Origin of the sequence: Streptosporangium sp. NPDC000095 (assembly GCF_042899335.1) — a bacterium.
Lineage (GTDB): Bacteria > Actinomycetota > Actinomycetes > Streptosporangiales > Streptosporangiaceae > Streptosporangium.
This window is the reverse complement of the sequence record NZ_JBIAZS010000016.1, coordinates 57,672-231,586: the sequence shown is the minus strand read 5'-3', so window position 1 is coordinate 231,586 and position 173,915 is coordinate 57,672. Positions and strand designations below refer to the sequence as shown.

Sequence of the window (173,915 nt, the reverse complement as noted above, 5' to 3'; positions counted from 1 at the left end):
CCAACGCCACCAACGACGACGAACACGCCGTATCCACCGTCAACGCCGGCCCCCGCAACCCCAACACATACGCGATCCGACCCGACGCCACACTGATGCTGCCTCCGGTGAGGAGGTAGCCGTCGGACGCGCCGCCGCCCTCGTGGAGGCGGGGGGTGTAGTCCGACGCGGTCGCGCCGATGAACACGCCCGTGTCGCTCTCCTTCAACGACAGCGGATCGATGCCCGCCCGCTCCAACGCCTCCCACGCCACCTGCAACAACAGACGCTGCTGCGGATCGGTCGCCAACGCCTCCCTCGGACTCATCCCGAAAAACCCGGCGTCGAACTCACCCGCACCGCTCAGGAAACCGCCCTGCCGGGTATAGGAGGTGCCGGGACGCTCGGGGTCGGGGTCGTAGAGGGCCTCCAGATCCCAGCCGCGATCGGCGGGAAACTCCCCGATCGCGTCCGTCCCCGACACCACCAGCTCCCACAAATCCTCAGGCGAGGCCACCCCACCGGGATACCGGCACCCCATCCCCACGATCACCACCGGGTCGTCGTGGTGACCGGCGATGGGGGCCGGCGCGTCCGGGGCCGTATCGGCGGTCAGGTGCCTGACCAGGGCGGCGGTGGTGGGATAGCCGAACAGGGTGGCCGCGGGCAGGTCGACCTCGAGGGCGGCACCGACCCTGTCGCGCAGCTCGACCATGCCCAGCGAGTCCAGGCCCAGGTCCTTGAAGGTGGCCTCCTGGTCGACGCGGGCCGGATCCGAGAAGCCCAGCACCGCCGCCACCTCACCGAGGACGCGGCGCCCCACGTCGGCCTTCCCGGCGGAGAGAGCGGGAGCGGCGGGGGCGGGTCCCCTGCCGGAAACCGGGACCTCGGCGACAGCCGGTTCCCCGCCGGGAACGGCGTCCAGCCAGTGGTGCTCGCGCTGGAACGGATAGGTGGGCAGGGCGAGGCGGGGGCCGCCGGGTGGGAAGACCGCGTCCCAGTCCATCGGTACACCGGCGGTGAACAGCCCGCCGACGGCGACCTCCACCTCGTCGTGCCTGCCGAGGACCGGCACGAATGCCGCTTTCCTGCCCTCCGCCTCCCGGCCGAGCCCGCTCAGGGTCGCCCCGGGTCCCGCCTCCACGAAGATCCCGGCACCCAGCTCGCGGAGCCGGGTGAGCCCGTCGGCGAACCGCACCGGTCGGCGGGCGTGCTCCACCCAGTACTCCGGATCGGTGCTCTCGACGAGCTCACCGGTCACGGTGGACACGAACGGGATGCGGGATCCGCCGAACGAGATCCCGGCGAGCACCTCCCGGAAGTCGTCGAGCACCGGGTCCATCAGCGGGGAGTGGAACGCGTGGCTCACCGGGAGCCTACGTGTGCGGTACCCCCGAGCGGTACCGAGCGCGGCGACCTCCTCCAGCGTGCGCGTCCCGCCCGCGACGACCACGGACTCCGGGCCGTTGACGGCGGCGATCACCGCGGTTCCGCCGGCCAGGGCGAGCAGCTCCGCGGCGTCCGCCTCCCCCGCGCTCACGGCGAGCATGCCGCCGCCCGCGGGCAGCGACTCCATGAGCCGGCCCCTGGCGACGATCAGTTCCGCGGCGGAGGACAGGTCGAGGATGCCCGAGACGTGTGCGGCGGCCACCTCCCCGATGGAGTGACCGGCCACGAAGGACGGCTCGACCCCCAGGGAGGCGAGCAGGCGGAAGGTCGCCACCTCGACCGCGAAGATCGCGGGCTGGGTGAAGGCGGTCCGGTCGAGCAGCCGGGCCTCGGCACTGCCAGGCTCTGCCCAGACGACGTCCTTGATCGGGCGTGACAGCCGATCGTCCAGAGCGGCGGCCACCTCGTCGAACGCCGACCGCCAGACGGGAAAGTCCCGGTGTGCCCGGCGTCCCATGCCGAGCCGCTGGCTGCCCTGCCCGGGGAACAGCACCGCGACCGGCGCGCTCCCTGCCCGTCCCGTCACGACCCCGGCCGCGGGACGGCCGTCGGCCAGCGCCTCCAGCCCGGCCGGCGCGTCACCGGTGACGGCGGCGCGCCACTCGAACGCGGTCCGTGTGGTGGCGAGGCTCCGCGGCAGCCCCGGAGGGATCTCACCGTGTTCGGCGACGAGGTCTCGCAGCCGCGCCGCCTGCTCCCTCAGCGCGGGCTCGGTCCTGGCGCTGAGCACCAGCGGGGTCCGCGGCGCGCGGACGTCCGGCTCCCGAGAAGGTCCCGGCACCGTGGGATGTCCGTGCAGCGTGGAATGTGCGTGCGGCTCGGGCGCCTCGGCCACCACGATGTGGCAGTTGGTCCCGCCCATGCCGAACGAGCTGACACCGGCGACGAGCCTCTCGTCCTCTCGGGGCCAGACGCCGCCCTGGTCGCGTACCGTCAGGCGCCAGGCGTCCAGATCGATGTCCGGGTTCGGCTCGGAGTAGTTGAGGCTCGCGGGCAGCCGGCGCTCGCTGACGCTGAGAACGGTCTTCAGCAGGCCGGCGATCCCGGCCGCGCCCTCCAGGTGGCCGATGTTGGTCTTGACGGAGCCGACGTGCAGCACGGGGCCGCCGTCCCGGGCGAGGCCGAGGGCTCTGGCCTCCACCGGGTCCCCGACCCGCGTGCCGGTGCCGTGCAGCTCGACGTACTGCACGTCGGACGGTGACACCCCGGCCGCCGCCCACGCCTTCCCGATCACCTCGGCCTGCGCCCGCGCGCTCGGCACGGTGAGCCCGTCGGTCGCGCCGTCGTTGTTGACGGCGCTCCCGAGCAGCACCGCGTAGACGCGGTCGCCGTCCTCGACCGCCGCGTCCAGCGGCTTGAGCAGCACCAGCCCGGCGCCCTCACCGCGAACGTAGCCGCCTGCCCGGCGGTCGAAGGTGTGGCAGCGCCCGTCAGGGGACAGCCCGCCGAAGCGCGCGACCGCGGCGGTGCCGGCGGGGTCCACGATGAGATTCACGCCACCGGCGAGCGCGAGCCGGCTCTCGCCGCGCCGCAGGCTCTCGACGGCCAGGTGCACGGCGACCAGCGACGACGACTGGGCGGTGTCCACCGCGATGCTCGGCCCCCGCAGGCCGAGGGCGTAGGACACCCGGTTGGCGATGATGCCCCGGGTCGTTCCCGTGAGCGTGTGACGCCCGATCGCCGAGGCGCGTGACAGCGCGGCGTACTCGTCGGCGATGGAGCCGACGAACACGCCGGTCGCGCTGTCGCGGAGCGTGGCGGGGACCAGCCCGGCGTCCTCCAGCACCTCCCAGGCCAGCTCCAGTACGAGCCGTTGCTGCGGGTCCATCGCGGCGGCCTCGCGCGGTGAGACCCCGAAGAACTCGGGATCGAACCCGGCGATGTCGTCGAGATAGCCGCCGTAGCGGAGGCCCGGATTGCCCTGGGCGAGCTCGGCCGGGACGGCGGAGAGGCCCCGATGGGCGGGGATCTCCCGAACGGCACCGCGCCCCTCGTCGAGCAACCGCCAGAAAGCGCGCGGGTCCGATGCCCCGGGGAGACGGCACGCTGCTCCGATCACTGCGATCGGCCGGGACACCCGCTGGTCGTTGCTGCTCAACTGCTGCCTCACTCTCGCTCGTGACGGCATGACGGCAGGGCCGTGCGAGGCCGTGGGTGCGGTGTCGTACCGGTGTCGTGGCGGTGTCGTGGCGGTGTCGTGGGTTTGATGTCGTGGTGGGAGGTACGCGAGCTCAGTCCCGGCCGGTGAGCGCCAGCCACACCGTCTCCGCCACGTCCCGCGACCGCGGGGTCAGGTAGAAGTGGTCCCCGGGAAAGGCCCTGAGCCGGAACCCGCCGGAGGTGTTCTCGCGCCACCGCTCCACCTCGGCGACGGCCGCGAGCGGGTCACGGTCCCCGGTCAGCGCCACGATCGGGCAGCCGACCCGCGCGCCCGGCGCCGGGACGTACGCCCGCAGCGCGCGGTAGTCGCTGCGCAGCGCGGGAAGGACGAGGTCGCGCAGGGTCTCGTCCTCCAGCACCCGCCGGGAGGTCCCGCCGAGGCGCACGACCTCCTCGATCAGGGAGCGGTCATCTCGCAGGATCCGCGGGTCGACACGGGTCAGGGCCGGGGCGCGCCCGCCGGAGACGAAGAGCAGGTCGGGTACGGCCCCGAAGCCCTTTTCGCCGAGCAGCGCGGCCTCGAAGGCCACCAGGGCGCCCATGCTGTGCCCGAAGAAGGCGAGGGGCGCGGCCGGCCGCTCCTCGACGATCACCGCGGCGATCCTGCGGGCGAGTTCCCGCAGGTCCTCGACGGCCGGTTCGCCGCGCCGGTCCAGGCGGCCCGGGTACTGGACGGCGAGCACGCGCACCGCCGGTGAGAGCTCCTGGGCCAACTGTGTGAAGAAGGCGGCCGACCCACCGGCGTGGGGGAACACCACCACGCAGGGGGCGTCGGCGTCGGCCGGGGCGAACTGCCGCAGCCAGTCGCTCCTCGCCGCCGTTCCCGTCACGGTCATCGGCCCGTCCCCTCGCGGGCCGCCTCAAGGGCGGCGCCGAGCGCCGCCGTGACCCGGGGGTCGGCGTCGGGCCGCATCTCCTGTATCGCGAGCAGGCTCCACGCCCGGGTCTCCGCCAGGTGCGACGGGGCGCCGTGCACGTCGGAGTGCTCGATCAGCCTCAGGTCGCGCACGGAGCGTTTGAGCCGCTCGGTGTCGCCAGGCGGGATTATCTCGTCCTTGGTCGCGGTCACGGTGGCGAACGGGACCTGCAGGTCGCGCAGGCTCTCGTCGTCGAGCGCCCAGTCCCGGATGCGCGCGAACACCGCCTGGGGCGGCACGCCCACCAGATGCGCCAGGGTGTCCCTGGTGATCGTCGGCACCCGCGCCTGCCAGGCGGTGTCGGTGAAGAAGTCGTGGATCGGCGTCCCGTTGCCGACCAGGCCGCGGATCCGCCGATCGCGCAGCGCGGCGGTGAGCGCCAGATGGCCGCCGAAGCTCAGCGCGAGCAGATATGTCTCGGACACCTTCGCCCGCCCGGCCAGGGCGTCCAGTATCGCGGTGAACAGCCGCCAGCCGTCCGGACCGTAGCGCAGGGGGTTCTCGCCGACGCCGGGGAGTTCGGCCACGACCCCGGCCATCCCGAAGGCCGCGATCTGCGGCAGCACCGGGGCCCACTGCTCCTTGGGGCTCACGATGCCGCCGGTCATCACCAGCAGCGGGCGCGGCTCCTCGGCGGACAGGCCCGTGGCCCACACCTTGACGGGCAGCCCATCGACCTCGACGGTGACCGCTTCGATCCCCGGCCACTCCCGCCGCCAGCGTTCGAACGCCTCGACGCAGCGCGCGAGCGCCCGCTTGCGGCCTGGGCCGTCGACGAACGGGAACCGTCCCAGGTTGTAGTACTGGCAGGCCGCCAGCGTCTCACCAGCGGCCTCCGCCTCCTCCCCCGCGCGGATCCACTCATACGACCACGAGCCCGGCTCGTCACCGCTGTCGGAGGTGATCCGCCCCATCGGGCTCGCGTAGTGGCCGGTGGGCAGGTTCTGGGAGATCGCGTGCGCCACCACGAACCGTTTGAGCTCGGCCAGGTCGTTCATTCGGCGTATCCCTCCAGCGCGTCCTTGATCTCGGTGAGTACGTCGGCGCCCTCCGCTCCGTCGATCACGCGGTGGTCGAACGCCATGGAGAGCCGCATGACCGGGGCGATCACGATCTCGCCGTCCCTGACGACCGGGCGGTCGGCGATCCGGCCGACCCCCAGGGTGATCGTGGTGCCGCCGACGGAGTGGAAACCGTCGACCGCCCGGTGGCCGAGCGAGGTGACGCTGAACGTCCCGGTGACGGCGGGGCGCCGCTCCAGCAGTCCCGCGGCCTCCCGGAACCGGTCGAGCGCCACCTGCCAGGGAAGCAGCCGCAGGGCCCGGATACCGGCGAACTCCTCTGCGGTGTCGGGATCGGCCTCGATCGCCCGGTCCAGGTGCGCCTGGACGTCGGCGAGGCTCGCGTTCTCCAGGTGGGGGATCACCGTCGCCAGCACGACCCTGCGGCCGTCCAGCGTCTTGTCGAGGGTGACCTTGGCGGCGACGGTGTCGTACGTGGCGACGACCGGGTCCAGGCGGCCCTGGATCGCCGTGTTCGCCTCGGGGTGCTTGCGCAGCACGCCCGCGGCCGCGTGCACGACGTAGGAGACCACCGAGCGGCGCTCACCCGCTCGCCGCGCCCGCTCGCGTCCCGCGACGATCGCCGTCGCGTCGATCTCGGTGTCGAGGAAGACCGGCGAGAAGTCACGGATCTGGTCGAGGAAGAACAGGGTGTGGCGGCGCTGGTCGGCGAAAGGCTGCTCGGTCAACGGTTCACCGCCTCGTAGATCGATTCGAGGTTCGATGCCTCCAGGAAGTCGGGGAGCGACAACGGCTTTCCCAGGTGCTTCTCCAGCAGGACGAGCATCGCCAGGAGCCGTACCGAATCCCAGCCGGGAAGATCGTCGAAGGCCCGCCCCAGGTTCTCCGCGCCGACGTCGAGCCCGAGCTCGTCCTGGAGCAGGTCCACGAACTCCGCCCGCGAGATCCCGGCCGTCATCGGTCACGCTCCAGCGCGAGGCCCGCTCTGATCCACTTGCTCGACTCGATCGCCACCGCGACCGCGCGCGACGGTGTCGCCATCTCCGGCAGCAGGCGGTCGAGCTGGAAGAACAGCAGGGCGTTGCCGTTGTTGCCGGTCTCGCCGACGCAGGAGATCTCCTTGGCCGACGAGAAGTCCAGCCGCTTGGCGATCTTGTCGGTCATGGTGACGGACAGCTGGGGAGGCAGCAGATAGTCGACCTGGTCCCGCTCCCAGCCGAGGTCGTCCAGGAGTTCTTCGGCGACCTCCTCGGCCAGGACGGGCACGAGCTTCTCGATGGCCTTGTAGTCCTCACTCGCCGGCGCCTCGGCGGTGTCGCGGTCCGCCAGGCCGTACCACCGCAGGGTCTGGCCGGGGGCGCGGTCCAGGCCCGACAGCCTGGTGAGCACAGAGCGGACCACCAGCGCCCGGGGGTGGTCCTCGGTGCTGAGCACCGCGGCTCCGGCTCCGTCACCGAACAGCAGGTAGTTGACGACCTCGTCGGGCGGCAACGCGGCCAGGTCGGCCTTGAGGTCGTAGTGCTTGGCGATGACGTCCCCGCCGATCACCAGCGCGGTCCGGTACCGGCCGGTGCCCAGCAGCGCGGCCGCCACGTCGAAGGTCTGCACGGCCCCCGAGCAGCCCGACTGGAGCTGGAAGGTCGGCACGCCGTCGATACGCAGCCGGTCGGCGATCACGTTCACGGTGGTCGGCATCAGCGTGTCCGGGGTGGCGGTACCGAGCACCACCACGTCGATCTCCGCGGCGGAGATCCCCGCTCGGTCGAGGGCCTGAACCGCCGCGCGCTCGCCGAGATCGGCCAGGTCGTGGTGGCGCTCGCCCGATTTCAGGTCGATCGCGAGGTGCCGGGTCCGTGTGCCGATGAAGGTGTCGACCCACTGCCGCCAGAGGTCGTCCATCCCGAAGCGCTCGGCCAGTGCGGCGGTGTCGACGGGGGGCCCGGGAAGGGCCGTCCCCACGGACAGAACTCGTATCGGGCTTTCCCCCATGCTGCTCCTCCATCGAGCCGTGTCCGCGTCACGCGTGTCGTCGCCAAGCGGTCCGGTACTCCCGAGGTGGCGTCGCGGATCCCACGTCGGCCTTCCTCGTCGGAACGCTAATGACGCCTGCTAAAGCAGCACTAAGCGAGTGATGAACCGCCCCGCCGGACGGAGACGCCTGACGGAGGCGCCGGACGATGGACGCCTGCGCTCGGTCGCGATCGGCGTCACAGGGAGGCCAGGGAGAAGTAGGCCTCCTCCTCCTGGTCGAAGTGCAGCAGGAGGACCGCGTGCAGGCCGTACAGGCAGGCGCACAGGTCGTCGAGTTGCTCGGGGCGCACCCCGCCGTCCTCGGCGATGGCGAGGTGACGCCCCAGCCGGCGCACGAGCCGTTCGATCTCCGCGTGTGCCCTGCTCATGGTCATCGTGGCCTCGGGTCCGCCGAGAACGCGTCCCATCGCCGGGTAGAGCCGTCGTTCCTCGGCCCGTTCGTGCGGGAGCAGGCGTTCGGTGAGGAAGGTGTGGACCTCCCGCAGCCGGCCGAGGGCCTCCATCGGGGAGGTGCCGGCCAGCTCGTCGGCGGTCTCCCGGATCAGTTCCAGAGGCGGCCGCAGCGAGGAGTGCTCCATCTTGAAGCGGCGCAGCAGGGACTCGGTGCCTGCGTCGACCACCGTGCGGGTTCCCCGGGCGGGACGCAGTGCCCGCAGCGCGTTGAGGATCACCGCCACGTCGATGACCTCCTGGAGCAGGGCACCGGAGGCGGGTGGCAGCGCTCCGGCCGCCGCCACGGCCATGGCCAGCAACGAGAGGGCCATCCCCGCGCTCGCGCTCTGCACGGCGATGCGGCGGGAGCGACGGGCGACGTCCATGGCGTCGGCGAGCCGGTCCAGGCGGTCGGCGGTGAGCACCACGTCGGCCGCCTGGGTGGAGGCGGCCGAGCCGCGGGCGCCCATCGCGACCCCGATGTCGGCGGCGGCCAGGGCGGGGGCGTCGTTGACGCCGTCGCCCACCATCACGCTCACCGCCCTGGCCGTCTCCTGCCGTACGGCCCGCACCTTGGCCTCGGGGCTCTGCTCGGCCAGTACCCGGTCGACGCCGAGCACCGTGCCCACGCTCTCGGCGACCTCGGCCCGGTCCCCGGTGAGCATGATCACCCGCTCGATGCCGGCGGTGCGCAGCCGCCGCAGGGTCCGTGCCGCGTCCGCCCGTACGGCGTCGCGGAGCAGGATCACGCCCGCCGTCTCGCCGTCCACGGTCACCCAGACCGTGATGGCCCCGTCCAGTGCGGCCCGCGCCCGCTGGGCCCGCTCCCACCCCGGGGAGTCCGCGGCAGGGGATGCCGTCGCCTTGCCGACCGCTGTCCGGCGGCCCTCCACCACTCCTTCGGTACCGATTCCGGGCCGCTCCAGAACCTCGGTCGGCCTCGGAAGCTCGGCCCGGTGGGTGCGGGCGGCCTCGACGATCGCGGCGGCCAGGACGTGGGAGGACATCTGATCCACCGCCGCCGCCCAGCGCAGCACGTCGTCGGCGCGGACGCCGGGCGCGGCCACGACGTCGACGACCTGGGGGCGTCCCGCGGTGAGCGTTCCGGTCTTGTCCACGATGAGGGTGCGGGCCTGTCCCAGCCTTTCCAGCGCAGCCCCGCCCTTCACCACCACGCCGTGCCGCGCCGTACGCGACAGTCCTGAGGCGATGGCCGCCGGTGCGGCGAGCAGCAGCGGGCAGGGGGTGGCCACGACCAGTACGGCCACAGCCCGTACCGGCTGGCCGGACAGCAGCCAGGCGGCTCCCGCCAGCAGGAGCGTGAGGGGCAGGAACCAGGCGGCGAACCGGTCGGCGAGCCGTACGACGGGGGCGCTGTCGGCCTGCGCCTGCCGGGCCAGCCGCACCACCCCCGCGTAGGTGCTCTCGGCCGCGCTGCGGCTTGCCCACAGGTCGAAGGCGGGGCCGGCGTTCACGACGCCGCTGCGCGCACTCTCCCCCGTGGCGCGCCTCACCGGGACCGACTCTCCCGTCAGAGCCGACTCGTCCAGCAGTGCCGCGTCCTTCGCGATCACGCCGTCGACGGGGACCGTCTCACCGTGCGGGATCAGCAGCAGGTCGCCGGGCCGCACCTGATCGACCTCCACGAGGGCGGCCACCCCGTCCCGGTAGCGCCGGGCCGATTGGGGCGCTCGTTCGTACAGCGCGGTCAGGTCCCGGCGGGCCCGGCGTGAGGCGTAGTCCTCCAGTGCCCTGCCGGTGGCGAGCATCACGCCGATCAGGGCTCCGGCGAGATACTCCCGCACGGCGAGCGCTCCGGCCAGGGCGAGTACGGCGATGGCGTCCACGCCCAGTCGGCCGCCACGCAGCGCCGCCACCACCCATCCCGCCGCGGGCACCAGGGCGACGCAGGTGACCGCCGCCCACAGCAGATCACCGGCGGCGCCCGCGCCGGCGAGGTGAAGTACGGCTCCGGCCAGGAGCCCGCACGCGGTCACCGCGAGGAAGACGACCATGCCAAGGCGTCTCGTCATCCGCGCCTCCCGCGGGTAGCCGTCCCGGCCCGGGGACGGAGGTCTGCTTCGGTCAGGGCTCCGGGACCGCGGACGGACGTCGGCGACGGGAGCCGATGCGCGGCGTCCGGCTCATCCCGCGGGGACCTGGGACGGCAGCACCGGGACCAGGCGGAACATCCCCGTCATCAGCTCCGGCGGCTCCGGTTGCTCGGTGACGCGGCCGGCCACGGCTCGCAGCACGTCGGTGGCGGTCATCATCCCCACCAGCCGGTGGTTTCTCCCCATGACCCCGATCGCGTCGACGCCGGCGTCGATCATCGCGGCGGCGGCGTCGGTCAGAGGCGTGTCGGGTGTGGTGTGCGGCCGGCGTCGGTCGGCCAGCAACGCGTGAACCGGCACGCGTGACTGTTCGATCGGGCCGCCGGACCAGTGGGCGGTGAGGTCCTCCCGGGTCAGGATCCCGCGCAGGCGGCCGTGCCCGTCGACGACCGGCAGGTGGTGGACCCCCGCTCGCTGCATGATCTCCCAGGCCATGAGCGGGGACTCCCCGAGGTCGACGGCGACCAGCGTCCGGCTCATCACCTGCGCCACCGTGAGGTTACCGGTGTCCATCACGCCTCCCCTCGGGCCTGGACGACGGCGACGGGGCAGCGGGCGTGGTGCAGGACTCCGTGACTGACCGAGCCCAGCAGGGCCGAACCGGCCCTGCCCAGTCCACGGGAACCGACGACGACCAGGTCGGCGGTGGCCGAGGCCTCGCAGATGACGCCGACCGGATGCCCGCAGACGAGTGTCTGTTCGACCTCGACCCGCGGGTACTTCTCCCGCCAGGCGGTGAGCGTGTCCGTGCAGAGGTTCTGTTGGGCGGCGAGGATGTCCTCGACCAGCGGGGTGTAGACGAGGGCGCCCGGTCCCACCACGGGCATCTGCCAGGTGTGGATCGCCCGCAGCCCGGCGCCGCGGCGGGCGGCCTCCTCGAAGGCGTACTCCAGCGCCACCGCCGAGTGGTCGGAGCCGTCGAAGCCCACGACGATGCGGCCGTAGGTCCGCTCGGGGACGTCCCTGACGACCACGACGGGGGCGGCGGCATGCCCGGCCAGGGCCAGCGAGACCGATCCGAGCAGCAGCCCGGTGAATCCGCCCAGCCCTCGGCTGCCCAGCACGACCTGCTCGGCGTCCTCGGCCTCCCGCCGCAGGACCTCGATCACCGGGCCCGTCCCCAGCAGGGTGTCCACCTCCAGGTGCGGGGCGCGCTCCCGGGCGAGTGCGGCCGCGCGTTCCAGCGTCTGGAGGCCGTACTCGGCGACGGAGTCACGAAAACCCGGAGGGGTCTGCAGCGGGATGTCGCCGGGCCACGCCTCGCACGCATAAACGATCTTCAAGGCGCATCCGCGCCGGACCGCGTCGTCGGCGGCCCATTCGACCGCGACGTCCGAGGGAGATGAGCCGTCCACGCCCACCACTGTGTGCGCTGCCATGTCGACCTCCTTGGGTTCTGCTTCCATTCGACCGGCCGGCGGCGTTTTGCGCAGTGGGCCAAAGGCCCGTCCGTCAGGGACTTCCGACCCGCCGCGCGAAACGTCGCCGGCCCGTCGGCCCGCGGGTCCGATCATCGGGCCGGCCGCTCTCGCCCCCCGCTTTCGCCGGACGAGGTCTCCTCGTGCCGGGCCACCGGGATCAGCATCACCGGGACGCGGGCGCCGGCCAGGGTTTCGCGTACGGTCCGCGCCCTTCCCTCGTCGAGGTGCTGTGACCATCCCAGCGCGATGAGATCCACGTGTTCGGCCGCCGCCACGCTCACCACCTGCTCTCCGGCGACTCCGCTGCGCAGTTCCAGGCGCACCCCGGGACACGCGCAGTGACGGGCCAGGAACTCCTGCTCCCACGCCTGCCTGGCGTGTGCGGCCTGATCCCAGAAGCGGGGAACGGTCACCTCGTCGAAGACGTGCAGGACCACCAGATCGACGCCGGTACGGGTGAACAGCCGCGCGGTCTCGATGACGGCCGCCGCCGCCTCGAAGGATCCGTCCAGCGGCAGGAGCACCCGGGAGATGACGTGGTGAGGCGCCACCGGCGTCCCTCGCGTCACAGGCGTCACCGAAGGCACCGAAGAGGGAGGCAGCAGGACGACCGGTTTGGTGCAGCGGCGTACGACCCACCAGGACATGACCCCGGGCGGGGCGCCGTCGGCGAGGACGCCGAGAAGCGTGCTCGTCCGCTCCAGTTCGCGGAGCACCGTCGTCGCGGTCTCCCGTGCCCCGGAGCCGGGGGCGAGGTGGATCTCTCGAATGCCCGTGCGGAGAATTTCCGCCACCGCCCGGGCGACGCCGGTCACGGCCGCGGCCTCATCCTCGTCGCCGCCGTCGTCGACCACGGCCAGCACGTCCGCCATGTTCACTTTGTCCACTCCTCTCCCTTTTCCGGTGTCATCGGCCCAGCGGCAGGCGGGCGGAGCCGATCACCTCCCGTGGGTCGCCCGCGCCCAGCCGCACCCGCAGCGCCCCGTCGGTCCGCATGTAGACCGCCTCCGGGGTGATGTCCAGCCGCACCCGGCGGCCCAGGCACCGAAATCGCACGCCCAGGCTTCCCCACGACGCGGGAAGCCGGGGATCCAGGCACAGGATCCCTCCGCGTACCCTCGCTCCCGCGAAGCCGGTGAGCAGCGCCTGCCACACGCCCCCGAACGTGGCCATGTGCAGGCCGGTGGCCGTGGTCCCGGTGAGGTCGTCCAGATCCAGGACCAGCGCGGTGCGCAGCAGGCCGAGCGCCTCCTCCGGGCGGCCCGCTCTGGCCAGCAGGCAGGCGGTGATCGCCGGTGAGAGCGACGAGCCATGGGCGGTACGGGGACCGTAGAAGTCGAGGTTCGCCTCCAGCGAGCCCGCCTCGGCCTCCTCGGGCACCAGGTGGTGGAGCATGAGGACATCGGGCTGTTTGATGATCTGGGTGGCGGCGAGCCGTTCGTGACCGAGCAGCAGGTCGGCGGCGACCGGCGGGACGGCGATTCCCTCCATCGTGAGCGGCTCCAGCCGGAAATATCCAGCGAACTGCTCATATCTTCCCGAGGTGGGATCGTAGCCGTCCACCAGGCGGTCGGCGAGCGCGCGCCACCGGCGGCCCTCCTCGCAGCCCGGGGCGACGAGATCGGCCGCCTGCCGCAGGTTCCACCGGGCCATCACGTTGGTGAACGCGTTGTCCGTCACCGCCTCGTGGTACTCGTCCGGCCCGATCACCTCCCCGATGTGGGCCCGCCCCTCCCCGTCCACCCGGCAGCGCGACGCCCAGTAGCGGGCGGTCTCGATCACGAGAGGGCGCGCGGGTCCGGTCAGGAAAGCGCCGTCACCGCTCCAGCGCGCGTAGTGGGCGGCGGCCCAGGCGACGTCGGCGGTGATGTGCTCCTCCATCCGCCCGGTGAGGATGGCGAAGGGCTCGCCGCCCAGACACCCTCGGGCGGGGGTCACCTCCTCTCCGGTGGCGGCGGACTCCCAGGGAAAGCGCGCGCCGGAAAGGCCCAGGGCCGCGGCGCGGGCCCGCGCCGCGGCCAGGCGGCGGATCCGGTAGACGACCATCGCCCTGGCCGCGGCCGGATGAATGCTCACCAGGGCGGGCAGGACGAACACGTCGGCGTCCCAGAAGACATGACCGGCGTAGCCGCCACCGGACAGCCCTCGCGCGCCGACGGCCAGTTCCTCACCGCGCCCGGCGACGCTCCACAGGTGGAACAGCGCGAACCGGACGGCGAGCTGCGCCTGGGGATCATCGGGGATGCGGACGTCCACGGCCTCCCAGCGTGCCGCCCACGCCGCCCGCTGCTCGGCGAGCAGCCGGTCGAAGCCGAGCTCTCTGGCCGCCTCCAGCGCCGCGACGGCGTCGCGCGGCACCGGCCGGCGAGCGGGGTCGGCCGTGTAGGCGACGATCCGCTCCAGGGTGCGTACCTCGCCGTCGCGGCCCGTACGCTGCGTCGCCACGGCGGCCATACCCGCGTGGTCGGCGGTGACGCGCGACCAGGTGTGGCCGTCGAGCCGGCCCTCGGTGACCTGGCCCTCCGAGGGCGATCGCAGGGCGGGCCCCGCCCGCAGCCGCCCGGCGCCCGCCTCGGCGCGCATCGCCACCACCCCCGGCCGGCTCACGCACGCGAACCGCAGCGTCCGTACCGGACAGGTGTGGCCGATCTCCTCCCGGACCAGCACGCCGGCGCGCAGGTCGAGCACGCGCAGGTCCTCCTCGGGAGGCGGGCGCAGGACGAGCCCGGTCCACTGAGGACCCGGCAGCAGGTGCTGCCCCGATCCGGTCCCGGTGTAGATCCCCTCGGCGAGCACCAGCGGAACCGATCCGGGAGCGGACTCCTCCACCGATCCCCGGGTGGCGAAACCTCCGGCGCCGAGGGTGAAGAGCGTCTCGGTCACCCGGTGCCGCGACGGATCGGTGCCCGTCTCGCGGATCGTCCACGCAGGATCGTCGTCCACCCGGGGAACCCGCCCGTCGCGAGCCCCGTGCGGCATCTCGGTGGCGCACCGGTCGAACGCCACCGCCTCGAAGGTACGATCACGCCGTCGGCGGTCCGGGTCGTCCATCGGCCCCCATATCGCCTCGCGCCGGCGCCGGGAGCGGCGACGGCGGCCCCCACAGGCTCTCGCGCTCCCCTCCGTCGCGGCAGAGCCTTCCGCCCCGGCCGGAAAGGACTTTCGTCCCGGCAAGACTCGCCGTCGGCGGGTGTCCGATCCTCTCCCCGGGCTTCCTGGGGAGAGACCTCAGGTCTCAGGCCCCTGGCCAGGCGTCCCGCCGGTGACTCGGGCCGTCCGGCCACGCCGTGAAGGACTTTCGGCTCTGCTCACGAGCCCCAGGCACTCCATAACGTGGAAATTTAGAAATATGCGGGGGTTTGTCATGAAAATGACTGTTCAGGATGTCATGAGCACCGGAGTCATCACAGTGCGGGAGAACACCGCGTTCCGCGAGGTCGCCGAGATCCTCATCGCCACCGACGTCGGCGGGGTACCGGTGGTGGACGAGGACGACCGCGTACTCGGCGTCGTCTCCGAGGCCGACCTGCTGCGCAAGGAGGAGTTCAAACAGCGTTACCACTGCGAGCACTACCGGCCGCCGCTTCGCGCGTGGCTGCGTCACCGCATGAGCGGCGAGAGCGGCCTGCGGAGGAAGGCCGCGGGTGAGACCGCCGGCGAGCTGATGAGCCGCCCCGCCGTCGTCATCACCGCCGACTCCCCCGTGCTGCTCGCCGCTCGCGTGATGGACCTGCACGGGGTGAGACGACTGCCGGTCGTACGCGCCGACGGCAGGCTGGCCGGCATCGTCAGCCGCCGGGACCTGATCAAGGTCTTCGTCCGCAGCGACGACGAGATCGGGCGCCGCATCCGCGAGGACCTCGTCGTCCACGAGCTGGGCATGGATCCCACGGGCGTCGGGATCGAGGTCCGAGGCGGCCTCGTGCGGCTCTCCGGCCAGGTGGACGAGCACAGCCAGGCCGTCACCCTCGCGCAGAAGGCACGAAACCTCGACGGGGTCGTCAAGGTGACCGACGAGCTCACCTGGCGCCAGGACGACGTCGTACCCCTCTCGATCATCTGGGGCGGGGCCTGAGCCGCCGCGCCATCCGCCGATCGCGAGGTTCGCGAACCGGCGCCTCACCGTACGGCGATTCCCGCCAGGACGTGGAGCCCTCGTACGGCAGCATGACAACAGCGGGGACCGGGGGGAACGGCTCATGAGCACCGTTGTGACAGATTCGTTGGAAGCACTCATCGCCGAGCTGCGCTCGCGCGACTTCACCGTGGTCGGTCCCACGGCACGGGACGGAGCCATCCGGTTCGCCGAACTCTCCTGCGCCGCGCAGCTGCCCGCCGGGCGCGGCGACGAGCAGCGCCCCGGCCACTACCGGCTCACCGAGCGGGACGACGAGCTGGTGTTCGGCTTCGCCGCGAGCCCCGACTCGGCCAAACGCTACACCCAGCCGCCCCGGCAGAGACTGTCTCGGACGTACGGCGAGACGATGGAGGAGATCGAGGAACCGGCGCCCCGGATCGCCCTGCTGGGCGTACGCTCCTGCGACCTGGCCGCGATAGCGGTCCAGGACCGGGTCTTCCTCGGCGGCAGGCACCCCGATCCGGCCTACCGCAGGCGTCGTGAGGCGCTGTTCCTGGTCGCGGTGAACTGCGCGGTGCCCGGCGGCACCTGTTTCTGCGTCTCCATGGGCACCGGACCGAAGGCCACCGGCGGGTTCGACCTGGCGCTCACCGAGCTGAGCGGCCCGCACCGGTTCCTGGTCGAGACGGGAAGCGAGCAGGGCTCGCAGATCGCCGCGGCGCTCCCGCACCGGCCCTGCACCGACGACGACCTCGCCGCGGCGGCGGAGGTCTCACGGCTGGCCGCCACCCGGATGGGCCGTCAGGTGGACACCACGGACATCCAGCAGCGCCTGGCCGCGGCCCACGACTCACCGCGCTGGGCCGAGGTCGCCTCCCGCTGCCTGGCCTGCACCAACTGCACGATGGCCTGCCCCACCTGCTTCTGCACCACGGTCGAGGACTCCACCGACCTCACCGGCACCGTCGCGGAGCGGACGGAACTGTGGGACTCCTGCTTCACCCTGGACTTCTCCGAGGTCGGCGGATCCCCCGTACGCGCCTCGGGACCGGCCCGCTACCGGCAGTGGCTGACGCACAAGTTCTCCACCTGGTACGACCAGTTCGGCATGTCCGGTTGTGTGGGCTGCGGCAGGTGCATCACCTGGTGCCCGACCGGTATCGACGTCACCGAGGAGCTGGGATGCATCCTATGACGCCGGTGCCCTACCGCGTCCGGTCGCGCCGCCCGGACCGGGCCGACACGGTGACCTTGACGCTGAGGCCGGTCCAGGGCGACTGCCTGCCGTTCCTGCCCGGCCAGTTCACCATGCTGTACGCCCCCGGGGTCGGGGAGATACCGATCTCGATCAGCGGCCGCGCCCGCTCCGGCGGATACGTGCAGACGATCCGCGCGGTGGGCGCGGTCAGCGCGGCGCTGTGCCGGATGCGCCCCGGTGACGTCGTGGGGGTCCGCGGCCCGTACGGCACGTCGTGGGACCTGCCGGCGGCGGCCGGGCTGGACGTGGTCGTGGCGGCCGGCGGCCTCGGCCTCGCCCCGCTGAGACCGGTGATCCGCGAGCTGGCCGCCCACGGTTCCCGGTACGGGCGGGTCAGCCTGATCGTCGGCACCCGCACCCCCGCCACCCTGATGTATCCCGGTGAGCTGGCCCGCTGGCGGGACGAGCACGACATCGACGTCAAGATCATCGTGGATCATCCCGACCACGCCTGGAAGGGGCCGGTGGGACTGGTCACCCGGCTGATCGACCGGATCGTCTTCGAGCCTCGCCGCACCTTCGCCTTCGTGTGCGGCCCCGAACTCATGATGCGCGAGACCGCGGATCGGCTGGTACGGCGGGGGGTGCCCGCCGGGCGGGTGGCGTTGTCGGTGGAACGCGACATGAAGTGCGGGGTCGGCCGCTGCGGTCACTGCCAGCTCGGCCCGCTGCTCACCTGCCTGGACGGCCCCGTACTGAGCTACGAGCGGGCGGCCGGGCTGCTCGCGGTGCCGGAGCTGTGATGGCCGGGCCCGCGCCCCGGCGCCCGCGGCTGGCGGTGTGGAAGTTCGCCTCCTGCGACGGCTGCCAGCTCACCTTGCTGGACTGCGAGGACGAGCTGCTCTCGGTCGCCGCCGAGCTGGACATCGCCTATTTCCTGGAGGCCTCGAGCGCGATGGGGCGCGGACCGTACGACCTGTCGCTCGTCGAGGGGTCGATCACCACCCCGGACGATCTTCGCCGGATCCGGCACGTACGCCGCGTCTCCAAGCGCCTGGTGACGATCGGCGCCTGCGCGACGGCGGGAGGCATCCAGGCGCTGCGCGACTTCGCCGACGTCGAGGAGTTCCTCTCCGTCGTCTACGCCCGGCCCGACTACATCGCCACACTGGAGCGTTCCACCGCGATCTCCGCCCACGTGCCGGTGGACTTCGAACTGCGCGGCTGCCCCATCGACAAGCGGCAGCTGCTGGAGGTCATCTCGGCGTTCCTGGCCGAGCGCCGCCCCTTCGTGCCCGGCCACAGCGTCTGCGTCGAGTGCAAGGCCCGGGGCAACATCTGCGTCCTGGTCGCCCACGGCACCCCCTGCCTGGGCCCGGTCACCCAGGCCGGGTGCGGAGCGCTCTGCCCTGCGTTCAACCGGGGCTGTTACGGCTGCTTCGGCCCGATGGAGAGCCCCAACGCCCGGGCGCTCAACGCGCGGCTGCGAGAGCTCGGTATGAGCACCCCCGAGCTGGTGCGCGTCTACCGGACGTTCAACGCCACCGAGGAACCATTCCTCCAGGCAGCCGAGGAGGCCGTCGATGACGCATAGGTCGCTCAGGATCAGCGGGCTGGCCCGGGTGGAAGGCGAGGGCTCGCTGCTGGTGCGCGCCCGCGACGGCCGCGTCACCGACGTGGAGCTGAACATCTACGAGCCGCCCCGCTTCTTCGAGGCCCTGCTGCGCGGAAGGGCGCACACCGAACCTCCCGACATCACCGCCCGCATCTGCGGCATCTGCCCGGTGGCCTACCAGATGAGCGCCTGCCAGGCGATCGAGGCGGCCTGCGGGGCGGAGGTGGCCGGGCCGCTGCGGGACCTGCGGCTGCTGATGTACTACGGCGAGTGGATCGAGTCGCACACCCTGCACATCTACCTGCTGCACGCCCCCGACTTCCTCGGCTACGACAGCGGGGTGGCGATGGCGGCCGACCACCGCCACGCCGTGGAGCGAGGGCTCGCGCTGAAGAAGACCGGCAACGAACTGGTCGCCGTCCTCGGGGGCCGGGCCATCCATCCGGTCAACGTGCGGGTGGGCGGCTTCTACCGGGTGCCCGCCCGCGCCGAGCTCGCACCGCTCGCCGAACGGCTGCGCCGGGCCCGCGACGCGGCGCTGGAGACGGTGGGCTGGGTGGCCGGCTTCGACTTTCCCGACGTGGAGCACGACTACCGCTTCCTGGCCCTGCGCCATCCGGCCGAGTACGCCATCCTGTCCGGCTCGGTCGCGGTGAGCGACGGCACCGAGTTCGCGGCGGCCGACTGGCCCGCCCACGTCGTGGAGGAGCAGGTGCCGCACTCCACCGCCCTGCACGCGCGGCTCGACGGGGACACCGGCTACCTGGTGGGCGCCCTGGCCCGATACGCCCTCAACGCCCACCTGCTCTCCCCCCTGGCCCGCTCGGCCGCCTCCGACGCCGGGCTCGGCCCCGTCTGCCGCAACCCTTTCCGCAGCATCGTGGTCCGCGCGGTGGAGGTCCTGCACGCCTGCGAGGAGGCACTGCGGATCATCGAGGACTACACCGAACCGGACGCGCCGGCCATCGCGGTCGAGCCACGTCCGGGGGTCGGGAACGGCGTCTCCGAGGCCCCGCGCGGCACGCTCTACCACCGCTACCGGATCGACGGCGCCGGGCTGATCACCGAGGCCGACATCGTGCCTCCGACCTCGCAGAACCAGGCCCGCATCGAGATGGATCTGCGTCATCTCATCGAGCCACGCCTCGGCCTGCCACAGCAGGAGTTGTCGGCGCTGTGTGAGCGCGCGGTACGCAACCACGACCCGTGCATCTCCTGCTCGACCCACTTCCTGCGCCTTCACCTGGACCGGTGAGGCCGGTCCGCACCCGGGAGGACCCATGCGCAACCGCGTCGCCGCCACCGCCGATGTCGTCATCGTCGGGATCGGCAACGAGTTCCGGGGAGACGACGCCGCGGGGCTGTTGACGGCCCGGCTGCTGCGCGGCACGCTCCCGGCGCGGGTCACCGTGCTGGAGAACGCGGGCGACCCCGCCGAGCTGATCGAGGCGTGGACCGGCGCCCGGCTCGCGATCGTGATCGACACGGTGGTCTCCGGCGCGCCCCCGGGCACGACCGGCCGCCGTGCCCTCCTCGGCTCCGCGCCCCGCGCCCAAGGCGACCGCTGGACGCCGCCCGCCGTCCGGCACGGCAGTTCACACGCCCTGGGCATCGCCGACGCGCTCGCGCTCGGCCGTGTCCTCGGCCGCCTGCCTCGGGAGCTCGTGCTCCACACCGTCGAGGGCGCCGACTTCGGGCTCGGCGCCCCGGTGACGCCCGCCGTCGGGCTCGCCGTCGAACAGCTCGCCGAGACAGTGGCCAAGACGGTGGGCGAGCTCGTCCGCTCGGAGCCGGCACGGCCCCGTTGAACCGGATCACGGATGTTTCACGGACTCGGCGGACGCGACGGGCTCCGGGGTGCTGAACCGGCTCGCTCGGCGGTGGACGCGGTGACCGGGAGGGCGCGGGCGGGTGGGAGGTGCGGCGGGCACGGTGCGGTAGAACCACTGTTTGCCGAACTCGATGAGAACCAGATAGACGATCACCATGGCGGCCAGCGCGAGGAAGAACAGGGCGGGCAGGGGCTGGAAGCCGAGCGCGCCGGCGAACGGGGTGGACGGCAGCAGGGCACCGACACCGACGACGCCGAGGGCTGCCAGCAGCAGGGGCAGGCTGGGATGGCTGCGCAGGAACGGGACGCGGCGGGTACGGATGGCGAAGATCACCAAGGTCTGGGTGGCGAGGGACTCGACGAACCAGCCGCTGCGAAACAGCGGCGGCCCGGCGTGGAAGACCCCCAGCATGATGACGAAGGTCGCGACGTCGAACAGGGAACTGATCGGGCCGAAGAACAGCATGAAACGGCGGATCAGCCGGACGTTCCAGTGGGAGGGGCGGGCCAGCTGCTCAGGGTCGGCGTTGTCGGTGGGGATCGCGAGCTGGCTGCTGTCGTACAGGAGGTTGTTGAGCAGGATCTGCGAGGGCAGCATCGGCAGGAAGCCCAGCGTCAGCGAGGCGCCGGCGGCGCTGAACATGTTGCCGAAGTTGCTGGAGGTGCCCATCAGGACGTATTTCATGGTGTTGGCGAAGATCCGGCGCCCCTGCACGACGCCGTCGGCCAGGATGGCGAGCTCCTTTTCCAGCAGGATCACGTCGGCGGCGTCCTTGGCGACGTCGGTGGCCGAGTCGACCGAGATGCCCACGTCGGCGGCGTGCAGGGCGACGGCGTCGTTGACGCCGTCGCCGAGGAAGGCCACGTCCAGGCCGCTGCCGCGCTGCAGGCGCACGATGCGGGCCTTGTGTTCCGGGCTGACGCGGGCGAACACGGTGGTCTGGCCGATCAGCTCGGCCAGCCGGGGGTCGTCCGCGGCCTCGACGTCGGCTCCGGTGAGCACCCGCGCCGCGGGCAGGCCGAGGTCGGCGCAGAGTTTCGCGGCCACGGCGGGGTTGTCGCCGGTGAGGACCTTGACGGTGACGCCGAGTTCGGCCAGGCGGCGCAGCGCCTCGCGGGCGCCGTCCTTGGGCGGGTCGAGGAACACCAGCAGGCCGCGGAAGACCAGATCGCGCTCGTCGGCAGCCGTGATCGTGGCGGCGCCGGAGACCTCCGAGGCGGTCACGTCCGAAGTGGTCACGTCTCGGGTGGCGACGGCGACCACCCGGTTACCCGCGGCGAACTCGGCCTCCAGGGCCGCGGACGCCCGGGCGGGGACGTCGGCGCACCGGGCCAGGACGGCCTCCGGCGCGCCCTTGCTGATGATCAGGCGGTGGCCGTCGTCACGTTCGACCAGGACCGAGACCATCCGCCGCTCGTGGTCGAAGGGCAGCAGGGCGAGGCGCCGGTAGCGGCCCAGCCGCCCGTGCAGGGCGGCGGCTGGGGGTGAGTCCCACAGGGCGAGGTCCAGCGCGTTGCCGCCCACCGCCCGCTCCTGCCCGGCGCCCGGATCGACGGTGGCCTCGCCGCACAGCAGGCCGAGCTCCAGCGGTTCCTGCGCGGCCTGCCCGTTCGCGTCCAGGGCTCGTGTGAAGGTGATGCGGCCCTCGGTGAGGGTTCCCGTCTTGTCGGTGAAGAGCACCTCGACGTTGCCCAGGTCCTCGATGCACACCAGGCGCTTGACGAGCACCTTGTGCCGGGCGAGCCGCCGGCTGCCGGCGGCCAGACTGGTCGAGACGACGGCCGGGAGCAGTTGCGGGGAGATGCCCACCGCGATGGCCAGGGAGAACAGCAGCGCGTCGAAGATCGGCCGATGCAGGATCACGTTGACGATGAAGATCGTGGTGGTGAGCACGGCGGCGATGCGTACCAGCAGCAGCGAGAAGCGGCGCAGCCCGGTCTGGAACTCGGTCTCGGGGTGGCGTTCACCGAGTGCGAGCGCGATCCTGCCGAACTCGGCGCGGCCGCCGGTGGCCACCACGACGCCGACGCCCAGGCCCCCGTGCACGACGGTGCCCATCAGCGCGCCACAGGTCAGATCCGCCAGGGCCGTACCCGCGGCGACCGGCTCGGTCGCCTTGGCCACCGGCAGCGACTCCCCCGTCAGCGCCGACTCCTCGCACTCCAGGTCGCTCACCGACAGCAGTCGCAGGTCGGCCGGCACGATCTCGCCCAGCCGCAGTTCGACGACGTCGCCGGGAACCAGGGCGGTCACCGCCACCGTGCCGGGGCGGCCGTCGCGCCAGACCACGCAGCGATGCTCGATCTGGGAGTGCAGGGCCTCGGCGGCCCTCTCCGCGCGGTACTCGTTGACGAAGCCCAGCCCGACCGAGGCCGTGAGGATCACCCCGATGATCAGCGCGTCCTTCGGCTCGCCGAGAAAGGCGGAGGCGAGCGCGGTCACCGCCAGCAGGATCAGCAGCGGTGAGCGCAGCTGGCGGGCCAGCACCGCCGGCCACCGTGCCCGGTGCGAGCGCACGGCGTTGGGTCCCAGCGCCGCCAGCCGATCGCGCGCCCGCTCCGTCGTCAGTCCCTCGCGCCCGCTGCCCAGCCGGGCCAGCACCTCTTCGGCCGGCAGCGCCGCCGCGTCGGCGACGTCCAGCCGGGCCGTCGCAACCATCATCGGCTCCCTCCACCTCGCGCCCTGGTCCTGTTCAGATCCTGGGCGCTCGCGCCGCCGGCGCTACTACAACAACGTTTCGTTGTTGATTAAATGTCGTCGTTGCTACGGCGCACCAGCAGCCAGCGGCCGAACCCGGGCTCGACCTCCCATGGCAACGTGGCCGGCGCCCAGTCATACACCCCAGGTCCCTTGGCGCCGTCGCCAGCCGGAACACGCTTCCATGCTTAGCCGGGGCGTCGGCGACCAGGGTGTCGGCGCGCAGGTCGCCGCCCGGCCCCAGCCCGACGCTCTGGCTGCGCGGCACCGCTACCACGTACCCCATGCCGTGCCACTCGCAGAAGGTACGGAACCTGTAGTCACCGCCGCAGGCCTCATCGGCGATGATCCAGCCAGCAGGCACCCCGGCGACCAGGGCGCGCTCCAGCATGGCACGCGATGGCCGGTTTGATGGCGAAGGTGACCTCGTCCGGGGTGCTCGCGAGCAGGGATGGTGGGAGCAGTCTTGCCGGTCGTGAAGGCCACTCCCAGACTGGCGCCGACGGCGATACCGATGCCCATGGCCAGGTTGCCGAGTGCGACTCCCAGGGCGGCACCGACGGCGATGCCCATGAAGAGTCCTGTGGCGACCTGCTGCGGGATCTCACCACCGTATACCCCGAGCCGGCCACACTGGCTCGCCTTATCCGAGGGCGTCAACACCCGCGCGGTCCCGGACAAGGTGGGTCGCGAGACGGAACAGGCGGCCCCCGCCGAAGGGCTCGACGGCGGGCAGCGGGTTGCCCCGTGGCCTTTCTGATTACCGGCCGATCCTGTCAGGAATGTCCTGGCCAGGAACAACAACGGTGAGCGCGCCGCCACCGTTGAGCGAGGTCGGTGTGGTGATCGTGCCGACGACCCGGCCCAGGTCCGGAGAGATGACGGAGATCTTGCCGGTGCCGCCGCCGGTCACGTAGGCCAGCGCGCCGAACGGGTCGAGCGTGATGCGACGCATCTGGGCCTCCCACGGCGACTGTCCCACCGCTGGGCCACCCGGCAGGGAGGGTAGTCGCACCTGGGTGGTGACCTGGCCGGTCTTCACGTTGGTGAAGTACACCTGGTCGGCTGCGAGCTGGTGGAGGACGTATCCCGCGTACCGGTCGGACAAGGCGTGCCGGAACAAGAAGCCGTTTCCGAGCGCCGCGCTCGTGGTCGCACCGGTCTCGGGCATCACACTGAGGGCGTCGTTCCGCCAGTTCTGCCAGTCGTCGCCGGGCCTGTCGGAGGTATAGGTGATCAGCTTCTCACGGGTCACGCGGACGTAGCTGGCGCGGCCCGGCGTCGGCCAGGCGACGGTCCGTACCCGCTGAAGCTCGCCGTCGACGACCCGTGCGGTTTCCAGGCCGGCGTCCGTGGCGCCCAGTACCAGCCCGTTCGCGTGGGAGGCTTCGCCGTGCCCGTTCGCCCCGGTGGGCAGCGTGCTCGTGGGCTCCAGATGTGCTCCGGGATTGGCGATGATGTCGGCGATCGGGTAGGTCTCCAGTTCGCCGTCGCCGCGGTGGACCACCGTGTCGCCGCTGACCATGATGCCGGGGTGCGCGCTGTCGACCTCGATCGTGGACGACCGGTAGTTCTGCAGATCGACGACGGTCAGCAGGCCGTGGGCCTCCTCCTCGTGTTCCTCCTCGCCTTCCTCGTGGTCGTGTTCCCCTGCCGCCGCCACCACGGCGTAGCGGCCGCTCTCGTCCACGGCGAGGTGGGTGGCCTCGCCTTCGGGCAACTCGGCCGTACCAACGATCCTGGGCATGCCGCGGGTCTGTAGTGCGACCAGTTCGTGGTTCGCCTCGTCGACGAACAGCAGCCGTCCGTCTCGCAGCGGTTGCATGCCGGAGTGGTCGGCGAACCTGCGGCCGCTGATGGTGGTCAGCTTCCTGTTCGACGGGATCGCGTAGACATGCACGCTTCCGGCGGCCGCGTCCGCGACTACCAGCCTGGCCTCGATACTCTGCTCGGCCATAACGGGTTGGACCTGCAAGGAAAGTGCCAGTAGGGCCGCGGTCGCGGCGACGACAGTGCGGTGACGCATGAGACCTCCGAAGAAGGAAACACTGCTCATTGAATACGAAAATCATTATCATTAACCCTTTTGTCCATCAAGGGTTAGAGGTGATCGACGGTTCTTCCGATCGGGTACGCCTCCCCGGTGCCCCGCATCCCGACCGGGTCGGTCACGCCGCTTGAGTGGAAGCCGTACGGCAGCAACGCTCAGCGACCGACGGCGTCCCCCGGCGAGCCGTCGTCGGTCGCGATCAGAGCCATGTGGCCGCCTTCGTCGAAGGAGGTGGGCAGGTGGAGCGTGTGCAGTTCCGCACCGGCCGACAGGTCGATCAGGTGGATCTGCCCGTGGCCACCGCGGGTGACCGCAACCAGGGGAGCGGTCGGAGAGGCGGCGACGGCGCGGCGTTGCACGCCGTCCCAGGGGGTGCCACCCTTGCGGGGAGCGCCGTCCATCGGCGGTAGCGGGACGCGGGCGAGGACGGCGGGGTCGTCGGCGCCGACCACGATCAGCTCGTCCCCGTCCGGGTGTATGCGGGTGAAGACGACCCGATCGGCACAGAAGGCCAGCCGGAAGACCAGACCTGGACCGAGGGGCACCCGGCCGGTGGTCTCGTCGTCCAGGCGGTGCCACCACGCGTCGTTGGTCCACAGCGGCCACTCCCCCGGCTCCTCCGGTCCGCCGCGCACATTGCTCCACAGGGTCCGGCGTGCCGGATCCAGCCGCAGGTAATAACCCCGACCGCCGTGATGTCCAGGAACGTCCCAGGGCAATGGAGGCTCGGCGACCAGGCCGGCGTCGCTGAGGCGGGCGCGGTGCACACCACCGCCAGTCGCGGCAAACACCTGTCCGGTCGCCGGATCCGCGGCGTCTCCGTGTCCGTCGTCGGGCAGAGGGAGCCGGATGAGGGGTTCGACCTTGGGGCAGCCCGGAAGCGCGTCGAGGAGGTGGGAGAGCCGGTGGGCGTGTAACGCCCCGGGCATGCGATGCCGCAGCAGGACGAACAGGTCATCGGCAGCGGCAGGCTCTTGCGCGTTCGCCGGGGCGGCGCGGCCGGGGATTACCGTGACGCCCGGTTCACCGATGCGGGTCCGCACCCGTACCGCCCAGGGCCGGACGGCCTCCCCCGGACCGCCGCCCGTCCGCGGGTCCAGGTCGACGATGGTGAGGAGGTCGCTCCACGGTTCCCAGGAGCGGCCGCAGCCGCTCGTCACCACTACGAAGCGACCACCGGGATCGGCGGCCATGTGTTCGGCGGGAACAGCTACCGGCGCGCTGGCCACCACCGTCGGATCGCCGGTTCCGGCGGCGAAGGGGGCGAGGACGACCAGCTCGCCGGCGAGGTCGTCGACGAAGGCGACCCTTGCGTCCGCCAGGTGCAGGAATCCGGCGTGCTCGGCCGGATGGCGTCCGTGGAGCCGGGTCAGGACGCGGCCGGTGCGCGGCTCGATGACGTAGACGGCGCCGGCGACGTGGTCGGCCGCGACGAGTCGCAGGGATGTCACGGAATGCTCCAAGGGGGTCGAGTATGCAGAAGTAATGAAAACCATTATCATGTCGGGACATCGTGTGGAGGGGCACCCCTTGCCCGAACGGCCTCTCGACCGATTCGTCCCGTTCCCCCTCGCGAGAGAGAACCCATGAGCATGCCCCGCACCTACCGTCGCCTGTCACGGCGCGCCGTCGCGCTCGCCACCGCCGCCGTGCTGCTGGTCGGCTGCGGTGGAAACGCGAACAGCGGTCCCGCCTCCGGGGCCGGCACGGGAAGCGCCTTTGGCGACGCCGCGCAGCTTCCACCGGTTCAGCCGGTCGCCGACGCCACGAGCATCACAGATGTGCGGGGGAAGAAGGTCTCCGTGAAGCGCGTCCCGGAACGGGTCGTCTGCCTGTTGGCCCTGTGCGACGACATACTCACCGAGCTCGGCCTGGTACCGGCGGCTACCAACTCCGCGCTCCTCGCCCATCCGCAGTTCCTCGGCAAGGAGAAGGCACAGCAGATCCCTGTCATCCCGGGCGGTTTCATCAGCCCCGAGGTGGAGGCGATCCTGTCCCACAAGCCGGACCTGGTGATCGGCCTGGAGGACACGCACGGAAAACTGGCTCCCGCGCTGCAAGGCGCCACCACGTTCTGGGCCATGCAGCCGACGACGTGGCAGGACAGCGTCGCCTACCTGCGCGACCTGGCCGCGCTCACCCACCGCGGAGACGAGGCGGTCGCCGCCGAGCAACGCCTGCGAGACAAGCTGGCCCGAGCCGAGAAAGCCAAGAGCGACAAGACAGCACTGATCGTCTTCGGCAGCGACGAGAACTTCGGCGTGGCCACGCCGGGCGGAGACGTGGCGGCCGGGATGTTCCCGCGGATCTGTGACTATCCATGGGAAAACCGCGGCATCGAGGGCACCTACAGCCTGGAGGAGATCCTGGCACGCGAGGTCGACGTGCTCTTCGTGGAGACCATCGCGTTCGGCGCGCCAGAAGAGAAGCTGTCGGAGAAGATGGCCGACAACCCCCTGTGGTCGCAGATCCCGGCGGTCAAGAACGGCAAGGTGATCGAGGTCGACCCGGAGGTATGGGCCAAGGGCCGTGGCACCCGATCCCTCGGCGTGGTCTTGGACGAAGCCACGGCCCACCTGCGATGACGCGGACGGCCGTCCTGGCGACCGGGCTGCTGGCCGCCGCCGCGCTGTGCGCGCTCTGCCTCGGCACGCCCACCATCTCGCCGTCCCGGCTGGCCGGCGTGCTGAGCGGTGGGGTGGCGGACGGGTTGGTGGCACTGGTGGTGAGAGAGGTCAGACTGCCCCGGCTGCTGCTGGCGCTGGTCGCCGGCGGCTGCCTGGGGGCGGCCGGCCTCGTAATGCAAGAGGCACTGCGCAACCCGCTGGCCGTTCCCGAGATGCTCGGGGTGTCCTCGGGGGCGGCACTGGGCGTCGCCGCTCCGCTGGTGCTCGCGCTGTCCCTGCCCGGCTGGTCCTATCCGCTACTCGCGCTGGCGGGAGCCGGACTTGGCGGGGTCGCGACGCTGGTCGCCGCCGGCTTCGGCCGGAGCCCTTCGGCGGTGCTGCTGACCGGAGCCGCCGTGGCGGCTGCGCTCCAGTCCGCGCTGCTGGTGCTGATGGTGATGGCCGACCAGCTCGATCTTCAGGTGATCTTCCGCTACCTGCTGGGGAGCCTGTCCGGCCGTACCTGGGAAGCGTGGCACGGAATCTGGCCGTGGCTGCTGCTGGCCATTCCGCTCGTGGTGCTGTGCGCCCCGATGCTGTCGGTGCTGCGGCTCGGCGACGAGGACGCCGGCGCCCTGGGGCTGCGGGTCCGGCATGCCCGACTGGGGGCGCTGGCCGTCTCCGTGTTGCTCATCGCCCCCGTGGTGGCGGTGTGCGGCCCGGTCGCGTGGGTGGGTTTCCTCGCCCCGCATCTGGCGCGGCGGCTGCGTCCGGACGCCGACGTGGTGAGGTGGCTGCCCTGGGCGGTGGTGTGGGGCGCGGTGATCACGGTGTGGGCGGACCAAGCCGCGCGTCTGGTCTTCATGCCGGTGGAGACTCCTGTCGGAGCCTGGACGGCCCTGGTCGGGGTGCCCGCAGGAGTGGCACTGCTGCGCGGCATCCGTACTGAGCAGAGGGCGGGTGCCGGATGACGCTCGTGAAGCGGTCCTCGCGCACCGCCCTCACCACGCCCGGCGCGACACCCTCCTGCCGAGGACGGCGGCGCCGATCCGCGCTGATCCTCGGGGTACTGCTGCTCGCCGTGCCCCTGGCGGCCATGGCGGATCTGGCGGCGGGACGCGCGCTGACGGTGGTCGAACTGTGGCAGGCGCTGACAGGCGGCACGGTCGACCCGATCGCCGACCACCTGGTCTGGCAGGTCCGGCTGCCCAGGGTGCTGGTCGCGCTCGGAGCCGGGACCAGTCTCGGCCTCGCCGGGCTGATCCTGCAGGCGGCGTTGCGTAACCCGCTGGCGGCGCCGGAGGTCACCGGGGTCACCCCCGGCGCGGTGCTCGGCGCGGTCGCGGCGACGGGACTGGGTCTGGCCGACTGGACGTCACCGGCCGCGGTCATGATCGCCGCGGTCGTCGGTGGCTGCGGCGGCGCGGGCCTGCTGTGGCTGCTGACCGGCCGGGCGCGATCCGATCCCGCCGCCACGGCGGTGCAAGGCGTTCTCGTCTCGGCTGTCTTGGGCGGGCTGACGGCGGTGCTCCTGCTGGTGGTGCCGAGTGAACTGGGCAGCTTCGTGCAGTGGATGGTCGGGACCACGGAAGCCCGGACGTGGCAGCACTGGGTGCTGCTGTGGCCGTGGGCGCTGGGCTGGGGCCTCGTCGCCTGCCTGACCTCGGGCCCGCTGACGCTGCTGCGTTGCGGCGAGCAGGTGGCGGAGGCGGCCGGTCTGGCTCCGGCGCGGGCGCGCGGCTTCGCGCTCCTGTGTGCGGTGGCCCTCACCGCGGGCGCGGTGGCCTCGGTGGGAGCGCTCGGGTTCGTCGGACTGGTCGTGCCGCACGCGGCGCTTGCCCTGCTTGGAGCCGATCTGCGGCTCACGCTGCCGGGCGCGGCACTCACCGGCGCCGTCGCCGTCGCCGGTGCCGACGCGGCCGCCCAGTGGCTGTCCAGGGTGGTCACCGCCTGGGGAGCCGATCACGTCAACGTCCCGGTCGGCGCGGTGACCACCTGCGTGGGCGCGATGGTGCTGCTGTTCGTCGCCCGACGGCATGCCGTCGATCCGTGATCTCACGCCGGGATGTCCCCATGCGAACAAGGAGTGCAGACCGTGTCCGAACTGATCGACGATTCCGGCACCGCGACGACGACCCCGGCAGCAAATACGGAAGCGGATCCGGGCGCCGCCGTGCTGGACATCGATCGGGTGACCTTCGGTTATCCCGGCCGGCGCGTGCTCGACCAGGTCAGCCTGCGGGTCGGAGCCGGCGAGTTCGTCACCCTGGTCGGCCTCAACGGCTGCGGCAAGAGCACCCTGTTGCGACTCGCGGCGGGAGTGCTGCGTCCCGAGTCGGGACGGGTGTGGGTGGACGGCGCCGACATGGCACGGACTCCTCGCCGCGCCGCCGCCCGTAAGGTCGCCCTGCTGCACCAGTCAGCCCCCGCCGTACCGGGACTGACGGTACGGCAGTTAGTCCGGCAGGGCCGGTACGCCGTGCGGGGCCCGCTGGGGATGCTCCGCGTCGGCGACGACGCGGCGACCGTTCGCGCGATGCGGGACGTCGGTGTGCAGGAGTGGGCGGACCGGCCGGTGGAGACGCTGTCCGGCGGTGAGCGGCAGCGAGTACGGTTCGCCCTGGCCCTGGCCCAGGACACGCCCGTCCTCCTGCTGGACGAGCCGACCACCTATCTCGATCTGCGGCACCAGCTTGAAGTACTGCAACTGGTGGCCCGGTTGCGCGAGGAGCGGCGGTTGACCGTGCTGATGGTCCTGCACGACCTGGATCTCGCCGCCCGCTTCGCGGAGCGCTTGGTGGCGCTGCGGGACGGACACGTGGCGGCGGACGGGCCGCCGGACCGGGTGGTCACCTCTGAGCTGCTGCGGGATGTCTTCGGTATCGAAGGCAGGGTGGGCCGTGATCCCGAGCGCGGATGGCCAGTCTGTTATCCCGACCGATCCATCCCTGTTGATATTGATAATGGTTTTCACTATCATTAGTACTGATATCGACAGATATCGCAGTCAACAGTCAGGAGGAACCATGGAGCAGCAGGTCTTCACCCCGATCTCCGAACAGTCCCACCTCCCACACCTGTCCGCGACCCACTCCAACGCCCTCGTCGAGAACCCCTTCGACGACGACCAGGAGTAAACAGCACCGGCGGGCCCGTCCGGAGATGCTTTCGGGCGGGCCCGTCCCTGTCCCCAAGCAGCCCCGGCGCATGAGGAGGAAACGTGTCAAGGCCCCAACTCGCCCCCGGCGTCGAGATCGTCATCACCAGCGGGCAGCCACCTGCGGTCCGGGCTCCCGACGGAGAGTTCCTGCGCCTCAACGCCTCTCCCGAGGCCACGGCGGAGCTGCTGCGACTGCTCGGCCCGGCCACCGCGGCGACCGGCGGCAGCTCGGACCGGCCCGCGAGGCAGGAGGTCGAACGACTGCTGGGCGCCTTCACCGACGCCGGCTATCTCGACGCGCCGCCGTCGTGGCCTGCAGACCGCGCCGACGTCCTCGTACTTGGCGACGAACGGCTGACATCCCCGCTCACCGAGTTCCTGTCGGCAGAGGGGGCTCGGCCCCGTCCCGCTACCCCACGAGACGTCACGGCACTCGCCGGAGCATCGGCATCCGCCACATCCGACGTCGTCGCAGTGGTCTGGTGCCTTGACCGTCCCGCTCCTCCGGGACTGTGGGAGGACGCCGACCGGCTACCCGCGCAGGGCATCGCCTGGGCTCGCTGCCATCGTGAAGGCTGGCAAGCCTGGATCGAACCGATCGCCGCCGCCCCGGGCGACGTGCTCGCCGCCCACGTGGCCGCGCGCCGCCTTGCCGCCACCCCGGCCCATCACGAACTGGCCGCCTACTGGGCAGGCGACTCCGTCGGCGGCCCGCACCCGGTCACCGGAACCGCGGCTGCGGCCACCGTCGCCGCTCTCGTCGCCACCGACCTCGCCAGATGGGCCCGAGGAGAGCGCCTGCCCGATCGACGGCGCCTGCGCAAGGTCGACCTGCGGGATCTGCAGGCCACCGAGCACTGCGTGCTGCCCGTCCCACGCGTCGCCCCGATCGGGCCACGCCGCACATGACTCCCTCTTCCGGCATGGCGGTCGCCACCGGCGACGACGCGACCCTGGCAGCAGACTTCTGCCTGCCGGATGGGCCCGGACCGTTTTCCTGCGTCCTGATCCGCACCCCGTACGACCGGCGCTCGCACGCCGCGGAGCTGCGCTCCTGGGCACGACGGGGTTTCGTCGCGGTGGCCCAGGACGTACGCGGTCGACACGGTTCCGGCGGCGAGTGGCACCCCTACCTCAACGAAGCCGAGGACGGCGCGGCCACCGTGCGGGCACTGCGCCGGCAGCCATGGAGCAACGGCGTGATCGTCGCCTGTGGCGCCTCCTACGCCGCCCACTGCGTACTGGCCATTGCACTGCACGCCGACCCCGCGGTCCGGCCCGACGCCGCGATCGTCGCCGTACCGGCGCTCGGTCTGGCGGAGACCGCGCGCGAGGCGGGCGGTGCCGAACGGCTGCTGGCGAGAGCGGGGTGGTGGGCCGCCCACGGTGACCGTCCGGACAGCGACCCGTCCGAGCTGGACCGGGCCCTGGCCACCGACCCCGCCCTGCTCGACCACCTGCCGGTGCTGGATCTGCCCCGGCGGCTCGGACGCCCGCTCCCCTCCTGGAAACGGCTCTGGGACGCGCGGCGCTCGGGCGACCCCGCCGGAACCGTCGGCAGTGGTACGGGAGCGGGCGACAACGGAGCGCGGGCCGAGTCGGGAACGATGCCACTGCTCGCCGTGGGCGGCGGTCACGACCCGTTCGTCACCGAAACGATGGCGCTGTGGCGGGCTTGGGGCCGCCGAGGCTTGGGGGCCGCCCGGCTGCTCCTCGGTCCCTGGGGTCACACTCTCACCGCTTCCCCCGGCCGGATCTCTGGCCAGGGCCACCGGCTGGCACTGGGACCGCTGTACGTGAGGTTCGCGCAGGCCGCACTGGACGGCACGCTGACCGGGCGCCGCGGCGCCGTCGCCCTGGAGGGCACCGGCCAATGGCTGTCCGCCCAAGAGCTGGACCACACGTCCACCCGCGTGTGCATGGACGGCGGGGGGACGGGTCTGCGAGTACTGCGGGGGACGGAGTTCGTCGCGGATCCGGAACGTCCGGTGCGGTCGGACCGCCTCGACGTCCCCACGTGCGGGCCTCCTGACCGGTTCCTGGCCGCTGGCGAGCCGCTGCCCGGCATGCTCGACCTGGCCGGGGAGGCCGAGGTCCGGATCCTGGCCACGGCGGACACCTTCACCGCCGACTGGGCCGCTCGCCTGGTCCTCATCAGTCCCGAGGGCACCGCCGAGCCACTGGCCACCGGGATCACGCGCAGACAGGCACCGGTCGGGGCCCGGGCCGTGGTCGAGATCCCGCTCGGCCCGCTGTTCCGCCGGCTGCCGGCGGGAGCCCGGCTGCGGCTGGAGGTGGCGGGCCACCACTTCCCCGCCCATGTCCGCAACCCCCACACCGGACGCGACCCGCTGCGCACGACCGTCCTGCAGCCCTCCCGGCGCACCATCGTCCCGGGCGGCAGCCACCTGCTGCTGCCCGTCCTCGCCCAGGCCGCCATCATCCGATCCGTCGACCCAGCCGAGGAGATCACCAGGTGACCGCACCCACCGAGACCACCACCGCTCCCGTGCACCGCACCGGCGCCACGCCCGCGCATCCTCTTCCGGTGGACGCGCTGGTCGACCCGGTCTGCGGGCTGATCCGGTCGGTGGCTCCCGTCGCGTACCCCCCGGAGACCCCGGCCCGCTACGTGGCGATGACCGCCGATGTCAGCGACGCCCGCAGGTTCGGAGCATGGCCGGCCGACCGTGTCGCCCTGGGCACCACCTTCGGCGATCCAGAAGGAGCCCGCATCGCCGCTATCGCCGAGGCGGTGGAGCGATACTGCGGCAACCGGCTCCCGCCCCCCGGCGAACCGGACGCTCCGCTGCGGGCCACCGCGGCCGACCTCTCCGGGCGGAACCATCTCGCCCCGGCCGAACTACCCGCCTACGCCGACTGGCAGTACGACCGGCCAGGCTTTCCGTACCGGCGGTTCACCGAGGCCACCGAGGCGCTGTGGGCGCTGGGCACCGAGCAGTCACCCGACGGCGGCGAACGTGACTGCCTGGCCCCCGTAGCGCTGACCCATCTCAACTGGCGGCAGGGCGAGCTGACAGCCCTGCCCCGCACCCACCACCTGAACTACGCGGGTATCGCGACCGGCGCCGGTCTCGCCGACGCCGTCGAACGCGCGCTGCTGGAAACCGTCGAACGCGACGCCCTGGAACTGTGGTGGCACCTGGACGGCCCCACCCGAGGTATCGACGTGGACAGCATCCCCGGACTACCGGCCGACCTCGCGGGGTCGCCGCTGCGCACCTGGGTGGTGGAGATGCCGAACGAGTTCGCCCCCGCCATGGCCGCCCTGGTGTACGACGCCGATCGCGAGCTGTATGCGGCCGGGTTCGCCTGCCGGTACGACCCGGCCGAGGCCGCCCGGAAGGCCGTCCTGGAGGCGGTGCACACGTGGGTCTTCACTCAGGGCCTCACCCACGCCGGCGGATGGGTGTTCCAGGCCATCGACGCCGGGATGCTCGCGAAGGGCCTGTATCTGGACCACCGGGCGGATCGCCGTTACCTCGACGACGCCGGGGAGAACTTCGCCCGCGTGCGCGACCTGGGCGCCCACGTCCAGGTCTGGCTGGACGACCGACTGGCCCCGCTGGCGCGGCGTTTCACCCACCCTGTACGGACGGTGCCGATCGACCAGGTCGTCGCGGGTTCGCCGGAGCGGCTCCGCGCATGTCTCGCCGCCGGCGGCCACCGCGTCGTCACCTTCGACCTGACCACGCCCGATGTGGCCGAGACGCCGCTGCGCGTGGCCCGTGTCCTGGTCACCGGCCTGGTTCCCAACGCCCCCGCCGCGTTCGCCTACTACGGCTGCCCGCGTTTCTCGCAAGCGGCACTCGCCCGGGAGTGGCGTGCCACCGCTCCGACCGGCCCCGGCGACTTCACCCTCGCCCCGCCCCCACACATGTGAGGGGTGGTCGAACATGAACGCCACCTCCACCGACCGGCTGGTCGCCGAGGCGATCGCCGAGGCTCGTTCCACCCGGCCGGTCGGCCCGCACACCCCCGCGGGCCCCACCAGAGGGCGCTGGACCGGTGAGCCGACCGATGCCGGGGCCGGCGTGGGCGACATTCACCTGGGGCGCCTGCTGATGTACTCCTTGGCAGCCGGACCGGCCGGACTCCGGGCAGAGCCGCTCAAGCCCGGCGGCGACCACGACGGCGTGACCGCGGCGCGGCTGCGACCCGTGGCTTCCGCAGGCGGGCTGCACCCGGTCAACGTCCATCTGCTGGTCGGCAAGGGGTGTTCGTTGCCGCCAGGGCGCTACGCCTACGACCCGCTGAAACATCGGGCTCGCCGGCGCGGCCCCGCCCCGGCGGCACCGCATGGGATCGTCTTCGTGCTCACGGTCACCGTCCAGCGAACCGTCTCCTATTACGGCCACCGAGCTTGGCCGCTGCTGCTCCTGGACACCGGACACGCAGTGGCCGCCCTCGCCATGGCCGCCCTCGCCCACGGGCACCGTGCCCGGTTGACGTTGAACGCCGACATGACCCTGTTGGCTGCGGCCGCCGGGCTGCCCGCGCCCGACCGGTGGCACGCCGCCTGGGTGGACACCACACCGGAACATCCGCTGGCCGCCGTCCACATCGCAGTCCGCGCATCAGACGGTGAGTCCGGCCACGCCGCCCCGTGCCCGCTCACCGCCTGGGCCGCCGAGCCGCCGGGGACGCCGCCGGCAGCCGGCCCCGCACCGAGCCCGGCCGGACATCGGGCCGGAGCCGTGCTGGCCGCCCTGTGCCGCACCACCTCCCCGACCACATGGCGGGCCGCCGAACGCCCCTTTCCCTGCGAGAACCCGTCATTGAGACAGGCCATCGCCGACCGCCGCAGCGCGCCACCGCCCCTGACCGGACAACCGGATTCCGGCGCCCTCGCCGCCGTGCTGTCCACGGCCGGCCGCGCCCGCGCGTACGACCTGTCCTGGTGTGCTGCCGTCGGCACGCCCCCGGGCCTGGTGACCGCCAACGCCTCGGAGCCCGGAGCGCTCCGCCCCATCGCCAGTGGAGAGGCGCGGCCCACGCTGGCCGGGTGGGCTGCCGGGCAAGGCTGGCTCGCGCACGCCGGAGCCGTACTCCTGGCGGTGGGCGCACCGGATTCGGCTTCCACCGAGCAGATACGCGTGGAGCATCTGACCGCGGGTTACGCCACCGCCTGCGCCGAACTCACCGCGACCGCCGCCGGTCTGCGCACCCGGCCGATCGGCTCCTGGCAGGCCGCCGACCTGGGAGCCGCACTCGGCGGCCCGGGCGGGCAGCGACGGGTCGTCCACGGTCTCGCGCTGGCTTCCCCCCGCCCGCCGTCCCCTCACTCCCGGAGCGATCGCCGATGATGCTGCACCCGGAGCTGCTGCGCGCCGCCCGTACCGCGCCGGCGGCGCTGTCGCGAGCCACCGCGTTGCTCGCCGCGGTCACCGCCGCTCACATCACCCAGGCGGCGCTGCTCGCCGCCACCCTCGCCGACATCGCCCGTGGCCGCACCGACCGGCTACCCGTACTGCTCGCCTTGGTAGGCGCCGTGCTGTTGCTGCGCGCGGGCCTGATCAGATGGCAGCGGCTGGCCGCCGCCGACGCCGGCGCGCGGATCCGATTGGAACTGCGTGACGAACTGCTCGTCCAGCTCGGGCGTCTCGGCCCGGCCCACAGCACCGCCGCCCGCGCCGGGGCGCTGCGCGCGACCGTGGTCGACGGCGTCGAAGGGGTCAACACCTACCTGTCGCGCTACCTGCCGCAGTTCGCCGTGGTGTGCCTGGTCACGCCCGCGCTTCTGACCTGGATCGCCACCATCCACGCGTGGGCCGCCGCCGTCCTTGCCGCCGCTGTGGCCGCGGCACTCCTCATCCCCCGGCTGTGGGACCGCGCGCTGGCCAAGCGCGGCAAGGAGCACTGGGACAGCTACGAGGACGTGGCAGCCGACTATCTGGAAGCGCTGCAACAGATGCCCACCCTGCGCGCCACCGGAGCCGTTCACCGTAGGCGTCAGGCATTGGAGGACCGGTCGCGCCGGCTGCACCGGGCCATCGTCGCCAAGCTCCGGGTCTCTCTGGTCGACACCGCCCTGACTGACCTCGCCATCCAGGCGGGCACGCTCGGCGCGGTCCTGCTGGCCTGCTTCGCGGCGGCCACCGGCCGCGCCACCGGCGCCGAGTCCTATCTGCTGCTCATGCTCGCCTCCGAGTGCTTCCGGCCGTTGCGCGACCTGTCCAGGGAATGGCACGCCGGATACGTGGGTCTCTCCGCCGCCGACGGCATCGCCGCACTGCGCACCGCCCGGCCCGCCGTACCCGATACCGGTACGCTCGCGCCGTCGTGGCCCAGCGCGCCGACGCTGGCGTTCGCCGACGTCCGTTTCGCCTATCCGGGCGCCGGCCGTCCCGCCCTCGCCGGGGTGGGGTTCGACTGCCCGGCAGGCCGTACGACCGCACTGGTAGGCCCGTCGGGCGCGGGCAAGTCCACGCTGCTGGCGCTCCTGCAACGCCATCACGACCCCGGTGCGGGGGCGGTGACGCTCGGCGGGATCGACATCCGCGACCTGTCCCTGGCCGCGCTACGCCGTACCGTGGCCGTGGTCTCCCAGGAGACCTATCTCTTCGCCGCCTCCATCGCCGACAATCTGCGCCTGGCGGATCCCGACGCCACCGACGGGCAGCTCATCGCCGCCTGCAGGGACGCGGGCATCCACGACGAGATCACCGCGCTCCCCGACGGGTACGCGACCGTACTGGGAGAACGCGGCGCGACCCTCTCCGGCGGGCAGCGGCAGCGCCTGGCCCTCGCCCGCGCCCTGCTCTGCGACGCCCCCGTCCTGGTACTGGACGAGGCCACCAGCGCGGTGGACGAACACCGCGAACATCAGATCACCCAGGCGTTACGCCGCGCCGCGCACGGCCGGACCTGCCTGATCATCGCCCACCGGCTGGCCGCCGTCCGGGACGCCGACCGGATCGTGGTCCTCGACCATGGTCGGGTCGACGCCGTCGGCGACCACCGGACGCTGGCCGTCGCGGGTGGCACCTACGCCGCCCTGGCGACCGCGGACCTGCACAACTGACCCGCCGAGGAGTGCCATGAATTGCCGACCGCCCACCCGGCGCGTCCTGCGCGGCCTGCTCCCCGCGCTACGGCCGCACCGCCGGATGGTCGCCCGTACCATCATCTCCTGCCTGGTCGACCAGGTCGCCCTCGTCGTCCTGGTCACCTGGCTGGCCCACACCGCCGGACGGGCCGTCATCGAGCACGCCGCGCCTGGTCCCGGCACCGTCTGCGGTCTCGGCGGGCTGGTGCTGCTCCGGGCCGTGGCGACCTGGCGGCAGATGGACCTGTCGCACGACCTGGCCTACCGGGTGCTCGCCGAGCTGCGGGTACGCATCTACGACGGTCTGGCGCGCAGCGCCCCCGCTCGCATCGCCGGTCGCCGTAGCGGCGACCTGGCGGCGACCGCGATGAACGACATCGAGACGCTCGAGTTCTTCTACGCCCACACCATCGCTCAACTGCTCGCCTCCGGAGCGGTCTTCGTCTCCGGTACGGCGGTGCTCGGCCTGGTCGATCCCTGGCTGGCACTCGCCGTCCTGCCCGCAGCCGCCGCGCTGATGGCACATCCCCTGCTCGGCGACCGGGGCCGCACCCTCCGAGGGGAACGCGTCCGCACCGCCACGGCGCGGCTCTCGGCCGATGCCGTCGACACCGTGGACGGCATCCGGGAACTCCTCGCCCACAACGCCCTGGACCGCCGACGCCGGCAACTCGCCGACGCCGGCCGCCGACTGGCGTCGGCACAGCGCGCCGAGGCGCGCCACGACGGCGCCTTCCTCTCCGTTCAGGACATCCTCGTGGTGGCGGCCCTGATCGGTGTGGTCACCGCCCTCGGGACCGCGGGCGGCGGTCCGCATGGGGCGTGGGCTCCCGCCGCGCTGGCTCTGGCCGTCTCGGTCCTGGCACCGGTGGCCGCCGGCGCCGACGCCCTGCGCCAGGCAGGCAGCCTGCGCGCCGCCGCCGCGCGGGTGAGAGCCGCGATCGACGCCCCGCCGACCGCCCCGCCCGCGGCCCGCCCGGCTGCACTTCCCGACGGTCCGGTCGGCGTACGGCTGCGCGACCTCCACTTCTCCTACGGCGACGCCCCCGTGCTGCGCGGGGTGGATCTCACCATTTCCCCGCACCACACCGTCGCCCTGGTCGGAGCGTCCGGAGCGGGGAAGACCACCATCGCCCACCTCCTGGCCCGCTTCTGGGACCCCACGGAAGGCACCGTGGAGCTCACCACCGCCGAGGGCCCCGTCGACCTGCGCGACCTCACCGACGATGACCTGCGCAGCGCGGTCGCGCTGGTCGGCCAGGACGCCTCCCTCTTCCACGGCACCCTCCGGGACAACCTCCTCCTGGCCGCACCCGACGCAGATGGCGCCCTGCTGGACCGCGTCATCGGGCAATGCGGCATCGACCGGATCGCCGCCACCCTGCCCAAGGGCCTGGACAGCGTCGTGGGAGAACGCGGCGCCACGCTTTCCGGCGGTCAACGAGCCCGTGTCGCGCTCGCCCGTGCCCTGCTGACCAATCCCAGAGTGCTGATCCTCGACGAAGCGACCGCCCACGTGGACACTGTCGGCGATGCTGAGCTCGCTCGACTGCTCGCCGGATGTGACATCACCACGATCGTCATCGCACACCGTCCTGCCACCATCCGCCGCGCCCCCCAGATCGCCGTCCTCGACAACGGCCAGGTGGTGGAAGAAGGCACGTGGGACACCCTCACGTCAGACGCCGGCAGCCCCCTGAGCCGACTCCTGAAACCCTGAACTCCGGGCTGAGCGGGAACGGCCGAGGTCCTTCCAGCGGCCGGCGACCGTCGTATGTGACGGCCCCTCGAGATCGCGGTCGGCGCCGAGCACCGCCTGATCCACGAGTTGCCCCGCTTGAACGCCGCGACGGTGCGCACCGACCCGTACGGCCCCGTGCTGGCCCACGCGCCCCACCCCCTCCACGTCCGACCTCCACCTCCGGTCGGCGTGCGAGCCTGGCGACCCGAGGAAAGGAAACGGGTGTGCACCCGGAGCCGGACGATCACAACCGGCGTTCAGCGGCTCCGGGTAAGAAGCGGTGGCTCACTCGCTCAACGCTCAAGCAGGCAGCGCCTCACCGTCACCTGTCGACGTCTGAACGTCAACGTGCTTGATGCTCGGCGTGCGACCTGGCCCTGGACACCGCCGACGCGGTTGTGACCCGCGACGACCTGACCACCGTCCCGGCCGTCATCGCCTTGGCCCGCCGGGCCCGCCGCCTCGTCCTGGCCAACCTCTGCATCGCCGCGACGTTCATCGTCGTCCTGGTCGCCTGGGACCTGTGAGGAACCCGGTCTCATCGACGATCACCCCCCCCCGGTTGGTGTCACCGAGGTACTCCACCACATACGCTCGCAGGTCGTCGCGGACCGCGTCGGCGTCCCAGGCCGAGGAGTTCAACAGCCGCTGCATTCCCTGCGGGCCGTCATCGCCTGCCGCCTCGGCCAATTGCCAGCCGTTCTTACGTTCAACCGGCGCCAGGAGGCCGAGCAGGCAAGCCCGCGCCCGTTGACGCGGCTCGGCCCGCCCGAAGCGGCCCGCCACCCGCGCGAACATCTCCGCCAAGCCCGCCCTCCACGCCTGAAGGTCCTCAGCGGTCACCGCACTCGGCATACCGCCAAATTAACCAATCGTTGTAGTACTAGAGGTCAAGGTCCCTCAGACATCCGGGCCGGACACGCCGAGCGGCACGGCTCGCCCCGGCGAGCCGGCTGTGACGGCTCTCAGCTCACCGGTGGCCCGAAGTGGCGGGCGAACCACTCCTGCGCGAGAGCCGCGACGCTCTCGAGCGTTCCTGGCTCTTCGAACAGGTGACCGGCGCCGGGGACGATCCGGAGCAGGTTCTCGCAACGCAACCGTTCCTGTGCCGCCCTGTTGAGGTCGATCACCGCCTTGTCGCGGCCTCCCACGATCAGCAGGGTCGCCGCCCGCACCGCCGGAAGTCGCGGACCGGCCAGATCGGGCCGCCCACCCCGGGAGACGACGGCGGCGACCTCGCAGCCCGGCTCCGCCGCCGCCCACAGCGCGGCCGCGGCTCCGGTGCTCGCCCCGAAATAACCGATCGGGACGCCCGCCACCTCAGGCCGATCCCCCAGCCAGCCGGTGACCCGGACGAGTCTTTCCGCCAGCAACCCGATGTCGAACACGTTGCCCCGGTCGAACTCCTCCTCGGGGGTGAGCAGGTCGAACAGCAGCGTCGCCAGACCCGCCCGGTTGAACGTCGAGGCCACGTACCGGTTGCGCGGGCTGTGGCGGCTGCTGCCGCTGCCGTGCACGAACACGACCACCCCCGCGCAGCTCTCGGGAACGACGAGTCTGCCGGGCAGCCGGACCCGGCCGGCGTCCACCCAGACCTCCTCGGCGGGACCGGGAGGATCGTCTCCCCGCGCGTGCTCCTCACCCCTGCCGCCCCAGGCTTCGGCCCGCCGCAGCAATTCGATCACCTCCTCGTCGCTGCCCTGGGTGAAATCGAGGTACCAGGCACCGATCGCGTAGAAGGCGTGCGGTGTTCGCAGGCAGACCACCTCGTCGGCGACCTCACGCAGGCTCTCGATCGTTCCCGGCGCTCCGACCGGAACAGCCAGCACCACTCGGGAGGCCCCGCGCGCCCGAGCCACCTGGCAGGCGGCACGAGCCGTTCCGCCGGTGGCGACACCGTCGTCCACCACGATCACCGTACGGCCCGTCAGATCCACCGGGGCGCGCTCACCGCGCAGGTGGCGCCCGCGGCGCAGGAGCTCCTCGCGCTCCCGCTCCTCCACCGCGGCCATCTCCTCCTCGGTCAGGTTCGCGCGCCACACGATGTCGCGATCGACGACGCGTACCCCGCCCTCCCCGAGGGCACCGAACCCGACCTCCGGCTGGAACGGCACCCCGAGCTTGCGGACGATGATCACATCCAGTGGAGCGCCGAGGGCTTTGGCCACCTCGAACGCCACCGGCACTCCCCCTCTGGGCAACCCCATGACGACTGTGTTCCCGGCGTTCCCGGCGTTCCCGGCATTCCCGGCCTCGACGAGCCCGCGCAGTCGCTCGGCCAGCCGCATCCCCGCCTCATGGCGATCGACGAACACCCCGTCCACCTCGCAATCTGCGACACCACGCCCCCGTTCACCGGCGTCGATGGAAAAATCACGTCGGCGGTAGGGCTGAAGGTCCCGATTCACCTCCCCGTATGCGGGAAACGTCCCCCTCTCAGACAGTGACGTCGTCGGCGGCGTTCAGGTCCGGATGCGCCTGCCGCTCGTCGCGCAGCACGCCGCCGACGACGTCACCGTCGACCGTCTCCTTCTCGACCAGGATCGTGGCGAGCCGGTCCAGGGCGCCACGGTGCACTCTCAGCAGGTCGACCGCGCGTTTCTCGGCCTCGCGGATCAGGCGGGCGACCTCCTCGTCGATGACCTGCTGCGTCCGCTCCGAGTACGGCCTGCGCTGGAGCTCCTCACCGTCCTCGCCGAGGAACTGAGGGCCCGCGGGAGAGTAGCCGACCGGACCGAGCGCGGGTGACAGGCCGAAGTCGCGCACCATGCGGGTGGCGATCTGCGTGGCGGCCGCGAGATCGTTGGCGGCGCCGGTGGAGCCCTCACCGAAGACGACCAGTTCCGCGGCCCGGCCGCCCAGCCGCACGGTGAGCAGGTCGGTGAGGTAGGTCTCGCTGTAGAGATGCCGTTCGGCCTCGGGCAGTTGCTCGGTGACGCCGAGTGTCAGGCCGGCGGGCAGGATGGTCACCTTCGCGACCGGGTCGGCCTGCTCGCACAGCGTGGCGAGCAGGGCGTGCCCGGACTCGTGCACGGCCACCGAGTGGCGTTCCTGGGGAAGCAGCGCGTTGGTCGTCTCCCGCCGTCCCAGCAGCACCCGCTCGCGTGCCGCGTCGAGGTCCCTGGCGTTGATGGTCGTGCGGCCGGCCCTGACCGCGTTGATCGCGGCCTCGTTGACGAGGTTGGCCAGGTCGGCGCCGGAGAATCCCGGAGTGGCACGGGCTATCACGCCGAGGTCGACGTCCGGGGCCAGATGCTTGCCGGCCGCGTGAACGGCCAGTATCGCCGCGCGTTCGACCTGGTTGGGCAGCGGGACGGTGACCTGCCGGTCGAAACGGCCGGGACGCAGCAGAGCGGGGTCAAGGGTCTCCGGCCGGTTCGTCGCGGCCAGGACGACGATCCCGCTGCTCTGGTCGAAGCCGTCCATCTCCGCCAGCAGCTGGTTGAGCGTCTGCTCGCGTTCGTCGTTGCCGGCGATCGCCCTGCCACGCCGGCCGCCGATGGCGTCGATCTCGTCGATGAAGACGATCGAGGGGGCGCGTTTACGCGCCTCGTCGAAGAGGTCGCGGACTCGTGAGGCGCCCACGCCGACGAACATCTCCACGAACGCCGAGCCGGTGACCGACAGGAACGGCACGGCCGCCTCTCCGGCCACCGCCCGGGCGATGAGCGTCTTGCCCGTTCCCGGAGGACCGACCATGATCACTCCCCGGGGTGGTTTCGCGCCCGCGGCCGCGTACCGATCGGGGGCGCGCAGGAATTCCACCATCTCGCTGATCTCCTGCTTGACGCCGTCGTAGCCGGCGATGTCGCCGAACCGGGTCGCCGGCCGCTGGGCCTCGATGATCTTCGCCTTCGACCGGCCGAAACCTCCCATCCCACCGGCCATGGACTGCTGCGCCTTTCTTCCCATCCAGCCGAACAGGGCGATGAGCAGCACCAGCGGCAGAAAGCCGACCAGGAGCGAGATCAGGGAGTTCTCCGCCCGCGTCGCGGTGATCTGGACGTGATTGGAGCGAAGCTGGTCCTCCAGCCGGGTGGCGTTGAGCGCGGTGGGGATCTGGCTGGTGAAGGTGGCGCCGTTGTTCAGCGTGCCCGACACCGCGCCCTGATCGTCGATCGTCACCGCCTTGACCTGTCCCGTGCTCACCTTGGCGACGAAATCGCTGTAGGGGTACGACGCGCTCGACGGCCCGGTGAACAGCAGGGGCACCAGCAGCCACAGCGCGACGATCAGCATGCCGATCGTCGGCAGCCAGCGCCGCCAGCCGGTGGGTGGCGGAGACGACGAAGGGGGCGTCGGCGGCGGCTCGTTCGGCGGCCCGGGCTTCGCCTTACCGGTCATGTGCCGACTGTGCCGGCCATGCGGCCGGATTCGCGTGATCACCACCTGGCCTCCCAGATATGCCCCTCACCTGCCAGTTTTCAGCCACCCGGCAGGGATCGTGCAGGGTCTAAAGACCCGAAATCAGGACATAAATCCTTTTTGGGTAGGCCGCGAGCAAGGCGAGCGGCAGACACATCCGTCCCGCCCACACCGTGTTTCCCCACGCCCCCTCGCACCTCTGCCCCCTCTGTGCACTTTGGTGCTCTTTGATGGCCTTTGCTGCCTCCCCGTGCCGCCCTGACCGATCGTCGGCGGCCGCGTCACAGGTCGCGACCAGGGGAAGGACTGGGAGATGGGGAGTCCGCCCACCCGCCCGAGATCACCTCAACGGCGGATCCGGCCGTTCAACCGGGGTTTCGGTCATCCGAGGGGTGGAGCTGAGCGTGGAAGGCGTTGCCGATGGGATCGTGGGCGCAGATCAAGGAGACGCACATCGCCGTCGTGCTCCTGCTCGGAGATCGTGTTTTCAAGCTCAAGAAGCCGGTGGACCTCGGCTTCCTGGACTTCACCACCCGTGAGGCCCGGCGGGCCGCCTGCCTGCGGGAGGTGGAACTCAACCGCCGGCTCGCCCCGGACGTCTACGAGGGGGTCGCCGACGTACTGGGCCCGGACGGAGAGGTCTGCGATCATCTCGTCGTGATGCGGCGCATGCCCGAGGAACGCCGTCTCGCCGTCATGGTCCGCCTGGGCCAACCGGTCGAGGAGCCCCTGCGAAGCATCGCGCGGATGATCGCGAGCATGCACGCCCGATCCCCCCACAGCCCGCGCATCGACCGGAGCGGGGAGAGACAGGCACTGCGGTCCCGCTGGAACGCGAGCTTCGACCAGATCCGCGCGCTTCCCGACGCGGTTCTCGACCCCGAGACCGTCACGGAGATCGAACGGCTCACGCTGCGTTTCCTCGACGGCCGCGACCCCCTGCTCACCGCCCGAGTCGAGGAGGGCCGCATCGTGGACGGCCACGGCGACCTGCTCGCGGAAGACATCTTCTGCCTGCACGACGGGCCGAGGATCCTGGACTGCCTGGAGTTCGACGAACGGCTCCGCTTTCTCGACGGCCTTGACGACGTGGCCTTCCTCGCCATGGACCTGGAGCGGCTCGGGGCACCTCGCCTGGCCGAGACCTTCCTGCACCACTACATCGAGTTCACCGCCGATCCCGCCCCGCCCTCGCTCTGGCACCACTACGTCGCCTACCGAGCCTTCGTCCGCGCCAAGGTCGCCTGTCTGCGGCAACGGCAGGAGGACTCCGGCCCGGCGCGAGAGGCCCGGCAACTCGCCGAGCTCACACTTCGCCACCTGCGAGCGGGGGCGATCTCCCTGGTCCTCGTCGGCGGAGGTCCGGGAACCGGCAAGTCGACCCTGGCCGCCGCCCTCGCCGACCGCCTCGGACACACGCTGCTGAACAGCGACCGCGTTCGCAAGGAACTCGCCGGCATCGCGCCGGAACAACCGGCGGCGGCCCCCTTCGGCGAGGGCATCTACGATCGCCGGCGCACCGAGCGCACCTATGACGAGTTGCTGTTTCGAGCCGAGAAGCTGCTCCAGCGGGGCGAGCCGGTCATCCTCGACGCCTCCTGGATCGACGCCGAGCACCGGACGGCGGCCGAGCACCTCGCCCGGCGCACCTTCAGCGACCTCGTGGCGCTACGCTGCACCGCCCCTCCACGGATCACCGCCGAGCGGCTCGCCCGGCGAACCGGCGGGGTGTCCGACGCCGATCAGGCGATCGCCGCGACCATGGCGACGAGGACGGCGCCCTGGCCGGAGGCGACCGAGATCGACACCGGCACGACCGTGGAACAGGCACTTGAACGGGCCCTGACAGCGATCCATCCTCCCTCGGCCGTCGTCGCCCGGCGGTTCCGGCGCCCCCAGATGGAACCCGGCTGAGGACGCCGTAAAAGAGCCGTAGAAGAAGGGGCCCGAATGATCGGTACCCGTCACCGGGCACCGTCCCGGAGCCCGGTGACGGTGATTTCGACAGTGATTTCGCCGGTGACTCCGCGGGTGACCTTCGGCCGGGCGATGGGGCCGAAGGACTCCTGACAGGCGGCGGAGCACCGGGAAAGGCTTGCTTCATGTCGATCCTGGACGAATGTGACGCACTCCTTCGAACCGGGGAGATCGCCCACATCAGACCGCTGCGCGACACGGACCGCACGGCCCTGCACGCCCTGGTGGACCACACCTCGGAGAAGTCGGCCTACCTGCGGTTCTTCGCCGGAGGTCGCGCCACGGCCCACCTGTACATGGACCGGCTGACCGGCCCCGGCTACCGCGGGCACGCCCAGGTCGCCCTCCTTTCCGGGCGGCTCGTCGCGGTCGCGGAGTACATCCCCGACGAGAGGCGGCACAGCGCCGACGTGGCCGTCCTCATCGACGACCACGTCCACGGCCGTGGTCTGGGCACCCTTCTGCTGGAACACCTCGCGCTCGACGCCGCGGCCCGGGGGGTGGGCGAACTGGTGGCCGACGTGCTCACCGGAAACGGGACGATGCTGAAGGTTCTCTCCGACCTCGGTCTCACCACGACACGCGAGTTCACCGGCGACGAGATACGCGTCCGGATCGACCTGCGCCCCACGGACGCGCTCACGGCCGCGATCGAGCGGCGCGACCACGAGGCGGAGCGCGCCTCGCTGAGGCGAGTGCTGTCTCCCCGCTCGATCGCCGTCGTGGGAGCGAGCCGCGAGCCGGACCGGGTGGGGCATCGGCTGCTGGGAAACCTGCTCGACGGCGGATTTCCCGGCCCGGTCTACCCGGTGAATCCGAAGGCGACTCACATCCTCGGCCTCCCCGCCCATCCCGACCTGTCCTCGATCGGCGAGCCGGTCGACCTGGTCGTCGTGGCCACGCCCGCGAACGCGGTCCTGGACGTCGCACGCCAGTGCGCCGGCCACGGCGTGGCCGGGCTCGTCGTGGTCAGCGCCGGCTTCGCGGAGACCGGCCCGCAGGGAGCGGAGCGCCAGGCCGAACTGCTGCGCATCTGCCGTACCGGAGGGATTCGGCTGATCGGCCCCAACTGCCTCGGAATCGTGAGCACCGGCGCCGCCCTCAACGCCAGTTTCCTGCCCCATCCTCCGCTGCCGGGCGCCGTCGCGCTGATGTCGCAGTCCGGAGCGGTGGCCGCCGGGCTCGTCGCCCGGGCCACCACGCTCGACATCGGGATCTCCTCCTTCGTCTCGGTCGGTAACAAGGCCGACGTCAGCGGCAACGACCTGCTGGAGTACTGGGAGGACGACCCCCAGACCACGGTCATCGCCCTGTACCTGGAGTCCTTCGGCAACCCGCGGAAGTTCGGCAGGATCGCCCGCCGGGTGGGACGGCACAAGCCGATCGTCGCGATCAAGAGCGGCCGCAGCACCTCGGGGGACCGGGCCGTACGCTCGCACACCGCCGCCGCCGCGACCCCGGACGTCGCCGTCGACGCCCTGTTACGCGCCGCCGGAGTCATTCGCGTCGACGGCATGCAGGAGTTGCTGGACACCGCACGGCTACTGGCCACCCAGCCGCTGCCCGCCGGAGACCGGGTGGCGATCGTCGGCAACTCCGGCGGGCCACAGGCGCTCGCCGCCGACGCCTGTGAACGTCACGGCCTTCTCGTACCGGAACTGTCGCCCGGCACCCAGCGACGGATGCGCTCCGGGTTGCGCCCGGCCGCCGCCGTCGCCAACCCGGTCGACCTGACGGCCGACGGGCAGGCCGACGAGCTGGAGTTCGCCGCCTTGGCCGCGCTGGAAGACCCGGAGGTCGACACCGTGCTGATCGTCTACACCCCGCCGTTCGGTTCGGGTACCGAACGCACCTGTGAGGCGATCGCACGGGTAGCGAGTTCGGCGAACAAGACCGTCGTCGCCTGCGTGGTCGGCCGTGACGGGACGACCGGCCCGGTGCCCGTGTACGCCTTTCCCGAGCAGGCCGTGCAGGCGGTGAGCCGGGCCGTGGCCTACGCGCGGTGGCGCTCACGTCCGGTCCTGCCCTTCGTCCCTCCTGCGGGGACGGATATCCAGGCGGCACAGGGACTCGTCGAGGAAGACCTGTCGCACCATCCTCAGGGCCGCTGGCTCGACCCGGTGACGGCCGCCCGGCTTCTCGGCTGCTACGGGGTCGCCGTGGCGAAGTTCATCAGGGCGGACTCTCCGCAAGAGGCCGCCCTCGCCGCCGCCCACCTCGGATTCCCCGTCGCGCTGAAGGCGACGGGACCGGTGCACAAGAGCGACGTCGGCGGCGTCCGGCTCGGGCTGCGCACCTCGGCGGAGGTTCGCGGCGCCTACCGGGCGATGAAGGACACGGTCGGCCGGGAGATGACCGGCGCGATCGTCCAGCCGATGGCCCCCGACGGCGTGGAGATCATCGTCGGCGCGGTCCGCCACCCCTCCTTCGGTCCTCTGGTCATGGTCGGCTTGGGAGGCGTGAGCGCCGAACTGCTCACCGACCGCGCCTTCCGCAGTCCCCCGCTGAGCGGCCAGGACGCCGCGGAAATGATCCGGGAGCTGCACTGCGCCCCCCTTCTGTTCGGCTACCGGGGGCGTCCGGTGGCCGACACCGTCACCTTGGAGGATCACATCGTCAGGGTGGCGAAACTCGCAGAAGATCTTCCCCAGATCGCCGAGCTGGACCTGAACCCGATCGTCGTCGGTCCCGCCGACGCCGTCGTGGTGGACGTGCGGATCCGGCTGGCCCTGGCCTCACCCGTCCCCTCCCCTCTGCGCCGCCGGCTCCGCTGAGAACCGGCACGCGATCAGCAGACGACCGGCACACTACCGGCAAGGTCACCTGGCCGTGGCGCACGGGACTTTCGGCCCTGTTACCGCCCCTGCCCGCGCCATAGCGTTCCCAGTGAAGAGATTCCCCGAAGGCCGGCCGCCAGAGCCCGGCGTCGCATCCGACGTGGCCGTCCTACGGGGGGAGGTTCGAAAAACACCGCGACGGCATGAAAAGCCCGTCTCCGCGGACGACACCCACCTTGAAAGGGGAAAACCCCATGGCTGAACGCCTCGCCGCTCCCGGTGACCTCGGCCGCCGGATCACCCGACGACGTGAAAGCCTCGGCCTCGACCGGGAAGAACTGGCGAAGCGCGCCGACATCAACCCCTCCTACCTCGCCTACGTGGAGCAGAGGGCGGCCGCCCCCGCCATCGAGACCATCGAGCGCCTGGCCTCCGCCCTGGACACCAGCACCGCCGAACTCCTGGGAGGGACCGTCGACCAGCCCCCCGGGCAGGGACGAGCCGCACTTCACCCTGAGCTGAAGCGCCTGGACGCGAAGGAGTGCCTGCGGCTCATCTCCCCCGGCGGGGTCGGCCGGCTGGCCTTCGACGACCTCGGCGGCCCGATGATCCTGCCGGTCAACTACGTCCTGCACGAAGGCTGCGTGATCTTCCGTACCGCCTTCGGCGGCCCGCTCGACGAGAGCCTGAGGACCGGCGTGAAGGGGGTCGAGTTCAAAGTCGCCTTCGAGGTCGATCGGATCGACGACGCCAACCGCGAGGGCTGGAGCGTCCTCATCCGAGGCGGTGTCCATCATGTCTCCACCGCCGAAGAGCAGGCGGCCGTGATGACCCTGGGCGTCCACCCCTGGGCCGGCGGCGACCGCGAGCTCTACGTCAAGATCACTCCTTCCGAGATCACCGGCCGCCGCATCCTGCACGGCCCGTGATCCACACATCCTGCACGGCCCGTGATCCACACCGGTGTGGCCGCCCGGACGGTCGTCCGCGCTTCCGGGGGAAGATCACCGGCCTGCGGAAGCGGCAGGGCCGATCAGTCCTGACGGCGAGATCGGGCAGCCGTCGTGCCCGGCAAGGAAGGAAGCGCTCCATGACGCCTCCCGCAGTGGTGGACCTCGAAGAGATCGCCGCGATGATCTTCGACACCGACGGGGTCGTCACCGACACGGCCACCGTGCACGCCGCCGCGTGGAAACAGGTCTTCGACGCCTTCCTGGGCGAGCACGCCAGACGGTCCGGCGAGCCGTTCCGGCCGTTCGACGCCGACGAGGACTATCTGTCCCACGTCGACGGCAAATCCCGGCTGGACGGGGTGAACGACTTTCTGCACTCCCGAAACATCACCATCGATCCCGACACGGCGGCGGATCTCGCCGCCTCAAAGGACGCCTTCTTCCTGGCCGAACTCGACACCCACGGCGTGGCCCCCTTCCGCTCGACCCTTGCACTCGTTCGCGAACTGCGACGCAGAAAAGTACTCACCGCAGCCGTCTCCGCGAGCCGCAACTGCGCACGGGTGCTCGACGCCGCGCACGCCACCGGCCTGTTCGACGTCCTGGTCGACGGCGTGACCGCCGCCCGGCTCGGACTCGCGAGCAAACCCGATCCCGCACTGTTCCTGTACGCGGCCCGGCGACTGGGGGTGGCCCCGAGCCGGGCAGCCGTCGTGGAGGACTCCCTGGCCGGTGTGCGAGCCGGCAGGCGAGGCCGCTTCAAACTCGTCATCGGCGTCGATCGGCACACCCGAGGACACGCCCTGCGCGCCGCCGGAGCCGACCTGGTCGTCACCGACCTGGCCGAACTACGACTGAAACCGCCCCCTGATCGCTCAAGCGCCCCGCACCCCCTTAGAGCCGACGGTCCCGGCTCATAGAGTCCTTGGACCCTGGAAAACGCCGCGAGTACGGCCGATGCTGCCCGTATGGACGAGTCACGGCCGGTGAGCGCGGAAGTGACCAGGCCGGCCCATGTCACCACCTGTTCGGAGGCGAGATGCACCACCTCACCGTCAAGGACGTGATGACCCGGAAGGTGATCTCGGTCGGTGAGAACACCGGTTTCAAGGACATCGCGCAAACGCTTCTCACCCACACGGTGAGCGCCCTGCCGGTGGTGGACGACGACGGCCGCGTGGTGGGGATCGTCTCCGAAGCCGATCTGCTCCGCAGCAAGGAACCCCAGGACACACTCTCCGGCGAGCCCACTCCGCCCAAACGGCAGACCTACGCGAACCGCACCGGAGGCGAGGTCGCCAGGGAACTGATGCGCGTCCCCGCGATCACGATCTCGAAGGACGCCCCGGTGGCGGACGCCGGCCGGCTCATGAGGGAGAACGACGTCAAACGGCTCCCGGTGATCGACGGACAAGGCCGCCTGGCGGGCATCGTCAGCCGATGCGACCTGCTGAGGGCGTTCATCCGCTCCGACCACGACATCGAACGCGAGGTCCGCCTGGACGTCCTGACACGCTCATTGTGGATGGACACCTCCCTCGTCCGGGTCATCGTCAAGGACGGCGTGGTGACACTGAGCGGACGAATGACCCTGCGCGGGGACACCAGGATCGCCCTGGACATGACCCGCCAGATCGACGGAGTCATCGACGTGATCGACGAACTCACCTGGGACCGGGACAACACCCGCACCGGGGAACGGCTGTGAAACCCGCCCTCACGACCCGCCCGCACCTAACCTAATGGAACGCTCCACACCAACCGGGTGCCACCCTCCGGCGAGCAGCCGACGACGAAGGACCCGCCCAGCCGCTCGGCCCGCTCCCGCAGATCACGCAGCCCATCGTGCCCGCCGTCCGCGGACACGGCGACCCCGTTGTCGACCACGGTCAGGACGAGCCGCTCCTGACCGGCGTCCACCGATATGTCGACCTTCGAGGCCTCGGCATGACGCACCACATCGGACAACGCCTCACGCAACGCGGCCAGCAGGTCCTCGGCCACCGGCTCCGGCACCGCAACGTCCAGCCTCCCCCCCATCTCCAGGCCCGGCATGAAACCCAGTTGACCGCGCACCCCCTCCACCAGGGCCACGATCCCCGCACGCAACCCGGAAGCGCCCTCCTGAGGGAAGGCACGCAAGGCGAAAATGGTGGAACGGATCTGCCGAATCGTGCCGTCGAGCTCGTCGATGGAGCCGCGCAGCCGCGACGAGACCTCCGGCCGCTCGATCAACGGCACCGTGCTCATCAAGGTCAGGGCCACGGCGAACAACCGCTGGATCACCACATCGTGCAGGTCCTTGGCGATCCGGTCGCGATCCTCCAGCAGACTCAGCCGCTCGGCGTCCATCCGGCTCTCGGCCAGCTTCAGGGCGATCGCGGCCTGCCCCGCGAAAGAGTGCAGGGTGCGCAGCTCATCCCTGCTGAACGGGAGGCGCCCCGAACGCTTACCCAGCGACAACACCCCCCGCACACCTCCCGACGCTCCGATCGGCACCGCGGCCACCGGGCCGAGCGAGATGTATTCGGCGATCACGATCGGGATCTTCACCTCACCCGGATCGGTCACCATGAGCGGCTCACCCGTGACGAAAGCACGACCGGCCAGAGAATCGGCGACCAACGCCTCGGCATGGGCCACCTGCTCACAGGCCTCCCCCTCGGCGATCAACGTACGCAGAACCCGACCACTCTCATCAGGCAGCAGAACGGCCACGACATCGGCCCCCGCCATCTCCCGCGCCCGCCGCGCGATCAGCCCGAGCACCTCGCGCGGCTCCGCCCCCGACAGCAGACTGGTGGTCACCTCCGCCGACGCCTGCAACCACATCTCCCGGCGCCGCGTCTCCTCATACAGACGAGCGTTCTCGATCGCCACCCCCGCGGCGGTCGCCAACGCCGTCACGATCGCCTCGTCCTCCTCGTCGAACTCCCCCCCACCACGCTTCTCGGTCAGATAAAGATTGCCGAACACCTCCTCACGCACCCGCACCGGCACCCCCAGAAACGACCCCATCGGCGGATGACCGGGCGGAAACCCACAGGAGGCGGGGTGGTCGGAGATGTGGGCCAGCCGCAGGATCTGCGGCTCCTTGATCAGCAACCCGAGCAGGCCCAGCCCGTGCGGCCAGTGCTCGATCCGCGCGATCTCCTCCTCGCTCAGCCCCACCGGGACGAACTGGACGAGCGTGCTGTGCTCACCGGCCACCCCCAACGCCCCATAGGTGGCGTCCACCAGCGCGGTGGCGGCCTCCACGATCCTGCGCAGCACCGTCTCCAGATCCAGATCGCCACCCACCGCGACCACCGCCTCGAGCAGCGCGTGCACCCGGTCACGGGTCGCCAGCACCGCCTCCAGCCGCACCCGCAACTCCGACAGCAGCTCGTCCAGCCGCATGTGCGTGATCAACGCACCCGGCTCGATCTTCGCCATACCCCAAGTTTCGCACCCGGGCACCCGGACACCCCCCGCCAAGGAGGCCGTATCCACTCTTCCGGCCATCGTTTACCGTTCCTAAACAGTGTCCAGGAGTGAGCTTTGTACCCACGTCCCGGAACTGCGCGCATCCCGAACGGTTTTGGGTGCGCTGGTCCCCCGCGTTCGCTGAGTGCCCGTCCGGCCACGCGCATCGTGTGCACGCTCCGTGACGGGTGGGCGGGTTCCCTCACGCCCCCGTGCGCCTGGTCCGGCCTGGACGGTCCGATGCCCACGACGATCGCTCTGGTCGTCATGGGGCGGTGCCGTCCGTCGCCGGATCGGGTGCCCGAGGGCGCGTCGCCCGATCGCGATGCTCGCGGCATCATGACGGGTCATTGTGCGGATCTTGCTGGTGAGGGGCTTGCGCCAGTGCTCGTCGCCCCACATCGAGGTGTATGCCGGGTCTACGGCGACGATGGCGAGGCCGTGCTCTGCGGCCATCGACACCAGCCGGGCGCGGAGTTTGCCGGTGGGCATGCCGGAGATCAACTGCCGAAACCGTTTCCTGCGGCCATGCTTCTCGCGGGTCTTGTCCTGCGCGAAGTCCAGGTTCTCGATGCCGATCGCGGCCACGCCGACCCGCTTGGCCCAGTGCAGGAGGCGGGTGATGGCATGCCGGACCTGCGCGTCACGATGATCGGCGGTGCCGGACAGGTCGTAGAAGAACCGCTTGGGTTCGCCCACCGGGTTGCCGCAGGCATCAAGCCGGTAGGCGGCGAAGTGGTCGGCGTTGGTGTCCACGCCGACCATGCCACGGGCGCGTGCCGCCTCCAGCGGCACGGTCTTGACCACCGGGCGACTCCAGGAGGCTGTCAGGTACCAGCGTCCGCGTGCCACGTCGAGGTGCATGCGGTACGCCACAGCCCGGTTCGCCTCGATGCGGTCGCGCCACTCGGCGCCGCGATGCCGGAAGGCCACCGTGGAGGCGAGGGCGTAGCGGCCGTGCTTGCTGTTGGCCAGGTGAGCGAGCGGAGCAGGCAGCTTGATGGACACCTCGCCGTCGGAGGTGACGCGGATGGTCTCGTTGCCCAGCCGCTTGCCCGACTCGCCGTCAGCGGCGAGGAACCAGCGCTCGGCTTCCCACCGGTCACGCCACTGCTGTTCGGTGAGCTGTGCGGCTGGAAGGTTGTGCCGGTTGTTGAGGAGCTTGCGGCCGCCGCGCACGACGTGCACGACACCGTCCTCACGCTCGGCGCGAGCGACCTTGAGACGATGCTCCAGGGTTGCCAGGCGCCGGGACTTGTGGAACCACTCGCCCTTGGAGCGGTAGCCGCCCGGCGCCCGCTTGGTGCCCTTCTCGCCGATCGGCTGCGACAGCCGGTGCATCAGCGTCCGCACATTGGCCTCAAGGTTGTGGATGTGCACGGCTTGGCAGCGCCGCGAGAGTGCCCACTGATCGTGGGTGGCCTTCGTGATCGACCCGGCCCAGCGAGAAGACGACCGTGCGGTCAGAGCCTGCTTACGGGCCGCCCACGTGTCGTTGTTGTGTTCCAGGCCATCGCGGCAGCGCGCCTTGAGGTCCTGCGATGCCAGCCGTCCCAGGTGCTCGCCGATCAGGCGCAACACCGTGTCGTCCTGCGCGGTGAGACCTTTGAGACGGTCGCGTATCGCGACGCCGGACGGGCCCAGGGCAACGAACGGGTCGTCGATCGGCCGGAGCTGCTTCTTGCTCGTCTCAGCCACGCTCGGCCGCTTCAAGGGCCTTGCGGGCGCGGTTCTTCGCCGACCGGCGCCCATACAGGCGGGCGCAGAACGAGGTCAGTACCTCCACCATGTCGCGCACCAGGTCGTCGTCGACCTCGGCGTCATCCAGCGCCACCAGGCGGCGCCCGGTGGCCGACAGTGCGGCCTCGACCAGTTCGACGTTCATCCGGCCGAGTCGGTCCTTGTGTTCCACGACCACCGTGGTCACAGCGGGGTCGGCCAGCAGTCGACGGGCCTTGGTTCGCCCGCCGTTCATCCCGGAGGCGATCTCCGACTCGATCCGCACCACGCGGTGCCCGCACTTCGCGGCCCACTGCGACAGTCGTGCGGTCTGCCGCTCCAGGTCGGCTTTCTGATCGTGTGAGGAGACCCGGGCATACAGGCCCACGCCACCGGTCGCGGAGGGTGAGGTGTTCGCGTCGATGTTGACCAGGATCGTGCGTGGCCCCACCCGTTCCGCAGGGACCGGCAACGTACCCTCACGGAACCAGCGGTACGCAGTACGCGGGGCGATCCCCTGCGCCCGCGCCCATTCCGTCAGGTTCATGCGTGAGATCATACATCACTCGTAATACCTAAAGGACACTCATGGACACTCATTCGAGAGCAGCTCTCACCCCCCCGATGACGAACACCTGACCGACGAGACACGACCTCGCCGACCGGCTCGGGGAGCCCTGCCACCCGGTGGCCGAAAGACCTCCACATCGAGGACCTGTGGCCTCTGCCGGGACGCCCCCGCCGGCAGTGAGATGGAGATCCGGGAACCCGGCGGGCAGCGGCGAGCCACCCTCGATCCGTGCGGGGCCGCCACACCACGAAGGACCCGCGTCCAGAAGGAGGTCGCCGATGTACGCCACGGTCAAAGACGTCATGACCACGAAGGTGACGTCGGTCAGGGGCGACGCCCCGTTCAAGGACGTCGCCGAGGCGCTCATCACCCACACGGTGAGCGCGCTCCCCGTCGTCGACGACGAAGGACACGTCATCGGCATCGTCTCCGAAGAGGACCTCCTCCACAAGGAAGGCTTCAAAGAGCGCTACTACCGCGAGGACTACCATCCACCGCTACGCATCCGGCTACTGCACCGCCTGGGCCAGAAGGGCGGTGACGGCCGCGTCAAAGCCCGTGGCGACACCGCCGCCGACCTGATGACCGCCCCCGCGATCACGGTCCAGCAGCACGCCTCCGTCGTGTCCGCCATACGCCTCATGATCGAACACGGCGTCAAAAGACTGCCGGTGGTGGATGCCGACGGATCGCTCCAGGGCATCGTCAGCCGCCACGACCTGCTCAAGATCTTCGTCCGCGGTGACGCCGACATCGCCCGCGAGGTGGAGGAGAACATTCTCGGACACTCCCTGTGGGCCGCCCCCAACACCGCCACCGCCACCGTCGCACACGGCGTCGTCACCCTGAGCGGCCACATGCACCGGCGCGAGGACGCCCGGCTCGCGGTACGGATAACCCAGCGGGTGAACGGAGTCGTCGACGTGATCGACAACCTGAAGTGGGACGTCGACGACGTCCCAGCCCGGACAAGACACCGAAGGTAAAGAATTCACCTCCCCCGGGTTCTTCAGCCCCTCGACCGTGATCCAGGCGGCTTCGAAGACCCGAGGCCCTTCACCCCATCGGCCCCGCCGAATGCCCGAAGAGACCTCAGAGGTCACCGGAGGTGTCGAAGCCCGCCCGAGCGGGCTCACTCCGCGGCGGACTCTCCCAGCCCGCGGGAACGACCGCCACGGGGCAGAAGCCGTGCTGAAGAACCGACCTGGAGGTCGAGCCGAGCCTGCCGTGATCACGTGCCCCGCCGACCACCACCAGACTCGCCTCCCTGGACACGTCCTCCAGCAGGTCCTTCGCGGACGTCGCGGCGAAACAGGCACGGACCGACACCCCGGGGTAGGCGATCCGCCATGGCCCCAGCCGCTCCAGCATGCCGTCCTCCGCCGCGTGCATCGCGACCCGCGTGTCGTGCACCAACGGCTGCAGGCGCCCGGCATGCACCGCCGTCAGCTTCAACCGCCTGAGGGCGGCCTCACGAAAAGCGAACTCGATCACCCCGTCAGGGGTGTCGCCGCTCATCCCCAGAACCACGGCACCGCGCTCCCTCGGCACCGGGATCGGCCCGGGCCCGCGCACCACGATCACCGGACACCCCGCATGAGCCGCCACATACCCGGCGACCGACCCCAGAATGGTCCTGGCCAGGGTGCCCATGCCCCGAGAACCCACGACGATCATCGCCGCGCGCTCCGACAGCTCGACCAGCCGTTCGGCGGCCGCGCCCTCATACAGATCCGTCGCGACATCGGTCAGCGTGCTACACGCGCGAGCGCAGTCGGCCCCGTGATACAGCACATGCTCGGCGGCGTTGCGCAGATGAAGCCTGGCATCCTCATCGGCCTCCCCATACGGCCACCGCCACGTGTGAACCACCTTCAGCGGCAACCCCCCGAGCTCGGCCTCGTCCATCGCCCACTCCAGGGCCTGCATGGAGAAGTCGGAACCGTCATAGCCGACGACAACCTCACGAATATCGCTCATCGCGCTCTCACCTCCCTCTCCATGCTCGCCAGGGCACACGCAGAAGAGCAGGGCGGAAGGTCCCGCCAGGATGGGACCTTCCGCCCTGCTCACCTCACGGCCCCCACCCGCGAAACCCGGGCGACGAACCCTGATCCTCCCCCCGCCCTCACCCGGCCGGGCGACGAGGCGGCCCCGAGGAAACCCTGGGGACCTTCGTCCCTACCCGGCGAACGACGGAGCCACGAAGAATGAGACAAGCCAGCGGCACACGCGAGAACCCGCCGGATCTCGGGCCCGGCCACCGGGATCAGAGCATCGGCCCCTGAACGCACCGAGGGCGGTCACCATGACAGCACCCATCATCGTCGGCGTCGACGGCTCGACGCCCTCGCTACAGGCCCTGACCTGGGCAACGCGGGAGGCGACCCTGAGAAAGGCGCCGTTGCGCGTCGTCCACGCCGCCCTGCGCTGGGCCTACGACGTCCCGCTCGTCCCCCAGCCCGGCCACTGGGGCCCCGCCGAGGAAGCCGCCTGCGAGGAACTCCTTCACCGGGCAGCCGAACAGGTCCGCTCCCACGACCCCGCACCGAAGGTCACCACCGAGATCCTCGACGGAAACGCCGCGGAGGCGATCGCCGCCGTGGCCGAGAGCGCACAACTGGTCGTCGTCGGCCACCGGGGCCTGGGCGGATTCGCCGGCCTGCTACTGGGCTCGGTCAGCCACGACCTGGCTGCCCGATCCCCGTGCCCGGTAGTGATCGTCAATCAGCCGCACACCACCCGGGGCAGCGAGATCGTCGTCGGCGTCACCGGACGTCCCGACCAGGACCCCGTCCTGGAGTTCGCCTTCGGCGAGGCGGCCCTGCACCGGCGCCCACTGCGAGCGCTCCACGCCTGGACCCACCCGGCCAGCAGAGCACCCGGCGACATGCAGCCACTCGTCTACGACGTCGAAGAGGTCGGTGACGAGGAGGCCCGCCTGCTGGCCGAGTCGCTCAGTGGCCGGCGGGAGAGGTTCCCCGACGTGCCCCTCATCGAGCAGGTCGTGCACAAGCATCCGGCCAAGGCGCTCATCGACGCCTCCGAGACCGCTGAACTGGTCGTCGTGGGCGCCCGCGGCCGGGCGATGTTCCTCAGCTCGACCGTACGCGCCCTGCTCCACCACGCTCGGGCGCCCGTCGCCGTCCATCACACCTCGCACGACCATCGGAGTTGAGCCCTCCCGGCACAGACACCGTGACGCCACCTGCCAGGCCGGGAGAAAGGCACGTGTGGCGACATCGGGCACCTTACGAGCGAACGACGGCCCGCCTTCCCGTAGCGCACGCCGGACCTGACACGCCTTTGTTGTTCAATGCCGTCTTTAGTCCTTTTGTCCTATTTGTCTGCTTTGAGCTAGTCCGCGCCCTTTACAAAGTAGATCAGCAATGTCTTTCACATCCCCTTCGAACCTTTCGAGCGCGCGCCACCACCACCGGACCGGCGGCACAGCGCATGCCCACCGTCATGCCCACCGCGTCCGGCGATGATCCCGATGGTGCGCCGGCCTACAGCAGGGGCGGGAGGACGAGCAGGTCGTCGTCACCGTGCTCAAGCCGTGAGGTGACGTCGACGACGCCTTCGAGCCGGCGGATCGCCTCGACGAGCTGGACGACCTGTGAGCGGTGTTCGACCTTGCCGTCGAGCGTCACCACACCGTTCTCGACGCCGATCACCACCTCCGAGGCGGTGGTGTTCAGGTCGCGGGCGACGGCTTCGGCCTCGGCGCGCAGTTCGGCCTCGGCGCGGTCGAAGACGCGCAACAGGTTCGCCCGGTGCAGGATGCCGGCGAGGCGGCCGGTCACCGGGTCGATCACCGGAAGCTGCTGGATCCTCTTGTCGTGCATGAGTCGCGCCGCCTCCCTGACGGGCATGCCCGGCGTAACGGTGATCGCGGGCGAGGTCATCAGGTCCTTGGCCACGACCGCCGCGGCCTTCTCGTGCTCGCGCCGGCGAGCGGCGCTCTCGAAGATGGAGATGCTGTGGCGCACCGCGTCGCTCTCCTTGAGCAGCAGATCGTCCTGCGAGACCACCCCGACCGGACGGCGCTCCACGTCGACGACCGTCACCGCGCCCACGGCGAAGCGTCGCATCACGGCCACGATGTCGGCGAAACCCGCGTCCTGCCGCACGGCGATGGCGGTGCGGCCCATCACGTCACTCACGGTGATCGACATTTTCTTCCCCAATTCCTGCGAGTCCTCACGGATGTTCCCGGCCTCCGGGCGCCGCCCGGAGTGGACGACCGCCACATCGCGACGCGCGTGGTGTCCTCCGTCCTCTCCCCCATCAGACCTCCCTCCCGGCGGTCCGCTCCAGGGCCACAGGTCCCGATCTCACCGCGTGAGGGCAGAGTCTTTCGTCCCGGACCCGGCACGCGTCATCGATCGATGTCCCGTCGGCGTCCCGTCGGCGCCCGGCCCGAGGGCAGATCGTCGGTGATGAAGGGGACTTTCGCCCCTAACGTCGCCGGAGAGCGACCGGGCAGCCTTAGGGGCATGAAGCTCGACTCGGCAGGTCTGCAGATCCTCTCGCGCCAGGAGTGCGTCACGCTCCTGGCGTCGGCCTCGATCGGGCGCATCGTGTTCACCGACCGGGCCCTGCCCGCGGTGCAACCGGTCAACTTCGTGCTCGACGGCGAGAACATCGTGATCCGCACGGGTTTCGGGTCCAAGCTCGCCGCCGCGGCCAGCGACGCGATCGTCGCCTTCGAGGCCGACGAGTTCGACCTCACCGCCCGCACCGGCTGGTCGGTCACCGCCGTGGGCCCCGCACGCGCCGTACGCGAACCGAACGAGATCGAGCGCCTGTCCGCACTCCCCCTGCGCACCTGGGCGCCCGCCAACCGTGACCACTACATCGTGGTACGCGCCGAACAGATCACCGGCCGCCGTCTCTCGTCCAGGCATGACGAGCGGGAGACCTGACAGCCCGTTTCCGGCACGCCCACGGGCCGCGTCCGGTGGCAGCCGGCCAGGGACCTCCGGCCCTGCATACGGTTCCCCGACGGGGGTGAGATGGGGATGAGAAGAGCCGGGCAGATGACCCCACTCATCCGCAGGAAGTGGAAGAGACCGTTCCCGGAGAACTCCGCCCGGCTCGAAGGTCCGCCGGGCGGACCTTCGAGCCGGGCGAGTGGGCCCGCATCATCACGGGTGGAGAACATGCCATGCGCACCAAGGTAGAGAACGTCATGACCAGGAACGTGGCGCTGGTCACCGCCGACACCCCGTTCAAGGACATCGCCGAGACACTCATCGCGTGCGCGGTGAGTGCCGTCCCCGTCGTGGACGGGGACGGCCGTGTCATCGGCATCGTCTCCGAGGCGGATCTGCTCGCCAAGGAGGAGTTCCGGGAGCAGTACTACCGCGAGGGCTACCAGCCGCCGCTGCGCGCCCGGCTGCGGCACCGGCTGAACCAGGAGGTCCGCGACCCGAAGGCCAGGGCGCGGGGCGACGTCGCCGCCGAACTGATGTCCTCCCCCGCGATCACCGTCACCGGAAAGACGCCGACGGTCGGCGCCGCCAGGCTCATGGAGGCGCACGGCATCAAGCGGCTCCCCGTCGTCGACCAGGACGGCCGCCTGGTGGGCATCGTCAGCCGCCGCGACCTGATCAGGGTTTTCGTCCGGCCCGACTCCGACATCGCCGACGAGGTGCGCGAGGAGGTCCTCGGCCGCTCCCTGCGCATGGAGACCGCGCAGGTCAACGTCCGGGTCGACCACGGTGTCGTCACCCTGACGGGCACCATGGAACGTCGCAGCGAAGCCGAGATAGCGGCCCGGGTGATCGGCCGCGTCAACGGCGTCGTCGACGTGGTGAACGAGGTGCGCTGGATCCAGGACGACGACGCCTGGAGTGGAGGATGAACCGGCCACTCCCCACCCCTCACGCGTCCGGGCCGGGATCCTTCCGAACGGCGAGCGATCCTGGAAGAAGAACGCGATCCGATCGCCGGAAAGCGCGACGCCACGCGATTCGGCTTCGCGATCCCACGACCGCGCGGCAGCGAAACAAGAACGTAACGCGCGATGACTCACCGTTAATCACACCGTCCTTAGGACGCTCAATAAAGAACCGTTCTTCCGCCCGCCCGAAAACCCGCTGTCGACACCGACGAGGACCCTTATTTCGACAGACAGCAATCTCTTACCATCGTGGCACCGAATGGTTCTGTGATCTTGCTGACGGTGACACCTGGCTGGTGGAAAAGGTGACGACACCCATCGCCGCAGCATCGAGAGTCGATTGATATTCGACCCCCGCGCCTCCCGATCATTTATTTCCCCCGCCGTCGGATGACGAGACGGTCGACCGTGCCTACGATAACGATCGTCACCGACACAGCCCGCTCCGGCGGGCAGGAATGGGAGTTCAAATGGCGACGAACGAACCACTCCACCTCGATCTGGAGGCGCTCGACGTGATGACGGTCGAGCTCCCCGGCGAGGATCTCGTGAAGGCCCTGGGCATGGGGCTCGGTAACACCGAGGTGGGCGCCTCGGGTCTCACCGGGCGCACGAGCTGGCTCATCTAGGTTCCCCGCACATGGTCTCGACGCGTCGTGGCCTGCCGGGACGCGTCGAGATCGACGCGGCTCATCGCACGGTGGACGCGACCGTGGTCGCCAGAATCGCCGCGCTGCCGGTGGCGGCACTCGCGGAGCTGAGGTGCACGGCCACCTGGCGGAGCGTCCGGGAGATCCTGGCGATTCGTCGCCGGCTGGCCGACGAGGGCCGACGGCTCGCGGACGAGCTGGAGCCGGTGATCGGAGCGGTCGGACCAGGTCCGCGGCGGCCGGCGCTGGTGGCGTTGCGCCGGGCGCTGTACAACGCGAGACGCCCGGCGGGCCGCGCCTGGCCGGTGGAGGTCGGTTCCGGCCTCGCTCCGCGCGTCGCGGACTGGATCGCGGACCTCGACCGGCATGACGCGCTCGTCCGGCGACTGCCGGAGGAGCTCGATCAGGAGCGCCGGGACGCCTACGAGGTGCTGCGCCGGTGGGTCGGCACCGATGCCTTCGGCCATGGCGTGCTCCAGGCGGGACCGGCGATGTCCGCCGCGCTGCACCGGTGGCTGGCCGCGCCGCCCGGCACCGCCCCGCCGCGCCAGGTCGCGCTCCGCCTCACCCGCTACCTGGCCCGCGTCGTGGCGAAGACGAGCCCGCACGCGACCTTCATGATGGCGGCTCTCGGGCGGTGGAGCGACGACGGCGAGCCGGTCCGCTGGGAGGGGGCGTGGGCGTGGCGCAGCGCGGTCGAGCCGAACGTCCCCCTGCTGCTGCGGCTGCTCACCGACCTGGCCCGCGCCGACGACGGCCTCGCGGACCTCTTCGTGGTCAGGCCCAACCCGAGCCTCGACGAGGACGACGGCCGCCTGTGGTACGTGACCGGCCAGGAGGACGCCTACAACGGCATCGCCGCCTCCGAGCCGCTCCGGCGGCTGCTGCGCCCGCCGTACGACGATCTCCGTACCAGGGCCGGTGGCGCGCTCGGCAGGCTGCTCGACCTGGGAGTGCTGGAACTCCATCCCCCGGTCGCCGACCAGGCCGCCGCGCACCTCGCCGACCTGACCGATCGGCTCGGCACGCATCCCGCGGGCAAGGCGCTCGCCGCCGCGCAGGAGGCGCTCGCCCGTTACCCGGAGGCGGCCCGCGTGTCGGAACGCGAGGCGCTGCGGCGGAAGGTGCGCTCGGCGTTCATCCGGCTGGCCGAAGACGACGCCGACCGCCTGCCGGACCGCAACCTCTTCCACGAGAACGCGGTGCTCACCACGCCCGGACCTCGGCTGGGCCTGACCGCCTGGCGTCCCGCCCTGGGCGACCTGCACGCGATCACCGACTTCGCCGCGCTCTTCGATCGGGACGGCGTCGCCCGGCTGCTCGCCGCCGACCTGTTCGCGCGGTGGTTCGGCGCCGGCGCGCGGGTGCCGTTCGGCCGGTTCCACCGAACGCTCGCCGAGCGAACCCGTCGGGCCGCACCCGGCACCCTCGCCGGTGAGCTGCACGCGCTCATGTATCCGTGGCAGGAGCGGCCCCCGGAAGGCCGGACGCCCGCCGTGCCCCGGCTCGACGAACTTCGAGACGCCCGCGCGGCGGCGCTGGCCGCGGCGCGCAGGCTGCTGCCCCAGACCCCGGACCCGCTCACCGTCGATCCGGCGGTGCTGGCCGGTCTTACCGTCGGCCGTCCCGCGTTCGTCCGTCCCGTGGGGTCGCTGTCGTGCTTCGTGCAGACGATCGGCCCGCCGGAGGAGACGCCGGTTCGGCTGGTGCTCAACGGGCTCGGCCCGGGGCACGGCGCGATGCGCAGCCGCGTGCACCGCCTGCTGCGGGTCGCCGGGGTTCCCGCCGATGAGAACCGTCCGCTCGGGACGGAACGCGGCGTGCCGGTGGAGATCACCGGGCTGTTCGGCAGCAACGTCAACCTGCGTTCCACGGTGGCGGCCCAGGAGATCGGCTATCCGGGTGTGGTCCCGAGCGGCCCGGCCGTGTTCGACCTGCGTGACCTCGCCGTCCGGCACGAGCCCGGCGCCGGCGGTCTCGTTCTGACGCGCGCCGGGCACGACACCCCGCTCCTGCCGGTGTACACCGGGATGGTCGCGCCCATGCTGCTGCCGCGTACGGCACGCCTCCTGCTCCAGCTCTTCGGCGACATGCCCAGCCCGGTGATGGGGCTGGAGTCGATCTTCTCCCGGCCGCCGGAGTCGGTGCCGGCCCGCGTCGAGCGTACGGCCCGGGTGTCGGTCGGCCGGGTCACCGTGGCCCGTGCCGCCTGGTACGTCCCGGTGCGCGAGATCCCGCGCCGAGGCAGGGGTGACTCCGCCGCGGCGCATCTGCTCGCGCTCGCGGCCTGGTTCGCCGAGCACGCCCTGCCGGAACGTTGTTTCGTCTCCTCGGCCGATCCCGGCGCGCCGGCACGCGACAGGTTGCGCCTGGGGCGGCTCGCCAAGCCGACCTATCTCGATCTGGCCGATCCGGCGCTGGTCGCGCTGTTCGACCGAGGGCTGGACGCGAGCGGATCGATGGTCGTCTTTCGTGAGCCGCTCCCGGACCTCGAGGCGGCGGCCGACCTCGGAGGCGGCGGCGACCACCCCGATCACCGCCGCCATGTGAGCGAGTACGTGGTCGAGGTGGGCCATGCCTGACCGCTGGATCTCCCTGCACGCCTTCCACCGGACCGACACCGACCTGCTGCTCCGCACGGCCGTCGACGGGCTGGTGCGGGAACTGGACGAACGGCTCGACCGGTTCTTCTTCCTGCGGTACTGGGAGGGCGGCCCGCATCTGCGGCTCCGCCTGCTGCCGCGCGTCCCCGGCGACGCGACGACGATCGAGAAACACGCCACGGCCGTGCTGCGAGAGCACCTCGCGGCGCATCCGACGACGGCCCCGTGGGACCGCGAGGGCTACACGCTGCTCGCCCGGGAGTTCGCCGGGCGGGAGGGCATGGACACCTACGACAAGCGACTGCGGCCCGACGACCACGTGGAGGCCGTCGCCTACCGGCCCGAGTACGCGACGTTCGGCGGGCCGGAGGCGATCACCGCCGTCGAGCGGCACTTCACCGACTCCAGCAGGATCGCACTCGCGATCCTGCGCGGCGAGCACGACCACCGGCGGCGGCTGGGCCACGCCCTCGCCGCGATGATGCTCACCCTCATCGCCTGGGAACCCGGCCCCCGCCGCCTGGGCCTCCTGCTGGCCGGAGAGCGTGACCGATGGGATCCGGCACCGGCCCGTGCCCGGCAGGTGGAGATCTTCACCAAGCAGCGCGAAGCCCTCACCGCACAGGCGGAGAGGTGCCGGCTCATCGCCGCCCGCGCCGTCTCCTCCCGGAACCACGTCACAGCCGGCCGCTCCGCCGGCGGGCCGTCTTCCGGCGGCGTCCCCGACACCGGCGACGCGTACGACTCGCCCGGCGCCTGGTGGCGCTCGGTCGACACCCTGCACCGGCGCCTTGTCGCGCTCCAGCGGGCCGGGCGCTTCTCCCCGGTCCGCGCCCGCAAGGCATTCCGTACTTCCGGCGCCGTCGACGCCCCGGCGGACGCGGACCGCCACGACGTCCTGAGCGTGCTGGACCGATGCGTCCACCTGTTCTGCAACCGTCTCGGCCTGTCGATCGCCGAAGAGGCGCACCTGCGCTACCTGACCGCAGTCACCCTGGAGGGGTTTGCATGATGCGAGGGAACCCCGTGAGCGACCTCCCCTGGCACGGCATCCAGATCCGCTACTACGACCGGGACAAGGACGCGCTGATCCTGGACTGCGTCCGCCCGCTGTTCCAGCGCCTGGACGGCCTCATCCGGCAGCCCTACCTCGTCCGCCACTGGCGCCGGGGGCCGCACCTGCGGCTCAACTTCCGCGCGACCCCGCGAGACTGGGAACGCGAGATCCTCCCCGTCGCGACCGAGGCGATCACCGGTTATCTGCGTGAGCATCCCTCCACCACCCGCCTCGACGAGCACGAGCATCTCGCCGCCCACCGCCTGCTCGCCGTACGGGAGCACGAGACCGGGCCGCTGCTGCCGTGGTATCCGGACAACTCCCTGCAGACCGAGCCGTACGACGACCGGTTGCGCGTCTTCGGCGGCCGGTCGCTGGCGGACCTGATCGACGCGTCCGCCGCGGAGAGCACCCGGCTCGTCTTCGGCACGCTGGACCGGGTCCGCCGGGGTGAGCTCGCGCTGTTCGCGGTCGCCATCGACCTCATGGTCGCCGTGGCGCACGTGAGCGTCCCTCCGGTCAGCCGCGGTTACATGTCGTACCGCTCGCACGTCGCGGCGGCCACCTCGTGCTGTGAGGACCGGGACGCGGTCATGGCCGCGTTCGAGGCCAGGTACCGCGAGAACGCCAGGCAGATGCGCGCGACGGTGGTCGACGTGGTCGCGTCGATCGACGCGGGCGACCCGGCGCCGCACGTACGCGACTGGATCACCTTCACCCGCCGCCACAAGGAGATCGCCCTGCCGCTGCTGGCCCGTAAGGAGATCGATCTGGACGCCTCCGAGCAGCCGGTGCTCCAGCGTCACCGGGTCGACTATTTCGACGTGCTCATGTCCACCGACCGGCACCGCACCGAGATCCTCGAATCGGACTGGTTCCTCGCCCACCGCCTCGTGGTCAACATGCTCTACGCCCACCTGGCCCGGCTCGGTGTCACCCCGATCCAGCGGCACCTGTTCTGCCATCTGATCGCTTCTGCGGTGGAGGAGGAGTACGGCGTCTCCCCGCTGGAGAAGGCCCGCGAGTACCTGCTCAGCGGCTGAGCCACCGTCCGCCGGACAGGCCCGGGCACGGCGTCGCTTGACAGGCCGCCTCCGGCGAACGCTAATCTTTATATATGAATAGTTCTTCAGATGAGCGATTCGTGGCGATAGATGGGTGTACAGCCCGGATCGTGGACGCGCCGCGGGTGGCGGTGGTGCGTGAGCGGATGCCCGCCGCGCAGGATCTGACCGACACCGCCGAGGTGTTCGGGCTGCTGTCCGATCCCGGCCGCCTGCGGTTGCTGCTCGCTCTGCTGGAGGGCGAGATGTGCGTGTGCGATCTGGCCGCGGTGAGCGGCCAGAGCGAGTCGGCGGTCTCCCACGCGTTGCGGCTGCTGCGGGCGCACCGCGTCGTGACGGCTCGCCGGGCCGGCCGGATGGCCTTCTACCGGCTGGAGGACGCGCACGTGCGGATGCTGCTCGACCTCGCGCTCGCCCACACCGAGCACACCCAGGCCATCCATCCCGAACGCGACGGAACCCGCTGATGGGCACCGGGCACGGCCACGGGCACGCGGCGGGCCGGCACCGATGGCGGCTCGCGGTCTCCTTCGCCCTGATCGGCTCCTTCTTCGTGGTCGAGCTGGTCTACGGGCTGATATCGGGCTCGCTGGCACTGCTGTCGGACGCCGGGCACATGGCCGCCGACGTGGTGACCCTGGGCGCCGCCCTGGTGGCCACCCGCATCGCCACCCGTCCCGACACCACGGGGCGCCGTAGCTACGGCTCCTACCGCGCGGAGGTGTTCGCCTCCCTGCTGGCCGTGCTGCTGATGCTCGGCGTGGCGGTGTACGTGGTGGCCGAGGCGGTGGGCCGCATCGGCGCCACCGCCGAGGTCTCCTTCGGCCCGATGCTCGTCGTGGGAGCCATCGGCCTGGTGATCAACGTGATCGTGTTGCTGCTGCTGCGCGCGGGCGCGGCCGAGAGCCTGAACGTCAAGGGCGCCTACTACGAGGTGGTGGCCGACACCGCCGGGTCGGTCGGTGTCATCGTCGCCGGATGGCTGGTCGCGACGACCGGCCAGCCGGTCTGGGACACGCTGATCGCACTCGCCATCGGTGTCTTCGTCGCGGTGCGCGCCATCTCGCTCGGGCGGCAGGTGTTCGCGGTCCTTGGCCAGCACGTACCGGCCGGGATGGACGCCTCCGCCGTCGCCAGGGACCTGGAGTCCGTCGAGGGCGTGCGCGACGTCCACGACCTGCATCTGTGGACGTTGACCTCCGGCATGAACGTCGCCACCGCCCACCTGGTCACCTCCGACGGCGCCGACAGCCACGCCGTCCTGGACCAGGCCCGCGACCTGCTGCTCAGGCGCCACAACGTGGCCCACGCGACCTTGCAGGTCGAACCGGCCGACCACCTGGGCTGCGACGAGCTGGGCTGGTGAGAGCCTCACCGTCGCCGCGCTCACCCGGCGACGGTGTCGGCACGGTGGAGGACGTCCGGACCGCCCCGGGTTGCCCCGGGCCGACACGAGAAGGCCCGCTCCCCGTACGGGGGGCGAGCCTTGGGTGATCCGGGGGTGGTGTTCGGAGGACGGATGTGTCCGGGGGACGGTTATCGAAGGACGGGGTAGCGACGCACCAGGGGGGTGGCGGCCCACCAGGTGCCCAGGCCCCAGGTGGTGCCGGCGCCGCTCAGGGCCAGGCCGGTCAGCACGACGGCGTAGACGAGGTGGTCGTCCATGAAGGGGTTGGTCTGCAGAGGGAGTTCGGCGGCCCACATCAGGACCATCATCAGGCCGCCCGCCACGGCGGCGACGCGCAGGCCCGCGCCCAGCAGGAGGGCGGCACCGACGCCCAGCAGGCCGAGCATGAACAGCCAGTCCACCCACGCCTGTCCGGCCAGGCCGCCGAACACCCCGCCCAGGGCGTTCTCGCCGGTTCCCTTGAGGAAGCCGGTGGTGGGGCTGCCGCCGTTGATCCAGGCGCGTTCGGCGGGGGTGGCGAACCCCCAGCCGAAGGTCTTGTCCAGGAACGCCCACAGGAAGATCCAGCCCAGGCTGATCCGGGCGATCGCCCAGACGTAGTCGACCGGACGCCTGGCGGCCGGCGCGGGGACGGTGTCCATGACCGGCCCGGTGTGAACGTCGTGCCTGTGAGTGGTGGCCATGACGGCTCCCCTTTTCGTGGTGTCGCGTGATGCTCGGCGGTCTTCGTGACGTACTCATCACACCGTTTCCCGGAGCCCGGCCACAGTGCCGTACGGACCGCGTCACGCTCTCGAACGTCCCTCCCCCGCGGGACCTTCGGCCCTGTCACGCCGCGCACGACGGGAACGGGGAGTCTCACCACCAGGGAGAGGACAGCACGCACGCGAACGCCGGCGACACACACCGCCTCCGGCCATGCCGCTCCCCGACCGTTGCCGGCCGAAGGGCACACCGGTCGCGGGAGGGGCCGGTCAGGAGGAGCCGGGAGAGGCCGGAGCGGGGGTGACGACCAGGGGGCAGCCGGCGTGGTGCAGCAGCGAGTGGCTCACCGACCCCAGCAACAGGCCGGTCAGCTCGCCGCGACCACGTGAGCCGACGACCAGCAGGCCGGAACGGGCCGAGACCTCGGCCAGGACACGCACCGGGTGACCGTCTTCGAGCTGCTCGGTGACCTTGACGTCGGGATAACGCTCGCTCCAGCCGGCGAGGGCCTCGGCCAGCAGACGACGTTCGACCTCGGCGCTATCCTCCGCGAAGGGACCGCCCCCGACGACCGGACGGCTCCAGGCGTGCACCGCCCGCAGGCCGACGCCGCGCAGGGACGCCTCGAAGAAGGCGAAGCCCAGGGCGCCCGTACCCGCCTCCGAACCGTCGACACCGACGACCACCTCCCCGGCGGGCCAGGCGGACGGAGCGCGGATGACGGCCACCGGGCAGGCGGCCCGCCCGACGACCCCCAGCGCGACCGAACCGAGCAGCATCCCCGCGAAACCACCCAGCCCGTGGTTGCCGACCACCAGTAGCTCCGCATCCGCGGCGGCCTCGATCAGGATGGCGCGCGGGTCGCCGCCCAGCAGCCGCGGCTCCGCCACGACGCGTGGATCCTCCTGCCGGACGCGTTCCACCGCCGCGTCCAGCATGGACGTGGCCCCTTCGCGCATCCAGCGGCCCACATCGGCGTAACGGTCTTTTTCCGAGATCTCCAAGGGCCAGGCGGGCATGGCGTGCACGACGCTCAGCGTGCCACCGCGCGCCGCGGCCTCCCGCGCCGCCCAGCCCGCGGCCGCGAGCGCGGCCGGCGAACCGTCGACTCCTACTACGATCATGACGTCCTCCCCTCCCCATGGTGCCCAAGGCGCCGTCACACCGGCGGGCGACCGGCCCGCGACGGCGGTAAAGATCCCTTGGCCGAGGAGCCTCCGTCACCGTGTCCGAGGCCCCGGTGCCGTCCCGCCGTCAGGTGAGGGGGACGTGCCAGGTCAGCCGGGTCCCCTCCCGCGGGGAGGAGTCGACCTCGAAGGAGCCGCCGAGCGCCGTGGCGCGTTCCTGCATGTTGCGCAGGCCGCTGCGTTTGCCCTCGCCGGGCAGGCCGACGCCGTTGTCGGTGACGGTGAGGGTGAGCCGGTCGTCGGCCGCCTCGGCGAAGACGTCGGCCTTGGAAGCCTTGGCGTGACGCACGATGTTGGACAGCGCCTCGCGCAGGACGGCCAGCAGGTGCTCGGCGACCGGGGCGGGCACCTTGTGGTCGAGCTGTCCTTCCATCCGCAGGCCGGGCATGAAGCCCAGGTGCCCGCGCGCGCCCTCGACCAGTTCCACGATCCGCGCGCGCAGGCTGGGCTCCTCGGCATCGCGGGGGGTCTGCAGGGCGAAGATGGTCGAGCGGATCTGCCGGATGGTCTCGTCCAGCTCGTTGATCCCGTGCTGGAGCCGCTCGGAGGCCTCCGGATGCTCGACGAGGCGCACGATGCTCATCAGGGTCATCGCGATGGCGAAGAGCCGCTGGATGACGACGTCGTGCAGGTCCTTGGCGATCCGGTCGCGGTCTTCCAGCAGCCCCAGCCGCTCGGCGTCCTGGCGGGCCTCGGCCAGTTCCAGCGCGACCGCCGCCTGCCCGGCGAAGGAGTGCAGTGCCCGCAGCTCGCTGCCGCTGAACGGGATGCGGCCCGGTCGCTTACCCAGCACCAGTACTCCACGCACCACCCCGGCCACACCCAGCGGCACCGCGGCGGCGGGGCCCACCGTCAGATCCCGGATGAGGGCAGCGGGCAGGTCCGCCTCGCCGAGATCGGCGACCATGACCGGCTCGCCGCCCAGCAGGGCCCTGCCGGGGAGCGAACCCGTGACGTCCACCCCGGCCCGGTCGATCCTGCCGGCCTCCGGGCCGTCGGCGATCATCACGCGCAGGACCTCGCGGTCCGCGTCGGGAAGCATGATCATCGTGATGTCGGCGGCGGCCAGGTCCCGCGCCCGCCGCGCGATCAGCCCGAGCACCTCGCGCGGCTCCGCCCCCGACAGCAGACTGGTGGTCACCTCCGCCGACGCCTGCAACCACATCTCCCGGCGCCGCGTCTCCTCATACAGACGAGCGTTCTCGATCGCCACCCCCGCGGCGGTCGCCAACGCCGTCACGATCGCCTCGTCCTCCTCGTCGAACTCCCCCCCACCACGCTTCTCGGTCAGATAGAGATTGCCGAACACCTCCTCACGCACCCGCACCGGCACCCCCAGAAACGACCCCATCGGCGGATGACCGGGCGGGAAACCGTAGGAGGCGGGGTGGTCGGAGATGTGGGCCAGCCGCAGGATCTGCGGCTCCTTGATCAGCAACCCGAGCAGGCCCAGCCCGTGCGGCCAGTGCTCGATCCGCGCGATCTCCTCCTCGCTCAGCCCCACCGGGACGAACTGGACGAGTGTGTTCTGCTCGCCGGCCACCCCCAGCGCGCCGTAGGTGGCGTCGACGAGGGTGGTGGCGGTCTCCACGATCCTGCGCAGCACCGTCTCCAGATCCAGGTCGCTGCCCACCGCGACCACCGCCTCGAGCAGCGCGTGCACCCGGTCACGGGTCGCCAGCACCGCCTCCAGGCGCCCCTGCAACTCTGACAGCAACTCGTCCAGCCGCATGTTCGGGATCAGGGAACGCGACTCCTTTTCCGTCATAGCGCGAAGTCTCGCATCCGGGCAACGCTTAGGACAGTCGGGCGCCGCTCTTCGGCCAGGACACCGCGGTCCCGGCGACGAAGATCACCATGGGTTGTCCTTGAGGTGGCCCTCGACGGTGTCCCGCCCCCACAGCCCGTCGGCGACGACGATCCGGTAACGGCGGGCCAGCGTGTCACCGTCCGGCAGGACGAGTTCCTCGTGGAAGGCGAGAGAGGGGGCGACCGCGGGGAAGGGCTGGTTGCGCACGAACCAGTGGGTGGGCGCGTCGGCGTTGTCCGGGTGCTGCTCGAAGATCAGGGTGGAGGCGGCGTCGACCTCGTCGTGCGGCGAGCCGTAGGCGAGCCAGCCCGCTCTGCGTCCCATGACCTCCTCGCCTTCGAGGTCTCCCTCGGCCAGGATGCCTCCCCAGGTCATGTCGCGGGGCCCTCGCCAGAACAGGCCGGTGTATCCGGCGTTGGGCCGGCCCGCCGTGGTGGGGCTGCCGATCCTGAGCTCCTGCCCGCGCACGTTGGTCAGCTCGGTGCCGAACTCCAGGATCCATGATCGGTTCGCGAGGTCGACGCCGTGGACGCGCACGGTGCGCAGCTCGGTGATCCACCGCTCACCGCGCGCGGTCAGCCAGGTGACCCGCTCGGTGAACGTCAGTTCCCGGCCGTCGCACTCCAGGGCGTCGAATCCCTCGTGGCGCAGGGTCCCGACGTTGTCGCGCTGGACGTAGCCGTGTCCGGGGCCGCCCTCGAAGGTGGGGCCGCCCCAGAAGTTCTGCCCGGACAGGTGGGAGAGGGTCATGGCCAGACCCTTGTGCCAGCGGTGATCGTGCGGCCGGTGCCCCGAGACGACCTGACCGCCCAGGGTACGCAGCGGATGGAAGTAGGGCGCCGGACACTCCGAGGGCGCGGCGCCGGAGCCGAAGGTGTAGCCGAGCAGTTCGACGCCGTGCCCGGTCAGGGTGAAGGCGGTGTCGTCCGGACGGGTCAGTGCCAGAGCGGATTCGGTCGAGGTCACGATCGGTTTCCTCCTGTGGTGGCCGTCGGCGCCCAGCCGTCGACGTCGCCGTGCAGCCGGTGGTAGAAGGGGTCGCCGGGGGTCAGGTCGGTGCGCGCCACCGTTGTCCCGGTGAACGCCGAACGGTAGATCGCCGTCACGAGTTCGAGGGTGCGGCGCCCGTCGTGGCCGCTGGCCGGAGGCCGTTCTTCCCGGTCGTAGGCGTCGAGCAGCGCGGTCAGCTGCGCGGTGTGGGAGCTGCGCGTCTCAGAGCCGGGAGCCGACCAGCGCTCCTGGCGTGCCGCGCCGTCCGCGGCTTCGGCCAGGTGCGGCGCCGCGGTGTAGGTCCAGTCGTCGTTGCCGTAGCCGTACAGGTGCCTGAGCTCGACGGTCGCCTCGACGAGGTCGACGCGCACGTAGCTCTCCTCCCGCGGCGACAGCACACTGTTGACGATCGTCGCCAGGGCCCCGCTGTCGAAGCGCACACTCGCCACCGACACGTCCTCGGTCTGCACGTCGCGGTCCAGGCGCCCCGCCATGGCGGTGACCTGCGACCAGTCGCCGAGCAACGTCAGCAACAGGTCCATCTGGTGGATGCCGTGGCCCATGGTCGGGCCGCCGCCCTCGGTGTCCCAGCGCCCGCGCCAGGGCACCTCGAAGTAGGAGTGCGGCCGGTACCAGGTGGTGCTGCAGTGCGCGACGAGGGGACGGCCCAGCTCGCCGGAGGCGATCAGCCTCGCGGCGTGCAGGCCCGCCGCGCCGAACCGGTGCTGGAAGACGACGCTGGCGTAGGCGCTGCCGGCCTGCTCGGCCGCGGTGATCGTGTCGTACTCGGCCAGCGACAGGCACGGGGGTTTCTCCAGCCACACCCACGCCCCGGCGAGCAGGCACTGCTCGGCCTGCCGGGCGTGCAGCCCAGGCGGGGTGCACAGGTGCACCAGGTCGGGCCGGGCGACGTCCAGCATCTCGGCCAGGTCGGTGTGGACGCCGGGAATGGAGTTCTCGGCGCAGAAGGCCTTGACGCGTTCGGTGTCGACGTCGCAGGCCGCGACGATCCGCACCCGGTCGCCCTGGGCTTTCAGCGCGGGCAGGTGACAGACCGTCGCGATTCCGCCGGTGCCGACGATCGCGACCCGTACGGGTGTTCTCTTCGTCATCGAATGTGAGACTCCTTTGGGTTTGACGGCGGCCACCTGACGGTGGAGGCGACCTCTCGACGCTCGGCGCTCAGGCCGTGAATCTCTCCCTCACCTCGGCGATCATCGTGCGGCCGTTCAGCAGGAGCAGCGAGGCCAGCACCGAGGCGAGCAGCACCGCCGCCACCTCGGAGGCGATCAGCGTGACGGTCGCCGCCAGGACCAGCAGGCAGGCGTTGCCCAGCGACGCCCGGGGGGAACGGGTGAGAAAGTACGCGGCCAGGCGGGCGACGTCTCGTGCGCGGAACGCGAAAAGAGAGGTGATCACCAGCGCGTTCGCGATCCAGAGGGTCGCCGCCACGGCGATGACGACCGACGACACCGCCCACCATCCCCCGACGCCGGCGACGGCGAGGTTCGATCCGATGACGGCCATCCACAGCAGCCAGGGGACCCAGAGTTTCACGACCCCTCGGAGGTTGACCCGGTAGCCACGCCAGAACGCCGCCCCGGGACGGAGATCGGTGAGATCCAGGCGGCGGTGGTGCAGCGCGTACAGCGCGGCCGAGAGGGCGGGACCGGCCGGGATCAGGCAGAGCGCCGCCAGCGGGATGTTGCCGGCGTCGCGGCTGAGCAGCACCAGCCCGGCCAGGCCGGGCACGGCCGTGAGCAGGAAGAGCGACTCGACCACCGCGAGGGTGTAGACGAGCGCGCAGGCGCGCGCCAGGGGCCCTTCGCCGAACCGGATTCCGGCCATCCTGTCGGGCAGCGTGTCGCTCATCGAACATCTCCAGTGTGGAAACCCTCGTCCTGGTGGGCGGCCGGCGGTGCGGCGGGGGCCCTCCTCCTTCCGGCAGGGGTGGCTGTCAACCGTGCTGCTTCTTGTACCGCTCGTAGGCGCCGTTCACCATGTCGACGAAGGCGCGCATGTTGTTCGCCTCGAGTTCCTTGACGTAGGCGTCCCACTCGCTCAGATCGCGTTTGCCGAGGATGAACCGGAGCGTGTTCTGGGTGACGTGGTCCTTCAGCGGCGTCTGCCACAGCGTCACCTGCTCGCGCTCCTCGTCGGTGAGCGGGTGCGGGGGCGGCACCGGCAGGGTCTTCCTCGCGTTCATCTCCTTCTGGAACGCGATCTCCTCCTCGGAGAAGGTCGACTGCAGCAGCTCGGTGGACCCGCCGTAGGCGAAGACGCCGTTGGAGAAGCCGAAGTCCTTCTGCAGGTGCTTGGGCGCCTTGGGGTTGAGCCCGACGAAGTCGACGTCGGGGGTGAGCTTGTACTTCCCCGACGCGTCCTTGGTGTGGGTGACCCCCTCGACGCCCCACTTGGCGAACGCCTGCCCCTCGTCGGAGTACCACAGCCAGTCGATGAACTGCATCATGGCGACGAAGTTCTTGCTGTCGCGGGCCTTCTTGGAGATCATGACGCCGTTCTCCAGGCGGGTGTTGCCCGCGCCGTACTTGATGGGTCCGAGCGGGCCGACGGGCACGGGGATCTTCACGAGCCTCGCCTTCGGGTTCGCCTTCTGCAGCGGCGGCCGGTACTCGTTGACCAGGGTCTGCGCGTTCGAACTGATCACGAAGGACTTGCCGGAGACCAGTTTCTGGATCGCCTGGTCGTCGGACTGCGTGAAGCTCTCCGGGTCGAGCAGCTTCTCCTCCACCAGCGTGTGCAGATACTCCAGCATCTGCCGGTACTGATCCATCGCGCCGGTGAAGGCGAACTTCTGCAGGGCGGGGTCCCATTTCACCCCTTCCCCGTAGCCCCATCCGCCGGGAGCGCCGTAGGAGGTGCCGATGACGTTCAGCAGGCTGGCGCCGGGCGTGAGGGTCCCCCAGCGGTCGGACAGGGGGTAGGAGTCGGGATACTTCTCCTTCATCGCCTTCAGCACGGTGCGAAACTCCTCCCAGGTCCCCGGGATCTCCAGCCCGAGTTCCTCCAGGATGTCCGCGCGCATCGCCAGGGAGTACTCCACCCAGGGCTCCTGGTGAAGACCGGGCAGGAGATAGAAGCGGCCGTCCGACTGCCGCAGCGTGTCCAGGTCAGGCTGCAGGTTCCACTTGGCGACCTTCTCCTTGAAGTTCGGCATCAGGTCCAGGTAGTCACTCACCGGCAGAATGGCGCCGGAGGCGACGAAGGGGGTCTCCTGGCTGGGATACGTCTTGGGGATGATGAGCGGGGCGTCACCCGCGCCGATCACCAGGCTGCGCTTGTTCTCGTAGTCGCTGAGCGGCACCACACTCGGCTGGAACGTCACGTTGGTCCGCTTGCCGAGCTCCGACCAGAACAGCCAGTCGTTCTTGATCGGGTAGATCGGGTGGTTGTTGTACAGGACGGTGAACGAGAGCGGGGCGGTGGCCTTGAACCCGGTGCCGGCGCCGTAGCCGGGCATCGCGCCCTCCCGGTTCGCCGAGAGGTCGTCGGCCTGCTTCTTGGAGTCGTCACTGCCGCAGCCCACGAGTACGGCGAAGGCGCCCATCGCGACCATCGCCTGACGCCGGTTCATCTGGTACATGGAGCCCCTTTTTCTCGGATTCGGAAACGGGTTGAGTGCGGGCGGCGGGGCTACCCCTTGACCGCGCCGAGCGTGACACCGGTGACGAAGTAGCGCTGGACGAAGGGGTAGACCCCCAGGATGGGCAGGATGGTGAGCACCATCGTCACCGCCTTGATGTTGGCGGCCACCGTCATGTTCGTCGCGTCGGCGCCCACCGACGACGCGCCGGTGGCTCCGGCGATCAGGTTGCGCAGGAAGACGGTCACCGGGAAGAGGTCGGACTGGCTCATGTAGAGGAAGGCGGCGAACCACGAGTTCCAGAAGGCGACGGCGTAGAAGAGCACCATCGTGGCGATCACCGCCTTCGACAGCGGCAGCACGATGCGCAGCAGGATGCCGTAGGTGCTCATGCCGTCGATCGCGGCGGCCTCCTCCAGCTCGACCGGCAGCGCCTCGAAGAACGCCTTCATGATCAGAAGATTGAAGACGCTGATGGCGTTCGGCAGGACGATGGCCCAGATGCTGTCCTTCATCCCGAGACTGGTGATCAGGACGTAGTTGGGGATGATGCCGCCGGAGAAGAACATGGTGAAGACGGCGATCCCGATCAGGAACCTGCGCCCCTTGAGATGCTTCTTGGACAGGACGTAGGCGTAACAGGTGGTCATGAACATCGCGATCATCGTGGCCACGACCGTGTACACCACGGTGTTGCGGTAGTTCGTCCAGAACGTCGGATCAGAGATCAGGTACTCGTACGTCGTGAGGGTGAACCCGCGAGGGATGAGGTTGACCTGACCCGAGCGGATGGCGGCCTCGTCGCTCAGCGAACGGGCGACGACGTTGACGAAGGGATACAGGGTCACGATCACGACGGCGGCCAGGACGACGGCGTTGACCGCCTGGAACACCCGGTAGCCCCTGGAGGCGTCCACGGTCACCACAGGCTCGTCCCCACCGTGCGCCGGGAGATGAGATTCGCCGACAGGACCAGGATCAGCCCGATCAGGGCCTCGAACAGGCCGATCGCCGTGGCGTAGCTGAAGTTGTTGGAAACGACGCCCATGCGGTACAGGTACGTGGAGATCACGTCCGCCGTCGGGTACGTCAGCGGGTTGTAGAGCAGCAGGACCTTCTCGAACCCGACCGCCATGAACGCGCCGATGTTCAGGATCAGCAAGGTGACCGCGGTCGGCCGGATGCCGGGGAGGGTCACGTGCCAGGTCTGGCGCCACCGGCCCGCGCCGTCGATCCTCGCCGCCTCGTACAACTGGTCGTCGATGGTGGTGAGCGCGGCGAGATAGAGGATCGTCCCCCACCCGACGGTCTGCCACATCTCCGAGGAGACGTAGATCGTCCGAAACCACTCCGGCTGCTGCAGGAACGAGATGGGATCGTCGCCCGCCGCGCGCAGGATCTGGTTCACCGGCCCGTCGACCGAGAGCAGCTCTATGACGAGACCGGCCACGACCACGATCGACAGGAAGTGCGGCAGGTAGGAGATCGACTGGACGAACCGCTTGAGGCGCCGCTGCCGCACCTCGTTGATCAGCAGGGCGAGCACGATCGGCATCGGGAAGCAGAACAGCAGGGTCAGGGCGCCGAGCACCAGTGTGTTGGTGAACACCTGCCAGAACGTCGGATCGTTCAGGAACATCCGCACGTAGCGCAGGCCCGCCCACTCCTCGCCCAGCACGCTGCCACCGGGCTCGAACTTCCGGAAGGCGATCACGTTGCCGATCATCGGCAGATACCGGAATATCGCGAAGAACAGCAGTGGGAGGATCGCCAGCGAGTACAGCTGCCAGTCGTGACGCAACGCCTGCCGCCAGGTGCGGCCCGAAGTGCGCTTCCGGCGGACGGGGCCGGGACTCGACTCGCGCGGATCCTGATTGTCGGGCGAGGCGTCGATCGTCCTGGTCGCGCTCATTCGCGGGTCCCCGGCCTCATCCGGCGTCCTTGGCGGCTCGGCCCGGCCGGCAGGAGAGGTCTGCGCTCCCCGGGGCCCCTTTCACCGGGCGAACCCACTCGACGCGGAATCCAGGTCGTGGAGTTCCCTTTCTCGCATGCCATCCTTTCGGCCTGCGACGGCGTCACCTGACGCTGCCGGACAGAAGCATCGGAGATCCGGAGACTGAAACTTTCAAGATTTTTTATTAATATTGCGGAAATATAAGCGCCTTACAAAGGCACGTCAAGGCATCAGTCAGATGATCCTGTCACCTGTGAAGGTCGCGCACGCCTCAACCGCAGCTCAGACGTGAGCGATTTGACGGCACCTTCGCGTCCGAAATGTTTCAGCCCGATCGGCGAGCCGGTCTTTTCGCCGGTACACGCCCCGGTATCAAGGCGGTCGGAAAGATCGCGGCCCCCGCGCCGACCGCGGCCGGCCGAAGACGACCGGGCGGCACGTCAGCCCCGTGAGGGTCCGGTGCTCTCCCTCACGATGAGTTCGGGCTCCACCAGCCGCCGTACCTGGCTCGACCTGCCCGCCATCTGGTCGAGCAACACGTGGAAGGCGTGACTGCCGACCTCTTCGAAATCCTGCCGGACCGTCGTGAGCGGAGGCCAGAAATAGGCGGACTCCGGCACATCGTCGAAACCCACCACGCTGACGTCCTCGGGAACGCGCCGCCCGGCCTCGCGCAACGCGCGCAGCACCCCCAACGCCATCTGGTCGTTGCCCACGAAGACGGCCGTGACCTCGGGGTCCTGCGCCAGACGCCGGCCGAGCTGGTAACCGGAGCGCGAACTCCAGTCCCCGCGCGACACCTCGGGCACCCGATGCCCCCCGGCCTCCAGCACCTCGCGCCAGCCCTCGACCCGGCCGTTGGCGTCGATCCAGCTCGCCGGGCCCGCCAGATGCCACACCGTCTCATGGCCGAGGCTGAGCAGGTGCCTGGTCGCCCGCGCGGCTCCCGCCCGCTGATCCACCGTGACGACGGGAACGGAAAGGCCCGCCCCGGCGTCGACCGCGACCACCGGAATCTTCGACGACAGGTGACGCAAGCCGTCGGCCGCCGACTCGTGCGGCGCGACGATGATGACGCCGTCCACCGACTGGGACTGAAACTGGCGCAGGCTTTCCTCGATCGAGCGACGGGTGAGCATGCTCAGGCTCGCGATGCTCACGGAGTAGTCGTTGAGCCTGGCGGCGCGTTCGATGCTGTAGAGGGTCGAGGCCGGACCGTACAGGGTGGTGTCGATGCTGACCACGCCCAGCACCCCGGACCGTCCGGTGGCGAGCTGACGTGCGGCGGTGTTGGGCCGGTAGTCCAGCTCCCGCACCGCGGCCAGCACCCGCTCCCGGGTTTTCGCCTGCACCCGCTCGGGCGCGTTCAGGGTCCGCGACACGGTCATCGCCGACACCCCGGCGAGCGCGGCGACGTCTTCCAGCACCGCGGGCCTGGAACGTGGCAGGCCGTCATTCGATTTCGCCTTCAAAGCAGCTCAACCCCCATGCGGTAACGCTAACAGGACTTCGAGCCTCGCTCCGCTCCGGGCGATACCGTTCACGCGCCGTCGGCGGTGATGTTCTCCCCCGCTCACCGGCCTTTCGCCGTCTCGGCGGCGAAGGCGCTGGATGATACGGCCAAAAATGGACGGAGATCCTGGAAAACAGTAATCTCGGCGTCAGCTGTCCACCGGGTTCCCGGAGGAGAGCGAGCAGATCAGGGAAAGGAGTCGTCAGTGGCTCAGAAGGTGGCTCGAAAGACGGGCGGGCCGGCGGCGGCCCGATCCCAGACCGACACCCGCCGGTCGAAAGCGACCGGCTACGTCGCCGCCGTCCTCGCCACCACCCTGATAGCCGGATCCCTCGGAGCCCTGATCGGCTACAACAGCGGCCGCCCCGACGCCACCCAGAACGCCATCGCCGAGATGCGAGAGGCGGAGGCCAAGCGAGACGTCCAGCAGATCACCGAGCTGACCACCCTGGCGCGCACGACTGCCGACGACCTGAACAAGATCCTGGCCGGGCTCGCCGAGGCACTCCCGGTGGAAGGAACCTCCGACGCGCCACCGGCGGCGCGCGAGCGGGTCGAGGAATGGCAGCGGATCCTCCGCGAGACTGCGGAGAAGCACGCCCCCGCCCCCTCGGGAGCGACCGGGACCAACGTGGCGCGCGGCGGACTCCGCAGCGCGGTGACCGCTCTGGTCACCGCGGTCGACACCTACGCGGCCGGCCTGCGGCTCCCCGAGGGGTCCCGCAAGGACCTCCTCGACCTCGCCGCACGCCAGCGCTCCACCGCCGTCACGATGTGGTCCGTCGCGGCCACCCAGCTCGACCAGCTCAACGTCGACGCCGGCAACGGCCACCAGCACACCTACCTGACGAGCACGCCAGGAGACGGCGCCATCACCTCGGACGGCGTCCCGGAGGGCCACCACGACGACTGAGCGACCGAACTCCTTTGAGCCGTCCAGGACGGGACGGCTCAAAGGAGTCACGCCTCCGGCCGGGCCGCACTGAAACTTTCAGTACCGAGCCGACTCCGCCGCGAAGCGGGAAGACGACGTCGGCCCGTGGCTCCGGCCGCCGGGGAAGCGCAGGTGACGCGCAGGTGACGCGCGCAGTGGCCACCGGCCGACGATGACCGCGAGAGCCATGCGGAACACCGGCCGCGCGTCAGGGACTCCGGGAATCTCGCACCTCTCTTGACGGCCGTGACGCCGATGCCAACACTTGGCACACATCCGCCTTCCCGCCTGTGAGGTTCCAGGCATCCGGCGGAAACATCAGCGCCATCAGCATCCGTCGCGCGTTCGTGGACCTATCGTCCGTAACGAGAGGTACCCCCCCGTGAACAGACCCGCCAGCCCTCCCCCGCGACGCGTGCGCCGCCGTACCGGCATCGCCTGCGCGGCAGCCGTCGCGCTGCTGCTCGCGTTGTGCCAGTCACTGGTGGCCGCCGGCCCGGCCGCCGCCGCGACGATCGACACCAGTGCCTGGTATCTCCTGGTGAACCGGCACAGTGGCAAGGCCATCGACGTCCTCGACCTCGCCACCAACGACGGCGCCCCCCTCGTCCAGTGGTCCCGCAACGACGGCGCCTGGCAGCAGTGGCAGTTCGTCGACTCCGGCGGCGGCTACTACCGGCTGCGCTCCCGCCACAGCGGCAAGGTCATCGACATCGCCTCCCGCTCCACCGCCGACGGCGCCAACGTCGTGCAGTGGAGCGACAACAACGGCACCAACCAGCAGTTCCGCGTCGTCGACAGCGACGCCAACCATATCCGCCTGATCAACCGCAACAGCGGCAAAGCCCTCGAAACCTGGGAATGGTCCACCGCCGACGGCGGCCGCGTCTCCCAGTACACCGACCTCAACGGCGCCAACCAGCAGTGGCAACTCGTGAAGATCGGCGGCACCGACCCGGTGCCCGGCGACGCCAAGCAGATGGAGAAGCTGAACCGCGGCCTGATCAGCGTGCGCTCCGGCAACGGCAACCTGGTCTCCTGGCGCCTGCTGGGCACCGAGTCCCGCGACACCACGTTCAACGTCTACCGGGGTGGCACCCGGATCGCCGGCGTCACCGACTCCACCAACTACCTGGACCAGGGTGCCGCGGCCGACGCCTCGTACACGGTGCGCGCCGTGGTGGGCGGCACCGAGCAGGCGGACTCGGAGACCTCGCTGCGCTTCGGCAACGGCTACCTGGACGTGCCGATCAGCCCGCCCAGCGGCAATCACACGGCCAGCGACGCGAGCACCGGCGACCTGGACGGCGACGGCAGGCTGGACCTGGTGCTCAAGTGGGAGCCCAACGACGCCAAGGACAACTCCCAGTCGGGGACCACCAGCCCGGTCTACATCGACGGGATCAAACTCGACGGCACCCGGCTGTGGCGGATCAACCTGGGCCGCAACATCCGCGCCGGCGCCCACTACACCCAGTTCCAGGTGTACGACTACGACGGCGACGGCCGGGCCGAGGTGGCGATGAAGACCGCCGACGGCACGGTCGACGGCCGCGGCACCACCATCGGCAACGCCGGCGCCAACCACGTCAACTCCTCCGGATACATCCTGGCCGGTCCCGAGTACCTGACGATGTTCAACGGCCAGACCGGCGCGGCGATGTCGACCGTCAACTACGAGCCGCCGCGCGGCACCGTCTCCTCCTGGGGCGACAACTACGGCAACCGGGTGGACCGGTTCCTGGCGGGCACCGCCTACCTGGACGGCCGGCGGCCGAGCCTGATCATGGCGCGCGGCTACTACACCCGATCGGTCGTCGTCGCCTGGGACTTCCGCAACGGCTCACTGACCCGCCGCTGGACGTTCGACTCCAACTCCTCGGGCAACGGCGGCTACGCCGGGCAGGGCAACCACAGCCTGTCCATCGCCGACGTGGACGCCGACGGCAGACAGGAGATCATCTACGGCTCGGCCACGATCGACGACAACGGCGTCGGCATGTACCGCACCGGCTTCGGGCACGGCGACGCGTTGCACGTGGGCGACCTGATCCCGAGCCGGTCGGGCCTGGAGGTGTTCACCATCCACGAGGCGGGTGACCAGCCCGCGGCCGACGTGCACGACGCCCGTACCGGGCAGGTCATCTGGCAGCGTCCGGGCAACGGCGGCGTGGAGGGACCCGGCCGCGGCGTGGCCGCCGACATCTACGCGGGCAGCCCGGGAGCGGAGTTCTGGGGCGCGGGAACCAACATGGGCAACCTGTACAACTCCTCCGGGGCCTCGGTCGGCCGCACCCCCTCCTCGGCCAACTTCCTCGCCTGGTGGGACGGCGACCCGGTCCGCGAGCTGGTGGACGCCACCCGCATCGACAAGTACGGCACAGGCGGGGACACCCGGCTGCTGACCGCCTCCGGGGTGCACTCCAACAACGGCACCAAGTCCACCCCGTCCCTCTCGGGCGACCTGCTCGGCGACTGGCGCGAGGAGGTCATCTGGCCCACCTCGAACAACACCGCGCTGCGGATCTACAGCACGCCGATCACGACCACCACCAAGATCCACACCCTGCTGCACGACCCGCAGTACCGGGTCGCCCTGGCCTGGCAGAACACCGCCTACAACCAGCCACCGCACCCGGGCTTCTTCATCGGCGACGGCATGCCCACCCCGCCACAGCCGAACATCTACCTGCCCTGATCCTTCGCCCTTTCGGACCCCGACTCCGTGGCCCGGCCCCGGCACCGCCTGACACCGCGGACCGGGCCACGGACCGATGGGCGGGTGCCCGCGTCCGCGGCCACCCGCCCATCGCCGCTCCACTCGAGATCACCGGCCATTGACGTGGCAGTGGACCGCTGTCCTGCAACGCCACTCGCCACCCCACAGATCGACCGCGCCACGCACGGCATCCCTACTCGAAGAGGGACGGGTCTCCGGTGCCCCGGCGGAGGATCTCGGGCTCGTCCTGCGAGAGATCGACGACCGTTGTCGGGACGGCGCCGCACTCGCCGGAGTCGATGACGGCGTCCACCGCGTGGTCGAGCCTCTCCTTGATGTCCCAGCCCAGTGTCAGGGGCTCGGTCTCGTCGGGCAGCAGCAGCGTGCTCGACACCAGCGGTTCGCCGAGCTCGGCCAGCAGCGCCTGCACGACGACGTGATCGGGGATCCGGACGCCGACCGTCTTCTTCTTGGGGTGCAGCAGCCGCCGCGGCACCTCCTTGGTGGCGGGCAGGATGAACGTGTAACCACCGGGGGTCGCCGCCTTGACCGAGCGGAACAGCGCGTTGCTCACATGCACGAACTGACCGAACTGCGCGAAGTCCCTGCAGACCAGGGTGAAGTGATGGTCACTTCCGAGGTCGCGGATCTCTCTGATCCGGTCGATGCCCTCCTTGTTGCCCAGCCGGCAACCCAGCGCGTAGCCCGAGTCCGTCGGGTACGCGATCAGCCCGTCGGCACGCAGAAGATCGACCACCTGCCCGATGAGCCGGGGCTGGGGACTGCTCGGATGCACATCAAAGTATTTCGCCACCCCCTGAGCTTAGAAGCAGGAAACCGCCCCGTACGACACACGGGCCCCCGAACATGACACGCGTGCCTCCGGGAACGGCCCGAGGCCGGTCGCCCGCCGAGGCGGTGTCGGGCCCGGCGGCACCGTGGCGCCCCGGCCAGGCCGGTCGTCCTCATCCGATCCTCGTACGGACGCTCAGGTGAAGCGCCGGTAGGTGATGGGGTGCGCCCCGGCCACCGACTGGATCTTGACGTGGTCTCCCGGCTTCGGGGCGGCGATCATCATGCCGTCGCCCAGGTAGACGCCGCAGTGGCTCGCCGGATATCCGAAGAAGACGATGTCGCCCGGCTGCGGCGGGCCGGTGATCGGCTTGCCGCTCGCCTGGTATCCGGCGGCGGTGTTGTCCCCGATCCTGATTCCCGCCTCGTTCAGCGAGACGTGCACCAGGCCGCTGCAGTCGAACGCGTCGGGGCCGTCCGCGCCCCAGACGTAGGGCTTGCCGATGTGGCTCCTCGCGGCGGCCACGATGTCGGCTCCGCTGCCGTCGCCGGTCACCGTGAACGGGATCGCCCGGCCTCCTCCGCCGCCACCGCCCGAGCCGCCCTCGTGGTTCCCCGACGACGATCCCCCGCCACCCTGTCCGCCACCGCTGCCGCCTTGTGAGCCGGGTTCCGTACCGGCGAGCGTGGTGGTGCGGGGCTCGTCCTCCCGGGCCACCGGCACCCATGGGGTGACGCGTCCGGGGCCGGGGACGAAACTCTGGTCTCCCGCGGCCGGGATGGCGGAGAACACCGTGGCGTCGCCGAGATGCTTGTCGATCTCGCGCCGCGCGGTGGACAGCGCGGTCTCGGCCGAGTCGACGTGTCCCCGCACGAGGAACACCGCCCTCTCGACCTCCTCGCCGATGCCCGGTTCGAGCTGCTCCGGAGTGGCGTGCGGGTTGCGACGCCGGTATTCCGCCACCCGGGCCAGCAGGTCGTCGCAGACGCGCTCGGTGTTCGTCCTCGCCGTCTCGACGGCGCCGGCGGCGGCCTCCAGGGAGGTCGCGCAGTCGCCCATCGTGTCCCGCAGGGAGGTGCCCGCACTGCTGTAGCGCCGCATGTACGCCACGAAGGCGTCGGCGGAGGCGCCCTTCCAGGCGGTGTCCACCTGGTCGACCGCCTTCTTCAGGAACGTGAACGGCTCGGCGGACGAGCCGGCCGCCCCACGCCAGCGGGTGGCGATCGCCCGGATCGCGGCGGGATCCCCGTCCGTCCTCTTCACCAGCGCGGCCAGGACCTGCCCTCCGGGCAGCGCCGCCACGGCGTTCATGTCGGTCATAGGACAGGAAGGTGGTTACCGGTGTTCCGCTCGGCCCTGGTCACGTTCTCCTCGATGGTGTCGAGAGCACGCTCGACGCTGTCAAGGCGGCTCTTCACCGTGCCCAGCTCCCGGTCGGCGTACCCTTCGACCCTGCCGATCGCGTCGGCGAGCTCCTGGGCACCCGCCAGGGTCCCGAAGATCGAGGAACTCGTGCCGCCCTTGGCCGGGAAGTCGTCGCCGACGCCGGCGAGTCTTCCCCCCTGGGTGTTCACCGTGACGCGCAGCTTGGCCAGCGCCTCACGGTTCAGGTCGAATCTTCCCACCGGAGCCGGCTCCCCTCCGCGGTCGCCGGGAGACCGGCTGCCCGGACGACGATCTGGCTCGTTGGCCGGTTGCCTGCCCACCGTCCGGCCATGTCCACCAAGAGGCGATCCTATCCGCCCGACAACGATCATCGCAGCACAGAAGCACACCCGTCATCTCGGGTCGCCGCCCGCGACGCGAACGCCCCGGACACCCGCCGGAAAAGGCGCGGGCGTCCGGGGCTTCGGAGCGGGTCAGACCTGCCGGGCGATGCCCTTCTCGACCGCCTCGATGATCCGGGGCCGCAGCTCGGAGCAGCTGATGATCGCGTCCACCGAGCCGACGTCGACCGCCCGCTGGATGCTGTGCACGCGGTCGAACTCGGTGGCCACCTCGGTCAGCTTCTCGGCCCGCACCGACGAGCGCAGCTCGGCCAGCTCGGCGGCGAGCGCGGCCCGGGTGGCGGCCGGCGCCTCCGCGACGCGGGCGGCGAGCGCGAGCACCCTGGGGTCGTTGCCGGTCCGCTTGTCGACGTCTCGCGCGAAGACCACCGCGGCGGCCGGGGCGCCGCCGAGCACCGAGGCGAACGAGCCCTCGACGGCGAGCACGGTCAGGTTCGGGTTGAGCGCCTTGGAGAACACCACGAAGGCGCCGCCGTGATAGCGCGAGATCACGCAGAACACGATCGGGCCCTTGAAGTTCACCACCGCGCGGCCGATCTCCGCGCCGTACTCCAGCTGCAGCTTGCGCATCGACTCGGGGGAGCCGTCGAACCCCGACAGGTTGGCCAGCACGACCAGCGGACGGTTCCCGCTCGCGGCGTTGATGGCCCGGGCGGTCTTCTTGGACGACCGGGGGAACAGGGTGCCCGCGGTGTAGGTGTCCGGGCCGTCGGTGGGCGGGAATCCGCGGCGCGGCACGGACCGCGACTCGATGCCCAGCAGGCACACCGGCCGGCCACCGAGGTGGACGTCCCAGACCGCGGCGGTGTCGGCGTCGGCCATGCCCGCCCACCGCTCCAGCACGGGGTGGTCCTGGTCGGACAGCGCGCGCATGACCGTGCGGATGTCGAACGGCTTCTTGCGGTCCGGGTTGAACTCGGCGGAGAAGATCTGACCCACCGTCGTGAAGTCGCTGTCCGGTACGGCGTGCGGGAACGTCGACACGTCGCGGTCCACCGGGTCGCCGGTGATCGCCTTGCGCGGCCCGCTCTCCCCCGGCGCGACGTAGCTGTGGTCGTAGTGCGACATCAGGATCTCCCGCGCGCCGCGGATGTCCGGCGCCCAGTACTGTGCCTGGCCGTTCGGGCCCATGATCCGGTCGTAGCCGCCGATGCCGTGGTTGTCCTCGGCCGACACGCCGCCGGAGAAGTCGAGCGACTGCTTGCCGGTCAGCACCATCGCGGAGTCCGGCGTCATCACCAGGATGCCCTTGGTGTGCATGAGCATCGTGGCCTCGGCGTTCCAGTACGGCTGGGCGCCGACGTTGATGCCCGCGACCACGATGTTGATCTCACCGCCGTCCTGGGTGAAGGTCACGATCCGCTTCAGCGCGGCCGCCACCCAGTCCATGTTCTCGGTGCCGGACGACATCGAGATCCGGGCGCCCGCGGAGAGCGCGAACCACTCCAGCGGCACCCGCATCCGCTCGGCGAGGTCGAGCGCGGCGATCACCCGTGCGCACTCGGGCTCCGACAGCGCGCCGAGTGCCTTCGTCGGGTCGCCCAGCAGCACGACGCGGGTCATGCCCTCCGGGTGGCGCGGCGTGGGCGTGCTGACGACACCCGCGACGAGCGCGGCGCCGTTGCGGCCCTTGGGCCGGTTCACCGGCACCAGCCTCGCGTACTCGTCCAGGTCGTACTCGGTGAAGGAGCCGAACGGCCCGGCGAGCATGTCGGTCAGCTCGTACGGGTGGTGCGTGCCGCGGCTGTGCGCGCGCAGCACCTCCTGGCGGTAGTCGTCCAACGGCTCGACGGGCTCGGTCGGCGGCGGCACGATGGACAGCCGCACGCCGGAGCCCACGTCGTAGCCGATCCGGACGGCGATGTCGACGAGCTCGCCGGTGACGCCGTCGCGGCGCCTGCCCAGGAACAACACCTCCTCCAGGCCCGCGCCCGCCGTCGTCGGCAGCACGCGCTTCGCCACGGTGTTCAGGTCGTCCGGCGAGAGGTCGTTCGGCGGCCACACGTAGATGACGATCCGGTTCGTGGCGGAGGTCTTCGCGCCGGGCTTCTTGGCCCGGCGGATCGCGTCGAGGCAGGTGGCGAGCACGTTCTCGGCCGCGGGCAGCGCGACGAGCCCTCCCTCGTCGTCGCGCAGCGGGGTCAGGTCGCGGACCTGCCCCAGGGCGACAAGGCGCTCGTCGGACGGGTTCTGCCGTGCCGAGGCCCGGAAGAGGTAGACCTCCTCGTCGGGCGCGGGCAGCCGGGTGAGGTCGAAGTCGCGCAACCGCTCCAGCTGCATGCGCTCGGCGATGCGCGGGTGCAGGCCGCGCAGCAGCCGCTCCTCCACGAAGCCGTCCGCGGACGGCCGGAAGGTGAAGTGGTGGTGCATCACGGCGCCGCTGTCGCCCGTGACGGTCGCGGCGATGCGGCCGATCCGGTGCGACGGCTGCTGCGCGGCCATGACCTCGCGCAGGCGCGCGGCCATCTCCTCGGGGTCGTCGGGAGCGTCCGGCCAGGTCAGGTAGATGTCGGCCACCAGCTCGCCGGTGCCGGCGAACTCGTCGACCGCCTTGACGGCCTCGGCCAGTGCCAGGAAGTCGACCGCGGTGGCCACGACGCGGCCCGCACCGCTCGTGGTGCGGTGGTCGGCGACGACGAACGTGCAGCCCGCCACCTTGCTCGTCCGGATGCCGCTGAGGGCGCGGTTGCCGTAGTAGCGGCGGATCAGCACCTCGAGCAGCGGCACGGGGTCCACGTCCTCGCGGCCGATCCGCTGGCCGACCAGCCGGACGAGCGGCTCGGAGCTGGCGACCATGGCGGAGATCCGCTCGGCGCGGTCGGGCGAGTCCGGGTGCTGGTCGAGGTGGCGCAGGTGCTTGCGTACGGCCGTGTAGACCTTGGCGCGGGTGCGGCGCAGCAGCGGCTGGACGAACCAGGCGAACACCACGCCGCGCGCCAGGTCCGCGACGGCCGGGAACCTGATCTGGGTGGCGGCGATCAGGTGCTCCAGCACCACGCCGACGGCGACGCGGCCGGCCTGGGCGGGCGGGGCCTCCTTGGCCCACTGGCGCAGCAGGGTCGTCACCACGGCGACGTCGGCGGAGGCGCGCCGCTGGGCGAGGAAGATCCGGAAGACCGCGTCCTCCAGCTGCGGCGTGCGCTCCAGGCCTTCGACGCCGTAGCGGGACAGCACGTGCGTGAGCCGCTGCTGGAAGCTCTCCGACAGCCCGGACCGGTCGGGGTCGAGGTACTGCAGGTAGGTGTGGAAGTACTCGCGGGGGCTGTGCACCGAGGAGTCGGGCTTGGACTCCTCGCCGGCGGGCCGGTTGCGGCTCAGCTCGCTCAGGTCGGCGAACAGGTGCAGCAGCTCGACCTCACCGGCCGGCTCGTGATCGCCCTTCGCGACGAGTTCGGCGCGCGCGGCGAGGTAGCCGGTGAGCAGGCGCTTCTCGTCCTGCGGGTCGATGTCGAACCCCAACAGGAGGCCGCGCAGGTCCTGCAGGCCGCGCGCGGCCCGCTCCGCCGCGGGCACGTCCACCGGCTCCGGCGGCAGATCCAGCTCGATCTCCCGCGCTTCGGCGACGGGACCTGCCGTGCCGTCGCCCAGCGGCTCCAGGCGGAGCAGGCGGGCGCCCGCCTCCACCTGGCTGCCGACCGAGACCGCGAGCTCCCGCAGGCGTCCGCGGAACGGCGCGCGCAGCACGGTCTCCATCTTCATGCTCTCCACCACGAGCAGCGGCGCGCCGGCCTCGACCTCGTCGCCCGGCTGCAGTGGCGTGGCCACCACGAGCGCCGGCACGGGCGAGCGCACGATGCCGCCCTCGTCGCGGCTGATCCGGTGCGTGACGCCGTCGACCTCGACCAGGTGGATCGGACCGTGAGTGCTCGTGACGACCTTGAAGCGGACGCCGTTCACGGTGATCTGGCCGCTGTGCTCGTCGAAGCGCTCGATGTCGACGTCGGCCGTGTGCCGCAGGCCGCCCGCCGAGATGCCGACGCGGAACCGGTGGCCGCCGGTGCGCGCGACCTGGACGCGGTAGCCGACGTCGCGGAGCTTGAGTTCCAGCGCGCGGCCGCTCTCGTGCTGCGACTGCGGGCGGCCGCCGTGCGCGGCGGCCAGGAATCGCTGCCGCGTCACGGTCTCCTCGTCCTCGTACGCCTCGACGGCGGCAGCGATCAGCGCGATCGCGGAGTGCCGGTGTGACACGAGGGCGCCCTGGGCGCGCACGCGGTCGATCCAGCCGGTGTCGGCCGAGCCGTCGATCACCTCGGGCTCGTCGAGCAGCATGCGGACGAAGCCCTTGTTCGTCACGCCGCCCTCGATGATGACGGTCGTCTGCGTCATCGCGCGACGCAGGCGGGCCAGTGCCTCGGTGCGGTCACGGCCGTGTGCGATGATCTTGGCGATCATCGAGTCGAAGTCGGCGGGGATCGTGTCGCCCTCGCCGAACCCGGTGTCCACCCGGACGCCGGGACCGCTGGGCAGCGCGAGCCGCGCGATCCTGCCGGGTGAGGGCGCGAAGTCGCGGTCGGGGTCCTCGGCGTTGAGACGCGCCTCGACGGCGTGTCCCCACTCCTCGGGGGCCTCGCCCTCCAGGCTGCCGCCCGCCGCGACGTGCAGCTGGGCCTTCACCAGGTCGACGCCGGTGGTGATCTCGGTGATCGGGTGCTCGACCTGCAGACGCGTGTTGACCTCGAGGAACGCGAACAGCCGCTCGCCGGGGTGGTAGAGGAACTCGACGGTGCCCGCGCCCTTGTAGTCCACCGCGAGCACGAGCCGCTCGGCCGCCGCCTTCAGCTCGGCGACCTGTGTGGCGTCGAGGACCGGGGAGGCGGACTCCTCGATGATCTTCTGGTTGCGCCGCTGCACGGAGCAGTCGCGCACGCCCAGCGCCCACGCGGTGCCCTGACCGTCCGCGATGACCTGTACCTCCACGTGCCGGGCGCCCGTCACCAGGCGTTCCAGGAACACGACGCCGCTGCCGAACGCGCGCGCCGCCTCCTGGCGCGTCAGCTCGTAGGCCAGGGTCAGCTCGTCGGGACCGGAGATCATCCGGATACCGCGGCCGCCACCGCCCGCGGTCGCCTTCAGCATCAACGGGTAGCCGATCCGCTCCGCCGCCGCCTTCGCCTCCTCCAGCGTCTCCACCGGGCCGCGGCTCCACGGCGCGACGGGCACACCGACCTCTTCGGCGATCAGCTTCGAGCCGATCTTGTCGCCCAGTTTGCGCATCGCCTCGGCGCCCGGGCCGACGAACGTCACGCCGATCTCGGCGCACAGCTCGGCGAACGCCGGGTCCTCGGCCACGAAGCCCCAGCCGACCCAGGCCGCGTCCGCGCCGGTCTCGACCAGGGCCTTTCTGAGGACGGCGTGGTCCAGGTAGGGCCGGTTCGCGGCGGGCCCCAGGTCGTAGGCGATGTCCGCCTCGCGGACGAACGTGGCCGTCCGGTCGGAGTCGGTGTACAGGGCGACGGTCTCGATCCGTGTTCCCGTCTCCGCGGCTAGGTCCTGAACGGCATAGATGAGCCGCATGGCGGCTTCACCGCGGTTGACGATGGCGACACGACTGAACACTGAGCGAACCTTTCGAAGCGGTGAACACGGCGGCCGTCCCCGCCCCGATCGTGGTACATACTCCCGGTCGCCCCCCGCTACCGGAAATGGCGGGGACTGAGCGTCTTTCGCGACCGGAGTTGTGAGGCTCGCACAAACGTACCCGCCGGGATGGCGTGGCATGCGACCGACATGATCCCTGACTCGGACTTCCCGGGTACGCGGCTCAACGGCCGTGCTCTTCGCGGGAGCGGCTCAACGGCAGGTCGGCGGCGCGGGCGAGGACCTGTGCCCGGGTGTGGCCGGCGGCGAGAAAGTGCTCGCCGATCGCCACGCGGAAGGCGGGCACGCTGCGGGCCTCGCCCCCTCCGGGGGCGGAACGGAAGGTGCCGATCGGTGCTCGCGGCCTCGCGCGTGACTCACCGTCGCGCGCGAGGCCCACCGTCGCGGTCGTCGTCGAGGCCGCCCGCGGCGAGGTCCGTCACGAGGTGAGGAGCTCCGCGGCGAGGGCCGAGGCTCGTCGCGTGGTGAGCCGCCCGTCGGCGACCACGACGGTGATCGCGCGTTCCAACCGGTCCGGCACGCTCAGCGGCGCGTCCCAGGCCAAGGCCGGTCCGACGCCCGGGTACTCGGCGACGCGCACGAACCACGGGTCGAGCCCGAGGGTCTGCACGAACAGCAGGCTCCAGTCGTCACAGGTGAGCGCGAGCCAGGGCGAGAGGCCACCGTGCACGGCCCGCTCGCCGGAGGTGCCTTCGGTGAAGACCTCCAGCCCGGTGGAGTCCTTGGGCGCCCGCCAGAAGAACCCCCCGTAGCCGGCGCCGGTCCTGCCCTTGCAGGCCGAGCTCTGGATCGACAACGGCGCGCCGGTCCGGTTGTCCAGCGTGAAGGCGACGTCCAGCGCCCAGGCGCCGGGCAGGACGCGGGTGGTGAGGGTCCGCTCCTCGGAGGCCAGGACGGTGCCGTCCGGTCCGACCCAGTCGAGGCTCTCGGCGAAGCCTCCGGGCACGGGACGCAGGGAGCGCCGCCGCTGGCGCCCGTGGTTGGGCAGGATCCGCGGGCCGGTGCCCGGTACGTAGGTGGAGCCGCCCCAGAAGTTGACCCCGTTGACATCGGAGATCGCCACACTCGCCCCGAAATGATGCACGTGGTCGGCGGGCCGGCTCTCGGTCACGACCGTTCCGCCAAGGGTGCGGACCGGATGCAGGTGGGGGCGCGGCGCGTCCGTCGGCTGCAGGTCGCCCCGCTGGAGGTAGGTCGCGACCTGCCGCGAACCGGCCCTCAGCACCGTCTCAGGCCAGACCGTCTCGGACCGGACCGTCTCGGACCGGACCGTCTCGGACCGGACCGTCTTCGGTCCGGTCACCGCCTGGGAGCCGGGGCCGCCGGGGAAGCCGAGTTCCGAGAGGGTTTTCAGCTCGGCCGCCGCGCGCGCGACCAGACCCTCGATGCCCGGCAGCACCAGCCGGGACGGCTCCGTGCGGAAGCCGTCGACGGGCAGCGGATCGGGAGCGCGCCGGATCTCGTCGAGCAGCCGGGTGAAGCCCCCGGTCCGCTCCAGCGGCACCAGCAGCTCCGCCCCCTCCCTGATGTGCGCCAGGAGGTTGCCGAGCAGATCGACCCGGTCGAAGCCGGTGCGGACACCGTCCACCTCGATCTCGTCGAGGGTGTAGAAGAGCAGGGCGGAGCGCGTCTCGCCGTGCAGGTGCAGGTAGGGCTCGGTCCTGCGGTCGCCGCACAGGCTCACGGTGATCGCGATGACGGTGCCGTCGGCGAGGCGGAGCCGCGCGCTGGAGGTGTCGTCGCAGGAGATCGCGTTGGCCCGGTACAGCTCCAGCTCGACGCCCTCGACCGAGGAGGCCGTGTCGGCCCCCGCGACGGCCAGCGCGGTGGCCGTCGCGTGCGCGAACGGATTGGTGAGCGCGCCGTCCATCACGTCCACACCGTCCAGCCTGCGGTGTCCCGCCCAGGGGGCGCGCGAGTAGTAGGTGAACGGGCGTGTCCAGGATCCGGCGACACCGACGCCCCGGAGCGGTTCGCCCAGCACCCCGGCCGCGGCGGGGACGGCGGCCGAGCCGAGCGACTGGAAGCCCACCTGGCAGGCGAGCCCCGTCTCCGCCACGGCGGCGGAGATCCGCTCGAACTCCTCCACCGACGGCGCGGGCGGTTTTTCCAGCAGCACGTGCGCGCCGGCCCGCAGGGCCGCGACGGCGAGCGGAGCGTGGGTGTGGATCGGCGTCGCGATCACCGCGACCTCCGCTCCGGTCTCGGCGATCAGCGACGGCAGGTCCGCCGAGAACGGTACGTCGAGGCCGGGCGAGGGCGGCAGGGTGTCGCATACCCCGGCGAGCTCGGCCCGGCCCGCCGCGGCGAGCCGCCGGACGTTCGCCAGGTGGTTCCTGCCGTAGCCGTGCACTCCGGCGACCACCACTCGTACCGGCTTCACGACGCCCACCTCGTCGGCGCCCCGGTCGCCCGCAGCTCCGGCCCGCTGATCTCCACCGGGAAGGGCGGGGCGAGCAGCCCGAGGTCGGTCAGCGCGGCCTCCTCCACCCTCTCCACCATCGCGGGGTGGTGCAGCGCGAGGGCGAGCTGGCCCGACAGCTCGGTGAGCAGGTGCGGGTAGACGGGGACGCCGAAGGCGCGGGCGAGCTCGGCGATCCGCAGGAACGGTGTGATGCCGCCGACCCGCACCAGGTTCGGCTGGACGACGTCGCAGGCGCCCCCGGTCAGCAGGTCGCGGAACCCGTGGACGGTGGCGACGTTCTCGCCGACCGCGATCGGGACGGTGACGCCGCGCCGCAGTTCCACGTGGGCGGACAGGTCGTCGGCGGGCAGCGGCTCCTCGATCCAGAACAGGTCGTAGCGCTCCAGGGCCCGCAGCGCGACGCGGGCCCGGTGCAGATCCCAGCGCTGGTTGGCGTCGACCATCAGCAGCCGGTCGGGGCCGATCACCTCACGGACCGCCGCCACCCGCTCGACGTCCTCGGCCGGCGAGGGGCGCCCGACCTTGATCTTGACCGCGGTGTATCCGGCTGCGACCCATCGCCGGGCCTGCGCCCGGAGTTCCTCCAGCGAGTAGTGGAGGTTGACCCCGCTGCCGTAGACGGGGACGCTCTCGCGCCGCGCGCCGAGGATCTCGACCAGCGCCCGCTCCCCACAGCGCAGGTCCCAGAGCGCGAGATCCACCCCGGCCAGGGCGATCGGGACGATCCCGGCCCGGCCCGCCTCGCCGAGGTGAGCCGACAGCCGGTCCCACACCAGCTCCGGATGCGCCGGCAGGCCGATCACCGCCTCGCGGATGTCGTGCTCCAGCAGTGCCCTGATCGCCTGGGCCCCGATCTGCGGTGTCCACGCCATCCCGGTGCCGCGCCGCCCGTCGTCCAGCGTGATCGTGACGAGCAGCACGTGGTTGTGGGAGACGTCCGGGCCCCAGGGCCGGCTCAGGGGTACCGACCGTGGCGTGACCGTCAAGTCCTTGATCATGACGCTACCAGGGCGAGCCCCGACTTGATCAGCGCCTCCAGTTCGGCCTCGTGCTCGGGCGCGACGGGCACCAGCGGCGGCCGGACCTCGCCCGCGTCCAGCCCGCGCAGCCGCACCCCGGCCTTGACCAGCGACACCGCGTAGCCCGGAACCCTGGAACGCAGCCGCACCAGCGGCGCGTAGAACTCGGTGATCAGCCGCTCGTCGCCGTTCAGGTAGGCGTTGGCGATCTCGGGGGCGAAGCAGAACACCGCGCTGGAGTACAGGCCGACACCGAGCGCCCGGTAGGCGGGCTGGGTGAGCTCCGCGGTCGGCAACCCGTTGAAGAACAGGAAGTCCGGGTGGGTCTCCCGGACGGCCAGCACGATCCGCTGCATCCGGTCGATGTCGCCGAGGCCGTCCTTCAGCCCGATGACACCGGGGATCGCGGCCAGCTCGACCGCCGCCTCCGGTTCGAGCGCGATCGGCCCGCGCTGGTAGATGATCACCGGGAGTTCGGCGGCGATCGCCCGTACGTAGGCGGGGAAGCCGGGCCCCTGGACGAGGTAGGGCGGCATGAGCAGCAGCCCGTCGGCGCCCGCCTCCCTGGCGGCCCGCGCCTGGGCGAGTGCCGCGCCGATCGGCCCGCCCGCTCCGGCGAACACCGGGACGGCCCCGGCCGCCGCCTCCACCGTCACCCGGACGACCTCGGCGTGCTCGGCCTGCGACAGCGCGGTGAACTCGCCTGTCCCGCAGGCGGCGAACACGCCGCCCGGCCGGTGCTCAAGGCCTCGCCGGACGTGGTCGGCCAGCACGCCGGGCGCGAGGTCGCCGTCCGGGCCGAAGGGGGTGACGGGGAAGAAGAGGACACCGTCGAGATTCATGATCAGGGTCTCTTTCTGGAGAGTCAGGAGAGTTCGGTGCGCCAGCCGCGCTTGGCGGTCCAGCCGAGCAGCCGCTCGGCCTTGGCGGAGGAGAAGGCGGGGGCGGTGCCGGTCAGATGGGCGGCGAACGTCTTCGTCTCCGGCATGACGGCCGGCAGCAGCTCGGCCAGCGGCTCGCGCGCCAGGGCGTCGCCGGCGCCCGCGAAGAAGACCTCGCCGTTCGTCTCCAGCAGGGGGAGCCTGGTGAGCAGTGTGTCGACGAAGTCGCCGGCGTCGCGGGCGTCGAGGTAGTTGAACAGCGAGGCTCCGCCTATCTCGGGCCGGTTCAGCCGCTCGGTGATCGTGTGCCCGGACTGGGTGGGCGCGCCCTCCCACTCCTCGGGCGCGACGACGAAACAGGGGCGGAACGCGGCCATCCGGGTGGTCTCGGTGGTGCGGGCGAAGGTCCGTACGGTCTGCTCGGCCACGACCTTCGACAGGTTGTAGGCGTTCCAGGGCTCCGTCGGGTGGTCCTCGTCGAGCGGCAGGTAGGCGGGGGTCCATCCGCCCGGCGCGCCGTATCCGATCACCGTGGGGCTGCTGGCCACCACGAGCTTCTCCACCCCGAGGGCGACCGAGGCCGTGCAGACGTTGAAGGCGAGCTGGGTGTTGACGCGGAACGTGGTGGGCTCGGAACGGCTGAACGGCACCGCGATGGCCGCCAGGTGGACCACCGCCTGCGGCCGGAACCGTGCGATCACCGAGTGGGTCTCCCCCAGGTCGGTGAGATCCGCGGGAAGGGCCGAGGCGGCCTCTCGCGGGGTGCCCGGCGCGCTGTCCACGCCGATCACCTCATGTCCGGCCGCCGCGAGCGAGGTGACCACGCTGCGGCCGAGCCGGCCCGCGCTACCGGTGACGAGCACTCTGCTCACCGTGTGGACTCCTTCTGAAGACTGCAATCAGTTGCAGTAAACAATCGCGTCAGGCGAGACAATACGTCAAGTGAGCGGGGTCAATCGCCCGCAACCGGTCTCAGGATGGTTAGCTGATCTGCAAACGATTGCGTTAGGGTGTGCGCATGTCAGTGACCATTCGGGACGTCGCCCACGCCTCAGGTGTTCACGTGTCGACGGTCTCCCGAACCTTCTCGGCACCTCATCTGGTGAACGCCGAGACCCGGACCCGGGTGCTCGCGGCGGCCGAGAAGCTCGACTATCGGCCCAACCGGGCGGCCCGCTCCCTCAAGACGGGCCGCACCAACAACATCGGGCTGATCGTGGCCGATCTGGCCAATCCGTTCTTCCCTCCGCTGATCAAGGCCGCGCAGGCCGCCGCCCGCCGCCAGGACTACCACCTGTTCGTGGCCGACACCGGCGAGGACCCCACCGAGGAGGAGAACCTCGTCCTGGCCTTCTCCAAGCAGGTCGACGGCATCGTGCTGTGCAGCCCGCGCCTGTCGAACAAGGCTCTGGAGAAGCTCTCGGAACGTGTCTCGTTCGTGCTGGTCAACCGGCGTATCCGCGGGCTGACCACGGTCGTGATGGACGTCGCCCACGGCGCCCGCGTCGCGATGGAGCACCTCGTGCGACTCGGCCACCGGCGCGTCGCCCTGGTGACGGGCCCGGCCGGATCGTGGACCAGCGGGGAGATCCGCAAGGCCGTCGCGGAGATCCCCGGTCTCGACACGGTCGTCATCGGCCCCAACTCCCCCACCGAGGAGGGCGGCATCGCCGCCGCGGCCAAGGTGGCCGAGGCCGGGGTGACCGGCGTGCTCGCCTACAACGACCTCGTCGCCATCGGCCTCATCGGAGGACTGGAGGTCCTCGGCGTCGACGTGCCGGGCGACGTCAGCGTGATCGGCTTCGACGACAGCATCACCGGGCGGCTGCACCGCCCCAAACTCACCACGGTCGCGATGCCCGCGAGCGACGCCGGCCGGATGGCGGTCGACCTCCTCATCCAGTCGATGAGCGCCACGACCGTCCTGGAGACTCACCTGGTGGTCCGCGAGTCCACCGCACCTCCCAGACAGACCCCGTGAACTTCCCGAAGGCAGCCGGGCGGGCAGCGCGCCCGCCCCACCGGCCGATCGGCTGAGACGGGCGCCGCCCTCGGCGACCACACCTCCGAAGGAAGGCGCGTCCGCCCGCAGGGGTGACTCCCCGGCCGATGAGACCCGGGCCACCGCAGGCACCCGGCCCGGCGCCCCTGCCGGAAACGGGTGCGCCGGGGGCCGCCCGCACGGCGTTGACCAGGCGTTTTCCGCTCGCCACAACGGGGGCACGCGTATGCCCACAACTGCAATCGGTTGTACAAACTCGTCTCCGTGCGAGATTTTTCCATTCGGAACCCGACAGGGAATACCTCGTCTGACCTGCGGTAATACTAAAAGCTAACGTTACGATTCGTGATCCAGCTCACTGCAAAGGGTTGACGTATTAGTTCGTGACGCTATAGGAAAAGCGCATCCCATTCACCAACTCCCCGAAGGGCCAGTGATGACGCTGAGTCCCGCACCGGCGGGGACGGCCGAGATACCGGTCGCACCCCGGGAAAAGGCGGGTGCCCCCCGCCCAGGGCGTCTCAAGAGCTCCCGCGGCCGATCGCAGGCGCTGGCCGCCTATCTGTTCCTGGCCCCTTGGTTCATCGGCCTGTTCGCGATCACGCTCGGTCCGATGATCGCCTCGCTCTACCTGTCGTTCACCGACTACAGCCTGCTGAGCGAAGCCCACTGGGTGGGCCTGGACAACTACGAGAAGATGTTCGTCCAGGACGACCGATTCATGGCCTCGCTGCAGGTGACGACCACCTATGTGGTGGTCTCCGTCCCGCTGCAGCTCGCCTTCGCCCTGGCACTCGCGCTCGTGCTGGACAGGGGCCTGCGCGGCCTGCCGTTCTACCGCTCGATCTTCTACCTGCCGTCGCTGCTCGGGGGCAGCGTGGCGATCTCGATTCTCTGGCGGAAGATCTTCGGGACCGACGGCATCGTCAACTCGTTCCTCGGCCTGTTCGGCTACGAGGGCCACGGCTGGGTGACCAGCCCCGACACCGCGCTGTGGACGCTGATCATCCTGCACGTCTGGACGTTCGGCGCCCCGATGGTCATCTTCCTGGCCGGGCTTCGCCAGATCCCGCAGAGCCTGTACGAGGCGGCCGCGGTCGACGGCGCCGGCAGGTGGCGGAAGTTCCGCTCGATCACCCTGCCGCTGCTCACCCCGATCATCTTCTTCAACCTGGTGCTGGAGGTGATCAAGTCGTTCCAGTCCTTCACCCAGTCGTTCATCGTGAGCGGCGGCAACGGCGGACCGGTCGACTCGACCCTGTTCTACACGCTCTACCTCTACATCAAGGGCTTCAAGAACTACGAAATGGGTTACGCGGCCGGCATGGCCTGGGTGCTGCTGCTCATCATCGCCGCGCTGACCGCCGTCAACTTCCTCATGTCTCGATTCTGGGTTTTCTATGGCGACGACAAGTAAGCGCGTACCGGCCCTCTTCCGGCCCGCCCCGCGCCTGGTCAGGCACCTGCTGCTCATCGCCGCCGGGCTGCTCATGCTCTATCCGCTGCTCTGGATGGTCTCCAGCTCGTTCAAGCCCGAGGAGCTGATCTTCCGGGAGCCGGGGCTGATGCCGACCGCGGTGACGGCCGAGAACTACACCGAGGGCTGGGGCGCACTCAAGCACTCCTTCGGCTACTACCTGTGGAACTCGGCGGTCCTCACCGCCCTGGCGGTGATCGGCAACCTGGCCGCCTGCTCGCTCGCGGCCTACGCCTTCGCCCGGCTGGAGTTCCCGCTGAAGAAGATGTGGTTCGCGATCATGCTCGGCTCGATCATGCTGCCGCACCACGTCACGGTCGTCCCGCAGTACATCGTGTTCGCCAAGATCGACTGGATCAACACGATCTGGCCGATCGTCGCGCCGAAGTTCCTCGCGACCGACGCGTTCTTCATCTTCCTGATGGTGCAGTTCATCCGCACCCTTCCCCGGGAGCTGGACGAGGCGGCGGCGATCGACGGCGCGGGCCAGTGGCGCACGTTCACCCGGGTGATCATGCCGTTGTGCGTCCCGGCGCTCGCGACCACCGCGATCTTCACCTTCATCTGGACGTGGAACGACTTCTTCACCCAGAACCTCTACCTGACCAACTCCGACAACCTCACCGTTCCCGTCGCGCTCCGGCAGTTCATGGACTCCAGCGGCGAGTCCTCCTGGGGGCCGCTGTTCGCGATGTCGATCATCTCGCTCGGCCCGATCTTCGGATTCTTCCTGGCGGGCCAGAAGTATCTCATCCGCGGTATGGCGACCACCGGTCTCAAATAACCCTCCCCATCCCCCACCCCCCGGAGGTATCCCGATGAAGCGCATCCTGGCGGCCACCGCCATCACCCTGCTCGCCGTGTCGGCAACCGCCTGCGGCAGCGACGACAGCGGTGATTCCGGCGGGAAGACGAAGGTCGTCTTCTCGTACTGGGGCAGCGACGCCCGGCAGAAGCTGACCGAGTCGGCCATCGCCGCTTTCGAGAAGAAGAACCCGACGATCGACATCGAAGGCGACTTCTCCGACTGGGACAGCTACTACGAGAAACTGGCCACCAAGACCGCGGCCGGCGACGCCCCCGACGTCATGTCCATCGAGATCCGCGGCCTCGCCGAGTACGCGGGCCGCGCCACCCTCGCCGACCTCACCGGCAAGCTGAACACCGCCGACCTCGACCAGGAGGTGCTCAAGGCCGGTCAGATCGACGGCAAGCAGTACGCCGTCCCCACCGGCGTCAACACCTTCCCGATCATCGTCAACAGGGCGACGGTGGAGAAGGCGGGCGAGAAGGTCCCCGACGACACGACCTGGACCTGGGACGACTACATCTCGATCTCCCAGAAGGTGACCGAGAAGGGCGACGGCAAGATCTGGGGCACCGAGTGGAACGTGAACCCCGCCTTCCTGCAGCTGTTCGCCGCCCAGCGCGGGGAGCAGTTCTACAAGGACGGCAAGATCGGCATGTCGGAGCAGACCATCAAGGACTGGTGGGCCCTGCTGCAGAAGATCGTCTCCACCAAGGCCGGTCCCGGCGCCGCCCAGATGCTGGAGACCGGCACCAAGGTCGACCAGGCACTGCTCGCCACGAACGCGAGCGCGTTCGGCAGCTGGTGGAGCAACCAGCTCACCGCGCTGAACAAGGGCTCCGGCCAGGAACTCGACCTGCTGCGGATGCCCAAGGCCGAGGGCGCGACCACCGCCGGCATGTTCCTGCAGCCGGCGATGTACTACACGATCTCGTCGAAGACCGAGCAGGCCGAGGCCGCGCAGAAGTTCGTCGAATTCCTCGTCAACGACCCCGAGGCCGGCGCCATCCTGCTCAGTGACCGCGGCCTGCCGACCAACGCCAAGGTCGTCGACGCCGTCAAGGACAAGCTCACCCCGACCGACCAGAAGGTGCTCGCCTTCATCGACTCGATCAGGAGTGAGCTGAGCCCGATCGTGATCCCGCCGAAGGGCGCGATGGAGATGGAGGACATCCTCAAGCGCGCCAGCGACTCGGTGCTGTTCGGCAAGGCCTCCGCGGACGACGCGGTGAAGTCCTTCCTCAACGAGGCCAACGCCGCCATCTCCCAGTGACCGGCCTCCCCTGACGTGTGCCGTACGGCTCGCGCCGAGCCGTACGGCACACCTGCCACTTTCCCGTCCCCTGATGGAGTTCCTGATGCGATACGCCTTCGTCGGACTCGGCCACCGGGTGCAGCTGTACATCGACGCGCTGCTCGGCGAGTGGGGCGACACCGGCGAGATCGCCGCCCTCTGCGACGTCAACCGGACCCGGATCGGCTACTACCTCGACCGGATCGGACGCGACGTCCCGAGCTTCGCGCCGCACGAGTTCGGCAAGTTGCTCCAGCTCGCCGACGCCGTCGTGGTCGCCACCGTCGACGCCGCCCACGCCCGTTACGTCGTCGCCGCGCTGGAGGCGGGCAAGGACGTCATCGTGGAGAAGCCGCTGTGCACCACCGCCGAGGACTGCGCGGCCATCGTCGAGGCCGCCGAGCGCAGCACCGGCCGGCTCGTCGTCACCTTCAACTACCGCTACTCGCCGCGCAACAGCGCCGTCCGCCGGCTGATCGCCGACGGAGCGATCGGCGACGTCGCCTCCGTGCACTTCGAGTGGGTGCTCGACACCATCCACGGAGCCGACTACTTCCGCCGCTGGCACCGCGACAGGTCCAGCTCAGGCGGGCTGCTGGTGCACAAGTCCACCCACCACTTCGACCTGGTCAACTGGTGGCTGGCCGACACCGCCCGCTCCGTCTACGCCCGGTCGGCGCTGCGCTTCTACGGAGCCGCCAACGCCCGCGCCCGTGGCCTGCGCGACCGGCCACAACGCGCTCACGGCGCACCGGAACTCGGCACCGACCCCTACCTCCTCGACATCTCCGCCGATCCCCGGCTCAAGCGCCTGTACCTGGACGCAGAGCACGAGGACGGCTACATCCGCGACCAGGACGTGTTCGGCGAGGGCGTGAGCATCGACGACAACATGGCCGTCCTCGTCGGCTACTCGCGCGGGGCGACGCTCACCTACTCACTCAACGCCCACGGCCCCTTCGAGGGCTACCGGGTGGCCTTCAACGGCACCGCGGGACGGCTGGAGCTGGAGGTCGTCGAACGCGCCTGGACCCCGCCGCGCGCCGCGATCGACCCGACCGCCGCCGACAAGGCCCACGCCCCCGGCGCCTTCGAACGGCTCGTCCTGCACCGGCACTGGAGCGAACCGGAGGAGGTCGCCATCCCCTCGGGCGCGGGCGGCCACGGCGGCGGCGACGCCCTCATGCTGAACGACGTCTTCCGCGGCGCGGGCGAGGATCCGCTGGGCCGCCAGGCGGGGCACCTCGCGGGCGTCGCCGGCGTGATGGTCGGGATCTCGGCGAACCTCTCCGCCGCGACCGGCGCCCCCGTTCTCCTCGACGAGGACGGCACCCGGCTCGCGAGCTGACCCGGTAGAACCAGGCGCGCCGTCGAAGCGAGCGGATCGCCCGGGGACGCGGAGTCGTTCACGTCAGGTTTGCAGGGCGGAGCCTAACTTCGCTCCCATGCGAAAGACTCTTCCAGCGATCACGGCCGTCTTGATGGCGGCGACCCTGGCGGCGTGCGGCGCCGGTCCCGGTGGCCCGCGACCGCCGCGGGCCACCGAGTCCGGCGCCACCCGGTGCGACCACCGACTGGAGGTGGCGTTCGGCGCGTGGGCCGACGCGGGGTTCAGCGGATCGATCGCGATCCTCGAAGGCGGCAGGGCCACCTGCCTCGCCGCCTACGGCACCGCGGACGACGCCACGGGAAGGCCGAACACTCCGCAGACGGTGTTCAGCATCGGATCGGTCACCAAGGCGTTCACCGCGGCGGCGGTGTTCGCCCTGGTCGAGGAGGGAAGGCTCGCGCTCGACGACCGGGCGGGGAAGATCCTTCCCGAGCTGGGCGGCGCCGCGGCCAAGGCGACGGTGAGGCAGTTGCTGCTGCACACCGGCGGGCTCAACGGCTCACACGGTCACGGTGACTACGAGCCGCTCGACCGGGACGCCGCAGTGGCGGCGATCGGCGCGTTGAAACCGGCCTTCAAGCCCGGCCGCGGCTACCTGTACTCCAACGCCGGCTACACCTTGCTCGCGCTCATCGTCGAGAAGGCGTCGGGCAGGAGTTTTCGCGCCTACCTGGCCGAGAGGGTCCTGCGACTGCCCGGCGGCCGGGTCGCGGGAGGATTCTGGGAGGGCGAGCCGGCCGTGACGGGGCCTCGGGCCGTCGGGCGGCTCGACAACGGCACGATCGGCCGCTCAGGCGGCTTCGACGGGCCGTACTGGGCGGTGGAAGGCAACGGCGGCCTCGCGATGACCATGCGGGATCTGGCGACCTGGACGCACGCGCTGTTCACCGGAGGGCTGCTCTCCCGCGAATCGGCCGAGATCATCGGCAGGCCGGGGCACGATCTGGGCGGCGGCAGGTCCGAGACCCCGGGGTGGGTGGCGTTCGACGGGTCGCTGTTCGGCGAGCCGTTCCTGAGCACCGCGGGGGGCGGCGGCGACGTCGGCCACAACACCGCCGTCGCGTGGATCCCCGGGCAGGAGCGGGTGGTCGCGATATCGGCGAACAAACCGGAGGTGAGCGCCGAGGACCTGCTGCGGGTGGTGGGGCCGGCGCTGCTCACCGGCGGCCCGCTGCCCACCCCCACCGCGGCGGCCCGCGGCGTCGGCGATCTCGCCGCTATCGTCGGGTCGTACGAACTGAAGACGGGAGGCTCCCTCGACGTGAGCACCTCCGACGGCGGGCTGACGGTCTCGGCCACCGGCCCCGACGCGGTCGCGGCGCTGTTCCCGCCCCGCGATCCCACCGCGGGCGATCCGCGCGGGCACGACGAGCGCGTGCTGGCGCTGCTGGCCGGTAAGACGCAGGAGGGCCGCAAGGAACGCGCGTCCCTTGAGGCCGCCTTCGGGCCCCTCGGCGCCGTCACACCTGCCGGCACGGTGACCGGCGGCGGCCAGGTGCGCACCTACGTCACCCTCACCGCCGGAACGCGACCGGTCCTCGGCTGGTACTCCGTCAACGAACAGGGGGGTATCGAGGCGGCCGAGGTTCCCACGAAGGCCCCGGAACTGACCTTCGTCGCCTCCGGAGACGGCCGCTACCGTCCCGACGACCCGGCCGGCACCGGGCCGCGGGTGAGCCTCTCCTTCAGGGACCGGCAGCTGCTCGTCTCCCGGGCGGACGGGACGACGTCCGCACGACGGACCGACTGACGCGCCGTGCGTATCCTCCTCGTCGAGGACGACCCCGATCTGGCCGAGGTGGTCGCCCTCGGCCTGCGCAACGAGTCGTACGCGGTCGACCTTGCGGCGACCTACCGTGAGGCGGAGGAGGCGCTGCGGACCACGGCCTACGACGTGGCCTGCTTCGACCTCTCGCTGCCCGACGGCGACGGGCTCGACCTGGTGCGCCGGCTCGCCGGCGATCCCGACCTGCACCGGCCCCGGCGCACGCTCGTGCTGACCGCCCGCGACGCCGTCGCCGACCGGGTGGCCGGGCTGGACGCCGGCGCCGACGACTATCTCGTCAAGCCGTTCCACTTCACCGAGCTCGTCGCCCGGTTGCGGGCGCTGGGCCGGCGCGCCGACGAGCACGGATCGATCCTGCGGGTGGGCGAGCTCACCCTCGACCTCACCGCTCACCGGGTCTGGCGGTCCGGCGTCGAACTCGATCTCACCTCGCGCGAGTACGCGCTGCTGCGCTATTTCATGCACCATCCCGGCGTGACGCTCTCGGCCGAGGACCTGCTGGAGCACGTGTGGGACGCCCACGCCAACCCCTTCACCGCCTCGGTGCGGGTCATCCTCAGCCGACTGCGCAGGAAGCTCGGCGAGCCCGCCCTGATCTTCACGATCACCAATGTCGGCTACCGGCTGAAGAGGCCCCCCTCATGATCCGTCCCTGGCGGTCACTGCGCGCGCGCCTCGCCGTGCTCGGATTCCTCGCGATCTACCTCCCGGTTCTGCTGCTGTTCGGCGTGATCCTCGTGACCGACACCGAGACGACCTTCCAGACGCTCGACGGCGCGACAAGCGTCCGGAGCACCTCGGTGCACCGGTCCGCGTGGGTCAGTTGGACCATCCTCGCGCTCGCCCCGGCCGCCGCCGCGCTGGCCTGGTGGTGGGCGGGCCGGGCGACGGCCCCGATCGAGCGGGTCCGCGCGGCGGCCGACGACATCGGCGGAACGGACCTGAGCCGGCGTATCGCCCTGGAACGCGGGCCGGCCGAGGTGATGGCCCTGGCCGCCGCCTTCGACGCCATGCTCGACCGGCTGGAGCAGGCCGCCGCCACGCAGTGGCGGCTGATCGACGAGACCAGCCACGAGCTGCGCGTACCGCTGTCGGTGCTGATGACCAACGCCGAGGTGCTCCTCGACCACCCCGCGCCCACCGTCGAGATCTACCGGCGAGGGCTGGAACGCTCGCGAGCGGCGTCCGAGCGGCTCCAGACGACGATCGACCACCTGCTGGTTGACGCCCGCGCGCGGGCCCGCGCCGTCGACCGGCGACCGGCCGACCTGATGGCCCTGGTACGCGGCGTCGTCGAACACGCCGGCGTGCTGGCGGCAGGCAAAAAGATCGGCCTGTCGGTCACCGGCCCGCCCAGCGCCGTGTGCTCCGTCGACGAGCCCACCGTGAACCGCGCGATCTCCAACCTCGTCGACAACGCGATCAGATACGCCCCGGCCGGCTCGCGGGTGGAGATCGACGTCGAGGTCGGCGACACCGAGGCGACGCTGGTCGTGACCGACCACGGCCCCGGCATTCCCGCCGACGAACGGGAACACGTCTTCCAGCGCTTCTGGCGTGGCCGGCGCGACGTCCCCGGCACCGGTCTCGGCCTGCCGATCGCCAGGCAGATCGCCCTGGCCCACGGCGGCGACCTCACGCTGGATCCTCCCCCTCCGGCCGGCGGCTGTGCCTTCCGGCTCACCTTGCGCCGCTTTATATGAGCACTGTTATATTAGTGCTATGACATCTTTTGACCCCACCGCCTCCCCCGGACGATGGGACGCGGTCCACGCCATGCTGGCCACCCTGGACGCCCAGATCGAAACCGTGTACGCCGAGCGGGGCATCGAGGGAGTGCGCCCCAGGTTCGCCTATCCGCTGATCCGCCTCGCGCACACCGGCCCGCTGACGATCCGTGAACTCGCGGACTCACTGGGCCGCTCGCACTCGGCGATGAGCCAGACGATCACGGCGATGCGACGCGAAGGGCTGGTCGACTCCGAGCTCGGCACCGACGCCCGCACACGCCGCATCACCCTGACCGGCCGCGGCCGCGCCCTCATCCCCTTCCTCGAGGCCGAGTGGCGCGCGACCGAGGCCGCCGTCGCCGAGCTCGACGACGAGGTCCCGCACGCGCTCAGCGCCGTCGTCGCCGAGCTGGAGCGCGCCCTGGCACGGCGGCCCATGCGAGACCGGATCCTCGCCCACCTCGACGAGCCGTCCGCCGCCCCGGCGGAGCCGTCCCCGTGACCTGGCGCGAACAGCTGATCGACGTCCGTCCCCTGCGCACCAGCCGGCCTTTCCGCGACCTGTGGATCGGATCCTCCCTCGCCTCGCTCGGTCAGCAGGTCGCCGGGGTCGCCGTCCTCCTGCAGGTCTGGGACCTCACCCGCAGCCCGCTCTGGACCGGCGCCATCGGCCTCGCCACAGCCGTACCCCTCCTCGTGCTCGGACTGGTCGGCGGATCGCTCGCCGACGCCGTCGACCGCAGGAACCTCGTCCGCGCCACCACCGCGGGCCAGGTCCTGATGGCCGTGGGCCTCGTGGCGCAGGCCGCCGCGGGCAACCGCTCCGTCCCGCTGCTGCTCGCCCTGATCGCCGCGCAGTCCGGCTGCGCGGCGCTCGGAGCCCCGGCGAAGCGCACCTTCCCCGTCCGATTGCTCCCCGCAGACCAGGTCGCCGCCGGGCTCGCCCTGCAGAACGTCGCCTTCCAGGCCTCCATGCTCGCCGGACCGGCCCTCGCCGGCCTCGTACTCGCCCGGTGGCACTATCCCGCCGCGTACGCGATCCAGGCCCTCGCCGGCGTCGCGTCGCTGATCGCCGTGATGCGGCTGCCCGCGATGGCCGTCTCACGCACCGGCGACGAGCGGCCGCCCGCCGACGGCGCGCCCCGGCGGCGCGGTCCTGCCGACGGAGGCCGGCGGATCATCCTGCGGCGCCCCACCCTGTGGGGCGCCTTCGCCACCGACCTCGCCGCCACGGTCCTCGCCATGCCGATCGCGCTCTTCCCTCTGATCAACGAGATCCGCTTCGAGGGCGACCCCCGGACGCTGGGGCTCTTCCTGTCCGCGATCGCGGTCGGCGGGCTCGGTGCGGGCCTGCTGTCCGGAACTGTCACCCGACTGCGTCGCGGTGGCCTCGTCCAGCTCGTCGCGGCCACACTCTGGGGTCTCGCCCTGGCCGGCTTCGGCCTGGCGGGGCCGCTCTGGCTCGCCCTCGGCTGCCTCGTGATCGCCGGTGCGGCCGACACCGTCGCCGTGGTCACCCGCAGCGCACTGGTCCAGCTCGAGACACCCGACCGTTACCGCGGGCGGGTCTCCTCGGTCGAGCACGTCATCGGCGTCGCCGGCCCGGAGGCCGGCAACTTCCGCGGAGGACTTCTCGCCTCCCTCACCTCCGCCCCCGTCGCGCTCGTCGCGGGCGGCCTCGCGGCCGCCCTCTGCGTCGTCGCCGTCGGCCTGGTCAACCGCCCCCTGCGCGACTACCGCACCCCGTCCGGACGCGAGGAACGCGAAGCACTTGATGCGCCTCCACTTCCCGACGCGGCACCCGATCGCGAGATGTCACCCGGGTGCTGAGCCGCACGTGGTTCGCCGGAGATGGCGGACGGCACGCCCCCCGGCTATGAACACCGTCACGAACGCCGTCACGAAGGAGCTTCGCGCGACGCGGCCCGCAGAGAGGCGGGCGGTTCACCGCCGCCGGCCACCTGCTCGATCAGTTCGAGGACGGCTCCGGGGCCGCCGTTCACCCGGAGCCACCGGCTCACCCGGCACGCGGCCTTGGCGTACGCGTCCGGGTCGGCTTTCGCCGTGCGCAGCCACTCATCGAGCGTCCGAGGCGGCGCCTCCCCCTCAGGAACCCGGCAGCGGTCACCGGCCGTGTCGGGCTTCAAGTAGCGGAGGTCGTCGGAGACCACGACGGCCAGTCCCTCGTCGAACCACTGCGGGAGCGGCGCCGCACCGGACCCGAGGCGGGCGTGCACCTCGACGTGCGACATCTCGTGTGAGGCGATCACCGGGTTGACACCGCCCGGCGACAGCATGATCGCACGGTTCAGCACGGCGATCCCGCGTTCCCCACCGCCGCCGATTCTGCGGTAGCACGAGGCGGTGAGGCAGGCCAGGATGTCGGGAGAGCTCCGGCGCCCGCCGTAGAAGTCCGCCACCCGCCGGTCGGCCGCGTCGATCACCTCCACCACCTGCCGCTCCCTGTCCGCCGTCAGGCCGGACTCCACGTACAGGCCCGGCCTGACCTGTCTCATCCCGTAACAGGTCGGGCAGGTCGTGGCCGCGAGCGAAGGGAAGGCGAGCGCGGTGCCCGCCACCGCGGCCACGACCAGCCCCGCGACGACGACCGGCAGCCACCGCCACACCCTGTACTTCCGGCTCATCACGCCACTCCCCATGTCGACGTCGCCGACGAGCGCGGCGCGGTCGCCGCCGTCCGTTTCCCGACCGGCTCGATCATCCCCCAGTTGCTCAACGCCTCCTGAACGATAGGGAACGCGACCGCCGCGACGGCCTCACCGGGCTCGCCGGGCTCGCCGACCTGCCCGGGCGTGGCGATCCGCGCCTCGACACGGACTCCGTGAGACCTCGGCGGGAGGTGCTCACCTACGTCATCTCCGTCAGTCGGTGCCGAACTCCATCGCGGCGCGGTCGAGCATCTCGTCGTCGCCGGAGACCTCGCCGCGTGAGGCGATGGCCTCCGCGCCTCCGCGTGGCATCGCGCCGATCAGCCCGGTCGAGGCCGCCTGGGCGGCGCCGATGAGCGCGGGATGGGTGGTGCCGACCATGCCGAGGCCGGCGTACTGCTCCAGCTTGGCGCGCGAGTCGGCGATGTCGAGGTTGCGCATGGTGAGCTGGCCGATCCGGTCAACCGGGCCGAACGCCGAGTCCTCGGTGCGCTCCATCGACAGCTTGTCCGGGTGGTAGCTGAAGGCCGGTCCCGAGGTGTCCAGGATCGAGTAGTCCTCACCGCGGCGCAGCCGCAGCGTCACCTCTCCGGTGATCGCCGTGCCGACCCAGCGCTGCAGCGACTCTCGCAGCATCAGCGCCTGCGGGTCGAGCCAGCGGCCCTCGTACATCAGCCGGCCGAGCCGCCGTCCCTCGTTGTGGTAGCTCGCCAGGGTGTCCTCGTTGTGGATCGCGTTGACCAGCCGCTCGTACGCCGCGTGCAGCAACGCCATCCCCGGCGCCTCGTAGATGCCCCGGCTCTTGGCCTCGATCACCCGGTTCTCGATCTGGTCGGACATGCCCATGCCGTGCCGCCCGCCGATCGTGTTCGCCTCCATCACCAGGTCGACGGGGGTGGCGAACTCCTTGCCGTTGATCGTCACCGGGCGGCCCTGCTCGAAGCCGATGGTCACGACCTCGGGGGCGATCTCGACCTCGGGATCCCAGAATCGCACGCCCATGATCGGGTTCACGGTCTCGATGCCGGTGTCGAGGTGCTCCAGGGTCTTGGCCTCGTGGGTGGCGCCCCAGATGTTGGCGTCGGTCGAGTATGCCTTCTCGGTGCTGTCACGGTAGGGCAGGCCGTGGGCGAGCAGCCACTCCGACATCTCCTTGCGGCCGCCGAGCTCGGAGACGAAGTCGGCGTCCAGCCAGGGCTTGTAGATGCGCAGGTGGGGGTTGGCGAGCAGGCCGTAGCGGTAGAACCGCTCGATGTCGTTGCCCTTGAACGTCGAGCCGTCGCCCCAGATCTGCACGTCGTCGTCGATCATCGCCCGGACCAGCAGGGTCCCGGTGACGGCGCGGCCGAGCGGCGTGGTGTTGAAGTAGGGACGTCCGGCCGAGCGGATGTGGAACGCGCCGCAGGTGAGCGCGGCCAGGCCCTCCTCGACCAGCGCCGCGCGGCAGTCGACCAGGCGTGCGATCTCGGCGCCGTACGCCAGCGCGCGGCCGGGCACCGAGGCGATGTCGGGCTCGTCGTACTGGCCGATGTCGGCGGTGTAGGTGCACGGAACGGCACCCTTGTCGCGCATCCACGCGACGGCGACCGAGGTGTCGAGGCCGCCGGAGAAGGCGATGCCGACGCGCTCGCCCGCGGGCAAGGAGGTGAGAACCTTGGACATAAGACAAGAGTATGCATCACGACGCATGACTATGCAAAATTCCGACCCTCCACCTCTCGGAGCAGCCCGACTTCTTGCCGAGCCTATCGAAAATCGATATATTTACATCGTTGATCGATAGAAGGAGAGACGATGGGAAGATTAACGGTGCTCGCGCTTCGCGCCGTGCTCGTGGTGTTGCTCGCCGGATCGGTGTTCGTCCAGGCGGTGATGGTGCCGCTGTTCGCCGTCGACCTGGAGGCGCTCGACGCGGACGTCGCGTACCTGCGCGCCCCGCTCCTCGTGATCGTCTTCCTGGGCGTCGTCACGATCCAGGTCGTCCTGGTCTGCGTGTGGCGGCTGGTGACGATGGTGCGACGCGGAACCGTGTTCTCCCACGCCGCCTTCCGGTACGTTCACATCGTGATCGGCGCGATCACGGCGGCCGCCCTCCTGGTGTTCGCGCTCGCGGTCGTCCTGACGCCGGGCGACCCGGTCCCCCCGGGCATGGTCCTGCTGATCTGCGGGGCCGCCACGGCGGTCCTGGGGGTGGCGCTCGTCGTGCTCGTGCTGCGGATGCTGCTCGCCCAGGCCGTCGCACGCGACGTGGAGGCGGCCCGGATGCGGGCGGAACTGGAGGAGGTGATCTGATGCCGATCACCGTCGACATCGACGTCATGCTGGCCAAACGGAAGATGTCCGTGGGCGAGCTCGCGGACCGCGTCGGGATCACACCCGCCAACCTGGCGGTGCTCAAGAACGGCCGCGCCAAGGCGGTGCGCTTCACGACGCTCGCCGCGCTCTGCGAGGTGCTGGAGTGCCAGCCGGGAGACCTGCTGCGCTGGCAGGCCGAGGACGCCGCGGACGGATGAGGCCGGCGCCCGGCGCCGGGATCCGGCGGTCCGTGTCAGTGCCCCCCACGTCCTCCTGCGCCGATCACCGGGATCTCAGCGTCTCGCGGAAGCTCTCCGCGAGCAGTCTCAGACCGGGTTCGACCCTCTCCGTGGGGATCGAACCGTACCCGAGCAGCAGTCCCGCCCGCGTGGAGGTCTCGCCGTAGTAGGGGGCGAGGTCCTGCAGCGCGATACCCGCCTTTCGCGCGTACGCCCTCACAGGAGCCGTGTCGGTCCCGGCGGCCGGGGTCAGATAGGCGCAGAGGTGGAGGCCGGCGGCGGAGGGAACCGGCTCCAGCCAGTCGCGAAGCTCATGCCGCAGGACGGTGACGATTCGCTCGCGGCGGGCCGCGTACTCGCGCGTCGCCCTGCGGACGTGCCGCCCGAGCAGGCCCTCGTCGATGAAAGCGGCCAGCGCCGCCTGGCTGGAAAGGTCTCCGCACCAGTCGGTGAGCCGCTTGGCGGCACGCAGGGCGGGCTGGAGCGAGGCGGGGGCGACCAGGAAGCCCAGCCTCAGCATCGGCAGCATCGTCTTGGAGAAGGAGCCGACGTAGATGACGTGGCCGCCGCGGTCGAGGCTCTGGAGCGGTTCGAGCGGACGGTCCTCGAAACGGAACTCGCTGTCGTAGTCGTCCTCGATCACCACGGCCCCACGCCGCCCGGCCCATTCGAGCAGCGCGGCGCGGCGGCCGAGGGACATCGGCATCCCCAGGGGGAACTGATGCGACGGTGTGACGTAGACGAGGCGGGCGGAGTCGGGAAGGGCCGCCACGTCCAGTCCCTCCTCGTCGACGGGGACGCCGACGACCCGCGCGCCCAGCGACTCGAACAACAGCCTGGCCGGAGGGTAGCCGGGCTCCTCCACGGCCACGCGGCAGCCGGGCTCGATCATGACGCGGCCGATCAGGTCGAGTGCCTGCTGGGCTCCCTGCGTGACGAGAACGTCGTCGGCGCCCGCCCGAACGGAGCGGGAGAGGCCGACGTGGCGGGCGATCGCCTCTCGCAGTCCCGCGTGTCCTGAGGGGTCGCCGTAACCGGCGGAGCGCGCCAGCGCCGGGCGCAACTCGCGGGTGACAAGCCTGCGCCACGTTTCGAGCGGGAACAGCTGCCCGTCGGGAACGCCCACCCCGAAGTCGTAGACCGGTTCCCCTTCCGGTTCGGCCGGCGGTGCGGTCTCAAGGCGCCAGTGGCGGCGGGGACGTACGCCGCCCGCGGGCGCGTTCCTCGAACGGACTTCGGCGAGGGGCCCGGCGAGGGGCTCGGTGCACACGAAGGTGCCCGCCCCGACCTGGCCGACGAGAATTCCCTCGGCGGCCAGCCGCTCGTAGGCGACGGCCACGGTGTTGCGCGACACGTCGAGCCGCCGCGCCAGCTCCCGGGTCGCGGGCAGGCGCTCCCCCGGGCGCAGGCGGCCGTCGAGGACGGCGTCCAGGAGCTGCCGGTAGATGCGGGCGGACAGGTCGCCGCGCCCGCTGAGGCTCACGTGAAAATCCATCTCGCCCTCCCACATTGGCCCAATGAGTTGACCGCATATTGGATCTTATGCGGGGTCAATCGGCTCCCTAGGGTTGCCCCTGGGCCGGCGAGGAGCCATGTCGGCCACGTAGCGACCGAGGAGTCCCGTGTTCAGCCGGATCATGCCCCCTGCCGGGCCGCCCAGAGTCCTCGCCCTCGCGCAGCTCACCAATTCCATCGGGGACGGCGCGTACTACGTGTGCTCGGCGCTCTACTTCATCCGGATCGTGGGACTCTCGCCGACCCAGGTCGGCTTCGCGCTCACACTCGGCTGGGCCGTCGGCTTCGTGGCGGGGGTCCCGCTCGGCCACCTCGCCGACCGCCGTGGACCTCGCGGCACGGCGGTCCTGCTCGCCGTCGCCACCGCCGCCTCGGTGGGCTCGTTTCTGTTCGTCCGCTCCTTTCCCTGGTTCGTGCTGGTCGCCTGCCTGTACGCGACCTCGCAGTGCGGTCTCGCCGCGGCCAGGCAGGCGCTGCTCGCCGGGCTGGTGGACAGGGGCCGGCGCACCCGGATCCGGGCCCACCTGCAGGCGACGGCGAACGCCGGGCTGGCGGTCGGCGCCGCGCTCGGCGGGGTGGCACTGCACCTCGACACCCGGGCCGCCTACCTGACGGTCCTCGCGATGGACGCGCTGAGCTTCCTGCTCTCGGCCCTGATCCTGCTCCGTCTTCCCCCGGTGCCGCCCACCGCGGCCGCGCCGGCGGGCGAACCGGCACTGGCGGTGCTCAGGGACAGGCCGTACGCGCTCGTCTCCCTGCTCAACATGGTCACGCTGCTGAACATGCCGCTGCTCAGCCTGGTCATCCCCCTGTGGATCGTCCAGCGGACCGAGGCCCCGAGCTGGACGGTCTCGGCCCTGCTGGTCCTCAACACCCTGGGCGTCGTGCTGTTCCAGGTACGGGTGGCCCGGCGGGTCACGGATCTGGAGACCGCCTCCCGGTCCGTACGGCGGGCAGGTGCGGTGCTGTTCGCCGCGTGCGCGGTGTTCGCCCTGTCGTCGGCCTGGTCCTCGGCGTGGGCCGCCGCGTTCGTCCTGCTCCTCGCGGCCTGTCTGCAGGTGTTCGGCGAGATGGCGCACGCCTCCGGCGCCTGGGAGATCGGGTTCGATCTCGCCCCCGCCGACAGGCAGGGCCAGTACCAGGGTTTCTTCGGATCCGGTGCGGCGGTCGCCAGGATGCTCGGCCCCCTACTGCTCACGACGCTGATCCTCACCTGGGGAACTCCGGGTTGGCTGGTGCTCGGCGGCCTGTTCCTGCTGGCAGGCCTCGCCACGGGACCGGCCGTGCGCTGGGCCCTGCGGACCCGGCGCACGGAGCCGATCACGGCGACGGGTGGCCGGTGAGACGGACAGCCCATGCCGCGGTGGAAGCGGTGGCGCGCTGCCCGCGCCGGACCGCCCCCGCTTTCCCGCTTTCCCGCGAAAAACGGTTTGTGGCTCCACCACCTCGGACAGCATGCTGGACGTCGTGCCGATCAGAGATGCGACGCCCGGCGACTGGCCGGCGATCTGGCCCTTCCTCCACCGGATCGTGGCCGCCGGTGAGACCTACACCTGGGACCGCGACGTCAGCGAGGAGCGGGCCCGGGAGATGTGGTTTCCCGAGCCTCCGGGCCGCACGGTCGTCGCCGTCGACACCGACGGGACCGTCCTGGGCTCGGCCAAGATGAATCCCAACCACATGGGGCCCGCCTCGCACATCGCCAGCGCGAGCTTCATGGTCGACCCCGGCCACGCCGGGCGCGGCGTCGGGCGGGCCCTGGGCGAGCACGTCCTGGAGTGGGCGCGCGCCGAGGGCTACCGGGCGATGCAGTTCAACGCCGTCGTGGAGACCAACACCCGGGCGGTGGCACTGTGGCGCTCGCTGGGCTTCGAGGTGCTGGCGACCCTGCCGGAGGGCTTCGAGCATCCGGACAAGGGCTACGTCGGACTGCACATCATGTACAGGTCCCTCTGATCGCGCGGCGCCGGTGGGGTCGCGGGTGACCGCGACCTCCCGGCGCCGTGACCGTGGAGGTGCTTCTCGCGCCGGGTGTCACGCACCGCGGGGCGGACGGACTCGCTCGCGGTGGACGGCCGGTGTTCAGCCGAGGTCGAAGAAGATCGTCTCCTTCTCGCCCTGCAGATGGACGTCGAAGCGGTGGACGCCCTCTCGCTCCGGCGTGGCCAGCAGCGTGTGCGCGCGCTCGGACGGCATCGAGTCGAGGAAGGCGTCGTGGGCGAGGTAGATCCGGGTGTAGAGGTGGTGCAGCAGGCCGCGGGCGAACACGCACACGCTGATGTAGCCGTTGCCCGGCACGAGGGTGCGCAGCGTCCAGCGGCCGTCGGCGTCGGTGGGAACCCTGCCGAAGCCGGTGAAGTCGACACCGTTCCTGCCGAGGACCGCGCCGTTCACCGCGTCGCGGCGCAACGTGCCCGGCGCGCCGGTGAGGTCGCCGGACGGGGCGGCCTGCCAGAACTCCAGCAGCGCGTCCGGCACCGGGGCGCCGGCGCCGTCGTAGACGTGGCCGTGCACGATGATCCCGCCGGTCGCGATGTCGCCGCCGCCGGGGAACGGGAGCGCGTAGCCGTAGAAGGGGCCGACGGTCTGCGAGGGGGTGGGGGTCATCGAAACTCCTTGAGCGCGGAGACCCCGGGCTTCGGCCCTGGGGAGGACGTCAACGGCTCTCCTCCGTCCAGGTGGCGGCGGGGCCGTCCAGGACGATGTCCCACCGGTAGCCGAGGGACCACTCGGGGACGGACAGGTCGTGCTCGTAGGCGGCGACCAGGCGCTGCCTGGCCCGGTCGTCGGTCACGGAGTTGAGGATGGGGTCGTAGGGGAACAGCGGGTCGTTCGGGAAGTACATCTGGGTGACCAGGCGCTGGGCGAAGGCGGTGCCGAAGACGGAGAAGTGGATGTGCGCGGGACGCCAGGCGTTGACGTGGTTGCGCCACGGGTAGGCGCCGGGCTTGATCGTGGTGAAGGCGTAGCCGCCGTCGCCGTCGGTGAGGCAGCGGCCCACCCCGGTGAAGTTGGGATCGAGCGGGGCCGGGTGGTCGTCGCGCTGGTGCGGGTAGCGGCCGGAGGCGTTGGCCTGCCATATCTCCACGAGCTGGCCGCGCACCGGGCGCCCGTTCCTGTCCAGGACGCGGCCGTGCACGGTGATGCGCTCGCCCAGCGGCTCGCCGAGATGCTGCCTGGTCAGGTCGGCGTCGAGCGCGGTGACGTCGGTGACGCCGAAGACCGGCCCGGTGAGTTCGGCCGCGTCCGGGTCCTTGAGCGCGATCAGCGGTTGCCCTGGGTGACGGAGCGCGGTGCTGCGGTAGGGGGCGTAGTCGCGGGACGGGTGGTGCCTCTCCCCGCCGTCCCCGGCTACGCGGAGCTCGCGGAGCTCGGCGATCTCGCGGTCGATGTCGGCCTGCGTGGGCGGTGTTGACATGAACTCCTACCTTCCGGGAACGAGGGCCGGACTCCGGCCGGAGCCGGACGCGAGGGTCCTGGTGTCGTACGCGGCGGGATCGTCGGCGCCCTGACGGCCGGACGGTGCGCGTACGGCGTCCTCGGCGAAGACCGTCCTCACCCTCTCACCCGCGCGCCCGTACGATCGCGCAGTTGCGCCGGGCTCACCCCGGGCGCGGTCTCCACCAGCGCCAGTCCTTGCCCCGTGACGTCGAGGACTCCGAGGTCTGTGATGATCCGGTGCACGCACTCCTTGCCCGTGAGGGGCAGCGAGCACTCCTCGACGATCTTCGGCGAGCCGTCCTTCGCGGTGTGCTCCATGATCACGATGACCCTGCGGGCGCCGTGGACCAGGTCCATCGCGCCGCCCATGCCCTTCACGAGCCTGCCGGGGACCATCCAGTTGGCGAGGTCGCCGCGTGCCGAGACCTGCATCGCGCCCAGCACCGCCACGTCGATGTGCCCGCCGCGGATCATGCCGAACGACAGCGAGGAGTCGAAGAACGACGCGCCCGCGAGCACGGTCACGGTCTCCTTGCCGGCGTTGATCAGGTCGGGGTCGACGTCGCCGGGAGCGGGGTAGGGGCCGACACCCAGGATGCCGTTCTCCGAGTGCAGGATCACGTCCACCTCCGCCGGCAGGAAGGAGGGGATGCGGGTGGGCAGGCCGATGCCGAGGTTGACGTAGTCGCCGTCGCGCAGCTCGGCCGCCGCGCGTGCGACCATCTGGTCACGGCTCCAGCTCATGAGGCGTCCTCCCCCGGGGAGGCGGGAGCGGAGGTGGTGCGCCGTTCGACGGCCTTGTCGGCGGCCTGCTCCGGGGTGAGCCGCACGACGCGCTGGACGAACACGCCCGGCAGGTGGACCTCGTCGGGGTCGAGCTCGGCCAGCTCCTCGACCTCGGCGATCGTGATCCGTCCGGCCATCGCGGCCAGCGGGTTGAAGTTCGCGGCGGCCTTGTTGAACACGAGGTTGCCGTACCGGTCTCCCCTGGCCGCCCGCACCAGCGCGAAGTCGGTGGTGATGCCGTACTCCAGCACGTGGTCCCGTCCGCCGAACTCGCGCACCTCCTTGGGCGGCGAGGCGAGCGTCACCGAGCCGTCCGGGCCGTGCCGCAGCGGCAGCCCGCCCTCGGCGACCGGCGTGCCGACCCCGGCCGGGGTGTAGAAGGCGGGGATGCCGCAGCCTCCTGCGCGCAGCCGCTCGGCCAGGCTGCCCTGCGGGGTCAGCTCCACCTCCAGCTCCCCGCTCAGATACTGGCGGGCGAACTCCTTGTTGTCACCGATGTAGGAGGCCGTCACCCGGCCGATCCGCCCGGCCGCGAGCAGGACGCCCAGGCCGCCGCCGTCCACTCCGCAGTTGTTCGACACCACGCCGATGCCGCGTACGCCCGTGTCGTACAGGGCCTGGATCAGCACGTTCGGGATGCCGCTCAGGCCGAACCCGCCCACCGCGAACGACGCGCCGTCGCGCACGTCCGCCAGCGCCTCCGCGGCGTCGGCGACCACCTTGTCCCTGCGCACGACACTCCGTCCCGTCATGCGTTCGCTCTGCGAACTCTAGTTCACTATTCGCATCCGAGTATGTTTATCCCTGACTTTCCTGTCAAAGCACCTTCGCCGCCCGGAGGGGGAACCGGCGCCGGCGCCCGGTCCGTCGCAACGCGCCACGGCGGCCTTCTCGGTCATGGCGTATCGGGCGCGCAGATCCCCGCCCTCGCCCCACGTCACCACGCCCGATGCCCGCGGCCGGTCCGTCGACGCCCCGGCCCCCATCACCACACCGACGACCTCGCCGCGCCGCTCACAGGTGTCGTAGCCGATCGCGGAGTGTACGCGCGACCTGCGCCATGAGCGCCTCGGCCCCGGGCTGGTCGATGGCCGGCACACGAGACTCGGTGAGCACGACGACTCCGAAGACCTGGCCGTCGGCGTGCTCGACGACGCCGATCTCGTGGCGGAGGTTGAGAAGCGTTCCGGTCTTCGAGGACCACTTCGAGGCGTCGGAACTGAAATCGGGTGCCAGCCGATGCCGCAGCACGTTGTCGGCCATGAGGGTCCGTACGCGCTCGCTGACGCCGGCGTCGATCCGGGACGGCGTCCACAGTGCCTGCAGGAGTTCCATCAGCGCTCGCGCGGTTCCCGAGTTCGCGTGGGTCACGTCCAGGAGCGGGAGGCGATGTCCTCGCCCGGCCGTACCCGCTTCGATGGCGAGGAAATGGGCCAGATGGGCGTCTGTCGGGTCGAGGCGTGCCGTCGGGGTCTCGGAGAGTTCCCGCATGGTGTGACGCACCGCGATGCCCTGAAGCCCCAGTCCGTGCAGCAGCGCCGAGACCTCGGCGGGCGGGGTGAAGGTGAACAGCGCGTCCGCCGCGATGTTGTCGCTCACGGCGATGCTGAGGTAGAGCAGGTCGTCGATGGCGATCCGGGCCGGGTGCCGGAACCTGCTCAGCCCGGTCGGCCCCGAGGTGGTGATCCCGCCCGGTCGCACGATGACCTGGGTGGAACCGTCGAGTTCGCCCCTGCGGATGCGTTCGAGCGTCGCGACGGCGAGCGGGATCTTGACGACCGAGGCGATCGGGAACTCCAGATCCGGCTCGATACCGATCTCCTCGCCGGAACGCAGGTCCCGGACCAAGAACGATCCGTTCAGTCCGGCGTCGTCGAGCGTTCCTCGCAGTTCGCGGATCAGGGTCTCGACGTTCACGGCGTCCCTCCGTCCTGGTCGTGCGCGCCCAGGCAGCGGGCGATCGCGTGCCACAGCCGGGTACGGATGCGTTCCGCGTCGTCCCTGACGGCGGCGACGACATCGAATCCGCGGACGGGCTGGATCTCACCGATGGGGCGCCAGTGCAAACCCAGTTCCTCGGCCTGCTTGGACGAGCACAAAAGGAGATCCGTCGAGCCGAGGACCTCGGCGGTGGCGGCGGCGAGCGCGGTGGAGACGGTGACCTGCGTGGGCTGGAGACCGACGGCGTCCCGGATCCGGAACATCCGGTCGCGGATGTGGGGGACGTCGTCCTCGGGCTGGATCCAGACCCGGCTCCTGCGCGACGACCGCGCGGCTCGACCGGCCCGCAGGGTCTCGACGTAGACGGTGTCCGCGATCTGGTCCGTGGCACCGGCGAGTCCGAGCCTCACCGACCAGGTCGCGTCGCTCGGCGGTACCGCCGCGAGGGCGGCGCGGACCTCACGAGAGCGGACGAGTTCCGTCCGCCCGGCCGGGGCGGCGGCCTGAAGGTCGAGGTAGACGCCGTTGCGACGCGCCTCCGCGTCGAGCCGTGCCAGATCGCGCGTGGTGCAGACGTCGGGAACGACGAGGCGAAGGGGGTTGCGCCTGGCTCGTTTCGCCTCGTGCTCCATGTCGTCCACCAGGCGCACGAGACGCTTCGCCCACGGCAGCATGTCACGGCCGAACTGCGTGAGCCTCGCTCCGCGCGACGACCGATCGAACAGCCGCTCCCCGAGGTGAGTCTCCAGGGCGGCGATGCGGCGGCTCGCGACCGACTGCGGCACCCGGGTGGCCGCCGCGCCCTCCGTGAAGCTCCCCCGCTCGCTCACGTTGACGAACGCTCTGCACGCTCCGACGACGTCCACGCCGCAAGCGTATGCCATTTCAGCATGGAATCGGCCACTTCTGTCTTTGACGGCATCAAACGCCAGCGCGAGACTCTCAACGAATCCCATCGACCGCCGGAAGGCATCGCATGCTCACTCGTTCCGTTCGACGCGCCACCCTCTCGGCGCTGGCCTCACTCATGCTCATCCCTGTGGCAGGTGCCCCCTCGGCAGCCCACGCGACCTCCGCTCCGCCGGTGACGACACCGGCGGCTGCCGAGCGGGTCTTCAAGGAGTTGCGCGCGCTGGAGACGTCCTTCAAGGGCCGGATCGGCGCGTACGCCGTGGACACGGCCACCGGCAAGACGGTGACGTACCGGGCCGGTGAGCGTTTCCCGCTGCTGTCCACCTTCAAGGCGCCCCTCTGCGCGGGCGTGCTGCACAGGGCGCGCACCGTTGAGCCCGGCCTGATGAACAAGGTCGTCAAGTGGACGGCCGCCGACGTGAAGCCCGGCTCGCCGGTCACCGAGAAGCACACCGACGACGGGCTCACCGTCGCGCGGCTGTGCGAGGCGACCATCACCCGGAGCGACAACACCGCGGCCAACATGCTGCTGAGGCAGATCGGCGGTCCCGCCGGGTTGACCCGCTACTTCCGGACGCTGAAGGACCCGATCTCCCGGCTGGACCGGTGGGAGACCGAGCTCAACAACTGGAGTCCCAAGGAGAGGCGCGACACCACGACGCCCGCGTCCATGGGCCGTACCCTGCGCGCGGTCACGGCGGGGAACGCCCTCAACGCCAAGGACCGGGAACGGCTGAACACCTGGCTGGTCGCGAACACGACGGGAGACAGGCGCATCCGGGCGGGCCTGCCCAAGACCTGGAAGATCGGCGACAAGACCGGCACGAACTCCGACGGATTCGGCGGCGGGCACGATATCGCCGTCATCTGGCCCAAGAAGGGCGTCGCTCCCGTCATCATGGCGATCTACACCAACCGCACTCCGGGCCTCGCCACCGACGACAAGGCCATCGCGAAGACCGCCACCATTCTGGCCCGCGGGCTCGGCAAACTCTGAGGCCCCGCCCGGGCAACCTCCGAGCTTGAAGATCCCGACCTCATCCAGGCTCTCAGCCGCGTCGTCCGGGGCGGCTGAGAGCCGGTCGTCGCCTCCTCAGGTCCGCCGGACGCCGATGAGCCGCTGCAGCAGGATGAAGGCGAACAGCAACAGGCCGATGAAGATCTTGGTCCACCAGGAGCTGAGGGTACCCTCGAAGCTGATGATCGTCTGGGTCAGACCGAGGACGAGGATGCCCAGAACGGTGCCGAAGAGATACCCGGAGCCGCCGGTGAGCAGCGTGCCGCCGATGACCACGGCCGCGATGGCGTCCAGTTCCATGCCGACGGCGTGCAGGCCGTACCCGGACAGCATGTAGAAGGACAGCAGGATCCCGCCGAGCGCGGAGCACAGCCCGCTGATCGTGTAGACGGCGATCTTCGTTCGTCCCACGGGGAGACCCATGAGCAGCGCGGACTGCTCGCTGCCGCCGACGGCGTAGACCGTGCGGCCCAGACGCGTGTAGTGCAGCACGTACGCGGCGATCAGCACCACCACCGTGGCGATCACCACGCTGGGCGAGATCCACATCTCTCCGACCAGGTCGATCCTGGTCTGCGCGAAGGCGGTGAAGAGACCGTCGGTGATCGGGATCGAGTCGGTGCCGATCGTGTAGCACAGCCCGCGCGCCAGGAACATCCCGGCGAGGGTCGCGATGAACGGCTGGACCTGGAAGTAATGGATGATCGCCCCCATCCCTGCTCCCAGCGCCGCGCCGACGGCCAGCACCAGCACGATCACCACCGGCGCCGGCCAGCCCTGGTTCGTGACGAGGCTGGCCGTGATCATCGTGGACAGCGCCACCACCGCGCCCACCGACAGGTCGATGCCGCCGGCGAGGATCACGAACGTCATGCCGACGCCGACGACGAGCAGGAAAGCGTTGTCGACGAAGACGTTGAGTATCACCTGGCCGCTGGCGAACCCCTCGTACCGGATGCCGCCGGCCGTGAACATCGCGATGAGCAGGCCCGCGGTCACCGCGACCGGAACGTACCTGCGGGGGATCGCGAACCGCCCGGCGGGACCGGCCGTGATGGTGTCCGTCGTCATCTGTTCCTCACCGTCTCTTCCCGTGCCTGCCCGCCCTCTTCCCGCGCCTGCTCGGCGACGGCGCCCGGACCTGCGGAGGGGCGGCCGTGCTCCTCCTTGGGAACCGGAGGCGGTGGGGCAGGACGTCTGTTCCCCCCGAACACCTTCTGCCGGAAGGCGGGCGACTGCAGCAGGCACACGATGGTCACCACGAGGGCCTTGAACAGCAGCGTCGTCTCGGGCGGCACACCGATCGAGTAGATCGTGGTGGTCAGGGTCTGGATGATCAGGGCCCCCAGCACGGTGCCGCTGAGCGAGAACCGGCCGCCCGCCAGCGAGGTGCCGCCGATGACGACGGCCAGGATGGCGTCCAGCTCGATCCACAGGCCGGCGTTGTTGCCGTCCGCACTGGACACGTTGGAACTGATCATCAGACCCGCGATGCCCGCGCACAGCCCGCAGAAGGTGTACGCCACGATCAGCACGCCCCGGGAGCGGATCCCCGACAGCCTGCTGGCCTCGGCGTTGCCGCCGACCGCCTCGATGAACATGCCCAGTGCGAGCCGCCGGGTGAGAAAGGCGGTCAGCGCGATCAGCGCGATCACGATGAGGATGCCGAACGGCAGCGTGAGCCAGTAGCCACCGCCGATCAGCTTGTACGGGCTGCTGTTGATCGTGATGATCTGCCCGTCGGTGATCAGCTGGGCCAGGCCCCGTCCCGCGACCATGAGGATCAGTGTCGCGATGATCGGCTGGATGCCGATGGCGGCCACCAGGAACCCGTTCCAGGCCCCGAGCACGAGTATCACCAACAGCGTGAGGCCGATCGCCGACAGCACGCCGCCGACGGCGTTCTGGTCGGTCAGGTCGCTGATCTGCATGCAGGCCAGCGCCCCGCTGATCGCCACCACCGATCCGACCGACAGGTCGATGCCGCCGGTGGCGATGACGAGCGTCATGCCCAGCGAGACCAGGATCAGCGGCGCCCCGAAGCGGAGGATGTCGATGAGGCTGCCGTAGAGGTGGCCGTCCCTCATCTGCACGTTCAGGAAGTTGTCGGTGAACACCACGTTGAGCGCGAGCAGCGCGCCCAGGATCACGGCGGGCCAGAACAGCCGGTGCCGCGTCAGCGCGCCGAGGGCACCGGAGGTGCCGTTTCCCACAGTGCTCATACCGGTGCTCCACTCGCGATTTTCTGCATCAGGACATCGGTGGTGAGCGCGTCGTCGTTGTCGAGCTGGGCGATCAGCGTACGGTCGCGCAGCACCCCGACCCGGTGACTGAGCCGCAGGACCTCCTCCAGCTCCGCGGAGATGAACAGCACGGCCATGCCACCGTCGGACAACTCGACGACCAGCCGCTGGATCTCCGCCTTCGCGCCGACGTCGATCCCCCGGGTGGGCTCGTCGAGGATGAGCAGCCGGGGTTCCATGATCAACCAGCGGGCCAGCAGCACCTTCTGCTGGTTGCCGCCGCTGAGGGTGCGGACCGGCTGCTCGGGATCACCGGGCCGGATGTTCAGCGCGGTGATGTACTTGGCGACCAGCTCGTCCTGCTTGCGCCGGGACAGCGGCCTGCTCCAGCCGCGATCGGCCTGCAGCGCGAGGACGATGTTCTCCCGCACCGTGAGCTCGTCGACGAGTCCCTCCGCCCGGCGGTTCTCCGAGCAGAAGGCGATCTTCTGGTTCATCGCCGCCCTCGGTGTGCGCAGCGCGACCCGCTTGCCCTCGACCCGCAGCGAGCCGCTGTCGGCGTGGTCGGCGCCGAACAGCAGGCGCGCCAGCTCGGTACGGCCGGAGCCGAGCAGCCCGGCCAGCCCGATCACCTCACCCTGCCTGATGGTGAGCGTGAAGGGGCTGACACCGCCCGCCCGCCCGAGGTCGCTCGCCTCCACCAGCGGCTCCGCGACCCGAGCGGGCGGCTTTCCTTCGAGTTTCTCCAGATCGGCCAGCTCCCGCCCGATCATCTTGGCGACCAGATCGACCTGGGAGAGCTCGCGGGTGAGGTACTCCCCCACGAGCTTCCCGTTGCGCAGGATCGTCATGCGATCCGATATCTCGTAGATCTGGTCGAGGAAGTGCGAGACGAACAGGATGGCGATGCCCTTGTCCTTCAGCCGGCGCATCACCCGGAACAGCTGGGCCACCTCGCCGGCGTCCAGGCTGGAGGTCGGCTCGTCGAGGATCAGCACCTTGGCCTCGATGTCGACCGCCCTGGCGATCGCCACCATCTGCTGAACGGCCAGCGAGCACGACGCCAGCGGCGCCGACACGTCGATGCGCAGATCCAGGTCGCCCATCAGTTCATCGGCCCGGCGGCGCATCTCCCGCCACCGGATGCGGCCGAAGCGGCGGGGTTCGCGGCCCACGAAGATGTTCTCCGCCACCGAGAGGTTCCCGCACAGGTTGACCTCCTGGTAGACCGTGCTGATACCGCCCTGCTGGGCGGCGGACGGACTGGAGAAGGCGACAGGCTTCCCGGCCAGCTCGATCTCGCCCTCGTCGACGCCGTACACGCCGGTCAGGACTTTGATCAGTGTCGACTTCCCCGCGCCGTTCTCTCCCATCAGCGCGTGCACTTCGCCCGGCAGCAAACGGAAGCCGACATCGTCCAGGGCCTTGACGCCGGGGAATCGTTTGCCGATTCCGCTCATCCGTACGATCGGTGCCGGTTGGTCCATGCCGCGCTCTCCTCTCTTTCCCAGGTGGGCGGCTCAGTACTGGCGGTTGGGGAGGGCTTCCTTCGCCTGCTCCTGGGTGAAGGTGGTCTCCTCGGTCACCACGCGCTCGGGGACCTGCTCACCGGCGACGACCTTCTTGGCCAGGTCCATCAGCTGGGGGCCGAGCAGCGGGCTGCACTCGACGATGTAGCTGATCTTCCCGTCGGCCAGGGCCTGCATCCCGTCCTTCACGGCGTCAATGGTGATGATCTTGATGTCCTTGCCCGGCACCTTGCCCGCGCCCTCGATCGCCTCGATGGCGCCCAGCCCCATGTCGTCGTTGTGCGCGAACAGCACGTCGATGTCCGGAGTGGACTTCAGGAACGCCTCCATGACCTCCTTGCCCTTGGCCCGGGTGAAGTCACCGGTCTGCGAGGCGGCGATCTTGAACTTCGAGTCGGCCGCGATCACCTCACCGAAGCCCTCCTTGCGGTCGTTGGCCGGGGCCGAACCGGTGGTGCCCTGGAGTTCGACGATGTTCACCGGGTCGGTGGAGTCCTTGTACTCCTCCACCAGCCACTGGCCGGCCTTCCTGCCCTCCTCCACGAAGTCGGAGCCGAGGAAGGTCTTGTACAGGGTCTTGTCCGCGGAGTCCACCGCCCGGTCGGTCAGGATCACCGGGATCTTGGCGTTCTGCGCCTCCTTCAGCACGGTGTCCCAGCCGGACTCCACCACCGGCGAGAACGCGATGACGTCGACCTTCTGCTGGACGAAGGACCGGATCGCCTTGATCTGGTTCTCCTGCTTCTGCTGGGCGTCGGAGAACTTCAGCTCGATGCCGGCGCTCTTCGCCGACTCCTGCACCGACTTGGTGTTGGCGGTGCGCCACCCGCTTTCGGCACCCACCTGGGAGAAGCCCATCACGATCGTGTCGTTGGCACCGGCTCCGGCGCCGCCGGCGTCGGCGGTGTCCGGTCCTTCCGTACTGCTGCAACCCGTCATCGCCGCGGCCATGACGCCCGCCAGGACGAGCGCTGAGATCTTTCGGAACATGGGGGGATGTCCTTCTATGTGAGCGTTAACATTTGAACGGAGGACCATGATTGGCGCCGGTCGTCCGGGTTGACGGCCGCGTCGACGAAGCGCCGCTCACCCGCAAGGCGATCGAGGGCACGCGATGGATGTCCGCGCACCACGCCCGACGCCTGGACCTGCTATGACGGCACGTCGATACCGCGCCACTTCACAGTTCCGCAGTCTCCGGTCGCGTGTTTTCTCCCACGCGCCCGAAGGTCCGTTGTGTAGCCGGGCGACCGTCTGGCGCGACATGCTCGCCTCGGCCGTCACCGGCGGTTGGAGCTCCACACCTGTCTGCACGGCCGCTCCTCATCTTGCGTTGGACAAGACTGTGAACGCTAACAACCGTGCCGTCAAGCGGTCGCCTTATTACGGTCTAATCACACCGGAAACCTGGGCTCTGCTAGACCTCGACCATCCACTGCCACGGGCAAGGACATTACTCACCATGACTCCCGGCTCCGGGAGAGCCCACCTGGACACGGAGCCGGACCGGGATACCCGCTCACCGGAAACGCCGGAAAACGCGCGGAGGGCGGCGGCACGGGACGGCGATCCGCGGCTCTCCCCCGACCACCACGGGCATGCGCTCCGCACCCCCACCCCGATACCGGTTCGGTGCCACCGCGAGCCCGGAGAGCGGAAAAAGGGTATTGACAGCGGTTACGTTAACGACAAAACTCGTGTTTGAAACATATCGGTAACCAGGCCGCCTCTCGCATCGCGATTGCCGCACCGCCACCCGGCGGCGCGCATCCTTCCTTCGCGAGACGTTCTCCCAAGAGCACAATTTTCCAAGAAGGCGGCGTGAAAACCGACGTGAGATGTTAACGCTAACAAAAAGTCTCACCCGGAGCGGCGCGACGGGAGCCCGACCGTGCGCCCCAGGACGTCCGGGCCCGCCGGGAAGCCCCGACGGCACCGACCGCGACGATTCACTCACTTCTCGTCGGCACCCGCCCTCCGCGACACCGGCCCCGGGAAACCCTCCCCCGCGGCACTACTCTTTGGCCCTGGGCTGGGCGCGGACGTGCATGCGCTCCCCCTGGGGACCGAAGAGGCTGAGGATCTCCACCGCCCCCGCCCCCGCGCTGCCGAACCAGTGCGGGAGCCGGGTGTCGAACTCGGCGACCTGACCCGCGACCAGCACGAGGTCGTGGTCGGCCAGCACGAGCCTCAACCGGCCGGAGAGCACATAAAGCCACTCATAGCCCTCGTGAACCCTGGGATCGGGCTCGGTCTGGTCCGCGGGGACGATGATCTTCCAGGCGGCGATGCCCCCCGGCTGACGGGTGAGCGGGACCACGGTCCGGCCGTGCGCGCGGCGAGGCGTGAGCCGGACCCTGGGATCGCCCACCTCGGGCGTGCCGACCAACTCGTCCAGCGGCACCTGGTGGGCCAGGGCGATGGGAAACAACAACTCCAGGCTCGGCTTGCGCTGCCCGGACTCCAGGCGAGACAGCGTGCTCTTCGAGATCCCGGTCGCCTCGGACAGCGCGGCGAGGGTGATCTCGCGCTGGATCCTGAGCCGCTTGAGGCGAGGCCCGACCTCGGACAGAGCTTGAGCGATCTTGTCCATGCCACCAATTGTCACAGGGAACCGCCCCCGCGGCGGGCCCGGTCCCTCACGAGGTTTTTGTCGTACCGGCGTGGCAGCATGCCTCCATGGCGACATCGAAACAGCCGGTGACGGTTCCGACCGGCGTGAGCGCCGACGACTTTATGGCCACGGTCCCCGACCCACGCCGGCGAGCCGACGCGGAGCGCCTGCGCGCGATCCTGTGCGAGGTGACCGGTGAGCCCGCAGTGATGTGGGGTCCGAGCATCGTCGGTTTCGGCAGTTACCGTCGCACCTACGAGAGCGGGAGGACGGACGAGTGGCCCCTGGTGGGCTTCTCGCCGCGAAAGCAGCATCTCGTCGTCTACCTGGTGGGCGGGTTCGAGGAGCGCTACGCATCGGTGCTCACCCGGCTGGGTCCGCACAAAGCCGGAAAAGGCTGTCTCTACCTGAAAAGGCTCGACGACGTCGACGAGAGCGCACTGCGTGAGCTCGTCGACCGCGCGGCTCGGGTGCACAGGGGCGTCGACCGGGCCGGGTGAGCGCCGACGATCACCGTTGCCCATCCCGCGAGGGCGGCTCCGCGGCACGACACGCCTGCCGACGACCCCGCGCGACCCGGCGGCGCCGCCGGACGCGCGCGTCCACGGCTTTCCTGGCCGCCTCGCGGTTCGGTCAGCGTTCTTCCAGCATGTCGGTGACCGGCCGGCGGACTCCCTTGCCCTCGTCGAAGGTGACGCCCAGACGCATGATCATCTGGGGATACTCCTGCGAGCACAGCTCCTGTCGCAGGAATTCCCGCAGGTGAAACATCTCCAGAGCCTGGGTGTGGAAGGCCGCGCTGAGACCGTGGGCGCAGGCGCGCAGCAGGACGCGCTGCAACGCCTGACCGGCCGTGATCCAGTCCTCGCGGGAGTCGCCCTTCGTGGTCAGGACCGCCACGACACCGGTGGAGACGGAGAAGAACTGGTCGCTCTCGTTGCCCCAGGGATGACCGTGGGTGTAGTCACGCTGGGCGAAGTGCGGGCGGGTCCGCCGGGGAGTGCGCGGGTAGCCCTCGGCCGGGACCCCGTCCGCGCGGGCGCTACCCGGCGGCCGCGCCCAGCGGATCAGCTCCAGCGACAGCGCCCGGTCCTGCGACTGCGCGTCCTGGGCGGCGCAGGTGATCGCGGCGAGCACCCGGATCGCCGCCTCGGAGCGGACCGGTGTCAGCCGCGCCCCCTCACCGTCCGCCTCGGCCACCAGCGTCTCGACAAGACGCTCCGGGACGGGCAGTTCGGTGAAACCGGCCCGGTGGGTGCGGCGACGCTCGATCTCGGCATACAGCAGCCGGGCGCTCTCGTCGGCGGGTATGGCCGCTCCCGGCCGTATCGTGGCCAGCAGCGCCGGGCGGTCGGGGTCGGGCAGCACGCGCACGTGCGGCTCGTAGCCGAGCGCGCGCAGCGCGAGCCGCACGTTCATCAGGGCCGCGCCACAACTGATCAGCATCTCCCTGCCGGCGGCGTCACCGATCCGCAGTTTCCTGTCGCTGTCGGCGCGCAACGCGATCTCGTCGCCATCGACACCGAAAGACCACGGCTGGGTGTTGTGCACCGACGGCGCCCACGTGGCGGCCTGGAGCGCCGTGCGGATCACCGAGGTGATCTCCTCGCCGGTGCGGACGTTCATGATCTTCCCCTTGTCCATGGTCTCACTCCTGTCACAGGAACGGCGGAACGGGAACGAGGTCATCGGATCGGCAGGTGAGGGCGTTCTCGACCTTGAGGACACCCTCGATCTCGCCGACCGCCGCGACCAGGGGCGCGATCTGCGACCGGAAGGGGAGCCGTCCCCTCAGCGTGACCACCCCCGCCTCGACGGCCACGCTCATCGCCTCCGGGGCGACGGCGAGCCGGTCACGGACCTCGGCGACCTCGCGTTCGATCTCCTCGGGCGGGCGGGCGAAGACCTGGAGCAGATCGCTCTGGTGAACGGTGCCGGTGATACGCCCGGTGACCGCGTCGATCACCGGTAGCTGCTTGATCCGATGCCGGTGCATCAGCCGTGCCGCGTCCCGCACGGCGGTGTCCTTCGTGATGGTGATCGCGGGGGTGGTCATGATCTGCCTGGCCGTGCCGCCCGCGGCCTTACGGTGCTCCTGGCGTCTTTTGTGACTGTCGAAGACGCCGCCGGCGCGCGCGCCCGAATCGGTCTCCCTGAGCAGGAGATCATCGTCGGAGACCATGCCGATGGGATGGTCGTCGGCGTCGATGACGGTGAGCGCGCCGACCTTGAAGCGTCGCATGGCGTCGACCATCTCGGTGAACGTCGCCTCCGGCCGCACCGCGATCGCCGTGCCGCCCATGACTTCCCTGACCTTCATGACGCACCTCCTCACGACGAGCATCGCAAGGCGGTCCTGGAGGCGTCAGCGGCGAAAGTCCCTGAACAGGAGGACTTATGGTCTGCGCACGACGATGATCTCCCAGATCTCCCGTCCCGGCACCCCGCACCCGTCCGAGAACGGACGCGGGGCGCCGGGACGGGTCCCTTTAGTGGGGCCAGGTCCAGTCGCGGATCTCGGGCAGGTCCTCACCGTGCTCACGGGTGTAGGCCCGGGCGGTCAGGCGGGCGTCGGCCATGTGCTGGCGCAGGTGCGCCGACCGCTCGGCCAGCCCGGGAACCCGGTCGATGACGTCCATCACGAGGTGGAACCGGTCGATGTCGTTGAGCATGACCATGTCGAACGGCGTGGTCGTGGTGCCCTCCTCCTTGTAACCGCGCACGTGGATGTTCTCGTGACCGTTGCGCCGGTACGTCAGGCGATGGATCAGCCACGGATAGCCGTGGAAGTTGAAGATGATCGGCCGGTCGGCGGTGAACACCGTGTCGAAGTCCGCGTCCGACATGCCGTGCGGATGCTCCGACGGCGGCTGCAACCGCATCAGGTCCACCACGTTGACCACCCGGACCCGCAGTTCGGGCAGATGCTCACGCAGCAGCGCGGCCGCCGCCAGCGTCTCCAGGGTGGGCACGTCGCCCGCGCACGCCAGCACCACGTCCGGTTCGACGCCGGCGTCGGTGCTGGCCCACTCCAGGATGCCCAGCCCTCGGGTGCAGTGCGCGATCGCCTCGTCCATCCCCATCAGATCCAGCACCGGCTGCTTACCCGCCACGATCACGTTCACGTAGTCGCGCGAGCGCAGGCAGTGATCGGCCGTCGACAGCAGCGTGTTGGCGTCCGGCGGCAGATACACCCGCACCACCTCGGCCTTCTTGTTCATCACCACATCCAGGAAACCGGGGTCCTGGTGGGAGAAGCCGTTGTGGTCCTGGCGCCACACGTGCGACGACAGCAGATAGTTCAGCGAGGCCACCGGACGACGCCAGCCGATCTTCCGCGAGGACTCCAGCCACTTGGCGTGCTGGTTGAACATCGCGTCGATGATGTGGATGAACGCCTCGTAGCAGTTGAACAATCCGTGGCGGCCGGTCAGCAGGTAGCCCTCGAGCCAGCCCTGACACAGGTGCTCGCTGAGCACCTCCATGACCCGGCCGCCCGCCTGGAGGTGGTCGTCGCCGTCGCGGATCTCGGCGTTCCAGGCGCGGCCGGTGACCTCGAAGACCGCCTGCAGCCGGTTGGAGGCGGTCTCGTCGGGGCCCATCAGCCGGAAGGTCTCGGGGTTGGCGGCGATGACCTCGCGCAGAAACTCGCCCAGTACCCGGGTGGGCTCACTGCTCGCGGTGGCCGGTGAGGTGACCTTGACCGCGTGCTCGCGAAAATCGCCGAGCGCCAGCGGCCGCAGCAGTTCGCCGCCGTTGGCGTGCGGGTTGGCGCTCATCCGCAGTGGTCCTTCGGGCACCGTGTCCAGGATCTCGGCCACCGGCCGCCCGTCGGCGTCGAACAACTCCTGTGGCCGGTACGAGCGCATCCACTCCTCCAGCATCGCCAGGTGTTCGGCGTTGTCGCGCACCCCCGACAGCGGGACCTGGTGCGAGCGCCAGGTGCCCTCCACCGGCAGGCCGTCGACCCGCTCGGGACCGGTCCACCCCTTCGGCGTCCGCAGAACGATCATCGGCAACCGCTCGGCCCGCCCCCGCCGGTAGTCGGCGATCTGCTCCCAGACCGTCTCCAGCGTCTGGGCCATGAGCGCGTGCATCGCCTCGGGCTCGTCCCCGGCCACCACGTGCGGACGGTATCCGTACCCCTCCATCAACGCGAGGAGCTCTTCTTCCGGGATGCGGGCCAGCACGGTGGGATTGGCGATCTTGTAGCCGTTCAGGTGCAGGATCGGCAGCACCACGCCGTCACGCCTTGGATCGAGGAACTTGTTGGAATGCCAGCTGGCCGCGAGCGGCCCGGTCTCGGCCTCCCCGTCCCCGATGACACTCGCGACCACCAGCTCCGGGTTGTCGAACGCGGCCCCGTAGGCATGCGCCAGCGCGTACCCGAGCTCCCCTCCCTCGTGGATCGAACCGGGCGTCTCGGGCGCCACATGACTGGGAATGCCACCGGGAAAGGAGAACTGCCGGAACAACCGCCGCATCCCCTCCCCGTCACGGGAGATGTCGGGATAGCACTCGGTGTAGGAACCCTCCAGCCAGGCGTGCGCCACCGCCGCCGGGCCGCCGTGACCCGGACCGGCGATGTAGATCATGTCCTGGTCGCGTTCGGTGATGATCCGGTTCAGGTGGGCGAAACAGAAGTTCAGTCCCGGGGTGGTCCCCCAGTGTCCCAGCAGCCGCGGCTTGATGTGCTCGGGCCGCAACGGCTCGGTCAGCAGCGGGTTGTCCAGCAGATAGATCTGACCGACCGACAGATAGTTGGCCGCGCGCCAGTAGGCGTCGACATGCGCGAGTGCGTCCATACATCGACAGTTCCTCGGCTGAGGCGTTCAAACCCCGATACGGCGAACACGTTCGTCACATCGCGCGGCGCGGGCGCACCACGCGCACGACGGCGTACCGGGACCAATCGGGGCAGGCGCGTCGAAACACCGGACCTCGCCTCGCCATGATCGACAGCGCCTTCCCTCTACCGGATCGGGATGGAATAGACGAAGATCTCCGGGTGAGCCGAGAGTGCCGTACGGACGCGTTCGAAGTCGCCGCGGTTCACATCGCCGGGAGCATCGGGACGCCGCCCCGGCAGCACAGCGGTACCTCGGGGTGAGACGCCATCCGACGAGAGGAGCCCCTGAGTGAAGGTCGCCATTGTCGGCGGAGGTCTCGGCGGGTTGACCGCCGCCCTGCTCCTGCGGCAGGCCGGTGTCGAGGCCGTCGTGTACGAGCAGGCCGCCGAGCTGCGCGAGGTGGGAGCGGGGATCGGGGTGAGTCCCAACATGGTCCGCCCCCTGGTGCGTGCCGGACTCGGCGAGCGACTGGCCTCCTTCGCCGTCCCCATGGATGCCGCCTGGGAGTTGAGGCGCTGGGAGGACGGCCGGGTGCTGGCCTCCCAGACGATGGGCGAGGAGTGCCGGCGGCTGTACGGCAGCGACTTCTACGTCGCGCACCGCGCCGACCTGCTCGACATGCTGGTGAAGGCGCTGCCCGAGGACGTCATCAGGACAGATCGGCGACTGGAGGTGCTGAGGCAGGACCCTGACGGGGTCGAGCTGACCTTCGGCACTGCCACAGACGCGAAGGCGACGGTGGTCGCCGACGCGGTGATCGGCGCCGACGGCATCCACTCGGCGGTCCGGCCTGCGGTCGTCGACGAGGAGCCCCCGCGCTTCTCCGGGCTCTGCGCCTACCGGTGCCTCATCGACGCCGAACGGGCCCCTGAGCTGTCGGTGCGCCGGGTGCAGACGCTCTGGCTGGGGCCGGGGCGCCACTTCGTCCACTACCCGATCAGGGACAGAAAGCTGATCAACGTCGTCGCGATCGTGCCCGCGGGCGAGTGGCGCGTCGAGTCGTGGACGGCCGACGGGCGGCTTGAGGACCTGAGGGGCGAGTTCGAGACCTGGGACCCTCGGCTGAGAGGGCTGATCGACGCGGCCACCGCGACCAAGCGCTGGGCCCTGTACGACCGCTCTCCCCTGGAACGCTGGACGTCGGGGCGGGTGACCCTGCTGGGGGACGCCGCCCACTCGATGCTGCCCTTCCTCGGTCAGGGCGCCGCCCAGGCGGTCGAGGACGCGGTGGTGCTCGCGATCTGCCTGCGCGAGGCCACCCGCGAGACGGCGGCGGAGGCGCTGGCCCGCTACGAGAGGATCCGCAGGCCCCGGGCCTCGCAGGTGCAGCTGATGAGCCGGGGCCGCGAGGTGCTGAACCATCTGCCCGACGGGCCCGCCCAGCTGGAACGCGACGCGACCCTGGCCGCCAGTAGTCCGCTCCGGCAGAGCGCCTGGCTTTACGGCCATGACCCCGAGACCGCCGTGACGGACTGAGACGACGATCCCGGCCGCGGATCGGACGGCGGGCCCGACAGCGAGCTCGGAGCCGGGCTCACCCGCGGACGACGCCTCGGCGAGGCTCGCCGTCGCGCTCGGGCAGGGCCCCGTTCATCTGCCGGCCTCGGCGCGCAGCTCGGCGAGCAGCTCGCCCTGCTCGGCGAGAACCTCGGCCAGGATCGATCGCGCCACGGACATCAGGTCGGCCAGGTCCCTGGTGGACAGGGCGTAGACGACGGTGGCGCCGTCCCGGGTGGCGGTCACGACTCCCGCGCGGCGCAGCACGGCGAGTTGCTGGGAGAGGTTGGAGGCCTCGACGTCGATGGCGCTCAGCAGGTCCCGCACCGGCCGGGGGCCGTCCTGGAGAAGCTCCAGGACCTGGATGCGGACCGGATGGCCGAGGGTGCGGAAGAATTCGGCCTTGGCCTGGTGCAGCGGCACCGGCATGATCACGCAGCTCCGGCGGCAGGCCCGCCACCGGCGTGTCGTACGTCGACGCCGTGCTGGTCGGCGATGCGCAACAGGTTCTCCAGGCGCCCGGACAGGACCTCGATCGCGTGGTCGTCGAAGGCCTGGCGCATGAGCTCCAGCTCGCCGTCGACATCGGCGATGCGTGCCCGTAGCTCCGCCGCGAACTCGCTCATGTCCCCCACCTCCCGTGGATCAGGTCACTCCCCGGCGTCTGGTTTTATCGGCACACCGTTCCTCATGATGTGGCAAATTGCATAATTCTTCAAATCGTAATGACGTTGGCTATGATGGCGAAGGCCGTTTTCCACCAGGGCCCGCGGCCGGTTCGAGCCCGATCGATGACGGATCGACCGCGAAGCGGGATACTTGGTACGGCTACCGCAGACTGACCTGCGGCGTCAGAGCGCGCCAGCCGGCGATGCGACAGTGACGAGGGGCCGAGCACGGCCTGCGCGAGGGAGTACAGCCAATGGGACGGGGCCGAGCCAAGGCTAAGCAGACGAAGGTTGCCCGTGAGCTGAAGTACAGCAGCCACAGCATGGATCTTGACCGGTTGCGCAAGGAGCTTGGCGCCGGCGATGATCCCGCGCCGGAGAGCGAGGCCGACGACCCCACCGGTGAGCCCACCGGCAGGTGACACCGCGGACGGGCCCTGCCCCCCGACCGGCCCCGACCGGCCCCGCCCGGCCGCCATGACACCGGCGGAGTCCGGCCCTCGGACCTCGCGACTCCGTCGTGAGGGTTCTTCTCGGCGTATCGTGCGGCCGTGAGCCGCTCGAGGGACATATCGATCGGCGGTGAACCCCCGAGGCGGTGTCCGCCGCGCCGGGGCGGAATTCCGCGCAACATCCGGCAACATCATTGAGGCACCCGCCCAGGGCTGCTTACCGTCACGGTTGTGCGTACCGCAGCGTCGCGGTCGCACTCCCGGTCAGCGCGTCGACGGAGAGCTCTGGCGGGTCCCATTCATCTCTCGGTGGCCGGCTTCCCTTCCTCGCCGGGCATCCGGGATCCGCCAGTTCACACGCCGTGGCCCCGGGACGAATCGCCGGATCGCGCGAGGTCGTGCCTCGCGCGGGCGGAAAGTCTCCCCGGGCCACGGCCACCATCGACCTCCCGGCCTTCACCGCGCCTCAGCGTGCCTTGCGCCCTCTCGCCCGGGATCGCCGAAGCCCTCCGGACAGACAGCACGGCCGACCCATGTCCTGACTTGTCTGGTTATGCTGGCTGGTCCGATGGACCTGACCGGGTGGAGTTCTCGATGACGATCTCCTGCGGGGTGGCCGGAGCCACCCCGCGAGCCGTGCCCGGCGGCGACGGGCCGCGACACGCGCGGGCCGGGACCTTCCCGCCGGAGGAACAGTGACGAACCGCTACGGGCCCCAGTTCGGGCCCGACATCACCTTCCTCGGCGTCGAACGGTGCTCACTGGACGATCCCGCGACCTACGCGGGCGCCGACGTCGTGATCGTGGGCGCGCCGTTCGACGGCGGCACCTCACACCGGCCCGGCGCGCGCTTCGGACCGCAGGCGATCCGGATGACCGACTACCTGCCGCACGACGGGGCGCGCCCCAGCCTGGCGCTGCGCACCGACGGTCTGCGCGACCTGCGCGTCCTGGACGCGGGTGACGTCGAGATGCCGCCGGGCGACATCGCGACGTCACTGGCCGCGCTGGAGTCCGCCGTCGAGAAGGTCGTCCGTTCGGGGGCCATCCCGGTGATCCTGGGCGGTGACCACTCGATCGCCTTCCCCGACGCCAAGGGGGTGGCCAACGTCCTCGGGCACGGCCGGATCTCGATGATCCACTTTGATGCCCACGCGGACACCGGCGACATCGAGTTCGGCTCGCTGTGGGGCCACGGGCAGCCGATGCGCCGGCTCATCGAGTCGGGGGCACTGCGCGGCGACCGTTTCCTGCAGGTCGGCCTGCGCGGCTACTGGCCGCCGCCGGAGACGCTGGACTGGATGGCCGAACGGGCGATGCGCTCGTACGAGATGACCGAGATCGTGCACCGGGGCCTGGACGAGTGCCTGACCGAGGCCTTCGCCATCGCCGTCGACGAGTGCGACGGCGTCTTCCTGTCCGTCGACATCGACGTGTGCGATCCGGGTCACGCCCCCGGCACCGGAACCCCGGAGCCGGGTGGCATCACCGCGCGCCAGCTCCTGGACTCCGTACGGCGCATCTGCCTGGAGCTGCCGGTCGTCGGCGTCGACGTCGTGGAGGTCAGCCCGCCCTACGACCACGCCGACATCACCGCCGCGCTGGCCAACCGCGTGGTCCTTGAGGCGTTGAGCGCCATCGCGCGGCGGCGGCGCGACGCCCGGGACGGGACCGTCTGGAACCCGCTGCTGCCGCTGCTCGCCGAACGCCCGGACCGCGGGGCCGACCGGCCGGGCGGTCCGGACCGCTGACCCGCCCCGGAGACCTATCTGGCTCTCGGGCGGTTGCCCCATTTGGGCCTGCGGAACAGGTCTCGGCGTTCCAGCAGGTAGACGAGCTTCGAGGCCGCGGTCCTGACGGCCTCCTCGTGGCGGTGGCGCTTCTGCGGGACGACGGCGCTCCAGCGCTCCAGCAGGAGGGCGATCTCATCGGCGAGTTCACCGATCACCCGGTAGCGGGTGCTGAAGGCGTAGAGGTCTCCGTGTATCTCACCCACCAGGTCCTCGTCGACCCGGTGGGCGAGCGGCCTGACCCTGCTGAGGATCCCCGCCTCCATCGCCGGGGTGACCGGTGCCCGGCGGGCGTCGCCCTCGGGCACCATGATCAGGGCGCGGACCCGTGCGACGGCCAGGGCGCGCTCGGCCTGCGGGGTCGCGGGGTGCTCGGCGAGGTCCAGGAGGCGGCGGAGAGTCTCCTGCGTCTTGTCGTCGAACATGGGAAACCCGTTCCGCCTTCGCGTCCGCATTGCCGCCGGACCGGGAGGAAAAGGGGAAAGGTCTCGGCATCGGCACCCACGCATGCCGCGCACGTGCCATCACATGCTATTCGACCCGATGGACTCTGATAGGCGGGACGCGTACCGGTGTGACCGGTGAGCACGGGGTGAGTCGAGATATGCCCGGAAAGTGAGAGAGCCGCCGGCGTCCCGGACCTCATCCGTCGCCGGACACCCGGGGTGTGGTGTCGCGCCGGGACCGAGGCGGACGGCCGGACGATGCTACGTGCTGCCGGGACGCGTTTCCCGCCTTTCACCGGATCCGGTATGGGATGACCTCTCAGCTCGGCTTTTTCCGCAAATAGCCCCACTTCTCAATTTTTCTGCGAATACAGTCCAGTTTTGTCGGACGGCGCCCCCTTCTCTGAAGGGTGAAGGAGAGTGGACGGGGTGGCTCACAGCCATGGATCCGATCGGTGACGATCTGCTCAGGACCATCAAGCCCGAACTCGGGTACCGGGAGGGGCCGGGCCAGCACAGCAAGTTCGGCGAGTGGTACGCGGTCAACGTGGCCCAGGACCCGCAGTACAGGACCGCCCCCTGGTGCGCGATGTTCATCGCCTGGGCGGCGGAGAAGGCGGGGGTGCAGGAGTACGTGGGGCAGTTCGCCTGGACCCCTTCACAGGCCCGCTGGTTCGAGAACCACGGCGCGTGGACACGGACGCCGGAGCCGGGGGCCCTGGTCTTCTTCGACTGGTCGGGTGGCAAGGACATCAAGGGGATCGACCACGTCGGCATCGTGGAAAGCGTGAACGGTGGAACGATCCACACCATCGAGGGGAACGTCGACCGGGTCTGGCTGAAGCGTAAGACCCGCGACCAGAGCAAGGTCGTCGGCTACGGCCTGCCACGCAAGGTCAAGGAGAAACTGACGGCCGTCCCGGGAAAGGACGGCACCGCTCCACAGGTGGCGGGGCGGATCGAGGTCCGTCCCGCGCTCGCCCCCGGCGCGACGACCTCTTCCGACACCCCTGCAACGCTTCCCGTCTCCATGGAGACCGCCGCGATCGCCGGACTACTCGCCTTCATCCTCGGCACCACGTTCGTCCTGTCCCGGCTGCGCCTTCGTGCCTCCCGCGTCCCGGCGGGGCGGCATCGCAGGAGGAACGGGCGGGGGGAACGCGCCGATCCGTGGATCGGCATGGCACCTCCGGTCGCCGAGACGCTCCCTCGCGCGCAGACACCTCCGGACCGGCAGGCGCTCCCCTCGACCCTGGTGTCCCATCCGGGCGACCGGCCGGACGGCGCGCCCCGGATCCGCGAGACGATCCGGGTGAGCAGGCCGAGCTGGGCGTACGAGCCGTACCGCGCGAGCCTGCCCGAACGCGCCGACGGCGTCTTCGGCCGCACCGGCACCCGCATCGCCGGGCCGGACCCGGAGGGAAGGTCGCGGCGCGGCACGCTGGAGACACACGAGGGCGAGGAGGCGCGGGCCGCGTGACCGATCTCGCCCGTAACGGGGGAGACCCGACAGGATCACCTGGGCACACGCAGGTACATGCAGGAACGAAAAGATCGAACAGCCGCGGACAGCATCAGATGGCCACATGTCAGGCCACGACGGGTTGCTCAATAAGGTTAGGCAAAGCTAAGTTGCTGAGGACGGCATTCCCTCGGTGAAGGCGGCACGATGACAGCGGGCGGCGAGCAGACCCTTGAGCGCGCGGCGGAGGTCCCGGCCTATCGCGGCCACCAGGTGGCGGTCCTGCGGACGGAGCGGCTCAGCCCGAGCTTCGTGCGGGTCACCTTCGGCGGCGAGGATCTGGCGGGCTTCGCCGACAACGGTTTCGACCAGCGGATCAAGGTGATCCTCCCGCTGCCCGACGGCAGCATCACCCCCCTGGGCGAGGGTGCCGACTGGTACCAGCGGTGGCGGGCGCTCCCCGACGAGCTGCGCAACCCGATCCGCACCTACACCGTCCGCGCCGTACGGCCCGAGCAGCGCGAACTCGACGTCGACTTCGTCCTGCACGGCGAGACCGGCCCCGCCTCCCGATGGGCGACCCACGCCTCCCCCGGTGACCGGGTCGTGGTGGTCGGCCCCAACGCCGCCCACCCCGGTCCCACCGGCGGCCAGGAGTGGGCCCCGCCCGCCGGGGCGTCGCACCTGCTGCTCGCCGGGGACGAGACGGCCGTGCCCGCCATCGCCGCGATCGTCGAGTCGCTGTCCGGCTCCGTGCGTGCCACGGCGCTGCTGGAGATCCCGAAGGCCGCCGACGCGCTCCGGCTCGACGTCCGGCCGGGCGTGAAGGTCACCTGGCTGCCCCGCGGGGGAGCCCGCCACGGCGACCTGCTCATCCCGGCCGTACGCGAGACCCTGGGCGCGCTCACCGCCGAGCGCGCCGTCACCGGCGCCGCGAACCCGCTGGAGGACGTCGACGTCGACGCGGAGATCCTCTGGGAGGTCCCCGAGGCCCCGAAGGGCGATGGCCTGTACGCGTGGCTGGCCGGCGAGGCGGGCATGGTCAAGCTGCTCCGCCGCCACCTGGTGCAGGAGACCGGCGTCGACCGCTCCTCGGTGGCCTTCATGGGCTACTGGCGGCTGGGACGCTCGGAGAGCGCCTGAACAGGGCCCCTGCCATGTCACCGGCCCCGGTGACGCCGGTGACATGGCCCTCACCGGGGCGCCTTTGCCCTCACCCGCGCGAAACCTGCCGACTCCTTGACGCCAGGGGGACCCCGGCAGGTGTGCGGGCCACGTAGCTTGAGGGCGTGAGGTGCCCCGCTCGCGACGTGAGAAGGCCGACATGACGGCAGCGGAATCCGCTCGTCAGGATCCGGCGGGCGCCTGCGGATACCGGCCCATCGCCGACCACGGGCTCATCGGCGACCTGCGAACCGCCGCGCTGGTGGACACCGGCGGCACCATCGTCTGGTACTGCTGCCCCCGCTTCGACGCGCCCAGCGTGTTCGGCTCGATCCTGGACGCGAGCCGGGGCGGATCGTTCGAGCTGGGCACCTGGGAACCGGCGAGCACCAAGCAGTTCTACTTCCCCGACACCAACGTGCTGATCACCCGTTTCTTCGCCGCCGAAGGGGTGGGCGAGGTCCAGGACTTCATGCCGATCGTCGGCGGCACGTCCGACGACACCCGGCACCGGCTGATCCGGCGGGTGAGATGCGTGCGCGGGTCGCTGTCGTTCCGCGCCCGGGTGGCTCCGCGCTTCGACTACGGCAGGCAGCCCCACGTCCTGAGCCTGTCCCAGGAGCGGGCGGTCTTCGAGTCGCCGTCGCTGTCGCTGGCCCTGTCCTCCAGCACCGTCCTGGAGGCGGACGGCCAGGACGTGCGCTCGGAGTTCAAGCTCGGCGAGGGCGAGTGCGCGGTGTTCGCTCTCGACAGGTTCGGCGACGACCTGGCGCCGCGCTCGTGCCCGATCGAGGAGGCCGAGGAGGAGTTCGCCGCGACCGTGGCGTACTGGCGCCGCTGGCTGTCCTCCTCGACCTACCGGGGCCGGTGGCGGGAGATGGTGCACCGGTCCGCGCTCACGCTGAAACTCCTCACCTACGCGCCGACCGGCGGGATCGTGGCCGCCGTGACGACCAGCCTGCCCGAGCAGATCGGCGGGGAGCGCAACTGGGACTACCGGTACGTCTGGATCCGCGACTCGGCGTTCTGCGTGTACGCGCTGCTGCGGCTGGGCTTCGGCGAGGAGGCCGAGGCGTTCATGGGGTTTCTGTCACGGCACGTCAGCCGCGACGACGGCGGCGGGCCCTCGGGTCCTCTGCAGATCATGTACGGCGTCGACGGGCGCACCGAGCTCCCCGAGATCGAGCTGGCCCACCTGGAGGGCTACCGGGGCTCGGCTCCGGTGCGCGTCGGGAACGCCGCGGTGGACCAGCTCCAGCTGGACATCTACGGCGCCCTCCTCGACTCGGTCTACCTCTACGACAAGTGGCACCGGCCGATATCCAGCGCTCTCTGGGACGACGTCCACATCCTGGTGGACTGGGTCTGCGACAACTGGGACCGGCCCGACGAGGGCGTGTGGGAGACGCGCGGCGGGCGCAAGGACTTCGTCTACTCGCGGCTGATGTGCTGGGTGGCGATCGAACGGGCCATGCGGATGGCCGCCCACCGCGGGCTGCCCGCCGACACGCCGCGCTGGCAGCTGGCCCGTGACGCGATCTACCGGCAGATCATGCGGCGCGGCTGGTCGGAGGAACTGCGGGCGTTCGTCCAGCACTTCGACGACGACGTCCTCGACTCCTCGGTGCTGATGATGCCGATGACGAAGTTCATCTCCCCCACCGACCCCAAATGGCTGTCGACCCTCGACGCGCTCGGCGCGCACCTGGTGTCCGACTCGCTGGTCTACCGCTACGACCCCGAAGCCAGCCCGGACGGGCTGCGCGGTGAGGAGGGCACGTTCTCGATCTGCTCGTTCTGGTACGTCGAAGGGCTCACCAGGGCCGGACGCCTGGACGAGGCACGGCTCGCGTTCGAGAAGATGCTCACCTACGCCAACCACCTCGGCCTGTACGCCGAGGAGATCGGGCGGACCGGCGAGCAGCTCGGCAACTTCCCGCAGGCCTTCACCCACCTCGCACTGATCAGCGCCGCGTTCAACCTCGACCACGCCCTGGGCTGAACCGCTCCCCTTGGCGTTCCTCCCACGCCCCCGAGGGTGGGAGGAACGCCAAGGGTTCTGGCCGGACATCGCCGAAACGGTGAAACCCGTGGAGCCCGGTGAAAGCGCGGCACCGCCCCGGTCAGACTCCGCCCTCCAGGTCTCCCTCGGACTTGAGGTAGACCTCCTGCAGATCGCGCAGGACGGCGGGATCGGGATGCTCCCACATGCCGCGACCGGCCGCCTCCAGCAACCGCTCGGCGATCCCGTGCAGCGCCCACGGGTTGGACCTGGCCATGAACTCCTGGTTCTCCGGGTCCAGCACGTAGGTCGCGGCCAGCTTGTCGTACATCCAGTCGGCGACGACGCCGGTGGTGGCGTCGTAGCCGAACAGGTAGTCGACGGTGGCGGCCAGTTCGAAGGCCCCCTTGTAGCCGTGCCTGCGCATCGCGGCCAGCCAGCGGGGGTTCACCACCCTGGCGCGGAAGATCCTGGACGTCTCCTCGGAGAGCGTCCTGGTGCGGACCGCGTCAGGCCTGGTGCTGTCGCCGACATAGGCGGCCGGGGCCTTGCCGGTGAGCGCCCGGACGGTGGCGATCATGCCGCCGTGATACTGGAAGTAGTCGTCGGAGTCGGCGATGTCGTGCTCGCGGGTGTCGACGTTCTTGGCCGCCACGGCGATCCTGCGGTAGGCCGTCTCCATGTCCTGCCTGGCGGGAACACCGTCGACGTCCCGGCCGTAGGCGAAGCCGCCCCAGACCGCGTACACCTCGGCCAGATCGGCGTCGTCGCGCCAGTTGCGGCTGTCGATCAGGGGCAGCAGCCCGGCGCCGTAGGCCCCGGGCCGGGAGCCGAAGATGCGCATGGTGGCTCTGCGCTCGTCTCCGTGCTCGGCCCGGTCGGCGAGCACGTGCGCCCGCACGTAGTTGAGCTCCTCGGGCTCGGCCAGCCCGGCCACCAGCCGTACGGCGTCGTCCAGCATCGCCACGACGTGCGGGAAGGCGTCGCGGAAAAAGCCACTGATCCGGATGGTGACGTCCACGCGCGGACGGCCCAGTTCGGTGGCCGGGATCGGCTCCAGGCCGGTGACGCGGCGCGAGGCCTCGTCCCAGAGCGGCCGCACGCCCAGCAGCGCCAGCACCTCGGCGACGTCGTCGCCCGCGGTGCGCATCGCGCTGGTCCCCCAGACCGACAACCCGACCGAACGCGGCCAGTCGCCGGTGTCGGCGCGGTAGCGCTCCAGCAGGGAGTCGGCCATCGCCTGGCCGGTCTCCCACGCCAGTCTGCTCGGCACGGCCTTGGGATCGACCGAGTAGAAGTTGCGGCCGGTGGGCAGCACGTTGATCAGCCCGCGCAGCGGCGAACCGCTCGGCCCGGCGGGCACGTAGCCGCCGTCGAGAGCGTGCAGGATCGCGTCGATCTCGTCGGTGGTGCGCGCCAGCCGGGGCACGACCTCGACGGCGGCGAACCGCAGGATCCGCTCCACCTCCCCCAGGTTCGCACCGCGTACGTCGGCCGCGGCGGGCACCCCGGATCCGCCGCCCCGGCCGGTCACTCCGGCCGGGCCCGCCGAGGCGCTGGCGTCGTCGCGGCCGGTGTCGTCGGCCCGGCCCAGGACCTCGGCGGTCACCTCCCCTGCCGCGGCCGGGTCCCAGCCGCGGTGTTCCATCGCCTCGACCAGGGCTCGGGCCAGGGTCTCGGCGTCGTCGACACCGATCCGTCCCGCGCTGCCGTCCTCGGCCAGGCCCAGTGCCTCGCGCAACCCGACGAGCGCCTCGCCACCCGCCCACATCTGCCGGGCGCGAAGCATGGCCAGGACCAGGTCGACGCGCGGCCCCCCTTCGGGGGCGGCTCCCAGCACGTGCAGGCCGTCGCGGATCTGAACGTCCTTGACCTCGCACAGCCAGCCGTCGATGTGCAGCAGGAAGTCGTCGAACTCGGCGTCGTGGGGACGGTCGGCGACCCCGAGGTCGTGGTCGAGCCTGGCGGCCTGGATGAGCGTCCAGATCTGGGCGCGGATCGCGGGCAGCTTGGCCGGGTCCATCGCCGCGATGGAGGCGTGCTCGTCGAGGAGCTGCTCCAGCCTGGCCATGTCCCCGTAGCTGTCGGCGCGGGCCATCGGCGGGACGAGGTGGTCGACCAGGGTGGCGTGGGCGCGGCGCTTGGCCTGGGTGCCCTCGCCCGGGTCGTTCACCAGGAACGGGTAGACGAGCGGCAGGTCGCCGAGCGCGGCGTCCGGGCCGCAGGAGGCCGACAGGCCCGCCGACTTGCCGGGCAGCCACTCCAGGTTGCCGTGCTTGCCCACGTGGACCACGGCGTGCGCGCCGAAGCCGTCGGCCAGCCAGCGGTAGGCGGCCAGGTAGTGGTGGCTGGGCGGCAGGTCGGGATCGTGGTAGATCGCGATGGGATTCTCGCCGAAGCCGCGCGGCGGCTGCACCATGACCACCACGTTGCCGGAGCGCAGCGCGGCCAGCACGATCTCGCCCTCGGGATCGCGTGAGCGGTCCACGAACAGCTCGCCGGGCGCCGGGCCCCAGTGCTCCTCCATCCGGGCGCGCAGGTCCGCGGGGAGGGTGGCGTACCACTCGGCGTACCGGCTCGCCGCGATGCGCACCGGGTTTCCCGCGAGCTGTTCCTCGGTGAGCCAGTCCTGGTCCTGCCCGCCCGCGGCGATCAGCGCGTGAATGAGCGCGTCGCCGTCCTGCCCGCTCACCCCGGGCAGCTCGTCCTCGGCGCCGATGTCGTAACCGCGCTCGCGGAGCGCGGCCAGCAGCCGTACCAGGCTGGCCGGGGTGTCCAGGCCGACGGCGTTGCCGATGCGCGCGTGCTTGGTGGGATAGGCCGACAGCATCAGCACCAGCCGCCGCTCGGCGGGCGGGATGTGCCGCAGCGCGGCGTGGCGCACCGCGATGCCCGCCACCCGCGAGGCCCGCTCGGGGTCGGCCACGTAGACGGTGAGCCCGTCCTCGTCGATCTCCTTGAAGGAGAACGGCACCGTGATGATCCGTCCGTCGAACTCGGGGATCGCGACCTGGGTGGCGGCGTCCAGCGGGGACAGGCCGTCGTCGTTCTCCTCCCAGGAGGCCCGGCTGCTCGTCAGGCACAACCCCTGCAGGATCGGCACGTCCAGCTCGGCGAGCGCGCCGACGTCCCATGCCTCGTCGTCCCCGCCCGCCGACGCGGTCGCCGGGCGGGTGCCGCCCGCGGCGAGCACGGTCACCACCAGGGCGTCCACCGTGCGCAGGACCTCCAGCAGGCCGGGTTCCGCGGTGCGCAGCGAGGCGCAGTACACCGGCAGCGCCCGCGCGCCCGCGTCCTCGATCGCCGAGCAGAGCACTTCGACGAAGGCGGTGTTCCCCGCCACGTGGTGGGCCCGGTAGTAGAGCACCCCGACGACGGGTCCGTCCTGGCCGCGCGTCTCGCGCGCGAGCGTTCCCCAGGTGGGGGTGGGCTCGGGCGCGGCGAACCCGTGGCCGGTGAGCAGCAGCGTGTCGGACAGGAAGTGATGCAGCTCGGTCAGGTTGGCCGGGCCGCCGTGGGCGAGGTAGGCGTGCGCCTCGGCGCAGACCCCGCCGGGCACGGTGGACAGCTCCATCAGCTCGGCGTCCGGCGCCTGCTCGCCGCCGAGGACGACGACGGGCCGGGGTCCGGCGAGCAGCGCGTCCAGCCCCTCCTCCCAGGCGCGGCGCCCGCCGAGCAGGCGGACCACGACCAGGTCGGCGCCCTCCAGCAGCGGCGGGAGGTCGGCGGCGGTGAGTCTGGCGGGGTTGCCGAGCCGGTAGTCCGCGCCGCTCGCGCGGGCGCTCAGCAGGTCGGTGTCGGAGGTCGAGAGCAGCAGGATCACGCGCCACACCCCGGCAGAGGAGTGGCGGTACGGCCCGCGGGAGCCGCGATGCGGCGGGAGAGCGGCGACGTCGCGGTGTGACGCGGGAACGGCGGTGTCACACCGTGATGCGGCGACCGCGATGCCGCGTCGTAGCGGGGGAACGGCGATGTCGCGGTGTGGCGGGGGAACGGCGAAAAGCGCACGGAGCTTCCTCCCTCGGGGTCCTCGCCCCGGGTCGTCGTCGGCCACGACGGCTGGAGTCTCCTGGCTCCCGGATCGGTGCTCACCCCGGCCTTCCCGTCCTTCGTCGGACAGTGGCCCGGGTGGGGTTCGCTCCCCGGTTACAGTGGCGGGACCGCGCCGGATTCACACCGGCTTCCTCCCTTGCCGTCGCCATCGATGACACTACGGCAGTCCGGGGCATTGCAAGAAACTGGCATTAACATCCTCTGAGTGTCCATTGCCGACTTTTCCGGACGATCGCGACTCGACGCGTGCCCCGGGGCCCTCCAGGTCCACCCCGCCGCGGACGGCGGCCTGGCCCGCGTCCGCATACCCGGAGGTCGCCTCACCCCCTACCAGCTGCGCGAACTCGCCGACGCCGCCACGGCGTACGGCAACGGCGTCATCGAGCTCACCTCCCGGGCGAACGTCCAGGTGCGCGGTCTCGGGCCGGAGAATCCAGAAAGCGGTCCGGAAAACGGATTCGCCGCGCGGATGGCGAGAGCGGGCCTGCTGCCCTCGGCGACACACGAGCGCATCCGCAACATCCTCGCCTCCCCGCTGACCGGAGTGGACGGACCGGCCGAACCAAACGAACCCGGCAGACCGGCTGGATCGGCCGAACCAAACAAATTCGGCAGACCGAACAGACCAACCGGACCCCCCGAACCAAGCGGAATCAACGAGCCAAGCAGGCCGAGCGGACCGAACGGCGGGGATGCTCCGAACGGCACGAAAACGAACGGCCGTGGGATCGCCGACATCACCCCTCTGATCGGCGAACTGGATCGACGACTGTGTGCTCGCCCGGCCCTCGCCGCCCTGCCGGGACGGTTCATGTTCGCCCTCGACGACGGACGGGGAGACGTGGCCGGCCTGGGCGCGGACGCCACGATCCTGCCCACGGCACCGGACGCGGCCGCGCTGCTCCTCGCCGGAACCGACACCGGCCTGCGCGTACCGCTCGACGAAGCCGTGACCGTCCTGCTCGCCACCGCCGAGGCGTTCCTCGACGAACTGGCCACCCGGGACGTCACCGCCTGGCGGATCGCCGAACTTCCCGACGGGCCCTCCCGGATCGCCACCCGGATGCGAACCGCTCTCGGACTCCCCGACACACCCCCCTTCGAACCGGTGAGACCGCACGTCGTGACCTCCGGGCCGGTCGGCGTCTTCGAGAGCACGGACCGGCGAGGGAACCGAACCGGCGTCACCGGAGAGACAGGCCCCGGAAACAGTCCCCGCCACGGAGTCGAGGACGGGGACCCGGACGATCCCCGAAGCGAGGGCTCGCGGGTGACGCTCGGGGTGGCGATCCCCCTGGGACGGCTGACCTCCGCGCAGGCACTCCTGCTCGCCGACGCCGCCTCGGGCGGGGAGATCCGGCTCACGCCATGGCGCGGTGTGGTCCTGCCCGGCCTGGACCGCGCCGAGGTCACGGGCACGGCCGCCCGTCTGGAGGCCGCCGGGCTGGTCGTCGACCCCGCCTCCCCCTGGATCGGTGTGACGGCCTGCACCGGCCGCCCCGGCTGCGCCAAATCCCTCGCCGACGTCCAGGCCGACGCCGCCACCGCCATCGGCATGGCCCCGCCGTCCACGATGGGGCCGGGCACCGATACGCTCCCCGTGCACTGGGCGGGCTGCGCCAGGCGCTGCGGCCGCCCGAGGGGACGGGTCGCGGACGTGATCGCCACCGGTGACGGTTACCGCCTGGAACTGGACGGCACCGCCCTGACCTGCTCCGGCATCGAGGAGACCGCGGCCGCGGTGGCGGCCGCCAGAGGGGAAATGTGATCGACTACGTCCGCGACGGCGCGGAGATCTACCGCCGCTCCTTCGCCACCATCCGCGCGGAAGCCGACCTGGACGGCCTGCCCGCAGACGTCGCCCGGGTCGCGGTCCGTATGATCCACGCCTGCGGGATGGTCGACCTGGTGAGCGACCTGCGCTGGTCGCCCGGTGTCGTGGCCTCGGCGCGCGAGGCGCTCCAGGCGGGCGCTCCGGTGCTCTGCGACGCCATGATGGTCGCCTCGGGGGTGACCCGGCGCCGCCTTCCCGCGGGCAACGAGGTGATCTGCACCCTCGGCGACCCCCGCGTGCCGGAGCTCGCCGCGCGGCTGGGCACCACCCGCAGCGCCGCGGCACTGGAACTGTGGCGCGACAGGCTCCAGGGCTCGGTGGTCGCGATCGGCAACGCGCCGACCGCGCTGTTCCGGCTGCTGGAGATGGTCGAGGAGGGCGCGGGCCGCCCGGCCGCCGTACTCGGCGTCCCGGTCGGCTTCATCGGCGCCGCCGAGTCCAAACAGGCCCTCGCTGAGCACCCGGCGAGGTTGGAACACCTCGTCGTGAACGGACGCCGGGGCGGAAGCGCGATGACCGCCGCCGCGGTCAACGCGATCGCGAGCGAGGAGGAGTGAGCGACGACGTGAGCACACGCGTGACCGGACGGCTGTGGGGCGTGGGACTCGGCCCCGGCGACCCCGAGCTGGTGACCGTCAAGGCCGCCCGCCTGATCGGCGAGGCGGACGTGATCGCCTTCCACAGTGCCCGCCACGGCCGCAGCATCGCCCGCTCGGTGGCCGCTCCCTACCTGCGGCAGGGGCAGGTCGAGGAGGCGCTCATCTACCCGCTCACCACCGAGACCACCGACCACCCCGGCGGCTACCAGGGGGCGATCGACGACTTCTACGCCGCCTGCGCGGTGCGGCTGGCCGCCCATCTGGACGCCGGGCGCGACGTGGTGGTGCTGTGCGAGGGCGACCCGCTCTTCTACGGCTCGTACATGCACATGCACAAGCGTCTGTCGCACCGCTACGTCACCGAGGTCGTGCCGGGCGTGACGTCGGTGAGCGGCGCCTCGGCGGTCCTGGGCCGCCCGCTGGTCGAGCGGGACGAGGTCCTGACCGTGCTGCCGGGGACGCTCCCCGCCGAGGTGCTCGCCGAGCGCCTGGCGGCCACCGACTCGGCCGCGGTGCTGAAACTCGGCCGTACCTTCACCAAGGTCCGCGACGCGCTGGCCGAGGCCGGGCGTCTCGACGAGGCCTGGTACGTCGAGCGCGCCACCACCGGGCAGCAGCGCCTGGCGCCTTTGGCCGAGGTCGACCCCGGCAGCGTCCCGTACTTCTCGCTGGCGCTGATCCCGAGCCCCGTCAACGCGTCGAGCCCCGCGCCCGCCGCCATAGCCGAGACCCAGGGCGAGGCGAGGGCGCGCGGCGAGGTGGTCGTGGTGGGACTCGGCCCCGCCGGACGTCCGTGGCTGACCCCGCAGGCGCAGGAGGCGCTCGCCGAGGTCGACGAACTCGTCGGGTACGGCCCCTACCTGGACCGCGTCCCGCCCAACCCTCGCCAGCGCCGCCACCCCACCGACAACCGGGTGGAGGCCGAGAGGGCCGCGCACGCGCTGGAACTGGCCGCGGCCGGGTCGAGGGTGGCCGTGGTCTCCTCGGGCGACCCCGGGGTGTTCGCGATGGCCAGCGCGGTGCTGGAGGTGGCGTGCGAGCCGAGGTTCGCGGACGTGCCGGTACGGGTGCTGCCCGGCCTGACCGCGGCGCACGCGGTGGCGAGCAGGGCCGGTGCGCCCCTCGGCCACGACTACTGCGTGCTGTCGCTGTCGGACCTGCTCAAACCCTGGGAGGTGGTCGCCGAGCGGATCAGCGCCGCGGCGAAGGCCGACCTCGTCCTGGCCCTCTACAACCCGGCCTCGAAGAGCCGTACCTGGCAGGTGGCCGCCGCGCGGGACCTGCTGCTCGAGCACCGCGCGCCGCAGACCCCCGTGGTCGTCGGCCGCGACGTCGGCGGGGCCGACGAGCACATGACCGTCACCACCCTCGGCGACCTGGACCCCGGAGCGATCGACATGCGCTGCCTGCTGCTGGTGGGCTCGTCCACCACGCGGGTGGTCGAGCGAGCCGACGGCGAACGGGTGGTGTTCACCCCCCGCCGCTATCCCGCCTGACCCGGACGTGACGGCTCCTCCTCAGTCGTCGAGGAGCCGTCACGTGGTGAGGGCGAGTCCGGCCTTCACCGCTCGCCGGCGTGCCGGGCCCGACGCCCCGAACCGGCACCCGCACCCGCACCCCCACCGGGGCCGCTCACACTCTCCAGCCAGGCGAGCGCCGCCTCGACGGTCCCCACCGAGACCACCCCCTCGGGCAGCGGCGGACGGCGTACGATCACCACCGGCACCCCGAGCTCACGGGCGGCGAACAGCTTCGCGGTGGTCATCTCACCACCGCTGTCCTTGGTGACCAGCACCTCCACCCGGTGCTCGCGCATCAGGGCCAGCTCGCCGTCCACCGTGAACGGCCCCCGGCTCAGCAGCACCTCCAGACGTCGCGGCACCACCGGCCCCGGCCGGTCCACCGAACGGGCCAGGAACCACTGCCCGTCGAGACCCGCGAAGACCGGCAGGCTGCGACGCCCCGTGGTCAGGAACACCCGCTCCCCCAGCGAGGGCAACAACTCGGCGGCGGCCTCCAAAGAGGGCACCCAGCGCCAGTCGTCACCGGGAGCCGCCCGCCAGCCGGGTCGTCGCAGGATCAGCGACGGCAGACCCGTACGGGCCGCCGCCTCGGCCGCCGAAGCGCTCATCCTGGCCGCGAACGGATGCGTGGCGTCCACGACGACCTGGACGCCGTGCTCCACCAGCCACGCCGCGAGCCCGCCGGGGCCGCCGAAACCTCCCTCGCGCACCTCCCCCACCGGCAGCTTCGGATCACGCACCCGGCCCGCCAGCGAGGACACCACGTGCGTCCGCGGGCGATCGGCGAGCGCGGCGGCGAGCCGCCTGGCCTCGTCGGTGCCCCCCAGGATCAGGACCTTCAGCACGGGGTCAGTCACGGCAACGGGCCGCGGAGTACAGGTGACTGTCGGGAAACTCCGAAGCGGTCAGCACCCGTCCGACGACGATCACCGCGGTGCGGAGGATCCCCGCGTCGCGGACCTGCCCGGCGATATCGGCCAGGGTGCCGCGCAGGATCACCTCGTCGTCGCGGCTCGCCCTCGCCACCACCGCCACCGGACAGTCGGCACCGTAGTTGGGAACGAGCTCCGCCGCGACGGCCTCGACCCGCTGCACCGCCAGATGCAGGACCATCGTGGCCCGGCTACGACCGAGCGTGCCCAGATCCTCGCCCTCGGGCATGGGAGTGGCGCGCACCGAGGTGCGGGTCAGCACCACCGTCTGCCCCACCCCCGGCACCGTCAGCTCACGCCCCAGCGACGCCGCCGCCGCCGCGAAGGCGGGCACCCCCGGGATCACCTCGTACGGCACTCCCTCGGCGTCCAGCCGCCGCATCTGCTCGGCCATCGCGCTGAACACCGACGGGTCACCGGAATGCAGCCTGGCCACGTCCTCCCCCGCCCGGTGGGCGGCGACCATCTCCGCGACGATCTCCTCCAGGTTCATCCGCGCGGTGTCGACCAACCGCGCGCCCCGCGGGCACGACTCCAGCAACTCGGCGGGGACCAGCGATCCCGCGTACAGGCACACCGGCGCGGACGCGATCGCCCGCGCTCCCCGCACGGTGATGAGATCCGCGGCGCCCGGCCCGGCGCCGATGAAACGTACCGTCATCGCTTCTCCTCCAGGGCGGGCGGCTTGAGCACGGTCCAGATCGTGACGGGCATCATGGGCCGCCAGCCGGTGAACCCACCGACCGGAGAGGTCCTGCTGACCGCGAGCCGGACCATGTCGCCACCGAGCCCGCCGTGCCAGCGGGCCAGGACCGCCTCGGACTCGACGGTCACCGCGTTCGCCACCAGCCTGCCCCCCGGCCTCAGCGCCTCCCAGCACGCCTCCACCATCCCGGCGACCGTCAGCCCCCCGCCGACGAAGACCGCGTCGGGCGTCTCCAGCCCGGCGAGCGCGGCCGGAGCGGCACCGGTCACCACGTCTAGACCGGGAACGCCCAGCGCCGCGGCGTTGCGTGCCACCACCGCCGCCCTGTCCGGACGCGACTCCACCGCGACGGCCCGGTTGTCCGGATGCGCCCGCATCCACTCGATGCCGATGCTGCCCGCCCCCGCACCGACGTCCCACAGCAGCTCCCCGGGAACGGGAGCCAGCCGGGACAGGGTGACCGCGCGCACCTCGCTCTTGGTGAGCTGCCCGTCGTGCTCGAACGCCTCGTCGGGCAGGCCGGGAAGGCGCGGCAGCGCGACCGTCCCGGCGTCCGCGCGGCACTCCACGGCGACGACGTTGAGATCGTGGGTCACGGCCGGCGACCAGGTGTCCGCCCTACCCGAGACCACGCGCTCCCCGGCGCCGCCCAGCCGCTCCAGAACCGTCACCGTGCTCGCGCCGTGACCTCGGGCGGCGAGCAACGCCGCGACCCGGGCCGGAGTCCGGCCGTCGGCACTGAGGACCAGGACGCGACGGCCTTCGTGGACGACCGGGTGCAGCACCTCGACGGGACGCGTCACGAGGCTGACCACCTCGACACGGTCGGCCGCCCACCCGAGCCGCGCGCAGGCGAGGGAGACCGACGACGGGTGCGGCAGGACCCGCACCCGGCCGGCGCCGAGCAGCCGCACCAGGGTCGTACCGATGCCGTGGAACATGGGGTCGCCACTGGCCAGTACGCAAACCCTGCGGCCCCGGTGGGAGGCGAGCAGCGAGGGCAGGGCGGGCAGAAGCGGCGAGGGCCAGACGACGCGCTCGGCACCGCGGTCCGCACCGGAGTCGACACCGAGTTCGGCTCCCCGCTCGACGCCCGACTCGCCACCGAACCTCGCACCGTGGTCGCCACCGGGTTCGGTTCCCGGCTCGACACCGTGCCCGGCAGCGCGCTCGATGCCGATCTCCGGGACGAGCCGCAGTTGCCTGGCGCTGCCCATCAGAACCTCGGCGGCGCGCAGCTCGTGTCGCGCCGCCTGCGACAGACCGGCCCAGCCGTCGTCTCCGATCCCGACGACGACAACGGCGGGATCGACGGCGGTGGAATCGGCGGAGGAGGGCTCAGACATTGCCCAGCACCCGGGTGAGGCGGATCTCGACCACGACGCGGGCGGGATTCTCCCTCGGCACCCGATAACGCTCGGCGTAGCGGCGCTCGGCGTCGGCGACCGACTCGGGGTCGGTACGGATCACCGCACGCCCCTCCAGGGTCGACCAGCGGCGCCCGTCCACCTGGCAGACCGCGACGGCCGCCCCACCGTCACCCGCCGCGAGCACATGGCGGACCTTGTGCGAGCCGCCCGAGGTGATCACCCTCGCGATCCCCGAGTCGGCGTCCAGCGTCACCCCTACCGGAACGACGTGCGGCGTGCCGTCGGCGCGCACGGTGGTCATCGTGCACAGATGACGCTCCCGCCAGAACGCGCGGAGGTCCTCCCCGAGATCCTTCAACAGCCGATCCTTCCCCGATTCCGCTCTACCGGGCGACATGCTAGCCGCGGACCGCGTCCCCCCTCGGACCCGGTCACCGGCCGGGGCGATCACGCTCCCCTCGCGGCCACGGAGAATCCCGCGCGCCGCTCCGGCGGGAACCGATCGACACGGAAATCGACATAGAAACGGCCGTTCTCCCGGCCATCACCCCCCGGGCAGGCGGCATCCTGATAAGCATGAGTTATCACATATGCGTGGTGTGCCTGGGAAACATCTGCCGCTCCCCCATGGCCGAGGTCGTGCTGAGGAAGACCCTCGACGACCACGGCCTCGGTGACCTCGTCACGGTCGACAGCGCGGGCACCGGCGGCTGGCACCAGGGCGGCCCGATGGACGCGCGGGCCGCCGAGACGCTCTCCGACCACGGCTATGACGGCTCGGAGCACCGGGCCAGGCAGTTCCTGAGCGACTGGTACGACCGGGTCGACCTGGTGCTGGCCATGGACGCCCACAACCTCGGCGCCCTGCGCCGCCTCGCCCCCGCGGGCGCGGACGTGCGCCTGTTCCGCTCCTTCGACCCCGCCGCCCCCGAGGGCGCCGAGGTGCCCGACCCCTACTACGGCGAGCGCGAGGGCTTCACCGAGGTGCTGGAGATGGTCAGGGCCGCCTCCGAGGGACTCGCCAAGCACCTGGCGACCACCCTGAGGTGAGGACTCTCCACCGGACTCGCGTTCGCCTCCGTGACAGGCGAAGAACCGGGGTTTCCTGGCGGGGGGATTTTCACCGACCCGACGCCTTTACAAAGTAGATCACTAGTCGGTCTCCGTCATCCGTCCGCGAGACGGGCCTGGTCACGGCGCGCCCGTCCCGCTCATGGCGCCGCGCCACGAGTGGCCCGCCCCGACCCCACGTCGTACCTCCGGGAGGCGTCCCGGAGGTACCGGCCCCACCTTCCCGCGCCACCGGTCCCCCTGGATCCGCCGGGCACCTACCCCGTACGGCCGAGCCCGTACGACGAAGCGGCGGAGGAGGCCTCGCGGGCGTCGAGGAGCTCCTCCCAGTGCTCCTGCGCCCAGGCGCACGCGGCGTTCATCGGTTCGAGCAGGCTGCGGCCGAGCGGCGTCAGCGCGTACTCGACCCGCTGGGCGGGATGAACGGTGCGCACGATCAGGCCATCGCGCGCGAGCGTCCGGAGCGACTGGGTGAGCACCTTCGCGGTGATGCCGCGCAGGGGGATCCGAAGCTCGGAGAACCGTCGCGGCCCGCCTTCGAGGCAGCGGATGATCATCCCTGCCCATTTGTCGCCGAAGCGGATGGGCGTGAGGTCGGACGGGCAGACCGGATCGAACATCTCCGGATCGAGGGGCTCTGTCACCCCTTCACGCTAGCCGGGGATCCCGCTGGGGACCACCGCCGACCGTCGCGCCGAACCACGGGTGGCCGGGTATCCCGGTGGTAACCACCTGCCCGGTTAATCTCCCGGCAGCGGCCGGCGATCAGGTCCGGCCCTGGACACGAGGGGTTCCAATGAGCAGGATCATCGTCTTCGGTGCCGGCGGCCGGGGCGGCCGGGCGGCCGTCCACGAGGCCCTCCGGCGCGGGCACCAGGTCACCGCGGTCGTGCGCGACCCGGCCGGGCACGGTGACCTGGCCGCGGACGGTGTGCGGATCGTCGCCGGCGACGTCACGGACGCGAACGGTGTCGCGCGGCTCGCCGAGGGTCACGACGCCGCGATCAGCTCCGTCTACGACGCGGGCGCGGCGCACGACGTCTTCTTCGCCGACGCCGCCCGCGCCCTGCTCGACGGGCTGACGAGGGCGGGAGTGGCCCGGCTGCTGACGGTCGGCCTGGCGTCGGTGCTGGCGACCTCCTCGGGGACGCTCCTGATGGACACGCCCGGCTACCCGCAGGAGTACCGGTCGTTCTACCTGGGGCACGCGGCAGGAAACGAGGTGCTGCGCACCACCCCCGCCTCGCTCGACTGGCTGGTCGTCAGCCCGGCCGGTGACTTCGACCACGGCGGCGCCCGTACCGGCCGCTACCGCGTGGCCCCCGCCGAGGCGGCCAGCCGCATCTCCTACGCCGACTTCGCGATCGCGCTGCTCGACGAGATCGACACCCCCGAGCACCACCGCACGCACCTCGGCGTCGAGGCGGCCTGACGAAAGAGGAGGTCGTCGACAGCCCGAACGAACGGGTGGCCCGGCACAGCCGAACGGCACACCCCTGGTTGATCGTCGAGCGTACGGGATGACGCGTCCCCACCGGCGCCCCCGCCGTGACCGGACGGCACGGCGGGGGGCGCCGGGTGATCAGCGGGTCTCGCCGGTTCCGCTCGCGCGTTCCAGCACCTCCAGGACGGTCCCGGCGAGCAGCGCGATCTTGTAGTGGTTGCGGGCCGCCGGAGCGCACCGGGCGGCCGCCAGCCCGGCCGCCCGGTCGAGGGGCTCGCCCGCCAGGAGTGCCTTCTCGACCTCGGGCAGGCGTACGGGGACGCGGGCGACACCTCCCACGGCCACCCTGGCGAAGGTGATCCTCCCGTCGTCGACGCCCAGCCGCGCCGCGGCCTCCACCAGCGGCCACTCGGCCTCGGACCTGCCGATCGCGCGGTGGTAGGCGGCCCGCTCCCCGGGCACGGGCGGCGGCAGGACGACGGAGGTGAGGATCTCCCCCGGGTCCAGCAGATGGTCCCGGGAGGGGTCCGAACCGTCTCCGTACAGGTCGGCGACGGGGAACGGCTCCCTGCCGTGCGTCTCGGCGGAGGCGTCGCAGGCGAGCAGGGCCACCGCCAGCGACGACGGGTGCGGCGCGACGCACGGGCCGCTGTCGAGGATCGCGGCGTTCGGGGAGAGCCCGGCGCGGGCCGGGCAGTGGTCGCCGCCGTTCTGGTGGCAGGAGAAGGCCGGGTTGCGGAAGTACGCGCAGCGGTTGCGCTGCAACAGGTTGCCCCCGACGGTGGCCACCTCGCGGATCTGGGGTGTGGCCAGACCCGCCGCCGTCAGCGCCAGGCAGGGGTGTGTGGCGCCGAGGCGCGCGTCGCGGGCCACCCGCGCGACCGTGGTGAGCGCGCCGATCCTGACGGAGCCGTCCGGCTGCCAGGTGACGCCGGACAGATCGGGCAGGCCGCGCAGGTCCACGTGCGGTCCGGCCGCGCGGCGGCCCATCAGGTCGGTGCCTCCGGCGCGGAACTCGCCCCCGCGCCGTACGGCCTCGCCGAGGTCGGTGAGTACGGTCATCGAACACCTTCCAGTGTGAGGCGGGGGGTGTGCTCCGGTGAGAGGGCCGTCGGCCGTCCCCTCCCGGGGGCCGGGTACGGGTCCGGCCGCGTCCGCGCGGAGGGGGTCAACGGGTGATCCCTTCGAGGAGCCGGTCGGGACGGATGGGCAGGTCGTGAGGGCGCCAGCCGGTGGCGTTGTGGACGGCGTTGCCCACCGAGGCGGCCACGCCGACCGTGGAGATCTCTCCGACCCCGACGCCGTTGCCGTTGACGTGCTCCCACCCGTCGCGGTGGAAGTGCACAGTGATCTCGGGGGTGTCGCCGATGCCGGGGATGCGGTAGTCGTCGAGGTTCGCGGTCAGCACGTTTCCGGTGACCGGGTCGACCAGCCGCTCCTCGTACAGGGCGTAGCCGATGCCCTGCACGACACCGCCCTCGCACTGGCTGCGTGCCGGCCGCTCGGCGTAGATGTGACCCGCCGCGATCCCGGCCCACACCCGAAGCGGCCTGACGGTGCCGAGGCGGGTGTCGACCTCGACCTCGGTGACGTGGACGGAACCGCTGAACCCCCGGCCGATCGCCATGCCGCCCACCGGGAACGGGGTGACGTAGCCGCGCCGGTCGCGGCGGCGCCCGCCCACCACCCTGGCGCCGTCGGTCAGGCCCAGCTTGCGCAGGCGCCGCGCGGCGTCGCGCGCGGCGGGGGCCACCGAGGCCGTGGTGCGGCTGCCGATCGAGCCCGGCCCGTGCACGGTGCCCGTCCTGCCGACCTCGACGCGGACGCGCTCGGCGGGCAGTCCGAGTTCCTCGCACACGACGCCGGCGATGACGGTGCGGACGCCGGTCCCGATGTCCTGGGTCGCGGTCGAGGCCACGACCACGTCACCCTCGACACGCAGCTCCACCTCTGTGGCGGGGTCGAGCATGTAGAGCCAGTTGGCGGCGGCCACCCCGACGCCCCGGCGGAAACGCCCCGTCTGGGAGCCGGTACGCGGCCTGGACGTCCACTCGGGCAGGGCCGCGGCCAGGTCGTAGAGCGCGTGCCGTTTGCGGTTGCCGTCCCAGCGGCGCCGCAGCGCGATCGGGTCCTCGCCCCTGCGGTGGGCGGCCTCGTCCACCGCCTGCTCCAGCGCCCAGAGCATGGGCGGCGCCCCCGGCCCGCGGAACGGGGTGCCCGGCGACTCGTTGGTGACCACGTCGTAGTCGCGGAGCCTGCGGGGCGCGGTGCCGTACACGAGGCGGGCCATCAGCGCGACGGACGACCCGATGGCCACGCCGCCACGCCCGTGGACGTCCATGGTGAGGGCGGTGAGGTCGCCCCGGTCGTCGGTGAGCAGTTCGACGGTGGTGCGGGTGCCCGGACGGTTGCCCGCGTCGGTGAGCTCCTCGGCCCGGCTGAGCACCACGCGCACCGGCGCGCCATGGGCCCGGGCGAGCTCGACGGCCGCGATCGTCTCGACGGTGACGCCGACCTTGGCCCCGAAACCGCCGCCGACGTGGTCGGCGGCGATGTGAACCCGCTCGACCGGCAGGTCCCACCGCTTGGCGGCCTGCTCGGCGGTGATGACCACGGTCTGGGTGGACAGGTGCAGGTGCAGGTCGCCCTCGGCGTCCCAGCGGGCGACGCAGGCGTGCGGCTCCAGCGGGGTGTGGACCTGCACGGCGGTGGTGAACGTGCCGGTCACCAGGCGGGGGTCGGCGTCGCGCCTGGCGGCCTCGATCCGCTTGGCGGCGGTGCGCCCGCGCCAGCTCGCCCTGGTGAAGGGACCGCGCACGTTGCCGTTCCAGGCGCCGGGAAGTGCCAACCCCTCGCTGGAGCTGGGGACGTGCTTTCTGGACTCCTCGTCGTAGACGGGCGGGGCGTCCGGCGCGTCGTCGAGCGCGGCGGGCCTCGGCTCGTAGCCGATCCCGGCGGCCTCCGCGATCGCGAGCGCCTCGCGGCGGGTGGGGGCGGCGACGGCGGCGACGGGCTGGCCCGCGTAGCGGACGACGCGGTCGGGCGGCAGCAGGTCGACCACGTGGGCGGCGTCCACCGTGACCGAGGTGACGCGGGCGTGCGCCCTCGTGGAACGGATGACCACGCCTTCCAGCTGGCCTTCGAGGCGCACGTCGGTCGTGTAGCGAGCGCGGCCCGCGACCTTGTCCATCGCCTCCACCCTGGCGGGTGTCCCCGCGGCGCCGTCGTGCTCTCCCCGGCAGGCGGCGGCGATCGCGGCGTAGATGCCCTCGTACGCGCCACACCTGCACAGATGACCGGCGAGGGCCGCGGCGATCCGCTCGCGCGGTGGCGCGACGTCGCCGTGCTCGGCGCGCCAGGCGTCGACGAAGGCCGCGCCCTCGACCGCGAATCCGGGCGTGCAGTAACCGCACTGCAGGCCGTCGTGGACGGCGAGGGCCCGCTGGACGGGGTGGTCGAGCCCTTCGGCGGTGGTGATCTCGCGCTCCTCCAGCGCGGCCGACGGCAGCAGGCAGCTCGCCTGGGGCACGCCGTCCACCATGACCGTGCACGCGCCGCAGACCCCGGTGCGGCAGGCGGCCTTGGCGCCGGTGAGGCCGAGACCGTCGCGCAGGACGTCCACGGCGGCGTCGTCGGGGCCGGCCTCCACCGTGGTGGGCAGCCCGTTTACCGTTATCTTCATAACTCTCCAGTTGACGTCGTCAACATTATGTTGACAGTGTCAACCAGATACGTTGACGTTGTCAACACAGCCTGCCCGGAAAGGGGATCCACGTGGTGGACGGCACCAGGACCCGCCTGGTCGAGAGCGCGCTGAGACTGCTGCGCGAGGAGGGCCTCGACGCCGTGACGCTACGCGCCGTCGGCGACCTGGCAGGCCTGTCCCGTACGGCCCCCTACCGGCACTTCGCCGACAAGACCGCCCTGCTCGCGGCACTCGCCGTCCGGGTCATCACCGATCTCAGCGCGCACGTCGCCGCCGCGGTCCTGGCGGCCGAGACCCCCCGCGACCGGCTGCGGGCCTTCTACCTGAGCTACGTCGAGTACGCCGTCGCACACCCCGAGGAATACCGGCTGGTGTTCGCCTCGGAGTTCGTCGTCGGGCACCACCCGGATCTGGAGACGGCGATCGACCAGGTGATGACCGCGCTCGACATGGAGGGCCCGTGGGAGGGGCCGGTGCCCAAGGCCAGGGTGATGGCCCTGTTCTCGACCGCCCACGGTCTCGCTGAGCTGGCGGTGGCGGGACAGTTCTCCCACAAGGGGATCGGATACTCCGACGTCGTCGACGTCCTGGTGAACCCCGGCGAACGGTGACGAGCGGCCGCAGACGGTCAGAGAGGGACGGTGTCCCTCGGACCGCCGTCATGGGGGGCACCGGCCGGGGAGGGGTGTACGGCGGACCGGCCGCCGCGCTCGGCGGCCCTCGCCACGTTGCGCAGCATCGGCCCGAAGACCAGGCTGTGGAAGGGCGCGACCGACCACCAGTAGAGGTGCCCGGCCAGGCCACGAGGATGGAAGATCGCCCGCTGGCCGTAGACGGTCTCCCCCCGGTACGTGAGCACCCGCATCTCCAGCCAGGCGAGGCCGGGCAGGCGCATCTCCGCGCGCAACCGCAGCAGGCGCCCCGGCTCGATCTCCTCGACCCGCCAGAAGTCGACGGAGTCGCCCACCCAGAGCCGCCGGGGATCGCGACGCCCTCTGCGCAGGCCCACGCCACCGACCAGCCGGTCGAGCAGACCGCGCAGGCTCCAGGCCAGGGGCAGGGAGTACCAGCCCACCTCGCCGCCGACGGACTCGATCACCGCCCACAGAGCCTCGGGTGAGGCGTCGACCCGACGGGCCCGCGCGTCGACGTACAGGCTGCCGCCCGCCCAGTCGGGGTCGGTGGGCAGCGGGTCACTCGGCGCCCCGGGGGTGGAGGCCGAGGACCAGCGGGTGACGACCTTGGCCTCCTTGACGCGCTGGAGGGCGAGTTCGACCGCCCGCCTCAGCCCGATCAGCCCGCCCGGCGGGTCCTCGACGTAGCGGGCGATGTCGTGCTCGCCGCAGACGGCCTCGTTGCGCAGCGACTCCACCAGCGGGCGGGCCAGGCTCGCCGGGACCGGGGTGACCAGCCCCACCCAGTGGCTGGAGAGGCCGGGGCTCAGCAGCGGGACCGGGATGATCAGCCTGCGGGGCAGGCCGGCGACCTCCGCGTAGACCCGCATCATGTCGGCGTAGGTGAGCACGTCCGGGCCGCCGATGTCGAAGGAGCGGTTCACCTCCTCCTCGACGGAGGCCCAGGCCACGAGGTAGCGCAGCACGTCGCGGATCGCGATGGGCTGCGTCCTGGTGCCCACCCACCGCGGCGTCGTCATCACGGGCAGCCGCTCGGTGAGGTGGCGCAGCATCTCGAAGGAGGCCGAGCCCGATCCGATGATGACCGCGGCCCGCAGCACCACCGCGGGCACCGAGGAGCGCAGGAAGATCTCCCCCACCTCGACGCGGGAGCGCATGTGCGGCGAGAGCCTCTCGTCCGGCGCGAGGCCCCCGAGATAGACGACCCGGCGAACCCCGGCGCGCTCGCACGCGGCGGCGAAGGTGGTGGCCGCCTCGCGGTCGGCGGCGGCGAAGTCACTCCCCCCGCCCATCGTGTGGATCAGGTAGTAGACCACATCGATGCCTTCCAGGGCCTTCGCCGCCTGCTCGGCGTCGGCCGCGTCGGCCTGGGCGACCTCGACCCGGGAGACCCACGGCTGGTCGCGCAGGCGGCCGGCCGACCTCACCATGCAGCGGACCTCGTGCCCCGCGTCCAGCAGTTCGGGAACGAGCCGCCCTCCGATGTATCCGGTCGCGCCGGTCACGAGACATCTCATGCGTACATTTTCGTACGGCGCCCCCCGGTGGTTGCGGCCGGACCCTTTCCTGTGCCGCGCACGGGCTCACCGTCCCCTTGGCCCGCCGTTTCCACGCAGCCGGGTTTCCCCGCCGACGTTTCCAGCCCGCCGTTGCCCCGCCGTCGTTCCGCGCCCGCTTCCGGCTCAGAGCCTCGCCTGGAACCCCTCTCGGATCTCCAGGAGGATCTCGCGGGTGCGCGTGGCCGGCTCGGCCTCGATGCACAGGCGCTCCATGACCTCCAGGTAGCTGTCGACGTCGTCGCGCTTCTCCAGGTAGACGGCGCTGGTGAGCTGCTCCATGTAGACGATGTCCGGCAGGTCGGGCTGGGAGAAGCGCAGGATGCTGAAGGGACCTCCGGCCGCGGCGTGGCCGCCGACGCTGAAGGGCACGATCTGGACGGTCACGTTGGGCAGTTCGAGCGCGCGCAGGATGTGGTCGATCTGCTCGCACATCGCCTCGGCCCCGCCGAGAGGGCGGCGCAGCACGGCCTCGTCCAGCACGGCCCACAGATGGGGCGGGTCCTGGCGGTGCAGCAGCCGCTGACGTGCCATGCGCAGTTTCACCCTGCGGTCCAGCTCCTCCGGGGAGGCCGAGGGGAAGCCCAGCCGGATGACGGCCCGCGCGTAGCCCTCGCTCTGCAGCAGGCCGGGAACGAACTGGACCTCGTAGTTGCGGATGCCGCTGGCCGACTCCTCCAGGCCCACGTACGTCTCGAACCAGGCGGGCAGCACGTCGTTGTAGTTGTGCCACCAGCCGGCGAGGTTGGCCTTCTCGACGAGGGAGAGGAACGGCTCACGATCGGCGTCGCTCGTCACCCCGTACAGGGTGAGCAGGTCGGACACGTCCCTGATCCGGAAGCTGACCCTGCCGAGCTCCATGCGACTGATCTTGGAGTGCGAGGCGCGGATGGAGTGCCCCGCCTCCTCCAGCGTGATGCCCCGCTGCTCGCGCAGGCGGCGGAGCTGTGCGCCCAGGACGATCCGCAGCACGGTGGAGCTGCCTCGCGGTGCGGCCATGGAGGTCGTGGGAGCCGCAGAGGCCGCAGAGGTGGGACCGACCGGCCGACCGTCGGCGTTTGGCATGATCATCTGCAGTCCTTCGGGCGCGGAACGCGATCCTGCGCCCACTCTTTGTGGCGATCGCGAGCCTTCACGGTACTCCGCTCGCCACGCTCAGACCATAGAAGATTTTATCTTTCAATCACAGTGGCGGATCTTCAATTGATCAGGTCGTCGAACTCCCCGCTCTTCACCCCTCGGACGAAGTCGTCGGCCTCGCGGCGGGTGTAGATCAGCGCGGGGCCTTCGGGGTCGCGGGAGTTGCGCATCGCGACCCTGCCGTCGGGCAGTTCCGCGAGTTCCACACAGTTGCCGCTGGGGTTGCTGAAGTGGCTCTTGCGCCATATGACACCGTCCATCAGGGCGGCCGACATGCCGTTGTACAGCTGGTTCATCCTCGCCTCTCACTGATTAGGGAGGGAAACAACACTCCGAGTGTAGGGCTTTTTGTGCAGATGCACGTGCATCTGTACTTGCCTATGCACATTACGGAAGGCAAGATGGCAGACGGATCAACCTCGCCACATGATCGTCCCCTCCTCAAGGTCGCCGATGACTGGTTACCGAAGACGCGAAGCCACACCCATCCGAGCTGAGATCGGAGGGTGGGAACGGTGGTTGTCGATGCTTAATCACCTGCTCCCCCCGAGCGGCCTGCCCCCCTGGGCCGGTAGGGAGGACCACGCCGGCCAGTTACAGATGGCCGTCCGCAGCCTCCGTTACGACTCGTGCGCGGCGCGGACCGCCCGCGAGTTCACCACCAAGGCGCTGCGGGCCTGGGAGCTGGAACCGCTGATCGACGACACCGGCATCGTGGTCTCCGAACTCGTGACCAACGCCGTACGCCACGGCACGCGAGGTGTCCTGCACGCCCGTTCCTTCCCCGAGGTCAGGGTGATCCTCTGCCACACCGAGCGCTCGGTGCTGTGCGCGGTCACCGACCCCAGCGACCAGGGCCCCTGTCTGCGCGAGCCCGACTACGAGGCGGAGAACGGCCGGGGACTCCAGTTGGTCGACGGTGTCAGCGAGACGTGGGGCTGGGCACCGCTGGAGAGCCGGGGCAAGGCGGTGTGGGCGGCCTTCGCCCTGCCCCCGGCAGGAGAACGCCACCTGGAAGCCTGCCACTGACGACGCGCGAGAGCCCGTCACCGAAGGTCGAGTGCCGGGAAAGTTACCCGAGTGGAAGGAGGCTCTGGCAGGAAACACCTCACCCCGTGGGCAGAAGGTCGATAATGTCCGCTGGAACCGCATGCCGGACGGAGGACACCATGGCGTCGTCGCAACCTGAGCGCCTCAGGTTCGATCCCACGATCCCGAACGCGGGCCGGATATCGGACTACTTCCTGGGCGGCAAGGACAACTTCGCCAGCGACCGGGCCGCCGCGCAGGTGGCGCTCTCCATCGCCCCCGAGCTCCCCGCCATGTCGCGGGAAGGGCGCAGATTCCTCGACCGCGTCGTGCGCTTCCTGGTCGAGGCCGGCATCCGTCAGTTCGTCGACATCGGCTGCGGCCTGCCGACCCAGGGCAGCGTGCACCAGATCCTGCGCGGCCTCGCACCCGAGGCGCGGGTCGTCTACGTCGACAACGATCCGATGGTCGTCGTCCACGCCCAGGCCCTCCTGAAGGAGGACAGCCCGGCCATCGTCGTCGAGGCGGACATGCGCGACCCCGAGCGGCTCCTCGCGCATCCCGGCCTCACCGGCCTGATCGATCTCGACGAGCCCGTGGCGCTCCTGCTCTTCTCGGTCCTGGCCGACCTTCCCGACGACGTCGAGGCGACGCAGGCCGTCGCCGCCCTGCAGAAGGCCGTCGCGCCGGGCAGCTACATGGCCCTCTCCCACGCGGTCTCCGATCTGTGCCCGGACAGGACCGCGCGGCTCGCCGCCCTCTTCCAGGACAGCGGGTCGATCACCGGTCCCCGCCGTGCGAACCTGCGCACCAAGGCCGAGGTCGAACTCTTCCTCGACGGGCTGAGGCCGGTCGAACCGGGCGTCGTCTACATTCCCGAATGGCGGCCGGAGGGCGCGATACCGCACCGGCCGGATTCCGTCTGGGTCGTCGGCGGAGTCGCACGAAAAGAATAGGCTTTTTTGGGAAACAATCGAGTTTTGCCTGCATTTGCTGCGCCTCGGCACCTGTTCACGCGACGCGCGATTCTCTAATGTCGCAGGCAACAGCGGAGGTGAAACCCGTTGAACGACACGTCCCGGCGGCCGGGGGTAGGCCTGGACACCAGCGTTCCCAACATCGCCAGAATGCACGACTACTTTCTCGGCGGGAAGGACAACTTCGCCGCCGACCGCGAGGCGGCCGAGGAGGTGCTCGCCGTCGCGCCCGAGATCAGGACCATGACGCACGAGGCCCAGGCGTTCCTGCGCCGGATGGTGCGATATCTCGTCGAGCGAGGCATGACCCAGTTCGTCGTCATCGGCTCCGGCCTGCCCAACCGCCGCAACGTCCACCAGGTGGCCCAGGAGATCGTCCCCGACACGCGCGTGGTCTACGTCTCCAACGACCCCGTGGTGCTCTCCCACGCCCGCGCCACGCTCGCCACCAACCCGTACACCACCGCCGTCGAGGGTGACGTCCTGCACCCCCGCGAGTTGCTCACCGACCCGGAACTGCTGCGCCTGGTCGACCTGGAGCTACCGGTGGCCGTCCTGATCCTGTCGGCCCTGCAGTTCATCCCCGACGAGGACGACCCGCACAAGAGCGTGGCCATCCTTCGCGACGCGGTGCCGGTCGGCAGCCACTTCGGCATCGGCCACGTCGTCTTCGACACGCGGCCGGAGGCCAAGGGCCCGCTGGTCGAGATATTCCAGCGGGTCCTCGGCCGCACCGAGGACGCCTCCCGGCGAAGCGATGAGGTGCTGCGCTTCTTCGACGGGCTGGAACTCGTCGATCCCGGCCTGGTCTACATCCGCCACTGGCACCCCGACAACCCGCTCACCGCGCAGGGCCGCGACAGGACGTGGACGATGGGCGGGGTGGCCCGCAAGGCCAAGGACTGACGAGGACCGGCGCGACCCGCGGATCCCTCCCACCGGCCGGCCTCCGGGAGGCGGACCTAACCCGCGACCAGGAGGTCGTCGCGCTCCACGGCCTCCAGCGAGAGGGTCTTGTAGCCGACCTCGTCGAACAGCACGGTGATCCGGTCGCTCTCCCTGCTCATCACCATCCCCGGCCCCCAGGCGCTGTGCCGCACCCTGGCGTGCATCGCGAAGGGCCCCTCGCCCGCGGCCTCCGGCTCCTGGGGCAGGCCTGCGCGGCAGGTGTCGCAGGCCTCGCAGCCGCGCTCGCGCGGCTCGCCGAAGTATTCGAGCAGGAAGCGGCGGCGGCAGCCCGTGGTCTCCGCGTACGCGCGCATCATGTCGATCCTGGAGTCGTCGATGCGACGCCGGGTGTCGTCCAGCTCGACGGCGCGGGCCGCGGCCGCCTCGGGCTCGGGACCGCCGGACACCCGGCGCAGGTCGCCCTCGCCGGTGACCTCGATCGCGTTCGCCCGCTCCAGGAGGTTGACCAGCCGGGTGAGCCGGGTGGCGCCGACGTCGAGCAGGGTCCGCATCTCGCCCGCGGGTACGGTGCCGCCGTGCTCGTGCACCAGCGTGGCGACCCGTAGCAGCAGTTCCTCGTCGGCGCGTCCCCCGACGAAGAACCTGCGCAGCCCGAGGTCCTCGGAACGGTAGAAGAGCACCGCGGCGGCGGGCCCGCCGTCCCGCCCGGCCCGGCCGATCTCCTGGTAGTAGGAGTCCGGCGACTCCGGCGGGGCGGCGTGCAGCACGAACCGCACGTCCGGCTTGTCGATGCCCATGCCGAACGCCGAGGTCGCGACCACGACGTCCAGCTCGTCGTCGCGGAACATCTCGTGGATCCTGTGCCGCTCGGCCGCCTTCATCCCCGCGTGGTACGCCTCGGCCCTGCGACCGGCCTCGCGCAGCGCGGTGGCGTACTCCTCGGCGGCGCGGCGGGTGGCGACGTAGACCAGCCCGAGTCCTGAGCGGGACGCCGCGTCCTCCACCAGCGCCCGCCTCATATCCTCCTGGGTGACGAAGCGGCGCACCTGTAGGTCGATGTTGGGCCGGTCGAAGCCCCGCACGATCTGGCGGACGTTCCTCAGCCCGAGGGCGGTGACGATCTCGTCGCGTACCGCAGGGGCGGCCGTGGCGGTCAACGCCACCACCGGCGGATGCCCCAGCTGCTCGATGACCTGGCCCAGCCTCAGGTAGTCGGGCCGGAAGTCGTGGCCCCACGCCGACACGCAGTGCGCCTCGTCCACGGCGATCAGCGAGGGACGCGCGGCGCGCAGCCGCTCGACCGTCTCCGGTTTCGCGAGTTGCTCGGGTGAGAGGAAGACGAACTCGGCCGCGCCCGCGCGTACGGCCTCCAGGGACGCCTCGCCACCGGACTGGGCGGAGTTGACCGCGACCGCCCCGCCCGCGTCGGCCTCGGCCAGCCCGGCGACCTGGTCACGCTGGAGGGCGATGAGCGGCGAGACGACGACGGTGGGCCCGTCGAGCAGCAGTGCCGGCACCTGGTAGACGGCCGACTTACCGCTGCCGGTGGGCATGACCACGAGGGCGTCGCCCCCGGCGAGCAGGTGACGCATGGCGTCGAGCTGCCCGGGGCGCAGGTCACGCCAGCCGAAGACCTCGCGGGCCACGGCGCGCAGCTTCCGCGCCCTCGGCCCGAACCTGTCCTTGATGCTCATGCCCTCCGCCTTCCCGCCGTGTGACGGCCAGGTACCCGCGGATCGGGGCACTAGTCGCGCGACGTCCCCTCGATCGAAGGAGGGCGCGGGACGGGTACGGGCGGGAAGCGGGAGACACCGATGAGGGGCGCCCCGTCGCGGACACCCCTCCTTCGGCCGGATCGCGGCCCGGCCTGTCAGGTCGCGGTTCGGCCCGCCGGGTCGCCCCGGGTCACCCCGGTCCGCCGTGTCAGGTCGCCACGCCTGCCGCGTCGCGGCTCGACCGACCTGTCGGGCCGCTGTCGGGTCACTGTGGGCCGGTCGCGGTTCGGGCCGCCGGGGCACAGCGGCTCGACCGGCCCGCCGGCATCGTGACGGCCGTCGCGATCGTCGTGACCGCGACGTCCGTCACGGCCGCCGCGTGTTCACCGCCTTCGCCGCGGTCACTTCGGCATGAGCACCGTGTCGACGAGGTAGACGACGGCGTTGGAGGTCTGGATGTTGCCGCAGAGGACCTTGGCGTCGTCGACGGTGAAGTCCTCACCGGAGCCCTTCACGGTCAGTGTCCCTCCCTGCATCGTGGTCAGCGTGCCTTGGGTCAGGTCCTCGGGGGTCTTCTTCCCCTCGACGACGTGGTGGGTCAGGACCTTGGTCAGCTCCGCCTTGTCGGACAGGAGCTTGTCGAGCTTCTCCTTCGGAATCTTGGCGAACGCCTCGTTGGTGGGGGCGAACACCGTGATGTCCTTGGCGGAGTTGAGCGTCTCGGTCAGGCCGGCCTGCTCGATCGCCTGGGCCAGCGTGGAGAGGGAGGGGTTGGAGGCGGCGGCGGTGGCGACCGGCTGTGAGGCCATCTCGCTGAGGCTGCCCTCGCCGCTGGCGGGCAGGGACGCGCACCCGGGGCCGAACGGCTCCGTCATCATGCCCGAGGGTTCGGGCGAGGCGCCCTCGGTGGGCATGGTCGAGTCTGTCGGGACCGGTGTGGGAGAGGTGATCCACCCGTGGGCGGCGACCGCCTGCGCGGCGGGGGCTGCGGTCAGGGCGAGTACGGTCAGGGCCGATGCCAGAAGAGACTTCTGCTTCACGGTTTTCTCCTTGGTTGGGCGGATGAGCCATCCGGGTCCGTCGGCGGGTTCCCGAGCCACTCATGTCCTGTATTGGAGATCAATTCCCTGAGATTTGAGGCTAAATGCCCCACTAGAGGACTCTTGACCACATATCTCCCGAGAGAGATAGCTATTTTCCATTCGACGGGGCGTTAATCAAGGCCCTCCGCATCCCCCCGTAGAGTGGGAATCATGAGCCCGAAGATCGCGACCAACGAGGTCGTCTCCCGCGACCGGCTGCTGGATTTCCTCCGTGACCGCCACCGCGCGCTGGTCATCACCGCGCGGCGCGACGGCAGGCCACAGGCGTCCCCGGTGACCTGCGGCGTCGACGCCGAGGGCCGCATCGTGGTGTCCACCTACCCTGAACGCGCCAAGACCTCCAACGCCCGCCGTGACCCGCGGGTGAGCGTCGTGGTCCTGTCGGACGACTTCGACGGCCCCTGGGTGCAGGTGGACGGCACGGCCGAGGTCCTCGACCTGCCGGAGGCCCTCGAACCGCTGGTCGACTACTACCGGTCCATCTCCGGTGAGCACCCCGACTGGGACGAGTATCGAGCGGCGATGACACGGCAGGGCAAGTCGCTGTTGCGCGTCACCCCGGAGCGCTGGGGCCCCATCGCCACCGGCGGCTTCCCCGCCCGGCTGGCCTGAGGGCCTGGCGCCCGGACAGGCCCTCAGGCCAGGCTGCACTGCCCGGCCGCGTCGCGGTCGATCGACTCAACCGGACAGGCTCTCAGGCCGGGCGGGCCCCTTGGACCGGTCTGTCGGCCAGGAGACGACCTCCAAGGATCACCCCAGGTCGGCCAGGACGGCCTCGGCCGCCCTGCGCCCCGAGACCAGGGCTCCCTGCTGCGAGCCGGTGTCGCGGTGGTCTCCGCACACATAGCGGCCCGGCGCGAAGCGCACGGGGCGCCGCAACGAGAACGGCGGCACCATCGCGGGCAGCGCCTCCTTGACGGCGTACGTCGCCAGATGGTCCCAGTTCGAGGTGTCCGTCCCGTAGATCTGTGAAAGCCGCGCCCTGACCCGGGGCTCGTCCGCGTCGGAGAGGACTCCCAGCACCGACGTGGAGACCAACGCCCGGCCCGGCGGCGCGTACGCGGGCGCGGCGTCGCTGATGACCAGGGTGTCGGTGATGTGGCCCTCCGCGTCGACGATCTGCGTGGGGTCGTCCATGGGCGAGCGGAAGGCCGCGTGGTAGAAGGTCGTCACCGAGCGCATCGCCGGAGTCTCCAGCCCCGGATAGAGTGCGGCGGCCATGGCGGGGTCGGTGGCCACCACCACCGCGCGGGCCTGGATCGTCTCGCCCCCGGCCGTCTCCACCCCCTCCTCGGTCACGGCGAGGACCGGGGTCTCCAGCGCGAGCGCCCCCGGAGGAAGGCGTCCGGCGAGCTGCCGGGTGATCTCTCCCATGCCGAGCGCGGGCACCCCGACCGTTCCCCGGGCGAAGGCGCGCCAGATGAGGTGGAAGAAACGGCTGGAGGTCTCCAGTTCCCGCTCCAGGACGACACCGGAAAGGAACGGGCGGATCAGTTTCTCGACCATCCTCGGTGAGACGCCCCAGTGCCGCAGTTCCTCGCGCGTGGTGCGTTCGCGCCCGTCGCGCAGCCGGCTCACCGGCAGCAGGAGGTCCCGTGCGGTCAGCGCCGCCAGGGCCGCCTTGTCGCGCGGAGAGCCCACGTCGGCGAGGAGCCCGCTGAGCGCCTGGCCCGGGTGGCGCCAGGGCAGCATGAACCGCTCCCGCCGCCCCCTCTCGAAGGAGATCAGGCCGGACGGAATCGGGCGCAGGTCCAGGGCTCCGATGTCGAGGACCCGCGCGGCCTCCGGGTAGGCGGTGTTGAAGACCTGGAAGCCGCGGTCCAGCCGGAAGCCGTCCACGACGTCGGTGCGCACCCGCCCGCCCGCCTCGTCCGCCGCCTCGACGACGCGGACCTCCACTCCCGCCGAACGCAGCCGCAGGGCGCATGCCAGACCGGCGAGACCCGCACCGACGATCACCACCGTGTCCGGCATGACGCACCCCCTCAAGGCGACGGCGGCACGAGACCTCAGGGGCCCGTGGAACCCCTAGGGTGAGGGAATCCGCCATCCTTGTCTTCGAGCGGCGGGTGCCGGGGGTTGCGCCCGCCGATCCGTTCGTTGTACGGCCTACCCCAGCTTCACGGTGATCTCGCCTCCGAGCTGGAAACCTCCGGTCAGTTCCAGATCGTCACCGCTCCAGAAACGGCCGGGGTCGTACCAGTTCGGCCGCCGCCCTCCGGGCAGCAGTCCCATGGCCTCGTACGTGACCGCGACGACCTCCGCGCAGTAGGCGCTCTCCAGGGCGCTCTCCTCGGCGCCTCGCTTGAAGATCTTGGGCACCCGCCCCTTCATCCAGCGGCCGGCGAGCCTGGCCGTCGAGGGGAAGGGCGTGCCGTCCAGCCTGGCGACGGTGCGCAGGACGGCGTCCTCCATCTCGGGGGGTGCCTGCGGCTCCAGCTGTCTCAGCCAGCCGCGCTGGCCGTATCTGGTGGCCCAGACCGTCACCGCCTCGCGCAGGTCGTGCAGCTGGACGCCGCGCTGGTGGGTTCCCGACCACAGGTCGGGCAGGGAGCGACCCAGTTCGGCGTGCCACATCAGGGGCGGCATGTCGTCGATGACGACCGACATGCCGACGTGGTTGACGGGGCTGTTCGTCATGGTCTGGATCGCTCGATCGGGCACCGTTCGACCGCGGAACAGCCACACGTCGCCGGTGCGGGTCAGGTTGACGGCCTCATCGAGGCTGATGCTCTTGCCGGACATTCCGATAGCGTAGGCACATGCGATGGTGGAAGATACTCGGTCTGGCGGGTGTGGCGGGCGTCGCGGCCACGGGAGTCGTGATCGCGCGGGCCGAGCGCCGCCGGCAGGCGTACACCCCGGAGGAGATCCGCGCCCGCCTTCGCGCCCGCCTGGAGGAGTCCTCCGGCGAGCTCTCCCGGGATTCCTCCGAGCCGGTCCCCAGGGCTGTCGGCCCCGCCGACCAGGCACCCTGACTCCAAGCCCTGTCCTGAGGGCCCCCTCCCCGCCGACCGGACCGGACACCTGGAGCCCCGGCAACGGCGCGCCTGAGCCGCTGCCGTACCCCGGGTGTCCGGCAGCGGCTCAGGCGCGCCGCGCGGGGGCGAACCGTCGTCGCCGTCGCCCTCGGGGGCCGTTTCCCGGGCGAGTAGCGCGCGAGGGCGGGCCGCGAGACGACCCGCCCCCGCCCTGTGACCGTCAGTCGAACCGGATCGCGGCCGGGTCCCACCCCTCGGGCAGCGGTGCGGGCACCGGGCAGGTGCTGCCGACCTCCACGAACTCGCCCCGCTCCGCGGACTCCGCGATGGCGATCATCGTGTCGAGGACGTGCAGGCCGAGTTCGCCGGTGGTCCGGTGCGGCCTTCCCTCACGGATGGCCTGGGCCATGTCGAGCACGCCCAGGCCGCGACCGGCCTCGGTGCCCTTGATGGGAACCGGCGTCCACTCCTCGTCGGTGGCCCGGCGCAGCCGGACCTCACCGCCGAAGGTGTTGGGATCGGGCACCTCCATGGTCGCCTCGGTACCGGTGATCTCGACGAACCCGGTGCGTCCCAGCGGCGAGTCGAAGCTGAAGACGAGCGTGGCGGCCTGCCCCGCGGCGAACTCCAGGAGCGTGGTCGTGTGGGTGGGCACCGCCACGGGAATACGCGTCCCCGCCTTGGGGCCGGAGCCGACGACCCGTTCGTCCCTCGCCCTGCGACTGACCGCGGCGACCCGCGCCACCGGCCCGAAGAGGGTCACCAGGGTCGTCAGGTAGTAGGGACCCATGTCGAACAGCGGCCCGGCCCCGGGCTGGAAGAAGAACTCGGGGTTCGGGTGCCAGACCTCGGGACCCGGTGTCTGGAACAGGGTGAGGGCGGTGAGCGGGGTGCCGATGGCCCCCTCGGAGACGAGCCTGGCCGCGGTCTGCAGCCCCGCGCCCAGGAAGGTGTCGGGGGCGCTGCCCAGGAGCACCCCCGCCGCCGTGGCGGCCTCGACGAGCCGCGCGCCGGACTCCCTGTCCACGGTGAACGGCTTCTCGTTGTAGACGTGCCGCCCGGCCAGGACGGCGGCGAGCGCCACCTCGGCGTGCGCGGCCGGGATCGTGAGGTTGACCACCAGTTCCACGTCGGGGTGCGAGATCGCCTCCTGCGGGGAGGTCGCCACCGGTACGCCGTAGCGCGCGGCGACCTCCTCGGCACGGGCCAGGTCCAGGTCGGCGCACGCCACCACGCGCACGCCGGGGAAGGTGGTGAGGTTACCCAGGTACTGGTGGCTGATGTTGCCGCACCCGACGATCGCCACCCCGAGCGGGCCGGTCATGCGCTCACCCGCCCGGCGGCGACGAGACCGGTCAGGTAGGCGTGGCTGTCGTCCAGCGCCTGGAGCATGTCGGTGGCGCAGTGGTCGAGCTCCACGATCCGCACCGCGTCCGGCGCGGTGTTCAGCGCGTCCACGATGGGCACCTGGCCGGCGCCGACCGCGGTCATCGGGCCCTCCTGGGTGGCGGGGCCGTCCTTGACGTGCAGGTGGCTCACCCGCTCGCCCAGCCGGGTCAACAGCCCCGAGGGGTCGACCCCGCCGGTCGCCGCCCAGTAGAGGTCGACCTCCAGCAGCACCGAGGGGTCCAGCAGCTCCGCCAGCACCTCCAGCGCGGGACGGCCGTCCACCCGCTGTTCCAGTTCCCACCAGTGATTGTGGTATCCGAGTCGCAGCCCGTGGTCGGCGGCCTCACGGGCCGCCTCGCCGATGTTCCTCGCCGCCAGCTCGACCCCCTCCCTGTCGGCGAACCACTCGGCGGGGGCGGCGGGCACGATGACGGTCCGCGCGCCGACCGCGACGGCCCCGGCGAGCGAGGACGCGCGCCGCTCGTCGAGAAGCGGGGCGTGAACGCTGCACACCGAGAGCCCGGCCTCCTCCAGATCCTCGCGCAGACCTCCCGGGTCGAGATGCGCGTCGAACGGCTCGACCGCGTCGTACCCCATGCCGGCGATGCGGCGCAGCACGGCGCGGCGATCGACGGCCGCCTGTTCGCGTACGGAGTACAGCTGGACGGCGAGTGAGCTCATCAGTTCTCCTTAGGCGTGGACACCTCCGCCTGCGGGCGAAGGAGAGAACGCGGCTTCCTACCCCGCGACGGGGAGGACCAGGGCCGCGGCGCCGTACAGGCCGGCGTCGCGTTCCAGGGAGGTCTGTTCGACGGTCAGGCGGCGCAGGAAGGCGAGGCCGGCCCGTTCGGCGACCGCCTGGCGCAGCGGGGCGAGCAGGGTCTCCCCCGCCCCGGACACGCCGCCCCCGATGACGACGTCGTCGATGTCGAAGAGCGCCGCCGTGGTGAGGATCGCCACGGCCAGCGCGTCGGCGGCCCGCTGGAAGGCCAGCTGGGCGGCGGGCACCCCGCGTGCGGCGTCGGCCGAGAGCGCGCGGGCGTCCGGACGCGCACCGGGAGCGCTCCAGCCGTTCGCCAGCGCCCAGCGGACCATGCTCGGGCCGCTCGCGATCGTCTCCAGGCAACCGGTCGCCCCGCAGGGGCAGAGCTCTCCGTCGCGGTCCACGATGATGTGCCCGATGTGTCCGGCGTTTCCCGTGGGTCCCACGTACGGC

The 173,915-nt window shown here is 71.1% G+C and carries 147 protein-coding genes, 1 pseudogene and 1 riboswitch (1 of these 149 only partly in view); of the genes and pseudogenes, 68 read left to right on the top strand and 80 right to left on the bottom strand.

The features are described from left to right. The 11 genes from ACFY3V_RS30875 to ACFY3V_RS30825 form a co-directional block, all read right to left on the bottom strand. A partial coding sequence (locus tag ACFY3V_RS30875) for a type I polyketide synthase (RefSeq protein ID WP_389778352.1) occupies positions 1-3,526 on the bottom strand: 3,526 nt, incomplete at its 3' end. A gap of 133 nt (positions 3,527-3,659) precedes the next feature. Beyond that, positions 3,660-4,424: a thioesterase II family protein gene (locus tag ACFY3V_RS30870; RefSeq protein WP_389778350.1), complete on the bottom strand. Its 765-nt coding sequence runs from the start codon at positions 4,422-4,424 to the stop codon at positions 3,660-3,662. Beyond that, positions 4,421-5,503: an alpha/beta fold hydrolase gene (locus ACFY3V_RS30865; RefSeq protein ID WP_389778348.1), complete on the bottom strand. Its 1,083-nt coding sequence runs from the start codon at positions 5,501-5,503 to the stop codon at positions 4,421-4,423. Before ACFY3V_RS30865 ends, ACFY3V_RS30870 begins: the two co-directional genes overlap by 4 nt. Then, entirely contained in the window at positions 5,500-6,255 is a 756-nt protein-coding gene (locus ACFY3V_RS30860) for a 2-oxo acid dehydrogenase subunit E2 (RefSeq protein WP_389778346.1), read from the bottom strand. Before ACFY3V_RS30860 ends, ACFY3V_RS30865 begins: the two co-directional genes overlap by 4 nt. Further along, a complete protein-coding gene (locus ACFY3V_RS30855; protein WP_389778344.1) occupies positions 6,252-6,485 on the bottom strand; it encodes an acyl carrier protein in 234 nt (77 codons plus the stop codon). The genes ACFY3V_RS30860 and ACFY3V_RS30855 overlap by 4 nt, the downstream gene beginning before the upstream one ends. Continuing rightward, positions 6,482-7,516 (bottom strand): 3-oxoacyl-ACP synthase III family protein, encoded by a 1,035-nt coding sequence (locus ACFY3V_RS30850; RefSeq protein ID WP_389778342.1) that lies wholly within the window; start codon positions 7,514-7,516, stop codon positions 6,482-6,484. The genes ACFY3V_RS30855 and ACFY3V_RS30850 overlap by 4 nt, the downstream gene beginning before the upstream one ends. A gap of 218 nt (positions 7,517-7,734) precedes the next feature. After that, positions 7,735-10,023, bottom strand: a complete 2,289-nt coding sequence (locus ACFY3V_RS30845; RefSeq protein WP_362900859.1) for a heavy metal translocating P-type ATPase — start codon at positions 10,021-10,023, stop codon at positions 7,735-7,737. Between the two features lie 111 nt (positions 10,024-10,134). Beyond that, positions 10,135-10,617, bottom strand: a complete 483-nt coding sequence (locus ACFY3V_RS30840; protein ID WP_362900861.1) for a CBS domain-containing protein — start codon at positions 10,615-10,617, stop codon at positions 10,135-10,137. Beyond that, positions 10,617-11,483 carry a universal stress protein gene (locus ACFY3V_RS30835; RefSeq protein ID WP_362900863.1) on the bottom strand — a complete coding sequence of 289 codons (867 nt, stop codon included), beginning with the start codon at positions 11,481-11,483 and terminating at the stop codon, positions 10,617-10,619. Before ACFY3V_RS30835 ends, ACFY3V_RS30840 begins: the two co-directional genes overlap by 1 nt. 131 nt (positions 11,484-11,614) lie before the next feature. Then, on the bottom strand, positions 11,615-12,412 hold the full coding sequence (locus tag ACFY3V_RS30830; protein WP_389778339.1) for a universal stress protein: 798 nt from the start codon (positions 12,410-12,412) through the stop codon (positions 11,615-11,617). A 19-nt stretch (positions 12,413-12,431) separates the two neighbouring features. After that, positions 12,432-14,531, bottom strand: coding sequence for a glycosyl hydrolase family 65 protein (locus tag ACFY3V_RS30825; protein WP_389778337.1), 2,100 nt, complete (start codon positions 14,529-14,531; stop codon positions 12,432-12,434). 382 nt (positions 14,532-14,913) lie between these two features. Here ACFY3V_RS30825 and ACFY3V_RS30820 point away from each other — a divergent pair, with 382 nt between their 5' ends. The 6 genes from ACFY3V_RS30820 to ACFY3V_RS30795 all read left to right on the top strand — a co-directional run bounded on the left by ACFY3V_RS30820 (position 14,914) and on the right by ACFY3V_RS30795 (position 20,224). Beyond that, entirely contained in the window at positions 14,914-15,600 is a 687-nt protein-coding gene (locus tag ACFY3V_RS30820; RefSeq protein ID WP_362900867.1) for a CBS domain-containing protein, read from the top strand. Positions 15,601-15,736: 136 nt separating this feature from the next. Continuing rightward, the gene (locus ACFY3V_RS30815; protein WP_362900869.1) at positions 15,737-16,798 is read left to right on the top strand and encodes a 4Fe-4S dicluster domain-containing protein; all 1,062 of its coding nucleotides are present in this window, start codon (positions 15,737-15,739) and stop codon (positions 16,796-16,798) included. Continuing rightward, a complete protein-coding gene (locus tag ACFY3V_RS30810; protein WP_362900871.1) occupies positions 16,786-17,604 on the top strand; it encodes an FAD/NAD(P)-binding protein in 819 nt (272 codons plus the stop codon). Before ACFY3V_RS30815 ends, ACFY3V_RS30810 begins: the two co-directional genes overlap by 13 nt. After that, the gene (locus tag ACFY3V_RS30805; protein ID WP_389778334.1) at positions 17,604-18,395 is read left to right on the top strand and encodes an oxidoreductase; all 792 of its coding nucleotides are present in this window, start codon (positions 17,604-17,606) and stop codon (positions 18,393-18,395) included. The genes ACFY3V_RS30810 and ACFY3V_RS30805 overlap by 1 nt, the downstream gene beginning before the upstream one ends. Further along, positions 18,385-19,671, top strand: a complete 1,287-nt coding sequence (locus ACFY3V_RS30800) for a Ni/Fe hydrogenase subunit alpha (RefSeq protein WP_389778332.1) — start codon at positions 18,385-18,387, stop codon at positions 19,669-19,671. The genes ACFY3V_RS30805 and ACFY3V_RS30800 overlap by 11 nt, the downstream gene beginning before the upstream one ends. A gap of 25 nt (positions 19,672-19,696) precedes the next feature. Beyond that, the gene (locus tag ACFY3V_RS30795; RefSeq protein WP_389778330.1) at positions 19,697-20,224 is read left to right on the top strand and encodes a hydrogenase maturation protease; all 528 of its coding nucleotides are present in this window, start codon (positions 19,697-19,699) and stop codon (positions 20,222-20,224) included. A 6-nt stretch (positions 20,225-20,230) separates the two neighbouring features. Here ACFY3V_RS30795 and mgtA read toward each other — a convergent pair whose 3' ends face one another. The 3 genes from mgtA to ACFY3V_RS30780 form a co-directional block, all read right to left on the bottom strand. Then, on the bottom strand, positions 20,231-22,909 hold the full coding sequence (mgtA, locus tag ACFY3V_RS30790; RefSeq protein ID WP_362900879.1) for a magnesium-translocating P-type ATPase: 2,679 nt from the start codon (positions 22,907-22,909) through the stop codon (positions 20,231-20,233). A 796-nt stretch (positions 22,910-23,705) separates the two neighbouring features. Next, positions 23,706-24,902 (bottom strand): hypothetical protein, encoded by a 1,197-nt coding sequence (locus ACFY3V_RS30785; RefSeq protein ID WP_389778327.1) that lies wholly within the window; start codon positions 24,900-24,902, stop codon positions 23,706-23,708. Between the two features lie 248 nt (positions 24,903-25,150). Then, entirely contained in the window at positions 25,151-26,446 is a 1,296-nt protein-coding gene (locus ACFY3V_RS30780; RefSeq protein WP_362900883.1) for a hypothetical protein, read from the bottom strand. A gap of 135 nt (positions 26,447-26,581) precedes the next feature. Between ACFY3V_RS30780 and ACFY3V_RS30775 the strand changes: the two genes are divergently transcribed. The 12 genes from ACFY3V_RS30775 (at position 26,582) to ACFY3V_RS30720 (ending at position 40,098) form a co-directional block, all read left to right on the top strand. Next, positions 26,582-27,580 carry an ABC transporter substrate-binding protein gene (locus ACFY3V_RS30775; protein ID WP_362900885.1) on the top strand — a complete coding sequence of 333 codons (999 nt, stop codon included), beginning with the start codon at positions 26,582-26,584 and terminating at the stop codon, positions 27,578-27,580. Continuing rightward, positions 27,577-28,572 carry an iron ABC transporter permease gene (locus ACFY3V_RS30770; RefSeq protein WP_362900887.1) on the top strand — a complete coding sequence of 332 codons (996 nt, stop codon included), beginning with the start codon at positions 27,577-27,579 and terminating at the stop codon, positions 28,570-28,572. The genes ACFY3V_RS30775 and ACFY3V_RS30770 overlap by 4 nt, the downstream gene beginning before the upstream one ends. Beyond that, positions 28,569-29,654 (top strand): iron ABC transporter permease, encoded by a 1,086-nt coding sequence (locus ACFY3V_RS30765; RefSeq protein ID WP_362900889.1) that lies wholly within the window; start codon positions 28,569-28,571, stop codon positions 29,652-29,654. Before ACFY3V_RS30770 ends, ACFY3V_RS30765 begins: the two co-directional genes overlap by 4 nt. 42 nt (positions 29,655-29,696) lie before the next feature. Next, positions 29,697-30,584, top strand: coding sequence for an ABC transporter ATP-binding protein (locus ACFY3V_RS30760; protein ID WP_362900891.1), 888 nt, complete (start codon positions 29,697-29,699; stop codon positions 30,582-30,584). A 43-nt stretch (positions 30,585-30,627) separates the two neighbouring features. Further along, positions 30,628-30,738: a streptamidine family RiPP gene (gene amiA, locus ACFY3V_RS30755; RefSeq protein WP_362900893.1), complete on the top strand. Its 111-nt coding sequence runs from the start codon at positions 30,628-30,630 to the stop codon at positions 30,736-30,738. Between the two features lie 83 nt (positions 30,739-30,821). Next, positions 30,822-31,670 (top strand): hypothetical protein, encoded by an 849-nt coding sequence (locus ACFY3V_RS30750; RefSeq protein WP_362900895.1) that lies wholly within the window; start codon positions 30,822-30,824, stop codon positions 31,668-31,670. 14 nt (positions 31,671-31,684) lie between these two features. Next, on the top strand, positions 31,685-33,241 hold the full coding sequence (locus ACFY3V_RS30745) for a CocE/NonD family hydrolase (protein WP_362900897.1): 1,557 nt from the start codon (positions 31,685-31,687) through the stop codon (positions 33,239-33,241). Next, the gene (locus ACFY3V_RS30740) at positions 33,238-34,665 is read left to right on the top strand and encodes a YcaO-like family protein (RefSeq protein ID WP_362900899.1); all 1,428 of its coding nucleotides are present in this window, start codon (positions 33,238-33,240) and stop codon (positions 34,663-34,665) included. The genes ACFY3V_RS30745 and ACFY3V_RS30740 overlap by 4 nt, the downstream gene beginning before the upstream one ends. Positions 34,666-34,678: 13 nt before the next feature. After that, a complete protein-coding gene (locus ACFY3V_RS30735) occupies positions 34,679-36,088 on the top strand; it encodes a hypothetical protein (RefSeq protein WP_362900901.1) in 1,410 nt (469 codons plus the stop codon). Then, positions 36,085-37,806, top strand: coding sequence for an ATP-binding cassette domain-containing protein (locus ACFY3V_RS30730; RefSeq protein ID WP_362900903.1), 1,722 nt, complete (start codon positions 36,085-36,087; stop codon positions 37,804-37,806). The genes ACFY3V_RS30735 and ACFY3V_RS30730 overlap by 4 nt, the downstream gene beginning before the upstream one ends. A gap of 16 nt (positions 37,807-37,822) precedes the next feature. Continuing rightward, positions 37,823-39,550: an ABC transporter ATP-binding protein gene (locus ACFY3V_RS30725; RefSeq protein ID WP_362900905.1), complete on the top strand. Its 1,728-nt coding sequence runs from the start codon at positions 37,823-37,825 to the stop codon at positions 39,548-39,550. Positions 39,551-39,969: 419 nt separating this feature from the next. Then, positions 39,970-40,098, top strand: a complete 129-nt coding sequence (locus tag ACFY3V_RS30720) for a hypothetical protein (protein WP_362900907.1) — start codon at positions 39,970-39,972, stop codon at positions 40,096-40,098. Here ACFY3V_RS30720 and ACFY3V_RS30715 read toward each other — a convergent pair. From ACFY3V_RS30715 to ftsH, 3 genes and pseudogenes are all read right to left on the bottom strand, one after another. After that, positions 40,097-40,426, bottom strand: a pseudogene (locus ACFY3V_RS30715) (transposase); the annotation flags it as partial. The gene ACFY3V_RS30720 and the pseudogene ACFY3V_RS30715 overlap by 2 nt on opposite strands. 110 nt (positions 40,427-40,536) lie before the next feature. Continuing rightward, positions 40,537-41,886 carry a phosphoribosyltransferase family protein gene (locus ACFY3V_RS30710; protein ID WP_389778320.1) on the bottom strand — a complete coding sequence of 450 codons (1,350 nt, stop codon included), beginning with the start codon at positions 41,884-41,886 and terminating at the stop codon, positions 40,537-40,539. A 121-nt stretch (positions 41,887-42,007) separates the two neighbouring features. Continuing rightward, positions 42,008-43,915, bottom strand: a complete 1,908-nt coding sequence (gene ftsH / locus ACFY3V_RS30705) for an ATP-dependent zinc metalloprotease FtsH (protein WP_362900911.1) — start codon at positions 43,913-43,915, stop codon at positions 42,008-42,010. Positions 43,916-44,356: 441 nt separating this feature from the next. On the opposite strand from ftsH, the gene ACFY3V_RS30700 reads away from it, so the two are divergent. The 5 genes from ACFY3V_RS30700 to ACFY3V_RS30680 all read left to right on the top strand — a co-directional run bounded on the left by ACFY3V_RS30700 (position 44,357) and on the right by ACFY3V_RS30680 (position 51,351). Then, positions 44,357-45,850 carry an AAA family ATPase gene (locus ACFY3V_RS30700; RefSeq protein ID WP_362900913.1) on the top strand — a complete coding sequence of 498 codons (1,494 nt, stop codon included), beginning with the start codon at positions 44,357-44,359 and terminating at the stop codon, positions 45,848-45,850. 188 nt (positions 45,851-46,038) lie between these two features. Further along, positions 46,039-48,687: a GNAT family N-acetyltransferase gene (locus tag ACFY3V_RS30695; protein WP_389778317.1), complete on the top strand. Its 2,649-nt coding sequence runs from the start codon at positions 46,039-46,041 to the stop codon at positions 48,685-48,687. Positions 48,688-48,944: 257 nt separating this feature from the next. Beyond that, a complete protein-coding gene (locus tag ACFY3V_RS30690; RefSeq protein WP_362900917.1) occupies positions 48,945-49,619 on the top strand; it encodes a pyridoxamine 5'-phosphate oxidase family protein in 675 nt (224 codons plus the stop codon). A gap of 161 nt (positions 49,620-49,780) precedes the next feature. After that, positions 49,781-50,563 (top strand): HAD-IA family hydrolase, encoded by a 783-nt coding sequence (locus ACFY3V_RS30685; protein ID WP_362900919.1) that lies wholly within the window; start codon positions 49,781-49,783, stop codon positions 50,561-50,563. Between the two features lie 119 nt (positions 50,564-50,682). Further along, entirely contained in the window at positions 50,683-51,351 is a 669-nt protein-coding gene (locus ACFY3V_RS30680) for a CBS domain-containing protein (RefSeq protein ID WP_362900921.1), read from the top strand. 26 nt (positions 51,352-51,377) lie between these two features. On the opposite strand, the gene ACFY3V_RS30675 is transcribed toward ACFY3V_RS30680, so the two are convergent. The 3 genes from ACFY3V_RS30675 to ACFY3V_RS30665 all read right to left on the bottom strand — a co-directional run bounded on the left by ACFY3V_RS30675 (position 51,378) and on the right by ACFY3V_RS30665 (position 55,374). Beyond that, positions 51,378-53,078 carry a GAF domain-containing protein gene (locus ACFY3V_RS30675; protein WP_389778313.1) on the bottom strand — a complete coding sequence of 567 codons (1,701 nt, stop codon included), beginning with the start codon at positions 53,076-53,078 and terminating at the stop codon, positions 51,378-51,380. Positions 53,079-53,159: 81 nt separating this feature from the next. Continuing rightward, the gene (locus tag ACFY3V_RS30670; RefSeq protein WP_389778311.1) at positions 53,160-54,806 is read right to left on the bottom strand and encodes an IS200/IS605 family accessory protein TnpB-related protein; all 1,647 of its coding nucleotides are present in this window, start codon (positions 54,804-54,806) and stop codon (positions 53,160-53,162) included. Next, positions 54,799-55,374, bottom strand: a complete 576-nt coding sequence (locus ACFY3V_RS30665) for an IS607 family transposase (RefSeq protein ID WP_362900927.1) — start codon at positions 55,372-55,374, stop codon at positions 54,799-54,801. Before ACFY3V_RS30665 ends, ACFY3V_RS30670 begins: the two co-directional genes overlap by 8 nt. Before the next feature lie 302 nt (positions 55,375-55,676). Here ACFY3V_RS30665 and ACFY3V_RS30660 point away from each other — a divergent pair, with 302 nt between their 5' ends. Then, the gene (locus ACFY3V_RS30660) at positions 55,677-56,384 is read left to right on the top strand and encodes a CBS domain-containing protein (protein ID WP_362900929.1); all 708 of its coding nucleotides are present in this window, start codon (positions 55,677-55,679) and stop codon (positions 56,382-56,384) included. Positions 56,385-56,490: 106 nt separating this feature from the next. On the opposite strand, the gene ACFY3V_RS30655 is transcribed toward ACFY3V_RS30660, so the two are convergent. After that, positions 56,491-57,378, bottom strand: a complete 888-nt coding sequence (locus tag ACFY3V_RS30655) for a universal stress protein (RefSeq protein WP_362900931.1) — start codon at positions 57,376-57,378, stop codon at positions 56,491-56,493. Between the two features lie 328 nt (positions 57,379-57,706). Between ACFY3V_RS30655 and ACFY3V_RS30650 the strand changes: the two genes are divergently transcribed. Beyond that, positions 57,707-58,576 carry a universal stress protein gene (locus ACFY3V_RS30650; RefSeq protein WP_362900933.1) on the top strand — a complete coding sequence of 290 codons (870 nt, stop codon included), beginning with the start codon at positions 57,707-57,709 and terminating at the stop codon, positions 58,574-58,576. 331 nt (positions 58,577-58,907) lie between these two features. Here the strand turns inward: ACFY3V_RS30650 and ACFY3V_RS30645 are convergent, their stop codons facing one another. Continuing rightward, positions 58,908-59,576, bottom strand: a complete 669-nt coding sequence (locus tag ACFY3V_RS30645; RefSeq protein ID WP_362900935.1) for a CBS domain-containing protein — start codon at positions 59,574-59,576, stop codon at positions 58,908-58,910. Between the two features lie 321 nt (positions 59,577-59,897). Here ACFY3V_RS30645 and ACFY3V_RS30640 point away from each other — a divergent pair, with 321 nt between their 5' ends. The 8 genes from ACFY3V_RS30640 to ACFY3V_RS30605 all read left to right on the top strand — a co-directional run bounded on the left by ACFY3V_RS30640 (position 59,898) and on the right by ACFY3V_RS30605 (position 68,046). Further along, positions 59,898-60,326 carry a pyridoxamine 5'-phosphate oxidase family protein gene (locus tag ACFY3V_RS30640; protein ID WP_350946145.1) on the top strand — a complete coding sequence of 143 codons (429 nt, stop codon included), beginning with the start codon at positions 59,898-59,900 and terminating at the stop codon, positions 60,324-60,326. A 242-nt stretch (positions 60,327-60,568) separates the two neighbouring features. Further along, on the top strand, positions 60,569-61,267 hold the full coding sequence (locus ACFY3V_RS30635; RefSeq protein WP_362900938.1) for a CBS domain-containing protein: 699 nt from the start codon (positions 60,569-60,571) through the stop codon (positions 61,265-61,267). A 509-nt stretch (positions 61,268-61,776) separates the two neighbouring features. Further along, a complete protein-coding gene (locus tag ACFY3V_RS30630; protein ID WP_350946147.1) occupies positions 61,777-61,935 on the top strand; it encodes a hypothetical protein in 159 nt (52 codons plus the stop codon). Positions 61,936-61,946: 11 nt separating this feature from the next. After that, positions 61,947-64,538 carry a hypothetical protein gene (locus tag ACFY3V_RS30625; RefSeq protein WP_389778306.1) on the top strand — a complete coding sequence of 864 codons (2,592 nt, stop codon included), beginning with the start codon at positions 61,947-61,949 and terminating at the stop codon, positions 64,536-64,538. Continuing rightward, on the top strand, positions 64,531-65,571 hold the full coding sequence (locus ACFY3V_RS30620; RefSeq protein ID WP_389778304.1) for a lantibiotic dehydratase C-terminal domain-containing protein: 1,041 nt from the start codon (positions 64,531-64,533) through the stop codon (positions 65,569-65,571). The genes ACFY3V_RS30625 and ACFY3V_RS30620 overlap by 8 nt, the downstream gene beginning before the upstream one ends. A 14-nt stretch (positions 65,572-65,585) precedes the next feature. Then, positions 65,586-66,659 carry a thiopeptide maturation pyridine synthase gene (locus ACFY3V_RS30615; RefSeq protein WP_389778302.1) on the top strand — a complete coding sequence of 358 codons (1,074 nt, stop codon included), beginning with the start codon at positions 65,586-65,588 and terminating at the stop codon, positions 66,657-66,659. Positions 66,660-66,790: 131 nt separating this feature from the next. Then, positions 66,791-67,147 carry a metalloregulator ArsR/SmtB family transcription factor gene (locus ACFY3V_RS30610; RefSeq protein ID WP_350946151.1) on the top strand — a complete coding sequence of 119 codons (357 nt, stop codon included), beginning with the start codon at positions 66,791-66,793 and terminating at the stop codon, positions 67,145-67,147. Next, positions 67,147-68,046: a cation diffusion facilitator family transporter gene (locus ACFY3V_RS30605; RefSeq protein ID WP_362900946.1), complete on the top strand. Its 900-nt coding sequence runs from the start codon at positions 67,147-67,149 to the stop codon at positions 68,044-68,046. The genes ACFY3V_RS30610 and ACFY3V_RS30605 overlap by 1 nt, the downstream gene beginning before the upstream one ends. A 170-nt stretch (positions 68,047-68,216) precedes the next feature. On the opposite strand, the gene ACFY3V_RS30600 is transcribed toward ACFY3V_RS30605, so the two are convergent. The 10 genes from ACFY3V_RS30600 to ACFY3V_RS30555 all read right to left on the bottom strand — a co-directional run bounded on the left by ACFY3V_RS30600 (position 68,217) and on the right by ACFY3V_RS30555 (position 79,810). Then, entirely contained in the window at positions 68,217-68,771 is a 555-nt protein-coding gene (locus tag ACFY3V_RS30600) for a hypothetical protein (protein ID WP_389778299.1), read from the bottom strand. A gap of 291 nt (positions 68,772-69,062) precedes the next feature. Further along, positions 69,063-69,917 (bottom strand): universal stress protein, encoded by an 855-nt coding sequence (locus ACFY3V_RS30595; RefSeq protein ID WP_362900948.1) that lies wholly within the window; start codon positions 69,915-69,917, stop codon positions 69,063-69,065. 130 nt (positions 69,918-70,047) lie between these two features. Next, on the bottom strand, positions 70,048-71,748 hold the full coding sequence (locus ACFY3V_RS30590; protein ID WP_362900950.1) for a GAF domain-containing sensor histidine kinase: 1,701 nt from the start codon (positions 71,746-71,748) through the stop codon (positions 70,048-70,050). 84 nt (positions 71,749-71,832) lie between these two features. Next, a complete protein-coding gene (locus ACFY3V_RS30585; protein ID WP_362900952.1) occupies positions 71,833-72,756 on the bottom strand; it encodes a PmoA family protein in 924 nt (307 codons plus the stop codon). Next, entirely contained in the window at positions 72,753-73,892 is a 1,140-nt protein-coding gene (locus tag ACFY3V_RS30580; RefSeq protein ID WP_389778296.1) for a Gfo/Idh/MocA family protein, read from the bottom strand. The genes ACFY3V_RS30585 and ACFY3V_RS30580 overlap by 4 nt, the downstream gene beginning before the upstream one ends. Before the next feature lie 70 nt (positions 73,893-73,962). After that, positions 73,963-74,652, bottom strand: a complete 690-nt coding sequence (locus ACFY3V_RS30575) for a hypothetical protein (RefSeq protein ID WP_362900956.1) — start codon at positions 74,650-74,652, stop codon at positions 73,963-73,965. 85 nt (positions 74,653-74,737) lie between these two features. Beyond that, entirely contained in the window at positions 74,738-76,384 is a 1,647-nt protein-coding gene (locus ACFY3V_RS30570) for an extracellular solute-binding protein (RefSeq protein ID WP_389778293.1), read from the bottom strand. Between the two features lie 50 nt (positions 76,385-76,434). Continuing rightward, positions 76,435-77,310: a carbohydrate ABC transporter permease gene (locus ACFY3V_RS30565; RefSeq protein ID WP_389778291.1), complete on the bottom strand. Its 876-nt coding sequence runs from the start codon at positions 77,308-77,310 to the stop codon at positions 76,435-76,437. After that, positions 77,304-78,296 carry an ABC transporter permease subunit gene (locus ACFY3V_RS30560; protein ID WP_362900961.1) on the bottom strand — a complete coding sequence of 331 codons (993 nt, stop codon included), beginning with the start codon at positions 78,294-78,296 and terminating at the stop codon, positions 77,304-77,306. The genes ACFY3V_RS30565 and ACFY3V_RS30560 overlap by 7 nt, the downstream gene beginning before the upstream one ends. A gap of 482 nt (positions 78,297-78,778) precedes the next feature. After that, a complete protein-coding gene (locus tag ACFY3V_RS30555; protein WP_389778289.1) occupies positions 78,779-79,810 on the bottom strand; it encodes a LacI family DNA-binding transcriptional regulator in 1,032 nt (343 codons plus the stop codon). A gap of 246 nt (positions 79,811-80,056) precedes the next feature. Here ACFY3V_RS30555 and ACFY3V_RS30550 point away from each other — a divergent pair, with 246 nt between their 5' ends. After that, positions 80,057-80,764 (top strand): hypothetical protein, encoded by a 708-nt coding sequence (locus ACFY3V_RS30550; protein WP_362900963.1) that lies wholly within the window; start codon positions 80,057-80,059, stop codon positions 80,762-80,764. A gap of 403 nt (positions 80,765-81,167) precedes the next feature. Beyond that, positions 81,168-83,483, top strand: coding sequence for an RICIN domain-containing protein (locus ACFY3V_RS30545; protein WP_362900965.1), 2,316 nt, complete (start codon positions 81,168-81,170; stop codon positions 83,481-83,483). A gap of 214 nt (positions 83,484-83,697) precedes the next feature. On the opposite strand, the gene ACFY3V_RS30540 is transcribed toward ACFY3V_RS30545, so the two are convergent. From ACFY3V_RS30540 to ACFY3V_RS30500, 9 genes are all read right to left on the bottom strand, one after another. Then, positions 83,698-84,318 (bottom strand): L-threonylcarbamoyladenylate synthase, encoded by a 621-nt coding sequence (locus ACFY3V_RS30540; protein ID WP_350946163.1) that lies wholly within the window; start codon positions 84,316-84,318, stop codon positions 83,698-83,700. Positions 84,319-84,492: 174 nt separating this feature from the next. Next, on the bottom strand, positions 84,493-85,617 hold the full coding sequence (locus ACFY3V_RS30535; protein WP_389778285.1) for an NlpC/P60 family protein: 1,125 nt from the start codon (positions 85,615-85,617) through the stop codon (positions 84,493-84,495). Continuing rightward, the gene (locus ACFY3V_RS30530) at positions 85,614-85,922 is read right to left on the bottom strand and encodes a hypothetical protein (protein WP_389778283.1); all 309 of its coding nucleotides are present in this window, start codon (positions 85,920-85,922) and stop codon (positions 85,614-85,616) included. Before ACFY3V_RS30530 ends, ACFY3V_RS30535 begins: the two co-directional genes overlap by 4 nt. Positions 85,923-86,156: 234 nt before the next feature. Further along, on the bottom strand, positions 86,157-91,640 hold the full coding sequence (locus tag ACFY3V_RS30525) for a carboxyl transferase domain-containing protein (protein WP_389778280.1): 5,484 nt from the start codon (positions 91,638-91,640) through the stop codon (positions 86,157-86,159). A gap of 205 nt (positions 91,641-91,845) precedes the next feature. Further along, entirely contained in the window at positions 91,846-92,061 is a 216-nt protein-coding gene (locus ACFY3V_RS30520) for a hypothetical protein (protein ID WP_389778278.1), read from the bottom strand. A gap of 39 nt (positions 92,062-92,100) precedes the next feature. After that, positions 92,101-94,065: a DUF6807 family protein gene (locus ACFY3V_RS30515; protein ID WP_389778276.1), complete on the bottom strand. Its 1,965-nt coding sequence runs from the start codon at positions 94,063-94,065 to the stop codon at positions 92,101-92,103. Further along, complete coding sequence (locus ACFY3V_RS30510) at positions 94,062-95,105, bottom strand: mandelate racemase/muconate lactonizing enzyme family protein (protein WP_389778274.1); 1,044 nt, start codon at positions 95,103-95,105, stop codon at positions 94,062-94,064. Before ACFY3V_RS30510 ends, ACFY3V_RS30515 begins: the two co-directional genes overlap by 4 nt. Next, on the bottom strand, positions 95,102-95,968 hold the full coding sequence (locus ACFY3V_RS30505; protein WP_389778272.1) for a 5-dehydro-4-deoxyglucarate dehydratase: 867 nt from the start codon (positions 95,966-95,968) through the stop codon (positions 95,102-95,104). Before ACFY3V_RS30505 ends, ACFY3V_RS30510 begins: the two co-directional genes overlap by 4 nt. A gap of 23 nt (positions 95,969-95,991) precedes the next feature. Then, a complete protein-coding gene (locus ACFY3V_RS30500; RefSeq protein WP_362900981.1) occupies positions 95,992-96,879 on the bottom strand; it encodes an NAD(P)-dependent oxidoreductase in 888 nt (295 codons plus the stop codon). A gap of 146 nt (positions 96,880-97,025) precedes the next feature. Here ACFY3V_RS30500 and ACFY3V_RS30495 point away from each other — a divergent pair, with 146 nt between their 5' ends. The 10 genes from ACFY3V_RS30495 (at position 97,026) to ACFY3V_RS30450 (ending at position 108,324) form a co-directional block, all read left to right on the top strand. Further along, a complete protein-coding gene (locus ACFY3V_RS30495; protein ID WP_362900983.1) occupies positions 97,026-97,988 on the top strand; it encodes a LacI family DNA-binding transcriptional regulator in 963 nt (320 codons plus the stop codon). A gap of 457 nt (positions 97,989-98,445) precedes the next feature. Then, complete coding sequence (locus ACFY3V_RS30490) at positions 98,446-99,426, top strand: sugar ABC transporter permease (RefSeq protein WP_362900985.1); 981 nt, start codon at positions 98,446-98,448, stop codon at positions 99,424-99,426. Continuing rightward, positions 99,410-100,270, top strand: coding sequence for a carbohydrate ABC transporter permease (locus ACFY3V_RS30485; RefSeq protein WP_350946173.1), 861 nt, complete (start codon positions 99,410-99,412; stop codon positions 100,268-100,270). Before ACFY3V_RS30490 ends, ACFY3V_RS30485 begins: the two co-directional genes overlap by 17 nt. A 34-nt stretch (positions 100,271-100,304) precedes the next feature. Further along, positions 100,305-101,567: an extracellular solute-binding protein gene (locus ACFY3V_RS30480; protein WP_362900988.1), complete on the top strand. Its 1,263-nt coding sequence runs from the start codon at positions 100,305-100,307 to the stop codon at positions 101,565-101,567. A gap of 73 nt (positions 101,568-101,640) precedes the next feature. Next, a complete protein-coding gene (locus ACFY3V_RS30475; RefSeq protein ID WP_362900990.1) occupies positions 101,641-102,936 on the top strand; it encodes a Gfo/Idh/MocA family oxidoreductase in 1,296 nt (431 codons plus the stop codon). 97 nt (positions 102,937-103,033) lie between these two features. Next, positions 103,034-104,728, top strand: a complete 1,695-nt coding sequence (locus ACFY3V_RS30470) for a serine hydrolase domain-containing protein (RefSeq protein WP_389778267.1) — start codon at positions 103,034-103,036, stop codon at positions 104,726-104,728. 6 nt (positions 104,729-104,734) lie between these two features. Next, positions 104,735-105,409 (top strand): response regulator transcription factor, encoded by a 675-nt coding sequence (locus ACFY3V_RS30465; RefSeq protein WP_362900994.1) that lies wholly within the window; start codon positions 104,735-104,737, stop codon positions 105,407-105,409. Then, on the top strand, positions 105,406-106,467 hold the full coding sequence (locus ACFY3V_RS30460) for an ATP-binding protein (protein WP_389778264.1): 1,062 nt from the start codon (positions 105,406-105,408) through the stop codon (positions 106,465-106,467). The genes ACFY3V_RS30465 and ACFY3V_RS30460 overlap by 4 nt, the downstream gene beginning before the upstream one ends. 19 nt (positions 106,468-106,486) lie before the next feature. Further along, positions 106,487-106,996, top strand: a complete 510-nt coding sequence (locus ACFY3V_RS30455; protein ID WP_362900998.1) for a MarR family transcriptional regulator — start codon at positions 106,487-106,489, stop codon at positions 106,994-106,996. Then, on the top strand, positions 106,993-108,324 hold the full coding sequence (locus ACFY3V_RS30450) for an MFS transporter (protein WP_389778261.1): 1,332 nt from the start codon (positions 106,993-106,995) through the stop codon (positions 108,322-108,324). The genes ACFY3V_RS30455 and ACFY3V_RS30450 overlap by 4 nt, the downstream gene beginning before the upstream one ends. A gap of 68 nt (positions 108,325-108,392) precedes the next feature. Here the strand turns inward: ACFY3V_RS30450 and ACFY3V_RS30445 are convergent, their stop codons facing one another. After that, complete coding sequence (locus ACFY3V_RS30445; protein ID WP_362901002.1) at positions 108,393-109,139, bottom strand: hypothetical protein; 747 nt, start codon at positions 109,137-109,139, stop codon at positions 108,393-108,395. Positions 109,140-109,376: 237 nt separating this feature from the next. Then, on the bottom strand, positions 109,377-110,825 hold the full coding sequence (gene argG / locus ACFY3V_RS30440) for an argininosuccinate synthase (RefSeq protein ID WP_362901004.1): 1,449 nt from the start codon (positions 110,823-110,825) through the stop codon (positions 109,377-109,379). Positions 110,826-110,957: 132 nt separating this feature from the next. On the opposite strand from argG, the gene ACFY3V_RS30435 reads away from it, so the two are divergent. Both ACFY3V_RS30435 and ACFY3V_RS30430 read left to right on the top strand, forming a co-directional pair. Next, complete coding sequence (locus tag ACFY3V_RS30435) at positions 110,958-111,455, top strand: DUF2975 domain-containing protein (protein WP_362901006.1); 498 nt, start codon at positions 110,958-110,960, stop codon at positions 111,453-111,455. Then, positions 111,455-111,676 carry a helix-turn-helix transcriptional regulator gene (locus ACFY3V_RS30430; protein WP_350946189.1) on the top strand — a complete coding sequence of 74 codons (222 nt, stop codon included), beginning with the start codon at positions 111,455-111,457 and terminating at the stop codon, positions 111,674-111,676. Before ACFY3V_RS30435 ends, ACFY3V_RS30430 begins: the two co-directional genes overlap by 1 nt. A gap of 64 nt (positions 111,677-111,740) precedes the next feature. On the opposite strand, the gene ACFY3V_RS30425 is transcribed toward ACFY3V_RS30430, so the two are convergent. Then, the gene (locus ACFY3V_RS30425) at positions 111,741-113,192 is read right to left on the bottom strand and encodes a PLP-dependent aminotransferase family protein (protein WP_362901008.1); all 1,452 of its coding nucleotides are present in this window, start codon (positions 113,190-113,192) and stop codon (positions 111,741-111,743) included. Between the two features lie 127 nt (positions 113,193-113,319). Between ACFY3V_RS30425 and ACFY3V_RS30420 the strand changes: the two genes are divergently transcribed. Both ACFY3V_RS30420 and ACFY3V_RS30415 read left to right on the top strand, forming a co-directional pair. Beyond that, positions 113,320-114,555 (top strand): MFS transporter, encoded by a 1,236-nt coding sequence (locus tag ACFY3V_RS30420; RefSeq protein ID WP_389778256.1) that lies wholly within the window; start codon positions 113,320-113,322, stop codon positions 114,553-114,555. Between the two features lie 124 nt (positions 114,556-114,679). After that, positions 114,680-115,168: a GNAT family N-acetyltransferase gene (locus tag ACFY3V_RS30415; protein WP_362901012.1), complete on the top strand. Its 489-nt coding sequence runs from the start codon at positions 114,680-114,682 to the stop codon at positions 115,166-115,168. Positions 115,169-115,294: 126 nt separating this feature from the next. On the opposite strand, the gene pcaG is transcribed toward ACFY3V_RS30415, so the two are convergent. The 7 genes from pcaG to ACFY3V_RS30380 form a co-directional block, all read right to left on the bottom strand. Beyond that, positions 115,295-115,819: a protocatechuate 3,4-dioxygenase subunit alpha gene (gene pcaG / locus ACFY3V_RS30410; RefSeq protein ID WP_362901014.1), complete on the bottom strand. Its 525-nt coding sequence runs from the start codon at positions 115,817-115,819 to the stop codon at positions 115,295-115,297. A 49-nt stretch (positions 115,820-115,868) separates the two neighbouring features. Next, entirely contained in the window at positions 115,869-116,630 is a 762-nt protein-coding gene (pcaH, locus tag ACFY3V_RS30405) for a protocatechuate 3,4-dioxygenase subunit beta (protein ID WP_362901016.1), read from the bottom strand. 6 nt (positions 116,631-116,636) lie between these two features. Next, positions 116,637-116,771 (bottom strand): hypothetical protein, encoded by a 135-nt coding sequence (locus ACFY3V_RS30400; protein ID WP_389778253.1) that lies wholly within the window; start codon positions 116,769-116,771, stop codon positions 116,637-116,639. After that, entirely contained in the window at positions 116,768-117,397 is a 630-nt protein-coding gene (locus ACFY3V_RS30395) for a CoA transferase subunit B (protein ID WP_362901018.1), read from the bottom strand. The genes ACFY3V_RS30400 and ACFY3V_RS30395 overlap by 4 nt, the downstream gene beginning before the upstream one ends. Continuing rightward, entirely contained in the window at positions 117,394-118,191 is a 798-nt protein-coding gene (locus ACFY3V_RS30390; protein ID WP_362901020.1) for a CoA transferase subunit A, read from the bottom strand. The genes ACFY3V_RS30395 and ACFY3V_RS30390 overlap by 4 nt, the downstream gene beginning before the upstream one ends. A 262-nt stretch (positions 118,192-118,453) precedes the next feature. Beyond that, the gene (locus ACFY3V_RS30385) at positions 118,454-119,356 is read right to left on the bottom strand and encodes a serine hydrolase (protein WP_350946198.1); all 903 of its coding nucleotides are present in this window, start codon (positions 119,354-119,356) and stop codon (positions 118,454-118,456) included. Beyond that, a complete protein-coding gene (locus ACFY3V_RS30380; protein ID WP_362901022.1) occupies positions 119,353-120,246 on the bottom strand; it encodes a LysR family transcriptional regulator in 894 nt (297 codons plus the stop codon). The genes ACFY3V_RS30385 and ACFY3V_RS30380 overlap by 4 nt, the downstream gene beginning before the upstream one ends. 218 nt (positions 120,247-120,464) lie before the next feature. Here ACFY3V_RS30380 and bla point away from each other — a divergent pair, with 218 nt between their 5' ends. After that, positions 120,465-121,289 (top strand): class A beta-lactamase, encoded by an 825-nt coding sequence (bla, locus tag ACFY3V_RS30375; protein ID WP_362901024.1) that lies wholly within the window; start codon positions 120,465-120,467, stop codon positions 121,287-121,289. A gap of 96 nt (positions 121,290-121,385) precedes the next feature. Here bla and yjfF read toward each other — a convergent pair whose 3' ends face one another. The 5 genes from yjfF to ACFY3V_RS30350 all read right to left on the bottom strand — a co-directional run bounded on the left by yjfF (position 121,386) and on the right by ACFY3V_RS30350 (position 127,675). Next, positions 121,386-122,381, bottom strand: a complete 996-nt coding sequence (gene yjfF, locus ACFY3V_RS30370; protein WP_389778249.1) for a galactofuranose ABC transporter, permease protein YjfF — start codon at positions 122,379-122,381, stop codon at positions 121,386-121,388. Further along, a complete protein-coding gene (locus tag ACFY3V_RS30365) occupies positions 122,378-123,532 on the bottom strand; it encodes an ABC transporter permease (RefSeq protein WP_389778247.1) in 1,155 nt (384 codons plus the stop codon). The genes yjfF and ACFY3V_RS30365 overlap by 4 nt, the downstream gene beginning before the upstream one ends. Beyond that, positions 123,529-125,040: a sugar ABC transporter ATP-binding protein gene (locus ACFY3V_RS30360; RefSeq protein ID WP_362901030.1), complete on the bottom strand. Its 1,512-nt coding sequence runs from the start codon at positions 125,038-125,040 to the stop codon at positions 123,529-123,531. The genes ACFY3V_RS30365 and ACFY3V_RS30360 overlap by 4 nt, the downstream gene beginning before the upstream one ends. A 33-nt stretch (positions 125,041-125,073) precedes the next feature. Continuing rightward, on the bottom strand, positions 125,074-126,072 hold the full coding sequence (locus tag ACFY3V_RS30355; RefSeq protein WP_362511165.1) for an ABC transporter substrate-binding protein: 999 nt from the start codon (positions 126,070-126,072) through the stop codon (positions 125,074-125,076). A 1,024-nt stretch (positions 126,073-127,096) separates the two neighbouring features. Continuing rightward, on the bottom strand, positions 127,097-127,675 hold the full coding sequence (locus ACFY3V_RS30350) for an XRE family transcriptional regulator (protein WP_350946205.1): 579 nt from the start codon (positions 127,673-127,675) through the stop codon (positions 127,097-127,099). 86 nt (positions 127,676-127,761) lie between these two features. Between ACFY3V_RS30350 and ACFY3V_RS30345 the strand changes: the two genes are divergently transcribed. Then, positions 127,762-128,196 (top strand): DUF1801 domain-containing protein, encoded by a 435-nt coding sequence (locus tag ACFY3V_RS30345; protein ID WP_362901033.1) that lies wholly within the window; start codon positions 127,762-127,764, stop codon positions 128,194-128,196. 133 nt (positions 128,197-128,329) lie between these two features. Here the strand turns inward: ACFY3V_RS30345 and ACFY3V_RS30340 are convergent, their stop codons facing one another. The 3 genes from ACFY3V_RS30340 to ACFY3V_RS30330 all read right to left on the bottom strand — a co-directional run bounded on the left by ACFY3V_RS30340 (position 128,330) and on the right by ACFY3V_RS30330 (position 132,501). After that, complete coding sequence (locus tag ACFY3V_RS30340) at positions 128,330-129,340, bottom strand: Acg family FMN-binding oxidoreductase (RefSeq protein WP_362901035.1); 1,011 nt, start codon at positions 129,338-129,340, stop codon at positions 128,330-128,332. A gap of 13 nt (positions 129,341-129,353) precedes the next feature. After that, the gene (locus ACFY3V_RS30335; RefSeq protein WP_362901037.1) at positions 129,354-130,016 is read right to left on the bottom strand and encodes a CBS domain-containing protein; all 663 of its coding nucleotides are present in this window, start codon (positions 130,014-130,016) and stop codon (positions 129,354-129,356) included. 169 nt (positions 130,017-130,185) lie between these two features. Further along, positions 130,186-132,501, bottom strand: coding sequence for a phosphoketolase family protein (locus ACFY3V_RS30330; RefSeq protein ID WP_362901039.1), 2,316 nt, complete (start codon positions 132,499-132,501; stop codon positions 130,186-130,188). Between the two features lie 333 nt (positions 132,502-132,834). On the opposite strand from ACFY3V_RS30330, the gene ACFY3V_RS30325 reads away from it, so the two are divergent. Beyond that, positions 132,835-134,022: an FAD-dependent monooxygenase gene (locus ACFY3V_RS30325; protein WP_389778241.1), complete on the top strand. Its 1,188-nt coding sequence runs from the start codon at positions 132,835-132,837 to the stop codon at positions 134,020-134,022. Positions 134,023-134,136: 114 nt separating this feature from the next. Here the strand turns inward: ACFY3V_RS30325 and ACFY3V_RS30320 are convergent, their stop codons facing one another. Continuing rightward, positions 134,137-134,472 (bottom strand): metalloregulator ArsR/SmtB family transcription factor, encoded by a 336-nt coding sequence (locus ACFY3V_RS30320; protein WP_350946379.1) that lies wholly within the window; start codon positions 134,470-134,472, stop codon positions 134,137-134,139. Positions 134,473-134,474: 2 nt separating this feature from the next. Next, positions 134,475-134,669, bottom strand: coding sequence for a hypothetical protein (locus ACFY3V_RS30315; protein WP_350946211.1), 195 nt, complete (start codon positions 134,667-134,669; stop codon positions 134,475-134,477). Positions 134,670-134,965: 296 nt separating this feature from the next. Between ACFY3V_RS30315 and ACFY3V_RS30310 the strand changes: the two genes are divergently transcribed. After that, positions 134,966-135,133 carry a DUF3073 domain-containing protein gene (locus ACFY3V_RS30310; protein WP_350946212.1) on the top strand — a complete coding sequence of 56 codons (168 nt, stop codon included), beginning with the start codon at positions 134,966-134,968 and terminating at the stop codon, positions 135,131-135,133. Positions 135,134-135,858: 725 nt separating this feature from the next. After that, complete coding sequence (speB, locus tag ACFY3V_RS30305; protein WP_389778238.1) at positions 135,859-136,914, top strand: agmatinase; 1,056 nt, start codon at positions 135,859-135,861, stop codon at positions 136,912-136,914. A gap of 14 nt (positions 136,915-136,928) precedes the next feature. Here the strand turns inward: speB and ACFY3V_RS30300 are convergent, their stop codons facing one another. Beyond that, positions 136,929-137,378: a hypothetical protein gene (locus tag ACFY3V_RS30300; RefSeq protein WP_362901045.1), complete on the bottom strand. Its 450-nt coding sequence runs from the start codon at positions 137,376-137,378 to the stop codon at positions 136,929-136,931. Positions 137,379-137,841: 463 nt separating this feature from the next. Between ACFY3V_RS30300 and ACFY3V_RS30295 the strand changes: the two genes are divergently transcribed. The 3 genes from ACFY3V_RS30295 to ACFY3V_RS30285 all read left to right on the top strand — a co-directional run bounded on the left by ACFY3V_RS30295 (position 137,842) and on the right by ACFY3V_RS30285 (position 142,027). Further along, positions 137,842-138,879, top strand: coding sequence for a CHAP domain-containing protein (locus ACFY3V_RS30295; RefSeq protein ID WP_362901047.1), 1,038 nt, complete (start codon positions 137,842-137,844; stop codon positions 138,877-138,879). Positions 138,880-139,068: 189 nt separating this feature from the next. Further along, a complete protein-coding gene (locus ACFY3V_RS30290) occupies positions 139,069-140,004 on the top strand; it encodes a siderophore-interacting protein (RefSeq protein WP_362901049.1) in 936 nt (311 codons plus the stop codon). A 181-nt stretch (positions 140,005-140,185) separates the two neighbouring features. Further along, complete coding sequence (locus ACFY3V_RS30285) at positions 140,186-142,027, top strand: glycoside hydrolase family 15 protein (RefSeq protein WP_350946217.1); 1,842 nt, start codon at positions 140,186-140,188, stop codon at positions 142,025-142,027. Between the two features lie 121 nt (positions 142,028-142,148). Here the strand turns inward: ACFY3V_RS30285 and cobN are convergent, their stop codons facing one another. Then, positions 142,149-145,850: a cobaltochelatase subunit CobN gene (cobN, locus tag ACFY3V_RS30280; RefSeq protein ID WP_389778234.1), complete on the bottom strand. Its 3,702-nt coding sequence runs from the start codon at positions 145,848-145,850 to the stop codon at positions 142,149-142,151. A gap of 218 nt (positions 145,851-146,068) precedes the next feature. Continuing rightward, positions 146,069-146,264: riboswitch (cobalamin riboswitch) on the bottom strand. A 21-nt stretch (positions 146,265-146,285) separates the two neighbouring features. Between cobN and ACFY3V_RS30275 the strand changes: the two genes are divergently transcribed. The 3 genes from ACFY3V_RS30275 to ACFY3V_RS30265 are packed head-to-tail and all read left to right on the top strand — an operon-like array spanning position 146,286 to position 150,009. Further along, positions 146,286-147,848, top strand: coding sequence for a precorrin-3B synthase (locus ACFY3V_RS30275; RefSeq protein WP_389778231.1), 1,563 nt, complete (start codon positions 146,286-146,288; stop codon positions 147,846-147,848). Next, entirely contained in the window at positions 147,845-148,471 is a 627-nt protein-coding gene (locus ACFY3V_RS30270) for a precorrin-8X methylmutase (RefSeq protein ID WP_350946220.1), read from the top strand. The genes ACFY3V_RS30275 and ACFY3V_RS30270 overlap by 4 nt, the downstream gene beginning before the upstream one ends. A gap of 20 nt (positions 148,472-148,491) precedes the next feature. Beyond that, complete coding sequence (locus tag ACFY3V_RS30265) at positions 148,492-150,009, top strand: precorrin-2 C(20)-methyltransferase (RefSeq protein ID WP_389778358.1); 1,518 nt, start codon at positions 148,492-148,494, stop codon at positions 150,007-150,009. A gap of 65 nt (positions 150,010-150,074) precedes the next feature. On the opposite strand, the gene ACFY3V_RS30260 is transcribed toward ACFY3V_RS30265, so the two are convergent. From ACFY3V_RS30260 to ACFY3V_RS30245, 4 genes are read right to left on the bottom strand one after another with little or no spacing between them, the layout of a single operon-like run. Continuing rightward, positions 150,075-150,878: a cobalt-precorrin-6A reductase gene (locus ACFY3V_RS30260; RefSeq protein ID WP_389778356.1), complete on the bottom strand. Its 804-nt coding sequence runs from the start codon at positions 150,876-150,878 to the stop codon at positions 150,075-150,077. A 7-nt stretch (positions 150,879-150,885) separates the two neighbouring features. Further along, positions 150,886-151,629, bottom strand: coding sequence for a precorrin-4 C(11)-methyltransferase (gene cobM / locus ACFY3V_RS30255; protein WP_350946222.1), 744 nt, complete (start codon positions 151,627-151,629; stop codon positions 150,886-150,888). After that, positions 151,626-153,020 (bottom strand): precorrin-6y C5,15-methyltransferase (decarboxylating) subunit CbiE, encoded by a 1,395-nt coding sequence (cbiE, locus tag ACFY3V_RS30250; protein WP_389778228.1) that lies wholly within the window; start codon positions 153,018-153,020, stop codon positions 151,626-151,628. Before cbiE ends, cobM begins: the two co-directional genes overlap by 4 nt. Then, complete coding sequence (locus tag ACFY3V_RS30245) at positions 153,013-153,441, bottom strand: TIGR03618 family F420-dependent PPOX class oxidoreductase (RefSeq protein WP_362901061.1); 429 nt, start codon at positions 153,439-153,441, stop codon at positions 153,013-153,015. The genes cbiE and ACFY3V_RS30245 overlap by 8 nt, the downstream gene beginning before the upstream one ends. Before the next feature lie 179 nt (positions 153,442-153,620). On the opposite strand from ACFY3V_RS30245, the gene ACFY3V_RS30240 reads away from it, so the two are divergent. After that, on the top strand, positions 153,621-154,094 hold the full coding sequence (locus tag ACFY3V_RS30240) for a low molecular weight protein-tyrosine-phosphatase (protein WP_362901063.1): 474 nt from the start codon (positions 153,621-153,623) through the stop codon (positions 154,092-154,094). A gap of 278 nt (positions 154,095-154,372) precedes the next feature. Here ACFY3V_RS30240 and ACFY3V_RS30235 read toward each other — a convergent pair whose 3' ends face one another. After that, the gene (locus tag ACFY3V_RS30235) at positions 154,373-154,759 is read right to left on the bottom strand and encodes a helix-turn-helix domain-containing protein (RefSeq protein ID WP_350946229.1); all 387 of its coding nucleotides are present in this window, start codon (positions 154,757-154,759) and stop codon (positions 154,373-154,375) included. 152 nt (positions 154,760-154,911) lie between these two features. Between ACFY3V_RS30235 and ACFY3V_RS30230 the strand changes: the two genes are divergently transcribed. Next, positions 154,912-155,547 carry an NAD(P)H-binding protein gene (locus ACFY3V_RS30230; RefSeq protein WP_362901065.1) on the top strand — a complete coding sequence of 212 codons (636 nt, stop codon included), beginning with the start codon at positions 154,912-154,914 and terminating at the stop codon, positions 155,545-155,547. A 150-nt stretch (positions 155,548-155,697) separates the two neighbouring features. On the opposite strand, the gene ACFY3V_RS30225 is transcribed toward ACFY3V_RS30230, so the two are convergent. Together ACFY3V_RS30225 and ACFY3V_RS30220 are read right to left on the bottom strand one after the other, a co-directional pair. After that, complete coding sequence (locus ACFY3V_RS30225; RefSeq protein WP_389778224.1) at positions 155,698-156,621, bottom strand: FAD binding domain-containing protein; 924 nt, start codon at positions 156,619-156,621, stop codon at positions 155,698-155,700. A 106-nt stretch (positions 156,622-156,727) separates the two neighbouring features. After that, positions 156,728-159,241: a molybdopterin-dependent oxidoreductase gene (locus tag ACFY3V_RS30220; RefSeq protein WP_389778222.1), complete on the bottom strand. Its 2,514-nt coding sequence runs from the start codon at positions 159,239-159,241 to the stop codon at positions 156,728-156,730. A gap of 95 nt (positions 159,242-159,336) precedes the next feature. Between ACFY3V_RS30220 and ACFY3V_RS30215 the strand changes: the two genes are divergently transcribed. After that, positions 159,337-159,876: a TetR/AcrR family transcriptional regulator gene (locus tag ACFY3V_RS30215; RefSeq protein WP_389778220.1), complete on the top strand. Its 540-nt coding sequence runs from the start codon at positions 159,337-159,339 to the stop codon at positions 159,874-159,876. A gap of 17 nt (positions 159,877-159,893) precedes the next feature. Here ACFY3V_RS30215 and ACFY3V_RS30210 read toward each other — a convergent pair whose 3' ends face one another. The 3 genes from ACFY3V_RS30210 to ACFY3V_RS30200 all read right to left on the bottom strand — a co-directional run bounded on the left by ACFY3V_RS30210 (position 159,894) and on the right by ACFY3V_RS30200 (position 162,892). Then, positions 159,894-161,417: an SDR family oxidoreductase gene (locus ACFY3V_RS30210; protein ID WP_362901073.1), complete on the bottom strand. Its 1,524-nt coding sequence runs from the start codon at positions 161,415-161,417 to the stop codon at positions 159,894-159,896. A gap of 165 nt (positions 161,418-161,582) precedes the next feature. Beyond that, positions 161,583-162,527 carry a helix-turn-helix domain-containing protein gene (locus ACFY3V_RS30205; protein WP_389778217.1) on the bottom strand — a complete coding sequence of 315 codons (945 nt, stop codon included), beginning with the start codon at positions 162,525-162,527 and terminating at the stop codon, positions 161,583-161,585. Positions 162,528-162,655: 128 nt separating this feature from the next. Then, positions 162,656-162,892, bottom strand: a complete 237-nt coding sequence (locus ACFY3V_RS30200; protein ID WP_362901077.1) for a DUF397 domain-containing protein — start codon at positions 162,890-162,892, stop codon at positions 162,656-162,658. A 229-nt stretch (positions 162,893-163,121) separates the two neighbouring features. On the opposite strand from ACFY3V_RS30200, the gene ACFY3V_RS30195 reads away from it, so the two are divergent. From ACFY3V_RS30195 to ACFY3V_RS30185, 3 genes are all read left to right on the top strand, one after another. Beyond that, the gene (locus tag ACFY3V_RS30195; RefSeq protein ID WP_389778354.1) at positions 163,122-163,625 is read left to right on the top strand and encodes an ATP-binding protein; all 504 of its coding nucleotides are present in this window, start codon (positions 163,122-163,124) and stop codon (positions 163,623-163,625) included. Positions 163,626-163,765: 140 nt separating this feature from the next. Further along, a complete protein-coding gene (locus ACFY3V_RS30190) occupies positions 163,766-164,581 on the top strand; it encodes an SAM-dependent methyltransferase (protein ID WP_362901079.1) in 816 nt (271 codons plus the stop codon). A 108-nt stretch (positions 164,582-164,689) separates the two neighbouring features. Then, positions 164,690-165,508: an SAM-dependent methyltransferase gene (locus tag ACFY3V_RS30185; protein WP_350946238.1), complete on the top strand. Its 819-nt coding sequence runs from the start codon at positions 164,690-164,692 to the stop codon at positions 165,506-165,508. Positions 165,509-165,564: 56 nt separating this feature from the next. On the opposite strand, the gene ACFY3V_RS30180 is transcribed toward ACFY3V_RS30185, so the two are convergent. Both ACFY3V_RS30180 and ACFY3V_RS30175 read right to left on the bottom strand, forming a co-directional pair. Continuing rightward, the gene (locus tag ACFY3V_RS30180; protein WP_362901081.1) at positions 165,565-167,205 is read right to left on the bottom strand and encodes an ATP-dependent DNA helicase RecQ; all 1,641 of its coding nucleotides are present in this window, start codon (positions 167,203-167,205) and stop codon (positions 165,565-165,567) included. A 422-nt stretch (positions 167,206-167,627) separates the two neighbouring features. Then, the gene (locus tag ACFY3V_RS30175; protein ID WP_350946240.1) at positions 167,628-168,266 is read right to left on the bottom strand and encodes a fasciclin domain-containing protein; all 639 of its coding nucleotides are present in this window, start codon (positions 168,264-168,266) and stop codon (positions 167,628-167,630) included. Positions 168,267-168,479: 213 nt separating this feature from the next. On the opposite strand from ACFY3V_RS30175, the gene ACFY3V_RS30170 reads away from it, so the two are divergent. Continuing rightward, complete coding sequence (locus tag ACFY3V_RS30170; RefSeq protein ID WP_350946241.1) at positions 168,480-168,941, top strand: PPOX class F420-dependent oxidoreductase; 462 nt, start codon at positions 168,480-168,482, stop codon at positions 168,939-168,941. Between the two features lie 138 nt (positions 168,942-169,079). Here ACFY3V_RS30170 and ACFY3V_RS30165 read toward each other — a convergent pair whose 3' ends face one another. Both ACFY3V_RS30165 and ACFY3V_RS30160 read right to left on the bottom strand, forming a co-directional pair. Next, a complete protein-coding gene (locus tag ACFY3V_RS30165) occupies positions 169,080-170,303 on the bottom strand; it encodes an NAD(P)/FAD-dependent oxidoreductase (RefSeq protein WP_389778213.1) in 1,224 nt (407 codons plus the stop codon). Between the two features lie 135 nt (positions 170,304-170,438). After that, positions 170,439-171,074, bottom strand: a complete 636-nt coding sequence (locus ACFY3V_RS30160) for a hypothetical protein (RefSeq protein ID WP_389778211.1) — start codon at positions 171,072-171,074, stop codon at positions 170,439-170,441. Between the two features lie 17 nt (positions 171,075-171,091). Here ACFY3V_RS30160 and ACFY3V_RS30155 point away from each other — a divergent pair, with 17 nt between their 5' ends. Then, positions 171,092-171,307 carry a hypothetical protein gene (locus ACFY3V_RS30155; protein ID WP_362901088.1) on the top strand — a complete coding sequence of 72 codons (216 nt, stop codon included), beginning with the start codon at positions 171,092-171,094 and terminating at the stop codon, positions 171,305-171,307. Positions 171,308-171,530: 223 nt separating this feature from the next. Here ACFY3V_RS30155 and ACFY3V_RS30150 read toward each other — a convergent pair whose 3' ends face one another. The 3 genes in view from ACFY3V_RS30150 to ACFY3V_RS30140 are tightly spaced (at most 57 nt apart) and all read right to left on the bottom strand, a layout consistent with a single transcriptional unit that may run on beyond the window. After that, positions 171,531-172,634, bottom strand: a complete 1,104-nt coding sequence (locus ACFY3V_RS30150) for a Gfo/Idh/MocA family oxidoreductase (protein ID WP_350946245.1) — start codon at positions 172,632-172,634, stop codon at positions 171,531-171,533. After that, a complete protein-coding gene (locus ACFY3V_RS30145; RefSeq protein ID WP_350946246.1) occupies positions 172,631-173,380 on the bottom strand; it encodes a sugar phosphate isomerase/epimerase in 750 nt (249 codons plus the stop codon). The genes ACFY3V_RS30150 and ACFY3V_RS30145 overlap by 4 nt, the downstream gene beginning before the upstream one ends. A 57-nt stretch (positions 173,381-173,437) precedes the next feature. Continuing rightward, on the bottom strand, positions 173,438-173,915 hold the 3' portion of the coding sequence (locus ACFY3V_RS30140) for an ROK family protein (RefSeq protein WP_362901092.1). 464 nt of this gene lie beyond the right edge of the window; the window shows 478 of its 942 coding nt (coding positions 465-942); its start codon lies beyond the right edge, outside the window; the stop codon is at positions 173,438-173,440.

What these genes read in the sequence shown, in the direction of transcription:
- ACFY3V_RS30605 (WP_362900946.1), top strand. Translation starts at nt 67,147, where the DNA reads ATGGGCACCGGGCACGGCCACGGGCACGCGGCGGGCCGGCACCGATGG.
- ACFY3V_RS30315 (WP_350946211.1), bottom strand. Translation starts at nt 134,669, where the DNA reads ATGAGCGAGTTCGCGGCGGAGCTACGGGCACGCATCGCCGATGTCGAC.
- ACFY3V_RS30190 (WP_362901079.1), top strand. Translation starts at nt 163,766, where the DNA reads ATGGCGTCGTCGCAACCTGAGCGCCTCAGGTTCGATCCCACGATCCCG.
- ACFY3V_RS30725 (WP_362900905.1), top strand. Translation starts at nt 37,823, where the DNA reads ATGAATTGCCGACCGCCCACCCGGCGCGTCCTGCGCGGCCTGCTCCCC.
- ACFY3V_RS30805 (WP_389778334.1), top strand. Translation starts at nt 17,604, where the DNA reads ATGGCCGGGCCCGCGCCCCGGCGCCCGCGGCTGGCGGTGTGGAAGTTC.
- ACFY3V_RS30580 (WP_389778296.1), bottom strand. Translation starts at nt 73,892, where the DNA reads ATGACGAAGAGAACACCCGTACGGGTCGCGATCGTCGGCACCGGCGGA.
- ACFY3V_RS30200 (WP_362901077.1), bottom strand. Translation starts at nt 162,892, where the DNA reads ATGAACCAGCTGTACAACGGCATGTCGGCCGCCCTGATGGACGGTGTC.
- ACFY3V_RS30625 (WP_389778306.1), top strand. Translation starts at nt 61,947, where the DNA reads ATGGTCTCGACGCGTCGTGGCCTGCCGGGACGCGTCGAGATCGACGCG.
- ACFY3V_RS30170 (WP_350946241.1), top strand. Translation starts at nt 168,480, where the DNA reads ATGAGCCCGAAGATCGCGACCAACGAGGTCGTCTCCCGCGACCGGCTG.
- cobM (WP_350946222.1), bottom strand. Translation starts at nt 151,629, where the DNA reads ATGACGGTACGTTTCATCGGCGCCGGGCCGGGCGCCGCGGATCTCATC.
- ACFY3V_RS30210 (WP_362901073.1), bottom strand. Translation starts at nt 161,417, where the DNA reads ATGAGATGTCTCGTGACCGGCGCGACCGGATACATCGGAGGGCGGCTC.
- ACFY3V_RS30290 (WP_362901049.1), top strand. Translation starts at nt 139,069, where the DNA reads ATGACAGCGGGCGGCGAGCAGACCCTTGAGCGCGCGGCGGAGGTCCCG.
- ACFY3V_RS30560 (WP_362900961.1), bottom strand. Translation starts at nt 78,296, where the DNA reads ATGAGCGCGACCAGGACGATCGACGCCTCGCCCGACAATCAGGATCCG.
- ACFY3V_RS30600 (WP_389778299.1), bottom strand. Translation starts at nt 68,771, where the DNA reads ATGGCCACCACTCACAGGCACGACGTTCACACCGGGCCGGTCATGGAC.
- ACFY3V_RS30730 (WP_362900903.1), top strand. Translation starts at nt 36,085, where the DNA reads ATGATGCTGCACCCGGAGCTGCTGCGCGCCGCCCGTACCGCGCCGGCG.
- ACFY3V_RS30570 (WP_389778293.1), bottom strand. Translation starts at nt 76,384, where the DNA reads ATGTACCAGATGAACCGGCGTCAGGCGATGGTCGCGATGGGCGCCTTC.
- ACFY3V_RS30690 (WP_362900917.1), top strand. Translation starts at nt 48,945, where the DNA reads ATGGCTGAACGCCTCGCCGCTCCCGGTGACCTCGGCCGCCGGATCACC.
- ACFY3V_RS30855 (WP_389778344.1), bottom strand. Translation starts at nt 6,485, where the DNA reads ATGACGGCCGGGATCTCGCGGGCGGAGTTCGTGGACCTGCTCCAGGAC.
- ACFY3V_RS30345 (WP_362901033.1), top strand. Translation starts at nt 127,762, where the DNA reads ATGGCGACATCGAAACAGCCGGTGACGGTTCCGACCGGCGTGAGCGCC.
- ACFY3V_RS30455 (WP_362900998.1), top strand. Translation starts at nt 106,487, where the DNA reads ATGACATCTTTTGACCCCACCGCCTCCCCCGGACGATGGGACGCGGTC.
- ACFY3V_RS30620 (WP_389778304.1), top strand. Translation starts at nt 64,531, where the DNA reads ATGCCTGACCGCTGGATCTCCCTGCACGCCTTCCACCGGACCGACACC.
- ACFY3V_RS30395 (WP_362901018.1), bottom strand. Translation starts at nt 117,397, where the DNA reads ATGAGCTGGAGCCGTGACCAGATGGTCGCACGCGCGGCGGCCGAGCTG.
- ACFY3V_RS30590 (WP_362900950.1), bottom strand. Translation starts at nt 71,748, where the DNA reads ATGACGGAAAAGGAGTCGCGTTCCCTGATCCCGAACATGCGGCTGGAC.
- ACFY3V_RS30505 (WP_389778272.1), bottom strand. Translation starts at nt 95,968, where the DNA reads ATGAATCTCGACGGTGTCCTCTTCTTCCCCGTCACCCCCTTCGGCCCG.
- ACFY3V_RS30445 (WP_362901002.1), bottom strand. Translation starts at nt 109,139, where the DNA reads ATGAGCCGGAAGTACAGGGTGTGGCGGTGGCTGCCGGTCGTCGTCGCG.
- ACFY3V_RS30435 (WP_362901006.1), top strand. Translation starts at nt 110,958, where the DNA reads ATGGGAAGATTAACGGTGCTCGCGCTTCGCGCCGTGCTCGTGGTGTTG.
- ACFY3V_RS30330 (WP_362901039.1), bottom strand. Translation starts at nt 132,501, where the DNA reads ATGGACGCACTCGCGCATGTCGACGCCTACTGGCGCGCGGCCAACTAT.
- ACFY3V_RS30685 (WP_362900919.1), top strand. Translation starts at nt 49,781, where the DNA reads ATGACGCCTCCCGCAGTGGTGGACCTCGAAGAGATCGCCGCGATGATC.
- ACFY3V_RS30300 (WP_362901045.1), bottom strand. Translation starts at nt 137,378, where the DNA reads ATGTTCGACGACAAGACGCAGGAGACTCTCCGCCGCCTCCTGGACCTC.
- ACFY3V_RS30735 (WP_362900901.1), top strand. Translation starts at nt 34,679, where the DNA reads ATGAACGCCACCTCCACCGACCGGCTGGTCGCCGAGGCGATCGCCGAG.
- ACFY3V_RS30485 (WP_350946173.1), top strand. Translation starts at nt 99,410, where the DNA reads ATGGCGACGACAAGTAAGCGCGTACCGGCCCTCTTCCGGCCCGCCCCG.
- ACFY3V_RS30700 (WP_362900913.1), top strand. Translation starts at nt 44,357, where the DNA reads ATGGGATCGTGGGCGCAGATCAAGGAGACGCACATCGCCGTCGTGCTC.
- ACFY3V_RS30495 (WP_362900983.1), top strand. Translation starts at nt 97,026, where the DNA reads ATGTCAGTGACCATTCGGGACGTCGCCCACGCCTCAGGTGTTCACGTG.
- pcaH (WP_362901016.1), bottom strand. Translation starts at nt 116,630, where the DNA reads ATGTCAACACCGCCCACGCAGGCCGACATCGACCGCGAGATCGCCGAG.
- ACFY3V_RS30365 (WP_389778247.1), bottom strand. Translation starts at nt 123,532, where the DNA reads ATGAGCACTGTGGGAAACGGCACCTCCGGTGCCCTCGGCGCGCTGACG.
- ACFY3V_RS30240 (WP_362901063.1), top strand. Translation starts at nt 153,621, where the DNA reads ATGAGTTATCACATATGCGTGGTGTGCCTGGGAAACATCTGCCGCTCC.
- ACFY3V_RS30340 (WP_362901035.1), bottom strand. Translation starts at nt 129,340, where the DNA reads ATGGACAAGGGGAAGATCATGAACGTCCGCACCGGCGAGGAGATCACC.
- ACFY3V_RS30335 (WP_362901037.1), bottom strand. Translation starts at nt 130,016, where the DNA reads ATGAAGGTCAGGGAAGTCATGGGCGGCACGGCGATCGCGGTGCGGCCG.
- ACFY3V_RS30425 (WP_362901008.1), bottom strand. Translation starts at nt 113,192, where the DNA reads ATGGATTTTCACGTGAGCCTCAGCGGGCGCGGCGACCTGTCCGCCCGC.
- ACFY3V_RS30695 (WP_389778317.1), top strand. Translation starts at nt 46,039, where the DNA reads ATGTCGATCCTGGACGAATGTGACGCACTCCTTCGAACCGGGGAGATC.
- ACFY3V_RS30810 (WP_362900871.1), top strand. Translation starts at nt 16,786, where the DNA reads ATGCATCCTATGACGCCGGTGCCCTACCGCGTCCGGTCGCGCCGCCCG.
- ACFY3V_RS30645 (WP_362900935.1), bottom strand. Translation starts at nt 59,576, where the DNA reads ATGTCGATCACCGTGAGTGACGTGATGGGCCGCACCGCCATCGCCGTG.
- ACFY3V_RS30230 (WP_362901065.1), top strand. Translation starts at nt 154,912, where the DNA reads ATGAGCAGGATCATCGTCTTCGGTGCCGGCGGCCGGGGCGGCCGGGCG.
- ACFY3V_RS30220 (WP_389778222.1), bottom strand. Translation starts at nt 159,241, where the DNA reads ATGAAGATAACGGTAAACGGGCTGCCCACCACGGTGGAGGCCGGCCCC.
- ACFY3V_RS30475 (WP_362900990.1), top strand. Translation starts at nt 101,641, where the DNA reads ATGGAGTTCCTGATGCGATACGCCTTCGTCGGACTCGGCCACCGGGTG.
- ACFY3V_RS30535 (WP_389778285.1), bottom strand. Translation starts at nt 85,617, where the DNA reads ATGACCGACATGAACGCCGTGGCGGCGCTGCCCGGAGGGCAGGTCCTG.
- ACFY3V_RS30745 (WP_362900897.1), top strand. Translation starts at nt 31,685, where the DNA reads ATGGCGGTCGCCACCGGCGACGACGCGACCCTGGCAGCAGACTTCTGC.
- ACFY3V_RS30835 (WP_362900863.1), bottom strand. Translation starts at nt 11,483, where the DNA reads ATGGCAGCGCACACAGTGGTGGGCGTGGACGGCTCATCTCCCTCGGAC.
- ACFY3V_RS30595 (WP_362900948.1), bottom strand. Translation starts at nt 69,917, where the DNA reads ATGATCGTAGTAGGAGTCGACGGTTCGCCGGCCGCGCTCGCGGCCGCG.
- ACFY3V_RS30145 (WP_350946246.1), bottom strand. Translation starts at nt 173,380, where the DNA reads ATGAGCTCACTCGCCGTCCAGCTGTACTCCGTACGCGAACAGGCGGCC.
- mgtA (WP_362900879.1), bottom strand. Translation starts at nt 22,909, where the DNA reads ATGATGGTTGCGACGGCCCGGCTGGACGTCGCCGACGCGGCGGCGCTG.
- ACFY3V_RS30285 (WP_350946217.1), top strand. Translation starts at nt 140,186, where the DNA reads ATGACGGCAGCGGAATCCGCTCGTCAGGATCCGGCGGGCGCCTGCGGA.
- ACFY3V_RS30655 (WP_362900931.1), bottom strand. Translation starts at nt 57,378, where the DNA reads ATGAGCGATATTCGTGAGGTTGTCGTCGGCTATGACGGTTCCGACTTC.
- ACFY3V_RS30845 (WP_362900859.1), bottom strand. Translation starts at nt 10,023, where the DNA reads ATGACGAGACGCCTTGGCATGGTCGTCTTCCTCGCGGTGACCGCGTGC.
- ACFY3V_RS30160 (WP_389778211.1), bottom strand. Translation starts at nt 171,074, where the DNA reads ATGTCCGGCAAGAGCATCAGCCTCGATGAGGCCGTCAACCTGACCCGC.
- ACFY3V_RS30650 (WP_362900933.1), top strand. Translation starts at nt 57,707, where the DNA reads ATGACAGCACCCATCATCGTCGGCGTCGACGGCTCGACGCCCTCGCTA.
- ACFY3V_RS30355 (WP_362511165.1), bottom strand. Translation starts at nt 126,072, where the DNA reads ATGTTCCGAAAGATCTCAGCGCTCGTCCTGGCGGGCGTCATGGCCGCG.
- ACFY3V_RS30195 (WP_389778354.1), top strand. Translation starts at nt 163,122, where the DNA reads ATGCTTAATCACCTGCTCCCCCCGAGCGGCCTGCCCCCCTGGGCCGGT.
- ACFY3V_RS30665 (WP_362900927.1), bottom strand. Translation starts at nt 55,374, where the DNA reads ATGAACCTGACGGAATGGGCGCGGGCGCAGGGGATCGCCCCGCGTACT.
- ACFY3V_RS30165 (WP_389778213.1), bottom strand. Translation starts at nt 170,303, where the DNA reads ATGCCGGACACGGTGGTGATCGTCGGTGCGGGTCTCGCCGGTCTGGCA.
- ACFY3V_RS30430 (WP_350946189.1), top strand. Translation starts at nt 111,455, where the DNA reads ATGCCGATCACCGTCGACATCGACGTCATGCTGGCCAAACGGAAGATG.
- ACFY3V_RS30150 (WP_350946245.1), bottom strand. Translation starts at nt 172,634, where the DNA reads ATGACCGGCCCGCTCGGGGTGGCGATCGTCGGGTGCGGCAACATCAGC.
- ACFY3V_RS30205 (WP_389778217.1), bottom strand. Translation starts at nt 162,527, where the DNA reads ATGATCATGCCAAACGCCGACGGTCGGCCGGTCGGTCCCACCTCTGCG.
- ACFY3V_RS30635 (WP_362900938.1), top strand. Translation starts at nt 60,569, where the DNA reads ATGCGCACCAAGGTAGAGAACGTCATGACCAGGAACGTGGCGCTGGTC.
- ACFY3V_RS30840 (WP_362900861.1), bottom strand. Translation starts at nt 10,617, where the DNA reads ATGGACACCGGTAACCTCACGGTGGCGCAGGTGATGAGCCGGACGCTG.
- ACFY3V_RS30775 (WP_362900885.1), top strand. Translation starts at nt 26,582, where the DNA reads ATGAGCATGCCCCGCACCTACCGTCGCCTGTCACGGCGCGCCGTCGCG.
- ACFY3V_RS30225 (WP_389778224.1), bottom strand. Translation starts at nt 156,621, where the DNA reads ATGACCGTACTCACCGACCTCGGCGAGGCCGTACGGCGCGGGGGCGAG.
- ACFY3V_RS30675 (WP_389778313.1), bottom strand. Translation starts at nt 53,078, where the DNA reads ATGGCGAAGATCGAGCCGGGTGCGTTGATCACGCACATGCGGCTGGAC.
- ACFY3V_RS30640 (WP_350946145.1), top strand. Translation starts at nt 59,898, where the DNA reads ATGAAGCTCGACTCGGCAGGTCTGCAGATCCTCTCGCGCCAGGAGTGC.
- amiA (WP_362900893.1), top strand. Translation starts at nt 30,628, where the DNA reads ATGGAGCAGCAGGTCTTCACCCCGATCTCCGAACAGTCCCACCTCCCA.
- ACFY3V_RS30295 (WP_362901047.1), top strand. Translation starts at nt 137,842, where the DNA reads ATGGATCCGATCGGTGACGATCTGCTCAGGACCATCAAGCCCGAACTC.
- ACFY3V_RS30320 (WP_350946379.1), bottom strand. Translation starts at nt 134,472, where the DNA reads ATGCCGGTGCCGCTGCACCAGGCCAAGGCCGAATTCTTCCGCACCCTC.
- ACFY3V_RS30575 (WP_362900956.1), bottom strand. Translation starts at nt 74,652, where the DNA reads ATGAGCGACACGCTGCCCGACAGGATGGCCGGAATCCGGTTCGGCGAA.
- ACFY3V_RS30680 (WP_362900921.1), top strand. Translation starts at nt 50,683, where the DNA reads ATGCACCACCTCACCGTCAAGGACGTGATGACCCGGAAGGTGATCTCG.
- ACFY3V_RS30180 (WP_362901081.1), bottom strand. Translation starts at nt 167,205, where the DNA reads ATGAGCATCAAGGACAGGTTCGGGCCGAGGGCGCGGAAGCTGCGCGCC.
- ACFY3V_RS30795 (WP_389778330.1), top strand. Translation starts at nt 19,697, where the DNA reads ATGCGCAACCGCGTCGCCGCCACCGCCGATGTCGTCATCGTCGGGATC.
- ACFY3V_RS30800 (WP_389778332.1), top strand. Translation starts at nt 18,385, where the DNA reads ATGACGCATAGGTCGCTCAGGATCAGCGGGCTGGCCCGGGTGGAAGGC.
- ACFY3V_RS30785 (WP_389778327.1), bottom strand. Translation starts at nt 24,902, where the DNA reads ATGGCCGAGCAGAGTATCGAGGCCAGGCTGGTAGTCGCGGACGCGGCC.
- ACFY3V_RS30245 (WP_362901061.1), bottom strand. Translation starts at nt 153,441, where the DNA reads ATGTCGCCCGGTAGAGCGGAATCGGGGAAGGATCGGCTGTTGAAGGAT.
- ACFY3V_RS30865 (WP_389778348.1), bottom strand. Translation starts at nt 5,503, where the DNA reads ATGAACGACCTGGCCGAGCTCAAACGGTTCGTGGTGGCGCACGCGATC.
- ACFY3V_RS30460 (WP_389778264.1), top strand. Translation starts at nt 105,406, where the DNA reads ATGATCCGTCCCTGGCGGTCACTGCGCGCGCGCCTCGCCGTGCTCGGA.
- ftsH (WP_362900911.1), bottom strand. Translation starts at nt 43,915, where the DNA reads ATGACCGGTAAGGCGAAGCCCGGGCCGCCGAACGAGCCGCCGCCGACG.
- ACFY3V_RS30770 (WP_362900887.1), top strand. Translation starts at nt 27,577, where the DNA reads ATGACGCGGACGGCCGTCCTGGCGACCGGGCTGCTGGCCGCCGCCGCG.
- argG (WP_362901004.1), bottom strand. Translation starts at nt 110,825, where the DNA reads ATGTCCAAGGTTCTCACCTCCTTGCCCGCGGGCGAGCGCGTCGGCATC.
- ACFY3V_RS30360 (WP_362901030.1), bottom strand. Translation starts at nt 125,040, where the DNA reads ATGGACCAACCGGCACCGATCGTACGGATGAGCGGAATCGGCAAACGA.
- ACFY3V_RS30390 (WP_362901020.1), bottom strand. Translation starts at nt 118,191, where the DNA reads ATGACGGGACGGAGTGTCGTGCGCAGGGACAAGGTGGTCGCCGACGCC.
- ACFY3V_RS30870 (WP_389778350.1), bottom strand. Translation starts at nt 4,424, where the DNA reads ATGACCGTGACGGGAACGGCGGCGAGGAGCGACTGGCTGCGGCAGTTC.
- ACFY3V_RS30630 (WP_350946147.1), top strand. Translation starts at nt 61,777, where the DNA reads ATGGCGACGAACGAACCACTCCACCTCGATCTGGAGGCGCTCGACGTG.
- ACFY3V_RS30480 (WP_362900988.1), top strand. Translation starts at nt 100,305, where the DNA reads ATGAAGCGCATCCTGGCGGCCACCGCCATCACCCTGCTCGCCGTGTCG.
- ACFY3V_RS30820 (WP_362900867.1), top strand. Translation starts at nt 14,914, where the DNA reads ATGAGCACCGGAGTCATCACAGTGCGGGAGAACACCGCGTTCCGCGAG.
- ACFY3V_RS30470 (WP_389778267.1), top strand. Translation starts at nt 103,034, where the DNA reads ATGCGAAAGACTCTTCCAGCGATCACGGCCGTCTTGATGGCGGCGACC.
- ACFY3V_RS30350 (WP_350946205.1), bottom strand. Translation starts at nt 127,675, where the DNA reads ATGGACAAGATCGCTCAAGCTCTGTCCGAGGTCGGGCCTCGCCTCAAG.
- ACFY3V_RS30850 (WP_389778342.1), bottom strand. Translation starts at nt 7,516, where the DNA reads ATGGGGGAAAGCCCGATACGAGTTCTGTCCGTGGGGACGGCCCTTCCC.
- ACFY3V_RS30490 (WP_362900985.1), top strand. Translation starts at nt 98,446, where the DNA reads ATGACGCTGAGTCCCGCACCGGCGGGGACGGCCGAGATACCGGTCGCA.
- ACFY3V_RS30310 (WP_350946212.1), top strand. Translation starts at nt 134,966, where the DNA reads ATGGGACGGGGCCGAGCCAAGGCTAAGCAGACGAAGGTTGCCCGTGAG.
- ACFY3V_RS30155 (WP_362901088.1), top strand. Translation starts at nt 171,092, where the DNA reads ATGCGATGGTGGAAGATACTCGGTCTGGCGGGTGTGGCGGGCGTCGCG.
- ACFY3V_RS30660 (WP_362900929.1), top strand. Translation starts at nt 55,677, where the DNA reads ATGTACGCCACGGTCAAAGACGTCATGACCACGAAGGTGACGTCGGTC.
- ACFY3V_RS30765 (WP_362900889.1), top strand. Translation starts at nt 28,569, where the DNA reads ATGACGCTCGTGAAGCGGTCCTCGCGCACCGCCCTCACCACGCCCGGC.
- yjfF (WP_389778249.1), bottom strand. Translation starts at nt 122,381, where the DNA reads ATGACGACGGACACCATCACGGCCGGTCCCGCCGGGCGGTTCGCGATC.
- ACFY3V_RS30510 (WP_389778274.1), bottom strand. Translation starts at nt 95,105, where the DNA reads ATGATCAAGGACTTGACGGTCACGCCACGGTCGGTACCCCTGAGCCGG.
- pcaG (WP_362901014.1), bottom strand. Translation starts at nt 115,819, where the DNA reads ATGACCCCCACCCCCTCGCAGACCGTCGGCCCCTTCTACGGCTACGCG.
- cbiE (WP_389778228.1), bottom strand. Translation starts at nt 153,020, where the DNA reads ATGTCTGAGCCCTCCTCCGCCGATTCCACCGCCGTCGATCCCGCCGTT.